206 protein-coding genes, 5 tRNA genes and 1 pseudogene (2 of these 212 running past the window's edge) are annotated in these 226,629 nt (G+C 64.4%); 95 read left to right on the forward strand and 117 right to left on the reverse strand.

All coding sequences use genetic code 11. From position 1 onward, the window contains the following. From parE to LW136_RS02350, 6 genes are all read left to right on the forward strand, one after another. Positions 1-434 carry the end of a DNA topoisomerase IV subunit B gene (gene parE, locus LW136_RS02325; protein WP_234174563.1) on the forward strand. The gene continues 1,453 nt to the left of window position 1, outside the view, so 434 of the gene's 1,887 nt are visible here — the last part of the coding sequence; its start codon lies off the left edge, out of view; it ends in the stop codon at positions 432-434. Beyond that, complete coding sequence (locus LW136_RS02330) at positions 431-1,414, forward strand: esterase-like activity of phytase family protein (RefSeq protein ID WP_234174564.1); 984 nt, start codon at positions 431-433, stop codon at positions 1,412-1,414. Before parE ends, LW136_RS02330 begins: the two co-directional genes overlap by 4 nt. Next, positions 1,411-1,944 (forward strand): retropepsin-like aspartic protease family protein, encoded by a 534-nt coding sequence (locus LW136_RS02335; protein WP_003301658.1) that lies wholly within the window; start codon positions 1,411-1,413, stop codon positions 1,942-1,944. Before LW136_RS02330 ends, LW136_RS02335 begins: the two co-directional genes overlap by 4 nt. Then, positions 1,941-2,324, forward strand: coding sequence for a bleomycin resistance protein (locus LW136_RS02340; protein WP_031297512.1), 384 nt, complete (start codon positions 1,941-1,943; stop codon positions 2,322-2,324). Before LW136_RS02335 ends, LW136_RS02340 begins: the two co-directional genes overlap by 4 nt. Continuing rightward, positions 2,324-4,576, forward strand: a complete 2,253-nt coding sequence (gene parC / locus LW136_RS02345) for a DNA topoisomerase IV subunit A (protein WP_044315999.1) — start codon at positions 2,324-2,326, stop codon at positions 4,574-4,576. The genes LW136_RS02340 and parC overlap by 1 nt, the downstream gene beginning before the upstream one ends. 183 nt (positions 4,577-4,759) lie before the next feature. Beyond that, positions 4,760-5,467: a PqiC family protein gene (locus LW136_RS02350; RefSeq protein ID WP_234174565.1), complete on the forward strand. Its 708-nt coding sequence runs from the start codon at positions 4,760-4,762 to the stop codon at positions 5,465-5,467. 150 nt (positions 5,468-5,617) lie between these two features. Here the strand turns inward: LW136_RS02350 and LW136_RS02355 are convergent, their stop codons facing one another. Continuing rightward, positions 5,618-7,147: an AhpA/YtjB family protein gene (locus LW136_RS02355; protein ID WP_234174566.1), complete on the reverse strand. Its 1,530-nt coding sequence runs from the start codon at positions 7,145-7,147 to the stop codon at positions 5,618-5,620. Positions 7,148-7,349: 202 nt separating this feature from the next. On the opposite strand from LW136_RS02355, the gene serB reads away from it, so the two are divergent. Next, positions 7,350-8,564: a phosphoserine phosphatase SerB gene (serB, locus tag LW136_RS02360; RefSeq protein ID WP_023444899.1), complete on the forward strand. Its 1,215-nt coding sequence runs from the start codon at positions 7,350-7,352 to the stop codon at positions 8,562-8,564. An 85-nt stretch (positions 8,565-8,649) separates the two neighbouring features. Here the strand turns inward: serB and LW136_RS02365 are convergent, their stop codons facing one another. From LW136_RS02365 to LW136_RS02390, 6 genes are all read right to left on the reverse strand, one after another. After that, positions 8,650-9,723, reverse strand: coding sequence for an NAD(P)-dependent alcohol dehydrogenase (locus tag LW136_RS02365; RefSeq protein ID WP_041015879.1), 1,074 nt, complete (start codon positions 9,721-9,723; stop codon positions 8,650-8,652). A gap of 136 nt (positions 9,724-9,859) precedes the next feature. Further along, positions 9,860-11,926 (reverse strand): GGDEF/EAL domain-containing response regulator, encoded by a 2,067-nt coding sequence (locus LW136_RS02370; protein ID WP_234174567.1) that lies wholly within the window; start codon positions 11,924-11,926, stop codon positions 9,860-9,862. Positions 11,927-11,987: 61 nt separating this feature from the next. After that, positions 11,988-13,826 carry a molecular chaperone gene (locus LW136_RS02375; protein WP_234174568.1) on the reverse strand — a complete coding sequence of 613 codons (1,839 nt, stop codon included), beginning with the start codon at positions 13,824-13,826 and terminating at the stop codon, positions 11,988-11,990. Between the two features lie 141 nt (positions 13,827-13,967). Next, complete coding sequence (asd, locus tag LW136_RS02380; RefSeq protein ID WP_234174569.1) at positions 13,968-14,861, reverse strand: archaetidylserine decarboxylase; 894 nt, start codon at positions 14,859-14,861, stop codon at positions 13,968-13,970. A gap of 11 nt (positions 14,862-14,872) precedes the next feature. Beyond that, positions 14,873-15,688 (reverse strand): rhodanese-like domain-containing protein, encoded by an 816-nt coding sequence (locus LW136_RS02385; protein WP_234174570.1) that lies wholly within the window; start codon positions 15,686-15,688, stop codon positions 14,873-14,875. A gap of 47 nt (positions 15,689-15,735) precedes the next feature. Then, positions 15,736-17,250 carry an HDOD domain-containing protein gene (locus LW136_RS02390; protein WP_042921829.1) on the reverse strand — a complete coding sequence of 505 codons (1,515 nt, stop codon included), beginning with the start codon at positions 17,248-17,250 and terminating at the stop codon, positions 15,736-15,738. A gap of 166 nt (positions 17,251-17,416) precedes the next feature. Here LW136_RS02390 and motA point away from each other — a divergent pair, with 166 nt between their 5' ends. Next, complete coding sequence (motA, locus tag LW136_RS02395) at positions 17,417-18,268, forward strand: flagellar motor stator protein MotA (protein ID WP_042921826.1); 852 nt, start codon at positions 17,417-17,419, stop codon at positions 18,266-18,268. A 9-nt stretch (positions 18,269-18,277) separates the two neighbouring features. Next, positions 18,278-19,279, forward strand: a complete 1,002-nt coding sequence (gene motB / locus LW136_RS02400; protein ID WP_234174571.1) for a flagellar motor protein MotB — start codon at positions 18,278-18,280, stop codon at positions 19,277-19,279. 8 nt (positions 19,280-19,287) lie between these two features. On the opposite strand, the gene rsgA is transcribed toward motB, so the two are convergent. Next, positions 19,288-20,319 carry a small ribosomal subunit biogenesis GTPase RsgA gene (rsgA, locus tag LW136_RS02405; protein ID WP_234174572.1) on the reverse strand — a complete coding sequence of 344 codons (1,032 nt, stop codon included), beginning with the start codon at positions 20,317-20,319 and terminating at the stop codon, positions 19,288-19,290. 123 nt (positions 20,320-20,442) lie between these two features. Between rsgA and LW136_RS02410 the strand changes: the two genes are divergently transcribed. Together LW136_RS02410 and orn are read left to right on the forward strand one after the other, a co-directional pair. Further along, the gene (locus LW136_RS02410; protein ID WP_191121455.1) at positions 20,443-21,249 is read left to right on the forward strand and encodes a class I SAM-dependent methyltransferase; all 807 of its coding nucleotides are present in this window, start codon (positions 20,443-20,445) and stop codon (positions 21,247-21,249) included. Between the two features lie 28 nt (positions 21,250-21,277). After that, positions 21,278-21,820, forward strand: a complete 543-nt coding sequence (gene orn / locus LW136_RS02415) for an oligoribonuclease (protein ID WP_041015886.1) — start codon at positions 21,278-21,280, stop codon at positions 21,818-21,820. A gap of 186 nt (positions 21,821-22,006) precedes the next feature. Here the strand turns inward: orn and LW136_RS02420 are convergent, their stop codons facing one another. The 3 genes from LW136_RS02420 to LW136_RS02430 all read right to left on the reverse strand — a co-directional run bounded on the left by LW136_RS02420 (position 22,007) and on the right by LW136_RS02430 (position 24,874). Then, on the reverse strand, positions 22,007-22,648 hold the full coding sequence (locus tag LW136_RS02420; protein WP_191121456.1) for an oxidoreductase: 642 nt from the start codon (positions 22,646-22,648) through the stop codon (positions 22,007-22,009). 19 nt (positions 22,649-22,667) lie between these two features. Next, positions 22,668-24,341 carry a C13 family peptidase gene (locus tag LW136_RS02425; protein ID WP_234174573.1) on the reverse strand — a complete coding sequence of 558 codons (1,674 nt, stop codon included), beginning with the start codon at positions 24,339-24,341 and terminating at the stop codon, positions 22,668-22,670. Between the two features lie 77 nt (positions 24,342-24,418). Then, the gene (locus LW136_RS02430; RefSeq protein WP_003301687.1) at positions 24,419-24,874 is read right to left on the reverse strand and encodes a MaoC family dehydratase; all 456 of its coding nucleotides are present in this window, start codon (positions 24,872-24,874) and stop codon (positions 24,419-24,421) included. A gap of 229 nt (positions 24,875-25,103) precedes the next feature. On the opposite strand from LW136_RS02430, the gene LW136_RS02435 reads away from it, so the two are divergent. From LW136_RS02435 to LW136_RS02445, 3 genes are read left to right on the forward strand one after another with little or no spacing between them, the layout of a single operon-like run. Beyond that, on the forward strand, positions 25,104-25,466 hold the full coding sequence (locus LW136_RS02435; RefSeq protein WP_014818946.1) for a CidA/LrgA family protein: 363 nt from the start codon (positions 25,104-25,106) through the stop codon (positions 25,464-25,466). Beyond that, a complete protein-coding gene (locus LW136_RS02440) occupies positions 25,463-26,182 on the forward strand; it encodes an LrgB family protein (protein WP_014818947.1) in 720 nt (239 codons plus the stop codon). The genes LW136_RS02435 and LW136_RS02440 overlap by 4 nt, the downstream gene beginning before the upstream one ends. A 10-nt stretch (positions 26,183-26,192) precedes the next feature. Continuing rightward, on the forward strand, positions 26,193-26,777 hold the full coding sequence (locus LW136_RS02445) for an LON peptidase substrate-binding domain-containing protein (RefSeq protein ID WP_044314100.1): 585 nt from the start codon (positions 26,193-26,195) through the stop codon (positions 26,775-26,777). Positions 26,778-26,853: 76 nt separating this feature from the next. Here LW136_RS02445 and LW136_RS02450 read toward each other — a convergent pair whose 3' ends face one another. After that, on the reverse strand, positions 26,854-28,608 hold the full coding sequence (locus LW136_RS02450; RefSeq protein ID WP_234174574.1) for a bifunctional alpha/beta hydrolase/class I SAM-dependent methyltransferase: 1,755 nt from the start codon (positions 28,606-28,608) through the stop codon (positions 26,854-26,856). Positions 28,609-28,776: 168 nt separating this feature from the next. After that, positions 28,777-30,096 carry a bifunctional DedA family/phosphatase PAP2 family protein gene (locus tag LW136_RS02455; protein ID WP_234174575.1) on the reverse strand — a complete coding sequence of 440 codons (1,320 nt, stop codon included), beginning with the start codon at positions 30,094-30,096 and terminating at the stop codon, positions 28,777-28,779. A gap of 203 nt (positions 30,097-30,299) precedes the next feature. Here LW136_RS02455 and LW136_RS02460 point away from each other — a divergent pair, with 203 nt between their 5' ends. The 13 genes from LW136_RS02460 (at position 30,300) to LW136_RS02520 (ending at position 41,870) form a co-directional block, all read left to right on the forward strand. Then, positions 30,300-31,565: a glutamate-5-semialdehyde dehydrogenase gene (locus LW136_RS02460; RefSeq protein WP_234174576.1), complete on the forward strand. Its 1,266-nt coding sequence runs from the start codon at positions 30,300-30,302 to the stop codon at positions 31,563-31,565. Continuing rightward, positions 31,565-32,224 (forward strand): nicotinate-nucleotide adenylyltransferase, encoded by a 660-nt coding sequence (gene nadD / locus LW136_RS02465; protein WP_234174577.1) that lies wholly within the window; start codon positions 31,565-31,567, stop codon positions 32,222-32,224. Before LW136_RS02460 ends, nadD begins: the two co-directional genes overlap by 1 nt. 15 nt (positions 32,225-32,239) lie before the next feature. Then, a complete protein-coding gene (gene rsfS / locus LW136_RS02470) occupies positions 32,240-32,599 on the forward strand; it encodes a ribosome silencing factor (protein WP_014818953.1) in 360 nt (119 codons plus the stop codon). Between the two features lie 3 nt (positions 32,600-32,602). Then, on the forward strand, positions 32,603-33,070 hold the full coding sequence (gene rlmH / locus LW136_RS02475; protein ID WP_014818954.1) for a 23S rRNA (pseudouridine(1915)-N(3))-methyltransferase RlmH: 468 nt from the start codon (positions 32,603-32,605) through the stop codon (positions 33,068-33,070). Between the two features lie 18 nt (positions 33,071-33,088). Further along, entirely contained in the window at positions 33,089-34,978 is a 1,890-nt protein-coding gene (mrdA, locus tag LW136_RS02480; RefSeq protein ID WP_234174578.1) for a penicillin-binding protein 2, read from the forward strand. Then, complete coding sequence (gene rodA / locus LW136_RS02485) at positions 34,975-36,120, forward strand: rod shape-determining protein RodA (RefSeq protein ID WP_256449923.1); 1,146 nt, start codon at positions 34,975-34,977, stop codon at positions 36,118-36,120. Before mrdA ends, rodA begins: the two co-directional genes overlap by 4 nt. Before the next feature lie 47 nt (positions 36,121-36,167). Beyond that, the gene (gene mltB / locus LW136_RS02490; protein WP_234175232.1) at positions 36,168-37,145 is read left to right on the forward strand and encodes a lytic murein transglycosylase B; all 978 of its coding nucleotides are present in this window, start codon (positions 36,168-36,170) and stop codon (positions 37,143-37,145) included. Further along, on the forward strand, positions 37,142-38,134 hold the full coding sequence (locus LW136_RS02495; RefSeq protein ID WP_234174579.1) for a septal ring lytic transglycosylase RlpA family protein: 993 nt from the start codon (positions 37,142-37,144) through the stop codon (positions 38,132-38,134). The genes mltB and LW136_RS02495 overlap by 4 nt, the downstream gene beginning before the upstream one ends. Before the next feature lie 46 nt (positions 38,135-38,180). Further along, positions 38,181-39,338, forward strand: coding sequence for a D-alanyl-D-alanine carboxypeptidase family protein (locus tag LW136_RS02500; protein ID WP_234174580.1), 1,158 nt, complete (start codon positions 38,181-38,183; stop codon positions 39,336-39,338). Positions 39,339-39,405: 67 nt separating this feature from the next. Beyond that, the gene (locus tag LW136_RS02505) at positions 39,406-39,687 is read left to right on the forward strand and encodes a DUF493 domain-containing protein (RefSeq protein ID WP_023444922.1); all 282 of its coding nucleotides are present in this window, start codon (positions 39,406-39,408) and stop codon (positions 39,685-39,687) included. Then, positions 39,687-40,343 carry a lipoyl(octanoyl) transferase LipB gene (gene lipB / locus LW136_RS02510; RefSeq protein ID WP_044314091.1) on the forward strand — a complete coding sequence of 219 codons (657 nt, stop codon included), beginning with the start codon at positions 39,687-39,689 and terminating at the stop codon, positions 40,341-40,343. Before LW136_RS02505 ends, lipB begins: the two co-directional genes overlap by 1 nt. Further along, positions 40,336-41,313 (forward strand): lipoyl synthase, encoded by a 978-nt coding sequence (lipA, locus tag LW136_RS02515; RefSeq protein ID WP_041015898.1) that lies wholly within the window; start codon positions 40,336-40,338, stop codon positions 41,311-41,313. The genes lipB and lipA overlap by 8 nt, the downstream gene beginning before the upstream one ends. A 212-nt stretch (positions 41,314-41,525) precedes the next feature. Continuing rightward, positions 41,526-41,870 (forward strand): hypothetical protein, encoded by a 345-nt coding sequence (locus LW136_RS02520; RefSeq protein ID WP_003301712.1) that lies wholly within the window; start codon positions 41,526-41,528, stop codon positions 41,868-41,870. Between the two features lie 73 nt (positions 41,871-41,943). Here LW136_RS02520 and LW136_RS02525 read toward each other — a convergent pair whose 3' ends face one another. The 5 genes from LW136_RS02525 to leuS all read right to left on the reverse strand — a co-directional run bounded on the left by LW136_RS02525 (position 41,944) and on the right by leuS (position 47,885). After that, a complete protein-coding gene (locus LW136_RS02525; protein WP_234174581.1) occupies positions 41,944-43,239 on the reverse strand; it encodes a lytic murein transglycosylase in 1,296 nt (431 codons plus the stop codon). Positions 43,240-43,301: 62 nt separating this feature from the next. Then, positions 43,302-43,460 carry an alternative ribosome rescue factor ArfA gene (gene arfA, locus LW136_RS02530; protein WP_104098962.1) on the reverse strand — a complete coding sequence of 53 codons (159 nt, stop codon included), beginning with the start codon at positions 43,458-43,460 and terminating at the stop codon, positions 43,302-43,304. A 104-nt stretch (positions 43,461-43,564) separates the two neighbouring features. After that, on the reverse strand, positions 43,565-44,593 hold the full coding sequence (holA, locus tag LW136_RS02535) for a DNA polymerase III subunit delta (protein ID WP_234174582.1): 1,029 nt from the start codon (positions 44,591-44,593) through the stop codon (positions 43,565-43,567). 36 nt (positions 44,594-44,629) lie between these two features. Next, positions 44,630-45,235 (reverse strand): LPS-assembly lipoprotein LptE, encoded by a 606-nt coding sequence (locus LW136_RS02540; protein ID WP_023444927.1) that lies wholly within the window; start codon positions 45,233-45,235, stop codon positions 44,630-44,632. Positions 45,236-45,278: 43 nt separating this feature from the next. Further along, on the reverse strand, positions 45,279-47,885 hold the full coding sequence (leuS, locus tag LW136_RS02545) for a leucine--tRNA ligase (RefSeq protein ID WP_234174583.1): 2,607 nt from the start codon (positions 47,883-47,885) through the stop codon (positions 45,279-45,281). Between the two features lie 305 nt (positions 47,886-48,190). Between leuS and LW136_RS02550 the strand changes: the two genes are divergently transcribed. Both LW136_RS02550 and LW136_RS02555 read left to right on the forward strand, forming a co-directional pair. After that, positions 48,191-48,598 (forward strand): hypothetical protein, encoded by a 408-nt coding sequence (locus LW136_RS02550; RefSeq protein ID WP_104098965.1) that lies wholly within the window; start codon positions 48,191-48,193, stop codon positions 48,596-48,598. 60 nt (positions 48,599-48,658) lie between these two features. Further along, entirely contained in the window at positions 48,659-49,432 is a 774-nt protein-coding gene (locus tag LW136_RS02555; protein WP_234174584.1) for a YdcF family protein, read from the forward strand. Between the two features lie 243 nt (positions 49,433-49,675). On the opposite strand, the gene lnt is transcribed toward LW136_RS02555, so the two are convergent. From lnt to LW136_RS02605, 10 genes are all read right to left on the reverse strand, one after another. Then, positions 49,676-51,184, reverse strand: a complete 1,509-nt coding sequence (gene lnt / locus LW136_RS02560) for an apolipoprotein N-acyltransferase (protein ID WP_234174585.1) — start codon at positions 51,182-51,184, stop codon at positions 49,676-49,678. 117 nt (positions 51,185-51,301) lie between these two features. After that, on the reverse strand, positions 51,302-52,144 hold the full coding sequence (locus LW136_RS02565; RefSeq protein ID WP_003301723.1) for an HlyC/CorC family transporter: 843 nt from the start codon (positions 52,142-52,144) through the stop codon (positions 51,302-51,304). Between the two features lie 9 nt (positions 52,145-52,153). Beyond that, the gene (gene ybeY / locus LW136_RS02570; protein WP_234174586.1) at positions 52,154-52,636 is read right to left on the reverse strand and encodes an rRNA maturation RNase YbeY; all 483 of its coding nucleotides are present in this window, start codon (positions 52,634-52,636) and stop codon (positions 52,154-52,156) included. Continuing rightward, a complete protein-coding gene (locus LW136_RS02575; protein WP_003301727.1) occupies positions 52,629-53,636 on the reverse strand; it encodes a PhoH family protein in 1,008 nt (335 codons plus the stop codon). Before LW136_RS02575 ends, ybeY begins: the two co-directional genes overlap by 8 nt. 119 nt (positions 53,637-53,755) lie before the next feature. Then, positions 53,756-55,069, reverse strand: coding sequence for a tRNA (N6-isopentenyl adenosine(37)-C2)-methylthiotransferase MiaB (gene miaB / locus LW136_RS02580; protein WP_234174587.1), 1,314 nt, complete (start codon positions 55,067-55,069; stop codon positions 53,756-53,758). Between the two features lie 97 nt (positions 55,070-55,166). Continuing rightward, positions 55,167-55,703, reverse strand: a complete 537-nt coding sequence (locus tag LW136_RS02585; RefSeq protein ID WP_234174588.1) for a tetratricopeptide repeat protein — start codon at positions 55,701-55,703, stop codon at positions 55,167-55,169. A 117-nt stretch (positions 55,704-55,820) separates the two neighbouring features. Then, positions 55,821-56,444, reverse strand: coding sequence for a hypothetical protein (locus LW136_RS02590; RefSeq protein ID WP_234174589.1), 624 nt, complete (start codon positions 56,442-56,444; stop codon positions 55,821-55,823). Between the two features lie 8 nt (positions 56,445-56,452). Continuing rightward, a complete protein-coding gene (gene hemL / locus LW136_RS02595; protein ID WP_041015909.1) occupies positions 56,453-57,736 on the reverse strand; it encodes a glutamate-1-semialdehyde 2,1-aminomutase in 1,284 nt (427 codons plus the stop codon). A gap of 55 nt (positions 57,737-57,791) precedes the next feature. Then, positions 57,792-58,433, reverse strand: a complete 642-nt coding sequence (gene thiE, locus LW136_RS02600; protein WP_234174590.1) for a thiamine phosphate synthase — start codon at positions 58,431-58,433, stop codon at positions 57,792-57,794. Positions 58,434-58,447: 14 nt separating this feature from the next. Continuing rightward, complete coding sequence (locus tag LW136_RS02605; protein WP_023444938.1) at positions 58,448-59,242, reverse strand: hydroxymethylpyrimidine/phosphomethylpyrimidine kinase; 795 nt, start codon at positions 59,240-59,242, stop codon at positions 58,448-58,450. A 224-nt stretch (positions 59,243-59,466) separates the two neighbouring features. On the opposite strand from LW136_RS02605, the gene LW136_RS02610 reads away from it, so the two are divergent. Together LW136_RS02610 and LW136_RS02615 are read left to right on the forward strand one after the other, a co-directional pair. Next, a complete protein-coding gene (locus LW136_RS02610) occupies positions 59,467-61,467 on the forward strand; it encodes a sensor histidine kinase (protein WP_234174591.1) in 2,001 nt (666 codons plus the stop codon). Between the two features lie 144 nt (positions 61,468-61,611). Further along, the gene (locus LW136_RS02615; protein WP_234174592.1) at positions 61,612-63,258 is read left to right on the forward strand and encodes an acyl-CoA dehydrogenase family protein; all 1,647 of its coding nucleotides are present in this window, start codon (positions 61,612-61,614) and stop codon (positions 63,256-63,258) included. A 22-nt stretch (positions 63,259-63,280) separates the two neighbouring features. Here LW136_RS02615 and LW136_RS02620 read toward each other — a convergent pair whose 3' ends face one another. Further along, positions 63,281-64,123, reverse strand: coding sequence for an ion transporter (locus tag LW136_RS02620; RefSeq protein WP_191121479.1), 843 nt, complete (start codon positions 64,121-64,123; stop codon positions 63,281-63,283). Positions 64,124-64,646: 523 nt separating this feature from the next. On the opposite strand from LW136_RS02620, the gene LW136_RS02625 reads away from it, so the two are divergent. The 3 genes from LW136_RS02625 (at position 64,647) to LW136_RS02635 (ending at position 68,179) form a co-directional block, all read left to right on the forward strand. Continuing rightward, positions 64,647-66,158 (forward strand): succinate CoA transferase, encoded by a 1,512-nt coding sequence (locus LW136_RS02625; RefSeq protein WP_234174593.1) that lies wholly within the window; start codon positions 64,647-64,649, stop codon positions 66,156-66,158. 221 nt (positions 66,159-66,379) lie between these two features. After that, positions 66,380-67,855, forward strand: coding sequence for an AMP nucleosidase (gene amn / locus LW136_RS02630; protein WP_234174594.1), 1,476 nt, complete (start codon positions 66,380-66,382; stop codon positions 67,853-67,855). Between the two features lie 81 nt (positions 67,856-67,936). Continuing rightward, positions 67,937-68,179: a DUF2789 domain-containing protein gene (locus tag LW136_RS02635; protein ID WP_014818983.1), complete on the forward strand. Its 243-nt coding sequence runs from the start codon at positions 67,937-67,939 to the stop codon at positions 68,177-68,179. A gap of 15 nt (positions 68,180-68,194) precedes the next feature. Here the strand turns inward: LW136_RS02635 and LW136_RS02640 are convergent, their stop codons facing one another. The 5 genes from LW136_RS02640 to LW136_RS02660 all read right to left on the reverse strand — a co-directional run bounded on the left by LW136_RS02640 (position 68,195) and on the right by LW136_RS02660 (position 71,657). Further along, positions 68,195-68,767, reverse strand: a complete 573-nt coding sequence (locus LW136_RS02640; RefSeq protein WP_234174595.1) for a HupE/UreJ family protein — start codon at positions 68,765-68,767, stop codon at positions 68,195-68,197. Between the two features lie 76 nt (positions 68,768-68,843). Continuing rightward, entirely contained in the window at positions 68,844-69,458 is a 615-nt protein-coding gene (ureG, locus tag LW136_RS02645; protein WP_014818985.1) for an urease accessory protein UreG, read from the reverse strand. Positions 69,459-69,818: 360 nt separating this feature from the next. Next, positions 69,819-70,511: an urease accessory protein UreF gene (locus tag LW136_RS02650; RefSeq protein ID WP_234174596.1), complete on the reverse strand. Its 693-nt coding sequence runs from the start codon at positions 70,509-70,511 to the stop codon at positions 69,819-69,821. Continuing rightward, positions 70,508-71,008 (reverse strand): urease accessory protein UreE, encoded by a 501-nt coding sequence (gene ureE / locus LW136_RS02655; RefSeq protein WP_234174597.1) that lies wholly within the window; start codon positions 71,006-71,008, stop codon positions 70,508-70,510. The genes LW136_RS02650 and ureE overlap by 4 nt, the downstream gene beginning before the upstream one ends. 163 nt (positions 71,009-71,171) lie before the next feature. Continuing rightward, positions 71,172-71,657: a GNAT family N-acetyltransferase gene (locus LW136_RS02660; RefSeq protein WP_041015919.1), complete on the reverse strand. Its 486-nt coding sequence runs from the start codon at positions 71,655-71,657 to the stop codon at positions 71,172-71,174. A gap of 266 nt (positions 71,658-71,923) precedes the next feature. Between LW136_RS02660 and LW136_RS02665 the strand changes: the two genes are divergently transcribed. Then, complete coding sequence (locus LW136_RS02665) at positions 71,924-72,790, forward strand: DMT family transporter (RefSeq protein WP_102820810.1); 867 nt, start codon at positions 71,924-71,926, stop codon at positions 72,788-72,790. Between the two features lie 106 nt (positions 72,791-72,896). Further along, positions 72,897-73,760, forward strand: coding sequence for an isocitrate lyase/PEP mutase family protein (locus LW136_RS02670; RefSeq protein ID WP_003301755.1), 864 nt, complete (start codon positions 72,897-72,899; stop codon positions 73,758-73,760). A 7-nt stretch (positions 73,761-73,767) separates the two neighbouring features. On the opposite strand, the gene LW136_RS02675 is transcribed toward LW136_RS02670, so the two are convergent. Beyond that, positions 73,768-74,493 carry a TorF family putative porin gene (locus LW136_RS02675; protein WP_234174598.1) on the reverse strand — a complete coding sequence of 242 codons (726 nt, stop codon included), beginning with the start codon at positions 74,491-74,493 and terminating at the stop codon, positions 73,768-73,770. 202 nt (positions 74,494-74,695) lie between these two features. Between LW136_RS02675 and LW136_RS02680 the strand changes: the two genes are divergently transcribed. After that, the gene (locus LW136_RS02680; protein WP_003301757.1) at positions 74,696-74,962 is read left to right on the forward strand and encodes a DksA/TraR family C4-type zinc finger protein; all 267 of its coding nucleotides are present in this window, start codon (positions 74,696-74,698) and stop codon (positions 74,960-74,962) included. On the opposite strand, the gene LW136_RS02685 is transcribed toward LW136_RS02680, so the two are convergent. From LW136_RS02685 to urtA, 13 genes are all read right to left on the reverse strand, one after another. Next, positions 74,963-76,144, reverse strand: coding sequence for a GAF domain-containing sensor histidine kinase (locus LW136_RS02685; RefSeq protein WP_234174599.1), 1,182 nt, complete (start codon positions 76,142-76,144; stop codon positions 74,963-74,965). A 69-nt stretch (positions 76,145-76,213) separates the two neighbouring features. After that, positions 76,214-77,686 (reverse strand): NCS1 family nucleobase:cation symporter-1, encoded by a 1,473-nt coding sequence (locus tag LW136_RS02690; protein ID WP_234174600.1) that lies wholly within the window; start codon positions 77,684-77,686, stop codon positions 76,214-76,216. A 328-nt stretch (positions 77,687-78,014) separates the two neighbouring features. Further along, a complete protein-coding gene (locus LW136_RS02695) occupies positions 78,015-78,743 on the reverse strand; it encodes a hypothetical protein (protein WP_014818994.1) in 729 nt (242 codons plus the stop codon). Positions 78,744-79,103: 360 nt separating this feature from the next. Beyond that, entirely contained in the window at positions 79,104-80,804 is a 1,701-nt protein-coding gene (gene ureC / locus LW136_RS02700; protein ID WP_234174601.1) for an urease subunit alpha, read from the reverse strand. A gap of 148 nt (positions 80,805-80,952) precedes the next feature. After that, positions 80,953-81,258: an urease subunit beta gene (locus LW136_RS02705; RefSeq protein ID WP_234174602.1), complete on the reverse strand. Its 306-nt coding sequence runs from the start codon at positions 81,256-81,258 to the stop codon at positions 80,953-80,955. Continuing rightward, positions 81,255-81,809 carry a GNAT family N-acetyltransferase gene (locus LW136_RS02710; protein ID WP_084799373.1) on the reverse strand — a complete coding sequence of 185 codons (555 nt, stop codon included), beginning with the start codon at positions 81,807-81,809 and terminating at the stop codon, positions 81,255-81,257. The genes LW136_RS02705 and LW136_RS02710 overlap by 4 nt, the downstream gene beginning before the upstream one ends. Positions 81,810-81,820: 11 nt before the next feature. Then, a complete protein-coding gene (gene ureA / locus LW136_RS02715; protein ID WP_014818998.1) occupies positions 81,821-82,123 on the reverse strand; it encodes an urease subunit gamma in 303 nt (100 codons plus the stop codon). A gap of 136 nt (positions 82,124-82,259) precedes the next feature. Then, on the reverse strand, positions 82,260-83,093 hold the full coding sequence (locus tag LW136_RS02720; RefSeq protein WP_234174603.1) for an urease accessory protein UreD: 834 nt from the start codon (positions 83,091-83,093) through the stop codon (positions 82,260-82,262). A gap of 220 nt (positions 83,094-83,313) precedes the next feature. Then, entirely contained in the window at positions 83,314-84,012 is a 699-nt protein-coding gene (urtE, locus tag LW136_RS02725) for an urea ABC transporter ATP-binding subunit UrtE (RefSeq protein WP_234174604.1), read from the reverse strand. 164 nt (positions 84,013-84,176) lie between these two features. Continuing rightward, entirely contained in the window at positions 84,177-85,028 is an 852-nt protein-coding gene (urtD, locus tag LW136_RS02730) for an urea ABC transporter ATP-binding protein UrtD (RefSeq protein ID WP_234174605.1), read from the reverse strand. Beyond that, positions 85,025-86,104 carry an urea ABC transporter permease subunit UrtC gene (urtC, locus tag LW136_RS02735; protein ID WP_234174606.1) on the reverse strand — a complete coding sequence of 360 codons (1,080 nt, stop codon included), beginning with the start codon at positions 86,102-86,104 and terminating at the stop codon, positions 85,025-85,027. The genes urtD and urtC overlap by 4 nt, the downstream gene beginning before the upstream one ends. Next, positions 86,101-87,669, reverse strand: a complete 1,569-nt coding sequence (gene urtB, locus LW136_RS02740) for an urea ABC transporter permease subunit UrtB (protein ID WP_234174607.1) — start codon at positions 87,667-87,669, stop codon at positions 86,101-86,103. The genes urtC and urtB overlap by 4 nt, the downstream gene beginning before the upstream one ends. Before the next feature lie 114 nt (positions 87,670-87,783). Beyond that, the gene (gene urtA / locus LW136_RS02745) at positions 87,784-89,052 is read right to left on the reverse strand and encodes an urea ABC transporter substrate-binding protein (protein WP_234174608.1); all 1,269 of its coding nucleotides are present in this window, start codon (positions 89,050-89,052) and stop codon (positions 87,784-87,786) included. A 291-nt stretch (positions 89,053-89,343) separates the two neighbouring features. Between urtA and LW136_RS02750 the strand changes: the two genes are divergently transcribed. Beyond that, positions 89,344-89,982: a pseudouridine synthase gene (locus LW136_RS02750; RefSeq protein ID WP_234174609.1), complete on the forward strand. Its 639-nt coding sequence runs from the start codon at positions 89,344-89,346 to the stop codon at positions 89,980-89,982. Between the two features lie 19 nt (positions 89,983-90,001). Here the strand turns inward: LW136_RS02750 and LW136_RS02755 are convergent, their stop codons facing one another. From LW136_RS02755 to LW136_RS02775, 5 genes are all read right to left on the reverse strand, one after another. Continuing rightward, complete coding sequence (locus LW136_RS02755) at positions 90,002-90,220, reverse strand: DUF2788 domain-containing protein (RefSeq protein WP_003298283.1); 219 nt, start codon at positions 90,218-90,220, stop codon at positions 90,002-90,004. 175 nt (positions 90,221-90,395) lie between these two features. After that, entirely contained in the window at positions 90,396-90,788 is a 393-nt protein-coding gene (locus LW136_RS02760; protein WP_003298284.1) for a globin, read from the reverse strand. A gap of 163 nt (positions 90,789-90,951) precedes the next feature. Continuing rightward, on the reverse strand, positions 90,952-91,431 hold the full coding sequence (locus tag LW136_RS02765; protein WP_014819005.1) for an Lrp/AsnC family transcriptional regulator: 480 nt from the start codon (positions 91,429-91,431) through the stop codon (positions 90,952-90,954). 345 nt (positions 91,432-91,776) lie between these two features. Further along, the gene (locus LW136_RS02770) at positions 91,777-92,667 is read right to left on the reverse strand and encodes a cation diffusion facilitator family transporter (RefSeq protein ID WP_234174610.1); all 891 of its coding nucleotides are present in this window, start codon (positions 92,665-92,667) and stop codon (positions 91,777-91,779) included. Positions 92,668-92,692: 25 nt separating this feature from the next. Further along, a complete protein-coding gene (locus LW136_RS02775) occupies positions 92,693-93,109 on the reverse strand; it encodes a polyribonucleotide nucleotidyltransferase (protein WP_101275179.1) in 417 nt (138 codons plus the stop codon). Positions 93,110-93,323: 214 nt separating this feature from the next. Here LW136_RS02775 and LW136_RS02780 point away from each other — a divergent pair, with 214 nt between their 5' ends. Next, positions 93,324-93,824: a hypothetical protein gene (locus LW136_RS02780; protein WP_234174611.1), complete on the forward strand. Its 501-nt coding sequence runs from the start codon at positions 93,324-93,326 to the stop codon at positions 93,822-93,824. Between the two features lie 59 nt (positions 93,825-93,883). Further along, a complete protein-coding gene (hrpB, locus tag LW136_RS02785; RefSeq protein ID WP_234174612.1) occupies positions 93,884-96,409 on the forward strand; it encodes an ATP-dependent helicase HrpB in 2,526 nt (841 codons plus the stop codon). Positions 96,410-96,411: 2 nt separating this feature from the next. Here hrpB and LW136_RS02790 read toward each other — a convergent pair whose 3' ends face one another. Beyond that, positions 96,412-97,227, reverse strand: coding sequence for a substrate-binding periplasmic protein (locus tag LW136_RS02790; protein ID WP_045665407.1), 816 nt, complete (start codon positions 97,225-97,227; stop codon positions 96,412-96,414). Between the two features lie 86 nt (positions 97,228-97,313). Here LW136_RS02790 and LW136_RS02795 point away from each other — a divergent pair, with 86 nt between their 5' ends. Then, positions 97,314-98,144, forward strand: coding sequence for an SDR family oxidoreductase (locus LW136_RS02795; RefSeq protein ID WP_234174613.1), 831 nt, complete (start codon positions 97,314-97,316; stop codon positions 98,142-98,144). Between the two features lie 10 nt (positions 98,145-98,154). Here the strand turns inward: LW136_RS02795 and LW136_RS02800 are convergent, their stop codons facing one another. Both LW136_RS02800 and LW136_RS02805 read right to left on the reverse strand, forming a co-directional pair. Continuing rightward, positions 98,155-98,583: a VOC family protein gene (locus LW136_RS02800; RefSeq protein ID WP_041015933.1), complete on the reverse strand. Its 429-nt coding sequence runs from the start codon at positions 98,581-98,583 to the stop codon at positions 98,155-98,157. Positions 98,584-98,660: 77 nt separating this feature from the next. Next, a complete protein-coding gene (locus tag LW136_RS02805; protein WP_234174614.1) occupies positions 98,661-99,341 on the reverse strand; it encodes a YciC family protein in 681 nt (226 codons plus the stop codon). Between the two features lie 116 nt (positions 99,342-99,457). On the opposite strand from LW136_RS02805, the gene LW136_RS02810 reads away from it, so the two are divergent. Further along, positions 99,458-99,934 (forward strand): LabA-like NYN domain-containing protein, encoded by a 477-nt coding sequence (locus tag LW136_RS02810; protein ID WP_234174615.1) that lies wholly within the window; start codon positions 99,458-99,460, stop codon positions 99,932-99,934. A 266-nt stretch (positions 99,935-100,200) separates the two neighbouring features. On the opposite strand, the gene dxs is transcribed toward LW136_RS02810, so the two are convergent. The 12 genes from dxs to LW136_RS02870 form a co-directional block, all read right to left on the reverse strand. Further along, positions 100,201-102,099 carry a 1-deoxy-D-xylulose-5-phosphate synthase gene (gene dxs, locus LW136_RS02815; protein WP_234174616.1) on the reverse strand — a complete coding sequence of 633 codons (1,899 nt, stop codon included), beginning with the start codon at positions 102,097-102,099 and terminating at the stop codon, positions 100,201-100,203. 108 nt (positions 102,100-102,207) lie between these two features. After that, entirely contained in the window at positions 102,208-103,095 is an 888-nt protein-coding gene (locus LW136_RS02820) for a polyprenyl synthetase family protein (RefSeq protein ID WP_234175233.1), read from the reverse strand. Beyond that, positions 103,095-103,337: an exodeoxyribonuclease VII small subunit gene (locus LW136_RS02825; RefSeq protein ID WP_003283056.1), complete on the reverse strand. Its 243-nt coding sequence runs from the start codon at positions 103,335-103,337 to the stop codon at positions 103,095-103,097. Before LW136_RS02825 ends, LW136_RS02820 begins: the two co-directional genes overlap by 1 nt. 140 nt (positions 103,338-103,477) lie before the next feature. After that, positions 103,478-104,239, reverse strand: a complete 762-nt coding sequence (locus tag LW136_RS02830) for a siderophore ferric iron reductase (RefSeq protein WP_125859949.1) — start codon at positions 104,237-104,239, stop codon at positions 103,478-103,480. After that, the gene (locus tag LW136_RS02835; RefSeq protein ID WP_234174617.1) at positions 104,223-106,031 is read right to left on the reverse strand and encodes an IucA/IucC family protein; all 1,809 of its coding nucleotides are present in this window, start codon (positions 106,029-106,031) and stop codon (positions 104,223-104,225) included. The genes LW136_RS02830 and LW136_RS02835 overlap by 17 nt, the downstream gene beginning before the upstream one ends. Continuing rightward, entirely contained in the window at positions 106,028-106,615 is a 588-nt protein-coding gene (locus tag LW136_RS02840; protein WP_125859945.1) for a GNAT family N-acetyltransferase, read from the reverse strand. The genes LW136_RS02835 and LW136_RS02840 overlap by 4 nt, the downstream gene beginning before the upstream one ends. After that, positions 106,612-107,766, reverse strand: a complete 1,155-nt coding sequence (locus LW136_RS02845) for an MFS transporter (RefSeq protein WP_234174618.1) — start codon at positions 107,764-107,766, stop codon at positions 106,612-106,614. The genes LW136_RS02840 and LW136_RS02845 overlap by 4 nt, the downstream gene beginning before the upstream one ends. Next, positions 107,763-109,082, reverse strand: coding sequence for a lysine N(6)-hydroxylase/L-ornithine N(5)-oxygenase family protein (locus LW136_RS02850; RefSeq protein WP_102838719.1), 1,320 nt, complete (start codon positions 109,080-109,082; stop codon positions 107,763-107,765). Before LW136_RS02850 ends, LW136_RS02845 begins: the two co-directional genes overlap by 4 nt. Further along, entirely contained in the window at positions 109,079-110,605 is a 1,527-nt protein-coding gene (locus tag LW136_RS02855; RefSeq protein WP_234174619.1) for a pyridoxal phosphate-dependent decarboxylase family protein, read from the reverse strand. Before LW136_RS02855 ends, LW136_RS02850 begins: the two co-directional genes overlap by 4 nt. Before the next feature lie 196 nt (positions 110,606-110,801). Next, a complete protein-coding gene (locus LW136_RS02860; RefSeq protein WP_095461275.1) occupies positions 110,802-111,299 on the reverse strand; it encodes an RNA polymerase sigma factor in 498 nt (165 codons plus the stop codon). An 89-nt stretch (positions 111,300-111,388) separates the two neighbouring features. Next, positions 111,389-113,779: an EAL domain-containing protein gene (locus tag LW136_RS02865; protein ID WP_234174620.1), complete on the reverse strand. Its 2,391-nt coding sequence runs from the start codon at positions 113,777-113,779 to the stop codon at positions 111,389-111,391. Further along, positions 113,773-114,708 (reverse strand): ABC transporter substrate-binding protein, encoded by a 936-nt coding sequence (locus LW136_RS02870; RefSeq protein ID WP_234174621.1) that lies wholly within the window; start codon positions 114,706-114,708, stop codon positions 113,773-113,775. The genes LW136_RS02865 and LW136_RS02870 overlap by 7 nt, the downstream gene beginning before the upstream one ends. 246 nt (positions 114,709-114,954) lie before the next feature. Between LW136_RS02870 and LW136_RS02875 the strand changes: the two genes are divergently transcribed. Next, positions 114,955-116,439 carry a sensor domain-containing diguanylate cyclase gene (locus LW136_RS02875; protein WP_234174622.1) on the forward strand — a complete coding sequence of 495 codons (1,485 nt, stop codon included), beginning with the start codon at positions 114,955-114,957 and terminating at the stop codon, positions 116,437-116,439. A gap of 54 nt (positions 116,440-116,493) precedes the next feature. Here the strand turns inward: LW136_RS02875 and ppa are convergent, their stop codons facing one another. Continuing rightward, positions 116,494-117,021, reverse strand: coding sequence for an inorganic diphosphatase (gene ppa, locus LW136_RS02880; RefSeq protein ID WP_014819027.1), 528 nt, complete (start codon positions 117,019-117,021; stop codon positions 116,494-116,496). Positions 117,022-117,128: 107 nt separating this feature from the next. Beyond that, positions 117,129-117,939, reverse strand: a pseudogene (locus tag LW136_RS02885) (M90 family metallopeptidase). 148 nt (positions 117,940-118,087) lie between these two features. Here LW136_RS02885 and LW136_RS02890 point away from each other — a divergent pair. Next, entirely contained in the window at positions 118,088-119,641 is a 1,554-nt protein-coding gene (locus tag LW136_RS02890) for an alkaline phosphatase D family protein (protein ID WP_234174623.1), read from the forward strand. A 6-nt stretch (positions 119,642-119,647) separates the two neighbouring features. Here the strand turns inward: LW136_RS02890 and eutC are convergent, their stop codons facing one another. The 5 genes from eutC to yiaY form a co-directional block, all read right to left on the reverse strand. Further along, positions 119,648-120,442, reverse strand: a complete 795-nt coding sequence (eutC, locus tag LW136_RS02895) for an ethanolamine ammonia-lyase subunit EutC (RefSeq protein ID WP_234174624.1) — start codon at positions 120,440-120,442, stop codon at positions 119,648-119,650. A gap of 85 nt (positions 120,443-120,527) precedes the next feature. Further along, positions 120,528-121,919 carry an ethanolamine ammonia-lyase subunit EutB gene (locus LW136_RS02900; RefSeq protein WP_234174625.1) on the reverse strand — a complete coding sequence of 464 codons (1,392 nt, stop codon included), beginning with the start codon at positions 121,917-121,919 and terminating at the stop codon, positions 120,528-120,530. A gap of 14 nt (positions 121,920-121,933) precedes the next feature. Continuing rightward, positions 121,934-123,382 carry an ethanolamine permease gene (gene eat, locus LW136_RS02905; protein WP_230357757.1) on the reverse strand — a complete coding sequence of 483 codons (1,449 nt, stop codon included), beginning with the start codon at positions 123,380-123,382 and terminating at the stop codon, positions 121,934-121,936. A gap of 196 nt (positions 123,383-123,578) precedes the next feature. Beyond that, positions 123,579-125,099, reverse strand: a complete 1,521-nt coding sequence (gene exaC, locus LW136_RS02910; RefSeq protein WP_230357756.1) for an acetaldehyde dehydrogenase ExaC — start codon at positions 125,097-125,099, stop codon at positions 123,579-123,581. A 151-nt stretch (positions 125,100-125,250) separates the two neighbouring features. After that, complete coding sequence (gene yiaY / locus LW136_RS02915) at positions 125,251-126,399, reverse strand: L-threonine dehydrogenase (protein WP_041015952.1); 1,149 nt, start codon at positions 126,397-126,399, stop codon at positions 125,251-125,253. Positions 126,400-126,604: 205 nt separating this feature from the next. On the opposite strand from yiaY, the gene mpl reads away from it, so the two are divergent. The 4 genes from mpl to ftsH all read left to right on the forward strand — a co-directional run bounded on the left by mpl (position 126,605) and on the right by ftsH (position 130,983). After that, on the forward strand, positions 126,605-127,954 hold the full coding sequence (gene mpl, locus LW136_RS02920) for a UDP-N-acetylmuramate:L-alanyl-gamma-D-glutamyl-meso-diaminopimelate ligase (protein ID WP_234174626.1): 1,350 nt from the start codon (positions 126,605-126,607) through the stop codon (positions 127,952-127,954). A 171-nt stretch (positions 127,955-128,125) separates the two neighbouring features. After that, on the forward strand, positions 128,126-128,755 hold the full coding sequence (gene ubiX / locus LW136_RS02925) for a flavin prenyltransferase UbiX (RefSeq protein WP_234174627.1): 630 nt from the start codon (positions 128,126-128,128) through the stop codon (positions 128,753-128,755). Between the two features lies 1 nt (position 128,756). Then, positions 128,757-129,047, forward strand: a complete 291-nt coding sequence (locus tag LW136_RS02930) for a YceK/YidQ family lipoprotein (protein ID WP_058065080.1) — start codon at positions 128,757-128,759, stop codon at positions 129,045-129,047. Positions 129,048-129,135: 88 nt separating this feature from the next. Then, complete coding sequence (ftsH, locus tag LW136_RS02935) at positions 129,136-130,983, forward strand: ATP-dependent zinc metalloprotease FtsH (RefSeq protein ID WP_230357753.1); 1,848 nt, start codon at positions 129,136-129,138, stop codon at positions 130,981-130,983. 21 nt (positions 130,984-131,004) lie between these two features. Here ftsH and queG read toward each other — a convergent pair whose 3' ends face one another. Then, positions 131,005-132,078 carry a tRNA epoxyqueuosine(34) reductase QueG gene (gene queG / locus LW136_RS02940; protein WP_230357752.1) on the reverse strand — a complete coding sequence of 358 codons (1,074 nt, stop codon included), beginning with the start codon at positions 132,076-132,078 and terminating at the stop codon, positions 131,005-131,007. 69 nt (positions 132,079-132,147) lie between these two features. On the opposite strand from queG, the gene LW136_RS02945 reads away from it, so the two are divergent. The 11 genes from LW136_RS02945 (at position 132,148) to LW136_RS02995 (ending at position 145,112) form a co-directional block, all read left to right on the forward strand. Then, on the forward strand, positions 132,148-133,638 hold the full coding sequence (locus LW136_RS02945; RefSeq protein WP_230357751.1) for an NAD(P)H-hydrate dehydratase: 1,491 nt from the start codon (positions 132,148-132,150) through the stop codon (positions 133,636-133,638). Beyond that, complete coding sequence (gene tsaE / locus LW136_RS02950; RefSeq protein ID WP_230357750.1) at positions 133,626-134,096, forward strand: tRNA (adenosine(37)-N6)-threonylcarbamoyltransferase complex ATPase subunit type 1 TsaE; 471 nt, start codon at positions 133,626-133,628, stop codon at positions 134,094-134,096. Before LW136_RS02945 ends, tsaE begins: the two co-directional genes overlap by 13 nt. Positions 134,097-134,113: 17 nt before the next feature. Continuing rightward, positions 134,114-135,529, forward strand: coding sequence for an N-acetylmuramoyl-L-alanine amidase (locus tag LW136_RS02955; RefSeq protein WP_272878031.1), 1,416 nt, complete (start codon positions 134,114-134,116; stop codon positions 135,527-135,529). After that, positions 135,526-137,403, forward strand: coding sequence for a DNA mismatch repair endonuclease MutL (gene mutL, locus LW136_RS02960; RefSeq protein ID WP_230357749.1), 1,878 nt, complete (start codon positions 135,526-135,528; stop codon positions 137,401-137,403). Before LW136_RS02955 ends, mutL begins: the two co-directional genes overlap by 4 nt. Before the next feature lie 79 nt (positions 137,404-137,482). After that, positions 137,483-138,454 (forward strand): tRNA (adenosine(37)-N6)-dimethylallyltransferase MiaA, encoded by a 972-nt coding sequence (gene miaA / locus LW136_RS02965; RefSeq protein WP_230357748.1) that lies wholly within the window; start codon positions 137,483-137,485, stop codon positions 138,452-138,454. Positions 138,455-138,547: 93 nt separating this feature from the next. Further along, positions 138,548-138,802: an RNA chaperone Hfq gene (gene hfq, locus LW136_RS02970; protein WP_003298547.1), complete on the forward strand. Its 255-nt coding sequence runs from the start codon at positions 138,548-138,550 to the stop codon at positions 138,800-138,802. 11 nt (positions 138,803-138,813) lie between these two features. Then, a complete protein-coding gene (gene hflX, locus LW136_RS02975) occupies positions 138,814-140,115 on the forward strand; it encodes a ribosome rescue GTPase HflX (protein ID WP_023443674.1) in 1,302 nt (433 codons plus the stop codon). A gap of 98 nt (positions 140,116-140,213) precedes the next feature. Continuing rightward, a complete protein-coding gene (gene hflK / locus LW136_RS02980) occupies positions 140,214-141,395 on the forward strand; it encodes an FtsH protease activity modulator HflK (protein WP_230357747.1) in 1,182 nt (393 codons plus the stop codon). Further along, a complete protein-coding gene (hflC, locus tag LW136_RS02985) occupies positions 141,395-142,261 on the forward strand; it encodes a protease modulator HflC (protein WP_003298550.1) in 867 nt (288 codons plus the stop codon). The genes hflK and hflC overlap by 1 nt, the downstream gene beginning before the upstream one ends. A 280-nt stretch (positions 142,262-142,541) precedes the next feature. Further along, entirely contained in the window at positions 142,542-143,729 is a 1,188-nt protein-coding gene (locus LW136_RS02990) for an ATP phosphoribosyltransferase regulatory subunit (RefSeq protein ID WP_042928100.1), read from the forward strand. An 87-nt stretch (positions 143,730-143,816) separates the two neighbouring features. After that, positions 143,817-145,112 carry an adenylosuccinate synthase gene (locus LW136_RS02995; RefSeq protein ID WP_230357746.1) on the forward strand — a complete coding sequence of 432 codons (1,296 nt, stop codon included), beginning with the start codon at positions 143,817-143,819 and terminating at the stop codon, positions 145,110-145,112. A gap of 138 nt (positions 145,113-145,250) precedes the next feature. On the opposite strand, the gene LW136_RS03000 is transcribed toward LW136_RS02995, so the two are convergent. Then, a tRNA-Leu gene (locus tag LW136_RS03000) sits at positions 145,251-145,337 on the reverse strand. A gap of 115 nt (positions 145,338-145,452) precedes the next feature. Beyond that, positions 145,453-145,539 (reverse strand) — tRNA-Leu (locus tag LW136_RS03005). 204 nt (positions 145,540-145,743) lie between these two features. Here LW136_RS03005 and rnr point away from each other — a divergent pair. From rnr to alr, 9 genes are all read left to right on the forward strand, one after another. Further along, positions 145,744-148,248, forward strand: a complete 2,505-nt coding sequence (rnr, locus tag LW136_RS03010; protein WP_014819049.1) for a ribonuclease R — start codon at positions 145,744-145,746, stop codon at positions 148,246-148,248. Beyond that, complete coding sequence (gene rlmB / locus LW136_RS03015; protein WP_234174628.1) at positions 148,245-149,000, forward strand: 23S rRNA (guanosine(2251)-2'-O)-methyltransferase RlmB; 756 nt, start codon at positions 148,245-148,247, stop codon at positions 148,998-149,000. Before rnr ends, rlmB begins: the two co-directional genes overlap by 4 nt. Positions 149,001-149,167: 167 nt before the next feature. Next, positions 149,168-151,345 carry a PAS domain-containing protein gene (locus LW136_RS03020; protein ID WP_234174629.1) on the forward strand — a complete coding sequence of 726 codons (2,178 nt, stop codon included), beginning with the start codon at positions 149,168-149,170 and terminating at the stop codon, positions 151,343-151,345. 179 nt (positions 151,346-151,524) lie between these two features. Further along, complete coding sequence (gene rpsF / locus LW136_RS03025) at positions 151,525-151,941, forward strand: 30S ribosomal protein S6 (RefSeq protein WP_003298557.1); 417 nt, start codon at positions 151,525-151,527, stop codon at positions 151,939-151,941. Between the two features lie 28 nt (positions 151,942-151,969). Continuing rightward, a complete protein-coding gene (rpsR, locus tag LW136_RS03030; protein ID WP_003283112.1) occupies positions 151,970-152,200 on the forward strand; it encodes a 30S ribosomal protein S18 in 231 nt (76 codons plus the stop codon). Between the two features lie 34 nt (positions 152,201-152,234). Then, positions 152,235-153,128, forward strand: coding sequence for a YybS family protein (locus tag LW136_RS03035; protein ID WP_234174630.1), 894 nt, complete (start codon positions 152,235-152,237; stop codon positions 153,126-153,128). 21 nt (positions 153,129-153,149) lie between these two features. Next, the gene (rplI, locus tag LW136_RS03040; RefSeq protein ID WP_014819053.1) at positions 153,150-153,596 is read left to right on the forward strand and encodes a 50S ribosomal protein L9; all 447 of its coding nucleotides are present in this window, start codon (positions 153,150-153,152) and stop codon (positions 153,594-153,596) included. 103 nt (positions 153,597-153,699) lie between these two features. Continuing rightward, positions 153,700-155,094 (forward strand): replicative DNA helicase, encoded by a 1,395-nt coding sequence (dnaB, locus tag LW136_RS03045; RefSeq protein ID WP_014819054.1) that lies wholly within the window; start codon positions 153,700-153,702, stop codon positions 155,092-155,094. Between the two features lie 130 nt (positions 155,095-155,224). After that, positions 155,225-156,301: an alanine racemase gene (gene alr, locus LW136_RS03050; protein WP_234174631.1), complete on the forward strand. Its 1,077-nt coding sequence runs from the start codon at positions 155,225-155,227 to the stop codon at positions 156,299-156,301. Here the strand turns inward: alr and LW136_RS03055 are convergent. Then, on the reverse strand, positions 156,289-158,154 hold the full coding sequence (locus LW136_RS03055; protein ID WP_234174632.1) for a diguanylate cyclase domain-containing protein: 1,866 nt from the start codon (positions 158,152-158,154) through the stop codon (positions 156,289-156,291). The genes alr and LW136_RS03055 overlap by 13 nt on opposite strands. 168 nt (positions 158,155-158,322) lie before the next feature. Here LW136_RS03055 and LW136_RS03060 point away from each other — a divergent pair, with 168 nt between their 5' ends. Then, positions 158,323-160,602, forward strand: a complete 2,280-nt coding sequence (locus LW136_RS03060; protein WP_234174633.1) for a YgiQ family radical SAM protein — start codon at positions 158,323-158,325, stop codon at positions 160,600-160,602. A 55-nt stretch (positions 160,603-160,657) separates the two neighbouring features. On the opposite strand, the gene LW136_RS03065 is transcribed toward LW136_RS03060, so the two are convergent. Both LW136_RS03065 and LW136_RS03070 read right to left on the reverse strand, forming a co-directional pair. After that, complete coding sequence (locus LW136_RS03065; RefSeq protein ID WP_234174634.1) at positions 160,658-162,619, reverse strand: methyl-accepting chemotaxis protein; 1,962 nt, start codon at positions 162,617-162,619, stop codon at positions 160,658-160,660. 137 nt (positions 162,620-162,756) lie between these two features. Beyond that, positions 162,757-164,352: a response regulator gene (locus LW136_RS03070; protein WP_234174635.1), complete on the reverse strand. Its 1,596-nt coding sequence runs from the start codon at positions 164,350-164,352 to the stop codon at positions 162,757-162,759. Between the two features lie 215 nt (positions 164,353-164,567). Here LW136_RS03070 and LW136_RS03075 point away from each other — a divergent pair, with 215 nt between their 5' ends. Beyond that, complete coding sequence (locus LW136_RS03075; RefSeq protein ID WP_234174636.1) at positions 164,568-165,626, forward strand: DUF2333 family protein; 1,059 nt, start codon at positions 164,568-164,570, stop codon at positions 165,624-165,626. Between the two features lie 77 nt (positions 165,627-165,703). Here the strand turns inward: LW136_RS03075 and LW136_RS03080 are convergent, their stop codons facing one another. From LW136_RS03080 to LW136_RS03095, 4 genes are all read right to left on the reverse strand, one after another. Then, on the reverse strand, positions 165,704-167,041 hold the full coding sequence (locus LW136_RS03080) for a sigma-54-dependent transcriptional regulator (protein WP_125875634.1): 1,338 nt from the start codon (positions 167,039-167,041) through the stop codon (positions 165,704-165,706). A 124-nt stretch (positions 167,042-167,165) separates the two neighbouring features. After that, a complete protein-coding gene (locus LW136_RS03085) occupies positions 167,166-168,758 on the reverse strand; it encodes a sensor histidine kinase (protein ID WP_041015969.1) in 1,593 nt (530 codons plus the stop codon). Next, a complete protein-coding gene (locus LW136_RS03090) occupies positions 168,748-168,981 on the reverse strand; it encodes a PP0621 family protein (protein ID WP_014819063.1) in 234 nt (77 codons plus the stop codon). The genes LW136_RS03085 and LW136_RS03090 overlap by 11 nt, the downstream gene beginning before the upstream one ends. 116 nt (positions 168,982-169,097) lie before the next feature. Next, positions 169,098-170,087 (reverse strand): outer membrane protein assembly factor BamD, encoded by a 990-nt coding sequence (locus LW136_RS03095; RefSeq protein ID WP_234174637.1) that lies wholly within the window; start codon positions 170,085-170,087, stop codon positions 169,098-169,100. A gap of 205 nt (positions 170,088-170,292) precedes the next feature. On the opposite strand from LW136_RS03095, the gene rluD reads away from it, so the two are divergent. From rluD to LW136_RS03125, 6 genes are all read left to right on the forward strand, one after another. Continuing rightward, entirely contained in the window at positions 170,293-171,267 is a 975-nt protein-coding gene (gene rluD / locus LW136_RS03100; protein WP_234174638.1) for a 23S rRNA pseudouridine(1911/1915/1917) synthase RluD, read from the forward strand. After that, positions 171,264-171,998, forward strand: coding sequence for a peptidoglycan editing factor PgeF (gene pgeF, locus LW136_RS03105; RefSeq protein WP_234174639.1), 735 nt, complete (start codon positions 171,264-171,266; stop codon positions 171,996-171,998). The genes rluD and pgeF overlap by 4 nt, the downstream gene beginning before the upstream one ends. 172 nt (positions 171,999-172,170) lie before the next feature. Beyond that, positions 172,171-174,735, forward strand: a complete 2,565-nt coding sequence (gene clpB, locus LW136_RS03110; protein ID WP_014819067.1) for an ATP-dependent chaperone ClpB — start codon at positions 172,171-172,173, stop codon at positions 174,733-174,735. A gap of 193 nt (positions 174,736-174,928) precedes the next feature. Beyond that, positions 174,929-175,004: transfer RNA gene (locus LW136_RS03115), tRNA-Asn, on the forward strand. Between the two features lie 9 nt (positions 175,005-175,013). After that, positions 175,014-175,090: transfer RNA gene (locus LW136_RS03120), tRNA-Pro, on the forward strand. 5 nt (positions 175,091-175,095) lie between these two features. Further along, positions 175,096-175,171 (forward strand) — tRNA-Lys (locus LW136_RS03125). A gap of 118 nt (positions 175,172-175,289) precedes the next feature. Here LW136_RS03125 and LW136_RS03130 read toward each other — a convergent pair. From LW136_RS03130 to LW136_RS03140, 3 genes are all read right to left on the reverse strand, one after another. Beyond that, complete coding sequence (locus LW136_RS03130; RefSeq protein WP_234174640.1) at positions 175,290-176,585, reverse strand: NAD(P)/FAD-dependent oxidoreductase; 1,296 nt, start codon at positions 176,583-176,585, stop codon at positions 175,290-175,292. A gap of 53 nt (positions 176,586-176,638) precedes the next feature. Then, positions 176,639-176,812, reverse strand: coding sequence for a DUF3094 family protein (locus tag LW136_RS03135; RefSeq protein ID WP_003298581.1), 174 nt, complete (start codon positions 176,810-176,812; stop codon positions 176,639-176,641). A 121-nt stretch (positions 176,813-176,933) separates the two neighbouring features. Then, positions 176,934-179,189: a DUF1631 domain-containing protein gene (locus LW136_RS03140; RefSeq protein WP_234174641.1), complete on the reverse strand. Its 2,256-nt coding sequence runs from the start codon at positions 179,187-179,189 to the stop codon at positions 176,934-176,936. Positions 179,190-179,614: 425 nt separating this feature from the next. Here LW136_RS03140 and nadC point away from each other — a divergent pair, with 425 nt between their 5' ends. Then, positions 179,615-180,463: a carboxylating nicotinate-nucleotide diphosphorylase gene (gene nadC / locus LW136_RS03145; protein WP_234174642.1), complete on the forward strand. Its 849-nt coding sequence runs from the start codon at positions 179,615-179,617 to the stop codon at positions 180,461-180,463. 52 nt (positions 180,464-180,515) lie between these two features. On the opposite strand, the gene LW136_RS03150 is transcribed toward nadC, so the two are convergent. After that, positions 180,516-180,947: a Z-ring associated ZapG family protein gene (locus tag LW136_RS03150; RefSeq protein WP_003298586.1), complete on the reverse strand. Its 432-nt coding sequence runs from the start codon at positions 180,945-180,947 to the stop codon at positions 180,516-180,518. Between the two features lie 138 nt (positions 180,948-181,085). Here LW136_RS03150 and LW136_RS03155 point away from each other — a divergent pair, with 138 nt between their 5' ends. From LW136_RS03155 to zapE, 3 genes are all read left to right on the forward strand, one after another. Next, positions 181,086-181,712, forward strand: a complete 627-nt coding sequence (locus LW136_RS03155; RefSeq protein WP_042926665.1) for an alpha/beta hydrolase — start codon at positions 181,086-181,088, stop codon at positions 181,710-181,712. A 49-nt stretch (positions 181,713-181,761) separates the two neighbouring features. After that, a complete protein-coding gene (locus tag LW136_RS03160; protein WP_234174643.1) occupies positions 181,762-183,120 on the forward strand; it encodes a tryptophan--tRNA ligase in 1,359 nt (452 codons plus the stop codon). A 169-nt stretch (positions 183,121-183,289) separates the two neighbouring features. After that, a complete protein-coding gene (gene zapE, locus LW136_RS03165) occupies positions 183,290-184,384 on the forward strand; it encodes a cell division protein ZapE (protein WP_014819073.1) in 1,095 nt (364 codons plus the stop codon). A gap of 160 nt (positions 184,385-184,544) precedes the next feature. Here the strand turns inward: zapE and LW136_RS03170 are convergent, their stop codons facing one another. Beyond that, entirely contained in the window at positions 184,545-185,534 is a 990-nt protein-coding gene (locus LW136_RS03170; protein WP_234174644.1) for a GlxA family transcriptional regulator, read from the reverse strand. 157 nt (positions 185,535-185,691) lie between these two features. Here LW136_RS03170 and nfi point away from each other — a divergent pair, with 157 nt between their 5' ends. From nfi to LW136_RS03190, 4 genes are all read left to right on the forward strand, one after another. Further along, positions 185,692-186,420 (forward strand): deoxyribonuclease V, encoded by a 729-nt coding sequence (nfi, locus tag LW136_RS03175; protein WP_234174645.1) that lies wholly within the window; start codon positions 185,692-185,694, stop codon positions 186,418-186,420. Between the two features lie 102 nt (positions 186,421-186,522). Beyond that, positions 186,523-187,074, forward strand: a complete 552-nt coding sequence (gene ampD / locus LW136_RS03180) for a 1,6-anhydro-N-acetylmuramyl-L-alanine amidase AmpD (protein WP_014819076.1) — start codon at positions 186,523-186,525, stop codon at positions 187,072-187,074. A 15-nt stretch (positions 187,075-187,089) separates the two neighbouring features. Then, on the forward strand, positions 187,090-187,926 hold the full coding sequence (gene ampE / locus LW136_RS03185) for a regulatory signaling modulator protein AmpE (RefSeq protein ID WP_234174646.1): 837 nt from the start codon (positions 187,090-187,092) through the stop codon (positions 187,924-187,926). Between the two features lie 265 nt (positions 187,927-188,191). Next, entirely contained in the window at positions 188,192-190,222 is a 2,031-nt protein-coding gene (locus LW136_RS03190; RefSeq protein WP_234174647.1) for a methyl-accepting chemotaxis protein, read from the forward strand. Between the two features lie 12 nt (positions 190,223-190,234). On the opposite strand, the gene LW136_RS03195 is transcribed toward LW136_RS03190, so the two are convergent. Genes LW136_RS03195 through ada form a run of 3 tightly spaced genes read right to left on the reverse strand, consistent with a single transcriptional unit; the run spans position 190,235 to position 192,407 of the window. After that, positions 190,235-191,020, reverse strand: coding sequence for a TatD family hydrolase (locus LW136_RS03195; RefSeq protein WP_101275137.1), 786 nt, complete (start codon positions 191,018-191,020; stop codon positions 190,235-190,237). A gap of 51 nt (positions 191,021-191,071) precedes the next feature. Next, the gene (locus LW136_RS03200) at positions 191,072-191,314 is read right to left on the reverse strand and encodes a hypothetical protein (protein WP_041015978.1); all 243 of its coding nucleotides are present in this window, start codon (positions 191,312-191,314) and stop codon (positions 191,072-191,074) included. A 52-nt stretch (positions 191,315-191,366) separates the two neighbouring features. Beyond that, positions 191,367-192,407 carry a bifunctional DNA-binding transcriptional regulator/O6-methylguanine-DNA methyltransferase Ada gene (ada, locus tag LW136_RS03205; RefSeq protein WP_234175234.1) on the reverse strand — a complete coding sequence of 347 codons (1,041 nt, stop codon included), beginning with the start codon at positions 192,405-192,407 and terminating at the stop codon, positions 191,367-191,369. A 157-nt stretch (positions 192,408-192,564) separates the two neighbouring features. Between ada and LW136_RS03210 the strand changes: the two genes are divergently transcribed. Then, positions 192,565-193,455 (forward strand): PA4780 family RIO1-like protein kinase, encoded by an 891-nt coding sequence (locus LW136_RS03210; RefSeq protein WP_234174648.1) that lies wholly within the window; start codon positions 192,565-192,567, stop codon positions 193,453-193,455. Between the two features lie 89 nt (positions 193,456-193,544). On the opposite strand, the gene LW136_RS03215 is transcribed toward LW136_RS03210, so the two are convergent. The 3 genes from LW136_RS03215 to LW136_RS03225 are packed head-to-tail and all read right to left on the reverse strand — an operon-like array spanning position 193,545 to position 199,151. Continuing rightward, on the reverse strand, positions 193,545-195,026 hold the full coding sequence (locus LW136_RS03215) for an efflux transporter outer membrane subunit (RefSeq protein WP_234174649.1): 1,482 nt from the start codon (positions 195,024-195,026) through the stop codon (positions 193,545-193,547). Beyond that, positions 195,023-198,067, reverse strand: a complete 3,045-nt coding sequence (locus LW136_RS03220; protein ID WP_234174650.1) for an efflux RND transporter permease subunit — start codon at positions 198,065-198,067, stop codon at positions 195,023-195,025. The genes LW136_RS03215 and LW136_RS03220 overlap by 4 nt, the downstream gene beginning before the upstream one ends. 4 nt (positions 198,068-198,071) lie before the next feature. Further along, the gene (locus LW136_RS03225) at positions 198,072-199,151 is read right to left on the reverse strand and encodes an efflux RND transporter periplasmic adaptor subunit (protein WP_234174651.1); all 1,080 of its coding nucleotides are present in this window, start codon (positions 199,149-199,151) and stop codon (positions 198,072-198,074) included. A 246-nt stretch (positions 199,152-199,397) separates the two neighbouring features. Between LW136_RS03225 and bfr the strand changes: the two genes are divergently transcribed. Next, entirely contained in the window at positions 199,398-199,865 is a 468-nt protein-coding gene (gene bfr, locus LW136_RS03230; RefSeq protein ID WP_234174652.1) for a bacterioferritin, read from the forward strand. A 42-nt stretch (positions 199,866-199,907) separates the two neighbouring features. Here bfr and LW136_RS03235 read toward each other — a convergent pair whose 3' ends face one another. The 3 genes from LW136_RS03235 to LW136_RS03245 form a co-directional block, all read right to left on the reverse strand. Continuing rightward, positions 199,908-201,830 carry a methyl-accepting chemotaxis protein gene (locus LW136_RS03235; protein WP_234174653.1) on the reverse strand — a complete coding sequence of 641 codons (1,923 nt, stop codon included), beginning with the start codon at positions 201,828-201,830 and terminating at the stop codon, positions 199,908-199,910. Between the two features lie 170 nt (positions 201,831-202,000). Beyond that, the gene (cueR, locus tag LW136_RS03240; RefSeq protein ID WP_234174654.1) at positions 202,001-202,444 is read right to left on the reverse strand and encodes a Cu(I)-responsive transcriptional regulator; all 444 of its coding nucleotides are present in this window, start codon (positions 202,442-202,444) and stop codon (positions 202,001-202,003) included. Between the two features lie 13 nt (positions 202,445-202,457). Next, positions 202,458-204,836, reverse strand: a complete 2,379-nt coding sequence (locus LW136_RS03245) for a heavy metal translocating P-type ATPase (protein ID WP_234174655.1) — start codon at positions 204,834-204,836, stop codon at positions 202,458-202,460. A gap of 148 nt (positions 204,837-204,984) precedes the next feature. Between LW136_RS03245 and LW136_RS03250 the strand changes: the two genes are divergently transcribed. After that, positions 204,985-205,176 (forward strand): heavy-metal-associated domain-containing protein, encoded by a 192-nt coding sequence (locus LW136_RS03250; protein WP_234174656.1) that lies wholly within the window; start codon positions 204,985-204,987, stop codon positions 205,174-205,176. Positions 205,177-205,180: 4 nt separating this feature from the next. Here the strand turns inward: LW136_RS03250 and LW136_RS03255 are convergent, their stop codons facing one another. After that, on the reverse strand, positions 205,181-205,828 hold the full coding sequence (locus LW136_RS03255; RefSeq protein ID WP_234174657.1) for a TetR family transcriptional regulator: 648 nt from the start codon (positions 205,826-205,828) through the stop codon (positions 205,181-205,183). Between the two features lie 204 nt (positions 205,829-206,032). Here LW136_RS03255 and LW136_RS03260 point away from each other — a divergent pair, with 204 nt between their 5' ends. Further along, a complete protein-coding gene (locus LW136_RS03260; RefSeq protein WP_014819092.1) occupies positions 206,033-207,205 on the forward strand; it encodes a Bcr/CflA family multidrug efflux MFS transporter in 1,173 nt (390 codons plus the stop codon). A gap of 3 nt (positions 207,206-207,208) precedes the next feature. Here LW136_RS03260 and LW136_RS03265 read toward each other — a convergent pair whose 3' ends face one another. The 3 genes from LW136_RS03265 to LW136_RS03275 all read right to left on the reverse strand — a co-directional run bounded on the left by LW136_RS03265 (position 207,209) and on the right by LW136_RS03275 (position 209,471). Then, positions 207,209-207,373, reverse strand: coding sequence for a hypothetical protein (locus LW136_RS03265; RefSeq protein WP_185745704.1), 165 nt, complete (start codon positions 207,371-207,373; stop codon positions 207,209-207,211). 100 nt (positions 207,374-207,473) lie between these two features. Beyond that, the gene (locus LW136_RS03270) at positions 207,474-208,424 is read right to left on the reverse strand and encodes an adenosine deaminase (RefSeq protein ID WP_023447149.1); all 951 of its coding nucleotides are present in this window, start codon (positions 208,422-208,424) and stop codon (positions 207,474-207,476) included. A gap of 459 nt (positions 208,425-208,883) precedes the next feature. Further along, positions 208,884-209,471, reverse strand: a complete 588-nt coding sequence (locus LW136_RS03275; RefSeq protein WP_031298498.1) for an IMPACT family protein — start codon at positions 209,469-209,471, stop codon at positions 208,884-208,886. A gap of 211 nt (positions 209,472-209,682) precedes the next feature. Between LW136_RS03275 and LW136_RS03280 the strand changes: the two genes are divergently transcribed. Further along, positions 209,683-210,012 (forward strand): four-helix bundle copper-binding protein, encoded by a 330-nt coding sequence (locus tag LW136_RS03280; protein WP_023447147.1) that lies wholly within the window; start codon positions 209,683-209,685, stop codon positions 210,010-210,012. A gap of 49 nt (positions 210,013-210,061) precedes the next feature. On the opposite strand, the gene LW136_RS03285 is transcribed toward LW136_RS03280, so the two are convergent. From LW136_RS03285 to rutA, 9 genes are all read right to left on the reverse strand, one after another. Beyond that, entirely contained in the window at positions 210,062-210,706 is a 645-nt protein-coding gene (locus LW136_RS03285; RefSeq protein WP_234174658.1) for a DUF1826 domain-containing protein, read from the reverse strand. Further along, positions 210,706-211,908 carry a zinc metallochaperone GTPase ZigA gene (gene zigA, locus LW136_RS03290; protein WP_126188423.1) on the reverse strand — a complete coding sequence of 401 codons (1,203 nt, stop codon included), beginning with the start codon at positions 211,906-211,908 and terminating at the stop codon, positions 210,706-210,708. Before zigA ends, LW136_RS03285 begins: the two co-directional genes overlap by 1 nt. A 9-nt stretch (positions 211,909-211,917) precedes the next feature. Further along, positions 211,918-212,322: an RNA polymerase-binding protein DksA gene (gene dksA / locus LW136_RS03295; protein WP_125875588.1), complete on the reverse strand. Its 405-nt coding sequence runs from the start codon at positions 212,320-212,322 to the stop codon at positions 211,918-211,920. A 173-nt stretch (positions 212,323-212,495) separates the two neighbouring features. Next, positions 212,496-213,023, reverse strand: a complete 528-nt coding sequence (gene rutF / locus LW136_RS03300) for an NADH-dependent FMN reductase RutF (RefSeq protein ID WP_042927166.1) — start codon at positions 213,021-213,023, stop codon at positions 212,496-212,498. Between the two features lie 13 nt (positions 213,024-213,036). Continuing rightward, a complete protein-coding gene (locus LW136_RS03305; protein WP_234174659.1) occupies positions 213,037-213,627 on the reverse strand; it encodes a malonic semialdehyde reductase in 591 nt (196 codons plus the stop codon). Positions 213,628-213,637: 10 nt separating this feature from the next. Then, positions 213,638-214,435 (reverse strand): pyrimidine utilization protein D, encoded by a 798-nt coding sequence (gene rutD, locus LW136_RS03310; RefSeq protein WP_234174660.1) that lies wholly within the window; start codon positions 214,433-214,435, stop codon positions 213,638-213,640. 64 nt (positions 214,436-214,499) lie between these two features. Continuing rightward, the gene (gene rutC / locus LW136_RS03315; protein WP_234174661.1) at positions 214,500-214,886 is read right to left on the reverse strand and encodes a pyrimidine utilization protein C; all 387 of its coding nucleotides are present in this window, start codon (positions 214,884-214,886) and stop codon (positions 214,500-214,502) included. Between the two features lie 79 nt (positions 214,887-214,965). Further along, the gene (gene rutB, locus LW136_RS03320) at positions 214,966-215,712 is read right to left on the reverse strand and encodes a pyrimidine utilization protein B (protein ID WP_234174662.1); all 747 of its coding nucleotides are present in this window, start codon (positions 215,710-215,712) and stop codon (positions 214,966-214,968) included. Next, positions 215,712-216,794, reverse strand: coding sequence for a pyrimidine utilization protein A (rutA, locus tag LW136_RS03325; protein WP_234174663.1), 1,083 nt, complete (start codon positions 216,792-216,794; stop codon positions 215,712-215,714). The genes rutB and rutA overlap by 1 nt, the downstream gene beginning before the upstream one ends. A 282-nt stretch (positions 216,795-217,076) precedes the next feature. Here rutA and rutR point away from each other — a divergent pair, with 282 nt between their 5' ends. Beyond that, complete coding sequence (gene rutR, locus LW136_RS03330) at positions 217,077-217,787, forward strand: HTH-type transcriptional regulator RutR (protein ID WP_234174664.1); 711 nt, start codon at positions 217,077-217,079, stop codon at positions 217,785-217,787. 29 nt (positions 217,788-217,816) lie between these two features. Next, positions 217,817-218,158: a GFA family protein gene (locus LW136_RS03335; RefSeq protein WP_278378574.1), complete on the forward strand. Its 342-nt coding sequence runs from the start codon at positions 217,817-217,819 to the stop codon at positions 218,156-218,158. A gap of 175 nt (positions 218,159-218,333) precedes the next feature. Here LW136_RS03335 and LW136_RS03340 read toward each other — a convergent pair whose 3' ends face one another. Further along, entirely contained in the window at positions 218,334-219,515 is a 1,182-nt protein-coding gene (locus LW136_RS03340; protein WP_234174665.1) for an MFS transporter, read from the reverse strand. Between the two features lie 92 nt (positions 219,516-219,607). After that, positions 219,608-220,597 (reverse strand): GlxA family transcriptional regulator, encoded by a 990-nt coding sequence (locus tag LW136_RS03345; protein WP_234174666.1) that lies wholly within the window; start codon positions 220,595-220,597, stop codon positions 219,608-219,610. A gap of 262 nt (positions 220,598-220,859) precedes the next feature. Between LW136_RS03345 and LW136_RS03350 the strand changes: the two genes are divergently transcribed. Then, a complete protein-coding gene (locus LW136_RS03350) occupies positions 220,860-221,984 on the forward strand; it encodes an alkene reductase (RefSeq protein ID WP_234174667.1) in 1,125 nt (374 codons plus the stop codon). An 88-nt stretch (positions 221,985-222,072) separates the two neighbouring features. Continuing rightward, positions 222,073-222,378: an ArsR/SmtB family transcription factor gene (locus tag LW136_RS03355; RefSeq protein ID WP_014819114.1), complete on the forward strand. Its 306-nt coding sequence runs from the start codon at positions 222,073-222,075 to the stop codon at positions 222,376-222,378. Between the two features lie 92 nt (positions 222,379-222,470). Here LW136_RS03355 and LW136_RS03360 read toward each other — a convergent pair whose 3' ends face one another. Continuing rightward, positions 222,471-223,268, reverse strand: coding sequence for a helix-turn-helix transcriptional regulator (locus LW136_RS03360; protein ID WP_234174668.1), 798 nt, complete (start codon positions 223,266-223,268; stop codon positions 222,471-222,473). A gap of 94 nt (positions 223,269-223,362) precedes the next feature. Between LW136_RS03360 and LW136_RS03365 the strand changes: the two genes are divergently transcribed. Beyond that, positions 223,363-223,821, forward strand: a complete 459-nt coding sequence (locus tag LW136_RS03365) for a carboxymuconolactone decarboxylase family protein (RefSeq protein WP_228208213.1) — start codon at positions 223,363-223,365, stop codon at positions 223,819-223,821. Between the two features lie 39 nt (positions 223,822-223,860). Here the strand turns inward: LW136_RS03365 and LW136_RS03370 are convergent, their stop codons facing one another. Next, positions 223,861-224,319, reverse strand: a complete 459-nt coding sequence (locus LW136_RS03370; RefSeq protein ID WP_014819117.1) for a hypothetical protein — start codon at positions 224,317-224,319, stop codon at positions 223,861-223,863. A gap of 275 nt (positions 224,320-224,594) precedes the next feature. Here LW136_RS03370 and LW136_RS03375 point away from each other — a divergent pair, with 275 nt between their 5' ends. Next, complete coding sequence (locus LW136_RS03375; RefSeq protein WP_179485695.1) at positions 224,595-225,620, forward strand: CNNM domain-containing protein; 1,026 nt, start codon at positions 224,595-224,597, stop codon at positions 225,618-225,620. 47 nt (positions 225,621-225,667) lie between these two features. On the opposite strand, the gene LW136_RS03380 is transcribed toward LW136_RS03375, so the two are convergent. Beyond that, positions 225,668-226,629, reverse strand: partial view of an esterase-like activity of phytase family protein gene (locus LW136_RS03380; protein ID WP_234174669.1) — the end only. The gene runs 1,267 nt beyond the window's last position; 962 of the gene's 2,229 nt are visible here — the last part of the coding sequence; its start codon lies beyond the right edge, outside the window; it ends in the stop codon at positions 225,668-225,670.

The following is a 226,629-nucleotide window of genomic DNA, read 5'->3' on the forward strand; positions in this document are numbered from 1 at the left end:
TCCTCGCCGACGCCGACTCAGACGGCCTGCACATCGCCACGTTGCTCTGCGCCCTGTTCGTTCAGCATTTCCGCCCTCTGGTCGAGGCCGGCCATGTCTATGTCGCCATGCCGCCGCTGTATCGCATCGATCTGGGCAAGGACATCTTCTACGCGCTGGACGAGGCCGAGCGGGACGGCATCCTCGAGCGTCTGGTTGCTGAAAAACGCCGTGGAAAACCTCAGGTCACCCGATTCAAGGGCCTCGGTGAGATGAATCCGCCGCAACTGCGCGAGACCACCATGGACCCCAACACGCGTCGGCTGGTACAGCTGACCCTGGATGATTTCGAGGGCACCCGCGAGATCATGGACATGCTGCTGGCCAAGAAGCGCGCCGGCGACCGCAAGAGCTGGCTCGAGTCCAAGGGCAATCTGGCCGAGGTGCTGGTTTGATCCGCCGTTGGCTGGCGTTGCTGAGTCTGGCTTCGGCACCGCTCTGGGCCAGCGAGCCGGTGCCCGAACTGAAGTTGCTCGGCGAGCACCCGGTGGCCGGAATAACCGGTGGCAACCTGTCCGGAATGGCCTGGTGCGGCGATGCCTTGTGGGCCGTTTCCGATCGCGAGGACGACGTTCTCTATCGTCTGGATACCAGCGTCTCGCCCTGGCAGGCGGAGCCCGAGCGGTTCGAGGCGGGCCCGCCGCCGGACAGCGGCTTGCCCTGGGGCATGCGCATGCGAGCCTGGGTCAGTGGCCAGGTGCGGGGTGGTCAGCTGGATTTCGAAGGTCTGAGTTGTGACAGCCTGGGCAACCGCTACGTGGTCAGTGAGGCCCATGCCGGCGTGCTGCGGGTCAGCCCGGCGGGTACGGCGGAATGGCTGCGCCTGCCCGATACATTGGTACGACAGGCGCGGGCCAGTGGCATGCTCTGGCACTTCAACGCGCTGTTCGAAGGGATCGCCGTCGATCCGAAGGCCGAGCGCATGTGGCTTGCGGCCGAACGCGAGCGCCGCGGTCTTCTGGTGCTGCATCGCCAGCAGAGCAGTTGGCAGTGCACGGGCGGTTGCGTGCTGATGGCCGAGGGGGGCGATCAGCTGCCGCCCGCTGCGCTGGGCGATGCGCCGCTGCCAAGGAGCTTCTCGGCGGTGGCGTTCTTCGCCGACAAGCTTTTCGTGCTGGAGCCCTCGGCCTATCGCGTCTGTCGTCGCAACCCGGCCACTGGTGTGGTCGAGCGCTGCTGGTCATTTGCCGAGGAAGCGTTGACCGAGGGGCGCCGTTACGCTGAGCCCTACGGTAATGCCGAGGCGTTATGGGTCGATGCCGAAGGTGTCTGGATCGGCGTCGACAACAACGGCAAGGCCCGTGGCGATGGCGAAAAGCGTCCGATCGTCTGGCGTTTTGCCGCGCCCGATGGCGGCTGGGGCGCGAAGCCGTGAGCCAGACCGCCGGGCGGCGTGCCGGGCGCGTGATGCTGGTGCTCGCCTGGGGCGTCGGACTGTTCCTGGCCACCCGCTTTTTCGCCGCTTGGGAGGAGGATCGGCTCAACCCCAATCGGCAGCCGGTTTCCCAGCTGCAGGGCGAGCAGATCGAAGTGCAGCTGGCCGGCAATGTCCAAGGCCATTTCGTCGCCAGCGGGCGGATCAATGGCGAGGCGGTCACCTTTCTGCTCGATACCGGTGCTACCGATGTCGCGGTGCCGGCCGAGCTGGCCGAACGGCTGGGGCTGGAGCGCGGCGCGCCGGTGATGCTGCACACCGCCAACGGCCAGACCACCGGTTATCGCACCGTGCTGTCGAGCCTCGATCTGGGTGACATCCGCCTGCACGACGTGCGCGCTATCGTCGCTCCCGGCTTTCGCAGCGAACAGGTTCTGCTCGGTATGAGCGCACTGAAGCAGCTTGAATTCACCCAGCGCGCTGGCACCCTGGTGCTGCGCCAGCAGCTACCTCAGGGGCAAGACCGATGAGGGCGCTCATACAGTCCACGGTGCCTGTCCTGGCTTCGTTGAATCTCGATGAAAGCCGCGGCTTCTACACGACCTATCTGGGTTTCCAGGTCGTGCTCCAGGCCACTGACTACCTGATCGTGGAGCGCGACGGTGCTCAGCTGCATTTCTGGCTTTGCACGGAGCGCCACGTTGCCGAGAACACCTCCTGCTACATACGTACCGGCGATTGCCAGGCGCTGTACCGGGAGTTCTGTCAGCGTGGCCTGGTCCTGGACGCGCCCGTTATGCAGCCCTGGGGCATGCAAGAACTTTATGTCATCGACGCCCACGGCAACTTGCTCAAGTTTGGCGAGCAACCAGCCGTGAGTCATCCATCCTTTGCTGAAGAAAACTGCTGATGAGCGAATCCCTCGACCTGAGCCTGGACGGCGTGGAGCGTCGCTCCCTCGCCGATTTCACCGAGCAGGCCTACCTCAACTACTCCATGTACGTGATCATGGATCGCGCACTGCCGCATATCGGCGACGGTTTGAAGCCGGTGCAGCGGCGCATCATCTATGCCATGAGCGAACTCGGCCTGGGCGCCGACGCCAAGCACAAGAAGTCCGCACGTACCGTCGGTGACGTGCTCGGCAAGTTTCATCCGCATGGCGACAGTGCCTGCTACGAAGCCATGGTGCTGATGGCGCAGCCGTTCAGCTATCGCTACACGCTGGTCGATGGTCAGGGCAACTGGGGCGCGCCGGATGATCCCAAGTCCTTCGCCGCCATGCGTTACACCGAGGCCCGGCTGTCGCGTTATTCCGAGGTGCTGCTCAGCGAGCTGGGGCAGGGTACGGTGGAGTGGGTGCCGAACTTCGATGGCACCCTCGACGAGCCGGCGACGCTACCGGCGCGCCTGCCCAACCTTTTGCTCAACGGCACCACCGGCATCGCCGTGGGCATGGCCACCGATGTGCCGCCGCACAACCTGCGTGAAGTGGCGAGCGCCTGCATACGTCTGCTCGACGAGCCGAGCGCCAGTGTCGAGCAGCTCTGCGAGCATGTGCTGGGGCCGGATTTCCCCACCGAGGCGGAGATCATCACGCCGCGTGCGGACCTGCTGAAGATCTATGAGACAGGTCGAGGTTCCGTTCGCATGCGGGCCGTCTACCGTGTCGAAGACGGCGACGTCGTGGTCACCGCGCTGCCGCACCAGGTGTCCGGCTCCAAGGTGCTCGAGCAGATCGCCGGGCAGATGCAGGCCAAGAAGCTGCCGATGGTCGCCGACCTGCGCGATGAGTCGGATCATGAGAACCCCTGTCGCATCGTCATCATCCCGCGCTCCAACCGGGTCGATGTCGAAGCGCTGATGCAGCACCTGTTCGCCACCACCGATCTGGAGTCCAGCTACCGGGTCAACACCAACGTGATCGGGCTCGATGGTCGCCCACAGGTGAAGAACCTGCGCACCCTGCTCAGCGAGTGGCTGACCTATCGCATCGGCACCGTGCGCCGTCGCCTGCAGTTCCGCCTGGACAAGGTCGAGAGGCGTCTGCACCTGTTGGAAGGCTTGCTGGTGGCCTTCCTCAATCTGGATGAAGTGATCCACATCATCCGTACCGAAGATCAGCCCAAACCGGTGCTGATGGCGCGCTTCGAGCTCTCTGAGCTGCAGGCCGACTACATCCTCGACACCCGCCTGCGTCAGCTGGCGCGGCTGGAAGAGATGAAGATCCGCGGCGAGCAGGACGAGCTGGCCAAGGAGCGCGAGAAGCTGCTGGCGCTGCTGGGTAGTGAAACCAAGCTGAAGAAACTGGTGCGCAAGGAGCTGATCGAGGACGCGGAAACCTACGGCGACGATCGCCGCTCGCCGATCGTCGCGCGTGCCGAGGCGCGGGCGTTGTCGGAAAACGAGCTGCTGCCGTCCGAGCCGGTGACCGTGGTGATCTCCGATAAAGGCTGGGCGCGCTGCGCCAAGGGCCATGATGTCGATGCCTGCGGGCTGTCCTACAAGGCCGGAGATGGCTTCAAGGCAGCTGCGGCCGGGCGCTCGAATCAATATGCGGTGTTCATCGACTCCACTGGGCGCAGCTATTCGCTGGCGGCGCACTCGCTGCCTTCGGCGCGAGGCCAGGGCGAGCCGCTCACCGGCCGGCTGACGCCACCGCCGGGCGCGAGTTTCGAATGCGTGATGCTGCCCGATGATGAGGCGCTCTACGTGATCGCCTCGGACGCCGGCTACGGTTTCGTGGTCAAGGGCGAAGACCTGCAGGCCAAGAACAAGGCGGGCAAGGCGCTGCTCTCGCTGCCGAAAGGCGCCAAGGTCGTCGCGCCGCGGCCGCTGGCCAGTCGCGAGGAGGATTGGCTGGCTGCAGTGACGACCGAGGGCCGTCTACTGGTGTTCCCGGTGCGGGATCTGCCGCAGCTGGGCAAGGGCAAGGGCAACAAGATCATTGGCATCCCCGGCGAGCGGGTCGCGAGCCGCGAGGAGTATCTGGTCGATCTCGCTGTGCTGCCGACCGGTGCGACACTGGTGTTGCAGGCGGGCAAGCGCACGCTGTCGCTCAAGGCCGAGGATCTGGAGCACTACAAAGGCGAACGTGGCAGGCGCGGCAACAAGCTGCCACGAGGCTTCCAGCGCGTCGAAGGCTTGCTGGTCGAAGCATGACCAAACGCATTGGCGCTGGAATCGAAGGCCGCTTTCACGGAAGATAGCGGCCTTTCCAGCCTGCGGCATGTTGCCCGGTGCTTTCTTTCGCGTCGGCGGAGTCGATTGTCCGGCGAGACATATGCACGAGGCATTGGCGATCTGATGGTCGCGAGCGGCCTGAACTCTGGTGTTATGACGGTAATGAAGAATTTGCTGCGTGTTCCGACTGTTTTGTTGCTGGCCAGCATGGGGCTGACAGGCTGCATCGGCCTGCAGCCTGCGCCAATGTACCGACTGGACGGCGGTACGACTGAAGTGCCTGAGCGAACCGATGGCGCCGCCGTGCTGCTGGCACCGGTGACGCTTGCCGATTATCTGCAGCGTGACGCCTTGCTTCAGCGTCTGGCTGACGGCAGCCTGGCCGTCGACGGACAGCGCGCCCACTGGGCGGGTAGCCTGAAGGCCGACGTCGAGCAGGTGTTGCTGCGCCAGCTGGCCTGGCGTCTGGATACGCAGAGCCTGGTGCTTGGCCCGGCCGACGAAGGCTTTACGCCAGAAGTGCAGATCGAGCTGTCCATCACGCGCCTTGATTCCGGCCCCGAATTCCCGGCGGTACTCGAGGCGCAATGGCGTCTGCGCGACAAGGCGGGCAAGCACCTGGGCAGTCGACTGGTGCGCCTGCAGGAGGAGCACCAGGGCAGCGCGAGCGACCAGGTGCGGGCGCAGAGCGTTCTGCTGCAGCGCCTGAGCGAGATGGTCGCCGATGCGGTCGAACCTACCCTGGTAGCCAAGACCGCACCCAAGGTTGCCCCTGCCAAGCCACAGGTAAGCAAGTCTGCCGAGGCACCGGCACCGCGCATCCCGGCCGCCGAACCCATTCGTACGGATATGGAAGTGTTCCGCTTCTGACTCTGTCGCGGCTGCTGTTGCAGCCAGCGCATTGAAAAGCCCGGCCAGTGATCTGGTCGGGCTTTTTCATTTTCTCGGGCTGGTTGCGACTGCGGGCTCGACCAAAGGTCAAAGGTCAACGGTCGTTTGATAGCGACCGTATGGCTTGCGTCAGTGGGTGCGGCTGCGTAGTTCGTGCATGCGCGTCAGCTGGCGTTCCAGCAGCGAGGGGTATGGGTCCAGCAGGCGCTCGACGCAGCAGGCGCCTTCCGGGCTGGCAATCGGGCGGATGCGCGCGCGCTGCTGAATCAGCCGGTCCTCGCTGATGCTGGCCTCTACCAGCAGCAGGTTGCGGCTGTGCAGCGACATATCCAGCGCAGCTTGCGCCGGCTGGCTGAGCAGCAGGTCGCCCTGGCTCAGGTCGAACAGGCCATCGCCCTGGGTCAGGGCGAGCTGCAGTTGCAGCGTGATGCCGCTGTCGGCGACGTCGATCTGCAAGGCATGGCCCAGCGCACGCATCAGTTCGCCGCAGCAGATCGCGTGGGTGAGGTAGTTCTGCTCGTCGTCCTGGCTATGAAACAACATCAGGCTGCTGCCATCGTTGAGCGTGTGCAGCTCGGCCTGGTAAAGCGTGGCGGCTTGTTGCAGGCAGTCTCGATAGCGTTGCAGCAGTTCGGTCAGGCGCGGCCGCGGCAAGCGGCGCAATTGTTCCTGCCCGCCGAGCTGGATGGCCAGCACGGCGCTGCGGGTAGGTTGCGGCGGGGTAGGAGGCTGTACGCTCGGGGTACCCAGTGACGGGAGCTCGAACGGGACGTCATCGTCCAGCTGCTGCACGTCGTCATCAGCGTTCGCGGAAAAGCCGCGTGGGCGATGTGACTCGTCGTCCAGCTCGATATCGAAGCGCTCCGGTTGCGCTGCGGGGGATCGTGAGTCAATGCTGTGGTCGTCACCCTGGTCGAAATAGTCGTCGTCCAGTGCATCGCTCAGGTCAAGCTCCGCCTCGGGCTTCTCCGGCACCAGGCGTGCCTGCAGCTGGCGCGCAAGGTCGCCAATCTCGTCCTGCCGTCCGGCACCCGGGGCGGGGTCGTCCGGGTCGCGCAGCCACAGGCGCAGCTGCATCAAGGGCGTCGCCAATTGCCGGCCCAGGCGCAGGCTCAGCATCAGCGTCAACGCCAGCAGGATCAGGCTGAGCAGTCCCATGCTCTGCAGGCTGATGGTCATCGGCTGCTGAAACTGCTGCATGTCCAGGCTCACGCGCAGATGCCCGGCAATCACTTCCTGAAAGCTGATTGGTGTTGAATAAAGCCCGTTATCGTCCCCGAGCAGGCCCTGCTGAGGCCGGGTTCCGGACTCGGCGAGCACGCGATTGTCCACGCTGTAGATCGCTGCGTGAGCGACCAGCGGGTTCTTCACCAGATTGCTCAGCAGCACGTTGAGGCTGAGAATGTCGTTGGCCACCAGCAGATCGGTGGCCGAGGCGGCCGTCTGGGTGACCAGGCTCTGGCCGAGCGCGTCGGCCTGCTGCTCCATGGCATGTTTGAACTGCATGCCGATCACCCACGCGTAGATGATCAGCGCCAGCGCCACCAGCAGCAGCGTATGGCTGGCAATACGCAACACCAGCGGCACGCGATGCTGGCGTACTGCGCGATAGAGCATGAGGAAGAAGTTGTCTGGCTTTACGGATGCGGGCCGGTTCACAGAGCGCGGCTCTTCTCGTCGGGAAATTGCCGAGCAGTATACGGAAAGCACGGGGGGCGCTGAAGGTCTGCGACGGTAAGCTGACGAATTGCGTCCAGGGTCATCGTGGTGGGGCGCGATGTGCCTGCCGCGGGGCTTGTCCAGCGCGCTGGTCAGCTGATGTAGAATGCCCGCCTTCGTTGCCTGCCATGGGAGCTGCGCCTTGCGCGAAATCGTCCTGATCAATATCACCGGTGAAGATCGACCGGGCCTCACCGCGGCCATCACCGGCGTGCTCGCCCAGGGTGGCGTGAACATTCTCGACATCGGCCAGGCGGTGATACATGACACTCTGTCGTTCGGCATCCTGATCGAGATTCCGGATAACGAGCGCGCCTCGTCGGTACTCAAGGACGTCCTGTTCATGGGCTACAAGCATGACCAGCAGGTGCGCTTCACCCCGGTGGCCGAGGCCGACTACCAGCACTGGGTGGCCGGGCAGGGCAAGTCCCGGCACATCGTCACCCTGCTGACGCGCAAGGTCACCGCCGAGCAATTGCAGCGGGTCAGCTCGATCACGGCGAAGTACGGGCTCAACATCGACCATATCGACCGCCTGTCCGGACGCATGCCGCTGGACATGCCGGAAGAACTGGGCAAGGGCTGCATCGAGTTTTCGGTGCGCGGCGAGCCGGCCGATACCGCGGCGCTGCGCGCCGAGTTTCTCAGCGTGGCGCAGGAGCTCAATGTCGATATCGCCTTCCAGCGCGATTCGGTCTACCGGCGCAACCGCCGGCTGGCTGTGTTCGACATGGACTCGACGTTGATCGAGGCCGAGGTCATCGACGAGCTGGCCAAGGCCGCCGGTGTTGGCGAACAGGTGTCCGAGATCACCGAGCGGGCGATGCGCGGCGAGCTGGATTTCCGCGCCAGCTTCAAGGAGCGCCTGGCGCTGCTGGAAGGCTTGTCGGAAGACGTGCTGGCGGACATCGGTGCCAGCCTGCGCCTGACCGAGGGTGCCGAAGTGCTGTTCGCCGAACTCAAGCGCCTGGGCTACAAGACAGCGATCCTGTCCGGCGGCTTCAGCTATTTCGCCAAGCAGCTGCAGGCCAAGCTCGGCATCGACTACGTGTTCGCCAATGAATTGCAGATCGAGAACGGCAAGGTTACCGGCGTGGCGGTCGAGCCGATCGTCGATGCCCAGCGCAAGGCCGATCTGCTGCGCCAGCTGGCCGAGCAGGAAGGGCTGTGTCTGGAGCAGACCATCGCCGTGGGTGATGGCGCCAACGACCTGCCGATGCTTGGTCTGGCCGGCCTGGGCGTTGCCTTCCGCGCCAAACCGCTGGTCAAGCAGTCGGCCAAGCAGGCGATTTCAACCCTGGGTCTGGACGGGATTCTCTACCTGCTGGGTTTCCGCGATCGCGACGGCACGGAATAAAGCGCGGCTGCAGGCTCGAACAACGCAAAGCCCCGGATCAATCGATCCGGGGCTCTAGTTTTGTCACTCATGCCTTGCAGTGTCTTCAGGGTTTGATCGCCACTTTCAGCACGCCATCGCGCTGATTGGCAAACAGGTCGTAGGCGTCGGTGATGTCGTCCAGCGCATATTGATGGGTGACCAGCGGGCCGAGATCGACCCGGCCCGAGGCGACCACATTGAGCAGTCGGCGCATGCGCTCCTTGCCGCCCGGGCAGAGCGAGGTGACGATCTTGTTGTCGCCAAGCCCCGCATGGAAAGCGCCGAGCGGAATGGTCAGGTCACTGGAATAGACGCCCAGGCTGGACAGCGTTCCGCCCGGCTTGAGTACTCGCAATGCGCTCTCGAACGTCGATTGCAGGCCCAGCGCCTCGATGGAGGCGTCGACGCCGCGGCCGCCGGTTAGCTTGAGAACCTCTTCCACCACATCGACATTGCGGAAGTTGAGCGTCACGTCCGCTCCCATCTTCCGGGCGATATCCAGTCGCGCATCCACACCGTCCACGGCGATGATGGTGCCCGCACCGCGGAGCCTGGCGCCAGCGGTGGCACAGAGGCCGATGGGCCCCTGGGCGAAGATCACCACGATGTCGCCGATCTTGATATTGGCCGCCTCGGCGCCGGCGAATCCGGTGGACATGATGTCCGGGCACATCAGCACCTGTTCGTCGGTCAGGCCGTCCGGTACGGGCGCCAGGTTGGCCATGGCGTCGGGTACCAGTACGTACTCGGCCTGGGTGCCGTCGATGCTGTTGCCGAAACGCCAGCCGCCCATGGGCTTGTAACCATGACAGGAGCAGCCGCCGTCCTGCGAGGGGAGGCCGTCCTGACAGGCGTAGGAGGTGAAGCTCGGGCAGATGGCCCCGGCGATGACGCGCTGACCTTCCTGGTAGCCCTTGACGTTGCTGCCCAGCTTTTCGATGACGCCTACCGGCTCGTGGCCGATGGTCAGGCCGGGAGCGACCGGATACTCACCCTTGAGAATGTGCACGTCGGTGCCGCAGATCGTGGTTGTGGTGATGCGTAGCAGGGCATCGTTGGGGCCGATCTCGGGGATGGGCTTGTCCTGCAGTTCGATGCGGCCCGGTTCGACGAACACGGCAGCTTTCATCATGACCATGGTGCGGCTCCTCTTCGAGTTGAAGGCGTCCGGACACTCTAGCTCAGCGCTGCGGCTGGCCAGTGATCGTAGTCAAGCTGAGGTGGATTGTCTGCTGGCGTTGGGGCTGGCGGGAGGCTGCCAGCCCGGCGGCGCATCACTCCTCGTCGGAGGCGAAGTCGTAGTCCATCGACTGACTCGGGCCCTGCAGATAATGGCCCTGGATGTAGCTGACGCCGGCTTGCCACAGCGTAGCGAGTACGGTCGCGCTTTCGACGAACGGCACGATGCTCTGCTTCTGCTGCTCGTGCAGTTCGGCGAGCAGGGCCTTGAGCGCTTCCTGGTTTTCCTGGCGGGTCAGATCCTGGGTGTAGGAGCCATCGACCTTGATGAACTCGGCATCCAGATGCTTGAGCGTATTGAATGGGTTGAGCACGCAGCCGAACTGGGCGAGCGCGGTGCGGCATCCGAGGCCGTTGAGTCCCTGGGCCAGCGCCTTGGCTGGTTTGAGATAGGCCACGGCATCGGCTTCACCGAACTCGAAGGCCAGCGAATCGCCTGGCAGGCGCGAAGCCTTGAGCACGACGCCGAGCCAGGGCAGCAGGCTGGGGTCCTGGATACTGGCGGCGGACAGGTGCAGGAACAGTCGCGTGCGATGGCCCTTGGCGCGGTGCTCGGCGAGCAGTTTGATGGAGTTGAGAATGACCCAGCGGTCGATCTTGGCAGCCAGGCCGGCGTCGGCCGCGGTACTGAGGAACTCGTTCGGCGGGACTTCCACGCCCTGCGGATCGAGTAGCCGCAGCAGCACTTCGTAATGCTCGAAGCTGTCGCCGCGCAGGCTGATGATCGGCTGGAACAGCAGGCGGAAGCTGTTGCTTTCCAGCGCCTGCTTGAGCATCGCGACGATGTCGCCGCGGTTGGCTGCTGCCGCCAGTTCGTCGGCCGGGTTGTAGAGCTTCAGCGCATTGCCGTCGCTCAGTTCATCGGCACAGCGGTGCGCGCGCTCGATCGCGTCTTGAGCCTTGGCGGTCTTCTCGTCGAGGCCGGCAACGCCGATGCTGAGGGTGGTTTGCACCGTGCGACCGCCGACATCGAGCAGTTGGCCTTCGACCTTGGTCAGCAGCTTGCGCAGCTCCGGTTCGGCCTGCTGCGGAATGACGCCGGGTTGCAGGACTGCAAAGACGTCATCGGCGAAGCGAGCCAGCTGGGCTTCGCCGGGGAAGTGGCCCCGCAACAGGGTGGCGAGCTGGTTGAGCAGCTGGTCGGAGTCGGTCAGGCCGATGTCTGCTTGTAACGCGGCGAAGCGATCGACGCGAATGTAGGCGAGGCTGGCGGGCTGACCGGCATTGATCGCGCGCTCTACCGCGGCGTCAATCACTTCGAGGAAGCTGTTGCGGTTGAGCAGGCCGGTTACCGGGTCCTGGCTGCTGATCTCGCGCAGCTTCTGCAGTTCGGCACTGTCGTTCTCGGCGCGGATCACCACCTGAATGCAGGGCTCGCCGTCATAGGCCGCCGGCGAGAAGTGCATGCGTGTCTTGAGTGTGTCGCCATCGGCGCGCACGCCGCCACAGGCCAGTTCGGCGCTGCCTTCCATGCTCTGGTAATTCTTCAGGAAGGTCTTGAAACGGCTCTGGTCGGTGCCGCTGATCAGATCGATCATCGGCATGCCTTCCAGATCCTCTACGTCGTCGTAGCCGAACAGTTCGAGATAGGCGCGGTTGGCGTAGATGTGCATGCCGTCGTGCACGTAGGCAATGGCGTCCACCGAGCTGTCGAGCAAGAGCTGGCAGCGTTTTTCCGCTTCACGCAGCGCCACTTCCGCTGAACGGCGCGCGCGGCGCTCTTCGAGATTGGCCAGTTCGCGATTGGCCACCAGCAGCAGCCATTCGTCCTCGCCCTGCGGCAGAGCATCCTGGGCGCCGAGCATCAGCGCTTCGGTGATCGCTTCGGCGTCGTTGCCCGCTGTGAGCTGGATGATGGGGATGTCCTTGGCCTGCCGGCGAATGGCGTTGATGGCCTCGCTGGGGTCGAGGTTCTCGCTCTGCGGTGCATTGATCAGCAGGTCCCAGGTCTGTTTCAGGGCTTCGGCCAGATCGTCGCTGGAGGTGAGTCGATGCACCCGGGTCGCCTGTCCGGCATTGCGGAAGAGGCTGACCAGGCGCTCGGCCTCGTTCTGCGAGTCTTCGAGAATCAGCAGGCGGATGGTTTTCTTTTGCAGGGCCATGGCAACAGCTTAAGTGCGCGCCAAAGCGGCGCGGGCAGGCAGGAGTGCGAGACTCGGCAATCTACAGCGACTTCCAGAGTGAGTCAAAATCTTCATCCCCGCCCGCTGTGTGGGTTTTCCAGCCTGTGACAGGCGTCTCTCGCTCTGGCACGACCTGGCCGAGGGAGCGGTATTCGAACTGATTGTAGTTGCCCGTGGTCGCACGGCGCTGGTTCAGCACGGCACGTTCTTCCTCGCCGTTGCGGTTGATCTGTACCTTGTGTCCCTCCTGGAAGGGCAGGCGTGGTGCGATCAGCGTTGCCGGCTGGGAGATCGCGGCGATCTCCGGCAACAGCAGGGCGCGCAGGTACTCACTGCCTTGGTCGACCTTGCGCAGCAGGCGCAGACCACAGGGCATGGCCTGCGGCGCTATCAGTTCGATGCCCAGCTGCGTGCTGCCGCCGCGTACCTGACGAACCCAGCGCACCACGGCGACGCTCCAGGTTTGCCCGGTTTCTTCGCGCAGTCCCAAGAGCTCGCCGGTCTGCAGCAGGCTGGGCACCTCGCCTTCCCAGGCCAGGCAGTAACCGCCGGGGCTATGGTCGACCAGCTGGACCTGGTAGATCGGATGATCTTCGCTGTTGGTGGATTTGCTTTTTGTCGGAGCAGGCGCAGCTGCTCTGCTCGCTGGCGCTACACGCGAGACATCGGGCCGGACGAACTCGATGTGGTCGTTGTCCGGCAGGCGTTCGATGCTGAGGCTGTGTGCATCGAAGGCATTGGCCCAGACATCCGCGGCGCCGTTGTGCAGCTTGAAGACCGCTCGATTCGAGGAGCCGGGCAGCTCGAGCACCTCGTTGAAGGCGCGCTGACCGGCGAGCTGATAATGCAGTGCGGTCATGCCGATGCATAGCGTCAGCGCGCCCTTTGCCGGCGTGCGCTGGAAGGTTCGTTCGGAGATGGCGCCCCATGCCGAACTCAGGTGGCGCAGCAGATCGTCGTCGAGTCCTGCGGCGGCCGGAAGACGGCTCAACCGTCGGTTGTCGGGCGCCAGGCGCAGGTGTTCATCGATGACGCCGACCAGCATCCGGGTATCGATGCCGAGCAGATTCTGCTGGTTTCTGTCGGGAAACAACGACCGATAGCGCGGTGGCCCGTCCACCAGCGGAGACAGGAGGAAGAGGCTATTGGCTGAACTGGCCGGCTGGATCTGCGCCATGGCGCCCCAGGCCTCCAGTGCTGCGGCCAGCTTGACGATGTTTTGCTGACGCAACTGATTGCAGCGCGCGCAACCGAGCAGCAGCGCTGCCAGGTAACTCTGCTCGGCGGTGAGCTCCTTGGCGTGTCGTGCCAGTGGGTCGCGCAGCAGCAGGCGCTCGGTGCCATGCTCGACCGCCAGCTGGTAGAGCTGGTGCAGTTCCAGCCACAGTCCGGCGGCTGCCGGGCTGTACAGCTGAGTGGAGCGGATCAGCAAGGCGCCGAGGCTGTGAATGGCGCGTTGCAGGGCGATCGATAGCAGCTGATGTCGATCGCGCTCGGGTTGGGAAACCACACGCACCACGATCAGCTTGTAGCCAACCGCGAGGTGATTCTGCAGCGCCTGGCAGAGACCGGCGACTTTGCGTGGTCGCTCGCTGAGCACGATGGGCTGGTTGACGAAGTGCTTTTCCAGCTGGTTGCAGACGAAATGCACGTCCGGCCGCAGCAGTTCCAGCATCTGCAGGCGGGTTTCCGTGGCGATGCGCAGTTGGTTGAGTTCGATCAGCGCCTGGTAAAGCTGGCGCGCGGTTTCGCCTATGTTGGCTTTCGGCAAGCCGGCGAGCCAGCCGGTTACGCCGCGCACGCTGGCGTCGCAGAAGGACAGGGTCTGCCGGGTGGGCGCTGGTACGCGCAACAGCAGATGATGGCTCTGTCTATCCAAACGGTTGGCTCCGCGGTGGTCAGGGCATAATTAATGAGAACTCTATCAATATCTGCCGCAGCGGGCAGGACTGAATGATGGCTTCATGATATTAGCCGACGTTCGGCAGTTATGGGCTGCCGAACGTCGCTGGGGCAGGAATCAGAGGGTTTCGAGCGGGTCGGCGGCGGTTGGACTGGACGTCGCCTGGCCCAGCGCTTCGCCCATGCACACGGGGCTCAGCGGCCCTAGTTGTTCAGCCCAGCGCACCTGTTCCGGCCCGAACAGCAGAATTACCGTCGAACCCAGCTTGAAACGGCCCATCTCGGCGCCTTTCTCAAGATGGATGGGCACACGCGCCGCTTCGTCGTAGCGGAAAGTCTTCAAGGCACGCTTGGGTGGTGTGACCAGGCCGGCCCAGACGGTCTCGATGCTGGCGACGATCATCGCGCCGACCAGCACCATGGCCATCGGCCCGTGCTCGGTATCGAACAGGCAGACCACCCGCTCGTTGCGCGCGAACAGCTCCGGCACGCCCTGCGCGGTGACCGTGTTGACCGAGAAGATGCGCCCCGGCACGTAGACCATTTCCCGCAGCGTGCCGCTGACCGGCATATGCACGCGGTGATAATCCTTGGGCGAGAGGTAGACCGTGGCGAACGCGCCGCCCATGAACGGAGCGGCGCGTTCGTGATCGCCGCCAAGCAGCTCCATGGCGCTGTAACTGTGGCCCTTGGCCTGGAAGATACGGCCTTGTTCTATCCGGCCCAGCTGGCTGATGGCGCCGTCGCAGGGGTTGAGGATGGCGCCCGGAGTCTGATCCAGCGGGCGGGCACCGTCTCTCAAAGCGCGGGTGAAGAAGGCATTGAAGTGCTCGTAGGCCGTGGGCTCCTCGACCTGGGCCTCGCGCATGTCGACCTGAAAATGCCGGACGAACCACTTGATGAAGGTGTTCTTCACCCACGGCAGCCGGCACTCGGCCAGGCAGCCAGCCAGACGGGAGATGAGGTGATGGGGCAGCACGTACTGGCTGATGACGAACAGGCGATCTTTCATGTGGGTCCTTTTCATTGCTGCACCGGTGTATCAGGCAGGTTGCCCCATTCGGACCAGGAGCCGGCATAGCCCTTGACGCGTGGGTAGCCGAGTGCCTTGGCCAGGAGGTAGGTGAGGCCGGAGCGATGATGGGTGTGGCAGTGGGTTACGACTTCCTTTTCCGGGACGATGCCCAGTGCCTCCAACTGCTCGGAGATGTCCTCGCGGATTCGGAGGTCGCGAGCACGGTCCATGGCGGCGGTCCACTCGAAGTTGATTGCCCCGGGTATGTGGCCGCCCCGCGCGGCAAAGAGTTTTTCGCCACGGAATTCGGCCGGCGAGCGCGCGTCCCAGATCACCAGATCGTCTGCGCCGAGGCGGCTTTCGATGTAGCTGCGGGTCGCGATTGGGGCGGGGTCCATCGTCAGGTTCGGCAGGCCGGGCGCCGCCTCGGGTATCTGCTGGGTCAGCGGTCGCGCCTCGCCGAGCCAGGCGTGCAGCCCGCCGTTGAGGTAGTGGTAGTGGTGATGGCCGATCACGTCGAGCAGCCAGATGAAACGACCGGCCCAGCCGCCGCCTTCGTCGTCATACACCACGTACACCGCGTCGTGCCGATGACCCAGTGCGCCGAACAATCGCTGCAGCTGCGCAATATCCGGAAGCAATCCCGGCGCTGGCGGCTGGCCGAGCTGGGTCTGTTTGGGATCGACGAAGCGAGCGCCCGGCAGGTGGCCTTCGGCATAACGGGCGGCGCTGGTCAGGTCGACCAGAATCAGCTCCGGCGCGTCCAGGCGTGCGGCCAGGTCGGCTGGCTCGATCACCAGCGGCAGGTTGGAAAAGGCAGACACGGCAGCCCTCATCTAGTCGTAGAAGGGGCGAAGTCTAGCGAAAAAGCTCAGACCCCGCGCCTGCTGAAGGTAGCCAATGCGCGCTCGATGCACTGCGTTGTTTTAGCGAATGTTTGCAGGGTAGTGTCGGAGAAGGGCGCGCCGTTCTGGTCGGAAACCACCAGCATCAGCACGCGCCCGTCGATGCCCAGCGAGCGCAACAGCAGATGTTCGCCGCTGAAAAGCGCTTTCAGGCTGCCGGGCAGCAAGGCCGAGAACTGTGCCATGTTGGCCGGCTGCAGGCGCAGCTGTGCCGGCTTTTCCAGCAGACGCCGCACGATCTGGCTCTGCTCGGGGGTGAGGGTAAGTCGCGCAGCATCGCTTGGCAGGCCGGCCGATTGCTGGGCGACCAGGCGGTTCTGCTTTCGGTCGAACAGCAACACCAGTGTGCGCTGCATGCCCGCGCAGGCAAGGGCTTGGCTGGCGGTGGCGGTCAGCTGCAAGACGTTGCTGAACGGCGTCGGCTCGCTGAGCAGGCGGCGACAGTGCTCGCGCCATTCGGCCAGATCGGCGTCGCTTGCTACCGGCGCAGCACGCAACACCTGAAAACGGGTACCGGTAGGCCACAGCAGGCCTTGAGCCGGATGCCAGAGATCGGTCCGGCCGATCTCCCGGGCGCTGGTCGCCGCCTGCTGGTGCACCATCTGCTGCAGATCGGCGAGCGACACCTGCAGATACAAACCGGCCAGGCGCTGCCAGCGCAGGCTGTGTATGCCGCTCCAGCTATGGTGCGAGGACAGTGCCAGGCCGTTGGCCAGCACGATGGTGTTGCTCGGCAGCGTCAGCCAGCGGCGCAGGTCGGGGTCGGCGTCGAGCATCTGCTGCTGATGCAGCGGGTGCTCGTTGTCGTGGGCAATATGCAGGGCCTTGATCAGACGCCGCCGATCGGTGCCCAGCAGGCGATAACCCTGAATGATCCAGTCCGGCAGCCGCCAATGCTCAGCAAGCCTTAGGCACAGCTCCAGCAGGGATACGCCGAGCAGCTCGCGCTCGACCCTGCTGGCCGGCTCGCCCTTGACCAGTACCCGCTGCTCCCAACTGTCGAGCAGATGCGGATAGGCGCCTATCAGCGCCCAGGCGGGAGACAGGAACAGCAGGCTGCCCCAGTGAATGTCCTGCCACAGTCGTGCGAGGCGGGCGGCGAACAGTCCGTTGGCCTGCTGGCTGGCGTGGCGGCTGATTAATACCAGTTGCCGCAGCGGCTGCGGCATGTCGGCGGCCTCCATGGCCGGAATGCGCGCCAGCAGCGCTTCGGCGCGCTGCAGGCCGATGCGGCTGAGCGCGACCTCCAGGCTCTCGGCCGGCTGGCTGTCGCCGATGCCTCGATTGGCCTCCTGGATGAAACGCAGCGCCAGCACGGGGCTGTCCTGAATAAGCTCGGCGATCTGCCGCATCGACTTGCTGCTGTCGCGCAGCGCCAGTCGCACCTTGCCATGGACGCCGGCAAACGCGGGAAGGGGTGCATCGTCGAGAGCCTTGATCCAGGCGGGTATCGTGCGTGGCAGCGGAGGTGTGGTGGTCATGGCCGAACTAGCTTTTCATCGGGATGGCCTTTAGTCTGGCGCAAAAGTTCCGATAACCAGAACAATTCTTCCAACATTCCTTTCGCAAGGTCGTCTGGTGACGATTCTGGGCGTTTATTTGCCCTTGATCCGGACGGCTCGTAACCAGGTTTTAGACGTACCTCCTATGGTCAAAATAATCGGGATTATCGTCGTGTTCGCCAGCGTGCTGGGCGGGTTCGTGCTCTCTGGCGGCAAGATCGGCGCGCTCATCCATCCGTTCGAGGTGATGATCATCGGTGGTGCGGCGCTGGGCGGTTTTCTGCAGGCCAACCCCGCCAGCACCACCATGCTGGTGTTCAAAAAATCGCTGAAGATGTTCAGCACCCGTTTTACCCATACCTATTATCTGGAAGTGCTCAGCCTGCTCTACTCGATCCTCAACAAGAGTCGTCGTGAAGGGATGATGGCCATTGAAGCTGACCTGGAAGATCCCGCCGCCAGTCCGCTGTTCAGCAAGTACCCGGGCTTCCTGCAGGACGAGCGCATGACCGCCTTCACCTGCGATTACCTACGCATCATGTCGTCCGGCAACATGGCGCCGCACGAACTCGAAGGCCTGTTCGACATGGAACTGAACAGCCTGAAGGAAGAACTCGAACATCCCTCCCATGCGGTCGCCAAGGTGGCGGACGGCCTGCCGGCGATGGGTATCGTCGCGGCGGTACTGGGCATCGTCATCACCATGTCGATCCTCGCCGAGGCGGATAACGCGATGATCGGTTACAAGGTTGGCTCGGCGCTGGTCGGTACTTTCCTCGGTATTCTTGCCTCCTATGGCTTCTTCGGGCCACTGGCCGCGGCACTGGAGCACGATGCCAAGGAGGAGCTGAACGTGTACGAGGCGATCAAGGCCACGCTGGTCGCCTCGGCCTCGGGCATGCCGCCGACGCTGGCTGTCGAGTTCGGGCGCAAGGTCCTTTATCCGGCGCATCGCCCGAGCTTTGCCGAGCTCGAGCAAGCCATGCGCGGCAGCTAAAGGCTCGTCATGGACAACACTCAACCGATCATCGTCAAACGGGTCAAGAAGGTTGCGGGCGGCCACCATGGCGGCGCGTGGAAGATCGCCTTCGCCGACTTTGCTACCGCGATGATGGCGTTCTTTCTGGTGATGTGGTTGATGAGTTCGGCGACGCCTGAGCAGAAGAAACTGATCTCCGGCTACTTCCAGGATCCGATCGGCTTCACCGAAAGCGCCAGCCCGCACGTCATCGACCTGGGGGGGACGCCGACACCCTCGCCGGACCGCACCCTCAATCCAGAGCTGGAGCCGGCGCAGAGCGAAGCGCAGATCGATAGCGATCAGGTGGAAACCTTCGCCGAACAGCTGGAGCGCGAGCGCCTCGAGCTGCTGTTGCAGGAGCTGCAGAACAAGGTCGACGAGAATCCCGAGCTGCAGAAGTTCAAGGACCAGATCCTTTTCGAAATCACCCAGGACGGCCTGCGCATCCAGATCATGGATGCCGAGAACCGGCCCATGTTCGCCCTCGGTAGCGCCCAGTTGCAGCCCTACTTCGAAGACATCCTGCTGGCGCTGGTCGACACCATCGCCGCGGTGCCGAACAAGATCAGCGTCAGCGGCCACACCGATGCGAAGCCTTTCTCCGGGCGCAGCGACTTCGGCAACTGGGAGCTTTCGGCCGGGCGTGCCAACGCTGCACGCCGCACGCTGGTGATCGGTGGTTACCCGGAAGATCAGATCGCGCGGGTAGTGGGCTACGCCTCGTCCGCGCTGTTCGATCGCAAGGACCCGTTCAATCCGGTCAACCGACGCATCGATATTCTGGTGCTGACCAAGAAGGCGCAGCGTTCGATCGAGGGTGAGCAGCCCGCTGCCACGGATTCGACCGGTCCTGCCGAAGGCGAAGTCGCGCCATCTGGCGGCGCGGCGCCGGCTGGGGAGGAGCCGTTACAGCCGGAGCAACTGCGGGAGCGGTTGAACATCTTCGAAGATGGCGTGCTGCAGTTCAGTCAGCCCGGCGAGGGCTGAGCGCCAGATCAGTAATCCGGTTCTGGCAGGCTGCTGAGAATGTGTCGGTAACTGCTCATGCGCTGCGGCTGGATGCGCCCGTCCTCCAGCGCCTGGAGCAGGGCGCAGCCGGGCTCGCGATCATGCTTGCAGTCGCGGAAGCGGCAGTGCCCGAGCAGATCCTGGAATTCGATGAAGCCCGCTTCGACGTCGGCGCGACTGACGTGGCCTAAGCCGAATTCGCGGATGCCGGGGGAGTCGATCAGCTCGCCGCCACCGGGAAAGTGGAACAGACGTGCCGTGGTGGTGGTGTGGGTGCCCTTGCCGGTCATTTCCGACAGCGCCCCGACGCGGGTGTCGACGCCCGGCAATAGGCTGTTCACCAGCGAAGACTTGCCTACCCCGGATTGCCCGACGAAGACGCTGACGTGGCCGTCGAGCCGCTCCTTGAGCGCTTCCATGCCGCCACCACCGTGGGCCGAGACTTCCAGCAGCGGATAGTTCAGCTGCCGATAGACTTCCAGCAGGCGATTCAGCGCGGCTTCGTTCTGCTCGTCGATCAGGTCGACCTTGTTCAACAGCAGCAATGGCGTGATGCCGGCGTGCTCCGCGGCGACCAGATAGCGGTCGATCAGGTTGGCGTGGGGCTCCGGTAGCGGCGCGAAGACGATGACGATCAGGTCGACGTTCGCCGCCACGGGCTTGAGCTGGCCACGGGTATCCGGGCGGCAGAGTTCCGAATGTCGCGGCAGCTGCGCAACGATGACACCGATGCCCTGGTTGCCCGGGCGCCAGACCACACGATCGCCGGTGACCAGTGCCGGCAGGTTGGCGCGCAGGTGGCAGCGAAAGACCTGCCCGCTGTGTTCGCCTTCCAGTGCTTCCACCTCGACCTGCACGCCGAAATGCGCGATGACCAGTCCGGTCTGCTCCGGGCCAAGATCGCCGCCTTCGAGCTCTTCGAGTGCACGACTTTCGCGACGCGCGGCGCGGGCGGCGCGCTCTTCCTGGATTTTCTCGATACGCCAGTTCTGCCGGCGGTTGAGTTGGCGTTTGGCCATGAATTCGGGCGTCTCTGAGGTTGGTGAGCGAGTCTAGCATGCTGCAACCCGCCCACTTCGGCCTGTATCGCGCTGAAGCCGGAGGGTTAGACTGGCGCTCCTTCACCCGTTCGATTGTCGGTCATGCCTGCTACTGTCGTTACTCGCCTGCCCATCCTGCGTGCGCTGCTGGCCCAGCTGGTGGCGCTGCTGGTGGTCTGGCTGCTATTGCTCGGACTGGTCGGCGTGCTGGGTGTGCGTCCCGGTCTCATCCTTGTGGCAGTCGCGCAGGGCTGTCTGGCGGCGCTGATCGGGGCCCGGCTCGGGCTGTCGGCCTGGTGGCTGGCGATCAACCTGATGTTCGTTCCTGGCCTGGCGTTGCTGCGTGATTTCGACGTGCCGGGCTGGTTGCCGCTGGGCGCGTTCACGTTGTTGTTGCTGTTGAACTGGAATGCCTTCACCGAGCGCGTGCCGCTCTACCTGACCGGTCGTGAAGCCGAGCGCCAGTTGCGCAACCGGCTGAGCGAGCTGCCGGCGGGTTTCCGCTATATCGACTTGGGCAGCGGCCTGGCCGGCACGTTGTCGCGCCTGGCACGGGACTTTCCGGCGGCGCAGTTCATTGGCGTGGAAACCGCGCCGCTGACCTTCGCACTGTCCTGGCTGCGCTGCCTGCCGCGGCGCAACTGCCATATTCGCCTGCTCAGTCTGTGGCGGGTCGATCTCGCCGAGTACGACGTGGTCTATTGCTTCCTCTCACCGGCACCCATGGCCGCCCTGTGGAACAAGGCGCACGCCGAGATGCGTCCCGGCGCGCTGTTGATCAGCAACAGCTTCGCGGTGCCAGGGGTCGAGCCGGTTGAAGTGCAGCAATTGAATGACTGGCGCCGCTCGCGGCTGCTTATCTGGTACCCCGGTGGCGCGACACCTGACGGCGTCGATACGAGCGGCTAAACTGCGCCGCACAGCCAAGGAGCCCGCCATGCAGAACCCGCAGAACCTGATCTGGATCGACCTGGAAATGACCGGTCTGGATCCGGACAACGACGTCATCATCGAGATGGCGACCATCGTCACCGACAGTCAGCTCAACGTGCTGGCCGAGGGGCCGGTGATCGCGGTACACCAGAGCGATGAAACACTGGCGCGCATGGATGAGTGGAACACCCGTCAGCACGGCGGCTCGGGCCTGACCCAGCGCGTGCGTGAGAGCAGGATTTCCACCGCCGAGGCCGAGCAGGCGACGCTGGCCTTCCTCGAGCAGTGGGTGCCCAAAGGCAAGTCGCCGATCTGCGGCAACAGCATCTGCCAGGACCGACGCTTCCTCTACCGGCAGATGCCGACGCTCGAGGCCTACTTCCACTACCGCAATCTGGACGTATCGACGCTCAAGGAGTTGGCGGCACGTTGGGCGCCGCAGATCATGGAAGGTTTCAAGAAGAGCGGCACGCACCTGGCGCTTGACGACATCCGTGACTCCATCGCCGAGCTGCGGCATTACCGCGAGCATTTCATCAAGGTCTGAAAGGGGCGTTAACGCCTGACGCGTTTGGGGATCGTAGGGTGGGTCACGCTTCACCGATCCACCGACGAGGCCAGGTGGATGTTAAAAGCGACATCCACCCTGCGTCACTGATGATGATCGTGAGAGCGATGCCACAGCGTCGTCCATCCAGTGGTCAATCGCCGCCTTTTGGCAAGGCGCCGACAGTCATTTCCCCAATTTGCGCAGCTCGTCCGATTCGACGATGCGCACGCCGTCGCCTTCTTCCAGCGCCAGTCGCCACAGCGCGCGGGCGAGGGTGCAGGTCTCGATGCCGTGGTACTTGCCCGGCAGCAGCTGCGACAGGGGCGCCGCGATGCGTTCGCTCAACCGCGGCTCCAAGCGTGGGCCGATCAGTTGAGAGGGGCGGGCGATGGTCAGCTGTGGCCAGTCCTGCTGCTGCAATGCCGCCTCCATTTCGCCTTTGACCTTGAGGTAGAAGATCGAACTGTCCGGGTTGGCCCCCAGCGAGCTGATCACCAGCAGGTGACGCGCGCCCATCTCCTTAGTCCGGCGGGCAAACGCCAGCACCAGATCATGATCGATGGCGCGGAACGCCTCCTGGCCACCGGCCTGCTTTAGCGTGCTGCCCAGGCAGCAGAAGGCCGTGTCGATCTCGCCGCCCAGCGTTGGCAGCAACGCCAGCAGCTCTCCGACCGGGTTTTCCAGGCGCTGATGGGCCGCCAATGGCCTGCGTGTGGGCGCCAGCACGCGTTCGACGGTGGGTTCGTTGAGCAGGCGATCGAGCAGGTGCTCGCCAGTGAGTCCGGTGGCGCCGGCAAGCAGAATGCGCTGTGGCGTCAAATACATGGTCTTGCTCCTGTGGCGATCATTGGGTGGCACGCCGCTGCCGCAGCTCCTGCCAGCGTTGGACGACCGCTTCCGGCGCCCAAATTTGCGGTTCCGATGCCTGATAGTCGTCGGCCTGCTCGCGTTCGGCAACTTTTGCTGCGGCCAGCGTGAAGGCCTGCACGATATCGTCGGTTTCCTGCAGCGCTTCGGCGAACAGCGCGCGGCCGAAGTAGGTGAAGTCGCTCTGCTCGGAGCAGCCGAAGGACACCCGGTCGGCGCGGGCGGCGGTCATGATCAGCGTCTGCTCGTTCTTCAGTGGCTCGATGAAACCGCCGGAATAGCAGGCCGAGATCACCAGGATGACCTTGCGCTTGGCGAGCGGCGCGAGCAGTTGCGCCAGATCCGCTGCCGGCAGGTCGTCCAGCGAAAGACGCGGCTGGTTCAGCACCAGTTCGTGGTCCGCCGAACCGTGGCTGGTGAAATAGAGAAAGATCAGGTCTTCCTCGCCACTGCGTTCGGCCAGCGCGCGAATCGCTCGGGTCAGGTTCTCCCGGGTCGCCAGCGGCCGGTCGACGAGATGGTCGCGGTGGTTGACCAGGCTGAGTTGGCCATGGGCGGCGAAACGCTCGGCGAGCAGCTTCTGTACGTAATCGGTTTCGCGCATGAACACGCTCTGCCGGCCATCGCCGGCCACGGTCAGCGTATAGAGGTCCTGCGCAGGGCTGGAAGGCGGTAGCGTACTGATCGCACGCTCGAGCAGTGAGCCTTGTTCCAGCAGGGCGAGCTCGAGCGGGTCCGAGAGTGCGTGTGCCTGCTCGTCGCGGACGCGTCGGTCATTTCGCCAGCTGCCGCGCAGCTCGGTGCCGTCGGCCTGGGTCAGTACGCCCTCGCCGTCGAAGTGTCCGTGGCGGAAACCGCCGGTATAGAAGCTGCCGTCTGCGCGATCGAGACGGCCCTGGCCGTGGTAGCGCCAGTTGCGGAACTGCCCACTGTAGCGGCTGCCATCGCTGGCGACATAAGTGCCGGTGCCGCTCAGTTCGCCGTGGACGAAGGTGCCGTTCCAGGCGTTGCCCTCGCTGTCCTCGTAGCGTCCCTGGCCATGAAACTGATCGTTCTCGAAGTGGCCGCTGTAGCGCTCGCCATGCTCGGTCGAAAAGCTGCCTTCGCCGTTCAGGTTGCCCGTGTTGAAATGCCCGCTGAGTTGACCATTGGCGTCGCTGCGGGTGCCCGGTCCATCCGGCTGGCCTTTGCTGAACTGCCCTCGATGACTGAAGCCGTCAGCATATTCCAGGCTGCCCTGGCCGTGGTAGAGGTTGTTGCGAAACTCGCCTTCGTAGACCGTGCCGTCCTGGCTGAAGCGCCCGTGGCCATGCATGCGTCCGGTCTGGAATTCGCCCTCGTAGACGCCACCCTCGACATAGCTGAAACGGCCCAGGCCGTCGAACAAGCCGTGCCTGAACTCACCCTCGTAGCGGTCGCCTGTTGCGCTTTGCCAGGTGCCCAGGCCATGCCACTGGCCGTCCTTGAATTGGCCGAGGTAGTAGCTGCCGTTCGGGTAGTCGATACGACCGCTGCCCTGCAGCAAGCCGTCGACGATTTCGCCGCGATAGCGGCCGCCGTCCGGCAGCACTCCATCGGCAGGGGTAAGAGGCTCGCCCTCGCCGCAGGCGGTGAGCAGACCAAGTAAGAGGAAGGGAAGAAGACGCAGCATGCGGACATCCGCTCAGGCAGAACGTCCGCAGTATGCCGCAAACCGAGCGGGCTGCGACAATCGCGCAGAGTCGCCGCTCAGAGGACGCACAGCGCCAGGGTTTCGGCGATATAGGCCGGTTTTTCCGAGCCTTCGATCTCCATCACCGCGCGCGCCTTGAGCAGCCATTGCCCGGGATTCTTCTCGTAGGCATCGATCAGCGTCAGTCCCAGGCGCACCCGCGAGCCGACCCTCACTGGCTGGATGAAGCGCAGGCTGTCCAGCCCATAGTTGACGCCCATCCGCGTGCCTTCCGGCACGACCATAAGGTCGCCAGACAACATCGGCAGCAACGACAGCGACAGGAAACCATGGGCGATGGTGCCACCGAACGGTGTTTGTGCGGCTTTTTCGGCATCGATGTGGATGAACTGGTGATCGCCGGTGCAGTCGGCGAACTGGTTGACGCGCTGCTGATCGACGGTCAGCCACTCGGAGTGGCCCAGTTCCTTGCCGATGTAATCCTTGAGCTGTGCGACGGGTACCTGTGGCATGTGTCCTCCTGATTGTTCTTGTATGGCTGCAGCGATGTGCAGTCTGACTAGAGAGGGGCAGTGCCGGGCCCGAAGCGGCCGACTGGCTCTGCGTCATTTACAGCTCTAGATCAGCACGGGCAGGCGTCGCGGCAAACCAGCATCGGCACCGCGAATGGCCCGTCATAGCGCAGCGCGGGCGCCTGCAGGCGTTGCCCTTTATACTGTCGCAATTTTGCGGGAGGCTCCCATGCTGCTCAGAGGCCTGACCTGGCTGGTCGCATTCCAGTTGCTCGGCACCGTCCTCAATGTGCTGTTCCTGCCCATGCTGCCGGGCCCCATCATCGGGATGGTGCTGCTGTTCGCCGGCCTGCTGGCGCGCGGCCGGGCCAGCGAATCGCTGCAGCTGGCGGCGAGCAGCCTGTTGCGCTACCTGCCGCTGCTGCTGGTACCGCCGGCGGTTGGGGTGATGGCCTATACGGAGGCGATCCTTGATGACTTCTGGGCCATCGTCGGCGTGCTGGTAATTTCGCTGCTGGTCTCGCTGGTCTTCACCGGCTGGCTGATGCAGACGCTGATCCGGCGCAAGCAGCGTCAGCAGGAGGGTGCATGATCGAACTGCACTGGCAGGCCGCCTGGGAGGCGCTGATCCATCATCCGCTGTTCGGTGTGGCTATTACCCTGGCTGTCTTCCAGCTGGCGTATGCGGCGTATGAGAAGACCCGCTGGGTATTCCTGCAGCCGGTTCTAGTGTCGATGACGCTGATCGTCGGCATCCTCCTGCTATGTGGTATCGACTATGACGAATACCGCATCAGTGCGCAGTGGCTGACGCTGCTGCTGGGTCCGGCCACCGTTGCGCTGGCCGTGCCGCTGTACCTGAACCTGCGGCGGATTCGCGAGTTGTTCGGCCCGATTGTGATCACTTTGCTGGTCGCCGGTGTGTTTGCCACGGCGCTGGGCATGGCCCTGGCTTGGGCTTTCGGCGCGGATGACATGATCCTGATGACCCTGGCGCCGAAGTCGGTCACTTCGCCGATCGCCATGCTGGTGGCCGAGCAGATCGGCGGTGTGGTGGCGCTGGCGGCGGTGTTCGTGATGATCACCGGCGTGCTCGGCGCGATTTTCGGTCCGGAACTGTTGCGCCGGTTTGGCGTTCAGCATCCTGCGGCCCGCGGCATTGCGCTCGGGCTGACCGCCCACGCCGTGGGCACCGCGCAGGCGCTGCAGGAAAGCGACGAATGCGGTGCGTTCGCGGCCCTGGCCATGAGCCTGATGGGGGTAATGACTGCGGTGCTGTTGCCGCTGGTGGTTGCCTTGCTGCTGTGATGGAGTCGCCATGAGATTGCCGTTGTTCCCGCTGGATACCGTGCTGTTCCCCGGTTGTTTTCTCGACCTGCAGATATTCGAGGCACGCTATCTCGACATGGTCAGCCACTGCCTCAAGGCTGGGCATGGCTTTGGCGTGGTGCATATTCTGGATGGCAAGGAGGTTGGCGCAGCACCGGCGGCGTTCTCTCATATCGGTTGCGAAGCGCTGATTCGCGACTGGCAACAGCTGCCCAACGGCCTGTTGGGTATCCGGGTCGAAGGCGGGCGGCGCTTCGATGTGCAATCGTTCGAAGTACTGCGTGACCAGCTGGCCGTCGCCCAGGTCGCCTGGCGCAGCGAAGTCGATAGCCAGCCACTGGCCGAGCAGCACGCCGACCTCGTCGTACTGCTCGCCGCGCTGGGCCAGCATCCGATGGTGAAAACCCTGGGGCTGGGCGGCGCGGTGAGCGATCAGGCAGCTCTGGCCAGTCAGCTGGCCTACCTGTTGCCATTCGATGCGGAGCAGAAGATCGAATTGCTGGGGCTGGACGAGCCAGCGTCGCAGCTCGAGCAGATTCAAAGCCTGCTCGAGCAATTGCAGGACGGGGCGTAAGGCGTGTCGCCCCCGTGTGTTCGCGAGCGTGACCTAGGGCCGCACTGGCCAACCTTGATGTCGCTAGAGAAGGTCTTCAGTAGGGTTTTTGTGCCAACGACACCGTAAAGATCCCCCAGTCGTCGATACGCTGCTTGATTTTTACCAAACCTGCCGCTGCTACCAGTTGGTCAATCTCCGCTTGGGTACGCCGCCGCATCACCCATGCCTGCCCATCTCGGTGACTGGTCAGCGCTCGGGCTATGAGCTTCAGCTGTGGGTGCCAGGGTTGTCCGGTGTAAAGGATGTAGCCGCCCGGTTGCAGCGCTTCGGCGACGCCGGCAAGAGAGCGGCCGATCATCTGGTTGTCGCCGAACAACTCGTAGAGACCCGATACCACTACAAGCGTGGGGCGCGGCGAGAGTGCGGCGAGATCCGCCTGATCGAATGCGTCTGCCTTGATGAATCGAGCGATCTCTTCGAAACCCTTTGCCCGGATCAGGGCACTGCCGTCGCGTACATTGATATCGCTGTAGTCGCGCAGGAGAATCGAGGCAGGGCGTTCTCCGAGGTCCTGTATTGCCTCGAGAATGTAGCGGCCATGGCCGGCGGCAATGTCCACGATATGTACTGGCTGATCTGCGCTTCGCAGGCAGCTCATCGCCCCACGTAACAGCTCTTCTACATGCCTTTTTCTCGGGCGTATTGCACGCCAGCCTATGGAGTTCAAATAAAGCTGGTCAATCTTGCGCCCCAGTACAGTCAGCCCTGCTGGTTCGTTTCTGTAGACATAATCGAGCGTGCTGCCGGAATCGAAACCCGCTTCGAAACCGAGTTTCAGTCCGTGAGAAAGCCGGGCGCCAAGGCGCATTCCCGCACGCATGGCGCGCCAATAACATCCTTCCACGGAATTCGGAGCTACAGGGGCAGCCAGTGCTTCTGCTTCCGCACACATCGGGCCTATTCGGTCCGCATCGAGGAGCGATGGGGGCGCCATTGGCATATCGAAATTATGACGAATGAAGCGGCGGGCCTGGCTTACTGCCCGATTACGATCTCGCTCGCCGAGCGTGTCGTGAAAGAAACCCGGCAGAACGTGTTTTTCTTTTCGTAAGCTGCCAAGTCTTTCGAAAAAAGTTACTTGTGGTTTGTGTTCTACGACGAAGTCTGCGCCTGAGATAAAAAGCTGAGTTGGGATCTGGATAGCCTGCGCATCCGCAACCACGCGCCGTGCCGCTTCATGCAGCCCAAGGAGCACATTGACGGAAATGGCCTTGGTGATAAGCGGATCCTGCTGATAGCTCTGAATCCGCGCGGGATCGTGCGTCAGGAAGCGGGCCTTGACGTAGCTGTCGACGAAGAAGTTGCCGCGAAACGCTCGTATTAGCCTTAGGCCTGTCCGTGCGAATGGTACATACAGCTTTACCTTGAACGCCGGTGACGCCAGCACCAGCGCCCGAACTTTGGGCGCATAGTCGTGGGCCCATGTCGCAATAACTACCGCCCCTACACTTTGCGCAACAATTGCTAGGTCTTCCTCTTTGATGCAGTGCATAGAGCCGATGTGATCAATGAACGTCTGCACGTCTCGTACGCTCGTCGCGAAGCTCGGGCTGTCTCCACGGATGCCAGGCGACAGACCGTGCCCGCGCGCATCCCAGGCAAAGAAATCGCAGTCAGGAAGGTCGAGCTCATCAACGAGGTGGGCCAGCCGGCCGGAATGCTCATGTCCGCGATGGAACATGACGACGGCCCGCCTTGTAGGCCCTGTGGACGAAAGCGCGGGCCAATGGCGGTAGGAAAGCTCTAAGGCATCGTGGGTGCTGAAAGTTAGAAGGCGTGACTCGCGCATCGAAATATCCTGGTCCCTGGACAGTTATTGAGTTATCCGAAACTCAACGGCAGATGGCTGCTCTGCCACGGTGCGGACTTTCCGCTGGTGGCGCGATACACGCAACGACGCCTCGCACATTCCTGGTTCGCACCAGAAAAAATTCGGATCACACGCTTGAGGGAGCAATCACTGATACCGATACATCTGCATAGCTGTCGGCAGAGCCCAGACGCTGAATGCGCCGAGCAGGCCCAGACAGGCCGGCAGGATCAGCCACCAGGCTCTCGGTGCCATTGCGTGCAGCGGGCTGCGCCATTGCACCAGGGTTAGGCTGGCGGCGCAGATGCAGGCAGCCAGCAGGGCGCCTGCCGTCACGTCGGTGGTCCAGTGCACGCCGAGATAGACCCGCGAGAGTGCGATTGCCGTCGCCGGTAAGCTGGCGAGGACCAGCCAGGCAAGGCGCAGGCGCGGTGGCTGACCGCGACCGGCGAGCACGCCGAGGGTGAGGAAGAAGGCAAACGCCGCTGAGCTGTGCCCGCTGGGAAAGCTGTAGCTGCTCAGCGGCTCCATCAGTACTTCCGGGCGAACGCGAGCGAAGGTGGCCTTCAGGGCGCCGTTGGCCAGGGCCGTGCCCAGCAGCGTGAGAATGGCGAACAGGGCGGCGCGCCATTGGCGTGCGACCAGAAGCAGCAGGCATAGCAATACCGCGGCCCACAGTTGGGTGTGAAAGTCGCCGGCGCGGGTGACGATCACCATGATGCGGTCGAAGGTGGTGCTGCGTGCGCCCTGGATCACTGCCAGCAGGCCTTCGTCGAGTTCCTTCAGGTGCGGCCAGCCGAAAAACAAACCGAGCAGGATGGCAACGCCGAGGCCGGCCGACAGTGCGCTGACCCAACGCAAGCCGCGCAGGCTGCCGAATGCAGTTGCCGCGATCAGCGTCAGCAGCGCGCCGAGCACTATCCCGGCTTCGCTCCAGAAACCCTCCTCCAGCGGCAGGCGGATGGCGGCTCCGGCGCTCCAACCGGGCAGCAGATAAGCCATCGACCAGCCGGCGGCAGCACACAGGCTGACCAGCAGGAAGCGTCCGAGCGGCATGTCGAGCATGCCGGCGGTCATCGGCAGCATGGGGCGCAGCGGGCCGATGAAGCGGCCTACCAGCAGGCTGGCTACGCCGTAGCGCTGAAAGTAGTGCTCGGCCTGCATCAGCCACTCGGGATGGTCGCGCAGGCCTCGCAAGCTGCGAATGCCCTGGTGATAGCGTCGACCGAGGGCATAGGAAAGCAGGTCGCCGATCAATCCGCCGATAAAGCCCAGCAAAAGGGTTTCCCCCAGGCTCAGCACTCCGCTGCCAGCGAGTACAGCAATGGCGAATACCAGCACCGTGCCCGGGATGATCAGTCCGACTACGGCCAGACACTCCATGCAGGCGACGATCAGCAGCGCGAGGCCCAGCCATTGCGGATGTCCGGCGAGCCATTGGGTTAGGGTTTCGAGCCACTGGCCCATGCGGATTTCCTTGAATCGAGATCGCCTTTCGACCTGACGAAAGGGTGGTGGGTTTCCTCGGCGCAAGGATACTGCGCCGTGCTGGTTGGTTCGTAGCGCTGTCCGCGCATGCATTCGAGCGCCTTTCGCCCGGCGCCGCTGTGCGCGGGCGGTCGGGGTGGCTATAATCAGCCGCTTTCCCTTCAGTCAGGCCAGCTAGATCCATGACCGAGTCCGTACTCGATTACATGAACCGCCTGGGCCGCGCCGCGCGCGAGGCCTCGCGGGTGCTTGCGCGCGCCAGCACGGCGCAGAAGAACCGTGCCCTGCAGGCCGCCGCCGCCGCGCTCGACGCAGCCCGCGACGAGTTGGTCAGCGCCAACGAGCGGGACCTTGCCGGTGGCCGCGCCAACGGTCTGGACGCGGCGATGCTCGATCGTCTTGCGCTGACGCCCAAGGTGATCGACGGCATGATCGAAGGGCTGCGCCAGGTCGCCACGCTGCCGGACCCGATCGGCGAGATTCGCGACATGCGCTACATGCCTTCGGGCATTCAGGTCGGCAAGATGCGCGTGCCGCTGGGCGTGGTCGGGATCATCTACGAGTCGCGGCCGAACGTGACCATCGACGCCGCCAGCCTGTGCCTGAAGTCGGGCAATGCGACCATCCTGCGCGGTGGTTCCGAGGCGATCCATTCCAATCAGGCCATCGCCCGCTGCATCCAGCTTGGCCTGGCCGAAGCCGGGCTGCCGGCAGCGGCGGTGCAGGTCGTGGAGACCACTGACCGGGCCGCGGTCGGCGCGCTGATCAGCATGCCGGAATACGTCGATGTGATCGTGCCGCGCGGCGGCAAGGGTCTGATCGAACGCATCAGCCGCGACGCCCGGGTACCGGTGATCAAGCACCTGGACGGCATTTGCCATGTCTACATCGACGTGGCGGCGGACGTGGACAAGGCCGTTCGCGTCGCCGACAACGCCAAGACCCAGCGCTTCGCGCCGTGCAACACCATGGAGACGCTGCTGGTTCACCAGGGCATCGCCGATCGGGTGCTGCCGCCACTGGCGGCCATCTATCGCGAGAAGGGCGTTGAGTTGCGTGGCTGTGCGCGAACCCAGGCGCTGCTTGGCGGCGATGTGCTGGAGGCCAGCGAAGAAGACTGGTCCACCGAGTACAACGCACCGATCCTGTCGATCCGCATCGTCGATTCGCTGGATGCCGCCATCGAGCACATCAATCGCTACGGCTCGCAACACACCGACGCGATCGTCACCGAGAATTTCACCGATGCCCGGCGCTTCCTCACCGAGGTGGACTCCGCTTCGGTGATGGTCAACGCCTCGACGCGTTTCGCCGATGGCTTCGAGTATGGCCTGGGCGCGGAGATCGGCATCTCCACTGACAAGCTTCATGCCCGTGGTCCGGTCGGTCTGGAAGGGCTGACCAGCGAGAAGTACGTGGTGTTTGGCGACGGCCACGTCCGTACCTGATGAGCCAAGGCAGCGGCGCCCGGCGCATCGGTATACTCGGCGGCACCTTCGATCCGGTACACATCGGTCACTTGCGCGGGGCGCTGGAAGTGGCCGAGATGTTCGATCTCGACGAGCTGCGGCTGATACCCAACGCGCGTCCGCCGCACCGTGACACCCCCAATTGCTCGGCGCAGGATCGCCTGGCAATGGTTCGCCTGGCGGTGCAAGACCTGCCGCCACTTTGTGTGGACGCTCGTGAGTTGGAGCGGGAGAAGCCGTCCTACACCATCGACACGCTGATTTCCCTGCGCACCGAGCTTGGTGAGGCGGATCAGTTGTTGCTGGTGGTGGGCTGGGATGCCTTCTGCGGCCTGCCTACCTGGCATCGCTGGGAGGAGCTGCTCGACTATTGCCATATCCTCGTCCTGCAACGCCCGGATGCCGGCAGCGAGGCGCCGCAGGTGCTGCGCGATCTGCTCGCCGCACGCAGCGTGCCAGATCCCCAGGTGCTTTGCGGGGGCAGCGGGCAGATTGCCTTCGTCTGGCAGACACCGTTGGAAGTGTCCGCCACACAGATTCGCCAATTGCTGGCCAGCGGCAAGTCGGTCCGATTCCTGGTTCCCGATGCCGTACTGGCTTATATCAACGCGCACGGACTGTACCGGGCGTCGAACTGAGGTTGTTTTCACGTTATGCAAACTGAAGAGTTGGTCCAGCTGGCGGTTGCCGCCCTGGAAGATCTGAAAGGCCAGGACATCACCACTATCGATGTGCGCGGCAAGACCAGTGTTACTGATTACATGATCATCGCCAGCGGCAGTTCCAGCCGGCACGTCAAGTCGCTCGTCGAAAACGTGCTGGAGCAGGTCAAGGAGCAGGGCGTTCGCCCGCTTGGCAGCGAGGGTCTCGAAGGCGGTGAGTGGGCGTTGCTCGACCTGGGCGATGTCGTCGTCCATGTGATGCAGGTGCCGACCCGCCAGTTCTACGATCTCGAACGTCTCTGGCAGGGCGCCGAGCAGAGCCGCGCGCAGCACGCTCACGACCCGGAATAAGCCGTGCGTATCAAGCTGATTGCGGTCGGCTCGAAGATGCCACGTTGGGTCGAGGATGGTTGGCAGGAATATGCCAAGCGCCTGCCGTCCGAACTACCGCTGGAGCTGCATGAGATCGCGCTCAATACCCGTGGCAAAAACGCCGACGTGGCGCGGTTGATTCGCCAGGAAGGCGAGGCCATGCTGGGCAAGGTTCAGCCAGGCGAGCGCATTGTCACGCTCGAAGTACATGGCAAGCCGTGGAGCACCGAGCAGCTGGCGGCGGAAATCGAGCGCTGGCGGCTCGATGCACGCAACGTCAACCTCATGGTCGGCGGTCCGGAAGGGCTGGCACCCGAGGTTTGTGCGCGCAGCGAGCAGCGCTGGTCGCTGTCGCCGCTGACCCTGCCTCATCCGCTGGTGCGAATCCTGATCGGCGAACAGATCTACCGCGCCTGGACGCTGCTGTCCGGTCATCCCTATCACAAGTAGTCTGCGAACCCCTTCAAGATGCCGCAACCGATTCAACTCAAGGATCACGAGAAGGACGCCGTGCTGGTGCGCCGGCGCGTCATCGTCGGCCTTGCGTTCGTGTTGCTGTTGATCGGTGTGTTGGTGTCGCGGATGTACTACCTGCAGGTAGTGCAGTTCGAGCACCATTCGACGCTGTCGGAGAACAACCGCGTCCACGTTCAGCCGATTCCGCCCAATCGCGGATTGATCTTCGACCGCAAGGGCCGGGTTATCGCCGACAACCGCCCCAGCTTCAGCCTGACCGTCACCCGCGAACGCGCCGGCGACTGGAAGACTGTGCTCGATGGCGTGGTCGAGGTGCTGGAGCTCAGCGAGGAAGAGCGTGGGCTGTTCGAGAAGCGCGTGTTGCAGGGGCGCCGGCCATTCGAGCCGGTACCGATCATGTATGAGCTGTCCGAGGAGCAGATTGCGCGCATTGCCGTGAATCAGTTCCGCCTGCCTGGGGTCGAGGTGGCGGCGCAGCTGGTCCGGCATTACCCGCAGGGTCCGCACTTCGCGCACTCGGTAGGCTATGTCGGGCGAATCAACGAGCAAGAGCTCAAGCAGCTCGACCCGGTCAATTACAGCGGCACGCACCATGTCGGCAAGACCGGTATCGAGAAATTCTACGAGGACGAGCTGCACGGCCAGGTCGGCTACGAAGAGGTCGAAACCAATGCCCGCGGCAGGGTCTTGCGCGTGCTCAAGCGTACCGATCCGATACCGGGCAAGGACATCACGCTGTCGCTCGATCTCGACCTGCAGGAGGCCGCAGAAGCGGCGCTCGGAGGTCGTCGCGGTGCAATCGTCGCGCTGCTGCCGAGCACCGGCGAGGTGGTGGCGATGGTCAGTCAGCCGAGCTTCAACCCCAACCTTTTCGTCACCGGCATCAGCTTCAAGGATTACGGTGAACTGCGCGACTCCATTGATCGTCCGTTGTTCAACCGTGTGCTGCGCGGCCTTTACCCGCCCGGCTCGACCATCAAGCCAATGATGGCCGTTGCCGGCCTCGATGCTGGCGTGATCACGCCGAGCAGTCGCGTGTTCGATCCGGGCTTTTTCCAACTGCCGAACGTGAAGCACAAGTACCGCAACTGGAACCGCAACGGCGACGGCTGGGTGGACCTGGACCTGGCCATCGCCCGCTCCAACGACACCTACTTCTACGACATGGCCCACAAGCTGGGCGTCGATCGCATGCACGAATACATGACCCGCTTCGGCCTGGGGCAGCGCGTATCCCTGGACATGCACGAGGAGACGGCGGGCCTGATGCCGTCGCGCGACTGGAAACGGGCGCGCTATCGCCAGCCCTGGTATCCCGGTGAAACAGTGATTCTCGGTATCGGCCAGGGTTACATGCAGGCCACGCCGCTGCAGCTGGCCCAGGCCACGGCGCTAGTGGCGACCCGCGGCAAGTGGATTCGGCCGCATCTGGCGCGCAGCGTCGGTAGTGAAGCGCCGGTGGACCATGATCCGGTTCCGGACATCCAGCTTCGCGATCCGCGCTTCTGGGACTACGCGACCCACGGTATGGAGCAGGTTCTGCATGGCGCGCGGGGTACGGCAAGGAAGGTCGGTGACAGCGCGGCGTATCGTATTGCCGGCAAGAGCGGTACCGCCCAGGTGGTCGCGATCCGCCAGGGCGAGAAATACGACAGTGCCAAGCTGGCCGAACGCCATCGGGACCATGCGCTGTTCGTCGCCTTCGCCCCGGTGCATGACCCGCAGATCGCCGTGGCGGTTATGGTCGAGAACGGCGAATCCGGTTCGGGCGTCGCCGCGCCGGTGGCCAAGCAGGTCATGGACGCGTGGCTGCTGAACGGGGAGGGCGTGCTCAAGCCCGAGTTCGCCCCGCCGCTGACCGCCGAAGGGAAGAAGCCATGAGCGGCAATTTCGACCGAACCCTGTCGCGCGAGGACGTGCTGCGGCGTCGCGCCAGCCTGTTGCAGCGCCTGCATATCGACGGGCTGCTGCTGGTGCTGCTGCTGATGCTGGCGGCGGGCAGCCTGTTCATTCTCTATTCGGCCAGCGGCAAGAACTGGGATCTGGTCATCAAGCAGGCGACGTCTTTCGGCCTCGGCCTGGGTGCAATGCTGGTCATTGCACAGTTCGAGCCGCGCTTCATGGCGCGCTGGGTACCGCTGGGCTATCTCGCTGTGGTAGCGCTGCTGGTGGCGGTCGAGGTCGTCGGCCATACAGCGATGGGCGCCACCCGCTGGATCAACATTCCGGGGGTGATCCGCTTCCAGCCGTCGGAGTTCATGAAGATCATCATGCCGATGACCATCGCCTGGTATCTGTCCTCGCGCAGCCTGCCGCCGAGCATCAAGCACACTGCGATCAGTCTGTCGCTGATCCTCGTGCCCTTCGTGCTGATCCTCAAACAGCCGGATCTGGGCACGTCGCTGCTGATTCTCGCATCCGGCGCATTCGTCCTGTTCATCGGCGGCCTGCGTTGGCGCTGGATCATTGGCGCGGTCACGGCGATCCTGCCCATCGCTGTGGCGATGTGGTACTTCGTACTGCACAACTACCAGAAGCAGCGAGTACTGACGTTTCTCGATCCGGAAAGCGATCCGCTGGGCACTGGCTGGAACATCATCCAGTCGAAGGCGGCGATCGGTTCGGGTGGGGTGTTCGGCAAGGGCTGGCTGGCAGGCACGCAGTCGCACCTGGATTTTTTGCCGGAAAGCCACACGGACTTTATCATCGCCGTGCTCGCTGAAGAGTTCGGTCTGGTCGGGGTCTGCCTGCTGCTGTTGGTGTATGGTCTGCTGATCACTCGCGGCCTTGTTATCACCGTGCAGGCGCAAACGCTGTTTGGAAAACTGCTGGCCGGCGCGCTGACGATGACCTTCTTTGTTTACGTTTTCGTCAATATCGGTATGGTCAGTGGGCTGTTGCCGGTGGTGGGGGTGCCATTGCCCTTCATTAGTTATGGCGGAACTTCATTGGTGACCCTGCTGTCAGGGTTCGGGGTTTTGATGTCGATCCACACCCATCGCAAGTGGATCGCGCAGGTTTGACGAGAGTGAATTTGTTGACTTCATTACGGCGTGGCTGGATGGCGCGGATGCTAGGGGGCGTGGCTTTGGCCGGCGCTGTGCTGGGAAGCCTGCCGCTGCAGGCGGCCGATTACACCGGCGCCAACGTGGACGAGTTCATCGCGGAGATGACCCGTGACTACGGATTTGCCGGCGAGCAGCTGCGTGATCTGTTCAAGCAGGCCGAGCGCAAGCAGGCGATTCTCGATGCCATTTCGCGTCCTGCGGAGCGGGTCAAGCCGTGGAAGGAATATCGACCTATCTTCCTCACCGACTCGCGCATCGCCCAGGGCGTCGATTTCTGGCGGGAGAACGAAGCCGCGCTGGCTCGTGCGGAAACCGAATACGGCGTGCCGGGGGAAATCATCGTCGCGATCATCGGCGTGGAAACCTTCTACGGCCGCAATACCGGTAGCCATCGGGTGATCGATGCGCTGTCGACGCTGGGCTTCGATTACCCTCCGCGTCAGCCGTTTTTCCGTCAGCAGCTCAAGGAGTTCCTGCTGCTGACCCGTGAGGAACAGGTCGACCCGCTTACGCTCAAGGGCTCCTACGCGGGTGCGATGGGACTGCCGCAGTTCATGCCGAGCAGCTTCCGCGCCTACGCGGTGGATTTCGACGGCGACGGGCACATCGATATCTGGAACAACCCCACCGATGCCATCGGCAGTGCGGCCAGCTACTTCAAGCAACATGGCTGGGCTGCGGGCGAGCCGGTGGTGGCGCGGGCCAAGGTAGGCGGCGAGCGCTATGAGGAAGGGCTGACCGTCGGCCTGGAGTCGCAAAAAAATGCCGGCGAAATGCGTAGCCTGGGCTGGCAGTTCGACAAGTCGGTGGCCGACGATACGGCCATTACCGCTTTCCGCCTGGATGGCGCAGAGGGTGATGAGTACTGGCTGGGCCTGCCGAATTTCTATGTCATTACCCGCTACAACCGTAGCGTGATGTATGCGATGGCCGTGCATCAGCTGTCCCAGCTGCTGGCCGAAGCGCGAGGCGAACAATGACCGTGATCTGGACAAGGCTGGCCGCGCTGGGTGTCGCCGGGGCGCTGCTGGCGAGCTGCTCATCGACGCCGACACCGAGCAGTGCACCAAACAAGAGTACCGGTATCAGTGGTCCCGGCGACTACAGCCGTCCGCACAAGGACGGCGCGCCCTGGTGGGACGTCGACGTTTCGCAGATCCCCGATGCCACGCCGATGCCACATTACGGCCGTTACAAGGCCAATCCCTATACGGTGCTGGGCAAGACCTACTTTCCAATCAGCGATGGTCGACGTTATTCAGCTACCGGGACGGCATCCTGGTATGGCACCAAGTTTCACGGCCAGCCCACCGCCAACGGCGAGAAGTACGACCTTTATGGCATGAGCGCGGCGCACAAGACGCTGCCCTTGCCCACTTACGTCAAGGTCACCAATCTGGATAACGGGCGCACCGTGGTCTTGCGCGTCAATGACCGTGGTCCGTTCTACTCCGATCGGATCATCGATCTGTCTTTCGCCGCGGCGAAGAAGCTCGGCTATGCCGAGAGCGGAACGGCGCGGGTAAAGGTCGAAGGCATCGACCCTCAGCAATGGTGGGCCGACCAGGGCCGACCGGTGCCGACGATGCTGGCGCAGCCGGAGATGGTTGCGAGCAAGCCCACCAGCAATGTCGCGCAGCCGATCGAGCAGTACACGCCGCCGCCCCAGCAGCACGCTGCGGCCACGGTGCCGCTGGAAGTCGATGCAAAAAAAAACGCTTCGCCCGCAGCCTCTGGCCTGTTTCTCCAGGTTGGCGCCTTCGCCAATCCGGATGCAGCGCAGTTGCTCAAGGACAAGCTGAGCGGCGTGGTCTCTGCCCCGGTGTTCATCAGCTCGGTGGTACACAACCAGCAGACCCTGCACCGCGTGCGCCTGGGGCCCATCGACACGCCGGATGAGGCCATGCAGCTCGAAGAGAGCGTGCGCCTGGCCAACCTCGGACAGCCACGGCGCGTTGCCGCCGACTGACCACAGCAAACCCTGCTTCGTTTTACCTGACTAACTTGAGATTCGGATGAACATCACCAGCCTCGTGCAACGCTTCATAGTCCTGGCAGCGCTGACGGTCACCCCGACCGTCTGGGCCGCACAGATCGTACCGTCCGCCCCGCAGCTGGCGGCCAAGTCCTACATGCTGATGGACGCCGCCAGCGGCGAGGTACTGGTCGAGCACAACGGTGACGAGCGCCTGCCGCCGGCGAGCCTGACCAAACTGATGACCGCCTACATCGCCACCCTGGAAATCCAGAAGGGCCAGATCAGCGACAGCGACATGGTCACGGTGAGCGAGAAGGCCTGGCGCACCGGCGGCTCGCGGATGTTCATCCAGGTCAACACGCAGGTGTCGGTCGACGATCTGCTGCATGGCATCATCATTCAGTCGGGCAACGACGCCAGCGTCGCCATGGCCGAGCACATCGCCGGCAGTGAAGAGGCCTTTGCCGACCTGATGAACAGCACGGCTCAGCGCCTGGGCATGACCAACAGCCATTTCATGAATGCCACCGGCCTGCCGGATCCGGATCATTATTCCTCAGCCAACGACATGGCCAAGCTGGCTCGCGCGATCATCTACGAAGACCCGGCGCACTACGCCATCTACGCGCAGAAAGAATTCTTCTGGAACAACATCAAGCAGCCCAACCGCAACCTGTTGCTGTGGCGCGACAAGACCGTCGATGGCCTGAAAACCGGTCATACCGAAGAGGCTGGCTACTGCCTGGTGGCGTCTGCCGTGCGTGACAACATGCGCCTGATCTCGGTGGTGTTTGGTACCGACAGCGAGCAGGCCCGCGCGGCGGAGACCCAGAAGCTGCTGACCTATGGCTTCCGCTTCTTCGAGACCCGCACCTTCTACCAGAAGGGCACTGAGCTGGCTCAGGCGCAGGTCTGGAAAGGGCAGCAGGACAAGCTGAAGGCGGGCCTGGCACAGGACCTGACCATGACCCTGCCGCGTGGCCAGGCAGAGAAGCTGCAAGCGGTCATGAGCTTCAACGGCACACTCACCGCACCGATCCAGCAGGGTGACGTCATCGGCAAGGTCGAGGTCAAGCTGGAGGACAAAGTCGTCCGCAGCACCGATCTGGTGGCGCTGGAAACCATCGAAGAGGGTGGGCTGTTCCGCCGGTTTTGGGATAGCATTCGCCTCTTCTTCTACAGCCTGTTCAACTGACCACGCGCGAGTGCACCGCGGCTGATCCCGCCGCGGCGCACGTGCGGATCACGAGTCCGTTACGCCCATGACCGATAACCAAGATGTCGCAGCACCCAAGATTGACTTCCCCTGCGAGCGCTACCCGATCAAGGTGATCGGCGACGCTGGCGAAGGCTTCCGTGAGGTCGTGATCGAAGTCATCCAGCGCCACGCGCCGGATTTCGACGAAGCCACCGTCGTCACCCGCGACAGCCGCAACGGGCGATTCCTTTCGCTGCAGGTGCTGATCACCGCCACCGGCGTAGAGCAGCTGCAGGCCATTCACGTCGACCTGCGCGCCACTGGCCGTGTTCACATGGTGCTGTGATGACCCTCGAAGTGGGCGTGCGTGAGCTCGGCCAGATCGAGTACCGGACTGCCTGGCAGGCCATGCAGCACTTCACCAACACGCGCGATGCAGACAGTGGCGACGAAATCTGGCTGCTGCAGCACCCGCCCGTATTCACTCAGGGCCAGGCCGGCAAGGCCGAGCACCTGCTGTTCCCTGGCGAAATTCCGGTAGTGCAGGTGGATCGAGGCGGTCAGGTGACCTATCACGGGCCCGGCCAACTGGTTGGTTATCTGTTGCTCGATGTGCGCCGACTCGGTATCGGTGTGCGCGAGCTGGTGAATCGTATTGAGCAGAGCCTGATCGATCTGCTCGCCGGCTATGGCATCGAGGCGGCTGCCAAAGCGGATGCGCCGGGCGTTTACGTCAACGGTGCGAAGATCGCGTCTCTGGGCCTGCGCATTCGCAATGGCCGTTCCTTCCACGGCCTGGCGCTGAACGTGGACATGGATCTCGAACCTTTCCGGCGCATCAACCCCTGCGGTTATGCAGGGCTGCCCATGACCCAGCTGCGTGACCTGATCGGGCCGATCGACATCTCTGAAGTGGCCGATCGACTGCGTGATCATCTGGTTCGGCAGCTCGGATACGCGCAACAGAAGACCCTCGCGGGCGGAATCGAAGCATATGAGTAGTGTAGAAACGGCAGGCAAGCGCCCGGCCAAGGTAGAGGCAGGCGTCAAATTGCGTGGTGCCGAGAAGGTTGCGCGTATTCCGGTGAAGATCATCCCCACCGATGAGCTGCCGAAGAAGCCGGACTGGATTCGCGTGCGCATTCCGGTTTCCCCAGAGGTCGACCAGATCAAGCAGACCCTGCGCAAGCACAAACTGCACAGCGTCTGCGAGGAAGCCTCCTGCCCCAACCTGGGCGAGTGCTTCTCCAGCGGAACCGCGACTTTCATGATCATGGGCGACATCTGCACCCGTCGCTGCCCGTTCTGCGACGTCGGCCACGGCCGGCCGAATGCGCTGGACCCGGATGAGCCGAAGAACCTGGCCCAGGCCATCGCCGACATGCGCCTGAAGTACGTGGTCATCACCTCGGTGGATCGCGACGATCTGCGCGACGGTGGCGCCCAGCACTTTGCCGATTGCCTGCGCGAGATTCGCAAGCTGTCGCCGTCGATCCAGCTGGAAACCTTGGTGCCCGACTACCGTGGGCGCATGGATATCGCTTTGGATATCACTGCCAGCGAGCCGCCGGATGTGTTCAACCACAATCTGGAGACCGTACCGCGGCTATACAAGTCGTCGCGGCCGGGCTCGGATTTCGAGTGGTCACTGGATCTTCTGGAGAAGTTCAAGCAGCGCGTGCCGGGCGTGCCGACCAAGTCGGGACTGATGCTCGGCCTCGGCGAGACCGACGAGGAGGTCATCGAGGTCATGCACCGCATGCGCGAGCACGATATCGACATGCTGACCCTGGGTCAGTACCTGCAGCCTTCGCGTAACCACCTCCCGGTGCAGCGCTTCGTTCATCCCGACACCTTCGCCTGGTTTGCCGAAGAGGGGATGAAGATGGGCTTCAAGAACATCGCCTCAGGCCCGCTGGTGCGCTCGTCGTACCATGCCGATCAGCAGGCGCACGGAGCCAAAAAAGACTGAAACCGTAAAGTTGTTGCGGCTCTTGAAGACCGCGTAGACAGTCCAGGCTGTCTGCGCGGTTTTTTCTTTTCCGTCCACCATGCGCCTTGCGAAAGCGCATGGCGCGGGAACTGCCAGACGGTTGGCAAGAAAATTGCGGCATTACGCCGCATTAGACTTTGGTCTATAGTGACGTTCGTTTACACCATGAGGCCAACCGAGGGCCACTGCAGATGAACGAACCCCAATTGAAGGACTTGCTTGACGATCTGGATGCCGCGAAGGTCGAGTGCGACGCGATGAGCCGCTTGGTGGTGACGCGGCTGGCCAAGCAGCACATTCCATACCGAGCGATGTTGGGGCAGGTCGAACTGGACGGTAAGGTGGTTTCACCGCACTTCTGGGTCGAGACCGACGGCTGCGTGATCGACTACCGCGCACGCCAGCGCCTTGGTGGTGATCAGCGCGTGCCACATGGTGTGGTCGCGCGCGAGGCAGTGAAGGCCCACTATCAAGGCCAGCAGGTAATCATCGACCCGCTGCCGGACTACCTCTACGAAGTAGCCATCAAACACTGACCTTGTTGCAGGGATAAAAAAAAGCCCCGGCTGTCTGCCGGGGCTTTTGTGTTTGGCGCCAAGCCCACCGCGATCAGTTGTGGGCGCGCAGTCGCCCGAGCAGCTCCTGAGTGGGATGGCCATCGGCCGGCCAACCCAGGCGTTGCTGGAAGCTGCGGATAGCCTTGCGGGTATTGGCGCCGATGATGCCGTCCGGGGTGCCCGGGTCGAAGCCCTGAGCGACGAGACGTTCCTGCAGTTCAAGGCGCTCGGAGCGGCTGAGTGGCTGTTCGCCGCGTGGCCAGCTGCCCGCGACCTCGCCCTTGCCCTGGAAATTCTCTGCCAGCAGGCCGATCGCCAGGGCATATGCCGAGGAGTTGTTGTAGCGCAGGATGGCGCGGAAATTGTCCATGATGAGGAATGCCGGGCCACGATGGCCGGCAGGCAGCAGCAGGCTAGCGCTGGCTTCTTCTTGGTCGCCGGGCAGGTTGCGCAGGCCGAGGCGGCGCCATTCGGCCAGCGGCTTGCGAATCTCGGTGTCGGCCAAGGCGTAGTCGAACCCTTCGGGTAGCTCTACCTCGAAGCCCCAGGCCTTACCCTGTTTCCAGCCGGATGCCTGAAGGTAATGCGCGGCGGAGGCAAGGGCATCGGCCGAGCTATTCCAGATATCGCGCTTGCCGTCGCCATCGAAATCCACGGCATGGGTGTTGTAAGTGGTCGGAATGAACTGCGTCTGCCCCATGGCGCCAGCCCAGGAGCCGCGCATGCGCTGTGGCTCGACGTCGCCGTGCTGGAGGATTTCCAGCGCTGCAATCAGCTGACTCTTGGCGAATGCCGGACGGCGACCCTCGTGGGCGAGGGTCGCAAGGGAACGAATCACCGACTTGTCGCCCATGATCTGGCCGAAGCTGCTTTCCAGTCCCCAGACGGCAACCAAGGTTTCGCGATCGACGCCGTAGCGGGCCTCGATCTGATCCAGTGTGGTGGCGTGCTCGCTAAGCAAGCGGCGGCCGCTGCGCACGCGCTGTGGCGAAATGGCGCCTTCCAGGTACTGCCAGACGGGCCGGGTGAACTCGGGCTGGCTACGGTCCGCCTCAATCACCGCTGGATCGGGCTGGACGCCGGCGAAGGCCTGGTCGAAGGTTGCGGCGGAGATACCGGCCGCAAGGGCTTCAGCGCGGAACTGCTCGCGCCACTGGCTGAAGCTCAGGTGAGTGGCTTCCGAACGGACATCGGCGATGGTGGCGTCGCTAGGCTGGCTGGCGGCGGGGACGTTGCTGACCAGAGTGGACCGCGCGAGGGGTTCGGCTGCACAGGCAACGACCAGGCTCATCGCCGAAGCGGCAACCAAGGTACGTAGCAGCAGAACGGGAACGAAGGTGTGATACATGCACCGCTCTCGAAACGTGTCGTCGGCCGCAGACATTATCACGCTTTGGCGGTGTTGGGTTTTCAGGCTGCCAGAAGGACCGAAGCCTCCCAGTTGGTGGACTGGGAGGCTTCGCGGCGGTAGCTGCCTTTGCCTTTTTTCGGCGTTTCCTGGCGGAGGCGGAACAGGGGGTGCGCAACCAGGTGCTTGGCCTTGTTCGGCCGTTTCTTGCGTGTGCTCATTCCGATTTCCTCAAATGGCCCGCTATCGGGCGAGGGAATCATAGGCCTTGTACAAAAAATGTCCAGTGCGCTGCGGCGTGAACTCGCTCTCCGCGATTCGCTCGTCAGGTACCGATCCGGCGGCCACTCAGTTGCAGGCAAATGTCCGCCAGACCGATCCAGGGATCCCCGGCGGCCTGGCCCTTGATCTGCTCGTCGATGTGTTGCGCGTCTCTCAGCAACTGGTTCCAGCCGGCCGCGTTATGCCTTTGCAGTGCTTTGGAAACCAGCGGGCGACGCTTATCCCAGACCGGCGGGCGGGCCTGGCTGAAGGCACGCTCAAGCGGAGTGCCCTGGGCATATTGCTGCGCAATATTGGCCAGCAGGCGCAGTTCGCGGGCCAGCGCCCAGAGGATCACCGGTGCCTCGACGCCTTCACCGCGCAGGCCCTCCAGCATGTGCAGCGCATGGGCCGCCTGGCCGTGCAGGGCTGCGTCGATCAGGCCGAATACATCGTAACGGGCGCTATCAGCCACCGCGGCCTGGACGGTTTCCGCGGTGACCTGTCCGGCTTCGGCCAGCAGCTTGAGCTTTTCGATTTCCTGCGCCGCGGCCAACAGGTTGCCTTCGACCCGGGCGCTGATCAGTTCGACGGCTTCCTGGTCCGCGGACAGGCCCGCCTGGGCCAGCCGCTGACGTATCCACTGCGGCAGCTGCGCGGCATCCACTGGCCAGATCTGCAGGAACTGCACGTCCTTGCCATCGATCAGCGCCTTGGCCCACTTGGTCTTCTGGGTGCTGCCGTCGAGCTTGGGCAGACTGACCAGCAGCACGGTGTCCTCGGCGGGGCGGGCCAGATATTCCAGCAGCGCCGCGGCACCCTTGTCACCGGGCTTGCCGTTGGGGATGCGCAGTTCGAGCAGGCGCTTCTCGGCGAACAGCGAAAGACTCGCACCGGCTTCGATCAACTGGCTCCAGTCGAAGCCGGTCTCCACGTGAAAGACCTGACGCTCACTGAAGCCCCGCGCTCGGGTCGCTGTGCGGATCGCATCGCAGGCTTCCTGGCACAGCAGGTGCTCGTCGCCACAGACGACGTACACGGGCGCCAGCGGGCCTTGCAGGTGTTTGCCGAGCTGAGCGGGAGAAAGCTTCATGGTACGAAGACGGGGGCCTTGAGGCCCCGTTACCTGTTACTGGATGGGCAGCTGGATGGGCGACTGTTGCGGCTGCGCGTCCTGGGCATGACGGGCAGCTTCCATGGCTTCAGCCTCGGCGCGGGCCTTGGCTTCGGCTTCCTGTTGCAGGCGGTCGAGCTGCGCCGGGGTGATGCGCTGGATACGCAGGGTCAACTGCTGCAGCAGCTCGCGGCGCATTTCCTGGCGCAGCTGATCACCTTCCTGGGACGAGCCGATCAGGTTGTTGCTGTCGTGCACGTAGACCTTCTGCACTTCGATGCTGTCCTCGAGCAGCAGCATGTTCTGCGGGCCGCGGAATTCGTAATCGAGGGTGCTGGTCAGCTCATACTCGGCGCTGCGTGCCGAGCTGGTGTAGCTGGCGGTGCGCTGGCGGGTCTGCTCGCGGGCAAGGTTCAGGCTGTACTTGGCGCCCGGGTAAACCCGCACGCCATTGCTCTTGAGTAGGTCTTCGAGCTGTTGCACCGTTTCGCCGTAGCTGTTGCGCGCCTGCAGGTCGATCTCCTTGAGACCGAACTCCACGTCACCGGTGCCGCGCAGCTGGAAGCCGCAAGCGCTCAGCAGCAGTGTCAGGCCCAGCACCACTAGATTCCGTTTGTTCATCTTGTTATCCCCTTGCAGGCCCGGCGCATGCGCCGGGGCCGAATCAGTTAGCGACGATGTTGACCAGCTTGCCAGGCACCACGATGACCTTGCGGATCGTCAGGCCCTCGGTGAAGCGCAGCACGTTCTCATTGCCACGGGCCGCGGCCTCGACTTCCTCGCGGGTGGCCGCAGCCGGCACTTCGATCTGCCCGCGCAGCTTGCCGTTGACCTGTACCACCAGAGTCAGGCTGTCCTGCACCAGGGCCGACTCGTCGACCTTCGGCCATTGCGCGTCTATGATCGCGCCCTGTTTGCCGAGTCGCTGCCACAGTTCGTGAGAGATGTGCGGTGTGATCGGTGCGAGCAGCAGGGCGACCGTTTCCAGGCCCTCCTGCAACAGCGCGCGATCCTGCTCGCTGGCGGTAGCGGCTTTCTCCAGCACGTTCATCAGCGTCATCACCTGGGCGATGGCGGTGTTGAATTTGTGATGCTGGCCGACATCGACGCTGGCCTGCTTGATGGCGAGATGGATCGCGCGGCGTACGGCCTTCTGCTCGTCGCTCAGGCTGGCGGTTTCCAGCGTGCCTGCGACGCCAGCGCTAACGTGTGCATGAGCCAGACGCCAGACGCGACGCAGGAAGCGGCTGGCGCCCTCGACGCCGGAGTCGGACCACTCCAGGCTCATATCCGGCGGCGAGGCGAACATCATGAACAGGCGGCAGGTATCTGCGCCGTATGCATCGATCATGGCCTGCGGGTCGACGCCGTTGTTCTTCGACTTGGACATCTTCTCGGTGCCGCCGATTTCCACCGGCAGGCCGTCGCTGGCGAGTTTGGCGCCGATGATCTTGGCCTTGGCGTCACGCTCGACAATGACATCTGCCGGGTTGAACCAGTCCTTGCCGCCGTTGGGCAGCGTGCGGTAGTAGGTATCGGCGATGACCATGCCCTGGGTCAGCAGGTTCTTGAACGGCTCGTTGGAACTGACCAGGCCTTCGTCACGCATCAGCTTGTGGAAGAAGCGCGCGTAGAGCAGGTGCAGGATGGCGTGCTCGATGCCGCCGATATACTGATCCACCGGCAGCCAGTGGTTGGCCGCGGCCGGGTCGACCATGCCCTGTTCGTAGTTCGGGCTGGCGTAGCGGGCGAAATACCAGGACGACTCGACGAAGGTGTCCATGGTGTCGGTTTCACGCTTGGCCGGCGCGCCGCACTTCGGGCAGCTGCATTCGTAGAACTCCGGCATGCGCGCCAGCGGGCTGCCGGCGCCGTCCGGTACCACGTCTTCCGGCAGCACGACCGGCAGCTGGCTTTCGGGGACCGCGACGTCGCCGCAGCTGTCGCAGTGGATGATCGGGATCGGGCAGCCCCAGTAGCGCTGACGGCTGATGCCCCAGTCGCGCAGGCGGAACTGGGTGCGTGCCTGGCCGAGGCCCTTCTTCTGCAGCGCCACTTCGATGGCGTCGAACGCGCCGTCGAAGTCGAGGCCGTCGAAGATGCCGGAATTGATCAGCTCGCCGTGTTCGCCGTAGGCGTCCTGCCAGGGTGCCGGGGTCTGGTCGCCGGCGCTGGTGCGCACCACCGGTTTGATCGGCAGGCTGTACTTGCTGGCGAACTCGAAGTCGCGCTCATCGTGCGCCGGTACGGCCATGACTGCGCCTTCGCCGTAGCCCATCAGCACGTAGTTGGCGACCCACACCGGCAGCAGTTCGCCGGTCAGCGGGTGCTGTACGCGCAGCGCCGTGGCAAGGCCTTTCTTTTCCTGGGTGGCGATGTCGGCTTCGGCCACGCCGCCGCGCTTGCATTGGTCGATGAACGCCTGCAACTCGGGGTTGTTCTGTGCGGCGAGCGTCGCCAGCGGATGCTCGGCGGCCACGGCGACATAGGTGGCGCCCATCAGGGTGTCGGGGCGGGTGGTGAAGACCTTCATCACGCCTTCGCTACCGATGCTTGCCACGTCGTAGGGGAAGGCGATCTCCATGCCGCGCGACTTGCCGATCCAGTTGCGCTGCATGGTCTTGACCTGTTCGGGCCAACCGTCCAGCTCGTCCAGACTCTCCAGCAATTCATCCGCGTAGGCGGTGATCTTGAAGTAGTACATGGGAATTTCGCGCTTTTCGATCAGCGCGCCGGAACGCCAGCCACGGCCATCGATGACCTGCTCGTTGGCCAGTACGGTCTGATCGACCGGGTCCCAGTTGACGGTACCGTTCTTGCGGTAGATCACGCCCTTCTTGTACAGGCGGGTGAACAGCCACTGTTCCCAACGGTAGTAATCGGGCTTGCAGGTGGTGACTTCGCGCGTCCAGTCGACCGCCAGGCCGAGGCTTTTCAGCTGGGCCTTCATGTAGGCGATGTTTTCGTAGGTCCACTTCGCCGGTGCCACCTGATTCTTCATCGCGGCGTTTTCCGCCGGCATGCCGAACGCGTCCCAGCCCATGGGTTGCAGGACATTCTTGCCCTGCATGCGCTGATAGCGCGCGATCACGTCGCCGATGGTGTAGTTGCGCACGTGACCCATGTGCAGCTTGCCGCTGGGGTAGGGGAACATCGACAGGCAATAGAAGGTGTCCTTGCCTGGCTGTTCGCTCACTTCAAAGGATTTCTGCGCGTCCCAATGGGATTGCGCGGCGGCTTCGATTTCGCGGGGCTGATACTGTTCGTGCATGGCTACTGGCGTTGGGATGGGGGCTGGCTCTCCGCGAATGCGTTGTCGCGGGCACGTTGGCAGGTCCGGCGGACCTGGCGCTAACGCGACCCGGCGGGCTGCGGGCGGAGGCATGGAAGCGCCGTAGCATACATGACCCCCCGCGGCCTAGGGAAACCCCATTTGCCGCTGCTCCAGAGCTCCGTCCGTCGTGCGCGGCTTGAGCGCGTCAGGCTGAGCTACGCTTGATCCAGGGGCGGGACGAATGTGAGGTGAGGTTGATGGACCGAGAGCCACGATCTGAGGACAGTAGTCTTTATGCAAGGGTGTTGCAGCGACTGAGCTCGGCCCTGCAGGAGGCCGAACGTGCTACGTCCGCTGATGCGGACGGTGCTGGCGAGCTGGAAGTACGCGGTTTGACGCCGGCGGAATTCGAGCTGATCCGTGCGTATCTGCAGCGTGATTCCCAATGGCTCTCGGGCTGGCATGCCGCGGCGGAGGAGCAGGCTCACCTGTCGCGCCAGGCGCTGCGTCCGGCTGTGCGCAGCGGTAGTCGACAACGGCACGGCGCGCATGGCCGCCACGCGCCGCTGGCGTTGCAACAGACGCTGAGTTGCGCGCTGTGCAACGCCGAAGTGAGCTGGCCGGAAGGCGCCGGTCCCGCAGCCTGCCACGTCTGCGGGTCGCAGCTGCTGCGCGCCAGGCAGCGTCTGCACACCTATCCGCGGCATTGAACAGTGGCCGACAAATCCTCCGACTGCGGCTAGAGTGTCTGCCTTTGCCGCGGAGGTCGGATGCTGATTCGCTATTTCTTCAAGCAGCTGCTTTTGCCGCCGGGCGTGCTGCTGCTCCTGCTGTTGCTCGGATGGTGGCTGCGCCGGCGCGCGCCAAAGCTGGCGGCGCTGTGCTTCGTCACGGGGCTGGTTGGGCTCTGGTTGATGAGCCTGCCGGTCGTTGTCGAATGGACGGCGCGGCTGGTCGAGCGCGAGCCGGCGCTGGCCGAGGCGCAGTGGATGCAGCTGGATGAAGAGGCCGGCGCCATCGTGGTGCTGGGGGCCGGGCGCGAGCAGAGTGATCCGGCATGGGGCGGCGATCAGCCCGGCTACATCGCGCTGGAGCGCTTGCGTTATGCGGCGCGGTTAGCCAAGACCAGCGGCCTGCCGATTCTCACCAGTGGCGGGCTGCACTACGGCCAGCCACCCAGCGAGGCGATGCTCGGCGCGGAGGTGCTGCAGCGCGACTTTGGCGTCGCCACGCGCTGGCTCGAGGGGCGTAGCCGGACGACCTGGGAGAACGCGGTTTTCAGCGCAGAGATGCTGCGTGCGGCGGGCATCGAGCGGGTGGTGCTGGTGACATCCGCCTCGCACATGCCGCGCTCGCGCTGGTGCTTCGAGCAGAACGGGATCGAGGTGATCGCTGCGCCGGTGGGCTTCATGGGCGTGCCCAATGGTCGGCCGTTGAATGGCTGGTTGCCGGAGGCCAAGGCCTTCTGGCAGAACGGCATGTTGCTCAACGAGGTCGTCGGTATGGCGGTTTACCCGCTTGTGTACCGCTCCGCGAACGACTGAGTCGAACGCATTAACCTGAGTGTACGGTCGTGGGTGAGCCTCAGCCCGCAACTCGCCATTCGCGGTCAAGGTCGCCCCCACGTTGGCGGCTCTGGGAGCGGCCTTGGCCGCGAGCAAAGTCAGCTCGGACCTTCACAGGCAAGAGCGGCGTAGCGCTCGGCATAACCGTCTGGCTTGCGATGAAGCCCTCTCAGCCGCAGTCAAAAGACCTGTTCAGGTCCCAGCAGCTTCGCATAGATGAGGCTATGCCTTGCGCCTGATCAGTGCCCAGCCGAGCAGCAGCACGCATACCGCGATCAGCGGCCAGGAGCGCCAGCGCAGATACGGCGTCAGCCCCTGCATCGGGGTGACGTCGCCATACAGCACGGCCTGTTCGAACTGCGGAATCTGCTCGGTGATCTGGCCGTAGGGGTCAATCAGCACGGTGATGCCGTTGTTCGTCGCGCGGATCATCCAGCGCCCGGCTTCCAGAGCGCGCATCTGCGCCATCTGCAGGTGTTGCAGCGGACCGATGGAGCGGCCGAACCAGGCATCGTTGCTCACCGTCAGCAGCAGATCGCTCTGCGCCGCGAGCCCTGCGGCGAACTCCGGGTAGACCACCTCGTAGCAGATGTATGGCGCGATCTGCAGGCCCTTCGCCTGCAACAGTGGTTGGCCGGATTCGCCGCGGGCGAAGTCGGACATCGGCAGGTCGAAGAAGGCGATCAGGCCGCGCAGCAGATCCTGCAGCGGTACGTACTCGCCGAACGGCACCAGTTTCTGCTTGAGGTAGGTGCCGGCACCGTCACCGGTGCTGGTCAGCCCGTTGTAATAGCGCAGCTCGCCAGCCGCATTGGGCTGGCGTACCGGTACGCCGGTGATGAGTGCCGCGTCGCGCTGCTCGGCGAAGCCGGCCATCATCTGCAGATAGCCTTCGGCATGATCCTTGAGGATCGGCACGGCGGTTTCCGGCCAGACGATCAGGTCTGCCGGGCGACTACCGAAGGTCATGTCGCGATACAGCAGCAGCTGCATCTCGAGCTTCTTCGGGTCCCACTTCATGCTTTGTGCGACGTTGCCCTGCACCGCGGCAACGGTCAGCGGTTCGCCCTTGCTGGTCGTCCAGGCATGGTCCTTGAGTGTCAGGCCTGCCAGCCAGGGGGAAAGCAGCAGCACGACGGCGGCGGCCAGGCGTGCTTTGTCGGCAAGCAGTCGCGGGATCGCCGCGAGCAGGGTGGCGCTCAGTGCGACGGCAAAGCTCAGCAACCAGACCCCGCCGAGCGGAGCCAGTCCGGCCAGCGGACCATCCAGCTGGCTGTAGCCGATGTACAGCCAGGGAAATCCGGTGAGAATCCAGCCACGCAGCGCATCCAGCGCCAGCCAGAGTGCGGCGAAGGCCAGCGCATCGCCAAGTGCGGAATGGCGATTGCGCAGCAGGCGCACCCAGAGCCAGCCGAGCAGAGCGAAGAACAGCGCCAGGCCGGCGACGAAGCCGAGGGTGAGCAATCCGGCCAGCGCCGGCGAGGCCGCGCCGAAGTCATGGATGCTGACGTAGACCCAGCTGACCCCCGAGGCGAATAGCCCAAAGCCGTAGCACCAGCCGCGCTGCGCCGCCTGCTTCGCTGCGGTTTCGCGCAGGCCAAGGTACAGCAGCGCCACCGAGAGCAGCGCCAGCGGCCAGATGTCGAAAGGCGCCAGCGACAGCGTGGTCAGTGTGCCGGCGACCAGTGCCAGCAGGTTGCCCGGCCATCCGGGACGGGTGATCCAGTGCATGGAAGTTCCTTGCGCAGCGGTGCGGGGAGGGAGGCTAAGGGCGATGAAGTTGCCCGGCAAGCAGCTGGCGGACGAGCGTCCGCGCAGGGTCGGCTGCGCGGAACGGCTCGTGCCGGCTTACGCGCCCGCGGTGCGGCTCAGGCGCAGCATATGCACACGGCGGCTGTCGGCGTTGAGCACACGCACGCGGAACCCGTCGATCTCGGTGACTTCGTTGCGCTTGGGCAGGTGCCCGAAGGTGCTCATCACCAGGCCGGCGACGGTATCGAATTCGTCGTCGGGGAAGGCGCTGCCGAAGTACTCGTTGAAGCTGTCGATCGGGGTGAGCGCCTTGACCAGGAAGTCGCCGCTGGGCAGCGGGCGGATGTAGCTGTCTTCCTCGACGTCATGCTCGTCCTCGATGTCGCCGACGATCTGCTCCAGCACGTCTTCGATGGTCACCAGGCCGGCCACGCCGCCGTACTCGTCGATGACGATGGCCATGTGGTTGTGGTTGGCGCGGAATTCGCGCAGCAGTACGTTGAGACGCTTGGACTCCGGCACGAAGGTGGCCGGGCGCAGCAGATCCTTGATGTCGAAACTGTGGTGTTCATCCTTGAGGATCAGCGGCAGCAGGTCTTTGGCCAGCAGCACGCCGATGACTTCATCGAGGCTTTCACCGACGACCGGATAACGCGAGTGTGCGGCACCGATGATGGCCGGCAGAAACTCGCGGGGGGATTGATCGGCCTTGATGCTGATCACCTGCGAGCGTGGCACCATGATGTCGCGTACCTGCAGGTCGGCGACCTGGATGGCACCTTCGACGATGGCCAGCGCCTCGCTGTCGAGGAGCTTGTTCTGATGGGCTTCGCGCAGGATTTCCAGCAGCTCCTGGCGATTCTTGGGCTCATGGGCAAAAGCCTGGGTGATTTTTTCCAGCCAGGTCTTCTGCCCGCTGATCGATCGATCTTCGCTCATGTCGTTGACTCAGGAGTCCTTGCAAGTGCCCATGACGGGCGATTCTTCGGCATAGGGGTCGGGATGACCCAGCTCGGCCAGCAGTTGACGCTCCATCTCTTCCATCTCTTCCGCTTCGGCATCGTCGATGTGATCGTAGCCGAGCAGATGCAGACAGCCATGGATGACCAGATGCGCCCAGTGTGCCGCCAGTGCCTTGCCCTGTTCCGCGGCTTCGCGCTCGACCACCGGGACGCAGATGACCAGGTCGCCGAGCAGCGGGATGTCCAGCAGTTCGTCGGGAACGTCTGCCGGGAACGACAGCACGTTGGTCGCGTAGTCCTTCTGCCGCCAGGTGCGGTTCAGCTCGCGCCCTTCTTCCTCGTCCACCAGGCGAATGGTCAGCTCCGAGTCGCCGCTACGCTGGCGTAGCGCCAGTTCGCAGCAGCGCTGCAGATCGGCGAGGGCCGGCGCAGCGCCCGTGCTGGCGCACTGCAGGTCGAGCTCAATCATCGCTGGCGTCCTGCGCGGCACGCTTGCTGGCCGGCGACTGGCGATCCTCGAAGGACTCGTAGGCCTCGACGATGCGCTGCACCAGCGGATGGCGAACGACGTCCTTTGGCTTGAAGTGGGTGAAGCTGATGCCGTTGACGTCCTTGAGCACCTCGATGACGTGCGCCAGGCCGCTCTTGGTGCCGCGGGGCAGGTCGACCTGGGTGATGTCGCCGGTGATCACCGCGGTGGAGCCGAAGCCGATCCGCGTAAGGAACATCTTCATCTGTTCCTGGGTGGTGTTCTGGCTTTCATCGAGGATGATGAAGCTGTTGTTCAGCGTGCGGCCGCGCATGTAGGCCAGCGGGGCGATCTCGATCACCTGTTTCTCGATCAGCCGTGCCACATGCTCGAAGCCGAGCATCTCGTAGAGCGCGTCGTAGAGGGGGCGAAGGTAGGGGTCGATCTTCTGTGCCAGGTCGCCGGGCAGGAAGCCGAGCTTCTCGCCGGCTTCCACCGCCGGGCGTACAAGGAGGATGCGGCGCACCTGTTCGCGCTCCAGCGCGTCCACTGCACAGGCGACGGCGAGGTAGGTCTTGCCGGTACCGGCCGGACCGACGCCGAAGTTGATGTCGTTGTCGAGGATGGCTTTGACGTAGCGCTGCTGATTCGCACCGCGGGGGCGGATCATGCCCTTCTTGGTGCGCAGGGCGACGCCCTGGTGCGCATTCGGATTGGCCAGCTCCTCCATTCCGGATTCCTGCAGGTACAGATGCACCATGTCCGGAGAGAGCTCGGTGTTCTTGGTTTCCCGGTACAGCCGGCGCAGCAGCTGTTCGGCAGACTTGGCCGCGTCGGTTGGGCCGATCAGCTCGAACTGGTTGCCGCGGTTGCGGATTTCCAGTTCCAGGCGCTGTTCGATCAGGCGCAGATGCTCGTCGAATTGGCCGCAGAGATTGGCGAAGCGACGGGCTTCAAAGGGTTCGAGGGTGAAACGATGCGGTTCTATGGGTGCGTTCAAGGGCTTTTATATGTGGCCGTGGTCGGCGAAGTGGTGAGGGAAGAATAGCGCCGCGGGCGCAAAGCGGAAAGCGCAGTCGCGGCCCCGATGCAATCACATGGGGGCCGCATGCCCGGTTCTCAACCTAGCAAGGTGCCACGTAGCGAGTGCGGCAGCGCGTCGTCGATGTGCACGTCGACGAACTGGCCGATCAGCCGCGGGTTGTCGCAGCGGAAGTTGACGATGCGATTGTGCTCGGTACGGCCCTGCAGCATGCCAGGGTCCTTCTTCGAGTAGTCGCTGATGAGGATGCGCTGAGTGGTACCTACCATCCGTCGGCTGTTCTCGAAGCCCTGCTGATTGATGCGCTGCTGGAGGATCGCCAGGCGCTGCTTTTTCACCTCGTCCGGGGTGTCGTCGACCAAGTCCGCGGCTGGGGTGCCGGGGCGCGAGCTATAGACGAAGGAGTAGGAGAAGTCGAAGCCGACGTCTTCGATCAGCTTCATGGTCTGTTCGAAGTCCTTGTCGGTCTCGCCGGGGAAGCCGACGATGAAGTCCGAGCTGATCAGGATGTCCGGCACTGCGGCCTTGAGCCGGCGGATGCGCGACTTGTACTCCAAGGCGGTGTGGTTGCGCTTCATCGCCGCGAGGATGCGGTCGGACCCGGCCTGCACCGGCAGATGCAGATATTTCACCAGCTGCGGGATGTCCGCATGGGCCTGGATGATCGCGTCGGAGAACTCCAGTGGATGGCTGGTGGTGTAGCGGATACGGCCGATGCCTTCTACTGCGGCGACGGCGTGCAGCAGGTCGGCGAAGTCATGCCCGTCGTAGCGATAGCCATTGACGTTCTGCCCCAGCAGGGTGACTTCCTTCACGCCGTTTTCGGCCAGGTGGACGACTTCCGCCAGCACGTCGGCCAGCGGGCGGCTGACTTCTTCGCCGCGGGTATAGGGCACCACACAGAAGGTGCAGTACTTGCTGCAGCCTTCCATGACCGAAACGAAAGCACTGGGGCCGTCGACGCGCGGCTCTGGCAGGCGGTCGAACTTCTCGATCTCGGGGAACGAAATGTCGACCTGCGGTTTCTTGGTGGTGCGCGCGGCGTCGATCATTTCCGGGAGACGATGCAGGGTCTGCGGCCCGAAGACCACGTCGACGTACGGGGCGCGGTCGCGAATGGCCGCTCCCTCCTGGCTGGCCACGCAGCCGCCGACGCCGATTACCAGTTGCGGATTGTCCAGCTTCAGTTCGCGCCAGCGACCCAGTTGCGAGAAGACCTTTTCCTGGGCCTTTTCGCGGATCGAGCAGGTATTGAGAAGAATCACGTCGGCTTCTGCCGGGTTCTCGGTGACCTCCATGGCCTGGTGTTCGCCCAGCAGGTCCACCATGCGCGAGCTGTCGTACTCGTTCATCTGGCAGCCATGGGTTTCGATGAAAAGCTTACGGGTCATGTTACGGGCCGGCGTTGTGCAAAAAATGACCGGCGATTATATGCCCACGACCGAGCAGGGGAAAGCGCGGACGGATGCCGCAGGGCATCTCGATTGTTCAGGGGATCTGCGGCGCGTCGGCGGCCTGCAGCTGCATCAGGTAGTCGCGGAAGATCTGCCCGAGAACCTGGGTGGCGATTTCCAGCTCGTCGCGACGCATCTGTCCGGAGACGCGGTCGGCGGTGTCCAGTGCATCGTCCTCGCCATTCACGGCGGCCATCTTCAGCACGATGTAGGCCTGCACGTTGTTGGCCTTGACCCCTTCACCGCGGAAGAACATCACGCCGAGCCGGTGTTGCGCGGCCGCATGACCGTGAAGTGAGGCCTGCTCGTACCAGTACAGCGCCTTGGCCAGGTCGCGTGGCGCACGCTTGCCGTCGTAGTGGAATTCGCCGAGCTCGTAGGCGGCTTGCACGTCGCCTTCGCTGGCGGCCTGCTGGCAGTTGCGCAGTGCTTCGGGGAGCTCTTCGGGAAGGGTGTCGAGCGCGCAGCGCGCGGTCGCCGGGATCAGCAGGGTATTCCCGCCGGCAAGGGCCGTGAGAGGCGAGAGAAGCAGCAGACAGCCCAAAGACAGGATGCGGCCGGTGCGGATCATGAAAATCTGGCGCCTCGAGGAGCAGGGCGGTAATGAAAGGCTGGAACGAGCCAGCCGTCACATTATGGATAAGCTGCAGCCTGCTTACAAAGCCTTTAACCGCCTGTCATCGGCTTTTTATGCGACTGCCGGACTGTCCTCGCGTGTGCTGCCCGGCAGGCGCACCAGCAGAATGGTCAGGAGCGGGCTGGCGATGGCCAATAGCAGCGGTCTCAGGTCGCCGAGCGGATGGACGATCGACACGCCGTTCGGCAACGGTGCCGCGCCCAGCAGAAGCGCGCCAGCCGCCAGGCCGGCAAGGGTCGGCAAGCTTGCCGGCCATTGCAGCGCGCCGGCGTAGACCACCAGCAGTGCACTGGTCAGCATCAGGCCGAAGGCGTAGGGCTCGCTCCAGCCCAGCTGTCGCGCCAGTTCGAAGAACACGCACAGCCCCAACACCACGCGACCCCAGTTCGGTCGACTCCACACCCAACGCCGCGCCAGGGTCAGCGCAGCTACCGCGATCAGCGGCAAACCGAGCAGCAGGCTGGCGCGCTCCAGCCACTGGTACGCCTCCTCCAGATCCATGCCAAGCAGGCTCGCGGCGGCGCACGCAGCGCTGGCGGCCGTCAGGATGAAGCCAAGCAGTGCGCTGAACAGCGCTGGCTGGTCCGCCTCGCCGTAACAGCGCCGGGCGCGGCCGATCAGCAGTGCGCTGGTGCCGGCAGTCAGGGCGAGCAGGATGCTCTGCAGCAATTCCATCGTCGGGTTCACTTGAGCTTGGCGAAGGCGCGCTCGGCCGCATCCAGAGTGATTGCGAGCTCGGTGTCGCCATGGGCGATGGAAGTGAAACCGGCCTCGAACGCGCTCGGTGCCAGGTAGACGCCGCCTTCGAGCATCAGATGGAAGAAGCGCTTGAAGCGGTCGGCATCGCTGGCCATGACATCGGCGAAGGTCACAATGTCATCGGCGCCGCTGAAATACAGACCGAACATGCCACCGACCTGGGTGGTGACGAAGGGGATGCCAGCGGCATCGGCGCGGTCCTGCAGGCCTTGCAGCATACGGCTGGTGTAGGCGCTCAGTTCGTCATGGAAGCCGGGGCGGCTGATCAGGCCCAGCGTGGTCAGGCCCGCGGCCATCGCCAGTGGATTGCCCGACAGGGTGCCGGCCTGGTAGACCGGGCCGAGCGGGGCGATGTGCTGCATGATGGCGCGCTTGCCGCCAAAGCAGCCGACCGGCATGCCGCCGCCGATGATCTTGCCGAAGGTCGACAGGTCCGGCGTCACGCCGTAGTAGGCCTGGGCGCCGCCGAGGGCGACGCGGAAACCGGTCATCACTTCGTCGAAGATCAGCACCACGCCATACGCGTCACACAGGGTGCGCAGGCCTTCGAGGAAGCCCGGTGCCGGGGGAACGCAGTTCATGTTGCCGGCGACCGGCTCGACGATGATGCAGGCGACCTGCTCGCCCTTTTCCTTCAGCGTGGCTTCGACTTCTGCTAGGTCGTTGTAGGCCAGGGTCAGGGTGTGCTTGGCGAAATCCGCCGGCACCCCGGCCGAGCTCGGCACGCCCTGGGTCAGGGCGCCGGAGCCGGCTTTGACCAGCAGGCTGTCGGAGTGACCGTGGTAGCAACCTTCGAACTTGATGATGTCGTCGCGGCCGGTGTAGCCACGGGCCAGGCGGATCGCGCTCATGGTCGCTTCGGTGCCGGAGCTGACCATGCGCACCATCTCCATGGATGGCACCAGGCGGCAGACCAGTTCGGCCATCTCGGTCTCCATGGCGGTCGGCGCGCCGTAGGACAGCCCGTGCTCGAGCTGGCGGCGCACGGCATCGAGTACTTCAGGGTGGCTGTGGCCGAGAATCATCGGGCCCCAGGAGCCGACGTAGTCGACGTAGCGCTTGTCATCTTCGTCGATCACATAGGCGCCGGCGGCGTGCTTGAGAAACAGCGGGGTGCCGCCGACGCTGCGAAAGGCGCGCACGGGGGAATTGACGCCGCCAGGGATGTGGGTCTGGGCGCTGGCAAAAAGGGTTTCGGAACGGGACATGCGGGCCTCGCAGAACAGGGGCTGACCGCCATGTGGCGGGTCAGCCGTGGCGGAATCAGGGGGTATTGAACAACTGGCTGAGCGCTCTGGCGCGGTGCTCAACTTCGGCGGGGCTGTCAGCGGCGAACAGCGCATGCGCCACGGCGATCATCTGCACGCCCTCGGCGATCAGGCTTGGTGCCGTTTCCGGCGTGATGCCGCCAATGGCGACAATCGGCAGGCCAATGCGGGCGCGGGCTTCGCGCAGCAGCTCGGGACCGGCCGAGGGTGCGCCCGGCTTTGTCTGCGACTGGAAGAAGCGGCCGAAGGCGACATAGCTGGCGCCCTCACGTGCGGCCTGCTCGGCCAGCGGCAGCTGCGCATGGCAGGTGGCGCCGATGATTGCCTGGCGGCCGAGCAGGGCACGGGCGGCGGCCAGCGAGCCATCTTCCTGGCCTAAGTGCAGGCCGACACCCAGTCGCGCCGCCAGCTCGGCGTCGTCGTTGATGATCAGTTGCGCGCCATGGCGGGCGCAGAGTTCCTGCAACGCATCGGCCTCACGCAAGCGACGGGCCTCGTCACTGGATTTGTCGCGGTACTGCAGCAGGCGGGCGCCACCTTTCAACGCGGCTTCGACATACGGCAGCAAACGGCCCTCGGCGAGCAGCTTGCTGTCGGTGATGGCGTACAGGCCGCGCAGGCGGGTCGAATCCTTCATGCGCTGCTCTCCAGTCAGACCAGGTCCAGTGGCAGGCGCCGCGGGACGAATTGCCCGTGGCCGGGCGCCTCGGCATCGCGCAGGGTGCGCCAGGTGTAGTCGAGCGCCGAACGGACGGCACTGGTCAGCTCCTCGCCCAGCGCCAAACGGCCGGCCAGGGCGCTGGCCAGTGTGCAGCCGGAACCGTGATAGCTGCCAGGCAGGCGCGCGCAGGTGAAATCGTGGCGGCTACCATCGCGGCAGTAAAGACGGTTATGCACTTCGCTTTCATCGCCGTGGCCGCCGGTGATCAGCAGGTGGCGGATGTGCGGCAGCAGGCGTTCGGCACATTCGTCGGCGCTGCCCTCGGGCAGCTCGGCGAGGATGCGGGCTTCCGGCAGGTTCGGTGTGGCGATGGTCGACACCGGGAACAACCGTTCGCGCATGGCGAAGCCGACATCATCCTTGCCCAGCGCGCCGCCGCCACCGGCGCGCAGCACCGGATCGCAGACCAGCGGCACGCCGGGCAGCCTGGCCATGATCTCGAGAACGGTCTCGACCATTTCCACCGAGCCGAGCATGCCGAGCTTGACTGCCGCGATCGGCATATCGGCGATCACTGCGTTGGCCTGGGCGAGCACCCATTCGCGGTCGAGGACGCGGAAGTCGGTGACGTTGACGGTGTCCTGCACGGTCAGTGCGGTGACCGTCGGTGCGGCGTGACAGGCTTGCGCCAGGAGGGCTTCTATGTCCGCCTGCAGGCCGGCGCCGCCACTGGGATCATGGCCGGACAGACAGAGGACGACGGGTCTTGAAGTAGGGTTTTTCATGGCGTGCGAGCTTATCACCAAACAGCGCTGGCGGGACGCGGCAGTTGTGCGTTTAACCGCCGCTGCGGCGCTCGCCGGCCATCGGACGATCGATCCCTCAGGCATTCGCCTTTTCCGGCTGCAACCATCGCTGTGGTAGATTGCTGGCACTTTGGTTTTCGGACCGGGTGGCGGGGTTCGCGGGGCGTGAATCCGTTTTCGTCGCCTGGCCTGCACGAGGCATCATGCGGTACGTCTTCCTGCTTATCCTGGCCCTCTTGCCGGCCCTGGCCGCTGCCGTCGAACTGGACGAACACACCCGTCACCTGCCACTCGGGCAGCACATGCGGGTGTTCGAGGATCCATTTGGCGACGCGCAGATCGACGAGGTTGCCTCGCCCGCGTTCGAAAGTCACTTCCTGCCTCACAGGACCGCGGTGTTCAATGCCGGCTATTCGCGCTCCGCGCATTGGGTGCGCGTCGATCTGCATTACCGTCCGCAAACCGTGCAAGGCGCGCGACGCTGGTTGCTGGAGGTGGCCTATCCGCCGCTCGACAGCCTGCAGCTGTACCTGCCGGACGGCAAAGGCGGTTACCGCCTGGCGCGCGACACCGGCGACACCCGCCCCTGGGCCAGCCGCGAGATCGGCCAGGGCAACTACCTGTTCGAAGTGCAGCTGCCGACTGATGGGCCCCAGCGCCTGTACCTGCGCGTGCAAAGCGAGGGTTCGATCCAGGTGCCCCTGAGTCTCTGGTCGCATCACGCCTATCTTGAGGCGCAACCCGGGCGGCTCTATGTGCTGGGCATGATCTACGGCGTACTGCTGGCGATGCTGGTCTACAACCTGTTCATCTATATCAGCATCCGCGATCCCAGCTATCTCTACTACATCCTCTACATCGCCGCGTTCGGCCTCTACCAGGTCTCGGTGAACGGCGCCGGTGTGCAGTTCCTCTGGCCGGATCGTCCCTGGTGGGCCAATGCCGCGACGCCGCTGCTGATCGGGGCCACCGGGCTGTTCGGCTGCCTGTTTACCCGCAGCTTCCTGCGCACCGCCGAGCACAGCCGCTGGGTGGATTGGCTGCTGCGGCTGATCATTGCCTTCTCGGTGCTGGTGATGGCGCTCGCAATGGCCGCCGATTACGGAGTGGCCCTGCGCCTGGCCACCGCGCTGGCGCTGCTGTTCACCCTGGCAGTGTTTGCCGCCGGCATCCTGGCCTGGCTGCGTGGCATGCGCGTGGCGCGCTACTTCATCATCGCCTGGAGCGCGCTGCTGGTCGGCGGGCAGATCAACACGCTGATGGTGCTCGGGCACCTGCCGCACAACTTCCTGACCATGTACGCCAGCCAGCTTGGCGCCGCGCTGGAAGTAGTGCTGCTGTCGATGGCGCTGGCCGATCGCATCAACGCGCTGAAGGACGAACGGGCGAAGATCCTGGAAAACGCCCGCGCCGAGCTGGAACAGCTGAACAGCGAGCTGGCCGAGAGCAACCGGCTCAAGGACGAGTTTCTCTCCAATATCAGCCACGAACTGCGCACGCCGATGATGGGTGTCATGGGCGCCCTGGAGCTGTTGCCGAGCTCGGATACGGCGGAAGAGCTGCAGCAATACCAGCACATCGCCACCGGCTCGGCGCGCGACATGATGCGCCTGGTCAACAACATCCTGGTGCTCAGCGAACTGCGCGCCGGCAAGCTGCGCCTGCAGGATCAGCGTTTCAGTCTGCGGGAAACTGCGGCACGGCTGCAGCAGCAGTTCGACCCGCGGGCGCAGGACAAGGGCCTGGCCTTCGATCTCGAGTTCGACGAGAAACTGCCCGACCGCGTGTACGGCGATGGCGAGAAGCTGGAACAGAGCATCTGTCATCTGCTCGACAACGCCGTCAAGTTCACTTCCCGCGGAGCCGTCACGCTGCGTTTCGCCGGCGCGGTGGAGCAGCGCGAGCTGCTGCTGGATATCGAGGTCGTCGACAGCGGCATCGGTTTCAGCGACGCCGATCAGGCCTTCCTCTATCACCAGTTCCGTCAGGTCGACGGCTCCATGACCCGGCGCTACGGCGGCCTCGGCATCGGCCTGGCTATCAGTCGGGGGCTGATCGAAGTGATGGGTGGACAGCTCGATCAGCAATCGCGACCGGGGCTGGGTAGCCGCTTCTGCGTGCGCCTGCGCCTGCCGCTGAGCGCCGCGGATGGGCTCGCCGCGGGCCGTGCCAACGGACTTCCGCCCAGCGCGCCGATTGCCTGACGCGCGGACCTTTTGGCCGATACCTCGCTTCAATCCTCGCCGCGCAGCATGTTTCACTGCCGATCCATTGCCGCGCGGCCGACGCACCGCCCAGGCCGACTACGCTTGCTGGCAGCTGCGCCGGTATCGAAGGAGGACGCCCAGATGAATCTGCAGAGTTGCGCCGAAATCCATGAGGTCACCAACCAGGTTCCGCCACTCGACGGTGCCAATCTCTATCGCATCGATCTGCCGTTGCAGCGGTGGGTACAGCGTTATCATGCCGGCTGGGCGCAGGCGCGGCTGGACGTCTACGGCGCGCTTGCCGGTGGGCCGCTGATGCAGGCCGGCTTTCTCGCCAACGAGAACAGGCCGGTGTTCAAGAGTCATGACCGCTACGGCCATCGCATCGACCTGGTGGAGTTTCACCCGGCCTATCACGAGCTGATGCGCAGCGCCGTCGAGCACGGTATTCCGTCGCTGCCCTGGAGCGACCCGCAACCCGGTGCGCAGGTGGCGCGTGCCGCCTTGATGTACCTGCACAACCAGGCCGAGGCCGGCAGCAGCTGCCCGCTGACCATGACCTACGCCAGCGTGCCCGCCCTGCGCCTGCAGCCGGATCTCGCCGAGCGCTGGCTGCCGAAGATCCTTGCCCGCGAATATGACCCGCGCAACCTGCCGATGGAGCAGAAGGCCGGCGTCACCATCGGTATGGCGATGACCGAGAAGCAGGGCGGTACCGACGTGCGCGCCAACAGCACACGCGCCTATCCGGTTGGTGCCGGTGGCCCCGGGCAGACCTACGAGCTGGTCGGGCACAAGTGGTTCTGTTCGGCGCCGATGTGCGATGCCTTCCTCACCCTGGCGCAGACCGACAAGGGCCTGTCCTGCTTCCTGCTGCCCCGCCATCGCCCGGATGGCACGCGCAACCAGTTCTACATCCAGCGCCTGAAAAACAAGCTGGGCAACTGGGCCAACGCCTCCAGCGAAGTCGAGTACCGCGGCGCGCTGGCCTGGATGGTCGGTGAGGAAGGGCGCGGCGTGCCGACCATCATCGAGATGGTCTCCTCGACCCGTTTCGACTGCATGATCGGCTCCAGCTCGCTGATGCGTCAGGCCCTGACCCAGGCCATGCACCATTGCGCGCACCGCCAGGTTGGCGGCCGGGTCCTGCTGGAGCAGCCGCTGATGCAGAACGTACTGGCCGATCTCGCCCTGGAAAGCGAAGCGGCGCTGGCGCTGACCCTGCGCATGGGCCGTGCCCAGGACAATCGCCATGATGAGCACGAAGACAAGTTCGCCCGGCTGGTCACCGCCGTCGGCAAGTACTGGATCTGCAAACGCGCGCCGAACATGATCGCCGAGGCCAGCGAATGCCTGGGCGGTGCCGGCTACGTCGAGGAAACCATCCTGCCGCGGCTGTATCGCGAGGCGCCGGTGAATTCCATCTGGGAAGGTTCCGGCAACGTGCAGTGCCTCGACGTCTTGCGCGCGTTATCGAAGGAGCCGGGCGTGCTCGAAGTACTGTTCGCCGAGCTCGGCGACGGTCACGGCGACGCCCGCCTGAAGGCGCATATCCGGCGGCTGAAGGCGGCCTTCGGCGACACCGAGGACATCCAGTACCGCGCCCGTCAGCTCACCGAGGACGTTGCCGTCGGCCTGCAGGCCAAACTGCTGCTCGAAGCGGGCAACGCCGCCGTTTCGGATGCCTTCATCGCCAGTCGCCTGGAAGTGCATGGGCGGGTTTATGGAACGTTGCCGCGCGGGCTCGACATCGACGCGCTGCTGGCGCGCAGTGCGCCGCAGCTGTGACTCCGTGGCAGGGTTGCGTCGCCTAGCGGCGCGCCTGCCCGCGTAGCAGGTCCTTGAGCTCGGCGATTTCCCCACGCAGAGCGCGGACCTCTTCATGCAGGTCGGCCTCGATGTGCTCGCGCGCCGCCTCGATGCTCGCCTGGGTGGCTTCGTGCTCCGCATCGGTAACCGTCTGCATCGCGTTGACGATGATGGCGATGAACAGGTTGAGCATGGTGAAGGTGGCAATCAGGATGAACGGGATGAAGAACACCCAGGCGTAGGGGAATACGTCCATCAGCGGGCGCACGATGCCCATCGACCAGCTTTCCAGCGTCATCACCTGGAATAGCGTGTACACCGAACGGCCGAGGTTGCCGAACCACTCGGGGAAGTCGGCGCCGAACAGCCCGGTGGCGATCACCGCGGAAACGTAGAAGACCAGCGCCAGCACCATGGCAATCGAGCCCAGGCCGGGAATGGCCGACAGCAGCGCGCCGACCACACGACGCATCGACGGCACCATGGTGACCATGCGCATCACCCGCAGTACGCGCAGGGCGCGCAGAACGCTGAACGGGCCGCTGGCGGGCACCAGCGCGATGGCCACCACGGTGAAATCGAACAGGCGCCAGGGATCACGGAAAAACGCCGCGCGATGAACGTAGATGCGCGCTGCGATTTCCACCACGAATACGCCGAGGATCAACATGTCGAGCACTCTGAGCAGCTCGCCCCAGCTGGCCACCAGTGCCGGCGAGGTCTGCATGCCGAGGATGGCCGCGTTGATCACGATCAGCAGCAGAATGCTGCGCTGAACGGCTGGCTGCTCGATGACCTGTTGCAGTCGACGACGAGTGCTCGTTTCCACGGGTGTTGCCTGCATGATGCCTACCTGTCCGTTTCGATCATCGCCCTGCCCGCGACCGTGGGGCTACCGTTGAATACAGTCGGGCGGGCGCGAGTATGGTGGCGAAGAACAGAGCGGGGAAGTGACGGCGGTGCCCGGTTCGTTACCGGGTTTGACAGCGTTCAGGCGGCACCTTGAGCGCGGCGACAGCCTTGGTGGCCCGGTTTAACCGCGTGAAGTGCGGCCTGCGAGCGCCTCGCCGCCGGCCGGTCGCGGTTGCGTTGGGCGTCGATACCGGCTATGACCTCTCCTGTGCGGCGGCCTGCTAGTACCTTTGTATAACAGCCAAACGAGCTGGTGCTCCTAGAATGGGGCGAGCGACTACGTTACGGGGTTGCAAGTGCCGCATGATTTTTTGAGGTTCCGATATTGAGCGGCAAAAGACATGGGCGCTTTGTCTCCGGACATCAAGTGGCCGTCTCCCTGCCTCGTCAGGCCTGGCGAATTTCTTTGCAGAGCCTTCACGGACGAGCATTCGATGAGTTTCTGAGGTGAGTTCATGGCAACCGATCTAAACAAGTACATCCGCAACGCAGCGTTTCTCGACAAGGTCGTCTCGGCAGAAGAGGCCGCGTCGTGGATCGAGGACGGCATGACGCTGGGCATGAGCGGCTTCACCCTGTTCGGGGAGCCGAAGGTGTTTCCGAAGGCACTGTCCGAACGCGGCCAGCGCGAGAAATTCAAGGTCAACCTGTTCACCGGCGCGTCCATGGGCCCGGCAGCCGACCAGTCGATGGCCGAAGCCGGCATCATCAACAAGCGCATTCCGTATCAGGGCAACGCGGTGCAGCGCAAGAAGATCAACGCCGGCGAGGTGCTCTACATCGATCAGCACCTGTCGCACACCGCCGAGTCGCTGCGTCAGGGCGTGCTGCCGCAGGTCGACTACGCCATCATCGAGGCGGCGGCGATCACTGAGGACGGCCAGATCATCCCGACCGGTTCGGTCGGTAACTCGCCGATCTTCGTGCAGAACGCCAAGCACGTGATCATCGAGCTGAACACCTCTGCTCCGCGCGAGTACGAAGGCATGCACGACATCTACATCCCCGGCCCGGCCGGCGAGGATTCGCGCAAGGACATCCCGGTCTACAACGTCAGCAAGCGCATCGGCTCGATCGGTATCCCGGTCGATCCGGCCAAGGTGCGCGGCATCGTGCTGTCCAGCGAGCCGGACATTCCTTCCCCGCTGTTCGAGCCGAACGCCGAAACCCAGAAGATCGCCGACAACCTGCTGGACTTCCTGCGTGAAGAAGTGCGGCTGGGACGCCTGACCAACAGCCTGGCTCCATTGCAGTCCGGTGTGGGTTCGGTGGCCAACGCGGTGCTGGCCGGCATGAAGACTTCCGAGTTCAAGGACCTGACCGTCGCTTCCGAAGTGCTTCAGGACGGCGTTTTCGACCTGATCGACGCCGGAGTGGTGAAGTTCGCCGCCGCCACCGCCTTCTCCCTGTCGAAGAAGCGCGTGGACAACCTGGCCTCTGACCTCGCCAAGTACGCCGGCAAGGTGGTGTTCCGTCCGCAGGAGATCTCCAATCATCCGGAAGTGATCCGCCGGCTGGGGATCATCTCCTTCAACACTGCGCTGGAAGCCGACATCTACGGCAACGTGAACTCCACGCACGTCAACGGCACCCACATGATGAATGGTATCGGCGGCTCGGGTGACTTCGCCCGCAACGCACGTATCAGCATCTTCGTGACGACCTCGACGGCGAAGGACGGCAAGATCTCCTCCATAGTACCGTTCGTTACGCATGTGGATCACACCAACCACGACGTCGACGTGATCATCACCGAGCAGGGCTATGCCGATCTGCGCGGGCTGGCGCCCGTCGAGGCGGCGGCGCGAATCATCAACAACTGCATGCACCCGGATTACCGGGCCCAGGCGCTCGCCTACCTCGAAGAGGCGAAGCAGCGTGGCGGCCACACCCCGCACGTGCTGGAAAAAGCCTTCTCCTGGCATGCCAACTTCGCCAAGAACGGCACCATGCTGCTGGACAAGTAATCGGTAGGAGCCTGTGCGGCTGATGCAGCAATGCATCGGCGGCGGGCTCGAAGCGGTACCCGAATCCGACGTCAGGCTCTGGCGTCGGATTTTTTTTCGCCGATGACGGCGCACATTTCCAGCGCGCCGGCGTCTCGGATGTGGCTCTAACCGCTCGGCTGCGTATACATCCGTCACCAAATGCAGCCAAGATAGGCCCGTGTGTTAAGCCAGGATGAGCCATGACTTCCAACGAATCCAGAACCTTCACCGTCGCCACCTGCGCTGAGGAGGCGGTCGACAAGCTGGCCGAGCTGCACGCGCAGGCCACAGCGGCGCTCAACCAGGCGCTCAAACGCTACGTCACCAGCCGTACCGAGCCGAGCCTGCAGGAACGCAGTCTGTTCCGTTACCCGCAGCTGCGCCTGACCTACGAGTGCCACGGCGAAGTGCCGGCCTCGACCCGCGCCTATGCCAAGGTGCAGGCGCCTGGGGTGTACAGCGTCACCGTGACCCACCCGGCCGCCTTCCGCGCCTACCTGCTCGATCAGCTGAAGCCGCTGATTCAGGACTTCAACGTCACCGTTGAGGTCGGCATGAGCGACCGCAACATTCCCTATCCCTACGTGATCGAGCAGGGTGACGAGCTGGCCGGCACCGGCGTGACTGCCGCCGAGCTGGCACGGGTTTTCCCCAGCACCGACCTGTCGGCGGCCACCGACGACATCGCCGACGGGCTCTACGACTGGGAGCACGCCGATCCCTATCCGCTGGCGCTGTTCGACGGCGCGCGGGTGGATTTCTCGCTGCGTCGACTGGTGCACTACACCGGCAGTGACTGGCGCCACGTGCAGCCATGGATTCTGCTGACCAACTACCACCGCTACGTCGACCAGTTCATCCGCCACGGCCTGGACATGCTGCGCGACGAAACCCGCTTCGTGCGCATGGTGCTACCGGGCAACGTGGTTATCGAGCGCGGCATGGAAGAGGGCGAGGCGCAGGCGATCATCGGTGGCGTGATGTGGCACCGCTACCAGATGCCGGCCTATCACCTGATCGCCGAGGACGGCCACGGCATCACCCTGGTCAACATCGGCGTCGGTCCGTCCAATGCGAAGAACATCACCGACCACCTCGCCGTGCTGCGCCCGCACTGCTGGCTGATGATTGGTCACTGCGGCGGGCTGCGGCAGTCGCAATCCATCGGCGACTACGTGCTGGCCCACGCCTACATGCGCCGCGATGGCATCCTCGATCGCGTGCTGCCGCCGCACATCCCCCTGCCTGCACTGGCCGAGGTGCAGCAGGCGCTGCAGGATGCCGCCGCGACGGTCACCGGCGAACAGGGCGAAGCGTTGAAGAAGCGCCTGCGTACCGGCACCGTGCTGACCTATGACGACCGCAACTGGGAGCTGCGCTGGGCGCAGGAACGGCCGCTGATCAACCTGTCGCGCGCGGTAGCGGTGGACATGGAAAGCGGCACCATCGCCGCCCAGGGCTACCGCCTGCGGGTGCCGTACGGCACCTTGCTCTGCGTATCGGACAAGCCGCTGCACAGCGAGATCAAGCTGCCGGGCTCGGCCAATGCGTTCTACGAGCGGGCCGTGACCCAGCACCTGAAAATCGGCATCACCGCACTGGAACTGCTGCGGAGCCAGCTCAACTCGCTGCATTCGCGCAAGCTACGCAGCTTTGACGAGCCGCCGTTCCGCTGAATCAGCATGCGCTGCCGGCGCTTTCGTGGGAATGGACGATACTCACATCGTTCATTCCCGCGTCCGCACCGGAGGTTCAACATGGAACAGTCGATCCACGCCTTCCATAATCTGTTCGAGCAATTGGGCCTGCCCAACGATGATGTCTCGATCAGGCGCTTTATCGAAACCCACTCACCCCTGGCCGAAGACGTTTATCTGGCCGATGCGTCGTTCTGGACGCCAGCCCAGGCGGCTTTCCTGCGCGAGGAAATCCTCGAGGATGCCGACTGGGCCGAAGTGGTCGATCGCCTCAATGTCGCGCTGCGACGGCGCTACCACTGAGGCATGGCCTGGTTCTCAGCTGGCTAGCAACCAGGCACCGGTTAGTGCCGAAGCGGCGCCGGCGATACGCACCAGCGGCGCGGCCGCTTGCGGCAGGTAGTGCACCAGTGCATAGCCGATTGCATGCAGGGCCGCTGTAGCAGCAACGAAGCCGGCGGCATAACCCCACGGGCTGGACAGCTCTGGCAGTTCCAGGCCGTGGGCGACGCCGTGGCTGGCGGCGAACAGGGCGGTCAGCGCTGCGGCGACGACCAGCGGCGGGCGTACCGCCAGTGCCACCAGCAGGCCCAGCGCCAGGACCGAGCCAGCGATGCCGGTTTCCATCAGCGGCATTTCGATTCCGGCGAAGCCGGCCAGGCCGCCGAGCAGCATGGTCGCGACGAAGGTCATCGGCAGCGCCCAGCGCGCCTTGCCAGTCTGCTGGGCAGCCCATAGACCCACCGCGAGCATGGCCAGCAGATGGTCGAGACCGAAGATCGGGTGGGTGATACCGGACACCACTCCGGCATGGTCATGCCCAGGGTGAGCCAGGGCCAGCGCAGGGCTGAGCAGCAGGGCGGAGGTGACTAGGATTTTCTGTACGTTCATGCGAGTTCCTCTGATTGCAAGGCTGAGAGCTGGACCGAGAAGCTGGCACTCGGTCGATTTCCGTTGATGGGCGAGGTCACGCGGCGCTGAGCATTCCCTGTTTCTCGATAAAGGCGATGATTTCCTCGAGACCCTGGCCGACCTTCTGGTTGCTGAAGACGAACGGCCGCTCGCCGCGCATCTTGCGGGCGTCGCGATCCATCACCTCCAGCGAGGCACCGACCATGGGCGCCAGGTCGATCTTGTTGATCACCAGCAGGTCGGACTTGCAGATGCCCGGCCCGCCCTTGCGCGGCAGCTTGTCGCCGGCGGAGACGTCGATCACGTAGATGGTCAGGTCCGACAGCTCCGGGCTGAAGGTCGCCGAGAGGTTGTCGCCGCCGGACTCGACGATGATCAGGTCCAGGCCGGGAAAGCGCCGGTTGAGCTGCTCCACGGCCTCGAGGTTGATCGAGGCGTCCTCGCGAATCGCCGTATGCGGGCAGCCGCCGGTTTCCACACCGATGATGCGCTCGGGTGCCAGGGCTTCGTTACGCACGAGGAACTGGGCGTCTTCCTGGGTGTAGATGTCGTTGGTCACCACGGCGAGGTTGTAGCGGTCGCGCAGGGCCTGGCACAGGGCGAGGGTCAGGGCGGTCTTGCCGGAACCGACCGGCCCGCCAATGCCGACGCGCAGGGGTTGGGTGTTCATGGGTGGTCTCCTCTGGAAGGCAGTGAGGCTGCCTCGGGGTTGATGCGAAGGGCGTGCCGCTGCCGATTTGGGCAGGCATGGGATTCGTTGGCTGAGTGTGGTGATCGTGCCGCGAGAGCCGTGAAGGCCAGGGATGGCCCTTGCGCGGCGACCCTCGGAGCAGCGATGAAACGAGGGAAGTCGAGCGCAGCGAGGCCCGGATGCAGAGGCAAGACTTTTTGGTTCCTTTTGGGGGGCCGGCCATCCGGGCGATTGCCAAAAGGAACTTGCCCAGCAGGGCGAAACCTAAGCCATCCGCCGTTGGCGCTGTCGAGCCGGCCGCCGCAAAAGGTGCCGCCAGCACCCACGTGCCAACACCTCTCATGACCTAAACAACCGACTGTACTGCCGCTCATGCGCCATGCTGGTCAGAACCAACCCGAACGGCGCGCTGCCCCAGGCCGCTTCCGGCAGTTCGCTGGCCTCCCGCTGCGCCTGGCTCAAGACCGACACCAGCTGCGAGGTCAAGCGTTGCGCCGCCTGCTGCCCCAGCGGCAGTGTCTTCATTAGCACCGCCAGCTGGTTTTCCAGCCAGCCCCACAACCAGGCGGCGAGAGCATCGGCGGGCGTGATCCGCCAGGCGCGGGCGGCCAGTGCCCAGGCAAGGGCCAGACCGGGCTCGTCGACAGCGGCCAGGCAGTCACGCGCTGGCTGGTCGAGTTCCGGCAGGCCGTCGAGCAGCTGCGTCAGGGAATAGCCCATCTGCCGGCTTTCCAGCTGCAGTTCGCGGGTTTCGCGGCTGGCGCGGTGCCCGGCGGCGAGCTGTAACAGGCGCGGCCAGTTGTCCTGTGCCGCTGCTTCGCAATGTGCGAGCAGCAGCGGCGCCTCGAAGCGCGCGAGGTTGAGCAGCAGTTGATCCTCCAGCCAACGCCGAGCGCTGTCGGAGTCGTTCACCCAGCCGTTTTCCACCGCCATTTCCAGGCCCTGGGAATAGCTGTAGCCGCCGATCGGCAGCTGCGGACTGGCTAGCCGGAGCAGCGCCCAGGCCGAGCCGGGAGCGGCCGTCGCGTTCACGTCCGTACGCCGAACTGGTGCAGGCGCGGCGCGTAGCTGAACTCTGCCTCACCCGCGTGGGAATGGTGATGACCTCCGCCGTAGGCGCCATGCTCTGGCTGGAAGGGCGCCTCGATGTGTTCGACGCCGGCGCCCAGCTGCAACAGCATGTCCTTGAGCACGTAGTCGTCGAGCAGCCGCAGCCAGCCATCGCCAACCTGCAGGGCGACATGGCGGTTGCCCAGGTGATAGGCCGCGCGGGTCAGTTCGAAAGCGCTGGCGCAGGTGACGTGCAGCAGTTGCTCGGGCCGAGCATGTACGCGCACGACACGGCCATCACCGGCGAGCAGGCATTCGCCATCGTGCAGCGGCGGCTGGCCGCGTTCGAGAAACAGGCCGACATCCTCGCCGCTGGTACTGAAGCAGCGCAGGCGACTCTTGCTGCGCGCGTCGTAGGTCAGTTCGAGTTCGGCCTGCCACTCGGGGCGGGCGTCGATGCGTTGGCGAATCACCAGCATGAGCAGAGTTCCGGTCGGATCGTTTCCGGAACAAGAGCAAGTGGCTTGCCAACCGGCCCCATGTATCGCGATCGCGGCGCCTTTCGGGCATGCGTGCCTGATAATGGGGCTTTGAGCGCACCGTCATAGTGCGCCTGTCGGGGTCGGGTAAGGTGCGTGCGCCTTACTGGTGCAGGTCGCGCACCATGTACACGGCGGGGATCTGGTAGCTGGCCAGGTTGCCGGCCTGCGGCGGGTCGAGTTCGTCGTGGGCTTCGTAGCCCAGACGCGACCAGAAACCGGTGGAGTCCTGCACCGACACCAGTGCCGAATAGCGCAGCTGTGCGGCGCCGGCCTGTTGCAGGTTATGCCGCACCAGTGCCGGGCCGATGCCGCGGCCGGCGGCCCGTCCGGCCACGGCCAGGTCATGCAGGTAAAGGCAATCGGCTTCGCCGTCGGTGCAGAACTCCCCGTCCAGCGGCGTCACTTTACCCAGTCGTGAGTGGTAGGCGAACAGATAGGCGCACACCCCCTCGTCATCCTCGGCCACCCACGCCAACTGCGGAAATGTCGCCAGACGTGAACGGATCACCGCCTCGTCTTCCAGGACCTCGGCGGCATAGGATTCTTCCTGGATCGCCAGGACGGCAGGGATATCGCGTTCCTGCATCGCTCTCAACTGGTACATCACGGCTACACTCGAACGCCGCGAAACGCCGCGCGGCTCGGCAAAAAGCCGGCGATCATACGCGAAATGCCAGCGTTCCGCTTGCCGCCGGGCGGCGCGTCCGGGCTCAGTCAGCGCACGTAGCGGAACGGACAGGGCGGTGACGCCAGCGTCCTGGCTGGGCTGAATGGTTTCAGCTGATTGGTGCAGCGGTGCGACAAGATGACAGGCATAATGGTTAGCCTGCTAACAAGTGGCTGAGGCCTGCGTTGAACGATCACCATCACCCGCTCTACGGCGTTCTGCTGATATTGCTGTCGGGCCTGTTGCTGGCCAGTCATGACGGGCTGGCCAAACACCTCTCGGAAATCTACCCGGTGTTTCTGGTCATCTGGGCCCGTTACGTCGCGCAGACGGTGCTGATGACCGCGCTGTTCGTGCCGCGCATGGGCCAGCGCGTGTTTCGCACCCTGCGCCCGTGGCCACAGTTGCTGCGCGGGTTGAGCCTGGTCAGCGTGAGCCTGCTGTTCATCAACGGCCTGCATTTCATCCCGCTGGCCGAGGCCACCGCGGTGATCTTTCTGACACCGGTGCTGGTGACCATCGCTTCGGCGCTGCTGGGCGAGCGGGTCAGCCGCAGTCAGTGGCTGGCCGTGGGCTTCGGTCTGCTCGGGGTGGTGATCATCGTGCGCCCCGGTTCGGCGCTGTTCACGCCGGCGGTGCTGTTGCCCTTCGGCGCGGCGCTGTCGTTCACTGTGTATCAGCTGGTGACCCGGCGCCTGGCCGGTACCGACCACCCGGTGACCAGCAACTACCTGACCAGCCTGGTCGGCTGTGTGACCTTGAGCGTGCTGGTGGTCTTCAACTGGCGTACGCCAACGCTGCACGACGCGCTGCTGATGGGCGCGCTCGGTGGCATGGCGATGCTCGGTCACCTGCTGCTGACCAATGCCTTCCGCTTCGCCAGCGCGGCGACGCTGGCGCCGTTTACCTACGGGCAGATCGTGTTCGCCGGGGTGGTCGGCTATGTCGCCTTCGATCACGCGCCGGATGCCGGGGCGCTGATCGGTATGGCGGTGATCATCGCCAGCGGCCTGTGCATGGCCTATGTGCAGCGCCGCCAGGGGCCGGCCTAGGGATAAACAGCGAAAATGTGCCATTCGGCCGACCAGGCAGCTTCTCAACAACACTGAAATGAAAAGACAGGGCGAATCGACCCTTGCGTGCACCCATGGAGCCTATATGCCGCGACTCTCTCATCACGACCTGCGCCGCAACTTTCGCGAGCTGCTGAACGCCGACCGCTGCTTCCACACCGCCTCGGTGTTCGACCCGATGTCCGCGCGCATCGCCGCCGACCTCGGTTTCGAAGTGGGCATCCTCGGCGGCTCGGTGGCCTCGCTGCAGGTCCTCGCCGCGCCGGACTTCAACCTCATCACCTTGAGCGAGTTCGTCGAGCAGGCCACGCGTATCTGCCGCGTCGCTCAGCTGCCGGTACTGGCCGACGCCGACCATGGCTACGGCAACGCGCTGAACGTGATGCGCACCGTCTCCGAACTGGAGCGCGCCGGGATTTCCGCGCTGACCATCGAGGACACCCTGCTGCCGCCCAAATTCGGCCGCCGCTCCACCGACCTCATCGGCATGTTCGAGGCGGTCGGTAAGATCCGCGCGGCGCTGGAGGCGCGGGTCGATCCGGAAATGGCCATCATCGGCCGGACGAATGCCGGCGTGATCGGCTTCGAGGAAGTCATCGCCCGCGCCCAGGCCTACGAGAAGGCCGGCGCCGATGCGATCTGCCTGGTCGGCATCGAAGATTTCGACCACCTGGAGAGCATCGCCAGCCAGCTCAGCAAGCCGCTGATGCTGGTCACCTACGGCAACCCCAACCTGCGCGACAACGCGCGGCTGGCGGCGCTCGGCGTGCGCATCGTGGTCAACGGCCACGCGGCCTACTTCGCGGCGATCAAGGCGACCTACGACTGCCTGCGCGAGCAGCGCCAGGTCGATGCGCTGGACCTGAACGCTTCGCAGCTGTCGGTCAAGTACTCCACCGCGGACGAGTACGTCGTCTGGGCCGAGGAGTACATGCAGGTCAAGGAATGAGGCGCGCTCAGAACAGCTGACGCTCGGCGCGGAAGGTGAGCAGCCCGTCGCAACGCGGGTTCTGTCCCGAGTAGGCGCTGCACGCCTGGCCGCTCAGGCTGGAGTCGCTGTAGGACAGGTTCAGCTGCAGGCCCAGCCAGGGCCGCGAGAGGTCGAGCGACCAGTCGCTGAACAGGTCCACGCTGTCGCCACCGCCGAGATAATGCGGTGCGGCCAGCGCGTGGCTTGAGTACTTCACGCGGACGCCGACGGCGAAAGGCGTCACCGTGCCCAGGTCCAGATAAAGCGTGCTGTCGGTACGCCCGGCGGCGCTGTTCAGCGCCGCGCCGAGGCGCCGGTCGCCCAGCGTCAGGCCACCGTAGTATTCGTGACGATCCCATTCGGGCAGTTCCGGAAAGCTGTAGCGCATCAGGCCGATCTCGTAGCCGAGTTGGTCATGATCGTTCTGCTGCACATAGCCGAGATAGGAATTCACCTCGAGTTGCCTTCCGTCGACCAATCCGACGCTGGGGGACCACTGCCCGACATACAGCCCGCTGGCATGGGTGAGATCGAGTCCGCCATGGAATGCATTGCCGGTGCTCGGTTGCACCAGCCCCTGAGCCATGCTGCGGGCGGGCTCGGTGCTCAGCTTGAGGTCGAAGGTGCCCAGTTCGCGCTCAAGCACCTGTGGTTCGCTGGCGCAGCCCCCTGCCAGGAGCAGGCTGGTTATGATCGGTAAGATGCGCTTCATGCTGGCTGCCCTGCCGGTTCGCAAATGCCCGAGGCGCTGAGCCGTCGGCGTGAACCGGGGCAGGATAGGCGACTGTGCCGCTCGGGCAGCGCCATCCGTCGATTGCCCGGAGTCATTCGATGGGCGGTATCGCCTGGGGTGAGCATCCGCCCGCGCAATGACTCCAAAGCAGAACAGCATTGAGCCGATGCGGGAGGTGAGCATGGCTACAGGTTGGGCAGGTGACGGTGCCGTCCAGGAGCAGATCGACAGTACCGTCGAAGACGCAGTGCAGCGCGCCCGCAGCAAGCTCGCCCGCGGCGAGAGCCTCAAGCATTGCGAGGAGTGCGGCGCGGCCATTCCCGAAGCGCGGCGCCAGGCAGTGCCCGGCGTCAGGCTGTGCATCAAGTGCCAGGCCGAGCAGGACAAGGAAGACGCCAGGTTCAGCGGCTACAACCGCCGTGGCAGCAAGGACAGCCAGCTGCGTTGATCAGGCGCGCCGCAGCGGCATGCGGAAGGTGAAGGTGGTACCGGCTTCGGCGCTGGAGGTTACCCGCATGCCGCCGCCATGGGCTTTGGCCACCTGATCGACGATGAACAGCCCGAGCCCAAGCCCGTTGCGCGAGGTGTCGTCTTCCTGGGAATAGGCATGGAACAGTTGTTCTAGCCGTTCAGCTGGGATCGGTGTGCCGCGGTTGTGTACCAATAGCTGGAAATGCCCGTCGACTATTTCGGCTTTCACGATTACCGGGCCGGTACTGGCGCCATGGTGCAGCGCGTTGGTGATCAGGTTGGCCAGCAGTTGGGCGATCCGGTCCGGGTCGCACTCGAACACCGGCAGCTCCGGCAGCTGGTCAAGCAACACCCGGCGTGGATAGGCGGTACGCAGCTCGTTGACCACCTGCGATAGAACAAGATGCAAGTTGGCCGAGGCCGTCCAGTTCAGCGGTATGCCATTGCCCAGCTGGCCGCGGGCGAAATCCAGCAGATCATCGACCATGCGCGAGGCGCGTTGACTGGACGTGCGTACATGCTCGGCGAGTCGTTGCGTATCGGGTTCCGTAGAGCGCCGGACTAACAGATCGCTAGCCGCCTGGATCGAGGCCAGTGGGGTGCGCAGATCATGGCCGAGCAGGGCGATGAACTGCTCGCGCTGGTGGCCGGTGGTGCGCTCGTTGGCCAACGCCGCACGCGTGGCCTGCTGCTGCTCCTCGGCTTCGATCTGCAGCGTCAGCAGGCGTGCGAAGGATTCGAACATCGCCCGTGTTGCAGGGCTGGAGAGGTCGCGTGGCTCCGGGTCGAGCGCACAGAGCGTGCCGAAGAAACTGCCGTCGGCGCGCAGCACCGGCACCGAGATATAGCTTTCGAAGCCGTACATCTGCGGTGTGTGATGCTTGCAGTAGTCGGGGTCCGCGCTCACCTGGCTGATGATAATCGGCTGCTGCGAAGCGTGGATTTCGCTGCACAGCGTGGTGGTCACGTCGAGTTCACCGCCAACCTTCAGGCCGAACTCGATGCGGTCGAGCACGGCGCAGGCCGTCCAGGAATTTTCGGTAACCCGAGCGACCGCAGCGAAGCGCAATCCGGTTGTTTCGCTGACGACTTGCAGGATGGCCGGGACGGCGCTGATGCGCTGGACGGTGAGCAGGTCGTCGAGGATGGATCGCACCATCTGCAGGCCCTGAGCGACGTAAAAAAGGCCGGCCACTTTAACATGGCCGACCTCTGCAGCAGGCGCCGGTCAGCCGAGCGGAGCGGGTTGCCCCGCCCGAGCGAGCAGCGACTGGTTGCGCATCAACCCGTAGTGCAGCACCCCGCCGAACAGCGCGCCCAGCAGCCAGGCGAAGCCGGACAGATTTTCCAGCCCAGGCACCCACACCGAGGCCACCGAAAACAGCGCGCTGACGCCGAAGGCGATCATCGCCTTGCGGTTCCAGCCGGCATTGAAGTGGTAGATCCCGCTGCGCTCGGTGGAGAACAGCTGCTGCAGGTCCAGATGCTGGCGGCGAACCAGGTAATAGTCGGCGACGATGATGCCGTAAAGCGGCGCCAGCACCGCGCCCAGCGTGTCGACGAAGGCGGCAATACCCACCTCGCTGATGAAGGCCACCCACAGCGCGCCGATGAAGAAGGCGATGGCCGCGGTAATGAAACCGCCGGTACGCGCGCTGATCCTGGCCGGTGCCAGGTTGGCGATGTCGTAGGCCGGCGGGATGAAGTTGGCGACCAGGTTGATGCCGACCGTGGCGGCAAAGAAGGTGATGGCGGCCACCACTGTCAGGGTCACGTTGTCGATGCGCGCGACGATGTCGGTGGGGTTGGTCAGCGTTTCGCCGAACACCACCACGGTCCCGGCGGTGATCACCAGCGCGATCAGCGAGAAGATCGCCAGGCTCACCGGCAGACCGAGGAAGTTGCCGATGCGCATCTGCCGTTCGCTCTTCACGAAACGGGCGAAGTCGCCGTAGTTGATCACCACGGCGGCGAAGTAGGCGACCATGGTGCCGACCACCGCGGCGAACGCGGCGATCGGTCCGCCAGCGTGCTCTCCGCTGCCGCTGAAGATGTCGCCGAGGGCGCCGAGCAGACTCGGGCCGGCCTGATACCAGATGGCTATCATCAGTACGATCATCACCAAGTAGACAAGCGGGCCGGCCCAGTTGAGAAAGCGCGTTACCCAGTCGACGCCACGGACGAACAGCGCCACCTGGAACACGCAGACGATCACGTAGGCGGCCCAGTCGATGGCGGTCAGGCCGAGCAGCGTGGCGGCCTGTGGCTCGCTGCCGAGCAGTGTCCGCAGCAACAGGGCCACCGCGGTCGAGGCGAAATAGGTCTGCACGCCGTACCAGAAGATCGCGACGATGCCGCGTACCACCGCCGGGAAATTCGCGCCGCGTACCCCCATGCTCGCCCGCGCCATCACCGGGAACGGAATGCCGTACTTCACGCTGGGCTTGCCGGTGAGCTGCACCAGGCCCATGACGATGAAACCGGCCAGCACGATGCCCGCCAAGACCGCCCAGCCATTGAGGCCGTAACTGATGAACAGCGTGGCTGCGAGGGTGTAGCCGAACAGGCTCTGGATGTCGTTGGACCACACATTGAAGATCTCGAACCAGCCCCATTTGCGCTCAGCCGGGGCAAGTGGCGCGAGATCGGCGTTGTACAGGCTGGGATCGATCTGCTTGATCTGGAAATCGTCATGGTTCATGGGAGGGCGCTCTGAGCAAGACTGTGGATTTTTTGTATGCAGTTCTTGTTCCGCGTAAGGCAGAGCTCGCGAATTGATCGGCTGTGGCGCAGCGCGCTGTGTCGCCAACCCCTGGATTCTAGGCCCTCTCAGACAGTTCGCCTGGATTTTTTGTATACAGAAAGGGTGGCGAGTTTAGGCGGGTAGAGTGCAAAGCCCTGTCTGTGGATGCGCCGCTCGAGAGCCTGAGGTGCGTGCAGTGCACCAGCAGGGTGCTTTCCGATGGCACATAAAAAAGCCAGGCCTGCGTGGGGCCTGGCTTTCCGACCGAATCGGCCGATGGACGCGATTACTGCTGGGTAACGATCGCGGTGTTGTTGCTGCCGGTCTGGCTGACGCTGGCGTAGTCGGCAAAGCCTGCCTGGGTCACGGTCGCGAAGTTGTCGGCGCCGGTCTGCAGCAGCACGGCCTGGCTGGAATCGCCGAACTGATCGACCAGCGCGAGGTTGCCGTCGCCCTGCTGCTCCAGGTCGACGGAGTTGCCGATTCCGGCCTGATCGATATCGGCCACGTTCATGTTGCCAGTCTGGATGAGATCGACGATGCCTTCCTGGCCGCTCTGGGAGATCAGTGCTTCGTTGCCCTCCCCGAACTGATCGACAATGGTGCTGTTGTACGCGCCGTCCTGGATCAGCACCACATCGTTGCTCACGCCGTCCTGGGTCACGTCGGCGCTGTTGGCAAAGCCGGCCTGCTCGACGATCGTGCTGTTGTCCCGGTCGTACTGACTGATGAACACCTCGCCCTCGACGCCGGTTTGAATGACATCGGCCTGGTGCAAGGCACCCTGCTGAGTCACCTCAGAAAAGTTGTCCTGGCCGAGCTGGGTGGTCGTGGCGCTGTTCTGCTGCGAAGCGCCGGTCTGATAAATGTACGAAGCCTGGCCGACGCCTTCCTGGTAGACATCGGCGATCTGGTCAACACCGTTTTGCTCGATAACCGCTTCACTGCTGGCCGCAATAGCCTGGGTGGCAGAGACGGCGAGGACAGCAGCGAAAAGCGCGTTGGTTTTGAACATCGATTGTTTCTCCGTAGGATTCAGTCAATCGCGCCGCTGGTTTTTCAGCTGACGCGGTTACCCGAAATCGCCCGCTTTCCCCTCGAACGCGACACCGGCAATGCCTCCCGCCAGCCACGGTAGCCGGTGGTCGCTGCGCATCCATGCATCCCTGGGTAGAGCGTTGCGCTTGGGTTGTCAGACGGTAATTCCATGCCCGACTTTCCCAATCCATCGAACGGTTGATTCACTCGCGAACCGACGAAGTGCAGCGCGAGCATCGACCTTGTGGCGATGGTCAAAACGCGCGCTGGGTGGAAGGCAATTGGCCCTCCGTCCCGGCGCGCTGTCGATCAGAGCAGGCCGATCAGAACCGGTCGATCAGAACAAAAAGTAGCGCTGCGCCATCGGCAGCACCTCGGCCGGTTCGCACCAGAGCAACTGCCCATCCGCGCGCACCTGATAGTTCTGCGGGTCGACCTGGATGTCCGGCGTGTAGTCGTTGTGGATCAGGTCCTTCTTCTGCACCGAGCGGCAGCCCTTTACCACGCCGATTTTCTTCTTCAGTCCCAGCTGCTCCGGTACGCCAGCGTCGAAGGCTGCCTGGCTGATGAAGGTAAAGCTCGACGCATGCAGCGAGCCGCCGAAGCTGGCGAACATCGGCCGGTAGTGCACCGGCTGCGGCGTCGGGATCGAGGCGTTGGCGTCGCCCATCAGGCTGGCAGCGATGGCGCCGCCCTTGAGGATCAGGCTCGGCTTGACGCCGAAGAACGCCGGGCGCCAGAGTACCAGATCGGCCCACTTGCCGACTTCGATCGAGCCCACCTCGTGGCTGACGCCGTGGGTAATCGCCGGGTTGATGGTGTACTTGGCGATGTAGCGTTTGGCGCGGAAGTTGTCGTTGCCCGCGCCGTCGCCGGGCAGGGCGCCGCGCTGCTTCTTCATTTTGTCCGCCGTCTGCCAGGTGCGGGTGATCACCTCGCCAACGCGGCCCATGGCCTGGCTGTCGGAGCTGATCATCGAGAACGCGCCGAGATCATGCAGGATGTCTTCGGCGGCGATGGTCTCGCGGCGGATGCGGCTCTCGGCGAAGGCCACATCCTCGGCGATGCTCGGGTCGAGGTGGTGGCAGACCATGAGCATGTCCAGGTGCTCGTCGATGGTGTTGCGGGTGAACGGCCGGGTCGGATTGGTCGAACTGGGCAACACGTTGGCGAAGCCGCAGGCCTTGATGATGTCCGGCGCGTGGCCGCCACCGGCGCCCTCGGTGTGATAGGTGTGGATGGTGCGGCCCTTGAACGCGCCGAGGGTCGTCTCGACGAAGCCGGATTCGTTCAGCGTGTCGGTATGGATCGCCACCTGCACGTCGTACTGGTCCGCCACGTTCAGGCAGTTGTCGATGGCCGCCGGGGTGGTGCCCCAGTCTTCGTGCAGCTTGAGGCCGATGGCGCCGGCTTTGACCTGTTCGATAAGCGGTTCGGGCAGCGAGGCGTTGCCCTTGCCGGTGAAGCCGATGTTCATCGGGAAGGCATCGGCGGCCTTGAGCATCATCGCCATGTGCCAGGGGCCGGGTGTCACCGTGGTGGCGTTGGTACCGGTGGCCGGTCCCGTGCCGCCGCCGATCATGGTGGTAACGCCGCTCATCAAGGCTTCTTCGATCTGCTGCGGGCAGATGAAGTGGATATGCGAGTCGATGCCGCCGGCGGTGAGGATCATGCCTTCCCCTGCGATGACTTCCGTCGCGGCGCCGATGGCGATGGTCACGTCCGGCTGGATGTCCGGGTTGCCGGCCTTGCCGATGGCGGCGATGCGGCCATCCTTGAGGCCGACGTCAGCCTTGACGATGCCCCAGTGGTCGAGGATCAGCGCATTGGTGATCAGCGTGTCGACCACGTCGGCGGCGCACAGCTGGCCCTGGCCCATGCCGTCACGGATCACCTTGCCGCCGCCGAACTTCACTTCCTCGCCGTAAGTGGTGAAGTCCTTTTCGACCTCGATCCATAGCTCGGTATCGGCCAGGCGTACCTTGTCGCCGACGGTGGGGCCGAACATATCGGCGTAGGCTTGTCTGCTGATCTTCATCGGGGCTCCTTGGTCGGTCCCTGTATTGGCTCTGCCCTCACCCCAACCCTCTCCCGGAGGGAGAGGGGGCTGATCGGCGTTGGTCCATTCCGTCGCGGTGGCTGCTTTTCTCCCTCTCCCCTTGGGAGAGGGCTGGGGTGAGGGGCTTTTAAAGCGCGCCCATCACTCGCCCGGCGAAACCGAACACCCGGCGATCGCCGGCCAGCTCGACCAGTTCCACCTCGCGGCTCTGTCCCGGCTCGAAGCGCACCGCGGTGCCGGCCGGGATGTTCAGACGCATGCCGCGCGTGGCGGCGCGGTCGAAGGTGAGGGCGTCGTTGGTTTCGAAAAAGTGGTAATGCGAACCGACCTGAATCGGCCGGTCGCCGCTGTTGGCCACGGAGAGGGTCAGGGTGCGGCGGCCGGCGTTGAGATCGATCTCGCCGTCCTGGATCTGGTATTCGCCGGGAATCATGGTTGGGACGTCCTGTTCAGGGTCAGTTGCATCATGGTCAGGTCCAGCCAGCGGCCGAACTTGCAGCCGACCTGGCGCATCTGGCCGACGTGGATGAAGCCGAGCTGCTGGTGCATATGCACTGAGGCGCGGTTCTCGCTTTCGATAAAGGCGACCATCACGTGCTTTTCCAGCTGCCGGGCGCGCTCGATCAGCGCCTTCATCAGGCTGCGGCCGATGCCGCTGCCGCGGTGGTCGGGGCTCACGTACACCGAGTTCTCCACGGTGTGGCGAAAGCCGTCATGCGGGCGCCAGGGGCCGAACGAGGCATAGCCGGCCACCTGGCCCCCCTCGTCGATGGCCACCAGCACCGGGTAACCCTGATCGTGGCGCTCGGCCAGCCAGGCGCGGCGGTTGTCGAGGTCGACGATCCGGTCGTTCCAGATTGCCGTGCTGTTCTCTACCGCGTCGTTGTAGATCCGCAGGATGCCTGCGAGGTCGGTGTCCAGGGCGTCGCGTATCTGCACGTTGAGTTCCTTCAAAAACGGTTCAAGGTCGTTCGCAGTAGACATTGACCCGCGTTTCAGGGAATAGGTTGATGCACGGTGACCAGCTTGGTGCCATCCGGGAAGGTGGCCTCGACCTGGATCTCCGGAATCATCTCCGGCACGCCTTCCATCACTTGCTCGCGGCTGAGCAAGGTGGTGCCGAAGTGCATCAGCTCGGCGACCGTCCGGCCGTCGCGCGCACCTTCGAGCAGTGCCGCGGAAATGTAGGCCATGGCTTCCGGGTAGTTGAGCTGCAACCCGCGCGCCAGACGGCGTTCGGCCACCAGGCCGGCGGTAAAGATCAGCAGCTTGTCCTTCTCTCTTGGTGACAGATCCATAACAGCTCCAGTCGTAGGGTGGACGTCGCTTTTCGCATCCACCGGCTCGTGGTCGAGACCACGCAGCGATCATTGGGCGGCACTTGGCAAGCGCCGGCGTAGGGTGGGCAACGGCGCAGCCTTGCCCACCGGTCATTCAGGTACTCCAGATTCGTGGCGGTACCGCCTCGCGGCCCAGCAGTTCAGGGCGCAACAGCCGCCACAGATCGATCAGCCAGGCGCGCGCATGCAGCGCTTCGTCGGCCAGGCAGCGCGCTACCACCAGGCCGGGCAGCTGGGTCAGGTCGCCACGCACGCGGCTGGGCAATTCACGGCAGCGTTCCATCAGCTCGGCGTCGATTTCGCCGCTGACGATCAGGGTTGCAAACACCGAATGCCCGTCCAGGCCGATCGGTGAATCCAGCAGGCCGTCGCCGCCGGCGATGCGCTGGCGTTCGTGCCAGATGAGCTGGCCATCACGGCGGATATCCAGGCGCGCCTGGAAATGCCCGGCGTCGAAGCGCTCGCCTGCGGCCGGCCGGCCGAGCGCCACCATGTCCCAGTAGAACAGCCGCGCGTCGCCTTCCAGCTCGATGACCGTGCTCAGCTCGGCCTGCGCCGCGGAGTAGACGATGGTCTCCTGCGGTAGCCATTCCAGCGTGGCGCCGGTTTCGACGCGCAGGCGCAGGTCCTGAAACGCCGGGCCGACTGCGCGATACCACTTGGCCGCACCGGGGCTGGTCAGCTGCGCCCAGGCACCGGCGGCAACCGAGGCGCTGATATCCAGCCGATCCCCGCCGGCAATGCCACCCGGCGGGTGCACGATGATGTGCTGACATACGTCCGGCCCCTCGGGGTAGAGATGCTTCTGCACCCGCAGCGGCCCGTTGTGGCGACGCAGCACCGGCCGCGTGGCGACGGCGCACAGCGCATAACCGAGCTCGAGCTCGGCATGCCAGTGGGGGGTGAACAGCGGTGCAGGGGCGTTCATGGGCGCAGGCTTTTCGATCTGTCGGTCAGGAAAGCAGAGCAATCGCCATGCCTGTTGTGCGCTGCCCTGGTGCGTCGTCCTGTGGCGCGGCCTGATAGCACGGCGCTGCAGCGCTTTCCGCCGCGAGTTGGCGTCCTGATCAGGCGTCTCTGGCTGATGCTCCTGTGCTTCAGGCTGGTGCGTTGAGCGTTTGATGCGCCGTTGTGGTGCATTCTTCCGATCAGATCGCGACCAGCCCGCGTACGCCTTCGGCCTCCATCGTTTCGCCGCGCCCCTGCTGGATGATCTCGCCGCGGCTCATGACCAGGTACTGGTCGGCCAGCTCGGCTGCGAAGTCGTAGAACTGCTCCACCAAGAGGATCGCCATGTCGCCGCGAGCGGCGAGTTTCCTGATCACCGCGCCGATTTCCTTGATCACCGAGGGCTGGATGCCTTCGGTGGGTTCGTCGAGGATCAACAGGCGCGGCTTGCTCGCCAGCGCGCGGCCGATGGCCAGCTGCTGTTGCTGACCGCCGGAGAGGTCGCCGCCGCGGCGGTGCTTCATTTCCTTCAAAACCGGGAACAGCTCGTAGATGAACTCGGGTACTTCCTTGGCTTCCTTGGCGTTGAAGCGGGACAGGCCCATCAGCAGGTTTTCCTCGACGGTCAGGCGGCCGAAGATCTCGCGCCCCTGCGGCACATAGGCGATGCCGGCGTGCACGCGCTGGTGCGGCTTGAAGCCGGTGATCGGCTTGCCCTCCCAGTTCACCGCGCCTTCCTTGGCCGGGATCAGGCCCATCAGGCACTTGAGCAGGGTGGTCTTGCCGACGCCGTTGCGTCCGAGCAGGCAGGTGACTTCGCCGACCTTCGCCTCGAACGAGAGGCCGCGCAGGATATGGCTGCCGCCGTAGTACTGGTGCAGTTGCTGGACTTGCAGCATGTGCGACTCCTTCACTTGGTGGATAAGCCTCTGGCGTTATCCACCCTACGATTAGGTTTGCGTTTGCGGGCATGGGCGTTTGGCGGGCGTAGGGTGGATGACGCTTTACCCATCCACCGTGGAGGACCTCGATGAATGGCGCCAGTCATCTCCCTGTGAGCGGCTTACCGCCCCAGATACACCTCGATCACCCGTTCATCCGCCTGCACCTGTTGCAGCGAACCCTCGGCCAGCACCTGGCCCTGATGCAACACGGTGACGTGGTCGGCGATAGTTTCGACGAAGCCCATGTCGTGCTCGACCACCATCAGGGAATGCTTGCGCGCCAGGGACTTGAACAGCTCGGCAGTGAATTCCGTTTCGGCGTCGGTCATGCCGGCCACCGGCTCGTCGAGCAGCAAGAGTTGCGGAGATTGCATCAAGAGCATGCCGATCTCGAGGAACTGCTTCTGTCCGTGAGACAGCAGCCCGGCCGGGCGATGGCGCGACTGGCCGAGGCGGATGGTCTCCAGCACTTCGTCGATGCGGTCCTTCTGCTCTCCGGAGAGTTTGGCCCTGAGGCTGGCCCACACTGACTTGTCGGTCTTCTGCGCCAGCTCCAGGTTCTCGAACACCGAAAGCGCCTCGAACACCGTGGGCTTCTGGAATTTGCGGCCGATGCCGGCCTGGGCGATGTCCACCTCGCTCATGCGGGTCAGGTCCAGGGTTTCGCCGAAATACGCGCTGCCGCTGGTGGGGCGCGTCTTGCCGGTGATGACATCCATCATGGTGGTCTTGCCGGCGCCGTTGGGGCCGATGATGCAGCGCAGCTCGCCGACGCCGATGTAAAGGCTGAGGTCTGTCAGTGCCTTGAAGCCGTCGAAGCTGACGTTGATGTCTTCCAGGCTGAGGATGGTGCCGTGGCGTACGTCCAGGCCCTTCTCGGCGACCCGGCCAAGACCGATGGCATCGCGGGTCAGGCCACCGCCGGTGGGGTCGAAACCGTCGATGACGGCGCTGCAAGGTACGGTTTTCATTGCTCGCCCCTCCGCTTGATAAGGCCGATGACGCCCTTGGGCAGGTACAGGGTGACGACGATGAACAGCGCGCCGAGGGCGAACAGCCAGTATTCGGGGAAGGCCACGGTGAACCAGCTCTTCATACCGTTGACGATACCGGCGCCAAGCAGTGGGCCGATCAGCGTGCCGCGCCCGCCGAGGGCGACCCAGACGGCGGCCTCGATGGATTGCGTCGGCGCCATCTCGCTGGGGTTGATGATGCCGACCTGCGGCACGTAGAGCGCACCGGCCAGGCCGCAGAGCACGGCGGACAGCGTCCAGATGAACAGCTTGTAGCCGCGCGGATCGTAGCCGCAGAACATCAGCCGGTTCTCCGCATCACGCAGCGCTGTGAGCACCCGGCCGAACTTGCTGCGCGCCAGACGCCAACCGAGATAGAGGCTGCCGACGAGCAGCGCGACCGTGGCGAAGAACAGCGTGGCGCGGGTCGCCGGCGCCGAAATTGAGAAGCCGAGAATGGTCTTGAAGTCGGTGAAGCCATTGTTGCCGCCGAAGCCGGTTTCGTTGCGGAAGAACAGCAGCATGCCGGCGAAGGTCAGCGCCTGGGTCATGATCGAGAAGTACACGCCCTTGATCCGCGAGCGGAAGGCGAAAAACCCGAAGACGAAGGCCAGCACGCCGGGCACCAGCACCACCAGGCACATGGCCCAGAGGAAGCTCGAGGTGCCGTACCAGTACCAGGGCAGCTCGTTCCAGGCGAGGAAGCTCATGAATGCCGGCAGACCGTCGCCGGCGCTCTGGCGCATCAGGTACATGCCCATGGCGTAACCGCCGAGGGCGAAGAACAGGCCGTGGCCGAGGGACAGTAGCCCCGCGTAACCCCAGACCAGATCCAGCGCCAGGGCGACGATGGCGTAGCAGAGGATCTTGCCCACCAGCGTCAGGGTGTAGGCCGAAACGTGCAGGGCATGCTCGGCCGGCAGCAGGTGCAGCAGCGGCATGGCCAGCAGGATGACGAGCACGATGCCGAGGGCGACGGCGGTGAGTTTCGGCCCGGCTTTCTGTGCGGCGGTGAGGGTGAGTGGCTGGTTCAATCGATGACCCTCCCCTTGAGAGCGAATAGTCCCTGCGGACGCTTCTGGATGAAGAGGATGATCAGCGCGAGGATGAGGATCTTGCCCAGCACTGCGCCGATCTGCGGTTCGAGGATCTTGTTGGCGATGCCGAGGCCGAAGGCGGCGAAGATGCTGCCGGCCAGTTGGCCGACGCCGCCGAGCACCACCACCAGGAAGGAGTCGATGATGTAGCTCTGGCCGAGATCCGGGCCGACGTTGCCGATCTGGCTCAGGGCCACGCCGCCGAGACCGGCGATACCGGAACCCAGTCCGAACGCCATCATGTCGATGCGCCCAGTGGGCACGCCGCAGCACGCGGCCATGTTGCGGTTCTGCGTGACCGCACGCACGTTCAGGCCCAGACGTGTCTTGTTCAGCAAGAGCCAGGTCAGGAGCACCACGAACAACGCGAAGCCGATGATCACCATGCGGTTGTATGGCAGCACCAGATTGGGCAGCACCTGCCAACCGCCGGACAGCCAGACCGGGTTGGCGACCTCGACGTTCTGCGCACCGAACAAGACGCGCACCAGCTGGATCAGGATCAGGCTGATGCCCCAGGTCGCCAACAGGGTTTCCAGCGGGCGGCCGTAGAGGTGGCGGATAACGGTGCGTTCCAGCGCCATGCCGATCGCAGCGGTGACAAAGAAGGCCACCGGCAGCGCTACCAACGGATAGAAGGCCAATGCGTCGGGGGCGAACCGCGCCATCAGCACCTGCACCATGTAGGTGGTGTAGGCCCCGAGCATCAGCATCTCGCCGTGGGCCATGTTGATCACCCCGAGCAGGCCGAAAGTGATCGCCAGGCCCAGCGCGGCGAGCAGCAGGATCGAGCCCAGCGACAGGCCGCTGAAGGCCTGGCCGAGCAGTTCGCCGATCAGGAGCTTGCGTTTGACCTGGGCCAGGCTGGTCTCGGCGGCCTTGCGCACGGCGGCGTCGGTTTCCGCCTCGTCGGCCAGCAGGTTTTCCAGCCGCACCCGCGCCAGTGGTGCGCCGGTTTCGCCGAGCAGGCGCACGGCGGCGAGGCGCACGGCCGGGTCGCTCGCGGTCAGCTGCAGGTTGGCCAGCGTCAGGGTGAGCGCTTCACGAACGGCCGGGTCGTCCTCGGCGTCGAGACGCTGCTGAAGTAGGGGCAGTTGTTCCGGTTGACCGCTGCGCTGCAGGCGCTTGGCGGCGCTGAGACGGTCTGCCGGATCGTCTGAGAACAACTGATGGCTGGCCAGCGCGGTATTGAGCAGGCCGCGCAGGCGGTTGTTCAGGCGCAGCTTCTTCGGCGTGCCTACGGGGGCGGCGTCGCCTTCGAGGGCGCGGTAGCCGCCGTTTTCCTCGATGAAGGGCGTCTTGTTACGGTCGATGGCGATGCGATTGGCGCGCAGCGCTTCGATCAGCGGCAGGCGTTCCGGTGCGGGCGCGGCGGCCCAGCTTTCCAGCAGTTTCGCCTGCTGCGCCGGGCTGGCACTGGCGTAGTCGGCTGCGTCTCCGGCCTGCGCTGCCCAGGGCAGGGCGAGCAGGAGCAGCAATAATCGGTACAGGGCAGTGGACATAGCGGTTTTCCCCGAGCGGGCACTCTCTTGGCGGAGCGTTCAGACGGTTGTTTCGGGTGGGCTTGCGGCACCCGAAAGGTGGATGGCGCTCTATCCATCCACCGCAACGAGCTGTCAGTTCGACTTCACCGCGTAATCCGGCTTCTTGTCGTTGCCCGGGATGTAGGGGCTCCATGGCTGCGCGCGGACCGGGCTTTCGGTTTCCCAGACCACCGAGAACTGTCCGTCCTCCTGGACCTCGCCGATCATTACCGGCTTGTGCAGGTGGTGGTTCTTCTCGTCCATGGTCAGGGTGTAGCCGCTCGGTGCCTTAAACGTCTGGCCAGCGAGGGCGTCGCGGACCTTGCCTACATCCGTGGTGCCAGCTTTCTCGACTGCCTGCGCCCACATGTGGATACCGACGTAGGTGGCTTCCATCGGGTCGTTGGTCACGGCCTTGTCGGCGCCAGGCAGGTTCTGGGCCTTGGCGTAGGCTTTCCACTTGCTGACGAAGGCTTCGTTGACCGGGTTTTCAACCGACTGGAAGTAGTTCCAGGCGGCTAGGTGACCGACCAGCGGCTTGGTGTCGATGCCGCGCAGTTCTTCCTCGCCGACCGAGAAGGCGACAACCGGAACGTCAGTGGCTTCCAGGCCCTGGTTGGCCAGCTCCTTGTAGAAGGGCACGTTGGAGTCGCCGTTGATGGTCGACACCACAGCGGTCTTGCCGCCGGCGGAGAACTTCTTGATGTTGGCGACGATTGTCTGGTAATCGCTGTGACCGAAGGGGGTGTAGACCTCTTCGATGCTGGATTCCGGCACGCCCTTGCTGATCAGGAACGCGCGCAAGATCTTGTTCGTGGTGCGCGGGTAGACGTAGTCGGTGCCGAGCAGGAAGAAGCGCTCGGCGCCGCCGCCGTCTTCGCTCATCAGGTACTCGACCGCCGGGATGGCCTGCTGGTTTGGCGCCGCGCCGGTGTAGAAGACGTTCGGCGAGAGCTCTTCGCCTTCGTACTGCACCGGGTAGAACAGCAGGCCGTCGAGTTCTTCATAGACCGGCAGTACCGACTTACGCGATACCGAGGTCCAGCAACCGAAGGTCACCGCCACCTTGTCCTGAGTCAGCAGCTGGCGCCCTTTCTCGGCGAACAGCGGCCAGTTGGAGGCTGGGTCGACCACCACCGGCTCGAGCTGCTTGCCGAGCACGCCGCCCTTGGCGTTGATCTCGTCGATGGTCATCAGCGCCATGTCCTTGAGCGAGGTCTCGGAGATGGCCATGGTGCCGGACAGCGAATGCAGGATGCCGACCTTGATGGTCTCGGCGGCCTGCAGGGTGAACGGAAACAGGCCGCTGAGCATCAGGGCGCTGGCGGCGAGGGTGGTCTTGATCAGAGGACGGCGTTTCATTGTGGGGCTCCTTGGCTATCCGTGCGCAACTGTGGGCTGAAAACATCGGAACGCCAGGAGCAATGGCAGCATCCGTGCCAAATGGCGCAGAGCCTTCTGCGGCGCAGCTTTGCGCCGACCTGGGGTTGATCGGGCTGCTTTCGCGGTGAGCCATGCTGGTGCACGCAAAGGCCGGTGGTGCACCGCGGGAGGCCGCTTTGCCCGATTTCAGTGCCGCGCCGAGTGGCTGCGCCACTTGCAGCTGCCGGGTGTCACTTCTAGCATGGCCGGCCCGTATCGAGACCCGTCGCCATGCCCCGTCCACCGCGTCCTCCATCCTCGCGTCCGGCTGCACGAACCGCGCGCCCATCCGCGCCGCGGCGCGTCGCCAAGGCACCGCCGGCCGAGCCACGCCTGTTGTTGCTGAACAAGCCGTTCGACGTGCTGACGCAATTCAACGATGCCGATGGGCGCGCGACGCTGAAGGATTACTTGCAGGTGCCGGGCGTCTATCCGGCTGGCCGGCTGGATCGCGACAGCGAGGGGCTGCTGCTCTTGACCAACGACGGTCAGTTGCAGGCGCGCATCGCCGACCCGAAGCACAAGCTGCCGAAGACCTACTGGGTGCAGGTGGAAGGTGAGGTCAGCGCCGAGCAGCTGCAGCGCTTGCGAGATGGCGTCCAGCTCAATGACGGCCTGACCCTGCCCGCCGAAGCGCGGCAGCTGGACGAGCCCGAGCTATGGCCGCGCAACCCGCCGGTGCGCTTTCGCAAGAGCGTGCCGACCCGCTGGCTGGAATTGGTGATTCGCGAGGGGCGTAATCGCCAGGTCAGACGCATGACGGCGGCGGTCGGGTTGCCGACCCTGCGTCTGGTGCGGGTGCGCATCGGGCCGTGGGCGCTCGATGGCCTGCAGCCGGGTGAGTGGCGGGAGGTGCCGGCGCAGCTGTAGGCGCCGGCTTGGCATCAGTTCAGTGCGGGATGCCCTGAGTCACTTCGATGACGTAACCGATGACCGGCTTGGCGAGAAAGGCGAACAGGCACAGGCCCAGGCCGAGGAAGAGAATGGCGGTGCCGAGGCGACCGGCCTTCGACTTCTTGGCCAGGTCCCAGATGATGAACGCCATGAAGGCCATCAGCCCGCCGACGAGCACGATCATCATCCACTTTTCGAAAACTTCGGGCTCCACAGGGATCTCCTGACTGACTTCGACGAATGCGCCCGTGGCAGGCCGGGCGCGAAAGCGGCGCAGTATACGCCGGCATTAGTCGGCGCGTGTGCCACCGCTGGTTGGACGGTCGAGCTCGGAAAGCGTTCGGATCGCGCGAGGCGGGCGCCGGTGCGGCGAAATGTCTCACCGGTATTCAGTAGGCCGCCTTGATCACGTCGATGCCCTTGTTCAGCACCGTGCGCCAGGCCTGCAGGTCCTGCTGTTGCAGCTCCCCGTCGTGCTGGCCGATGGTTTTCAGCAACGCCGCGATCCACAGGTCATAGAGTTCCGGGTGGATATTCAGCTGCTCGCGTGAATGGCTTTTGCCCAGCGCGCGGAGTTTGGTATCCGGCATGCCGCGGGCGAACAGCACCAGATTGAGAATGCCGGCGCGCAGCAGCTGTTTCTGCGCGGTCATGTCGGTGCGCACGAACTTCTCCCGGATCGCAGGCGAGCTGGCGAGGAAGGACGCATAGAAGTCATCGAAGAAGTCGGGACTGGCGCAGCAGCGGCCGTAGCTCTGCATGACGCGGTTGGTGTCTTTCATGGGCATTCCCTTGCACGAGGGCATTTTGCAGCGAGGCCCGCCGGTGAGCAGGCGATGGACGATCCGCCCCGGCCGGGATCATCCGTGTGCGGGGCGGTGCAGAAGGGGGCGGATTATAGGCAGCAACCCTGCGAAGTGTGGGGCGAAAGCTGTGAGCGGTGTCTCAGCTGCGCAAATGCTCCAGCGGCAGCTCCGTACTCGATGACACCTGGCGCAATACGAAGCTGGAACGCACGCTGGAGACGCCTTCGATGCGCGTCAGGGTGCCGAGCAGAAACTGCTGGTAATGCTCCATGTCGGGCACCACGACCTTGAGTTGGTAGTCGGCGTCCATCCCCGTAACCAGACTGCATTCGAGCACCTCCGGGCATTTGCCGATCACGCCTTCGAAGTGCTCGAAGCGCTCCGGTGTGTGCCGGTCCATGCCGATAAGCACGTAGGCGGTAAGGGTCAGGCCGAGCTTCTTGCGGTCGAGCAGGGCGACCTGGCGGGCAATGTAGCCGTCGTCTTCCAACTGTTTGACCCGGCGGGAGCAGGGCGAGGGTGACAGGCCGATGCGTTCTGCCAGTTCCTGGTTGGAAATGCGGGCGTCGTGCTGCAATTCGGCGAGGATGCGCAGGTCGTAGCGATCTAGTTTGCTCATGGAGAGGCTCGTTTGGGAATGGATTGCGCATGATGATGAATGGCGGGTGATTGATTGCGCAAGTGATGCCTTGATCAGCAATATTCGCAATCCAGTGCTGGGTGGTGCGGCGTAAGCTTTATCTCAACTTCAGCCCCCGGCAGAAACGGACACGGCACAGCATCCCCGCCGTGGCCACCGAAGGTCTTACCAAGACCGACGGTCCGGGCCCCCGGTGCTCACGAGGCGCCGCGCGAAGAAGCCGTTATCATCGGCCCGACGAATCGAAGAGACCACGCCCAGGCGTGGTCTTTTTCGTTGTGGGCGTTGTGGTGGTGCCTTAGAAATGGAATCCGAAAACTCCAATCACCGCTTCGGCGGCGCAACCTCAAGCGGATCGGCATGCACCAGCACCTCCGCATTCGGATAGCGATCGTGAATCGCGTTCTCCACCGCCACGCACAGATCATGCGCCTGCGACAGCGGCAGGTCCCCCGGCAGCTCCAGATGCAACTGCACGAACCAGCGCGTCCCGGACACCCATGTGCGGAAGTCATGACAGCCATGCACGCCCGGCACTTCGCAGACCAGCTTCTGCATCTGCTCGCTGATCTCCGGCGACAGTTCGGTATCCATCAGCACTGCGCCGGCCTCACGGACGATGGTGATGGCGCTCCAGAAGATGTACAGCGCGATACCGATGCCGAACAGTGCGTCCAGTCGCTCCCAACCGAAGCTGGCCAGCACCAGCGCGAGCAGGATGCTGGTGTTGAGCAAGAGGTCTGAACGGTAGTGCAGCGAGTCGGCGCGGATGGCGGTGGAGCCGGTCACCTTGACCACATGATGCTGATACCTCAGCAGAATGGCAGTCATCACCAGCGAGAAGATCATCACCGCGATGCCTACACCCTGGGCGCCCAGCGGTTGCGGATGCAGCAGGCGGTCGACGCCTTGCACGCCGACGAGTATCGCGCTGACGCAGATGAACGCCGCCTGGCCGAGCCCGGCCAGCGCCTCGGCCTTGCCGTGACCGTAGCGATGGTCGTCGTCGGCCGGGCGCAGCGAGTAGTGCACCGCGAGCAGGTTGAGCAGCGACGCGGCGCCGTCGAGCAGCGAATCGGTGAGGCCGGCGAGCAGACTCACCGAACCGCTCAGCCTCCAGGCCACGGCCTTGCTCAGCGCCAGCAGGATCGCCGTCGCCAGGGCCGCAGCGGTCGCCCGGCGCATGAGTCGGGCGTGGTCACGATTGATGCTCATCGCTGGCCGTTATCCGCGCGAGTCATCAGGCCGCAGGGCGCAGACCGAAGGCGGCCAGTTGCTCGACGCTGCCGTTGTGCTGGATCAGGCGCGGGTCGTCCAGCGGCAGGCTGCGGCCGATTTCCTTCTCGATGATGGCTTTCAGGCGGGCCTGATCGATCTGGCCGTCGGCGCCAATGGCTTCCTGCAGCTTTTCCGGGGCCATGGAGTACTCGTCGTCGGGCAGGTAGATCGCGCCGGTGGCGAAGTCGACGCCGAAGGCGATCAGGCCGGGGAGGAGGTAAAAGATCAAACCAACCGCATTCAAAGCTGCAATCGCTGGGTCGATGCGGCCTTCGATCTGCCCGCGGCGATCCGGGTAGAACAGCGTGCCGCAAGCGGTCAGCTGGGTGAATAGGGAAGCGGCCAACACGCCGCCGATGATTCGGTTACGAGTACGCATAAGGACCTCCTGGAAAAGTGGCGCAACTATACAAGGGCCGGAAGACAGCTGGATGATGTTTTCTCGATATCAGACCATGCCGCGGGCTCGGGTGTTCGGCGTGTGCGCTGACGCATGGGGTGGCTTTACCCAGTCCTTACCGAGGCCTGACGGACCGCTGCATCGGCCGGACAGATAATCGCGCTGCGATTTCATCCCATCCCGGAGTTCAATCATGTCCAGGTCACTGCCGCGCGCCGCGCTTGGCGCCGTTCTTTCCCTCTGCATCGCCTTGCCGGTCACCGCCGCACCACCCGGTCCCGGGCCGGGTGCGCATAGAGGGCCGGCGGGACCGGGGCCGCAGCATGTGCCGGGTCCGCGTCATGGCCACGGTCTGCCGCCCGGTGCGCGGGAAGTGTGGATCGGCAGCATGCTCTACTTCATCGCCGCCGGTACCTATTACCTGTGGAATGCCGAGCGCAACGTCTACGAACCCGTCAGCCATCCGCCGCTGCCGGCCAGCGAGGCCACGCGATATGATGTCATCGCCTATCCGGCCAAGGGCCAGAGCGCCGAGCAGCAGAGCCGCGACCGCTACGAGTGTCATACCTGGGCCGTGAGCCAGAGCGGTTTCGATCCGGCCAGCGCCCAAACGGCTCCGGCGGCGAGCGTTGCCGACACCTACAAGCGCGCCCTTGGCGCCTGCCTGACCGGACGCGGCTATAGCGTCAACTGATGCGCCCAGCTTCGGGCGGGCGCCTCGGTTGTTGAATTGTCTGCCCGAAGCGAGTGCCCATGAATTCCCTACCGATCGACGAAGTCCTGCCGGCGTTGCGCCAGGCACTGCAACAGCGCGATGAAGCCGTGCTCGAAGCACCGCCCGGCGCCGGCAAGACCACTCGCGTGCCGCTGGCGCTGCTCGACGAAGCCTGGCTGGGCGGGCAGAGCATCATCATGCTGGAGCCGCGCCGTCTGGCTGCCCGCGCAGCGGCTGAGCGGCTGGCCTTTGAGCTGGGCGAGCGCGTCGGCGAAACCGTCGGCTACCGCATCCGGCTGGACAGCAAGGTCGGGCCGAACACGCGCATCGAGGTAGTCACCGAGGGCATTCTCGCGCGGCGGCTGCAGGACGACCCGGCGCTGGAAGGCGTCGGCCTGGTGATCTTCGACGAATTCCACGAGCGCAGCCTGGACGCCGATCTGGCCCTGGCGCTGACGCTCAATGCGCGGCAGCTGCTGCGCGACGAGCCGCTCAAGCTGCTGCTGATGTCGGCGACGCTGGAGGGCCAGCGCCTGTCGGCACTGCTCGACGATGCGCCGGTGGTGCGCAGCGAGGGGCGCATGCACACGGTCGAGCAGCGCTGGGGTCGTCTCGTGGCGGCGAATGAGCGTATCGAGCCGCGCGTGGTGCAGACGGTGCTGCAGGCGCTGGAGGACGAGCAGGGCAGCGTGCTGGTGTTTCTGCCGGGGCAGGCCGAGATCCGCCGCGTCAACGAAGCGCTGGCCGATCAGCTGGGCGGGCGCGGCGACATCCTGCTCTGCCCGCTGCACGGCGAGCTGGAGCTGGCGCAGCAGCGCGCGGCCATCGAGCCGGCACCGGCGGGCATGCGCAAGGTGGTGCTGGCGACCAACATCGCCGAGACCAGCCTGACCATCGAAGGCGTGCGCATCGTGGTGGACGCCGGACTGGCGCGGGTGCCGCGCTTCGATCCCGGCAGCGGCATGACCCGGCTGGAAACCCGGCGCATCTCCCGCGCCTCGGCCACGCAGCGCGCTGGCCGCGCCGGGCGCCTGGAGCCGGGCGTCTGCTATCGGCTGTGGTCCGAGGATCAGCACGCGCAGCTGGCGGCCTATGGCGAGGCGGAAATCCTCCAGGCGGACCTTGCGGGTGTCGCGCTGCAACTGGCGCGCTGGGGTGTCGAGCCGGACGAGCTGGCCTGGCTCGACCGGCCGCCGGCGGCGGCTTACGCCCAGGCGCAGGCGCTGCTCGAGCGCCTTGGCGCATTGCAGCGCAACGAACATGGCGGCTGGCAGCTGACCCGGCACGGCCAGGCCATGGCCGAGTTGCCGGCACACCCGCGGCTGGCGCACATGCTGCTGCGCGGGCATGGCTTGGGTATTGGCGCGCTGGCGGCGGATGTCGCGGCGCTGCTGGTCGAGCGTGACATTCAATCCGGCGGGCAGCGCAGCGGCGGCGCCGATCTGGCGCTGCGTCTGCACCAGTTGCAGAGCGGCCGTGGTGCTGCGGTGCAGCGGGTGCGGCAGCTGGCCCGGCAGTTTCGTGGCCTGCTGCGCGGCACTTCGGGGCAGGGCGACGGAGCGCTGCACGAACAGCATGCGCTGGCCACGCTGCTGGCTTTCGCTTACCCCGACCGCGTCGCCCGGCAGCGCCGCGAAGGTGGCGGGGGGTATCGTCTGGCCAACGGGCGCGCGGCGCTGTTCGGTGAGCCGGATGCATTGATGAAGGAGCCCTGGCTGGTGATCGCCGAGCTGGGCAGCCATCAGGGACAACGCGAGGAGCGCATCTACCGGGCGGTCGCGCTGGACCCGGCGCTGTTCGACGGACCGCTGGCCGAACAGGTCTCTCTACGCGATGAGCTGGAGTGGGACGAGCGCGAGGGCGTGCTGCGCGCCGAACGGCAGCGGCGGATCGGCGAACTGGTGCTCAGCCGCGAACCACTGCCGAACCTCGACGATGACGCCCGGGCTCGCGCGCTGCTCGGCCTGGTACGGCGCAAGGGCCTGGAACTGCTGGCCTGGACGCCGGAGTTGCTCCAGTGGCAGGCGCGCATCGGCCTGCTGCGTCAGCTCGATCTGGACGCAGGCAACAGCAGCGACTGGCCGGACGTCAGCGATGCCGCACTGCTGGAACGGTTGGACGACTGGCTGCTGCCCTATCTCGGCAAGGTGTCGCGCCTGGCGCACTTCGCCCAGCTCGATCTGGCCGGCATGCTCGCCACGCTGCTGCCCTGGCCGCTGCCGCAGCGCCTGGACGAGCAGGCGCCGGTGGCGGTCAGCGTGCCGTCCGGCTCGCGTATTCGGCTGGACTACAGCGAGCAGCCGCCGGTGCTGGCGGTGCGTCTGCAGGAGCTGTTCGGCCTGGCCGACACGCCGCGGATTGCTGGTGGCCGACAGGTCGTCAAGCTGCACCTGCTGTCGCCGGCGCGGCGTCCGGTACAGGTCACCCAGGACCTGGCGAGCTTCTGGGCCAACACCTACGCCGAGGTAAAGAAGGATTTGAAGGGGCGCTATCCCAAGCACTACTGGCCGGACGACCCGCTGATCGCCGAGCCGACCGCACGGGCCAAGCCACGCGGGCAGTAGGCTCAGTCCGAGGGCAGGCTGAGGTCCTCGCCGGCGACTCGCAACGCTTCATAGGCGTCGTCGAGCGCAGTGACGATGGCGCTGGCATCGCGAGCATGACGCGAAACGATGAAGTGGATCGGCACCTGGGCCAGGCGCTGGTAGGGCAGCGCTTCCATCCGTAGTCGTTGGCGGGCCTGTTCCACTGGAATCTGGTAATCGAGCAGGTAATCGCCACGGTTGCGCTGCAGCATTTCCAGCGCGGAAAGGTGATTGCTGGTGCGCAGCAGGCGCAGGTCGAGGCCGGGATCGTCCAGCAGCGCGTTGACGTTCGGCCAGTAGCTGTAGCCGCCGATCAGGATCAGCGACTTGCCGGCAAGGTCGTCCGGCAGGCGCGGCGCCGGCGTACCGGCAAGGCGGTAGAGGTTGAGATTGATCTGGCTGAGCGTATGCCGGCCTTCCAATGTATGGGTCGCCAGCTCCGGCTTGCCCTGGGCTCCAGGCCAGAGGTCGATGCTGCCATTCTCCAGCGCCGCGTAGAGGCGGGCGCCGGGCAGCCCTCGAAAGCGTACGCCGTAGCCGGCCTGACGCGCGACGCGCCGGGTCAGTTCGGCCAGCTCGCCGCGTGCCATGCCCTGGGCATCGGTGTAGATGGCCGGGGCGAACTCGTAGTAGCCGACGTTGAGGACGCGTTGGGAAACGGGATTGGCCAGTACTGCGGCTGGTAAGCCGAGAAGGGAGGCCAGGGCCAGATAGATGAATGCTTTCAATGGATCGATCGCTGCCTTGCGCTGTTCCAACAAGCATGCGCAGCCGATGCCCGGTTGTCCATGAGCCATATTGCTGCAGCAGCGTGAGGAATGTCGGCCTATATCGACCTATGCTCATACCGAAAGGCAGGCGTGCGGCACGAAGGAGTAGGGGTATGCAGCGCAAGGTGTTCGATCGCAAGGTGTTCAACCGCAAGCTGGTGGTGATCACCGGCGGCTGTGCCGGGATCGGCCGCGCGCTGGCGGTGCGCATGGCCCAGGCTGGCGCGCGGCTGGTGATCTTCGATCTGCATCAGGATGCGCTGGATAGCCTGGTGCAGCATCTGGCCGATCACCACAATGCCGATGCGCTGGGGTTGTGCTGTGACGTCAGCGATGCCGAGGCGGTGCAGCGCGCGATTGCGCTGGTGGAGGAGCGTTACGGCGGCATCGACGTGCTGGTCAACAACGCTGGCATCACTCACCGCAGCCCGGTAGCGAATACCAGCCTGGCAGTGTTCGAGCGGGTGATGGCGGTGAATTTCTACGGCGCGCTGCATTGCACTCAGGCCGCGCTGCCCAGTCTGGTCTCCCGCGGCGGGCAGATCATTGTGCTCAGCTCGCTTTCGCAGTATTCGCCGGTGCCCAACCGCGCAGCCTACAACGCCAGCAAGCATGCCCTGCACGGATTGTTCGAGACGCTGCGTTGCGAGCTTCGGGAAACCGACGTCAACGTCATGCTGGTTTGCCCCGGCTACACCGCCACTGATCTGCGCAAGAACGTGCTGGTCGGCGATGGTTCGACAGCGCCGACGCCGGTGCTGGACATTGGTCGGGTCGCTTCGCCGCAGGACGTGGCCGAGGCGATCTATCAGGGCGCGCTGCGCCGGCGCCGCCTGCTGGTGCTGTCCAACCTGGACTGGAAAGCCCAGCTGCTGGCGCGCTGTTTTCCGCGGCTGTACCAGAGCCTGCTGTTACCGCGGCTGCTCGGCGGGCGCGCCTCCTGAGCGCAGCGGGCTAGCTGCCGCTGCCGTAGAGTTGCTGCATCAGCGCCTCGTCCCAGTAGGACGCCTCGATCTTGTGGCCGTCCAGATCGCGTACGAAACAGCCGTAGTAGGGCTCGCCATATTCCGGGCGCGGGCCGGGTGCGCCCTCATCGCTTGCGCCGGCGGCGATCGCCGCGCGATGGAAGGCGTCGACCTCGGCCTGATCCGCGGCGAAAAAGCCGACATGGGTGCCGTTGCCCACCGACGCGCTGCCGCCGTCGATGGGGCGCTGAATCCAGAATTCCGGGTATTCACGGCCCCAGGCGACGGCGCCGGGGTGTTCGAGGATTCGCTTGCAGCCAAGGGTGGCGAGGACCTGGTCGTAGAAGGCAACCGCTTCGTCGAAGCGATTGCTGCCCAGTGAAATGTGCGAAAGGATGCTTGGGTTCTGGTCGGCCATGGCGGGGTCTCCTGATGTGGCCGGAGCAAGCCTAGCAGGCTCTGCGCGCCTCGCCTGAACCTCCGTCGAAAGACCGCTCAGCCGTTGTCCGGCTGGCGTGTCGGCGGCTCGGTGCAGAGCATGAAGCAGCGGAACAGCATGATCGTCGGCAGCAACTGCAGCAGGCCGACCACGGCGTCCAGCAACATCGCCGGCAACAGTGGTGGCGTCTGCTCGGCGAACAGCTGGGCGGCGATCCAGATTTCCAGCATCCAGATCGGCAACAGCACGGTCATCACACAGCCCAGTATCAGCAGAAAATGCCCGCGGGTGAGGGCGAAGCTCTCCTTCAGCGCCGCCAGCGGTGTCAGGCCACGCAAGACCAGCAGGTACTCGGCGAAGGCAATCTTGACCATGACCCAGATGCCGGGCAGCACGAACAGCGAGGCGCCGAGCATGATCAGCAGTGAGCCGAGCCCCGAGAGCACGGCCAGCGCTGGCCACAGCGGCAGGGCCCGGGCGTAGACCGCACGCAGCGCCGGATCGTGGCCACGGCTGCGCGCATCCAGATAAAGGATCAGCGCGCCGACGTACAGCGGATAGAAGATAAGGCCCACCAGCAGGTCCAGGGCGGGCAGGACGTTTTCGCCGAGCCAGTGATCGAGCGCCAGGCGTGTCGTGCTTTCGAGCAGGATCAGCGGCAGGCAGAGCCGGACGATGGTCAGGAAGTGGCGGGAGTAGAAGAACCAGGCGTCACGCAGGATGGCAAGAACGTTCATTGCAGACCGAAGGTGAGTAATCGTTTCGGGGCGCCACTGTAACGGATGCGGCAAGGACGGGACATGTGCGATTTCGCCGTCCATACTGGAGCCCCCTTTCAGATTCGGGCCGCCGCGTGAAGAAGATCGCCCTGTTCGCCGATGTACAGAACCTCTACTACACCGTGCGGCAGGCCCATGGCTGCCACTTCAACTATGCGGCGCTGTGGGCCGATGTCAGCCGTCGCGGCACCATCGTCGAGGCCTATGCCTACGCCATCGAGCGCGGTGACGCACGCCAGCAGCAGTTTCAGCAAATCCTGCGCAACCTCGGTTTCACGGTGAAGCTCAAGCCCTATATCCAGCGCAGCGACGGCTCGGCCAAGGGTGACTGGGATGTGGGCATCACCATCGACGTGCTGGATGCGGCGTCACGGGTCGACGAAGTGGTGCTGGCGTCCGGCGATGGCGATTTCGACCTGCTGCTCGATCGGGTGCGGGCCGGCGGCGCCGAAGCGACCGCCTATGGCGTACCGGGACTTACCGCGCAATCGCTGATCCGTGCGGCGACGCGTTACGTGCCGATCGAGGGTGATTTGTTGTTGCGTGGCTGAACATCCGCCCACTTTGAGGGCGCGAGTCTGCCGATGGGGCGAATCGGAGTGGCCAGTGTAGGGTGGATGACGCTTCATCCATCCACCGCAGCGCCGTAAACGCGGCGTGGCTTCTCGCTACGACTCAAGTGCGTGTGGCGTATACACGGTGGATGGTCACCCGTGGAAAATGCTTCACAGTTTTCCACCCTGCTTTGCTGCGCTGCCGGCTCGGAGGTGATGCGATCGTAGGGTGGATGGCGCTCCACCCATCCACCAAAACGACGTCAGGCTTTGCCGAGTGCCGCAAGCCGCTTGCGTACGGCCGCTTCGATCCCGGCGGCGTCCAGGCCGCACTCAGCGAGCATTTCGCTGGGCTTGGCGTGCTCGACGTAGTAGTCCGGCAGGCCCAGATGCAGCATCGGTTTGAGAATGCTTTCGCCAGTGAGGAACTCGGCTACCGCGCTGCCGGCGCCAGCCATGATGCTGTTCTCTTCGATCGTCACCAGCAGCTCGTGGCTGCCAGCCAGTTCGCGCAGCAGGGCTTCGTCCAGCGGTTTGACGAAACGCATGTCGACCACCGTGGCGTCCAGCGCCTCGCCGACCTGCAGCGCTTCGGGCAGCTGCACACCGAACACCAGTAGCGCCACCTTGCTACCCTCACGGCGTACCACGGCCTTGCCGATTTCCAGCGGTTCCAGCCCCGGCTCGATGGTGGCGTTGGGGCCGCTGCCGCGCGGATAGCGCACCGCGGCCGGGCCCTCGAAGTGGTAGCCGGTGGTGAGCATGCGGCGCATCTCGTTCTCGTCGCTGGGCGTCATCACCAGCATGCCGGGGATGCAGCGCAGGTAGGAGAGGTCGAAGCTGCCGGCATGGGTCGGGCCGTCTTCGCCGACCAGCCCGGCGCGGTCAATGGCGAATAGCACGTCGAGGTTCTGCACCGCGACGTCATGGATCAGCTGATCGTAGGCGCGCTGGAGGAACGTCGAGTAGATCGCCACCACCGGCTTCATACCTTCGCAGGCCATGCCGGCGGCCAAGGTCACCGCGTGCTGCTCGGCGATGGCGACGTCGAAGTAACGCTGCGGGTAACGCTCGCTAAAGGCCACCAGGTCGGAGCCTTCCTTCATCGCCGGCGTGATGCCGGTCAGGCGTGGGTCGGCGGCGGCCATGTCGCACAGCCACTGGCCAAACACATTGGAGTACTTGGGCCCTGAGGGCTTCTTCGGTTTGACCGGGGCGCCGACCGGCTCCAGCTTGCTGATCGCATGCCAGGTGATCGGGTCGGCTTCGGCCGGGGCAAAGCCCTTGCCCTTCTTCGTCACCACATGAAGGAACTGCGGGCCGTCGAGGTCGCGCATGTTGCGCAGGGTGGCGATCAGCGTGGGCAGGTCGTGGCCGTCGATGGGGCCGATGTAGTTCCAGCCCAGTTCCTCGAACAGCGTGCCCGGCACCAGCATGCCCTTGGCATATTCCTCGGTGCGGCGGGCGATTTCCCAGGCACCCGGCAGGCGCGAGAGGATCTTCTTGCTGCCTTCGCGCATGCTCGAGTAGGTGCGGCTGGAGAGAATCTTGGCTAGGTAGTTGGACAGTCCGCCGACGTTGCGCGAGATCGACATGTCGTTGTCGTTGAGCACCACCAGCATGTTGGCGCCGACTTCCGGGGCGTGGTTGAGCGCCTCGAAGGCCATGCCGGCGGTCAGGGCGCCATCTCCGATCACGGCGATGGACTTGCGCTGCTCACCTTTCAGATGGGCGGCGACCGCCATGCCCAGGGCGGCGCTGATCGAGGTGCTGGAGTGACCGACGCCAAAGGTGTCGTACTCGCTCTCCGAGCGGCGCGGGAAGGCGGCCAGGCCGTCCTTCTGACGCAGCGTGGCCATGCGCTCGCGGCGGCCGGTGAGGATCTTGTGCGGATAGGCCTGATGGCCCACATCCCATACCAGCCGGTCATCCGGGGTGTCGTAGACGTAATGCAGGGCGATGGTCAGTTCGATCACGCCGAGGCCGGCGCCGAAGTGCCCGCCAGTGTGGCCGACGCTGTACAACAGCTCCTGGCGCAGTTCGTTGGCAAGCTCTTCGAGTTCCGCCTCGCCCAGTCGGCGCAGCTGTTCGGGGGTCGCCGCTCGGTCAAGAACGGGCGTCGCGGGGCGAACCCGAGGGATCTCGTGAAAAGTCTTGGGCATCAGGCGGATCATTGTTGTTGAAAAAAGAGCGGCAGTTTACCCGATGGGCCCTTCGATAAGAACGGCCCCGGGTCCGGTAGGGGTTTGACTGCTATTTCAGCGAAAGGCTCAGTTGCGTCGTTCGACGATGTAGCGCGCCAGCTCGCGCAGCGGCTCGGCGGCGGTATCGAACGGGCGCAGCGCGTGCAGTGCCTGGTCGCGCAGCTCCAGCGCGTAGGCCTTGGCCGCGTCCATGCCGAGCAGTGCCGGGTAGGTCGGCTTGTCCCGGGCGATGTCGGCGCCCTGGTGCTTGCCCAGGGTCGCGGTGTCGCTTTCGACATCGAGAATGTCGTCCTGCACCTGGAAGGCCAGGCCGATGGCGCGTGCGTACTGGCTCAGCGAGGCGAGGTTGTCGGCGTCGGCATGGCCGCTGGCGAGCGCGCCGAGCTGCACGCTGGCTTCGATCAGCGCGCCGGTCTTGTGCCGATGCATCAGTTCCAGGGCATCGCGATCGAGCTTGAGGCCGACCGAACCGAGGTCGATGGCCTGGCCGCCGACCATCCCGGCCGGCCCGGCGGCGCGGGCCAGTACGGCGAACATGCGCAGGCGCAGCGTGGCGTCCTGCGGGTTGTGCTCGGCCTGGGCCATGGCCTCGAAAGCGAGACTCTGCAGGCCATCGCCGGCGAGGATCGCGCAGGCTTCGTCGAAGGCCTTGTGGGTGGTGGGCTGGCCGCGGCGCAGGTCGTCGTCGTCCATGGCCGGCAGGTCGTCGTGTACCAGGGAATAGGCGTGAATCAGCTCGACGGCACAGGCGGCGCCGTCAGCGTCTGCCTTGTCGCCGTTCAGTGCTTCGCAGGCGGCGTAGACCAGCAGCGGGCGGACGCGCTTGCCGCCGTTCATCACGCTGTAGCGCATGGCCTGATAGAGGCGTTCGAGCTGCGGCAGCGGCGGGACGAACAGGGTTTCGAGGCAGCCGTCGACACGCTGCTGACAGCGTTTCTGGTAGTCGCCGATCATCATGCTTCGGGGTCCGACTCGAAGGGGGCTTCCTGCAGGCTGCCGTCGCGTTCCAGCAGGATCTGCACCTTTTGCTCGGCCTGGCTCAGCGCGGCCTGGCAGTCGCGGGTCAGGCCGATGCCCTGTTCGAAGCAGGTCAGTGAGTCTTCCAGCGACAGCTCGCCGCTCTCCAGGCGTTCCACCAGCTGTTGCAGCTCGGCGAGGGATTGTTCGAAATCGAGGGCAGCTTTCTTGCGGGCCATGGCGGGAACCTGTCGTCGGCGGCGAGTCGGAAACGGGCGCGACATTAGCAAAGAAACGCCCGCGGCAGCCACAAGGTTCGCCCGCGTGATGTGTATCCAGCTGCGTAAGGTGTCGGGATGCTGCCTGAGGTCAGCGAGCGCTAACCATGCTGCTCGCGCAGGCGTCGAGTGCGCTCTGCGAGCGGCAGCTTCGGGCAGCTGTCGCAGAGCTCGCCATCGGCGCGGCGGAAATGCTGGCAGCAGGCCTTGCGCTGCAAGCCGAGACGGGTGCCGCCATCGGTCAGCTGCACCGCCAGCAGGCCGCTGGCGCCCTGCATGCCGCACGCATCCAGCCAGGCATCGGCGCGACGGCAGAGCTGCAGGTTGCCGCAACCATCGGTCCGTTGCGCGTGCAGCAGCGCGGCTATCACGCAATCCGCGGCGAGGCGTTGCGCGAGCTTCGGATGCAGACCGAGCAACGCACCACAGGCCGCGTGGGTCTGCTCGCAGAACTGGCGGATCTGCTGCCCGGCGTGGCGCAGCAGGCGTTGCGCGTCCGCATGCAGCGGTTGATGGGCCGGCAGGCAGAAACCGGCGACGAAGCCCTGCTGCATACCTTGCGCGATGCCCTCCAGTTCGGGTGACTGGCCATCGAGTTGTACGGCCAGCACCTGCAGATAGATGGGCTGCCAGACCAGCAGCGTCCAGCAGCGCGCGGCCCAGTAATGGCGGCCCGCTTCCGGGTGCGCTGCCTGCCAGTGCGCCAGCAAGTCCGCCAGTGGCTGCGGGCGATCCAGCATCAGCTCGTCGGGTCTTGGCGAGCCGACGCGCCCGTCCAGTCCCGGCAGGACGCTGCGCACCCGCAGCAGCAGGTCGTTCAGCGCCTCGTCATCCGCCCATTGGGCTTCAGCGTTCCGGAGCATAGGGCGCGACGGGGTTTTTCAGAGTGCCGGCGAATTTCAGCGCACCGGCCGGATCGGCCAGATCCAGCATCTGCCGGTTGTTGCCCAGTTGCAGACGGTTCAGGCAGGAGCGGGCGAATTCCTCGGCGAACAGGTCGTAGCGGGCGAACTTGTCGCGCAGCTGCGGCTGGTTGGCCTGATAGTCGGCGATGCAGTCGGCGACCTGTTGCCAAAAACGCTGCTCCGGCAGGCCGACTTGCTCATCGAGAATCTGACTGAGGTAGCGGAAGAAGCCGTCGAACACGTCGGTGAAGATAGACAGCACCTTGAGCTCGTCGGGCACCGATACCGCCAGGCGACCCACAGCCTCGGGAATCTGGGCCTCACCATCGAGAATCACCGCTTCCTCACCGATGTCCTTCATCAGCACGCGCACCGGTACATGGTCTTCCAGCACCAGGATCAGGTTCTCGCCATGCGGCATGAACACCAGGTCGTGGGCGTAGAAGCAGTGCAGCAGCGGCCTCAGGTAGGCATTGAGGTAATGGCGCAGCCAGCGGTCGGCGGTCAGCCCCGAGGCACTGATCAGCGTTGCCAGCAGGGCACGTTCTTCGCCGTCGCTGTGCAGCAGCGCGGCCATGGTCATCAGCCGCTGGCGGCGTTGAATGTGGCCATAAGGGCTCTCCCGCCACAGCGCCGAAAGCATCTTGCGATAAGGACTGCTGGCCGGCAGCGCCTGCTCGTAATACGGATTGCGATAGCCGATGGCCGCGACTTCGCGCAGCAGCTGGAAGCCGCAGTCGCGCAGCAGGGGGTCGTTGGCCACGCGCTCGGCAAGGTAGGCGTTGATCGCGGGCGTCGCCTGCATGTAGTACGGCGACAGCCCGCGCATGAAACCCATGTTGAGGATCGACAGGGCGGTCTTTACGTAGCGCCGCTGCGGCTGGCTCTGGTTGAAGAAGGTGCGGATCGACTGCTGCGCGAGGTAGCGGTCATTGCTCAGGCCGAGATGGACGATCTGCCGGTTGGCGATCTCTGCGGCGAAGCCGATGGCGAGGATGTTGTGCCACTGCCAGGGGTGCGCGGGCATCAGCAGGTAGTCGTCGGGGTCAAGCTGCAGCGCTCGCAGCTGGCTATGAAACACGTCGAGCTGACCAGCCAGCTCCTCGCGCAGCAGGGTCGGCTGGTCGAGCCCGTCGATGGCGCTGTAGCTGGCGCGGCTGCGGTGCACGGCAAGCCAGACCAGACGCACCGGGCTCGCCGCTTCCGGCGCATAGGAGCGGTAATCCTGGGCGTCGAAGCCCATCCGCCCGTTGTTGGCGACGAAGCCCGGGTGGCCTTCGCGCATGCCGGTCTCGATCTGCTGGAAGTCCGCCAGGGCCAGCTGGGCAGCGCTCAGCGGGCTGTTGGCGAGCTTGTAGGCGCTGCCGAACAGGGTGCTGCTGATCTCGTCGAGGTAGACCGGCAGGTTGTTTTCCGAGATGCCCAGAGTGTCGGCGAACTCGATGATAAAGCTCAGCGCGTCCAGTGGCTGCGGCTGGCCATCGGTGAATTTTTCGATGGAGTCAGTAACGATGGACCAGTGGTCCAGCGCCAGCCTTCGTGCCTTGAAGCGGTACTCGGTCGAGCTGTCCGGCACTGCGACGCGGTAGTGACTGTCGCCCAGCGGCTCGGGGCTGAACAACTTCTCGTGGCTGAACTCGGCCAGGGCTTTCTTCACCAGCAGGCGATTGGCGCGGGCCCAATGTTCGGCCTGCAGGTGTTCGGTGGCCAGATCGCCGGCGGCGGTTGGCAGTTGCACGAGCTGATTCATTGCGGATTCTCCTGAAGGGTGGCGAGGAACTGCGCGCGGGTGCAGAACGCCAGACAGGCATCCTTTTCCGGTAGCTGCAGCAGGCGCTGGTAGACGAAGCCGACACGCTGATTCAAGGCGTGCACCTTGGCGTTGCGCGCATCCGGCTCGACGACGATGCGCCGCGCGAACGGGTCGGCGAATTGATAGGCGAGAATGCTGCGCATCACTTCCAGGCTGAAGCCGTGCACCGGGCGTTCGCAGGGGGCGAGCAGCAGGTGCATGCCGCGGTCGCCGGGGCGCACCTGGTAGTGGTCGGCGAGTCGGTCATGGGCTGGGTGATAGCCCTCGAACAGGAACGCGGGTTCGCCGTTGCACATACCGAGGGCAATGTCGCGATGGCTGCTGTGCTGGATCTCGTCGACGTAATTGGCCAGCTGCGCCAGGCTCAAATGGCCCATGGCCCAGAAGCGCGCGTAGTCGCGGCGCAGCCAGTCGTGCAGCAGCGGCAGATGTTCGGCCTGCACTGTCTCGAAATGCATGGCGCCGAGCCTGCAGTAGCGAACGAAGCGCGGACCATCCGCGCGGGAAAGAGCGGTATTCATGATTTGGCTCCATAGAGAGACGCGCTGACTGGTGCTGAAACCAGCAGCCAGCGCAGTACGTAGGCGGTGAGAACGAGGCCGAGGGCGGACAGGAAGAACGGCGCGGCGAGGCCGGCATCACGCACCACCAGCCCGGCCAGCCAGGAGGCGGCGAGCACGCCGAGGTTCTGGAAGATGTTGATCAGGCTGTAGTCGCGTCCGTAATGCTCCGGCCGGCTGAGGGCGAACAGTCGCGCATCCAGTGCCACGGTGAGCTGATACAGCGCCCAGCCGAATAGCACGCGCCCGGCCAGTACCAGCGGCATCTGCTCGATGCCCTGCAACGCCAGCCCGGCCGCGCCCAGCAACAGCCAGGCGGTCAGGTGCTGCCCGGCGTGGTAATGCAGGGCCAGGGCGAGCAGCGCCAGCATGCCGGGAATGGCGTAGACCAGGCCGGTGATCCAGCTGGCCTGTGGTCCGCCAAGCTGCTCCCAGTACAGCGTGAAGAACGGCCGCGCCAGGTAGATGCAGAAGTAGAACGCCAGCATCAGCAGGCACAGCCGGGCAATGGCCAGGTGCTCCTCCCGCGGCCGCGGTGGCGTGCCTGCATCGACCCGGGTCGGTTGCGGCGCATGGCGCAACAAGAGCAGGCTGACAGCCATCTGCACGAAGTCCATCAGGCCCATCAGCACAAACATCCGCGCCGGACTGAGGTAATGCAGCACCCCGCCGCCCAGCGTGGCGCCGGCAATCGCCCCCAGATGCACCACCACCGAGAGCAGGCCGATGGTGCGCACCTGCTGGTCGGCGCCCACCAGGCCCATCACGTAGGGATACATCAGCAGGTAGCTGGCCTTGAAGGCGATCATCGTCAGCGACACCGGCCAGAACAGCCATTGCTGCTCGATCGTTGCGCAGGCCAGTGCCAGCAGCCCGGCCATCAGCTGGCCGAAGATCAGCAGCCGCAGCGGATGTGCATGCCTGGACAGGCGTACCCACAGCGGCAGGGCGAGCATCGCCACCAGGCACACCGCGGCAAGGTACAGCCCGACCTGCTCGCTGCGCAGTTCGCCGAAGCGCTCGGCGAAGTACTGCGGGTAGAACGGCATCAGCAGGCTGTCGCCGAGCACGGCCAGCAGCGTCATGCCGATCAGTGCGCGTCGCAGCGTCATCGCGCCGCCACCGCGCCTTGGGGCGTGAGCGGCTGCGGCAGGCTGAACTGCTGGAAGGCGATCTTCGTCTCCACCGCGTAGTGCTCGCGCCCGCAGATCTCGCGCAGGATGCAGGCGTTGCGGTAGCAGCCCATGCCGAGATCCGGCGTCACCAGGCCGTGATCGGCAAGCCCGGCGTTCTGCACGAATACCTCGCCGCCGTTGCGGTCGATGCTGTAGTTGCGCGCCACGGCGAAGCGCTCCGGCGCCTGCCAGACGATGCGTTCGGCGATCGGCTGGATGAAGCGTGGCAGGCGGTACTGATACCCGCTGGCCATCACCAGCGCCTCGCAGCGGTGCCGGTAGCTCTGCTGCAGTTCGTGCTGGAAGAACTCCAGCTCCAGCGTGCCGTCGGCCAGGCGCTGGCAGCGGCGCAGCTCGGCGTTGGTCAGCAGCTGGGTCGGCACCTCGCCCTTGAGGCTCTGGTTGTACAGCTCGTCGTAGATGGCATTGATCAGCGTACCGTTGATGCCCTTGTATAGGCCCTTCTGGCTGTCGATGAGCTTTTCCCGGGTGCTGCGCGGCAGGCTGTGGAAGTAGTCGATGTACTCGGGGCTGGTCATTTCCAGCGTCAGCTTGGTGTATTCCAGCGGGAAGAAGCGCGGCGCGCGGGTGATCCAGTTCAGCTGATAGTCGTGGCGGTCGATTTCCTGCAGCAGGTCGTAGTAGATCTCCGCCGCGCTCTGGCCGCTGCCGACCACGGTGATCGAGCGCTTGCCCTGCAGGCGAGGCTTGTCCTGCAGGTAGTTGCCGCTGTGGCTGACGTGGTCGGCCACGCCTTCACAGCAGCTCGGCAGATAGGGCGTGGTGCCGGTGCCGAGTACCAGGCGGCGGGTGAGGAACTCGAAACCCTCGCCGCTGCGCGCATGCACCCCGCGCACGCGGTAGCAGCGACGCTCGTCGAGGTAGTCGACGTGCTGGACGAAATGCCCGAAGCGCAGGCTGTCGAGCTGCTCCACCACCCACTGGCAGTACTGGTTGTATTCGCGGCGCATCAGGAAGAAGTCTTCCTTGATGTAGAAGGCGTACAGCCGCCCGATCTGCTTGGCGTAGTTGAGAAAGCTGAAACGGCTGGTGGGGTCGGCCAGGGTCACCAGATCGGCCATGAACGGCGTCTGCAGGGTGGCGCTGTCGAGCATCATGCCGGGATGCCAGTTGAAGCCCTCGGCGCGGTCGAGAAACAGGCAGTCGAGTCCGTCGATGGGCTCTGCCAGGCAGGCCAGGCCAAGGTTGAACGGGCCGATGCCGATGCCTATGAAGTCGTAGATCTTGTTCATGAGCGATCTCCTACTGGTTGGCGGTCGTCGAGCAGGCGGGCGCCGTGGTCACGAATCAGCTCGGCGATGGCGCGCAGGTCGTCCAGCGTGGTTTCCGGGTTGAGCAGGGTGAACTTGAGGTACTGCCGGCCCTCGACCACGGTGGCGGCAATGACCGCCGCGCCGGAGCGGAAGATCGCCTTGCGGATCTCGCGGTTGATCTCGTCCAGGCGCTCGTCCGCCACGCCTGCGGCGACGAAGCGGAACACCAGCGTGCTCAGGCGGGGGGCGAAGACCTCGAAGGCCGGGTCGTCGGCGAGCAGGCGATGGGTGTCGGCGGCGCGGTCGATGACTTCCTCGAACATCGCGCCGAGATGCTCGGCACCGAGGATGCGCAGGGTCAGCCAGAGCTTCAGCGCGTCGAAGCGGCGGGTGGTCTGGATGCTCTTGTTGACCAGGTTCGGCGTGCCCTCGCGGGTCTGGCTGCGCGGGTTGAGGTAGTCGGCGTGGTGGGTGATGTAGCTCAGGTGCTGACGCTGGCGAACGAAGAAGCCGCTGCAGCTGACCGGCTGGAAGAACGATTTGTGGTAGTCCACGGTGACCGAGTCGGCGTGCTCGATGCCGGTCAGCCAGCCGCGGTAGCGCGGCGCGACCAGCAGGCCGCCGCCATAGGCCGCATCGACGTGCAACCAGACGCCATAGTGCTGGCACAGCGCGGCGATCTCCGGCAGCGGGTCGATGCTGCCGAAGTCGGTGGTGCCGGCGGTGGCGACCACGGCCATGGGCAGCTCGCCCAGGCGCTGACAGTCCGCCAGCGCCTGGGCCAGCGCCGGCACGCTCATGCATTGGGCACTGTCGGTTTCGATGCTGCGCACGGCGTCGTAGCCCAGCCCCAGCAGCGCGGCGGATTTCTGCACGCTGAAGTGGCTGGCGCGGGAGGCGAAGATGCGCAGTCGGCCCGCGTCCGGCGGTAGCCCGTGCTGGAGGTTGCCGCCGTGGCCGGGCAAGCGGTTGCAGACGTGCTCACGGGCCAGCAGCAGCCCCATCAGATTGGACTGGGTGCCGCCGCTGGTGAAGACGCCGTCGGCCTGACTGCCGAGGCCGATGCGCGCGCAGGTCCAGTCGATCAGGCGTTGTTCGATCAGCGTGCCGCCGGCGCTCTGGTCCCAGGTGTCGAGCGAGGAATTGAGCGATGACACCAGCACTTCGGCGAGCAGCGCCGGCAGCACCACCGGGCAGTTGAGATGGGCGACGTAGCGCGGATGGTGGAAATACACCGCGTCGCGCAGATAGAGCTGATCCAGCTCGCGCAGCGCGGCGCCGGCGTCGCCCAGCGGGCGCTCGAAATCGACGCGTTCGAAGTCGGCGGCCAGCTCCTGCGGAAGGATGCCGCTGAACGGCTGCTGCTGACGCTGCAGGCACTGCTGCACCAGGTTCAGACCCTGCTGCAGGAGCCGGCGGTAGTCCTCATGATTGCTGCGGGTGAACAGCCCGTTGCTGACGGGGCCGGGGGCGAAGGGCACTACGGTACTGGACGGGGTCATGCACATTCCTCGGGCCGAGCGCGGCCGCGACCCGGAACGGGCCGTTTTCGCGGCTTCGGTGGTTTCTTGTCTGGCGGCTGGACCGCACGAAAGCATCTGCGAGGATGCTGGTTAATCGAGAATCACTCTCAATTGCGCAAGGGCACAGGCAAGACGAATCAGCGCGGAAAAACCATTACGGGGTCGAAGAAAAAATTTACGGGCGCTCCAGCCGCTGGCGCGCCTTGGCCAGCTGAGCGATCACGGTGTTCACCGAAATGCCCAGGCGCTCGGCGATCTCCGCCTGGCTGAGCCCTTCCAGCCGCGCCAGTTCGAACACCTGGCGACAGCGTGGCGGCAGGTCGTCGAGCTGGCGCAGGACGCATCGCAGCGCACACTGGTGTTCCACCAGCCCGCAGGGGTCGGCCTGCACGGCCTCGATCAGTTCCAGCGGTGCCTCGTCGCCGGCACCGACAAGCGCGCGATGGCGCAGGGCATCGCGCAAGAGATTGGTGGCGATGCTAAAGAGATAGGCCTTGGGGTTGGCGAGGCTCTGCTCGGGCATGACCTGCGCCAGTTTCAGCCAGGCATCCTGGGCCAGGTCCTCGGCCAGTGCTCGGCAGCCGCCGAGGCGGGTCAGATGGGCTACCAGCCGTTGGCGGTGATGGACATAGCATTGCAGACAGGCATCGGGAATCTTGTTGTTGTTGCGCATGAGTGCGTGCCACCGGGAGGGGGCACGAACCTAACTCAGATGCGAACGCTTCGCAATTGCAGGCTTAATGCTGGCACGCCGTCCGCCGATCAGCCGTCCAGCGGCAGCTGCAGGTTGATCGGTCGGCCGTTCAACTGCAGACGGCACTGCGCTGCCGGCTGCGGTCTCGCATAGTGGAAGCCCTGCAGGCTGGGGCAGCCGTTGAGCCGCAGGAACGCCGCCTGGCGCTCGTTCTCCACCCCTTCGGCCACCACCTGCAGCCCAAGGTGGCTGGCCATGGTGAGGATGCCGCGCACCAGGGCTACCGATTGCTCGCTGTCGGGCAGCCCGCTGACGAATTCACGGTCGATCTTGATGCCATCGAAGCGGAAGCGCTGCAGGTACGTCAGCGAGGCATAGCCGGTGCCGAAGTCATCGAGTAGCAGTGGCAAACCGGCGGCCTTGAGACGGCCGAGGGTCTGCTGCACATGCTCGTCGGCCTCCAGCAGCGCGCTTTCGGTGATCTCCAGCTCCAGCATGGCGGGCGACGCACCCTCTTCGGCGAGGATCGCCAGCAGGCTGCCGGCCAGATCGGCCTGGCGGAAGTCCAGCGGCGAGAGGTTGACCGCGATGCGCAATGCGTGCCCCATGGCGTGCCAGCGACAAGCCTGCCGGCAGGCTTCGCGAAACACCCAGCGGGTCGCCTCGATGATCATGCCGCTCTCTTCCAGCACCGGGATGAACACCCCGGGCGGCACCAGGCCTCGCTCCGGCGAGTTCCAGCGCAGCAGGGCCTCCATGACTTCCGGTTCACCCTGGGCGTTGACCTGCGGCTGGTAGTGGAGCACGAACTCGTCGTGATCCAGTGCACGGCGTAGCGCCTGCTCCAGTTCATGGCGTTGCGCGGCGGCTTCGCTTAGGGGTTCGTTGTAGAAGACCGTGTAGTTGCGCCCCGCGTCCTTGGCCGAATACAGCGCCAGGTCCACCTGCCTGAGCAGGTCGCTGGCACTGTGCCGGCCGTCGCTGATGGCAACGCCGATGCTCGGGCTGACGTAGCACTCGTACTGGCCGATGCGCACCGGCGGCTGGAAGCCTTCGATGATGCACTGGGCCAGCTGCTCGGCGCGGGCGTGGTCGCTGCCGTCGAGCAGCAGCATGAATTCGTCGCCGCCGCTGCGCGACAGCAGCGCATGCTCGGGCATCAGCCGGCCCAGGCGGTCGCCGATCTGTACCAGCAGCTTGTCGCCGATCTCGTGGCCGAGGCTGTCGTTGATGCGCTTGAAGTGGTCCAGGTCGAGGTAGAGCAGCGTCAGCGGCAGGCGCGCCGCGAGCAACTGTTCGAGGCGCTGCACCAGGTAGTTGCGATTGGCCAGCTGCGTCAGCGGATCGAAGTGGGCGAGAAAACGCAGGCGCTGTTCGGCGCGCAGGCGGTCGCTGATGTCGCGCAGTAGCACGAGGAAATGGCGAACACCGTAGCGCTGGAATGGCGTGCAGCTGATCTCCAGCGGCACCTCCCGATCATGACGGCGACCGGTCAGCTCCAACGGCGTGTTCGCCGGGGTGCTCAGCAGGCGGGTGGTGGCGTCGCTTTCCAGCAGGCGATCACTCGGCAGGTTGCCCAGCAGCTCCGCCGGGGTACAGCCGAACAGCGCTGCCGCCGCAGGGTTGGCCTGCAGCACGCGCATCTCTCGGTCGGCCACCAGCATGCCGATCGGCGCGGTGTCCACCAGGTCGCGGAAAAGCTGCTCGCTTTCGCGGAGCGCCAGTTGGCGCTCGTGCAGCTGGTTCATCATCCGATTGAGGGTTCTGGCCAGCCGGGCGATCTCGTCGCGGCCGCCGACCGACAGGTTCTGCGGTTGCTGATCGATGGCGAACTGGCGTGCGGCCTGGTCGATGCGGGCCAGGCGGCGTGTCAGCAGGCGACCGTAGAGGCGGTTGAGGATCAAGCCGAGCAGCAGCAACAGGGTCAGCGTCTGCGCCAGGTAGAACCAGGCCTCGCGCTTGGTCTGCGCCAGCATCGGCGCGAAGTCGTACGCCACCAGCAGCGCTTCGCGCAGCGGCGTGCCGTCCTGGGCGACGCGGTCCAGCGGGTAGATCGCCAGCTGCCTGGAGCCTTTGCCGAACCAGCCCGCGCGGCCGCCGTTCACCTGCTTGGCGAGCTCACCGGCATCGATCAGCGTCAGGCGCTCGGGGGAAAGACCCAGCTGGGTCGTGGCGATCACCTGTAGCCTGCGGTCGATCACCATCGCCCAGCGCACGCCTTCCAGGCTGGCCAGATCGGCAAGCTCGGTCTCCAGCTCGGCGTTGCGGCCGAGGCGGCGATGATCGCTCAGGCTGCTCTGCAGCAGGGCAAGATGCTGCGAGGTGTGGTTGCGCCAGTCGGCGAGGTTTTCCTCGATACGGGTCGGCAGGTGCCAGGCGGTCAGCATGACCGTGAACAGCAGACCGAAGATGCCCAGCAGCAGGGGCATTGATCGACGCAGCGACAAACTTGTCAGCATTTTCGACCCTCGCAGCGAGCGATCAGATTGACCGGGTTCGAACCGTTGAGCAGCCGGCGTTCGCGCAGATACTGGCTGAGCTGGCCGATGCTCTGCTGCAACTGGCCTTCGTCGAACCATTGAAGGTTGACGGCGCGATCACCCATCAACAAGCCGTCGAGGGTGACCTGCAGTGCCATCGGCGTCAGGCCCAGGCGCGCATGCAGGCGCGGATCGGTTTCGCCCCGATTGTCCTGCCAGGTGCGCAGCGCATCGAACCAGAGGGCTCGGAGGCGCCGACGCTGCTCGCGGGTGACGCGTTGCCGGTCGACCACCAGGACGTCGACGATCTCGCCCGGCAGCCGGCGGCTGTCGAAGATGCGCCGGGCGCCCTTGCTTTCCAGCGCCGGGCCCTCCGAAGCGAAGGTGATGACAGCGTCGACATCGCCGGCGGCGAAGGCGGCGGCCTGCTCATGCACTGGCAGGCTGACCACCTGCAGATCGTCGATCCGCAGCCCGGCCTGATCCAGCACGCGGGACAGGAAGTAGGCGCCCAGCGCAGTGTTTTCGACGCCGATGCGCTGGCCGGCCAGGTCCTTGAGGTTGGTCAGCGGCGCGCGGGCGAACAGCGCATCGGCGCCAGCTGAGACGTTGGTGACCAGAATGATCTCCAGGTCGAGCTCCGCCGCGCTGTCCTGCAGCAGCAGCGTTTCGTCGAGGGTGAGCATGGCGGCGTCCAGCATGCCGTTGCGAAAGCCGCGCAGCACACCTGTGGTGTTCGGGTATTCCACCAGACGGATGCCACTGGGGGCAGTCCAGCCCAGATCGTCCGCCAGATAGATCGGCGCATAGCCAAGCCAGCGGTTGCTGCCGATACGGATCGAATCCGATTCGGGCTGGCAGCCGAGCAAGGCGACAAACAACAGCAAGAGGATTGAGCCCCGAACCATGCGATCACTCCGTGATACCTGAATGCCACCATAGCGAAACTGTACGGTCACGGGAATCCCTGCTAAAGCAGTGGGTATTCCCACCGAGTGCAGTAGAGAACTTGCCGTTGACGCGATGAGCTGGGTCCGCAATGCCTGCTGCGCGGACGTGGCAGCTGAGCTGCGACAACGTGTCCGGCGGGCGCAAGCGCGCGTCTGGTAGCTTCCAGAACAAGAACTTCGCGTAGGACGCGACGGAGCGGAAGCTTGAAACGCAAGGCAGGACTACTGGCGGCACTCATATTGACCCTGACGCTGGTGCCAATGTGGGTCTTCGTTCTCAATGAGATAAAGCACGAGCGCGTCCTCGCCACGGACGCCGCGCGCAACGACGCGATGAACCTGGCCACCGCCTTTGAGGCGCACGTACGCAGCACCATCCGGCTTATGGACATCATCCTACTGGACATGCGTGAGGATGTGCTGGAGCACCCCGACCTTCGCAGTCATGTGAATGAGGAACTGGGTGCCTACGGGCGTTTCATCACGCAGCTCGCGGTGATCGGTAAAGACGGCAAGCTGACCTTCTCCAACCTGGGGCCGACGCCGAAGGCAGTGGACCTCAGTGATCGCGAGCATTTCCGCGTGCACCGCGACAATCCGCAGGCGGACCGTCTATTTATCAGCAAGCCGGTCCTGGGCCGGGTGTCGAAGCAGTGGACCATCCAGTTCACCAGGCCTATCCATAAAGATGGTCAGTTTGCCGGCGTGCTGGTGCTCTCGGTTCCCACCAGCTTCTTTGCCGACTATTACCAGCAAATAAACGTGGGTAAGGACGGCACTATCGCGCTCGTTGGAACCGACCGTAGCCTGCGGGCCATAGCCTCAGGCACCTCAATCCCCTGCCGTTATGGTCACTTCAAGGTGCCGGAAGACCGCCCCTACTTCGATCCGAAAGCACCTGTTTACGGGTTTTACGAAGGCGTCAGTTCCATCAATGGTGAGTATCGTCTGGGCGCCTACCGGCGGCTCGCCGATGATGGGGTCGTGGTCGTGGTGCTGTTGTCGCCGAAGGATTTCATGGCTGCGTTCGATGAGCGCCGGGAGCTGCTGATTGCCTCCGCTGGCATCATCTCGCTGCTGCTGGCGGCGGTCGCGCTGCTGATATTCGTCCTGAGCAACCGCTATTTCCAGAGCACGGAAAAGCTGCGTCAGGCTCACGATCAACTGGCGCAGCTGGCCAATACCGATGTGCTGACGGGGGTGAGCAGCCGTCGATCGTTCCTGGCCGGCCTGGAAGCCGAGCTTGCCCGGGCTCGCCGCCACGATGAAAGCCTGAGTCTGCTGATGCTCGACATCGACCACTTCAAACGCGTCAACGATGTGCACGGCCATCCGATCGGCGACGCGGTACTCAAGCAGTTCACGGCGACATGCGCCAGCATGCTGCGCGCGCACGATCTGTTCGGCCGTCTCGGTGGAGAGGAGTTTGCAATTGCACTGCCGCATACAGATCTCGACGGCGCACGCAGTGTGGCCGAGAAGATCCGCATGGCCATCGAGCAGGCGCCATTGACGACCGCGGCGGGCAACATCGAGATCACGGTTAGCATCGGCGTGGCCCAGACGCAGGCCGGGCAGCATGGGATCGATCAGTTGATCGCGTGGGCGGACAAGGCGCTCTATGACGCCAAGCACGGAGGTCGAAACCAGGTTCGCGTCGGCCGCCCGGAGGACGAAGCGGAAGGCTGAATCGCGGGCAATAAAAAAGCCGGCTTGTGGCCGGCTTTTCTTCAGTGCTTCGACTTACTTCTGGTAAGCCTCGGCAGCTTTGATGATGGCGGCGCGGGCGGCGTCGGCGCCTTCCCAGCCTTCGACCTTGACCCACTTGCCCTTCTCGAGATCCTTGTAGTTCTCGAAGAAGTGCTTGATCTGCTCGATCAGCAGCGGCGGCAGATCGGTGTATTCCTTCACGTCCACGTACAGCTGGGTCAGCTTGTCGTGCGGAACGGCGATCAGCTTGGCGTCGCCGCCGGCTTCGTCGGTCATGTTCAGTACGCCGACCGGACGGCAGCGGATGACCGAACCCGGGGCAACCGGATAGGGGGTCACGACCAGCACGTCGAGGGGGTCGCCGTCATCGGCCAGGGTGTGCGGAATGAAACCGTAGTTGGCCGGGTAGAACATCGGGGTGGCCATGAAGCGGTCGACGAACAGGCAGTCGGTGTCGTGATCGATTTCGTACTTGATCGGCGCGTGGTTGGCCGGGATCTCGATGGCGACGTAGATGTCGTTCGGCAGGTCTTTGCCAGCCGGGACTTTGCTGTAGCTCATGAACGATGGGCTCCTGATCGGCCAGCGCGGCCTGGGGGGCGGAAAAAGTGGGCGCGATTATAGGCGCAATGTCGCGTGCAATGCACGCCGGCTTCGACGCGCCCGGCCTACGCAGGTTCCCGGTAATCGGGATGTTCGGCCTGCAGGCGTTGCAAGCGCGCCAGCGGGTCCTGCCGATAGAAGTCCGCCAGCTGCGCGTAGACCTCGGGAAAGGCCCGATGCAGCACGTCGGGCGCGCTGAAGAAATACTCGCTGGTAACGGCAAAGAACTCTGCCGGGTTCTCGGCGGCGTAGGGGTCGATCGGTGTCTCGGCATCCGGGTCGGCGTCGAGTATGCGGTCGAGCTGGTCGTAGGCGCGCTGCATGGCGCTGGCCCAGGCGTCGATGCGCATCTGCCGGTGCAGCGGCGGCAGGCCGTTGGCGTCGCCGTTGAGCATGTCCAGCTTGTGCGCCAGCTCGTGGATCACCAGGTTGTAGGCCTCCCAGCCGCCACTCTGCTGCACGCCAGGCCAGGCCAGGATCACCGGGCCCTGCAACCAGGCTTCGCCGCTGTGCTCGGCGTCCCATTCATGCTCGACGCCGGCGGCGTCGCGGTGCTTCTGCGGGCTGAGGAAGTCGTCGGGGTAGATCACGATCGTGAAAGCCACGATACCAGCCGAGATCGGCCAGGTGCAGCAGCGGCAATTGCGCCTGCAGCGCCAGGCGCAGGCGGTCCTGGGGTTGCAGTTCGACGCCGGCCAGCGGCGTCAGGCGCTTGTCGTGCAGAAACAGCACGGCGCGCTCACGCAGGCGGCTCAACTCGTCCCCGCTCAGGCCATCGAGTATCGGCAGGCTGTCGAGCACCTGCTGCCACAGCTCAGGCGCGACCGGGTTGCGGGCAAGGATGCGTTTGCGCTGCCAGGCGCGGAAGGACCACATGGGCGGAGGCTCCAGCGAAGTGGGCGCCCACATTAAGCGTGGCTGCGGGATGCGACAAGCAGTGAAGTGCCGTCGGTCGGTGCGTCACGGGACTGTCAAGCGGGGCGGCTACATCAGGAGAACCACTCACTCGCAAGGAGACCCCGAGATGACCGCACCGGATCAGAAACGCCGCCAACTGTTGCAGGGCATCGGCGCCGGCATCGCCCTGCCGGCCCTGGGCATTGCACCCGCCATCATCGCCGCGCCGCGCGAGCGCCCGCAGATGCTCGACGGCGTGCAGTCCGGCGACGTCACGGACGGCCGCGCGCTGATCTGGAGCCGCTGCGACAGGCCCGGGCGATTGGTCGTCGAGTGGGATACGCGCAGCCGCTTCGGCAATCCGCGGCGCATGCTGTCTTCGATTACCGATGCCGGTCAGGACTTCACCGCCCGCGTCGATCTGCGCGGGCTGCCGGCGGATCAGTCGATCTTCTACCGCGCGCGCTTCGAGGACGCCCGCAGCGGCGTGCTCAGCGAGCCCTGGTTCGGCCACCTGCGCAGCGCGCCAACGCGTCCGCGCAACATCCGTTTCGTCTGGGGTGGCGATACCTGCGGCCAGGGCTACGGCATCAACCCGGACTTCGGCGGCATGCGCATATACGAAAGCATGCGCCTGCGCCGACCGGACTTCTTCCTGCACAGCGGCGACGTGATCTATGCCGACGGGCCGATCCCCGCCGAGCTGACCGCCGAGGACGGCAGCATCTGGCGCAATCTGGTCACTGAAGAGAAGAGCAAGGTCGCCGAGACGCTGCGCGAGTTTCGCGGCAACTACCGCTACAACCTGCTGGACGAAAATCTGCGCGCCTTCAACGCCGAGGTGCCGCAGATCTGGCAGTGGGATGACCACGAGGTGACCAACAACTGGTCGCCGAGCAAGGAGCTGGATGACCGCTATCAGCAGGTGCGCGACATCGATACGCTGGTGCAGCGCGCACGCCAGGCGTATCTGGAATACGCACCGATGCGCCTGGCCCGCGGCGACAAGCTCGGGCGCATCTACCGCAAGGTCAACTACGGGCCGCTGCTGGATGTGTTCGTGCTGGATATGCGCAGCTATCGCGGGCCCAACACCCACAACCTGCAGGCGGAGCAGGGCGCCGACACGGCGTTTCTCGGCCGCGAGCAGCTGCGCTGGCTCAAGCGCGAGCTGCGAGCCTCGCGCGCGACCTGGAAAGTGATCGCCGCCGACATGCCCATTGGCCTGCACGTACCGGACGGTCCGCGCTGGGAGGCGATCGCCAATGGCAACGACGGCGAGGCGTTGGGCCGCGAGCTGGAGATCGCCGACCTGCTGACCTTCATCCAGCGTGCGCGGGTGCGCAACACCGTCTGGCTGACCGCCGATGTGCACTATTGCGCCGCGCACCACTACCACCCCAACCGCGCCGCTTTCCAGCAGTTCGAGCCGTTCTGGGAGTTCGTCGCAGGCCCCTTGAACGCCGGCAGCTTCGGGCCTAATCCGCTGGACGGCACCTTCGGCCCGGAAGTGGTGTTCCAGAAGGCGCCGCCGACGGCGAACAGCTCGCCGCGGGCGGGCTTCCAGTTCTTCGGCGAGGTGGAGATCGATGCCCAGAGCGGTGCGCTGAGCGTGAGCCTGCGCGACATCGACGGCGCGGTGGTCTACAGCCAGACGCTGGAGCCCTGGCAGCCGGCCTGATGCCGGCTAGCCGAGCAGGAAGTTGCCGGCGCGGGGTTCACCTTCCAGCGCCGGGACTTCTGCCTCGTCCTTGAGCTGTACGCCAGAGAGCTGCCGGCGGCTGGCTTCGCGCATCAGATAGAGCAGGCGGTGCGCGGCCAGGTTGTAGCTCAGACCCTCGGGGCGAATGTTGGAAATGCAGTTGCGCTGCGCATCGTGACGGCCGACCTGCGGCGCCCAGGTGAAGTACAGGCCCAGGCTGTCCGGCGAACTGAGGCCTGGGCGTTCGCCGAGCAGAATGACCGTCATCCGCGCCTTCAGCCGCTGGCCGATTTCGTCGGCAATCGCGACGCGGCCCTGTTCGACCAAGCTGATCGGCCCGAGCGCCCAGCCTTCGGCCTGACACTGCTCGGCGATCTTCAAGGCCATCGGTGCGGCGTGGCGTTGAACGGCCAGGGCGGAGAGGCCGTCGGCGATCACCAGCGCCAGGTCGCAGCCGTCTCCCGCATGCTCGTCGAGCGTGGCGGCGCTGGCTTCGTCGAGGCGCCGACCGAGGTCGGGACGCTGCAGGTAGATCTGTCGGTCTGAAGCGGCGCTGCGCAGGTGCAGGCAGCCAAGTTCATGTTTCTTCAGCTCGGCAGCCAGCGCTTCGCAGTCCAGCGGCAGATGCACGGCGTCGCGCGCCTGGGCGTGGGCGAACTGGAAATCCAGCTGCGCGTCGGTGGGCAGGCTGACACCAGCCCGGCCAAGGGCGATGCGTGCCGGGGTCAGCTGGCGCAGATGCTGCCACGGATTTTCGGTGGTGGGGGAGCGGTCGTGCATGGCTACCTCGGAGCGGGACGGTCAGGCGCGTGGAAAAGCGCGCAGCGTTTTCCACCTGAGGATGGGCGAGGTAGCAAGAGCCGCTTCATGCCATTTTCTCCAGCGCCCGGCGGAAGGCTTCGGGCAGCTCGCGGCCGAGCTGCAGGCGATTGCCGTCCTGCCGGAGGATCTGCATTTTCGCCAGCCATTCCTCGAACTCCGGCGCGGGCCGCAGGCCAAGCACCTGGCGCACGTAGAGGGCGTCGTGGAAGGAGGTAGTCTGGTAGTTGAGCATCACGTCGTCCGAGCCCGGGATGCCCATGATGAAGTTGATGCCCGCCGTGCCGAGCAGGGTCAGCAGCATGTCCATATCGTCCTGGTCGGCTTCGGCGTGGTTGGTGTAGCAGATGTCGCAACCCATCGGCACGCCGAGCAGCTTGCCGCAGAAGTGGTCCTCCAGACCGGCGCGAATGATCTGCTTGCCGTTGTAGAGGTATTCCGGGCCGATGAAGCCGACCACGGTGTTCACCAGCAGCGGCTTGTAGCGGCGCGCGACCGCGTAGGCGCGGGCTTCGCAGGTCTGCTGATCGACGCCGTGGTGGGCGTTGGCCGACAGCGCGCTGCCCTGGCCGGTCTCGAAATACATCAGGTTGTCGCCGAGGGTGCCGCGCTTCTGCGACAGACCGGCCTCGTAGCCCTCCTGCAGCGTTGCCAGGCTGATGCCGAAGCTGGCATTGGCCGCCTCGGTGCCGGCGATGGACTGGAACACCAGGTCCAGCGGCGCGCCGCGGTTGATCGCTTCGATGGAGGTAGTGACGTGGGTGAGGATGCAGGCCTGGGTCGGGATCTCGTAGCGACTGATCACCGCGTCGAGCATCTTCAGCAGCTCGCAGATGCCGGCGGTGCTGTCGGTGGCCGGGTTGATGCCGATCACCGCGTCGCCGTTGCCGTAGAGCAGGCCGTCGAGAATGCTCGCGGCGATGCCGGCGCCGTCGTCGGTGGGATGGTTCGGCTGCAGCCGGGTGGACATGCGTCCGGCCAGACCGATGCTGTTGCGAAAGCGGGTGACGACGCGCACCTTTTGCGCGACGAGGATCAGATCCTGCACACGCATGATCTTCGACACCGCAGCGACCATCTCCGGCGTCAGCCCTGGTGCCAGCGCTTTCAGCGACGACTCGTCCGCCTCCTCGCCGAGCAGCCAGTTGCGGAAATCGCCGACGGTCAGATGGCTGACCGGGGCGAAGGCAGCGGCGTCATGGCTGTCGATGATCAGCCGAGTGACTTCATCGCTTTCGTAGGGAATCAGTGCTTCTTCGAAAAAGCGCTTGAGCGGCACCGAGGCCAGGCACATCTGCGCCGCCACGCGTTCGGCGTCGCTGTCGGCCGCGACCCCGGCGAGCAGGTCGCCAGAGCGCGCCGGGCTGGCCTTGGCCATCACCTCGCGCAGGTCGTCGAAGCGCCAGGTGGTGCCGCCCACGCTGTGCGAGTAAGCCATGTCAGCCTCCTTCTTCAGTGCAGCGATGCTTCGGCCTTCTCGATTGCCGCGAATTCCTCTTCCGGCGTGCCGGCCACCAGATGGTGTCGACTGTAGATCGCAAAGTAGGCGATGAAGATCCCGTAGATGATCGCGGCGCCGATCACCACGCGCGGATCGACCAGGAAGCCCGCGATGACCGCGATGCAGGCGAGAACCAGGGCAATGCCAGAAGTGACGATGCCACCGGGCGTCTTGTACGGGCGATGCAGGTCCGGCCGGCGCAGGCGCAGGACGATGTGCGAGGCCATCATCAAGACGTAGGAGATGGTTGCGCCGAACACCGCGACGAGGATCAGCAGGTCGCCCTGGCCGGTCAGCGACAGCAGGAAACCGATCACACCGGGAATCACCAGGGCCAGCACTGGCGCCTTGTTCTTGTTGGTCAGCGATAACTTGCGCGGCAGATAGCCGGCCCGTGACAGCGCGAAGATCTGCCGCGAATAGGCATAGATGATCGAGAAGAAGCTGGCGATCAGCCCGGCCAGGCCGACCAGATTGACGAAGCCGCTCATCCAGGTGGACGAACCGTAGGCGGTGGTCAGCGCTTCCACCAGCGGATTGCCGGACGCCACCAGCGTGCTGGAGCCGGCGCCGCCCGGGCCGACCAGCAAGATCAGGCCAGCAAAGGCGACCAGAATCAGCATGGCGCCGATCAATCCACGCGGCATGTCGCGCTGCGGATTCTTGGTTTCCTCGGCGGCCAGCGGTACACCTTCCACAGCGAGGAAGAACCAGATGGCATAGGGAATCGCCGCCCAGATGCCGACGTAGCCGTAGGGCAAGAAGTTGCTGGCACCGGCAGCGGTGGTCGGTGCGATATCGAGCAGCTTGTCCACCGAGAAGTGCGGCACCATCGCGACGATGAATACGGCCAGTGCCAGGGCAGCGATGGCGGTGATGATGAACATCAGCTTCAGCGCCTCGCCGACGCCGAAGATATGGATGCCGATGAAGATGATGTAGAAGGCGAGATAGATCATCCAGCCGCCGATGCCGAACAGCGATTCGCAATAGGCGCCGATGAACACGGCGATGGCCGCCGGCGCGATGGCGTACTCGATGAGAATCGCCGTGCCGGTGAGAAAGCCACCCAGCGGACCGAACGCGGTGCGTGCGAAGCCGTAGCCGCCACCAGCCGTGGGCACCATCGATGACAGCTCGGCCAGCGAGAAGCACATGCACAGGTACATGGTTGCCATCAGCAACGTGGCGATGAACAAGCCACCCCAACCGCCTTGGGCGAGCCCGAAGTTCCAGCCGGCATAGTCGCCGGAGATCACGTAGGCGACGCCGAGACCGACCAGCAGCACCCAGCCGGCGGCGCCTTTCTTCAGTTCGCGTTCCTGGAAATAGCTACTGCCAACGGTTTCGAAATCGATTGCATGGTGCGGTGGCGTTGAACGGCTGTGTTCGAGGGCCATGGGGGAATCCTCTTGGATAGGTTGGCAGGTCTCTCCCTAGCAAGCGTCATGCCCCACGCCGGAAATGCGATATTTACGGTGTTTTGTCAGCCAAGTTTGACAGGAACGCACCTTTTGCGTGCTCCGCAGCACCACGGCGGAGCCCGGCAGGTGTCTTGTTCAAGGCGCGGGCGGGTATGCCGCCCGCGCCGATCTATCAGAAGAAGCCCAGCGGGTTGATGTCGTAGCTGACCAGCAGGTTCTTGGTCTGCTGGTAGCTGTCGAGGATCATCTTGTGGGTTTCGCGACCGACGCCGGACTTCTTGTAGCCACCGAACGCGGCATGGGCCGGATAGAGGTGGTAGCAGTTGGTCCAGACACGGCCCGCCTTGATCGCCCGGCCCATGCGGTAGGCGCGGTTGATGTCGCGGGTCCATACGCCAGCACCGAGGCCGTACTCGGTGTCGTTGGCGATGGCCAGGGCTTCGGCTTCATCCTTGAAGGTGGTGACGCCGATCACCGGGCCGAAGATCTCCTCTTGGAACACACGCATCTGGTTGGTGCCCTTGAGCAGGGTCGGCTGGATGTAATAGCCGGTGGCGAGAGAGCCTTCGAGCTTCTCCGCTGCGCCGCCGGTGAGCACCTCCGCGCCTTCGCCCTTGGCGATCTCCAGGTAGGACATGATCTTGTCGAACTGCTGCTGGCTGGCCTGGGCGCCGACCATGGTCTCGGTGTCCAGCGGGTCGCCGCGCTTGATCTGCGCGACCTTCTTCATCACCGCTTCCATGAAGGGGGCGTAGATGGATTCCTGCACCAGCGCGCGCGACGGGCAGGTGCACACCTCGCCCTGGTTGAAGAAGCCCAGCACCAGGCCTTCGGCGGCCTTCTCGATGAAGGTCGGTTCGGCCTGCATGATGTCTTCGAAGTAGATGTTCGGGCTCTTGCCACCCAGTTCCACGGTGCTCGGGATGATGCTCTCGGCGGCGCGCTTCATGATGTGCGAGCCCACCGGGGTGGAGCCGGTGAAAGCGATCTTGGCGATGCGCTTGCTCGAGGCCAGGGCCTCGCCGGCTTCACGACCGTAGCCCTGCACGACGTTGAGCACGCCCGGGGGCAGCAAGTCGCCGATGACTTCCATCAGCACTGCGATACCTAGAGGGGTCTGCTCGGCCGGTTTCAGCACCACGCAGTTGCCTGCCGCCAGTGCCGGGGCGAGTTTCCAGGCGGCCATCAGGATCGGGAAGTTCCACGGGATAATCTGCCCGACCACGCCCAGCGGCTCATGGAAGTGATAGGCCGCGGTGTGCTCGTCGATCTCGGCTGCGGTGCCCTCCTGGGCGCGGATGCAGCCGGCGAAGTAACGGAAGTGGTCAGCCGCCAGCGGGATGTCCGCATTCAGCGTTTCACGCACGGCCTTGCCGTTGTCCCAGGTTTCGGTGACGGCGAGCATCTCCAGGTTCTGCTCGATACGGTCGGCGATCTGCAACAGGATCAGCGAGCGCGCCTGCACGCTGGTCTTGCCCCAGGCATCGGCAGCGGCATGGGCGGCGTCCAGCGCCTTCTCGATGTCGGCGGCGTCGGAGCGCGGAAACTCGGCAATCGGCTGTCCGTTAACCGGAGACAGGTTGGTGAAATACTGCCCGTTGACGGGTTCGACGAACTCGCCATTGATGAAGTTGCCGTAGCGGGCCTTGAGGGTAACGAGGGCACCGTCGGTGCCGGGAGGGGCGTAGATCATGGGGGGCTCCGGTTTGTTCTTGGATGGAGATTCGCTGCATAAAGCGTAGATCACGACTTGAATGCTGTCGCGGTGGCCAGGGGCGCTTTCGTGGCGGCAGAGCGAGCGCTGCCGCGCGGTCGGGCCGGGGCAGAAGCCCCGGCCCAGGGGCTCAGAGGGCGCTATGGAAGATCGCTTCGATTTCCTCTTGCGTGGCGCGGCGTGGATTGGTCAGGCCGCAGGCATCGTTCATGGCGTTGGCGGCCAGCGTCGGGATGTCATCGGCCTTGGCGCCAAGCTCGGCCAGGCCGCCCGGAATGCCGATTGCCTGCGACAGGGTACGGATTGCCACGAGTGCGGCTTCGGCACCCTGCGCGGCGTCGAGTCCGCGGGTCTCCACGCCCATCGCGGTTGCAACGTCGCGCAGGCGTTCGGGGCAGACGCTGGCGTTGTAGCTCTCCACGTGAGGCAGCAGTACGGCGTTGCAGACGCCGTGCGGCAGATCGTAGAAGCCGCCGAGCTGGTGAGCCATTGCGTGGACGTAGCCCAGCGAGGCGTTGTTGAACGCCATCCCGGCGAGGAACTGTGCGTAGGCCATGGCTTCGCGGGCGGGCATGTCGCTGCCGTTCTCGACGGCGGTACGCAGGTTTGCCGAGATCAGTTCGATGGCCTTGAGCGCGCAGGCATCGGTGATCGGCGTGGCGGCGGTCGAGACATAGGCTTCAATCGCGTGGGTGAGGGCGTCCATGCCGGTCGCGGCGGTCAGCCCCTTGGGCATGGCGACCATCAATGCCGGGTCGTTCACCGACAGCAGCGGCGTGACATTGCGGTCGACGATGGCCATTTTCACGTGGCGGGTTTCGTCGGTGATGATGCAGAAGCGAGTCATCTCGCTGGCGGTGCCGGCGGTGGTGTTGATCGCCACCAGCGGCAGTTGTGGTTTGGCCGAGCGGTCGACGCCTTCGTAGTCGGCGATATTCCCGCCGTTGGTGGCGCACAGGGCGATGCCCTTGGCGCAGTCATGAGGCGAGCCGCCACCGAGGGAAATGATGAAATCGCAGGCGCTGTCGCGCAGCTGGGCCAGGCCCTTCTCGACGTTGCCGACGGTTGGGTTCGGTTGTGCGCCGTCGAATACGACCGATTGGATATCCGCGGCAGCCAGCAGCGCGGCGACCTTTTCGGCGACGCCTGCTCGTGCCAGTCCGACATCGGTGACGATCAGCGCTTTGCGAAAGCCGTAGTTGGCGATAGCGACCATCGCCTCATCGAGGCTACCGGCGCCCATCATGTTCACTGCGGGGATGAAGAAGGTGCTGCTCATGGAGAATTCCCTTGTGATTGTCTGAAAGTGGTACTTGCAGCATCGCATCTGGACCGGGGGGCGAAATGATCTGGCTCAAGAAGGTGACCGATCAGTCGCGTTTCGGCCCTGCGTCTGACTAACGGCGCCTGGTCGGCTGGGATGGCCTGCTGTGCTAACCTGCGCCGCAGTTTTTCAGTGGGTCTCACCGCTTTTGAGGGCATCCATGCATATCCACATTCTCGGCATCTGCGGCACCTTCATGGGGTCGCTTGCGGTGCTGGCCAAGGAGCTCGGGCATCGCGTCACCGGCTCCGATGCCAACGTCTATCCACCGATGAGCACCCAGCTCGAAGCGCAGGGCATCGAGTTGACCCAGGGCTACGAGCCGAGCCAGCTCGAGCCGTCGCCGGATCTGGTGGTGATCGGCAATGCGCTGTCGCGTGGCAACCCTGCCGTGGAGTACGTGCTGAACAAGGGCCTGCCCTATGTCTCCGGCCCGCAGTGGCTGGCCGATCACGTGCTGCAGGGGCGCTGGGTCCTAGCCGCGGCTGGCACCCATGGCAAGACCACCACCAGCAGCATGCTCGCTTGGGTACTGGAGCACGCGGGCATGAGCCCGGGCTTTCTCATCGGTGGCGTGCCGCAGAACTTCGGTATCTCCGCACGGCTCGGTGGTACTCCGTTCTTCGTGGTCGAGGCCGACGAATACGACAGTGCCTTCTTCGACAAGCGCAGCAAGTTCGTCCACTACCGCCCGCGCACCGCGATCCTGAACAATCTAGAGTTCGATCACGCGGATATTTTCCCCGATCTCGCGGCCATCGAGCGGCAGTTTCATCATCTGGTGCGCACCGTGCCGAGCGAAGGGCTGGTCATCCATCCCGAGTCGGAGACGGCGCTCAAGCGCGTGATCGGCATGGGGTGCTGGACGCCAGTGCAGACCACCGGTGACGGCGGCCAGTGGCAGGCCAAGCTGCTCAGCGCCGACGGCTCGCGCTTCGAGGTGATCTTCGATGGCGCCGTACAAGGCGTAGTGGAATGGGAGCTGAACGGCCAGCACAACGTCAACAACGCGTTGGCCACGCTCGCCGCGGCGCGGCATGTGGGTGTGATACCGAAGCAGGGCGCCGAGGCGCTCAGCGAGTTCCTGAGCGTCAAGCGACGCATGGAGAAGGTTGCCGAGGTCAACGGCGTGACCATCTACGACGACTTCGCCCACCACCCGACCGCCATCGCCACCACCCTCGACGGCCTGCGCAAGCGTGTGGGCGATACGCCGATCATCGCGGTGGTCGAACCGCGTTCCAACTCCATGAAGCTCGGTGCGCATCGCGAGGGCCTGGCTGAATCCGTGGCGCTGGCGGATCAGGCTATCTGGTACGCACCGGCCAACCTTGGCTGGGACCTGGCCGCGACCGTTGCCGGCTCGCCGGTGGAGACTACGGTGTGCGACTCGCTGGAGGCGATCATCGCCAAGGTCAAAGCTGACGCCGTGCCGGGCACCCAGGTGGTGGTGATGAGCAATGGCGGTTTCGGTGGGTTGCACGGCAAATTGGCTGAGGCGTTGAGCTGATTGCTCAAGGTGGAAAACGCTTCGCGGTTTTCCACCCTACGATGACCGTGGGTAGGGTGGAAATCGCCGAAGGCATTTCCACGCGGATCGCATCAGCAAGTAGGGTGGGCCGGGCGGCGTTCCGCTTCAGCCCGCCCGAACACGACCAAGCGACTACAAGGGAACAAATGTATGAACGGACCGGAACGCATCACCTTGGCCATGACTGGCGCATCCGGCGCGCAGTACGGCCTGCGCCTGCTCGATTGCCTGATCCAGGAGGACCGCGAGGTGCACTTCCTGATCTCCAAGGCCGCGCAGCTGGTGATGGCCACCGAGACCGACGTGGTGCTGCCGGCCAAGCCCCAGGCCATGCAGGCGTTCCTCTCGGAATACACCGGTGCCGCCTCGGGGCAGATCCGCGTGTTCGCCAAGGAGGACTGGATGGCGCCACCGGCCTCCGGCTCTGGCGCGCCGACGGCCATGGTCGTGGTGCCATGCTCGACCGGCACGCTCTCGGCGATTGCCGCCGGCGCCTGCAACAACCTGATCGAGCGTGCCGCCGACGTCGCGCTCAAGGAGCGCCGCCAGCTGATCCTGGTCCCGCGCGAGGCGCCGTATTCGAGCATTCACCTTGAGAACATGCTCAAACTGTCCAATCTCGGCGTGACCATCCTGCCGGCCTCGCCGGGCTTCTATCACCAGCCGCAGACCATCGACGACCTGGTCGATTTCGTCGTCGCGCGCATCCTCAATCTGCTCAACATCCCGCAGGACATGCTGCCGCGCTGGGGTGAGCACCATATCGTCAGCGACGACTGACATGCTCGGCCGAGCGCTGCTAGTCCTGGCGACGCTGAGCCTGCTCGGCGGCTGTGCCAGCGTGCGCACGTTGGACGCCGCCAAGCCTGGCGCGCCGATCATTTATTCCGGCACGCGCCTGGACTGGTACAGCCTCAACGGCGGCTGCTGCCCGCTGGATCGCTTCGGTGCCGTAGCGCCGAAATATGCCGCGCTGGACCTCCCTGCCAGCGCCCTGGTGGATACGCTGTTGCTGCCCTTCGCCGTCGCGGCGGAGCTGGGTGTAGGACTCGGCGTGCGCGGCGGTCTTTGAGCGGCGTGCAGCATTACTGATCTGGGTTCAGGCTGGCCTCTCGCACAGCAGGCATAATCTCCCCGTCTGCGGCACAAGGAGAACAGGTGTGAAAGACCGAACTCAGTTCCACATGAATTACTGGATGATCGCCATTCTGGTGTTTCTCGGCCTGCAGTACCTGCTGTCGATCCAGCAGGAGGTGGCGACCATCCCCTACAGCGAGTTCGAGCAGCACCTCAAGGAGGGCCGCGTCGAGGAGCTGGCGATCACCGAGCGGCGCATCGAGGGCTTGCTCAAGGAGCCCTTGGCCAGCGGTCAGCGACGTTTCATCAGCAACCGCGTCGAGCCGCAGCTGGCCGAGCATCTGCAGCAGTACCCGGTGCGCTACACCGGCAAGGTGGAAAGCACGCTGGTGCGTGACCTGCTGTCGTGGATCGTGCCGGCCATGCTCTTCTTCGGCATCTGGCTGTTCCTGCTCAAGCGCATCGGCAGCGGCCTGGGTGGCGGCGGCATGATGCAGATCGGCAAGAGCAAGGCGCGTGTCTACGTCGAGACCGACATGAAGGTGAGCTTCGCCGACGTCGCCGGCGTCGACGAGGCCAAGGACGAGCTCAAGGAAATCATCGAGTTTCTCCGCGATCCGCAAACCTATGGCCGCCTAGGCGGACGCATGCCCAAGGGCGTGCTGCTGGTCGGTCCACCCGGCACCGGCAAAACGTTGCTGGCGCGCGCCGTCGCTGGCGAGGCGAAGGTGCCGTTCTTCTCCATTTCCGGTTCCGAGTTCGTCGAGATGTTCGTCGGCGTCGGTGCCGCGCGGGTGCGCGATCTCTTCGAACAGGCGCGGGGCCAGGCGCCAGCGATCATCTTTATCGACGAACTGGATGCCCTCGGCCGCGCCCGCGGTGCCGGACCATTGTCCGGCGGGCATGACGAGAAGGAGCAGACGCTCAACCAGCTGCTGGTGGAGATGGACGGTTTCGATACCTCCAGCGGGCTGGTCCTGCTGGCCGCGACCAACCGACCGGAAATCCTCGACCCGGCGCTGCTGCGTGCCGGCCGTTTCGACCGTCAGGTGCTCGTCGATCGACCGGACAAGGTCGGGCGGGTTCAGATTCTCAATGTGCACCTGAAGAAATCGCGACTGGGCACCGATGTCGATCCGCAGGCCATCGCCGCGCTGACGCCGGGCTTTACCGGTGCCGATCTGGCCAATCTGGTCAATGAGGCGACGCTGCTGGCGACCCGGCGCAATGCCGAAGCGGTGGCCATGGAAGACTTCACCGCAGCCATCGAACGCATCATCGCCGGGCTGGAAAAGCGCAACCGCCTGCTCAACCCGCGCGAGCGGGAGATCGTCGCCTATCACGAGATGGGCCATGCGCTAGTGGCCATGGCGCTGCCAGGCGTCGATCCGGTGCACAAGGTGTCGATCATCCCGCGTGGCATGGGCGCGCTGGGCTACACCATCCAGCGCCCCATCGAGGATCGCTTCCTGATGACCCGCGACGAGCTGGAAAACAAGATGGCGGTATTGCTCGGCGGGCGTGCGGCGGAGTGGCTGGTGTATGCGCATCTGTCCACCGGTGCGGCGGACGATCTGGCCAAGGTCACCGATATCGCCCGCGCCATGGTGACGCGCTACGGCATGTCCAAGCGTCTCGGCCACCTGGCGCTGGAGCGTGAGCCGAACTCGTTCCTTGGCAACGAGGCGATGCTCGGCCTCAAGCCGCAGCATGACTATGCGGAGAGCACGGCAACCGCTATCGATGAGGAAGTGCAGGAGCTGGTGCAGTCTGCATTCCAGCGCAGCCTGGGGTTGCTTGAAGAACGACATGAATTGCTCGAGCGCTGTGCGCGGCGTTTGCTACAGCAGGAGACTCTGGATGCCGAGCAGTTGCGTGAGCTCAGTGCTGCTCCGACCAGTGATCCGGTACAGGCATCCCCTCAGGCCTGATGCGGCCTCAGGGCTGGCGAGTCAGTCGGGCTGGCGCTGGGCATGTTGCGCCAGCGCCCATTCGACATGCTCGCGTACCAGCTCCGAGGGGTCGTCGCGGCGCGCCTGGAGCGCTTCCAGCACCGGGATGCTTGACGGCGCGTTGCCCAGGCCGACCGCCAGGTTGCGCAGCCAGCGCTGGTAACCGGCGCGGCGTAGCGGCGAACCCTCGGTGCGGCTGAGAAACTCCTCTTCCGTCCAGCGGAACAGGGTCGCCAGCTCGGCGTTGTCCAGGCTATGGCGTGGTTGAAAGTCACTCTGCTCGGTGGGGCGGGCGAATCGGTTCCACGGGCAGACGATCTGGCAATCGTCGCAGCCGAATACGCGGTTGCCGATCTTGTCGCGCAGCTCGATGGGGATCGCGCCTTTCAGCTCGATGGTGAGATAGGAAATGCAGCGTCGCGCATCGAGTAGCCGTTCGCCGACGAAGGCATCGGTGGGGCAGACGTCCAGGCAGGCGTGGCAGCTGCCGCAATGATCGCGGGTCGCTGGTTCGTCGACCGGCAACGCGATATCAACGAACAACTCGCCGAGAAAGAACCAGCTGCCGGCCTTGCGATTGAGCAGCAGGGTGTTCTTGCCGATCCAGCCGAGGCCGGCCTGCTGCCCGGCGGCCTTCTCCAGCACTGGCGCGCTGTCGACGAAGGCGCGAAAGCCGAACGGGCCGACCATCTGCTGAATGCGCTCGGCGAGCTGCTGGATGCGTTTGCGGATCAGCTTGTGGTAGTCGCGGCCCAGCGCATAGCGTGACACATAGGCCTTCTCCGGACTCGCGAGCTGCTGCGTCATGCGCGTGTCGCCGGGCAGGTAGTCCATGCGCAGGGAGATCACCCTGAGGGTGCCCGGTACCAGTTCGTCCGGCCGCGAACGCTTGCTGCCGTGGGCGGCCATGTAGTCCATCTCGCCCTGATAGCCGGCCGCCAGCCAGGCGTCGAGGTGCGCTTCGTGCTCGCCGAGGTCGACATCGGTGATGCCGACCTGCTGAAAGCCGAGCTCACGCCCCCATTCCTTGATGGATTGGGCGAGGGCGGCGGGGTCGAGAGAGAGGCTGGACATTGGAGAGCGGCATGACAGGCGGGTGCGTATAATTCTGCCAGACATTCCGCCGCGATGATCCCTGCTCCGATGACCGATTCCCTGCCCGTCGCTCTGTATACCGCCGCCCAGGTGCGCGAACTCGATGCGCGCCTGATTGCCGCCGGCACTCCCGGTTTCGAATTGATGCAGCGTGCCGCTCATGCAGCATGGCGTGCGCTGCGTCGGCGCTGGCCGGATGCCGGGGCAGTTACCGTATTGGCCGGACGTGGCAATAACGCCGGCGATGGCTACATCGTCGCGGCGCTGGCGCAGCGCTCCGGCTGGCAGGTGCGGGTGCTGGCGGTGGGCGATCCGCAAGCTTTGCAGGGCGATGCCGCGCAGGCCCTGGCCGAGGCACGGGCGAGCGGTGTGGTCGTCGAGCCCTGGCATGCCGAGGCGATGTTGCAGGGCGTGCTGGTGGATGCGCTACTGGGCACCGGCATTGCCGGTGACGTGCGCGAGCCATATGTCGGAGCGATCGAGGCGATCAATGCCAGTGCGCTACCGGTGCTGGCCATTGATCTGCCGTCCGGGCTCTGCGCCAACAGCGGGCGGGTGCTGGGTCACGCGGTGCGTGCCGATCTCAGTGTGACCTTCATCGGGCTCAAGCTCGGGCTGTTCACCGCGGACGGCCCGGATCGCGTCGGCACGCTGGTATTCGATGATCTGCAGGCCGATCCGCAGATCGTCAGTCAGGTCGCAGGCGACGCTGTACGCCTGGATCAGTCAACGTTGGTGCCTGTCGCGCCGCGCTCGCCGGTGGCGCACAAGGGCAGCTTCGGTCAGGTGCTGGTCATTGGCGGCGATCTGGGGACCGGCGGCGCCGCGCTGCTCAGCGCCGAGGCGGCGTTGCGCTGCGGCGCGGGCATGGTGACGCTGGCGACTCGTCCGGAACATGTCACCGCTGCGCTGGTACGACGCCCGGAAATCATGTGCAGTGGCGTTGAGTCGACCTATAGCCTGACCGCGCTGGTCGAGCGCGCCGATGTGCTGGTGGTCGGCCCGGGCCTGGGACAGGCGCCCTGGGGACGCAGCCTGCTGTCGCTGGCGGCGCAACATGAGTTGCCACAGGTGTGGGACGCCGATGCGCTGAACCTGCTGGCTGCTGGCGGCATCGAATTGCCGGCAGCGAGCGTGATCACCCCGCACCCGGGCGAGGCTGCGCGGCTGTTGCAGTGCTCGGTAGCTGAAATCCAGGCTGATCGCCCCGCTGCGGCGCGTGCGCTGGCCCATCGCTACGCCTGCGTGGCACTGCTCAAAGGCGCCGGTACGCTGATCGCCACCGCGGATGGTCGGCTGGCGCTGTGTGATCGCGGCCATCCGGCGATGGCCAGTGCCGGTTTGGGCGACGTGTTGGCCGGCGTGATCGGTGCGTTGCTGGCGCAAGACCTGACGCCATTCGACGCGGCCTGCCTGGGGGCGTGGTTACACGCCTCCGCTGGCGAGCGCTTGGGTGAGCAGGGGCGCGGACTCGCCGCCAGCGATCTGATTTCCGTGATTCGTCAGTTGCTCGAGGAGCAGTCGCCATGCCGGAAGTGAATCTGTATGCCGCGGACGAGGCTGCCATGCTCGCGCTGGGCGCACGCATCGCCGAGGCGACCGGCGGTCGTGGCGTCATCTATCTGCATGGCGACCTGGGTGCGGGCAAGACCACGTTGTCGCGCGGCCTGATTCGCGGCTTCGGTCATGCGGGCAAGGTCAAGAGTCCGACCTTCACATTGGTCGAACCCTACGAGTTGGGCGATGTGCAGGTTTACCACTTCGACCTGTATCGTCTGGTCGATCCTGAAGAACTGGAGTTCCTCGGCATCCGCGACTATTTCGAAGGCAATGCGCTGTGCCTGATCGAATGGCCGGAGCGCGGGGCCGGCATTTTGCCAAAGGCCGACATGGACATTACCATTGCACCGCATGAGGCCGGCCGTACGCTGCGCCTGTCGCCCCACACCGCGCGGGGCGAAGCCTGGTGTGTCGCCCTGACCGACGGAGAGCTATGAATAACATGGGTTTGGGTATGCGCATTCGCACCCTGATTGGTGGACTGGTGCTGTTGCTGATGGCAACCGACCTTCATGCCGCCAGCGATGTGCAGAGCGTGCGTCTGTGGCGTGCGCCGGACAACACCCGCCTGGTGTTCGATCTATCCGGCCCGGTCGAGCACAAGATATTCACCCTTACCGCGCCCGATCGGCTGGTCATCGACGTGACTGGCGCGACGCTCAAGGCCGAACTCGACAAGCTGCCGTTGAAGAACACGCCGGTCGCCTCTCTGCGCGCCGGCCAGCACGATGCCGACACACTTCGCGTGGTCGTCGATTTGCATGCGCCGGTAGCGCCGAAGAGCTTCAGTCTGGCGCCCAATCAGCAATACGGTCATCGCCTGGTGGTCGACCTCTTCGATCAGGCGACATCCGCTCGCGCCGCGACCCAGCCGCCAGCCACCGCCACTCCGGCGACACCCGCCGCGCCGGTTTCCCCGACCCTGCCAGCGATGAAGCTGCCGGCTACGGCGAGCAGCAAGCGCGACATCGTGATCGCCATCGACGCCGGTCATGGTGGCGAAGACCCCGGCGCGATTGGCCCCGGCAAGATCTACGAGAAACACGTGGTACTGCAGATTTCCAAGGAACTGCAACGGCAGATCAACGCCGACAAGGGTTTTCGAGCCGAGCTGGTGCGCACCGGCGACTACTTCATCCCGCTGCGCAAACGTACCGAGATCGCGCGCAAGAAGGGCGCCGATCTGTTCGTCTCGATCCATGCCGATGCCGCGCCGCGTTCGGCGGCCTACGGTGCCTCAGTGTTCGCCCTGTCCGACCGCGGCGCCACCTCGGAAACCGCGCGCTGGCTGGCCGACAGCGAGAACCGTTCCGACCTGATTGGCGGTGCCGGCAACGTCAGTCTCGGCGACAAGGACCAGATGCTTGCAGGTGTGCTGCTGGATCTGTCGATGACCGCCTCGTTGTCATCGAGCCTGAATGTCGGGCAGAAAGTATTGAGCAACATGGGGCGCATCACCCCGCTGCACAAGCGGCGAGTCGAGCAGGCGGGCTTCATGGTGCTGAAGTCGCCGGATATTCCGTCGATTCTGGTGGAAACCGGCTTCATCTCGAACCCGTCCGAGGCCAAGAAGCTGCAGACAGCGAGCCACCAGCAGTCGCTGGCGCGCTCGATCCACAGTGGCGTAAGGCAGTTCTTTCATGAGAATCCGCCGCCTGGAACCTATGTGGCCTGGTTGCGGGATTCCGGCAAGATCGCCAGTGCGCCGCGCGAGCACATCGTACGTTCCGGCGAGAGCCTGGCATTGCTCGCCCAGCGCTATCAGGTAAGCCTGACTTCCCTGCGCAGCGCCAACAATCTGCGCAATGATGTGATCAAGATCGGCCAGACGCTGAACATTCCCGCCACCACGCTGGCCTCGCAGCCATGAGCGAGGTGCCGCGCATCCAGCTGCTAAGTCCGCGGCTGGCGAACCAGATTGCCGCCGGCGAGGTGGTGGAACGCCCGGCCTCGGTGATCAAGGAGCTGCTGGAAAACAGTCTGGATTCGGGCGCGCGACGCATCGATGTGGACATCGAGCAGGGCGGGGTCAAGCTGCTGCGAGTGCGCGACGACGGCTGCGGCATTCCGCCGGACGATCTGCCGCTGGCCCTGGCGCGTCACGCCACCAGCAAGATTCGTGATCTGGAAGACCTCGAACGGGTCATGAGTCTGGGTTTTCGGGGCGAAGCGCTGGCTTCGATCAGTTCCGTCTCGCGTCTGACCATGACCTCACGCACCGCCGATGCCAGCGAGGCCTGGCAGGTGGAGACCGAGGGGCGTGAAATGGAAGCGCGGGTACAGCCCGCGGCGCATCCAGTGGGCACCTCGGTGGAGGTGCGCGATCTGTTCTTCAATACGCCGGCGCGACGCAAGTTTCTGCGCACCGAGAAGACCGAATTCGATCACCTTCAGGAAGTCATCAAGCGCCTGGCGCTGGCGCGTTTCGACGTGGCCTTCCATCTGCGCCACAACGGCAAGGTCGTGCTGGCGCTGCACCAGGCCGAAGACGATGCGGCGCGCGCGCGTCGTGTCGCTTCGGTATGCGGGCCGGCGTTCCTCGAGCAGGCGCTGCCCATCGAGATCGAGCGTAACGGCTTGCGACTGTCTGGCTGGGTCGGGCTGCCGACCTTCTCGCGCAGTCAGGCGGACCTGCAGTATTTCTACGTCAACGGGCGCATGGTTCGCGACAAGCTGGTGGCCCATGCGGTACGCCAGGCCTATCGCGATGTGCTGTTCAACGGCCGGCACCCGACATTCGTGCTGTTCCTCGATGTCGACCCGGCGGTGGTGGACGTCAACGTGCACCCGACCAAGCATGAAGTGCGCTTCCGCGACAGCCGCATGGTGCATGACTTCCTTTACGGAACGCTGCATCGCGCGCTGGGGGATGTGCGGCCGGAAGATCAGCTCGCGGCACCGGCCAGCGTCACGCCGATGACGCAGGTTTCCGGACTGGCCGCTGGCGAGTTCGCCGGGCAGAACGAAATGAGTCTGGCGGCCAGCGTGCTTGAGCGGCCCCAGGGTGATACGTCGTCCTGGCGCGGCGCAGGGGCCGGTTATCAGGCGCCACGGCCAGCTTCGGCCGGCTATACCGCCGAAACTCAGGGTGCTTATCGCGAGTTCTTCACGCCGTTGCCCGAAAGCGGTCCCGCGGCACTGCCGGCGAGTCAGGATGACGTGCCGCCGCTGGGGTATGCGCTGGCGCAGCTCAAGGGCGTCTACATCCTCGCCGAAAATGCCCAGGGCATGGTGTTGGTTGACATGCACGCCGCTCACGAACGCATCACCTATGAGCGACTGAAAACCGCCATGGCCAGCGAAGGCTTGCGCGGGCAACCATTGCTGGTGCCTGAGTCGATTGCGCTGAGTCAGCGTGAAGCCGACTGCGCCGAAGAGCACGGGCAATGGTTTCAGATGCTGGGTTTCGAGCTGCAACGACTGGGGCCGGAAACCTTGGCGATTCGACAGATCCCGTCGCTACTCAAGCAGGCCGAAGCGACCCGGCTGGTCCGCGACGTGTTGGCCGATCTGCTTGAGTACGGCACCAGTGACCGTATTCAGGCCCATCTGAACGAGCTGCTGGCGACCATGGCGTGTCATGGCGCAGTGCGCGCCAACCGGCGGCTGACTGTGCGGGAGATGAACGCCTTGCTGCGCGATATGGAACATACCGAGCGCAGCGGGCAGTGCAATCACGGGCGTCCGACCTGGACGCAGCTCGGCATGGACGAACTGGACAAGCTGTTCCTGCGCGGTCGCTGAGTAGCCTTGGCGGCGAGCCGTGCTTGCAGCCGACCGCCTGCCGCCGGAAACTATGCGGCCAAGACCGTCGAGCTTCCTGATGTCCGCTCTCCCTCCTGCCATCTTCCTCATGGGCCCCACTGCGTCGGGCAAGACCGATCTTGCGTTGGAACTGGCGCGCTTGCTGCCCTGCGAGCTGATCAGTGTCGATTCGGCGCTGGTCTATCGCGGCATGGATATCGGCACGGCGAAGCCGTCGGCTGAGGTGTTGGCCGAGTTTCCCCATCGTCTGGTGGACATCCTCGACCCGGCCGAGAGCTACTCGGCTGCAGAGTTCAGCGCAGATGCCCTGGCGGCCATGGCCGAGATCAGCGCGGCTGGCCGAATTCCTCTGCTGGTTGGCGGCACCATGTTGTATTTCAAGGCGTTGCAGGAAGGACTCGCCGATATGCCGGCAGCTGACCCGTTGCTACGTGCCGAGCTCGGGGCGCTGGCCGCGACGCAAGGGTTGCAGGTGCTGCACGATCAGCTGGCCCAGGTGGATCCGGAGTCGGCAGCGCGCATTCATCCTAACGATCCGCAGCGGCTGGTACGCGCACTGGAGGTATATCGCGTCAGCGGCTTGACCATGAGCGAGCACCGCGCCCGACAAAGGTCGCAAAAAGCCGTCGCAGACGCTCCAGGCTCAGGAGTCTTGCCTTATACTGTCGCGCAACTGTGCATCGCCCCCGCACAACGCCACATCCTGCATGAACGCATCGAGAGACGTTTCCTGCACATGGTTGAACAGGGCTTCGTCGAAGAGGTCGAAGCCCTGAGGAATCGGGGTGATCTGCACCTTGGCATGCCGTCGATTCGAGCGGTTGGTTATCGTCAGGTCTGGGAATATCTGGACGGATCATCGACCCGAGAGGAAATGGTGGAGCGCGGCATCATCGCAACCCGACAACTGGCCAAACGGCAGTTCACCTGGTTGCGAAGTTGGGGGGAGATGCACTGGCTGGACAGTTTGTCCCGCGACAATCTGCCGCGCGCATTGAAATACCTGCAATCGCTCTCCATATTGAGCTGACACTGCGAATTGACCGTCTATTCTCAGACAAGTGGATCGTCGGTTGTACTTTTAGAACACTAATGAAAACAGATCCTCTAAGGAGTGCGGCACATGTCAAAAGGGCATTCGCTACAAGACCCTTACCTCAACACACTGCGTAAGGAACGCGTCCCGGTTTCCATCTATCTGGTCAACGGCATCAAGCTGCAGGGCCAGATCGAATCCTTCGACCAGTTCGTCATTCTTCTGAAAAACACCGTCAGCCAGATGGTCTACAAGCACGCCATCTCCACTGTGGTTCCGGGCCGCCCTGTGCGCCTGCCGACCGCTGGTGATGCCGAGCAATCCGAGTCGAGCAACGACTGAGGTAGGTTTCTTTGTTCTTCGAACGTCCCGGTGGTGGTGAGCGGGCTATCCTGGTGCACCTGGACGGCCAGGACCCCGCGGCGCGCGAGGACCCTCAGGAATTCCAGGAGCTGGCGCGCTCGGCAGGCGCCGAGGCGGTTGGCTTCGTTAATGTCGCCCGGCATCAGCCGTCCGCCAAGTTCCTGATCGGCAGTGGCAAGGTCGAGGAGCTGCATGACCTCGTCAAGGATGGCGAGGCCGAGTTGGTGATCTTCAATCACACCCTGACGCCTAGCCAGGAGCGCAACCTCGAGCGAGCGCTCGAATGTCGCGTGCTGGATCGTACCGGTCTGATTCTGGATATCTTCGCCCAGCGCGCGCGCACCCATGAAGGCAAGCTACAGGTCGAACTGGCCCAGCTTGAGCACATGAGTACGCGCCTGGTTCGCGGCTGGACTCACCTTGAGCGACAGAAGGGCGGTATCGGTCTGCGTGGCCCGGGTGAAACTCAGCTGGAAACCGACCGCCGCTTGCTGCGTGTGCGCATCCGGCAAATCAAGCAGCGTCTGGAAAAGGTCCGCGGTCAGCGCGAGCAGGCCCGTCGCGGGCGTCGTCGTGCCGATATACCCTCCGTGTCGCTGGTTGGTTACACCAACGCCGGCAAGTCCACCTTGTTCAATGCGCTGACCGAGTCGGATGTGTACGCGGCCAATCAGCTGTTCGCCACGCTCGATCCGACGTTGCGGCGGCTTGAGCTGGATGATGTCGGGCCGGTGGTGCTGGCCGACACCGTGGGTTTCATCCGTCATCTGCCACACAAGTTGGTGGAGTCCTTCAGGGCTACGCTGGAAGAGTCCAGCAACGCCGATCTTCTCTTGCATGTCATCGATGCGCACGAGCCAGAGCGCGATCAGCAGATCGAGCAGGTGCTGGCGGTGCTCGGTGAGATCGGTGCCAACGAGTTGCCGATGCTCGAGGTCTACAACAAGGTTGACCTGATGGAGGGCATCGAGCCGCAGATTCAGCGCGACGCCGATGGCAAGCCGCAGCGTGTCTGGGTGTCCGCTCGTGATGGATTGGGGCTGGATCTGGTGCGCCAGGCCATTGCCGAGCTGTTGGGCAACGATCTGTTTGTCGGGACGCTGCGCCTGCCGCAGCGGCTCGGGCGGCTGCGGGCGCAGTTCTTCGAGCTCAGCGCGGTGCAGCGGGAAACGCATGATGACGAGGGTGGCAGCCTGCTGGAAGTTCGCTTGCCAAGAATCGAATTGAATCGCTTGATCAGTCGCGAAGGGTTGCGGGTGGATGAGTTCATCGAGCAACACACTTTGCAATAAAGCCTCTAGTGGCAATTTTGCCGGTAGTTCGGGGCTTTCTGTAGCATTGGTGGGCGCGCCGTGGGCGCGCCTTTAGCTTTATTTGAATGGAGAGCGCTATGGCTTGGAATGAGCCGGGTGGCAACTCGAACAACCAGGATCCCTGGGGCAGTGGTGGCGGTGGCCGTCGCGGTGGTGGCGGTGGCGACCAGAAAGGCCCGCCGGATCTCGATGAGGCTTTCCGCAAGCTGCAGGACAGCCTGAACGGCATGTTCGGTGGCAAGAAGCGTGGCGGCGGCAGCAATTTCGGTGGCAGCGGCAAGCGCGGCGGCTTCGGTCTGGTTTGGATTGCCCTGGTCGTGCTGCTGGCTGTCTGGCTGTTCAATGCGATCTATATCGTCGACGAGCAGGAGCAGGCCGTCGTGCTGCGCTTCGGCAAGTATCACGAGACGGTCGGGCCGGGCCTGAACATCTACTTCCCGCCGATCGATCGCAAGTTCCAGGAAAACGTCACCCGCGAGCGTTCTTACAGCAAGCAGGGGCAGATGCTCACCGAGGATGAGAACATCATCGAGGTGCCGCTCACCGTTCAGTACAAGATCAGCAATCTTCAGGCGTTCGTGCTCAATGTCGATCAGCCTGAAGTAAGCCTGCAACATGCGACCGACAGCGCCGTGCGGCATGTGGTGGGTTCGACCGCCATGGATCAGGTGCTGACTGAAGGTCGTGAAGTGATGGCTGGCGAGGTCAAGGAGCGCTTGCAGCGTTTCCTTGACAATTACGCCACAGGTATCGTCGTCACCCAGGTCAACCTGCAGAGCGCAGCTGCGCCGCGTGAGGTGCAGGAAGCGTTCGATGACGTGATTCGCGCGCGTGAAGACGAGCAGCGTGAAAAGAACCAGGCCGAGTCGTACGCCAATGGCGTGATTCCCGAAGCCCGCGGTCAGGCCCAGCGCATGCTGGAAGAAGCCAGTGGTTACCGCGACGCGGTGATTTCCCGCGCTCAGGGTGAGGCGGATCGCTTCAGCAAGCTGGTCGCCGAATATCGCAAGGCGCCGGAAGTGACGCGCGAGCGCCTGTATCTGGAAACCATGCAGGAAGTCATGAGCAATACCAGCAAGGTCATGGTGAGTGGTGACAGCGGGCAGAACCTGCTCTATCTGCCGCTGGACAAGATGATCAACAGTCGTGGTGCGAGCACGCCGGCTCCGGCCGGAGTTGCGTCGGGCGCGGCTACCCAGGGCACACGTCTGCCGCTGGAGCTGGATCCGCGTGAAGTTCGTACGAGGGAGAGCCGCTGATGAGCAATAAATCCCTTACCGCCCTGATCGTGGGCGTTGTGGCGGCAATCGTTCTGTGGAACAGCTTCTACATCGTCTCGCAGACCGAGCGTGCAGTCCTGCTGCGCTTCGGCCGCATCGTCGAGCCTGATGTGAAGCCTGGCCTGCACATGAAGATTCCGTACGTGAACTCGGTGCGCAAATTCGATGCGCGACTGCTGACACTGGATACTACGACTTCCCGTTTCCTGACCCTGGAAAAGAAAGCGCTGATGGTCGACTCCTACGCCAAGTGGCGTGTGGATGATGCCGAGCGCTTCTACACCGCGACCTCGGGGATGAAGCAGATTGCCGATGAGCGCCTGGCTCGCCGTCTGGAGGCGGCGTTGCGTGACCAGTTCGGTAAGCGCACGTTGCACGAGTCCGTGTCCGGTCAGCGTGACGAGCTGATGGCTCAGGTCACAACCAGTCTGAACCGCGCCGCTCAACAGGAGCTGGGCATCGAAGTGGTCGATGTGCGCGTCAAGGGCATTGATCTGCCGCGGGAAGTCAATCGCAGCGTGTTCGAGCGGATGAGCTCTGAGCGTGAGCGTGAGGCTCGTGAGCATCGCGCCAAAGGTAAAGAGCTAGCCGAAGGTATCCGTGCCGACGCCGATCGTCAGCGCCGTGTCCTGCTGGCCGAGGCGTTCCGCGAGGCTGAGGAGCTGCGCGGTGATGGCGATGCTCAGGCTGCTGCCATCTATGCCGCGGCGTATGGTCAGGATCAGGAGTTCTATGCTTTCCATCGCAGTCTGCAGGCTTATCGCGAGAGCTTCTCCAGCAAGGAAGACGTCTTGGTGCTCGATCCGAAGAGCGATTTCTTCCGTTATCTGGAAAAGAGCAACTAGTTGATGGCGAGATGAAGGTTCCCCGGCGGCACGGCCGTGCCGTCGGGTGACCGTTAGAGAAAAGATTGCTATGATCCGCCAGCCGGGAAAATCCCGGCTTTTTTGCGTCTGTGCCCTTGAGGTCGCAGGCTATCCCAGGCATGCAGCGGTCATGCCGATCCCTTCACAGGGCATGGCTCGGATGCCATGGTTCGAATACAACTGCACGCGACCGAAGGCCGGCTAAGGCTGCTGCCGCGGTTTTCGTCTGGGCTTACCGGAACGAGAGGTGATTTCGCGAATGGCAACGGTAGACCGCTGGCTTTTGCCAGATGGCATCGAAGAGGTGCTGCCGCCGGAGGCGGCGCGTATCGAAACGGCGCGTCGGCGCGTGCTGGACCTGTTCCAGTGCTGGGGCTACGAGCTGGTCATCACCCCGCACGTGGAGTTTCTCGAGTCGTTGCTCACCGGTTCCGGGCAGGATCTGGATCTGCGTACGTTCAAGGTCATCGACCCGCTTTCCGGTCGCCAGATGGGGCTGCGGGCTGATATCACGCCACAAGTGGCCCGGGTCGACGCGCATACCCTGCGTCGCGAAGGTCCCAGTCGCCTGTGCTATGCCGGTAGTGTGTTGCATGCCAAGCCGCAGGCGCTTTCCACCTCGCGCAGCCCTATCCAGTTGGGGGCTGAGCTGTATGGTGATGCGTCTGCTGCCAGTGATATCGAGGTCATCAGTCTGATGCTGGAAATGCTCGAGCTTGCCGAGGTGCCGGATGTGCATATGGATCTCGGGCATGTGGGCATCTATCGCGGTCTGGCCAAGGCTGCCGGGCTGAGCGGCGAAGCCGAGCAGCGGTTGTTCGATGCGCTGCAGCGCAAGGCGATGGACGAGATTGCCGAGCAGACTGCTGCGCTCGATCCTGCATTGACCGGCATGCTGCGCGCGCTGGCGCGGCTGTGCGGCGGACGGGAAGTGCTCGATCAGGCGCGTATGGCGCTGGCGGCTGCGCCCGCCGAGGTGCGGGCCGCGCTGGAAACGCTGACGGCCATTGCCGATCAGCTGGCAGCGCGTTATCCGGATGTGCCGCTGTATTTCGATTTGGGCGAGTTGCGTGGCTATCACTACCATACTGGAGTGGTGTTCGCGGTGTTCGTACCCGGCGTCGGTCAGTCGATCGCGCAGGGTGGTCGTTATGACGACATTGGTGCCGACTTCGGTCGCGCACGCCCGGCGACGGGTTTCTCCACCGACCTGAAGACGCTGGTCAGTCTGGGCAGTGCTGATCTTTCCGCGCCTGTGTCGGGCGTTTGGGCGCCGCAAGACGGTGAACCGGGTCTGTGGGATGCGGTCCGTCAGCTGCGGCGTCAGGGTGAGCGCGTGGTGCAAGCCCTTGATGGGCAGTCGCGAGCCGATGCTGCGCAGCTCGGCTGCGACCGGCAATTGCAATTGAAGGATGGTGTTTGGACGGTGGCTTCGCTGGCGTCCTGATGGCTGTGGCGCCGCGCTGCGGCGCTGGCCTGGTTTCGATTATCGCCGGTTGCGACCGGCATGCTTCGCCGAAGAGGACAGAGGGTTATGGGTAAGAACGTCGTGGTCCTGGGCACCCAGTGGGGTGATGAGGGCAAGGGCAAGATCGTCGATCTGCTGACCGATCAGGCGGCTGCCGTCGTGCGTTACCAGGGCGGCCACAATGCCGGGCATACCCTGGTCATCGACGGTGAGAAGACCGTGCTGCACCTGATTCCGTCCGGCATCCTGCGTAACAATGTGCAGTGTCTGATCGGCAACGGCGTGGTGGTCGCTCCCGATGCGCTGCTGCGTGAGATCACCAAGCTGGAAGAAAAGGGCGTGCCGGTACGCGAGCGCCTGCGCATCAGTCCGTCCTGCACGCTGATCCTGCCGTACCACGTGGCGCTGGATCAGGCGCGTGAGGCTTCGCGCTCGGAAGGCAAGATCGGCACGACGGGTCGTGGCATTGGCCCGGCTTACGAGGACAAGGTTGCACGTCGCGGCCTGCGCATTGCTGACCTGTTCAACCCGGAGCGCTTCGCGGTCAAGCTGCGCGAGCTGCTGGAATACCACAACTTCGTGCTGCAGAACTTCTACAAGGTCGAGCCGGTTGATTTCCAGAAGACCCTAGATGAGGCGCTCGGCTATGCGGAAATCCTCAAGCCGTTGATCACCGATGTCACCGCCCGCCTGCACGAGCTGCGCAAGCAGGGTGCCTGCATCATGTTCGAGGGCGCGCAGGGCTCGCTGCTGGACATCGACCATGGCACCTATCCCTACGTTACCAGCTCCAGCACCACTGCCGGCGGCACTGCCACCGGTTCGGGCTTCGGTCCACTGTATCTGGATTACATTCTCGGTATCACCAAGGCATACACCACGCGCGTGGGTTCCGGTCCGTTCCCGACCGAGCTGTTCGATGATATCGGTGCTCGCCTGGCCGAGCGCGGTCACGAGTTCGGTTCCACTACCGGTCGTGCGCGGCGCTGCGGCTGGTTCGATGCAGTGATCCTGCGTCGCGCCATCGAGATCAACAGTATATCCGGCATCTGCCTGACCAAGCTCGACGTGCTCGATGGTCTGGAAACCATCCGCATATGTGTCGGTTACAAGGATCGTAACGGCGATGTTCTGGTTGACGCGCCGACCGATGCGGACAGCTATGACGGCCTGCAGCCGGTATACGAAGAGATGCCGGGCTGGAGCGAGTCGACTGTTGGTGCGAAGACCCTTGATGAGCTGCCCGCCAATGCGCGCGCGTACATCAAGCGTCTCGAGGAGTTGGTCGAGGCGCCGGTGGATATCATCTCCACCGGCCCGGATCGCAACGAAACCATTGTGCTGCGCCATCCTTACGCCTGATCTAGGCTGCAGGTACAAAAAGACCGCCTTCGGGCGGTCTTCTTTTGTCTGGCGTGGCCGGCTATCGAAAGGGGTAGTTCAATCAGTTGCTCGCCGAAACGAAAAAACCGAGCCAAGGCTCGGTTTTTTCTTGAAGAGTGGTGCCCAGGAGAAGACTCGAACTTCCACGGTGTTGCCACCGCTAGGACCTGAACCTAGTGCGTCTACCAATTCCGCCACCTGGGCACATTGCGATGATTGCTCACCGGCTTTTTGCCATTTCACCGATCAGATCGGCCGAAGTCGGCTTCTTCGTCTTGCATGAGACTCGCCATGTCGCAGCGGGTTTCATTTGAATAAGTGGTGCCCAGGAGAAGACTCGAACTTCCACGGTGTTGCCACCGCTAGGACCTGAACCTAGTGCGTCTACCAATTCCGCCACCTGGGCACTAGAAACGATGATACTAAGCCGTTTCCGTGTTACAACGTCTGCCAGACATTGTGGGCGCGAACTATACGGCTGAGGTTTGGCCTTGTAAACCCCTGATGGCGAAAAATAATTCGCGTGAAAGCTGCCGTCCGGGAGCGATTCGCGCTTCAATAGAAGAAGGGCGTTCTGGCCCTATAAATGAATGAAAGGTGACATCTCTTAATGGCCGATTGGCAATCCCTCGATCCCGAGGCCGCTCGTGAAGCGGAAAAGTACGACAACCCCATTCCCAGTCGCGAGCTGATTCTCCAGCATCTCGGTGAGCGCGGCTCCCCGGCGGCCCGCGAAGAGCTGGTTGAAGAGTTCGGACTGGTGTCCGAAGAAGATATCGAAGCGCTGCGTCGCCGCCTGCGAGCGATGGAGCGCGATGGTCAGCTAATCTACACCCGGCGCGGCACCTATGCCCCGGTGGACAAGCTGGACCTGGTCTGCGGTCGCGTCAGTGGGCACCGCGACGGCTTCGGCTTTCTCATCCCGGATGACGGCAGCGATGACCTGTTTCTCAGCCCCGCGCAGATGCGCCTGGTGTTCGACGGCGACCGCTGTCTGGCGCGCGTTGCCGGGCTTGATCGGCGTGGGCGTCGTGAGGGCGCGATCGTTGAAGTGATCAGTCGGGCTCACGAAAGCATCGTTGGTCGCTACCACATTGAGAGCGACGTCGGTTTTGTCATTCCTGACAACCCGAAAATCCAGCAGGAAGTGCTGGTGACGCCGGGCCGCGCGCTCGACGCCAAACCGGGGCAGTTTGTCGAGGTCAAGATCACTCACTGGCCGACCCAGCGCTTCCAGCCGCAGGGCGACATCGTCGAAGTGATCGGCAACTACATGGCGCCGGGCATGGAAATCGACGTGGCGCTACGCAGCTTCGATATCCCGCATGTCTGGCCGGAAGCGGTGCTGAAGGAAGCGTCCCGGCTGAAGCCCGAGGTCGAGGAAAAGGACAAGCACAAGCGCGTCGATCTGCGGCATCTACCGTTCGTGACCATCGATGGTGAGGACGCGCGCGACTTCGACGATGCGGTCTATTGCGAGAAGCCTGGCGGCTGGAAGCTCCTGACAGGAGGTTTCCGCCTGTATGTCGCCATTGCCGACGTGTCGCACTACGTCAAGGTCGACTCGGCGCTCGATAAGGAGGCCGTGGTTCGCGGCAACTCGGTGTACTTCCCTGAGCGGGTGGTGCCGATGCTGCCTGAGCAGCTTTCCAACGGGCTCTGTTCGCTGAATCCGCAGGTCGATCGCCTGGCCATGGTCTGCGAGATCACGCTGAGCAAGTCGGGAAAGATGACCGACTACCAGTTCTACGAGGCGGTGATTCATTCCCATGCGCGACTGACCTACAACAAGGTCAGCGCGATGCTGGAGCAGCCCAAGTCAGCCGAAGGCAAGCGGCTGAGCGGGGAGTACGCCGAAGTGTTGCCGCATCTCAAACAGCTCTATTCGCTCTACAAGGTGCTGCTCAAGGCGCGTCATACCCGCGGCGCGATCGATTTCGAGACCCAGGAAACGCGTATCGTCTTCGGTGCCGACCGCAAGATCGCCGAGATCAAGCCGACCGAGCGCAACGATGCGCACAAGCTGATCGAGGAGTGCATGCTCTGCGCCAACGTCGCCACGGCGGCATTCCTGCAGAAGCATGAGATCCCAGCGCTTTATCGTGTCCACGATGCGCCGCCGCTGGAGCGTCAGGAAAAGCTGCGCGCCTTTCTCGGTGAACTGGGTCTCTCGTTGCACAAGGGCAAGGAAGGTCCGACGCCGAAGGATTACCAGGCGCTGCTGGAGCAGATTCAGGGGCGCCCGGATTTCCATGTGATCCAGACGGTCATGCTGCGCTCGCTGAGTCAGGCCGTATACAGCGCCGAGAACAATGGTCACTTTGGCCTGAACTACGAGGCTTACGCCCACTTCACTTCGCCAATCAGGCGTTACCCCGATCTGCTAGTGCACCGCGCCATTCGCAGTGTCATCCGCTCCCGTCGAGACACGCCTCATGTGCGCCGCGAAGGCGCCACCAGCATGCCCAAGGCGCGAATCTATCCGTACGACGAGGCCGCGCTGGAGCAGCTGGGCGAGCAATGCTCGATGACAGAGCGACGCGCCGACGAAGCTACCCGCGACGTCACTAACTGGCTCAAGTGCGAGTTCATGAAGGATCGTGTCGGCGAGGCCTTCCCTGGCGTGATTACTGCGGTGACTGGTTTCGGCCTGTTCGTCGAGCTGACCGACATCTACGTAGAAGGGCTGGTGCATGTCACTGCCATGCCGGGCGACTACTACCACTTCGATCCGTTGCACCACCGGTTGTCCGGTGAGCGCAGTGGGCGCAGTTTCCGTCTCGGTGACAGCGTCGAGGTGCGCGTCATGCGCGTCGATCTGGATGAGCGCAAGATCGATTTCGAGCTGATCGGTGGTGGTACCAAGTCTGCTCCGGGGCAGCGTGACGGTGCGAGCCGTGGACGCGAGCCGGGCAATGCCGATGTGCGCAAGAGTCGAGAGCTGAAGAAGGCATTGCTCGCCGAGGCGAAGGGCGGCAGGAAGGGCAAGAGCGAGAAGGCTGCGGGCGGGAGCAAGTCGCGATCAGGCTCGACCAAGCCGAAATCTGCAGCCAAGTCAGGTGACAAACCCACCGGCTCGAGTGGCGGTGCCAGAAAGCGCAAGGCCAAGTCATGAGTCAGGTGGAAAAGATCTACGGCCTGCACGCTGTCGAGGCATTGCTGCGCCATCATCCCAAGCGCGTCAAGCAGGTATGGCTGGCAGAGGGGCGCGGCGATCCGCGCGCCCAGATGGTGATCGAGCTGGCTGCTCAGGCACGTGTGAGTGTCGGGCAGTGTGAGCGGCGGGAGATGGATGCCTGGGTCGAAGGCGTGCATCAGGGTGTGGTCGCCGAGGTGAGCCCCAGCCAGGTATGGGGTGAGGCCATGCTCGAGGAGTTGCTTGATCGCGCCGATGGCCCGCCGCTGCTATTGGTGCTGGATGGTGTGACGGATCCGCACAACCTCGGTGCCTGTCTGCGCACCGCGGACGCGGCCGGTGCGCTCGCCGTGATCGTGCCGAAGGACAAATCGGCCACTCTCAATGCCACCGTGCGCAAGGTTGCCTGCGGTGCGGCGGAAGTGATTCCGCTGGTCGCCGTGACCAACCTTGCGCGTACGCTGGAGAAGCTGCAGCAGCGTGGATTATGGGTCGTGGGGACGGCGGGCGAAGCCGAGCAATCACTCTACGATCAGGATCTCACCGGGCCCATCGTGCTTATCATGGGTGCCGAGGGTCGCGGTATGCGGCGCCTGACGCGTGAACACTGTGATTATCTGGTACGCCTGCCCATGGCCGGCAGCGTCAGCAGTCTGAACGTTTCTGTGGCGACCGGCGTATGCCTGTTCGAGGCGCTGCGTCAGCGCAAGAGCGCCAAGGTCGCTGGCTGAACGCCTGACCTGCTGATCTGAAACCGATTGACCTTTTTGTGGTCAATCGGTGTCCAGGCCCGTCCGCGGATAGCGGCTTCTCGTCATATTTTGCTTGAGGGCTCCGGGTGCTGCCGGAGCCTTGCTGGGTTAGTTACGCGGCGTCAGGCTCGTACCATGGAGGTTGTATGCAGCAGCGCCCGTCTTTCGAAAGTCTGTTCCGGCTATCCCCGAATGCTTATGTCCTGCTTGATCGTGACCTGGTCATTCTGGATGCGAATGCCGCTTACCTGACGCTTACCGGGCGAAAACTGACGGATATCCAGGGGCAGCGCCTTCATGAAGCCTTCGCTGCCGATCCGCTCAGTCCCGAGATGACCCGAGTGCAAGAGTTGCTCGATTCGTTTGCGCGGGTGCTCAGCCGCAAGGCAGTCGATACGTTGCCGGTGATTCGTTACTCCATCGCGCGACAAACGCCGCTTGGCCCGGTTTACGAGGATCGTTACTGGAGCGCCACGCACACGCCAATCCTGGATGAGCAAGGAGAGGTCGTTGCGATTCTGCAGCACACCTCGGACATTACCGAGCTGCAGGCAATGAAAGATTCGTTGAGTCAGGCGGCAGCCGGTCGGCAGCCCTTGCAGCCCTTGCAGCAGTTGGAGCAAGGCGTAATGTCCCGTGCCAGGCTGCTGCAGTCCGAAGGCGAGCAGCTGCGCCGTCTGTTCGCGCAGGCGCCTGGGTTCGTCTGCTTTCTGCGCGGCCCTGATCATGTATATGAACTGGTCAATGATGCCTATCGGCAGGTCACCGGACACCGTCAGCTGCTTGGCAAGACGGTTCGCGAGGGATTGCCCGAGATCGAGGGGCAGGCCCTCATCGGTCTGCTCGACGAGGTCTATCGCACCGGTCAGCCGTATGTCGGCAAACGTGTATCGCTGTTCCTGAGACGGTATCCGGACAAGGAGCCACAGGAAGCGATTCTGGATTTCGTTTTGCAGCCGATCGTCGAGAACGACGGCGGGGTCATTGGCATCTTCGTTCAAGGGCAGGATGTGACCGAGCAGCAGCGCAACGAGGCGGAGCTGCAGCGTTATCGCGATCACCTGGAAGAGCTGGTCCGTGAGCGAACCCTGGCGCTGCAGCAAAGTGAGGCCGAGCGACAGGTGGCTGAGCAGGCCCTGCAGCAGGCTCAGCGGTTGGAGGCAGTGGGCAAGCTGACTGGTGGCATCGCGCACGACTTCAACAACATGCTGCAGATCATCGGAGGCAACCTGCAGCTGCTACGGCGTGGTCTCGGTAGCGATCAGACTGCAGCGCGACGGTTGGACTCGGCTGTCAGCGGGGTCGAGAAGGGTGCGCGTCTGGCGTCGCAGCTGCTGGCTTTCGCCAGCCGCCAACCATTGTTGCCGCGCCAGGTGCACTTGCCGGAGCTGCTTGAGCAGATGCACGAGCTGCTAAATGGGGCGTTGGGGTCGGCGGTACAGCTGGAGCTGGAGGTGCTGGGCGAGCCATGGCCGGTGTTCGCCGATGTCGGCAATCTGCAGAGCGTAGTGTTGAACCTCGCTTCCAACGCGCGCGATGCGATGGCGGGTAGCGGACGTGTGGTGCTGCGTCTGGAGAATCGCCAGCTGGGCGAGGATGCGCCTGGCAACTCGCGTGGCGATTACGTCCTGCTCAGTGTCATCGACGAGGGCGGCGGTATGAGTGACGACGTGCGCGCGCGGGCATTCGAACCCTTCTTCACCACCAAGCAGGACTGCAATGCCTCCGGTCTCGGCTTGAGCATGGTTTATGGATTCGTCAAGCAGAGCGGTGGCTTCGTTACGCTGGAGAGCGGCGAGCGCGGTGGTACCGCCGTGCATGTGCATTTGCCGCGCTGCGTCGATGACGGGCAGCGGCAGGGCGCGGGAGGTGATCTCTTGGCAGGTCCGGCCAAAGCGGTGGCGGGCGACCCGCAGCCTGACGATGTCGTGAAAAACCCGGCGGCCGATGATGCCAGTCTGAAGATCCTCTTCGTCGAGGATGACCCGACCCTGCGCATGCTTACCGGTGAAGTGATGATGGAGCTAGGGCATCAGGTCGTCGCAAGCGAGACAGCGGAAGAGGCCTTGGAGGCGCTGGGGCAGCAGCCTTTCGACGTGCTGCTGACGGATGTCGGCCTGGCCGGGATGAGCGGAATCGATCTGGCGCGTGAAGCTAGTGCGCGTCACCCGAGGTTATCGCTGGTGATCGCCTCGGGCTATGCGGTCAATGCTTCGGATGTGGGCCTCGATCGGTTGCGTACCATGCTGAAGCCGTACGATATCCACCAGGTTCGCGAGCTGCTCGATGGTATTCGCGCCGAGCGTGCAGCGCTGCGCAACTGAATGTCTAAAGCTGGTTAAATATTCACCAGTTCGCCTTGCGCCGCTGTCAGCCCTTCTCTAGAATGGCGCCCCTTGCCTGGACGGCAGGCGTTTGCGCGCCTACCTGCAAGCAAGACAACAAGTCATTCACTCCTTGCCTGACCGCTTAGTCGGCAGGCTGCAACCCGTAAGGAGCAATTATGCGTCATTACGAAATCATCTTTCTGGTTCACCCGGACCAGAGCGAGCAGGTCGGCGGCATGGTGGAGCGTTACACCAAGCTGATCGAAGAAGACGGTGGCAAGATTCACCGCCTGGAAGACTGGGGCCGTCGTCAGCTGGCTTACGCCATCAACAACGTGCACAAGGCTCACTATGTGATGCTGAACGTCGAGTGCAGTGGCAAGGCCCTGGCCGAGCTGGAAGACAACTTCCGCTACAACGACGCCGTCATCCGTAACCTGATCATTCGTCGCGACGAAGCCGAGACCGAACAGTCTGAAATGCTCAAGGCCGAGGAAAACCGTAGCGAGCGCCGCGAGCGTCGTGATCGCCCTGACAACACTGACGGCTCTAACGAGAGCGACAGTGACAGCGATAACAACGCTGACGAGTAATCCACGGATCTATTGAGGAGCCTATTTCATGGCACGTTTTTTCCGTCGTCGTAAGTTCTGCCGTTTCACCGCCGAAGGCGTGAAAGAGATCGACTACAAAGATCTCAACACCCTGAAGGCCTATATCTCCGAGACCGGCAAGATCGTTCCTAGCCGTATCACCGGAACCAAGGCACGTTATCAGCGTCAGCTGGCTACCGCTATCAAGCGCGCCCGCTACCTGGCCCTGCTGCCCTACACCGACAGCCACGGCCGTTGATCCGGCTGGTCGACAGAAGTAAAGGATAAATCGCATGCGTGCCCTGGCTGAGTTCATCATGCGCGGCCGTATGCAAGCCATCTTCGTGGTGGCGGGTGCTGCAGCGTTGCCCATGTTGTTCTGGCTGAGTGCAGCCGCGGGCAGCCTGGTGTTGTTGCGCCGTGGCCTCAACGATGCGTTGGGTGTGCTGGTCTGGGCGGTATTGCCGGCACTGGCCTGGTGGTACTTCGGCGATCCGCGAACCCTGCTGGTATTGCTGGGCTCGCTGGGGCTGGCGTTACTGCTGCGCAGTCAGGCTTCGTGGGTGCGGGTGATGTTGTGCAGTGTGGGCCTTGGACTGCTGTATGTCTGGGCGCTCGGTGCGGTGTTCGGCGAGCCCATTGCGGCGCTGGCCAGCGAACTGCAGAAAGTGTTGCCTGACGCATTGTCAGGCGCCTATCAGCAGCTTTCGGCGGAGGAGCGCGGACGCTTGGAGTCCTTGTTGGCACCGGTACTGACCGGCCTTCTGGCTGCATTGCTGCAGGTCGTCACCCTGCTTAGCCTGATGCTTGGTCGTTACTGGCAGGCAGCGTTGTACAACCCGGGCGGTTTCGGCAGTGAGTTTCGTACGCTGCGGTTCCCGCCACTGCTGGCGGTGCTGCTGCTGGTCGGCATGCTGCTTGGACCGAACCTGGGTGCGCAGCTGGCGGTTTTGACGCCGTTGTGCAGTGTACCGCTGGTGTTTGCCGGTATCGCGCTAATGCACGGGCTGGTGGCTCAGGGGCGTCTGCCGCGATTCTGGCTGGTGGGGCTGTACGTCACGCTGGTGCTGTTCATGCAGTTGATTTATCCGTTACTGGCCGTTTTGGCCATTGTCGACAGTCTGTTTGATTTTCGTGGTCGCGCAGCCGGTAAGAATGGCGCGGGACCTGCGAACGGTGAAGGTTAAAAGTTAAGAGGTAAGACTCAAATGGAAGTCATCCTGCTGGAAAAAGTCGCAAACCTGGGCAACCTGGGCGACAAGGTAAACGTCAAGTCTGGTTACGGTCGCAACTACCTGCTGCCGCAGCGCAAGGCTACTGCTGCTACCGCAGCCAACATCGCCGAGTTCGAAGCTCGTCGTGCTGACCTGGAAAAAGCTGCTGCCGAGCGTAAGGCTTCTGCCGAAACTCGCGCCGCTCAGCTGGCCGAACTGGAAGTCACCATCACCGCTACCGCGGGCGATGAGGGCAAGCTGTTCGGTTCCATCGGCACTCACGACATCGCCGACGCACTGACCGCCTCTGGCGTTGAAGTAGCGAAGAGCGAAGTCCGTCTGCCGAACGGCACCATCCGTCAGGTTGGTGAGTACGACGTAGCTGTGCACCTGCACACCGACGTCGAAGCGACCGTCAAGCTGATCGTCGTAGCCGGCTAAGCCATCGTCTGGCACCGCTGGTGCCTGACGAGTAACATCGGGCACGTTTCCACGCGAGTGGAACGTGCCCTTTGTTTTTTTGTAGTTTCGAATTCCGAGTGCCATGAACGACATCAGTGTCCCCCAGCAATACGATCTGGAAACCGCAGCGCTCAAGGTACCGCCGCACTCCATCGAGGCAGAGCAGGCGGTGCTTGGCGGCCTGATGCTGGACAACAATGCCTGGGAGCGCGTGCTCGACCAGGTGTCCGATGGCGATTTCTATCGCCACGATCATCGCCTCATCTTCCGCGCCATCTTCACCCTGGCCGAGCGCAACTCGCCGTTCGACGTGGTCACCCTGTCCGAGCAACTGGACAAGGAAGGGCACCTGCCGCAGGTCGGCGGCCTGGCCTATCTCGGTGAGCTGGCGAAGAACACGCCTTCGGTGGCGAACATCAAGGCCTACGCGCAGATCATTCGCGAGCGCGCCACATTGCGCCAGCTGATCGGCATCAGCAACGAGATCGCCGACAGCGCCTACGCGCCACAGGGGCGTACCGGCGAAGAAATTCTCGACGAAGCCGAGCGCCTGATCTTCCAGATCGCCGAAGCGCGGCCCAAGACCGGCGGACCGATCGGCATCAACGACATTCTGGTCAAAGCCATCGATCGTATCGACACCCTCTTCAATGCGGGTGAGGCGATCACCGGCCTGTCCACCGGCTTTACCGATCTCGACGAAGCCACCAACGGACTGCAACCGGCTGACCTGATCATCGTTGCCGGTCGTCCGTCCATGGGTAAGACGACATTCGCCATGAACCTTGTCGAGAATGCCGTGCTACGCACCGACAAGGCGGTACTGGTGTTTTCCCTGGAAATGCCCGCGGACTCCATCGTCATTCGTATGCTCGCCTCGCTTGGTCGCATCGATCAGACCAAGGTCCGTGCCGGTAAGCTCGAGGACGACGACTGGCCGCGACTGACCTCGGCCGTCAACCTGCTCAACGACCGCAAGCTGTTCATCGACGACACCGCGGGAATCAGCCCCTCGGAGATGCGTGCGCGGACCCGGCGCCTGGCCCGTGAGCACGGCGAGATCGCCATGATCATGGTCGACTACCTGCAGCTGATGCAGATCCCAGGCTCAAGCGGCGACAACCGGACCAACGAGATTTCCGAGATTTCGCGCTCGCTCAAGGGCCTCGCCAAGGAATTCAACTGTCCGGTGATCGCCCTCTCGCAGCTCAACCGCTCGCTCGAACAGCGCCCCAACAAGCGCCCGGTGAACTCCGACTTGCGTGAATCGGGGGCAATCGAGCAGGACGCCGACATCATCATGTTCGTCTACCGGGACGAGGTCTATCACCCCGAAACCGAGTACAAGGGCGTCGCCGAAATTATCATCGGCAAGCAGCGTAACGGCCCGATCGGCACAACGCGTCTGGCGTTCCTCGGCCGCTATTCACGCTTCGAGAACCTGGCACCGGGCAGCTACCAGTTCGACGACGAGTGAGCGTAGCTGCTGTGGCGTTTTGACGGCGGGCTGTATGTTGTTGCCGCCCGACTCAGTCGAACGCCAGCCTGCGCGGCCCGGTCCACAGGAGTAAGATTTCGCCCACCCGCCGTTGTACAGGAAAAACTTCATGCGTCCGCTGGTTGCCACGGTCGATCTGACCGCGCTTCGTCACAACTACCTGCTCGCCAAGCAATGCGCCCCGCAGCGCCAGGCGTTTGCCGTGGTCAAGGCCAATGCCTACGGGCATGGCGCACGGGAAGCGGTTACAGCGCTACGCGAGATTGCCGACGGCTATGCCGTGGCCTGTCTGGAAGAAGCGGAAGAGGTTCGCCTCAGTGCGCCAGATGCCCGCATCCTGCTGCTGGAAGGTTGTTTCGAGCCGGCTGAGTATTTGCGCGCCGCCGAGCTTGGGCTGGATGTTGCCATCCAGGATCAGCGTCAGGCCGATTGGTTGCTGGCAGCCGATCTGCCGTGGCCGTTGAATGTATGGTTGAAGCTGGATTCGGGCATGCACAGGCTGGGCTTCACCCTGCAAGGCCTGCGCGAATGCCATGCGCGGCTCAGGGGCAAGGCACAGGTTGGCGAGCTCAACCTGATCAGCCACTTCGCCTGCGCCGATGAGCGCGGTCATGCCCTGACCGAGTTGCAGCTGGAGCGCTACAGTGAGTTGCTGGCCCTGGAGTTCGATAACTGCTCGCTGGCCAACTCTGCCGCGGTGTTGACGTTGCCGCAGGCACATATGGCCTGGATTCGTCCCGGCATCATGCTTTATGGCGCCACGCCGTTCGCCGAACTGAGTGCGCAGGAACTTGGATTGCGCCCGGTGATGACGCTGACCGGTGCCCTGATCGCCGTGCGTGATGTGTCCGAAGGTGAAAGTGTCGGCTATGGCGCCAGCTGGGTCGCGCAACGCGCCTCGCGTATCGGCACGGTCAGCTGCGGCTATGCCGATGGTTACCCGCGTACCGCGCCTTCGGGCACCTCGGTGGTGATTCATGGCCAGCGCGTGCCGCTGGCCGGCAGGGTCTCAATGGACATGCTTGCGGTGGATCTCACCGATCTGCCGCAGGCGCAGGTAGGGGATGCCGTGGAGTTGTGGGGCGCGCAGATGCCAATCGACGAGCTGGCCCAGGCCTGCGGGACCATCGGCTACGAGCTGCTGACCAAGGTGACCGGGCGTGTACCGCGCCGCTACATCGGTTGATCGGCGGGCCGTGCTTGCTCTTCCTGCTGGACCCAGTTCCCGCGCCCTTGATGCTTGGCTCGGTAGAGGGCCTCGTCGGCAGCTTTGTACAGCTGTGAAAATCCATCGGCATGGCGTGGAAAGAATGCAGCGCCAACGCTAATCGTGACGGCCAGCGTGACGTCGCGGTAGGGCACCGGCTGCGACAGCTCGTGCAGCAGCCGCTCGGCGATCTGGGCGGCGTCTTGTTCGACATTCGGGCCGGTCAGCAGTACTGCAAATTCATCCCCACCCAGGCGTGCCGCCATGTCGCTGCTGCGCACCAGGTCGCGCAGGCGTTGACTGAGCGTACGCAGCAGCAGATCGCCGGCATCGTGGCCGTGGCCATCGTTGATGGGCTTGAAGTGGTCCAGGTCGATGAGCAGCAGGGCGATGGATTCACCGCGGCGTCGGGCATCGCTCAACGCCATCTCGACACGCTCGATGAGATAGCGCCGGTTGGGTAGCTCGGTCAGTGCGTCGTGAAAAGCGACCTGCTTCAGTTCGACTTCTCGTTCGCTGAGATGCCGGTTGGCTTCGGCGAGCTCTGCGGTGCGGGTTTCCACTGCCAGGCTGAGCTGCTCGGCACTGGCCTGAACCTGCCTCAGTCGCGCGCTCTTTTCCTGATCGGCATGCTCCAGCGCTGCTGCCCGTTCCTGCTTGAGGATCTGGATGCGGTAGGCAAGCGCGAAGGAGAACAGAATGGATTCTGCGGTCACCGCCAGCGGAAAGAGGTAGGCGTTCCAGGCCGCGGGCTGAACCACACCTGTGGCGCGCAGCAGGAGCAGGTTGACGCTACCCAGGATCACGCCGAAGCCGAGCAGATAAAGCAGTGCGGGGAAATAGCCCTGGCGCCAGCGACGGAACGAAGCCCACAGCGAGGCGGGAATCGCGGTGAGCGCCAGCGCCACGAATACCCAGGCGCCGAACGCGCGGCAGCCGAAGGCGTTGAGCAGCACGGCGGTGACATACAGCGTCAAGGCAAAGGTCAGCAGGCGATGCGCCCAGGGCACGAACTGGCGTGTCTGCAACAGCGTCTGGGTGAAGCGGCAGGCACTGAACCCCCAGAGTGCCGGGATGCTGATGCGGTCGAGCCAGAATGGCACCGGGCCGTTCGGCCAGAGGTACTGAAAGCCATGGCCGGTCATCGCCAGGATCATCAGCAACGCGCCGGTGGTGGTCACCACGTACCAGAAATAGGCGCTGTCGCGCAGGCTGAGAAAGATGAACAGGTTGTACAGCAGCATCGCCAGGATGACGCCGTAGATCAGGCCGAGAAACAGGTTTTCGCCCACCGCCTGCTCCTGCAGGGCATCGAGCTGCCAGACCTTGAGCGGAAAGGAGTTGCCGGCGGGGTCGTAGCTGCGCAGGTAGAAGGTCACCGGCTGGCTGTCACCGAGTAGCGGAAGCCTGAACAGCATGCGTCGATAGGCATGATCGCGGCCTTCGTTGAACCCGACCAGTTCGCCGGATTGTCGCTCGATCCAGCCACCGTTGCCGTCCGGCAAATAGATGCGCAGGTCTTTCAGGGTTACCGACCCGACTTCCAGCCACCATCGAAATGGTGCATCGCTTTCCCGTTGCAGGCTGACGCGGATCCACCAGGGATGCGGACTCTGTCCGACACTGGCCTTGCCTTCGGCTGGCACGAAGCGCGTCTGTACGTCCGGGCGTTGCAGGTCGTCGATGTTCAGCTCGGCTCCGGGATCGGCCAGCAGCGTGACGTGGGCATTCAGTCCGCGGCCACTGTCACTGGCACTCAGGAGGGCGGTTTCGGCATGAGCGGAGGCCTGGCTGCAAAGGCTCAGGAGCAAGGCGAAAAGGACGACGCGCACCAGACACTCCCGGGCTCGAAGCAATGGTTGAGTCGCGCGAGTATAGCGGGCGGCAGTGACACTTCGCGCGCCCGTCGCGGAGGTCGATAAAGACCCTGCGTGATGGTCGGACTTGGTTATTTTTTGTGCTATATTCCGCGCCCGTTTTCGTTGTCCCGGTTCCCCGCCATGCACGCCGCAAAGCCATTGTTCGACTATCCCAAGTACTGGGCCGAGTGTTTCGGTCCGGCGCCGTTCCTGCCAATGAGCAGGGAGGAGATGGATCAGCTCGGCTGGGATTCCTGCGACATCATCATCATCACCGGTGATGCCTACGTCGATCATCCGTCCTTTGGCATGGCGATCATCGGCCGACTGCTCGAAGCGCAGGGGTTTCGCGTCGGCATCATCAGCCAGCCGGACTGGCACAGCAAAGACGACTTCATGAAGCTCGGCGAGCCGAATCTGTTCTTCGGTGTCGCCGCCGGCAACATGGACTCGATGATCAATCGCTACACGGCCGACCGCAAGGTGCGCTCCGATGACGCCTACACGGCGGGTGGCCTGGCAGGCAAACGGCCCGATCGCGCCAGCCTGGTCTATAGCCAGCGCTGCAAGGAGGCCTACAAGCACGTTCCGGTGGTGCTTGGCGGCATCGAGGCCTCGCTGCGGCGCATCGCCCATTACGACTACTGGTCGGACAGGGTGCGTCGCTCGATCCTGATGGATGCCACGGCGGATGTGCTGCTCTACGGCAACGCCGAGCGCGCTATCGTCGAGGTGGCGCAGCGCCTGGCCCGCGGCGAACCGATCGAAGCGATCACCGACGTGCGCGGCACCGCGTTCATCCGCAAGGACACGCCCGAGGGCTGGTTCGAGATCGACTCCACCCGCATCGACCGTCCGGGCAAGATCGACAAGATCATCAATCCCTACGTCAATACGCAGGACCTGTCCGCCTGCGCCATCGAGAAGGACAAGGGTCCGCAGGACGACCCGAACGAAGCCCGCCCGGTCGAGCTGCTGCCGCACCCGAAACTCGAGCGTGATCGCACGGTGATCCGCCTGCCGTCGTTCGAGAAGGTGCGCAACGACCCGGCGCTGTATGCCCACGCCAACCGCGTGCTGCACTTGGAGACCAACCCCGGTAACGCCCGTGCGCTGGTCCAGCGTCACGATGATCGTGAGTTGTGGCTCAACCCGCCGCCCATTCCGCTGACCACCGAGGAAATGGACTACGTGTTCGCCGCGCCCTATGCGCGGGTGCCGCATCCAGCCTATGCCGGGGCGAAGATTCCGGCCTACGAAATGATTCGCTTCTCGGTGAACATCATGCGTGGCTGCTTCGGTGGCTGCACCTTCTGCTCGATCACCGAGCACGAGGGCCGCATCATCCAGAGCCGCTCCCACGAGTCGATCCTGCACGAGATCGAGGAGATGAAGAACGTGCCGGGCTTCACCGGCGTGGTCTCCGATCTCGGCGGGCCGACTGCCAACATGTATCGCCTGGCCTGCAAGAGCCACGAAATCGAGAAGCACTGCCGCAAGCCGTCCTGCGTGTTCCCCGGCATCTGCGAGAACCTCAATACCGATCACAGCTCGCTGATCGAGCTGTACCGCAAGGCACGTGCGCTGCCGGGTGTGAAAAAGATTCTGATCGCCTCCGGCCTGCGCTACGACCTCGCCGTGGAGTCGCCGGAGTACGTCAAGGAGCTGGTCACCCACCACGTCGGCGGCTACCTGAAGATCGCGCCGGAGCACACCGAGCGTGGTCCGCTAGACAAGATGATGAAGCCGGGCATCGGCACCTACGATCGCTTCAAGCGCATGTTCGAGAAGTACTCGAAAGAGGCGGGCAAGGAGCAATACCTGATCCCGTACTTCATCGCCGCGCACCCTGGCACCACCGACGAGGACATGATGAACCTCGCCCTGTGGCTCAAGGCCAACGGTTTCCGCGCCGACCAGGTGCAGGCGTTCTATCCGTCGCCGATGGCCTCGGCCACCGCCATGTACCACACCGGCAAGAACCCGCTGCGCAAGGTGACCTACAAGAGCGAAGGCGTCACCGTGGTCAAGAGCGAGGAGCAGCGGCGCCTGCACAAGGCCTTCCTGCGCTATCACGATCCCAAGGGCTGGCCGCTGCTGCGTGAGGCGCTGATCCGTATGGGCCGCGCCGACCTGATCGGCAATGGCAAGCACCAGCTGATCCCGGCGCACCAGCCGGCCACCGAGGGCTACCAGAGCGCGCGGCGCAAGAACTCGACGCCAGTCGGCAGCAAGAAGGCCGGGCAGGGCGGCAAGATCCTCACCCAGCACAACGGCCTGCCGCCACGCAGCCATGACGGCAACGCCTGGGACAAGCGCGAGCAGGCCAAGGCCGCGGCCGAGGCCCGGCGCAAGGCGGAAAAGAGCGGAAAGCCGGCTGGCAAGGGCGGTAAGCCGCAGCGTCCGGTCGCGCCCCGCTAGCGGTAGGGAGGCTTGCCGGCATAAGGAAACGGAGCGCCAGGCTCCGTTTTCTTTTTCAGAACCTGAACGCCTGGGTCGCGCGATCCAGCTCGCTGCCCAGCTGCAGCATCTGCGCACTTTGCTCACGTCCCCGGCTGATGTGATTCAGGTTGGCGTCGCCGAGTTGGTGGATACGCTCACTGTGTCCGCGAATCTCGCCCACCGCTTCGCCCTGCTGGGCGGTCGCCTGGGCGATCTGTTCGGCCATGCGGCTGATGGTGGCGATGGTCGAGACGATCTCGTCCAGTGCCTGATCGGCACTTTCGGCGAGGTTCGCCGTGCTTTGCGCATGCTCGACCTGGCTGCGCATCGCCTCGACCGACTGCCGTGCCGCCAGCTGCAGGCGACCGATCAGTTGCTGGATTTCTTCGGTGGCGCCGCTGGTGCGCTGCGCCAGTGAGCGCACCTCGTCGGCCACCACGGCGAAACCGCGGCCATGACCGCCGGCGCGGGCCGCCTCGATGGCGGCATTCAACGCGAGCAGATTGGTCTGTTCAGCGATGGCACGGATAACAGTCAGCACGTTGCCGATGGTGGTGGTTTCGTCGGCCAGGCGTTCGATTGCCGCCGCATTGTCCTGCACTTCGCTGACCAGCCCATGCAGGCCGGTCAGGCTCTGGCCGATCACCTGCTGACCCTGATGCACGGCGCGCGCCGCAGCGCGGCTCGCCTCGGCGGCTTCTCCGGCACCATCGGCGACCTGCTGGATGGTGGCCTCCAGTTCGCTCAGCGAATCGCGTATCTGTGCGGTATCGCCGGTCTGGCGCTGGGCGCCTTCGTGCAGGTCGGTGCTCATTTCGTCGAGGCTTCGACTGCTGGCGGCGACCTGGGTCGCCTGCTGGCGCAAGGTTCCGACCAGGCCAAGCAGGTAGCTGCGCAGGCGATTGAGCGAGCTTTCGATATCGGCGATCTCGCGGATCTTCGACTCGATCCGTGCATCGCTGGCGAAGTCTCCCTCGGCCCATTCCGAAAGTGCCGGCACCAGCTGCCCGAGAGCTCGGGTCAGCTGGCGTTGCAGACGATCGATGGCCAGGGCGATCAGCAGGATCAGCAGGATGATGCCGCCCTGCAGTATGCGCACCTCGGCCTGGATACGGCCATGCTCGGCGCGTACCGCCGGCTCCAGCTCGGCCAGGGCCTGTTGCACGGCATCGATCTTGCCGGCGCTGCTCTGCAGCAGCTCGCTGCGCTGGCGGATCAGCTGCCGGGTACGCTGCAGCTCGGCCGGGTAGCGCTTGATCAGGCTAGTCAGCTCGCGCTTGAGCGCAACGCCCTGGTCTTCACTGGTCCGCTTCGCGGCATCGCCGAGGTCGAGCAGGGCGGCGAAATTGCTCGCGGCCGACTGCTCGGCTGCGAGCACGCCGAGTAACGGCAGTGCCTCGAGCTTTGCGGCGTCCTGTTCGAGGTTATGCAGGGTCTGCTCCACTTCGCTGGCCAGCTCATCCCGGCCGGAGGCGACCAGCTTTCCCCTTGCGTGGCTGAGCCGCAGCAGCTGTTGCCCGGCCGAGAAAAGAGGCCGTTGATAGTGTCGCGCGCTCGGATGATTGGCTCCCGCCTGGTAGTCGTCGAGCTGCGACAACGCTCCGGCCATTTCGCGCTCTGCCTGCAGCAGCAAGCCCTGCGGATCGCCGGCTAGCTTGCCCGCTGCGAGCAGGTCGGTGGCGGTGAAGCGGACCAGCTCTTCCAGGCTCGGGCGTAGCGTTTCCGCCAGACCATCCGGAAGTTCGATTACGTCGCGCTGGAGATCGGTGAGCGCCTGCTGCGCCTGGCTATGACGCAATGCGTCACCGCTGGCGAGATAGCCCTGAATATTTTCCGCTGCCTGATGCTGGAACTGTTGAGACAGCCCCAGGTAACGCGCCATGAGCAGGTAGGGGCGCTCCATGGCTTGCTCGGACCACCAGAGGGTGGCACCCAGCGCGAGACAGACTGCAATGAGCAGCAGGGTGTTGAGAGTGGTGAGCGACTTCAGGCGCATCCTCGCCTCGCAGAACGAATCAGGAGGCTTGCAAGGTATGGCAGTTTGATGTCATTCGCGTTACGGCGAGCGCGGGCCTGTCAGGTCGCCGCCTCTGCGAGGCGCTGTCTGGCGTGGCGATTGGGGTATCCGTCGTGTCAGTAGCGTTCGACGCGATTGCGGCCCCCGTGCTTGGCGCGATACAGCGCTTCGTCGGCCTGTTGGGTGAGCGTCTTGACCTCGGCATCGCCGGCCAGCTCGGTGATACCGCAGCTGAAGGTGCAGCTGAGGTCGTGGGGCTGGGCTGGAAAGCGAATCTCCGCGAAGCGCTGGCGAATCTCGTCGAGCACCTTGCAGGCGGCGTCCGCCGGCGTGTCCGGCAGTACCACGGCGAACTCTTCGCCACCGTAGCGGCCGATGTGATCGGTCTTGCGCAAACGCTGCTTCAGGAACAGCGCCAGGCTCTTGATCACCCGGTCGCCCATGGGATGGCCAAAGGTGTCGTTGACCTGCTTGAAGTGGTCGATATCCAGCATGGCGAAGCTCAGCGGGCTGTTGTCGCGCCGCGCACGGAAGCGAGCATCCTCGAGCAGTTGCAGGCTGTGGGTATGGTTGTAGAGCCCGGTCAGGCTGTCGCGGACGATGCGTGCCTTCAGGCTTCTGGCGCGGGTCGCGCGGGTGCGCACGGTGGCGATCAGGTGACTGGGCTTGATCGGCTTGGTGAGGAAGTCATCGCCGCCTTCGCCCATGGCGTCGAGCTGCTTGTCCAGATCGTCCTCGGCCGAGAGGTAGATGATCGGCACGCTGACATAGCGCTCGTGTTGACGAATCACCTTGGCCAGTTCGGTGCCCTGGCACTCGGGCATGTACATGTCGAGGATGATCAGGTCCGGTTGAAACTCGGCCAGGGCGCCGATGGCCTGAATCGGCTCGATCAGCGTCTGGGTGACGATGCCGGCGTTGTTCAGCACTCGCTCGGTGTGGGTAGCCTGGGCCCGGGAGTCGTCGATGATCAGTACGCGGATCGGTTCGTAGTGCGCCGTGCGGGTGAATATTTCGATCTTCTCCAGCAGGCTGCTGGCGTCGAGGGTGCCGGTAAAGAACTCCAGGCCACCGGCGCGCACCGCAGCAAGGCGCGTTGGCGTATCGGTTTCCAGGTGGCTGAAGAACAGCATCGGCAGCTTCGATTCCAGTCCCTGTTGGACCTGCTCGGCGAGGCGCAGCCCTTCGCTCGGACCGTTGAAATCCACTTCCATGACGATCGCGGCCGGATGGCGGCGATGCATCGCGGTACGGAAGGCTGCGACACTGCTGAACGCCTGCGCGGACATGCTGAAGAAGTCCAGCTGGCGCACCAAGTGTTCGGCGCGCTGCTGATCCTGCAGAGCGATGTACACCGGTTTGCTCAGCGGCGGCAGAAACGACTGATTATGCGGATCGCTGTGGCGCAACCCGGTACGCGCCAGACGGTAGATCAGCTGGCTGAGGGTGGAGATGGTGCTGCTGGAGAGACGGCCACGGTTGTCCCGGATGTCGTTCAGGCAATCTTCGATGCTCAGGGCAAGCTCGCTGTGCTCGGTCTGCTCGAAGCGGTCGGCGAAGCGCCGCAGCCGCGTCGTCGCTTCGGTCAGGGCAGCGTGGTAGTCCTCGTTCCATTCGCTGCGTTGCAGTTGCTGCCAAACTTCCAGCACTTCGCGTGCCTGGTGAATGACCCGCTGGGCGAAATGCTGCTTGAGTTCTTCCTGATCCGACATCGCGATTCTTCCCGGTGCACAGGGTGCGCTGCCCTGGCTTTATGGTGGCGGCATGCTATCACTGCGGCGGTGCTTTGGAAGTCCACTGTGCGGTAGTGGTTCTCAATTTGGCGCTGAGTGAGCAGGGGCCCTGCGTTATAGTAAAGACATGTCAGCGCAACGTCTCCGACGTCGTGCGGTCGAACCCCAGAACTCGCGAGAAGGACACATTGCCCATGTTGGACTGGAAGAATCGCTTCGCTCGTCTCGGCCGCTCGAGTGGCCCTTCCGGCGGAGCCGGACGGCGGGAGGGTAATCCGCTTCTGCTGGTTCTTGCCGTCCTGCTGGGCGTTTACCTGCTGGTTACTTTGTTGCTCGGCTGGTACTGGAGCCGCGAGCCCGATCTGTTTCCCGTACAGCAGAGTGCCCGCCAGGCGGCCGAGGCCTCGCAGCGGCAGTTGGTCAGCGGCTATACCACCGTGGAAACGCTCAAGCGTGTTGCCAGTACCTTGCTGGATAAGCCGGGTGGCTACCTGAGCAACGATATCGCGCCGCCGGGTCTGTGGTTGGACAACATGCCGAGCTGGGAATATGGCGTGCTTGTGCAGGTGCGAGACCTCGCTCGTGCGCTGCGCAAGGACTTCGCCCGCTCGCAGTCGCAGTCGACCGAGGACACCGATCTGGCCAAGGCCGAGCCGCTGTTCAACTTCGACAATCGCAGCTGGGCATTGCCGGCCTCCGAGTCCGAGTACCGCAACGCTATCCGCGGCCTGGATCGCTACCTGGCTCGGCTCAGCGATCCGCAGCCCAAGGCGCTGTTCTACACGCGTGCTGACAACCTTAACAACTGGCTGGGCGATGCCGCCACACGACTCGGCTCGCTGTCCCAGCGCCTCTCTGCCAGCGTTGGCCGGGTGCGGCTGGATGCCGATGTTGCGCCCGAACAGGAGCGTGCGGGCGTCGTGCCGCAGGTCAAGGAGGAGGTCGTCGAAACGCCGTGGTTGCAGATCGACAACGTCTTCTTCGAGGCGCGCGGTCAGGCGTGGGCCTTGTCACATCTGCTGCGCGCGATCGAGGTTGATTTCGCCGACGTGCTGGCGAAAAAGAACGCCACCATCAGCGTGCGGCAGATCATCCGCGAGCTTGAGGCCGCTCAGGAGCCGCTGTGGAGTCCGATGGTGCTCAATGGCAGCGGCTACGGTGTGCTGGCCAATCACTCGCTGGTGATGGCCAACTACATCTCCCGTGCCAATGCGGCGATCATCGATCTGCGCAACCTGCTGACGCAGGGGTAAGGCGAGCCCCCAGCGGGGTTTAGGAAGCCTCAGGTTGGCGTCGTGTCTGACTGGCTCTACGCTAACCAGGCTTGCACTCAGTCCAGTCCGAGTTTTTTCAACCGGTAACGCATCGAACGGAAGGTCAGCCCCAGCCGTTGGGCTGCCGCGGTGCGGTTCCAGCGGGTTTCCTCCAGCGCCTGCATGATCAGCTTGCGCTCGATCTCTTCCAGGTGATCTTCCAGATTGTCGATCTGCGCCAGACTGGCTTCACCGTTCTCCGATACGCCTGGGCTGTCTGCCAAGCGTAGATCGCCCGCCTTGATCTCATCGCCCTCGCAGAGTGTGTAGGCCCGCTCGAGCATGTTCTCCAGCTCACGAACGTTCCCCGGGAAGCGATAGTTTTCCAGCTTGGCCAGAGCATCCGGGTGCAGGTGAGCGCTGCTGTCACCGCACTCCGCCGCAAGACGCCGAAGCATGGCTTCGGCGAGCAGGCCAATGTCTTCGCGACGCTCGCGCAGTGGCGGCACGCGCAGTTCGATGACATTCAAGCGGTAATACAGATCCTGGCGGAAACGGCCTGCGGCCACTTCGCTGGCGAGGTCCTTGTGGGTGGCGCAAAGGATGCGCACATCGACCATTACTTCCTGAGCGCCGCCGACCGCGCGTACAGCTTTTTCCTGGATCGCGCGCAGCAGCTTGACCTGCATCGGCAGCGGCAGGTCGGCTACCTCGTCGAGGAACAGCGTGCCGCCATTGGCGGCCTGGAATAGCCCGGGCTTGTCCTCGATGGCGCCACTGAAGCTGCCTTTCTTGTGGCCGAAGAACTCGCTTTCCATCAGTTCCGACGGGATCGCGCCGCAGTTGACGGGCACAAAGGGCTTTTCACTACGAGGACCCTGCTCGTGAATCAGTCGGGCCACCAGCTCCTTGCCGCTGCCGGACTCGCCGCTGATATAAACCGGCGCCTGGCTGCGGGCGAGTTTGCCGATCTGCTTGCGAAGGGTCTTCATGGGTGGCGAGCTGCCGAGCAGGCGGCTGTCCACCGGCATTTCCGCTGTAGGCGCCCTCAGGCGCAGGGCCGTGCCGACCAGCTCGCGCAAGCGGTTGAGGTCCACCGGTTTGGTGAGAAAGTCGAATGCCCCGGCCTTGAGCGCGCCAATGGCGGTATCCAGGCTGCCGTATGCAGTGATCATCGCCACCGGCAGCTGCGGGTGCTGTTGCTGAATGTATTGCACCAGCTCCAGGCCGCTGCCATCGGGCAGGCGCATATCGGTAAGGCACAGATCGTAATGCTCGCGGGCCAGGCACTCGCGCGCTTCCTTGAGGTTGCGAGCGCTGCGGGTATCGAGTTTCATGCGGCCAAGAGTGATTTCCAGCAGTTCGCGGATATCCGGCTCGTCATCGATGATCAGTGCTTTCTGGCGCGCGGTCATGGTCCTGCTCTTGATTCGTGAAGCGATGGTCGCCGGGGATGGCGGCTGAGGAGCATGTTAACTCCGCCGGCACTGTCGTGGCTGTCGCTTTGGTCGATGTGTGATGTGTTGCCGGCAGCGAGGCTCAGCTCAGCTTGCGTGGGTGGGCGAAGACGATGCGGAAGCAGCTGCCGCCCTCGGGACGCTCGCGGTAGTCCAGGCGTGCCTGGTTGCTTTCGCACAGCTCGCGGGAGATATATAGCCCCAGCCCGGTGCCTTTGCTTTCGGTGGTGAAGAACGGTTCGAAGATGTTCTGAAGTTGCTCGGCCGCGATACCAGGGCCGTCATCGAGCACTTCGACGATAGGCAGGTCGCTGGCTTCGTCACGGAACAGGCGGAGCCAGACCTGCGCCCGCGGATTCTGCTGGCCGCTGTAGCGCAGCCCGTTCTGGACCAGGTTGGTCAGCACCTGGGTCAGCTGATTGGGATCCATGCGGGTCTGCAGCGAGCTGCCCACGGTATCCAGGTGCAGGGTCTGCTGCGGGCCGAGCCCCTGGCGGAACTCGCTGGCGAAACGATGCAGCCAGTACTTCAGGTCCAGCAGCTGGGGTTCGGCCTGGCGCCGCCGGGAAAGCTGGAGGACGTTCTCGATCACCAGGTTCATCCGCCGTGAATGATCCTGAATGATCTGTGCCAGACGGCGGTCAGGTCCGTCCAGTTCTTCGGATTCCTGAAGCAGCTGCGCGGCATGGCTGATGGCGCCCAGTGGATTGCGGATTTCATGGGCAATGCTGGCTGTGAGGCGTCCGAGGGAGGCGAGCTTGAGCTGTTGTGCCTTCTGCGCGATCTGCGAGATGTCTTCGAGAAACACCAGTGTGTCGAGCTTGTTGCCGTGCTGAAGCGCGGCGAAGCTCGGCTGCAGCGTTGGGCCGCCAGGCGTTGCTCTGAGGTTCGGCGGGCGCAGGGTCGGATTGCCTCGCCACTGTTGCAGTGCCTTGAGCAGTTCCGGGCAGCGTGGTGCGAGGCGTTCGCCTGCCAGCGAGTCCTGGCCGAGCAATTGCAGAGCCCCCTGATTGGCGAGCAGAACGCGCTCCTGCGGGTCCAGCACCATGATGCCGGTACGCATGCGCTGGAGGATCAGCGCGTTGAGCGCCTCCAGGTTCGCCACCTCTTCCGCACGCTGGCGCGCCAGCGTCTCGCTGACCTGCAGGCGGCGAGCCAGCCCCTGAACCAGGAAGGCGGCAGCAAAGCAGAGCGTGCCGAGTGCGCTGGCCTGAACGTACTGGCTGCTGGCTTCGGGGCGTTGAATGCTGAGGTAGAAGGTCAGGTAGATCAGGCCCGTCGCAGCAACCGCGGCGATGAAGAAACCGACCCTGCCACGCAGCAGTATGTTGGCGATGGCAACGGCGACTATCAGCAGGTTGCCGATACCGCTCGGGGTGCCACCGCCGAAGTAGAACAGCCCGGACAGCAGGATGACGTCCATCAGCGCCAGCCCGAGCACGGGCAGATCGCGCTCCGGGTTCTGCACCAGCACGGCGACGATGATGTTGAGGATCAGGTAGATCCAGGCGCCGTACTGAAAGAGCTGCGGGTTGCTCATCTCCAGCAGGTCGTTGTGCAGGTCGGCGCTGATCAGCAGAACCAGCGCCAGGCCGATAGTCAGCCGATAGAGGTGGTACAGGCGGAGAATCCGCCGTCCCTGATCGCCAAAGAAGGTGAGGTTTTCAGTGCCCACCAGGAGTGCTGTCCTGCTCCAGGTGAGCGCGGCTGCAGTACCAGCGATCCTGCGACTGCAGCGCCTGGTCCTGCGGGACGTGCACGCCGCACTGAGCGCAACGCACCATTGGCAGGGTGGTTTGGCGAGGCTTGGGGGCGGCTTTCTTCTGCGCGAAACGGCGCCACAGCCAGAACGCGGCGCCAATCAGTGCAATCCAGAACAGCAGGCGAAACAGACCCATATCGATTCCTTCCTGATTAAGCGTGGTGGCCTGCGATCAATTGAGCCCGGCCACTGCCGGCCCGTTTCGCCGCGCGCGCCGAATGCGAGGACGGCGCTGCGGAAGTCGGTCAGCTGTCAGTCGAGCAGGCCGAAGGTCAGGCGGCTCCACCAGGAGCGCTTTTCGCCTTGCTGCTCTGCTTCCTTGAGTACCGGGCGAAGCTCTTCGGGAAGGTCCTGAGCGGCCGTTTCATACTGACGGAGCACATCGCGATTGGCCCGAGAGGTGTCCGGACGGGGAGCCTCGCCTTCGATAAGGCCGAGGGTGGCCTTGCTCAGCCAGCTGCGGTTGTCGTCTTCCGTCTCGACAGGGGTGAATTTGCCGTCTTCGAGCGTTGCGTGGTCCGGGTAGTTGAGCTGCAGAGTCTGCAGGCTGGTTTCGGCGAGATCGTCGAGGCTCAGGCGCTGGTAGGCTTCGGTCATCACGGCAAGCCCGTCGGCCACGGCCGGCGTGCCCTGGAAGTTCTCCACAACGTAACGGCCGCGGTTGGCCGCTGCGACGTAGGCCTGGCGCTTGAGGTAGTAGTGGGCGACGTGTATCTCGTTGGCCGCCAGCAGGTTGCGCAGGTAGACCATGCGCGCCTTGGCGTCAGGCGAGTAGCGGCTGTTGGGGTAGCGGCTGGTGAGCTGGGCGAATTCGTTGAACGAGTCGCGGGCGGCCCCTGGGTCGCGCTTGGTCATGTCCAGCGGCAGGAAGCGGGCCAGCAGGCCGCGGTCCTGATCGAAGGAGGCCAGGCCCTTGAGGTAGTAAGCGTAATCGACGTTCGGATGCTGCGGATGCAGGCGGATGAAACGCTCCGCCGCCGAGCGCGCGGCTTCCGGCTCGACGTTGCGGTAATAGGCGTAGATCAGTTCGAGTTGCGCCTGCTCGGCGAAGCGCCCGAACGGATAGCGCGACTCCAGGGCCTTGAGTTTGCTGATGGCGCTGGTATAGCTCTTGTTGTCCAGGTCGGCCTGTGCTTGCTGGTACAGCTCGACTTCACCCAGATTCTCGTCGACGGTTTCGTTGGATGAACAGGCGGCGGTGAGGGCGAGAATGGCGATCAGCAGCAGGTGTTTCACTTGCATGGCGGCTTGCGTCCCTGTGACGGCTGGCTGTCTCGCGCGGAGCCGTCCTGTTATGATGAGCGCCCCGGTGCGCCGGGACAAAGACGCCGTATTTAAACACAAGCGTGTAGCCGAAACCAAAGGCCGCTCCGCCATCTGCGGTCCCCGGGCCCGTCCGTTACCAACGGATGTCGCCTGCCTCTCTCAGACGAACCTATCTCGCCGTATGTCCACGACTTCCAAACAGGCCATCCAACTCCGCGCCGAAGTGCCGTTTGACCTTGGCGGGCAACGTCTCGATCAGGTTGCGGCGCAGCTCTTTTCCGAACACTCGCGCTCGCGTCTCGCGGCCTGGATCAAGGATGGCCTGCTCACCGTGGATGGCGCCGTGCTGCGCCCTCGCGACACCGTGCATGCCGGCGCCGTGCTCGAGCTGAGTGCCGAACAGCAGGCGCAGGGCGAGTGGGTCGCGCAAGACATTCCGCTTGAGATCGTCTACGAGGACGATCAGATCCTGGTGATCGACAAGCCTGCTGGCCTGGTTGTGCACCCTGCGGCCGGGCATGCCGACGGCACGCTGCTCAATGCATTGCTGCATCACGTTCCGGGCCTGATCAACGTCCCGCGTGCCGGCATCGTTCATCGCCTGGACAAGGACACCACCGGTCTGATGGTCGTGGCCAAGACGCTGCAGGCGCAGACCCGGCTGGTCGAGCAGTTGCAGGCGCGTAGCGTCAGCCGCATCTACGAGGCGATCGTCATCGGGGTGATCATTACTGGTGGTACGGTCGACGCGCCGATCGGTCGGCATGGCCAGCAGCGTCAGCGCATGGCGGTGGTGGAGGGCGGCAAGCCGGCGGTCAGCCATTACCGCGTGCTCGAGCGCTTTCGCTCGCACACCCATGTGCGGGTCAAGCTGGAAACCGGGCGTACCCACCAGATTCGGGTGCACATGACCCATCTTGGCTATCCACTGGTCGGTGACCCGCTGTATAGCGGGCGTTTCCGCATTCCGCCGGCGGCGAATCCGACGCTGGTGCAAACGCTTCGCGAGTTCCCTCGCCAGGCGCTGCACGCGCGCTTCCTCGAACTCGATCATCCTGTTACCGGGCAGAGGATGAAATGGGAGTCGCCGTTGCCGGATGACTTCGTCTGGCTGCTGACGCTGCTGCAACAGGACCGAGAGGCCTTCGTCGGGTGAGTGCGTGGGGCGGTGACTGGCTCGTGCCGGAATGGCCTGCTCCGCCCAGCGTTCGCGCCTGTGTGACCGCGCGGCAGGGCGGCGTCAGTCGCGTTCCGTTCGACAGCTTCAATCTGGGTGATCACGTCGGTGATGAGCCTGCCGCGGTGGCCTGGAATCGCCAGCATCTTCAGGACGTGCTCGGTTGCCAACCAGTCTGGCTGGAGCAAGTGCATTCGAGTGTCGCTGTCCAGGCCGCTCCAGGAAATCGCGTGACTGCCGATGCTAGCTGGAGCGAGACGCCGGGTCTGGCCTGTGCGGTACTGACTGCGGACTGCCTGCCGGTACTTTTCTGTGATCGTGCTGCGAACCGAGTCGCCGCGGCTCACGCTGGCTGGCGCGGGCTGGCTGGTGGTGTGCTCGAGGCGACGCTCGAAGCGCTGGCGATACCTGCCGACGAACTGCTTGTGTGGCTGGGGCCGGCGATCGGGGCGGCGGCATTCGAGGTCGGGCCCGAAGTGCGCGATGCATTCCTCGCGCAGCATTCGTCGGCTGCCGCGGCGTTCGTTGCAAGTCGCAACCCGGGACGCTTCATGGCGGATATCTACCAGCTGGCGCGTATCCGTCTGGCTGCCGCGGGCGTAGACGCGGTTTACGGTGGCGGGTTGTGCACCTTCAGCGATCCGCGCTTCTACTCCTATCGGCGTGCCGCGCGCACAGGCCGCTTCGCCAGTCTGATCTGGCTCGAGTGATATTGGCGCGCTAGCGGTGAAGTCAGCCATGACTCTGCGGTCCTGGCATGACCTGCATCAATGTCATCCGCCTTGAATCTCCAACAATCATCCTCATCTATGCTGCATCTCGCAGGTTTCGTATATGGCGCGAGTCATGGCGCCGGCCTGCTTCACATGAGGATGAACATCCATGCGTATCGATCGTTTGACCAGCAAGCTGCAGCTTGCGCTCTCCGATGCCCAGTCCATAGCCGTCGGCCTGGATCACCCCTCCATCGAGCCGTTACACCTGATGCAGGCGCTGCTTGAGCAGCAGGGCGGCTCGATCAAACCGTTGCTGATGCAGGTCGGCTTCGACATCGCAGCGCTGCGTCAGGCGCTGACCAAAGAGCTCGACCAGCTGCCGAAGCTACAGAACCCCACTGGCGACATGAATCTCTCGCAGGACCTGGCGCGCCTGCTCAATCAGGCTGACCGCCTCGCCCAGCAGAAGGGCGACCAATACATTTCCAGTGAGCTGGTGCTGCTGGCAGCGCTGGACAGCAACACCCGTCTGGGCAAGCTGCTGCTGGCTCAGGGTGTAAGCAAGAAAGCGCTGGAGAACGCCATAAGCAATCTGCGCGGCGGCGATGCGGTCAATGATCCCAACGCCGAAGAATCGCGGCAGGCACTCGACAAATACACCGTGGACATGACCAAGCGCGCCGAGGACGGCAAGCTCGACCCGGTGATCGGTCGTGACGACGAGATCCGCCGCACCATCCAGGTGCTGCAGCGGCGGACCAAGAACAACCCGGTACTGATCGGTGAGCCGGGCGTGGGCAAGACCGCCATCGTCGAGGGGCTGGCCCAGCGCATCGTCAACGGCGAGGTCCCGGACGGGCTCAAGGACAAGCGCTTGCTGGCCCTGGACATGGGCTCGCTGATTGCCGGGGCCAAGTTCCGCGGCGAGTTCGAGGAGCGCCTCAAGGCGGTGCTCAACGAGCTGTCCAAGCAGGAGGGTCGCGTCATCCTGTTCATCGACGAGCTGCATACGATGGTCGGCGCGGGCAAGGCGGAAGGCGCCATGGATGCCGGCAACATGCTCAAGCCTGCCCTGGCGCGCGGCGAGCTGCACTGCGTAGGTGCCACTACTCTCGATGAATACCGTCAGTACATCGAGAAGGATGCCGCCCTGGAGCGTCGCTTCCAGAAAGTGCTGGTCGACGAACCAAGCGAGGAAGACACCATCGCTATTCTCCGTGGCCTCAAGGAGCGCTACGAAGTGCACCATGGCGTGACCATCACCGATGGCGCCATCATCGCCGCGGCCAAGCTCAGCCACCGCTATATCACCGATCGCCAGCTGCCGGACAAGGCCATCGACCTGATCGACGAGGCCGCCAGCCGTATCCGCATGGAGATCGACTCCAAGCCCGAAGAGCTCGATCGCCTGGATCGCCGCTTGATCCAGCTGAAAATCGAGCGTGAGGCGCTGAAGAAGGAAGACGACGAGGCCACCAAGAAGCGCCTGGCCAAGCTGGAAGACGACATCGCCAAGCTGGAGCGCGAATACGCCGATCTGGAAGAAATCTGGAAGTCGGAGAAGGCCGAGGTGCAGGGTTCGGCGCAGATCCAGCAGAAGATCGAACAAGCCAAGGCCGAGCTCGAAGCAGCGCGGCGCAAGGGCGATCTAGCGCGCATGGCCGAACTGCAGTACGGCATCATTCCGGACCTCGAGCGCAGCCTGGAGATGGTCGATCAGCATGGCAAGAAAGAAAACCAGCTGCTGCGTAACAAGGTGACCGACGAGGAGATCGCTGAGGTGGTTTCCAAGTGGACCGGTATTCCGGTCTCCAAGATGCTCGAAGGCGAGCGCGACAAGCTGCTGCGCATGGAAGACATGCTGCACACTCGCGTCATCGGTCAGCACGAAGCCGTGGTGGCCGTATCCAATGCCGTGCGCCGCTCGCGCGCCGGTCTGGCCGACCCGAATCGTCCGAGCGGCTCGTTCCTCTTTCTCGGCCCGACCGGGGTGGGCAAGACCGAGCTTTGCAAGGCGCTGGCCGAGTTCCTCTTTGATACCGAGGAGGCGATGATCCGCATCGACATGTCCGAGTTCATGGAGAAGCACTCCGTTGCGCGCCTGATCGGTGCGCCGCCGGGCTACGTCGGTTACGAAGAGGGCGGTTACCTGACCGAGGCGGTGCGTCGCAAACCGTATTCGGTGGTGTTGATGGACGAGGTAGAGAAGGCCCATCCAGACGTCTTCAATGTGCTGCTGCAGGTGCTCGAAGACGGCCGCCTGACCGACAGTCATGGGCGGACGGTGGACTTCAAGAACACGGTGATCGTGATGACCTCCAACCTGGGCTCTGCGCAGATCCAAGAGCTGGTTGGTGATCCCGATGCGCAGCGGGCTGCGGTGATGGATGCGGTGGCGCATCACTTCCGACCGGAGTTCATCAACCGTATCGACGAGGTGGTGGTGTTCGATCCGCTCGGTCGCGAGCAGATCGCCGGTATCGCCGACATCCAGCTCGGGCGCCTGCGCAAGCGTCTGGCCGAGCGCGAACTGAGCCTGGAGCTCAGTCAGGAGGCGATGGACAAGCTGATCGCCATCGGTTACGACCCGGTTTACGGAGCTCGGCCGCTCAAGCGGGCGATCCAGCGCTGGATCGAGAATCCGCTGGCGCAGCAGATCCTCTCCGGTCAGTTCGCGCCGGGTAGCAGCGTCAAGGCGCGGGTAGAGGGCGAGCAGATCGTCTTCGATTGAGTGGGGTGGTTACCTGCGGGGTGCAGCACCTCGCAGGTAGCCGTGTTGGAGCAGCGTTTTCGCGGGTGCCGCCGGGTGAACGCAAAGTGTTGTCAGGAATCGCATTTTTGGGGTTGACAGGCGAGCCGGGAACCGTAAAATGGCGCGCCTCTGAGGCGGTAACGTAACGCTGAAGAGCTGGAATTGAAGTTGTTCCGCGATAGCTCAGTCGGTAGAGCAAATGACTGTTAATCATTGGGTCCCAGGTTCGAGTCCTGGTCGCGGAGCCAAATTCCAATCGGGGTATAGCGCAGTCCGGTAGCGCGCCTGCTTTGGGAGCAGGATGTCGGGAGTTCGAATCCCCCTACCCCGACCATTTTTGGGTCGTTAGCTCAGTTGGTAGAGCAGTTGGCTTTTAACCAATTGGTCGTAGGTTCGAATCCTACACGACCCACCATACGGGCTTCTCAGGAAGCATGAAAAGCTGGATGTCTTCGCGGACATCCAGCTTTTTTATTTCCTGCGATTTCTTCTCGGCACATTCAAGGCGCACCCAGGGGTGCGCCTTTTCTGCGTCAATGGAGCTTCAGGCGCGGCTCCGTCGTGCGGCTGAGCTTGTCGCCCAGCATCATCAGTAGCGTGCGCGGGATGCCGTACAGTGCGATCTGGTGCATGCGGTAGAGCGAGATATAGAACATTCGTGCCAGCCAGCCTTCGAGCATCACGTTGCCGGTCAGGTTGCCCATCAGATTGCCTACTGCCGAGAAGCTTGACAGCGAAATCAGTGAGCCATAGTCCTTGTAGCGATAGGTCGGCAGCGGCTTGCCTTCCAGTCGGTTGTGGATCGAGCGGGCCAGCATCGAGGCCTGCTGGTGGGCTGCCTGTGCACGGGGGGGGACATTGCGGTCGCTGTCCGGCTGTGGGCAGGCGGCACAATCGCCGAACGCGAAGATGTTCTCGTCGCGCGTGCTCTGCAGTGTCGGGTGGACGACCAGCTGGTTAATGCGGTTGGTTTCCAGGCCATCCAGTTCGTGAAGGAAGGCGGGTGCCTTGATCCCGGCGGCCCACACCTTGAGGCTGGCCTGGACGAACTCGCCCTGCTTGGTGTGCAGGCCCTCGGCGGTGACTTCGCTGACGGCCGCGCCTGTGAGCACCGTGACACCCAGGTCCAGCAGTGTCTGGTGCACCGGTTGGCTGATGCGCTCAGGCAGTGCCGGCAGGACTTTCGGGCCGGCCTCGATGAGGGTGATGTTTACATCCTCCGGCTTGATGCCATCGAGGCCGTAGGCCGCCAGCTCCTTGGCGGCGTGCAGCAGTTCTGCAGCCAGCTCCACGCCGGTAGCGCCGGCTCCGACGATGGCCATGCTGATGTTGCTCGAGGCACTCTCGCCTGCATGCGCCTTCATGTAATGGCTCAGCAGTTGCCGGTGGAAGCGCTCGGCCTGCTCGCGCGTATCAAGGAAGATGCAGTGCTCGGAAGCCCCCGAGGTGCCGAAGTCGTTGGTCGTGCTGCCAACGGCAATCACCAGCGTGTCGTAGTTCAGTGCGCGTGACGGGACCAGTTCCACGCCAAACTCGTCGCGCGTCGCTTCCAGTCGAATGCATTTGCTCGCGCGATCCAGGCCTGCCATGCGGCCCATCTGGAACTCGAAGTGATTCCATTTGGCCTGAGCGACATAGTTGAGTTCGTCAGCGGACGAGTTCAAGGAGCCGGCGGCGACTTCGTGCAGCAGCGGCTTCCAGATGTGTGTGAGGTTGGCGTCGACCAGGGTGATGCGGGCTTTGCCACGCTTGCCCAGGGTTCTACCCAGGCGGGTAGCAAGCTCCAGACCGCCGGCGCCACCGCCGACGATTACGACTCGATGTGACATGGGAGTGACTCATAGCTGCAAGGGAAACGGCGGGGCGGCCTGGCGAGCGGAGCTCAAAGCACAAGGCGGCTCAAGAGGCGGCTCAATAACCCGAGCCCGATCACCACGACCAGTACCACAAGCAGAAGAAGCCAGGGGCGAAACGGCTGGCGCTCGACCTGGTGTTGCGGGGCGCGGAGGTATTCATCGACGCGCTGCTGATCTTCGGGCTTCAGGCGGCTGGGCATGGGCACCTCGAATGGAATGCAGGCATTCTAGCTGTGCAGGGTCAAAAGCCAAGCGCGAAGTGCGGCGCTTTGCCGCGCGGAGGGCTGGCGGGCATGCCGGGCGGCATGCCCTTGGGGGTAGTCAGGTGTTCTTCAGCTTGCGCAGGTTGCCGATGACCGACTCCAGCGCGCGGTCGAACAGCAGGGTGTCGTTGAGTAGCCGAATGGCGCCGCGCTGGAATTCGGTCGCCAGGCCCATGCGGGTCTTTTCCAGGACTTTCATGCCGGTGCGATTAACGAAGATGTACTTGCCGGTGGGCTTGATCACCGCTGCCAGCTTGCAGCGCAGCTTGTGTTCTTCGTCTTCCTGGAACTCCACCCAGCTGCCGACGCGCAGATTGTCGACCTGGACCAGCGCGACATCGTTATCCGGCAGGCTGATTTCCGGTTCCTGCTCGCGGCTCTCGCCAGGTGCAAGCAGGACGATCTCGTCGACCACTTCGACCATTGCCGGTGCGGTTGCTATCGGAGTGGCCGCTGACTCAGCTGAAGTGCTGTCGTCCGCTGGCGCCTCGCTGGGAGCGCTCTGCGGTTGCTGGAAGCGCTGCAGGGTCTGGACATGGAGCGCTTCGAGCTGGGTAAAGAAGTCGCCGGTGGAAAAAGGGTCGAAGGCGGCGCTGACCAGTCCGTCGCGTAGCGCTTTAAGCAGGCTCGGGACCAGCTCCAGCAGGCGTGCGCGCGATTCTTCGTCTTCGTGAGGGGTAACGCTCCACACCAGATCGTCCATCGTGTCCAGGGCGGCCTGCCACTCTTCGGACTGGGTGCCGTGTTTCAGACAGGTAAGCAGCAGAACCTTGCTCCAGGCTTCCTGCAGTAGCCGCACCACGACTTCCGGAAGCGTCTTGCCGAGCAAGCGCTGGTTCAGGGCGCGCTCAACTTCCTGTCGGGCGATCTCGGCCTTGGCGCGGCCTTCCTCGGCGTCGCGGGTGCGTTGCTCGAGCAGCTCGCTACGGCGGCGCTCATCGCCGATGAAGGCAAGGAAGTCGGCCAGCAGCTCGGAGAAAATGGCCGGATCGTCAGTGAAGTCATTGAGCAGTCGAGCCACGATCTGCTCGATCTTCTGGTAGAGACTGTCCCGCTGCGCTTCATCCTGATCGCCCCAGCCCATCGCTGCCGAGGCAATCTCGTTAAGCAGGCGGCGTGCCGGATGGCTGCCGCGGCTGAAGAAGGTCTTGTCCAATACCGCGACCTTGAGAAGCGGGATCTGCAGACGACCGATCAGGGCCTTTAGCGAGTCGGGCAGGGTGCGGTCATCGAGTATGAATTCGAACAGCATGGAGACGAGGTTGATCACATCGTCGTCTATCTCGCCGACCACGCGGGACTTGCCGGTCTTGGCACTGACTCGGCTCAGCAGGCCGGCCAGCTGCTCCTGAAGATCGAACTCGTCGACGGTCTGCGGCGCGCGCGCCTGCATGTGCGACAGCAGGCGGAGGAGGTCGCCACTGGAGATCGGGATCGCATCGCTGGGGATGTTGCGCGCCGGCAGCATGCTGCTGCCACGGAGCTCTGAAAGCAGGCTGTGCAGGGCGCCGAATGCGGCTTCCTGCAGTCCCTCGTCGACATGTGCAGCCTGGCCAAGTGGCGCCGATGGTCCATGGCTTCCGGCTGGCGCGCCGGGGCGCTGCTGGCGGCGGGGCGGGGCGGAGTGCAGCTCTGGCAGGATGCCGGCAGCGACCAGGGTCTGGTTGGCTTCGGCATAGAGTTGGTCGATATCCCCGAGCACGTACTTTTCGAAGAGCTTGAAGATGATCAGCTTGACCTTGATCTCTACCCCAAGGCTGCTGCTGGCCTCGATGAAGTAGTCGCAGAGTGCGTGTGGGCCGAGCGGGTTGCTCTTGTCATCGAGCTTCTTGCTGACCAGCGCATTGAAACGAGTGGTCAGGTGCCCCAGCGGTTGAGCCGCACGACTCATGACTTTCGCGACCATGGTGTCGACGGCTACCGACTCTTCCAGCTCATCGTTCTGCACAAGTGAAAGACTGTCGAACGACACATTGTCCAGCACCGGCGGCTTGCCGATCTCATACTGATTGAGCTGGGCGAATGCTTCGAACAGCTGTTGCAGAAAGCCGCGTTCGATGTTGCGGCGCTTCATGCGCAAATCACGCATGGCTTCGAAAAACGCGTTCTGTTCGACGTTGCTGCTCGCACGATCGGCGATCTCGAAGAGCGAGTCATCGGCGTTGTCGAACAGCGACTGCAAGGCCTGACGCAGCTGTTGGGCGGCCTTGTCGCGCACGCTGATGAGCGCCACAGGCAGGCGGCCTGCTGGTGAAGAAGGCTTGTGCTCAGGGGCTGCCTTGTTCAGGTGCACCACTTTCGCATCGGTTCGCATCGAGACTCTCCTGCGGTCGCCTGCTTAACGGCGGTCACAACGCCAGCTTCAAACAGCGTCTTGTAAGGGTAACCAAATCGGCAGGGCAAGGCGGAAGGTTCCGGGCGAGCCCGCAATCTAGTGCGGGTTTCTTCTGTCGAACCGGATCCAGCGCAGCATAGCCGAGCGGTCTGATTTTACAACGACACCTCGTCAGTAAGGTGTCGCCATTTCGGTGGCGTCAATATTCTTGAAGGGCATTATAAGCATCGGATTGCGATGCCAAGGCCGGTTTTTCATTGGACATGACTTGGCTCACAGATACTCGCAGGTTTTCCGCCGGGAGGTAAAAAAAGCCTCTCGAATACCCGTCCGGGATGCGCAGGTTGGCGCTGCGTTAGCGAGCACTCAGCCTTTATACTCCGCGCAATCTTCAGGAGTCAGCCATGCCGAATCTTACACTTGCCGATCTATCTGCAGAAATCGATGCCAACGTTCGTCGCGCGCTCGCCGAGGACGTCGGCAGTGGTGACATCACGGCGCAGTTGATTCCAGCCGAGCGGCTGGCGCATGCGTCGGTCATCACTCGCGAGGAGGCAGTGATCAGTGGAACGGCGTGGGTAGACGCCGTATTCCGCCAAGTCGACCCACGCGTTGCGGTTCACTGGCAGGTTGCCGATGGTGACCGTGTCGGGGCTGACCGGGTGCTGTTCCATCTCGAGGGGCCGGCGCGGGCGCTGCTCACCGGCGAGCGCAGTGCGCTGAATTTTCTGCAACTGCTGTCGGGCGTGGCGACTCGCTGTCGTCACTACGCGGACATGGTAGACGGGACCGGCGTGCGTTTGCTCGATACGCGCAAGACCATACCCGGGCTGCGTCTGGCGCAGAAGTATGCCGTTACCTGCGGTGGCTGCCACAACCACCGCATCGGTTTGTACGACGCCTTCCTGATCAAGGAAAACCACATCGCCGCTTGCGGTGGCATCGCCGAGGCGGTTGCTGCTGCACATCACATCGCGCCGGGCAAGCCTGTGGAGATCGAGGTGGAGAGTCTGGACGAGCTCGAGCAGGCGCTACTAGCAGGTGCCGATATCGTCATGCTGGACGAGCTCAGTCTGGATGACATGCGCACCGCGGTGGCCATCAATGGGGGGCGGGCCAAGCTTGAAGCGTCGGGCGGCATCAGCGATGAAACGCTGCGCAGCGTGGCGGAAACGGGGGTGGACTACATCTCCATCGGCGCGCTGACCAAGCATGTGCGGGCGGTGGACCTGTCGATGCGCTTGCGGCAGTAAGGGCGGGGCGAGGTTGCGGTGCCTGGCGCAGCGGCTGCGCCAGGCGGATCGGTCAGTGACGGCTTTTCAGGCCGAAATTCTCGTGCAGGGTGCCGGGGGTGTCGTCGCCCTTGGGCGCATAGTCCTTCGGCGGCTCGGTGAAGGCCGGCGACGAGAGACGCTCACGAGTGCCGTGGTTCTCTTCGCTGTGCAGTGCGGCCATCAGGCGTTGACGGGTCTGTTCGTCGAGTGCGAGGCGGCTGGCGCCGTCGGACAGGTGATCCTGAATGTCCTGATAGTTGTTGGTCAGTTTGCGCAGCAGGCTGGCGGTGGTGTTGAAGTGGGTAACCACCTCACTCTGATAAGTGTCGAAACGCTCTTGCAGGTCATCGACCTGACGCTGTGTGCGGTTTGGTGCGCTGCTGCGTGCCACCAGATAACCGATGGCGATGCCGGCGATCAGGCCGACGATCGGGAGCAACCAGGTCGCGAGGGTCTGTTCCACGAGTCCTTCCTCTATATAAACGGCTGTGCTTACGTTAACGTCTCGTACCTGCTCTGTATACCGCGACGCGAGGCGGCGGTTATTGGCAGCTAGTTAGCAAGACGAGTCGACTCGTCCCAAGGTCACGGAGTTCCTGCTTTGTTGAAACGCGAAACCCCCCTCAATCTCGACGGCCCCTGCGGCACCCTTGAAGCGCTGTACTTCGATCAATCGCAGCCGACGGGGCTCGCGCTGATCTGCCACCCGAACCCGGTCAAGGGCGGCACCATGCTGAACAAGGTGGTCTCGACCCTGCAGCGCACCGCTCGCGACGCCGGCTACAGCACGCTGCGCTTCAATTATCGCGGTGTCGGCGGCAGCGCCGGCGCGCATGACATGGTCGAGGGCGAGGTGGATGACGCCGAGGCTGCGCTGCGTTGGCTGCGCGAGCAGAATCCGGAGCTGCCGCTGACGCTGCTGGGGTTCTCCTTCGGCGGGTTCGTCGCCGGCAACCTGGCCCACCGTTTGAACGCGGAGGGCGTGGCGGTACAGCGGCTGATGATGGTGGCGCCGGCAGTGTCGCGCCTCGTCGAGCTGTCGTTGGCTGACGATTGCCAGCTGACGATCATCCAGCCGGAGCAGGACGAGGTCATCGATGCCGAGTCCGTGTACACCTTTTCCGCGCAGCTGCAGCACCCCCATGAGCTGCTGAAAGTGGCAGAATGCGGCCACTTTTTTCATGGCAAGCTGGTGGAATTGAAGGAACTGGTCGCCCCGCGGCTTTGATGCCCGAACCTGCTCCTCTCCGCCGCGCTCAACGATCGAGAATGACTGCATGACTACCCGCATCCTGACCGGTATCACCACCACCGGCACGCCGCACCTGGGCAACTACGCCGGCGCGATCCGCCCGGCCATCCTGGCCAGCCGCGACGCGGCCGCCGACTCCTTTTATTTCCTGGCCGACTACCACGCGCTGATCAAGTGCGATGACCCGCTGCGTATCCAGCGCTCGCGCCTGGAGATTGCCGCGACCTGGTTGGCATGCGGCCTCGATGCCGAACGCGTGACCTTCTATCGTCAGTCCGACGTTCCGGAAATCCCCGAGCTGACCTGGCTGCTCACCTGCGTCACCGCCAAGGGGTTGCTCAATCGCGCCCACGCCTACAAGGCCTCGGTGGACAAGAACGTCGAGAGCGGCGAGGACCCGGATGCCGGCGTGACCATGGGGCTCTACAGCTACCCGGTGCTGATGGCGGCGGACATCCTGATGTTCAACGCGCACAAGGTGCCGGTTGGCCGCGACCAGATCCAGCATGTGGAAATGGCCCGCGACATTGCTCAGCGCTTCAATCATCTGTTCGGTCACGGTCGTGAGTTCTTCACCCTGCCGGAAGCGGTGATCGAGGAAGGCGTCGCCACGCTGCCCGGCCTTGACGGACGCAAGATGTCGAAGAGCTACGACAACACCATTCCGCTGTTCGGCAGCGCCAAGGAGCTCAAGGGCGCGATCGCACGCATCGTCACCGACTCGCGCCTGCCGGGCGAGCCGAAGGACCCCGACAGCTCGCACCTGTTCACTCTCTACCAGGCGTTCACCACCGCGCAGCAGCAGGATGCGTTCCGCCAGGAGCTGCTCGACGGGCTGGCCTGGGGCGATGCCAAGCAGCGCCTGTTCGAGCTGCTCGACAACGAGCTCGGCGAGGCGCGCGAGCTGTATCACCAGCTGATCACCAAGCCCGCCGAGCTGGAGGATATTCTCCAGGCGGGTGCGGCCAAGGCGCGCCGAATCGCCACGCCATTCCTTGGTGAGCTGCGCGAGGCAGTGGGCCTGCGCAACTTCCGCAGCGAAGTTAAAAGTGCAGCGCCAGCCAAGAAGAAGTCCAGCAAGGTGGCGCGCTTCGCCAGCTTCCGCGAGGCCGACGGCGCGTTCCGCTTTCGTTTCTTTGCGCCCGACGGTGAGGAGCTGCTGCTGTCCCGTCCGTTGAGCAACCCGAAGGCGATCGGCAGCCTGACCCAGCGGTTGATTGCCGGCGGGCCGGACGCGCTGGAACTTCGCGAGGACGAAGGCGATCAATTCACCCTGTGGCTGGACGACGAATGCGTCGCCGACAGCCCACATTATGAGAGCGCCGAAGCGCTCGATGCCGCCATGCTGCGGGTACGCGAGGCGCTGGCCACGCTCGTCGACTGACGTGCTGCCGCCAGGGCGGAACGCACCCTGCGACTGCGTTCCGCGGCTTCGCGGCGATCTCCAAGAATGGGTGTCCCAGGAGGGTTGACGCTTGAACGACCTGAGTAAATTGCCAACCACCGAGGGCGCGGCTAAAGTGTCGGCCCCGTTTCACTACCCAGACTCCGCCATGACCCCTCTTGAGCGCTATCAGGCCGACCTGAAACGTCCTGACTTCTTCCACGATGCCGCCCAGGAAAATGCGGTGCGTCACCTGCAACGTCTGTACGACGATCTGGTGGCCGACGATCGCAGCAAGAGCGGCCTGCTCGGCAAGCTGTTCGGCAAGAAACAGCAGGAGCCGATCAAGGGCATCTACTTCTGGGGCGGCGTTGGCCGCGGCAAGACCTACCTCGTTGATACCTTCTTCGACGCATTGCCGTTCAAGCAGAAGACGCGCACGCACTTTCACCGCTTCATGAAGCGCGTGCACGAGGAAATGAAAACCCTCAAGGGTGAAAAGAACCCGCTGACCATCATTGGCAAGCGCTTCGCCGACGAGTCGCGGGTGATCTGTTTCGACGAATTCTTCGTCTCCGATATCACCGACGCGATGATTCTTGCCACGCTGCTCGAAGAGCTGTTCAAGAACGGCGTGAGCCTGGTGGCGACCTCCAACATCGTGCCGGACGGTCTGTACAAGGACGGTCTGCAGCGTGCGCGCTTCCTGCCGGCCATCGAGCTGCTGAAGAAGCACACCGAGATCGTCAACGTCGACAGCGGCATCGACTATCGCCTGCGTGCGCTGGAGCAGGCCGAGCTGTTCCACTTCCCGCTCGATGCCGAGGCCGAGCAGAGCCTGGAACGCAGCTTCAAGAGCTTGCTGCCGGAGAACTGCCGGGTCGTCGACAAGGACGCGCTGATGATCGAGAACCGCGAAATTCGCGCGGTGAAGACCGGCAACGATGTGGCCTGGTTCGAGTTCCGCGAGCTCTGCGACGGGCCGCGTAGCCAGAACGACTACATCGAACTGGGCAAGATATTCGGCGCCATCCTGCTGGCCAATGTCGAGCAGATGAGTGTCACCAAGGACGACATGGCGCGCCGCTTCATCAACCTCGTCGACGAGTTCTACGACCGCAACGTCAAGCTCATTATCTCCGCCGAGGTCGAGCTCAAGGACCTCTATACCGGTGGTCGCCTGGAGTTCGAATTCCAGCGCACCCTGAGCCGTCTGCTGGAAATGCAATCGCACGAGTACCTGTCGCGGCCGCACAAGCCCTGACCATGGCGTGGCCGCGAAGACCGACTCTTCGCGGCCAAAGGCCGCTTTCTCGCAACGTCTGGCACTGCGCCTTAATAGGCGCGGTGTTCGTCAAGAAGGCGTATGCCAGCTGTCGGTATCCTGCTTCAGCAAGCCAGCCTTGGCTGTTCCGTGGTCGCCCTTACGACTCAGGCCGGTATTTCTGCCGGTAGTGATTGGGTGACAGCTCGGTGTGCTGGCGGAAAAGGCGGGCAAAGAAGCTCGCATCGTCGTAGCCCACTTCGTAGCTGATCGTCTTGATGCTCTTGCCGGTGGTGGCGAGCAGGCTCTTCGCCGTCTCGATCCGCAGGCGTTGCAGATAGTACAGCGGCTTGTCGCCGGTGGCTGCCTGGAAGCGGCGCATGAAGTTGCGAATGCTCATGCCATGCTGCCGCGCCACGTCCTCGAAGCGAAACTTTTCGGCGAAGTTGGCTTCCAGCCATTCCTGTATCTGCAGAATCCGCGTATCCAGATGCAGCTTCTGCCCGCCGAAACCCAAGCGCCCCGGGCTGTAACTGCGTTGTAGCTCGTAAAGTACGTCACGCGCCATGCCTTGGGCCACGTGTGCGCCGCAGAAGCGCTCGACCAGATACATGTACAGGTCGCAGGCCGAGGTAGTGCCGCCTGCGCAGTAGAGGTTGTCGCTGTCGGTGAGGTGCTTGTCGGCGCTGAAAGCCACACCGGGGAAGCGCTCGACGAAGTCATTGGCAAAGCGCCAGTGGGTGGTCGCCTCGCGGCCTTCCAGCAGGCCCGCCTGGGCCATCCAGAACACGCCGGTGGCTTCGCCACAGATGACGCTGCCTGCAGCGTGACGCTCGCGCAACCAGGGCATCACACCCGGATGCTGCGCGCAGAGCGCATCGAAATCTCCCCAGAAGGCCGGCAGGATCACCATATCGGCGTCGTCCAGCGGACTATCCACGGCGATGGCGATACCGCTGAAGGTACTGACCGCCTTGCCGTCCGGGCTGACCAGACGGGTTTCGAAAGCAGGGGTGAGGTCAAGGCCGAGCTGCTTGCCGTAGCGCAGGCTGGCCATGTGGAAGAAATCCTTGGCCTGGGTGAGTGTTGAGGCGAACACCCCTTCGGTGGCAAGTATGCTGACGCGTTGGATCGAGGCGAGATTGGGCATGCGATTCTAATTATTGTGGTGAGTAACAGGGTAAATCTGCCGTGTGGCGGCTGGAGCGTCCTATTTTTGCGCGCGCCTGTCCAGCCTTCGCTGCAACGATGCGGCTGAACCGCCATGGCGACCCGGCGTCGAACCGCTGATGCACAGGAGCGAAGAGATGAGTGAAAACAGTCAGTATCCGACAGCCCCTTTCGGCGATTGGGATGGCAGCCCGGCCGCGGCGCGTGCGATGCAGCAGAGGCTGGCGGCGCAGGTGAGCTTGCAGGATGACTTCCCACCGTTGCGATTGATCGCCGGGGTGGATGTCGGTTTCGAGGATGGCGGCACTATCACCCGCGCCGCGGCAGTGCTGCTGGATGCCGATACCCTGGAGCTGGTCGGCAGCAGCCTGGCGCGAATTCCGACGAACATGCCCTACATTCCGGGCCTGCTTTCGTTCCGTGAGCTACCCGCGGTGCTGCAGGCGCTCGGCGAACTGCCGGCCGTTCCCGACCTGATCTTTTCCGACGGCCACGGCATCGCCCACCCGCGCCGCCTGGGCATTGCTGCTCACCTGGGCGTGGTGACCGGCCTGCCCACCATCGGCGTGGCAAAGAAGCTGCTCACCGGGGCGCACGACGAGCTGGATCTGGCGCGTGGTGCACAGGTCGAGTTGCGCGACAAGAAGACCGGCGAAGTGATCGGCTGCGTGCTGCGCAGCAAGGACAAGGTGCGGCCGCTGATCATTTCCCCGGGTAACCGGGTCAGCATCGTCACCGCACCGCAGCTGGTGATGCGTTATGTCACGCGCTATCGCCTGCCGGAGCCGACCCGGCTGGCCGACCGGCTGGCATCGCGGCGGGAAGAAAAGGCCGCCGCGCGGCGCTTGTCTGGAGCGGCCGAGTAGTTAAAGCAGTTGTAACCGGGATTGCCCGCGACCGTGGCGACGCTTGCAGCTGGCGTCTCGCAGGCGCTAGCCTGCGGGCCTGTTGTCAGCTCGGACCCTACGATGATTCTGGATTGCGCTACCGGTTGGTGTCAGGGCGTTCGCCACTGCCCGTCACCGAACTTCAACCAGCGGCCGGCCGGCGAGATTTCCCTGCTGGTGATCCACAACATCAGCCTGCCGCCGGGGCAGTTCGGCACCGGCAAGGTTCAGCAGTTCTTCCAGAATTGTCTGCAATGCCATGAGCACCCGTTTTTCGAGGAGATCGCCGAGCTGCAGGTGTCGGCGCATTTTCTCATCGAGCGTGATGGCGCGATCACTCAGTTCGTCTCCTGTCTGGATCGTGCCTGGCACGCCGGCGTGTCCTGCTTCGACGGTCGCGAGGGCTGCAACGATTTCTCCATCGGCATCGAGCTGGAGGGGACCGACGACCAACCCTTCAGTGAGGCGCAATACCAGGCGCTGATCGGATTGTGCCGGGTACTGCAGGGCGCGTTTCCAGCGATTACCCCCGAGCGGGTTTGCGGCCACAGCGATATCGCGCCGGGGCGCAAGACCGATCCCGGCCCGGCATTCGACTGGCAGCGGCTGCGTGCGGCTTCCATTACCTGCTGACGAAAGGAAAGGACGATGAGTTTTCTGGTGATCCTGCTCGTGCTGCTGGTGGAGAAGTTCTCTGATTGGCGGCCGCGGCTGCAATACGACAGCCCCTGGCTGACGCGCCTGCGCCAGGCGGAGGCCAGCCCGCGTCTGCGACAGACGCCCTGGCTGGCGCTGCTGTTGCTGGTGTTGCTCCCGTTGCTGCTGCTCGGCCTGGTGCTGCTAGCACTGGAGCCGCTGGCCTACGGGTGGCTGAGCCTGCCGGTGCATCTGCTGGTGCTGCTCTACAGCCTCGGCCGCGGCCATGCCAAGGCTGAACTCGGTGCGTTCCGCGACGCCTGGCGCCGTGGAGATGATGAAGCCGCCGCGCTGGCCGCCGAACGTGACGCCGGCCTGCAGGCGCAGGACCCGCCGAGCCTGTTGGCAGCGGTGCAGTCCTGGCTGCTGTGGCGCAGCTACGAGGGTTTTTTTGCGGTGATCTTCTGGTACCTGCTGCTCGGGCCGATGGCGGCGCTGGCGTACCGGCTGCTGGCGCTGTGCGCCGAGCACACTGAGCTTGAAGGATTGCGCGAGCGGGCTGAGCAGCTGCGGCATGCCTTCGACTGGTTGCCGGTGCGGGTGTTGCTCGGCAGTTTTGCGCTGGTCGGCAACTTCGTCGCGGTCAACCGGGCGCTGTTGCACGAGTTGCTGAGCTGGGATGTGCCAGCCCGGCGGCTGTTGGCCGATGCCGGTCCGTTGGCCGCCGATCTTCCGCCCGCGGTCGACGGCGAGGCGGGCATCGCGAGGCTCGACGGGATCGCGGCATTGCTCGTACGTACACGGGTGTTCTGGTATGCGGTGATCGCAGTCTGGACGATCCTCGCCTGAGGCTTTTGGCCAGCGGCGCCGCTAATGGACGTCCATAACGCCTCTGTATGGGGCTCCACCGCCGAATCGCTGTAACCCGCAGGCCAGACGCCTCGCCGAGCGTCGGGTTGATACCTGTCGAAGAGCCATCATTTGGCCATTACCTTAAGTTACAAAAACGCTTACCGATATCCCGTATAACCCGGGCAGAAGCCACTCTCTGACGAGCCCTGCTGCGCGCTGCAACTGCGTGCAAGCCAATACCAATAAAATTGGGAGACGTCGTGTGAATAGCCTGTTGTATCCCGCGATTGCGTTCATGAACCGCCTGAGCTTCGGCATGAAGTTCAGCCTGGTCAGCGTCCTGTTTTTCGTTCCAATGCTGCTGAGCAACTACTACCTGGTGCGCGACTCGTACCGGGCGTATGTCGGTACCCGTAACGAGCTGCAGAGCCTCGAGCTGCTTGGCTCGACCCTGCAGGTGCGGCGTAGCATGGAAGACTGGAAAGACCTCGTGCATATCGAGTCGATCATCGGCCAGACCGGCAATGTCGAGGCGTTGAAGACCCGTCTGAACCGCGTCGAAAGCGAGCTTACGGCGCAGCTGCAGGCGCTCGCGCCGGTTGGCGATGCGCCCGAGCAGGTGACCGAATTCAATGCCCGTCGCGACGAGCTGGTGACCGGCCTGAACGCCGCCCAGGCCGAGCAATCGTTGCAGTCCAAGGCAGCCATGGCCGAGTCCCTGCTGGGTCAGTCGCAGGTGATAATCAAGCTCGTCGCCGGCCAGTCTGGCCTCAGCCAGGATCTCGAGCGTGAGGTCCGTCTGTTGGCCGAGCTGCTGACCACGGTAACCCCGGCCATCAGCGCATCGCTCGGCGAGGGGCGCGCGGTGGGCTCCTACACGTTCGGCCAGGGCTACCTGAACTCCGATGCCAGCAATACGCTGGACAACCTCGTGCTGGAACTGGAAAAGCAGCAGGCGCAGTACGCCGCACAGTTGCAGGATGCCCTAGGCGCAAGCCAGGCCGCGCGTACCCGGCTCGACGCCTTCGCCACCGCCAGTCGTGAGTCCCTGCAGGCGAGCAGCGAGATTCTGCAGGACGAGGTGATCATGGCCGAGGCGCTGGACCTGCCTTGGGAGCAGTTCTACGAGCGCATCAGCGCGCAGATGGGCAAGACCTACGAGCTGAACGACGCCATTCTCGGTTTCCTCGAGGTGGAGCTTGCCGAGCGGCTGGAGCAGAAGCGCCTGCTCATGACCCTGCTGCTTTCGGCACTGGCGGTGGTGCTGTGCCTGGTGGCGTATCTGTACGCAGGCTTCTACGCCTCGACGCGCGCCTCGCTGCACAGTCTCGGCAGGATCATGGACAAGGTCGCCGCCGGTGACATGACCGTGCGCTATCAGGTACAGAGCCGCGATGAGCTTGGCGAGCTGGGCCAGGTGTTCAATACCACCGTGGCGCAGATCCGCGAGCTGATCGAGCGAGTCGGGCAGACCGTCGCCGAAGTCGAACGCCAGGCACAGCGGGTCGAAAGCGTCTCCGGCGAGAGCAATCAGACGGTATCCGAGCAGCGTGGGCAGATCGAGCAGGTCGCCACGGCGATGAACGAGATGTCCGCCACCGCCCAGGAGGTCGCCAGCAGTGCCGAGGCCGCAGTTGGCAGCGCACAGAGCGTCAACGAGGAAACCGTCAGCGGGCGCGAGCTGGTGGTAGCGCAGGTCGGCGGTATCCAGCGGCTGGCCGGCGAGATCGAGCAGTCGGTGCAGGTGATCAACCAGTTGGCCGACGACAGCAAGGCGATCAGCCAGGTGCTGGACGTGATCAAGACCATCGCCGAACAGACCAACCTGCTGGCCCTCAATGCGGCCATCGAGGCCGCGCGTGCGGGCGAGCAGGGCCGTGGCTTCGCGGTGGTCGCAGACGAGGTGCGCGGGCTGGCGCAGCGGACGCAGAAGTCCACCGCGGAAATCGAGCAGATGATCGCTCGCCTGCACAATGGTGTCGGCGCAGCGGTGAAAACCATGCATGCCAGCCATACGCTGGCCGAAGACACCGTTGGCCAGTCGGGGCGGGTCGAGCAGGCGCTGGAAAACATCCTCGGCGCGGTGGGGCTGATCGTCGATCAGAACCAGCAGATCGCCGCTGCGGCTGAGCAGCAGACAGCCGTGGCGCACGATATCGATCGCAATATCGTCGCGATCAACGAGGCCGGCCAGCGCACCGCCGAGGGCGCCGGGCACACCGAGCAGGCGAGTCGCGAACTGTCCCAGCTGGTGGGACGCCTGCAGCAGCTGATCGGCGCGTTCCGGGTCTGACCGCGGCGATGATCAGGGCTGCGGCCAGCCGAACAGTTCACAGCTGTTGCGATAGCTGGCTGCGGCCAGCTCTTCGGCGCTGACACCCTTCAGATCGGCCAGCATCCGGCAGATATCCGGCAGCAGTTCCGGGCTGTTGCGCTCGCCGGCGTGGCCGGCTGGTGGGATATCCGGCGAGTCGGTTTCCAGCACGATGGCCTCCAGCGGCAGTTGCTTGAGCACCCGCTGCATGCGCAGCGCCTGTGGCCAGGTACCGGCACCCCCGAGGCCGAGCCTGAAGCCGAGGCGCAGGTATTCCTGAGCTTCCTCCCAGCTGCCACTGAAGGCGTGCACGATGCCGGCGCGCTGCAGCTTGTAGCGTTTGAGCATGGCGATCATCGGTGCGTGGGCGCGGCGTACGTGCAGCAGCACCGGCAGCTCGAACTCCGCAGCCAGCGCCAGCTGCGCTTCGAGCAGTTCGTGCTGGCGCTCGATGTCCGGGTCCTCGACGTAATAATCCAGGCCGATCTCGCCGATGGCGCAGAGTTTAGGCTCACCGCGTAGCTGCTCCAGCCAGTCGCGCAGCTTGCCCAGGTGCTCGTCCCGGTGCTCGGCGATGAACACCGGGTGAAGGCCCAGCGCAGCATGAACCGCTGGCTGCTCGCAGGCTAGTTGCCAGACCCGCTCCAGATTCGCTTCGTGCACGCCGAGTACCACGATGCGCTCGACGCCAGCGGCCGCGCTGCGGGCGATGACCTGGGTCCTGTCATCATCGAACATCTCGAAATCGAGGTGGGTATGGGTGTCGATAAGCTGCACGACAGGCTCCGTACGGTCGGCGGTGGGCGGGCGCGTAATGCTACATGGCCTTCAGTGGCTTTCCTCTTCGATCTGAATGTCGCTGACGCCCAGCTCTTCAAGCCGGCTGGCTTCGCTGGGGCGTATCGGGTTTTCCCAGGGGGCGTCGACCGCCGCACGCGGCTCGCGGACGTAATGCAGCAGTATTTCCAGTTCGGCCTGCTCCAGACCGGGCACTTCGAACGAGCTGATCAGCAGCGAGGCGGGCTCGCCGTTGATGCAGTAGTGGATGCGGTAACGCTTCAGATCGGTCATGGCGGGCTTCCTGCGGTTGGCGGCACTGAAGTATCCGACCGCCGAAATCCGCTCAGGCTCCCGAGTCTCCTTGTGCTTCGCGCTCGAGCAACGCCGCCTTGCGTTCCAGCCCCCAGCGATAGCCGGTCAGCGCCTGATGACTGCCGACCACGCGATGGCAGGGCACCAGCAGGCCGACGGGGTTGCTGGCGCAGGCGCGGGCCACCGCACGGGCGTGGCTGCCGAGGGTTGCCGCCAGCTCACCGTAGCGACGCGTCTCGCCGGCGGGAATCTGCTGCAACGCCTGCCAGACGCGCTGCTGAAAGGCCGTGCCGCGCAGATCGAGCGGCAGCTGGGCGGCACGCTGCGGTTCTTCCAGTTGGCTGACGATTGCCTGCAGCCACTCACCCAGGCCTTCCTGGTCGCGCTGCAACCGTGCCGCGGCAAAGCGTGAGCGCAGCTCGTCTTCCAGCGCTGTCTGGTCGTCGCCGAACAGCAGGGCGCAGATGCCTTTGTCGCTGCTGGCGACCAGCAGCTGGCCGAGCGGGCAGGGCGCCAGGGCGTAGCGCAGGGTTTCGCCCGCACCTTTGCGGCGGCGCTGGGCCGGCGTCAGTGCCTGGGCGTCCGCATAGGGTGCCCGCGTGCCGGAGTAGCCGGCAGCGAGGGCGGCATCGAGTACCGAGTCGGCCTCGGTCAGGTGGGTTTCCAGACGTTCGCGGCGGCGCGCCGCCGACCACGCCCGCGGGGTCATGCCGGTGCGCGCCTTGAATGCCCGTGACAGATAGGCCGGCGACAACCCGATGCGCGCGGCCAGCTGCTGCAGCGGCAGCGGCGTCTCGGTTTCGTCGAGCAGGCGGCAGGCGGCGATCACCAGCGCATCGAGCTGCTCGCTCGGGCTCGGGCCGCAGGGCGAACAGCGGCGACATGGCCGGTAACCGGCGGCCTGGGCTGCCGCTGGATCGGTGTAGAACGCCGTCCGCTCGCGAGCTGGCCGGCGTGCCGGGCAGCTGGGTCGGCAGAAAATACCTGTCGAGCGCACGGCGAACACGAAGCGGCCATCGAAGGCGGCATCGCGTTCGCATAGCGCTTGCCAGCAGCGGTCCTGGTCGAGCATGGCGCGACTCCCCTGGTTGATGCTGCGATTGTCGGTCCTGGCCGGACGTGCGCCAATCCAAAGCGTGCTTTCAAAGTCGATGGGGAGCATGGAAGCCGCCCCGTGATTGCCGTAACCTGCAGCATCGCCCTGACCGAGAAGGACCTGCAAGCCGCTGATGAAAACGCCTAAACGACTCGAACCGCTGATCGAGGATGGCCTGATCGACGAGGTGCTGCGGCCGCTTATGAGCGGCAAGGAAGCAGCGGTATACGTGGTGCGCTGTGGCGATGAGCTGCGCTGCGCCAAGGTCTACAAGGAAGCCAACAAGCGCAGCTTCCGCCAGGCCGTGAAATACCAGGAAGGCCGCAAGGTGCGCAGCAGTCGTGATGCGCGCGCCATGGCCAAGGGCTCCAAGCACGGGCGCAAGGAGAAGGAAGACAACTGGCAGAACGCCGAGGTCGCGGCGCTGTTCCGCCTGGCCGACGCCGGCGTGCGCGTCCCCAAACCCTACGACTTTCTCGACGGCGTGCTGCTGATGGAGATGATCGCCGGCGAGGATGGCGACGCCGCGCCACGGCTTAATGACGTCGACCTGCATCCGGACGACGCCCGCGAGTTCCATGCGTTCATGATTCACGAAGTGGTCAAGATGCTCTGCGCGGGGCTGGTGCACGGTGACCTGTCCGAGTTCAACGTACTGCTCGATGAGCACGGCCCGGTGATTATCGACCTGCCGCAGGCAGTGGATGCCGCCGGCAACAACCATGCGTTCGAAATGCTCGAGCGCGATGTCGGCAACATGTCGGCCTATTTCGGTCGGTTCGCCCCGGAACTCAAGTTCACCCGTTACGCCAAGGAGATGTGGGCGCTGTACGAGCAGGGCAAGCTGACCACCGAAACCGAGCTGACCGGGGAATTTGCCGAGCCGGAAGATGCCGCGGATATCGATGCGGTAATGCGCGAGATCAAGGCCACGCTGGCCGAGCAGGAGCGCCGGGAGGCCTTGCGCAGCGCTGACGATGCACCGAAGGATGAGCCGCCGGAGCCGCCGTGGATGAAGGGCTGATCGGCCGTCTCTGGCGAAGCCCGAAGACTGCTGCTTCTGTGCAGTTATCGGCTAGCGGAGATCTCCAAGACTCCGCTTAGCCAAGGTATTCAGTGCGTCGATTGCCCTGTAGACCTTGCCCCAGCGTCCGCGTTATCCGCGGACGCCGCCTTCCACCCACCCCCCAATGCCACATACAACGCCACCTGCGCCGTCGCCAGCGCGGTCCGGCCTTCCAGTGCGCGCTGGCGGGCCTGTAGCGCACCGCGCTGGGCGTCCAGCACCTCGCTCAGGTTTGCCTCACCCAGCTCGTAGCTGCGCTGCGCCAGCCGATGCGCCCGTTCACGGTGCTCGCGGGTACGGCTGAGGGATGCGTGCCTGCGCTGCTGACCGGCCATCCTCGTCAGGCCCCGTTCGACTTCCTCCAGCGCGCGGGCCAGCGCCTGCTCGAAGGCGACGTAGGCCGTCTCGCCCTCGGCATCGGCGAGGTCGATGGCGGCGCCGCGGCGAGGATAGTCCAGCAACGGCAGGCCGAACGTCGCGCCGACCCGGGCGAAGTTGGAGGCGCCGGATATCGCGTCTCCCAGAGCGAAGCCGGAGCGGCCCACCGCGGCCTGCACCGCCAGCTTGGGGAACAGATCGCGGCGGGCGGCCAGCGATTGCAGCTCGGCGGCGTCCAACCGTGCGGCTTCGGCGATAAGATCCGGGCGGCGGCGCAGCAGGTCGATGGGCTGGCCCGGGGCGATGCGCTCCTCGGCCAGTGGCACCGGCGCGCTGGCGGCGAGCCGCGTGGCGGTGCTGCCCGGCGGCTCGGCGAGTAGGGTATCCAGCGCCAGCTGCGCTTCGGCCAGGTGGATGTCCAGCTCGTCCAGATCGGCTTCCAGCGACGCCCGCTCGGCGGAGGTGGCTTCGACGTCCAGCCGGGTCACTTCGCCGGCGTGGAACAGCAGCCCGGCGATACGCTCCAGTTCGCGCGCCACTTCGATGCCTTCGACCAGCAAGGCGCGCTGGCCCTGCAACGCGCGCAGCTGCAGATAGCCCTGCGCGGTGTTAGAGGCCACGGCCAGCCGTGCGGCGATCGTCTGCGCTTCGGCCGAGCGCAGCTGCTGAGCGGCACTGTCACGCCGCGCGCGGGTGGCGCCGAACAGGTCCAGCTCCCAGGTCGCCTGCAGCGCCAGCTCCCAGGTGTCGAAGCTGATCACGTCGTCGTCGGGGATGAAGTCGGCCAGCGGGCTGTCGGGTTCGGCTTCCTGATCGTTCTCGTTCCACTGGCGGCTGGCCGAACCAGGCAGATCGAAGCTCGGCAGCAGGCCGGCGCGCGACTGGCGCAGCTGGGCTCGCGCTGCGGTGACGCGCGCCATGGCTAGGCGCACATCGTGGTTCTGCTGCATGGCGCGGCTAACCAGCGCGGTGAGCTGCGGGTCATCGAACTGGCGCCACCAGACGGCCAGCGACTCGGCATCGGCCGGGTGCGCACCGGCGGCACTGAACCAACCTTCCGGCAGTTGCGGATCGGCATGCTGTGGTGCGCTGGAGCAGGCACTCAGGGCCAGGGCGAGCAGCAGCGGAGCGGCCAGGGCCTTGGCAGTCATGCAGTTTCCTCCGGCCGCACTTTCATGAACAGCAGGTACAGGCACGGCACCGCCAGCAGCGTCAGCAACGTGGCGAAGCCCAGGCCGCCCATGATGGTAACCGCCATGTTGGCGAAGAACGGGTCGAACAGCAGCGGCACCATGCCCAGTACGGTGGTGCCGGCGGCCATCATCACCGGTCGCAGGCGCGACGCCGAGGCTTCGATGATGGCGGTCAGGCGCGGTACTTCGTCGTCGATCTGCCGGTCGATCTCGTCCACCAGCACCACGGCGTTCTTGATCAGCATGCCGGTCAGGCTGAGCAGGCCGAGCAGTGCCATGAAGCCGAACGCCTGACCGGTGAGCAGCAGGCCGAAGCTCACCCCGCAGATCGCCATGGGTACCACCAGCCAGATCATCAGCGGCTGGCGCACCCTGGCGAACAGCAGCACGGTGACCAGCACCATCGCCAGGTAGGGCACCGCGAGCGTGCTGGCCAGCGCCTGCTGGGCGTCGGAAGACTGTTCGTAATCGCCGCCCCACTTCAGGCTGTAGTTGACTGGCAGCTCGATGCCCTCGATCAGCGGGCGAATGCGCTGGTGTGCCTCGTTGGTGTTCTCGCCATCGCGGGGTTCGGCGCGAATGGAGATGGTGCGCTCGCGGTCGTAGCGCACGATGATGCTGTCCTCGCTGATCGGCTCGATGCCGTCGGCGACCTGTGCCAGCGGCACGTAGCCGGTGCCGGCGGGGCTCCAGATCAGACGTTGCAGCAGGTCGTCGCTGCCGACACGGTCCTCGGGCGCGGCACGCAGCAAGACCGGGATCAGTTCGTCGCGCTCGCGCAGCAGGCTGACCCGCTGGCCCTCGCTACCGGCGGCCAGGGCGCGCGCCACCGCCTGGCGCGTCAGCCCGGCGTCGGCAAGGCGATCCAGCGCCAGTTGCGGGCGGAGCACCAGTACCTGCTGGCGCCAGTCGTCGCGCACGTTGAAAACCTTGCCTTCGGCCTGCAGGCGCTTGCGACCCTCGGCGGAAATGGCCCGCAGCACCTCGATGTCCGGGCCGCTGATGCGCGCTTCCAGCTTGGCCTCGGCATTGGGGCCGAACATGAACTGCGCAGCCGAGACGTCGGCCGAGGGATAGCGTTGTGGCAGCTGCTGGTTGATCTGCCTCACCAGCCCGGCGATCAGCTCGGCATCCTCGGTGCGCACGAGAAAATGCATCAGCGACGAATTCGGCTGCTCCGGCATATAGGTCAGCATGAAGCGCGAGGCTCCGGCGCCGATGAAGCTGGACACCTCGCTTACCCCCTCCAGCTCCGCCAAATACGCCTCCACTTCAGAGGCGGTCTCTGCGGTCTCGCGAATATGCGTGCCCTGTGGCAGGAACAGATTGACGTAGAACAGCGGCGTGCTCGACGGCGGGAAGAAGCTCTGCGGCAAGCGGGTGAACAGCACCATGCTGACCACCGTCAGCACCACTAGCACGCCGACCGTCAGCCAGGGCCGATGCAGCACGCCGCCGGCCAGTCGGCGGTAGCGGTTGTACCAGGGGCCGTCGTAGGCGGCGTCGGGGTCCTCGTCGGTCTTGGCGTTGCGCAGCAGGTAATGACCGAACAGCGGCACCAGCAGCAACGCCAGTAGCCAGCTGAGCAGCAGCGACACGGCGATGACGAAGAACAGCGAGAAGAGGAATTCGCCGGTGGTGTCCTGGGATAGGCCGATGCCGGCGAAGGCGAGGATGCCGATGATGGTGGCGCCGAGCAGCGGCCACTGCGTCTGTTGCAGCGTTTCCTGTGAGGCTTCGAGGATGCTCTTGCCCTGGCGCTGGCGCACCAGCATGCCGTCACAGACCACCACCGCGTTGTCGACCAGCATGCCCATGGCGATGATCAGTGCGCCGAGGGAAATCCGCTCCAACTCGATGCCCGCCAGCCACATCACCAGCAGCGTGCCGAGCACGGTGAGAAACAGCACCGCGCCAATGATGACGCCGGCGCGCAGACCCATGGCGATGCACAGCACGCCGACCACGATGGCCACCGAGAGGAACACGTTGAGCGCGAAGCTGTTCACCGACTCATCGACGATCTGGTGCTGCTCGTACAGCGGATGCAGTTCGGCGCCCAGTGGCATGCGGTGTTCGATGGCCTGCAACGCCGCTTCGACGCTGTGGCCGACCTCGACGATATTCGCTCCGGAGACCCCGCTGACGCCCAGGGTCAGTGCCGCCTGGCCGTTGTGGCGGATGATCTGCCGCGGCCGCTCGGCGTAGTCGCGCGACAGCTTGGCGATGGCGCCCAGCTCGACCCGCTGCGCGCCCTGGCCGACCGGCAATGCACGCAGCTCGTCGAGCGAATCGAAGGCGCCGCTCGGGCGCAGGCGCACGAAGTACTCGCCGGCATGCACGCCGCCGGCATCTACCGCGGCATCGGTATCGGCCAGCGCCGCCGCGATCTCGTCGGGGGCGATGCCCATCGCGGCCAGCTGCGCCTGGTCGACCTCCACGAGGATGCGCTCCTCCTGCACGCCGGCGATCTCGACCTTGCCGACGCCGTCGGCGGCCACCAGCGTGCGGCGCAGATCCTTGGCCGTCTCGTGTAGCTCCTTGAGCGTCAGGCCGTCGCCGGTCAGCGCATAGAAAATCCCGTAGACGTCGCCGAAATCGTCGTTGACCTGCGGCGGTTCGATCCCCGGTGGCAGGTCGCCCTGGGCATCGTTGATCTTGTTGCGCAACTCGTCCCAGATCTGCGGCAGCGCATCGCCGTCGTAGCGGTCCTGCATCTCCACGCGAATCTCGGCAATGCCCGGCATCGAGCGCGAGCGGATCTCCTTGATCTGCGACATCTGCTGGATCGCGCTCTCCAGCGGCTCGGTTACCTGTTGCTCGACCTCCAGCGCCGTGGCGCCGGGGTACTGCACATTGACGATGGCCTGCTTGATGGTGAATTCCGGGTCTTCCAGACGGCCGATCTCGAAGAAGGCGAGGGTGCCGCCGAGCAGACAGATCAGTACCAGAATCCAGATGTTGACCGGGCGGGTGATGGCGTAGCGGGCGAAATCCATCGGCTCAGTTCCGCTCCTGCGCTTCGATCGGCTGCTCGTCGTGCAGCTTGCTGCCGCCGGCGACGATGATCGGCATCTGCGCCTGCAGGCCGTCGCCGCGAATCAGCGCCTGATTGCCATCGACCTGCTCGAGTTGCACCGGCTGCCGCCGCGCGCGGCCATCCTCGGCTTGCCAGATGAAGTGCTGGCCGTCGCTGCCGGTCTGCAGCGCCGACAACGGCAGGCGAAAGGCGTCGCGGGTCGTCTGCGGCTGCGCCGGACGTTCGATGCTGACGCGCATGGCCATACCCGGCAGCAGGTTGTAATTCTCCGGCGGCTCGCCCCGCAGCACCAGACGGTAGGTCCGCGCGCCTTCACGAGGCTGGGTGCTGTGCTCCTTGTAGAGCAGCGGCAGGCGCACATCGGCGATCACCAGCTCGCCTTCGGCCTGTAGACCGGCGCCGAGCGGAATGCTCAAGGCGGCGGTTTCCGGTAGATCAACGCTGACTTCGATATGGCGGTTGTCCTGCATCTCGAATACCGGCGTGCCTACCGCGACCACCATGTCCGGCTCGGCCAGGCGGCGCGCCACCACGCCATCGAACGGCGCGTTCAGCGTGCTGTGATCGAGGTCGCGCTGGGCGCTGTCGCGCGCCACCCGTGCGGCCACGGTGTTGGCCTGCAGCGCTTCGATTGCGGCGGGGGCGAGGATGCCTTCGGCGAGGAGGGTGCGCTTGCGTGCCAAATCCGCCTCCAGTTGACGCAGGCGCGCCTCGGCTTCGCGCAGCTGCAGGCGGTAGTCGGTGCGATCCAGCTGTGCCAGCGGTTGCCCGCGGCGCACCCGCGTACCTTCGTCGACCAGGATGCGCTCGATACGGCCGGCCACCTCGAATGACAGCTGCGTGGAGGTCACGCTCTGCACCACGCCGGAGAAGCGCAGCGCCTCGGCTTTCGGCTCGGCCGCCTGCAACGGTTCGACCAGCGCCACCCGTGGCGGCTCGGGTGCCGGCTCGGCCTCCGAGGAACAACCACCGAGCAGCGGCAGCGCACAGGCGATGATCGTCAACCAGGCCTTGGACGCTGGGAATGCTCGCGTTGACGTCATCGTGGCTCCTGTCTGATCGGCGTTGCGGGCGTGCGGGCGCCCGTTGGGACTGACAGTAGAGCCCCGCGTCTGCGCAGGAGTTCGCTGGCGATGTTCGTAGAAGTGAGGTGACCGGGCGGTCGACTTCTGCCGAGGCTCTGCCACACTCAAGGGTGCGCGGCTGCGGCTCTGCAGCGCTTGACCGTCGTGAACTCAGCGGGGATGCTTGCCCGCTGTTGAAGGCGCATCACTCATGGGGAATACGCAATGCAAGGCCAGGCACCGGTAATCGACTATCTGAAGGAGCTGCTGCGCGGCGAACTGGCGGCGCGCGATCAGTATTTCCTGCATTCGCGAATGTACGCCGACTGGGGCTTCAGCAAGCTCTACGAGCGCATCAATCACGAGATGGAGGAGGAGACGCAGCACGCCGATGCGCTGTTGCAGCGCATCCTCTTTCTCGAAGGCTCCCCGGACATGACGCCGGAGCCGATCAATCCGGGGCACACTGTGCCGGACATGCTGCGCAACGATCTGGCGCTGGAGTACAAGGTGCGCGCCGCACTGGCCCAGGGCATCGCGCTGGCCGAACAGCACGGCGACTACCCGACCCGCGACATGCTGGCGCTGCAGCTGCACGACACGGAGGAAGACCACGCCTACTGGCTCGAGCAGCAGCTCGGCCTGATCGACCGCATCGGTCTGCAGAACTACCTGCAATCTCAGGCCAGCTGAGCCTTCCACCCCGCGAGGCAGGGCCTGCCTCGCGGGGTTCCTTCAGAGCCGGAAGCGGCTCACCATCGACTGCAATTGACCGCCCAGACGTGCCAGCTCGGTGCTCGACGCCGCGGTTTCCTCGCTGGCGGCGGCGGTCTGTTCCGACACATCGCGCACGTTCACCACGCTGCGGCTGATCTCCTCGGCCACCGCGCTCTGCTCCTCGGCGGCCGCGGCGATCTGCTGGTTCATCGCCTGGATGTTCGACACGGTGCGGGTGATGCTGCCCAGTGAAGCACCGGCCCGGCGCGCCAGCTCGACGCCGCTGTCGGTCAGGTCGCGGCTGGTGTGCATGATCGAGGCAACCTGCTGGGTGCCGTTCTGTAGCGCGGCGACCAGCTCTTCGATTTCCTCGGTGGACTTCTGCGTACGCTGCGCCAGGCCGCGGACCTCGTCGGCGACCACGGCGAATCCGCGTCCGGCCTCGCCGGCACGGGCGGCTTCGATGGCGGCGTTGAGCGCCAGCAGGTTGGTCTGCTCGGCCACCGCCCGAATCACGTTCATCACGCTGCCGATCTTGTCGCTCTCTTCCTGCAGTGCCTTCATCGCCTCGGTGGAGCGCACCACGGCGCTGGCCATGCGTTCGATCTGGGTGACCACCTCGGTGACCACGCGATCGCCTTCCCGGGCTTCGCCGTCCGCCTCGGTGGCGGCCAGCGCGGCCTGTTCGGCATTGCGCGCGACTTCCTGAACGGTCGCCGACATCTCGTGCATGGCGGTGGCGACCTGATCGGTTTCTTCCTTCTGGCTGTTCACGCCGGCGCTGGTCTGCTGGGTGACGGCCGAGAGCTCCTCGGCGGCGGCGCTGATCTGACTGACACCATCGCGGATGCCGCCGATCAGCTCGCGCAGGGTCGAGCCCATCTGCTGGATGCCGCGCTGCAGCACGCCCAGCTCGTCGCGGCGCTGAACCTGTGCGGTGGCGCTGAGGTCGCCGGAAGCGATGCGCTCGACGTCAGCCAGGGTGGCACGCAGCGGCAGGATGATCTGCCGGGTGATCAGCCAAGCGGCCAGCATTCCCAGCACTAGGGCCAGCAGCGCGCTGACGATCAGGCGCGTGCGTGCTGCGGCGCTTTCCACGTCGAGCTGGTCGAGCTGGAACTGGTAGAGCGAGTCGCTGATACGGACGATTTCCTTCTGCTGGTCGGTCATCTCCTGGCGCGCCTTGGCGATTGCCTGGGTGGCCTTCTCCAGCGCCTCGATGGCGCTGCGGTACTCGCCGAGCACCGTGCGCATCTGCTGCAGCGCCGCGCCGCTGCCGGCGTCCAGTGCGCCGGCATGACGGCCGAGGGTGGCCTGCGCGGCGTCGAGCTGGGCGTAGATCGCCTTCGCCGCCTCGGCACCCGGACTGCTCATGTAGACGCGCAGCAGGTACTGCGCACGCTGCACGTCGTCTTCGATCTGGGTGATCGCCTGGAATTGTGCGAAACGGCCCTCGTCATAGTCCGAGAGCTGCAGCACCTGACGGTTCACGCCAGCCATCAGCTCGCTCAGACGGCCTGCGGCCTGGTCGATGATCTGCCGCGAGGCGTTGGCCTGGGCATAGGCCTTGCGCATGTCGTTCAGCGAATTCTGATACTGCGCGTTGTAGCCGGCCTGCTCCTTGAGCTGGGCGACGTTGACCGGGTTCTTGAAGGTTTCCAGCAGCTTGGTCTGCTGGGCGAGGTAGATGCCCAGGTTCTTGTCCAGACGCTCGGTGGATTCGTTGTCACCATTGGCCAGCATGAATTGCAGGCGGGCGATACGCAGGTCGGTCAGCGTCTTGTTCAGCAATGAGATTTCGGTCATCCAGCCGCTGCGCTGGATGACACTGCCGAGGCTGCCCCAGCCGTTCCAGGCGAGGATGAGGGTCAAGATCAGCACGGCACCGAAGCCCAGTGCGAGCTTCCTGCTGACGCCGATGTTTGCAAACCAGTTGTTCATGTCATTCCAATCAGATGAATAGTTCGATCCGAGCGGGTGCCTTGCCGGCGGCCCGCGGGTGTCTTCGGGCCCTCTTTCGGCCGCGAGCATACGAACTTGAATGTAAATCGAGGAATGGTCGCAGCGAATACTGGAGCAGGGGGCGTGGGCCGAGGCGGCCCGCGTTGGTATCAGCCTTTGCCAGGCGCAGTGATTGGGGAGGGGCGGGATGACGGGGCGCTGCAGCAGCCGCTTTCGATGCCCTGCAGAATCGGGCAGTCCGGGCGATCATCGCCCTGGCAGTGGTCGACCAGCTCCTGCAGGGTGTCGCGCAGGCCGACCAGCTCGGCGATCTTGCGGTTCAGCTCGTCGATGTGCGCGCCGGCCAGGACTTTCACGTCGGCGCTGGCGCGCTGACGGTCCTGCCACAGCGCCAGCAGCTTGCCGACCTCCTCCAGCGAGAAACCCAGGTCACGGGCGCGGCGGATGAAGGCCAGCTGATGCAGGTCGCGCTCGTTGTAGTGGCGATAGCCATTGGCGCCACGCCCGGCCGGCGTGAGCAGGCCGATGGATTCGTAGTAGCGGATCATCTTCGCCGTGAGGCCACTGTGCTTGGCTGCCTGACCAATGTTCATGGTGTGCTCCCGATCATTCTTCCGGCTTCCAGGAACGCAGCAGCAGGGCGTTGCTCACCACGCTGACGCTCGACAGGGCCATCGCCGCGCCAGCCACCACCGGGCTGAGAAAGCCGAAGGCGGCGAGCGGAATGCCCACCAGGTTGTAGATGAAGGCCCAGAACAGGTTCTGCTGGATCTTGCGGTAGGTGCGCCGGCTGATGTCCAGCGCCGCCGGAACCAGCCGTGGATCGCCGCGCATCAGGGTGATGCCGGCGGCGTGCATGGCCACATCGGTACCGCCACCCATGGCGATGCCGACATCCGCTGCGGCCAGGGCCGGGGCATCGTTGATGCCGTCACCGACCATCGCCACCACGGCGCCGCCTTTCTTCAGCTCCGCCACGGTGGCTGCCTTGTCCGCTGGCAGCACCTCGGCATGCACATCATCGATGTGCAGCGCTTCGGCCACCACCCGCGCGCTGCCACGGTTGTCGCCGGTGATCAGGTGGCTGCGGATATGCCGCGCCGCGAGCCCGGCAATCGCTGCTGCGGCGCCGTCCTTGAGGCTGTCACCAAAAGCGAACAGGCCGAGGATACGCGGCTCGGGCGCATGCTCCACCAGCCAGGAGAGGGTGCGACCCTCGGCTTCCCAGCGCTGGGCGGTTTCCAGCAGCTCGCCCGGCTGCAGGCCGTACTCTTCGAGCATGCGCCGGTTGCCCAGCGCCAGCTGCTGGCCGTCCAGCGTGCCGGCAATGCCGCGGCCGCTCAGGGCCTGGCTCTTCTGTACATCCGGCACGGCGATGCCGTCGGCTTCGCAGCGCTCCAGCACGGCGCGCGCCAGCGGGTGTTCGCTGCCCCGCTGCAGGGCGCCGGCCAGGCGCAGTATCCGCGCTTCGTCGCCGTCCACGGCATGCAGGTGGATGATCTGCGGCTTGCCCGAGGTGAGCGTGCCGGTCTTGTCGAAGGCCACGGCCGTGACCGCATGGGCGACTTCCAGCGACTCGGCGTCCTTGATCAGGATGCCATGGCGCGCCGCCACGCCGGTGCCGGCCATGATCGCCGCCGGCGTCGCCAGGCCCAGGGCGCAGGGGCAGGCGATGACCAGCACGGCCACGGCGTTGATCAGCGCGACCTCGATCGGGGCGCCAGTCAGCAGCCAGCCGATCAGGGTGAACACGGCGATCACCAGTACCGCCGGGACGAACACCTGACTGACCTTGTCCACCAGCTTCTGGATCGGCGCCTTGGCTGCCTGGGCGTCTTCCACCAGGCGGATGATCCGCGCCAGCACGGTCTCGCCACCGAGCGCAGTAGTGCGCACCAGCAGCCTGCCCTCGCCATTGATCGCGCCGCCGGTGATGCGGTCGCCCGGTGCCTTGTTTACCGGCAGGCTTTCGCCGCTGATCAGCGCTTCGTCGGCCTGGCTCTCGCCCTCGACCACTTCACCGTCCACCGGGAAACGCTCGCCGGGCTTGACCAGCACCAGGTCGTCCAGGCGCAGCGCGGCGATGGCGACATCTTCCTCGCGGCCGTCGACTACCCGCGTCGCGCGGTCTGGGCGCAAGGCTTCGAGCGCACGAATGGCGGCGCTGGTCTGGCGCTTGGCGCGACTTTCCAGGTATTTGCCCAGCAGCACCAGGGCGATCACCACCGCCGAGGCCTCGAAATACAGGTGCGGCATCTGCCCGGCCGGCGTCGCCCACCATTGATAGAGGCTCAGGCCATAACCGGCGCTGGTGCCGATGGCGACCAGCAGATCCATGTTGCCGGCGCCAGCACGCACCGCCTTCCAGCCGGCCACGTAGAAGCGTGCGCCGAGGATGAACTGCACTGGGGTGGCGAGCAGGACCTGGATCCACGCTGGCAGCATCCAGTGCTGCCCGAACAGTTCGCCGAACATCGGCAGCACCAGCGGTGCGGCCAGCAACAGGGCGGCGATCACCGCCCAGCGTTCACGCTGCAGGCGTCGCGCGGCATCCTGTTCGGGGCGCTGCTGGTCGCCGGCGCTCGCCTTGTAACCAGCGGCCTCGACCGCCTGGATCAGCACGGCGGGGTCCGGCGTGCCGATCACCTCGACATGCGCGCGCTCGCTGGCCAGGTTCACCGCCGCGCTGCGCACGCCGGGCACCTTGAGCAGGGCGCGCTCGACCCGGGCGACGCAGCTGGCGCAGGTCATGCCCTCGATGTTCAGCTCGATGCTCTGCAGCGGTACGCCGTAGCCGGCCTTTTCCACGGCCTCGATCAGTGTCGCCACACCCAGGTCATCGCCTTCGACGCGCACCTGTTCGTTGGCCAGGTTGACGTTGGCCGCGGCGACGCCGGGTACCTTGAGCAGGGCGCGTTCGACGCGGCCGGCGCAGCTGGCGCAGGTCATACCGCTGACCGGCAGCGTATGGGTGGCGCTGGACATGGCAGTGACTCCTCGGATTGCGATGGCTGCAGGATCGACCTTAACCCTATGGCAAGGTCAACACCATGATCTGCGACAGCAGGTGCCTTGACCTTGCCCGGGTGGCAAGGTCGAGAATCGGCGCCTTCAGCAGACGAGGAGAGCGACGATGCAAGTATTCAACGTGAGCGGAATGACCTGCAGCCACTGCGAGCGTGCGGTAACCCAGGCCATCCGGGCTCTGGACCCGCAGGCGCAGGTGCAGGTGGACCTGGCGGCCGGAACGGTGCAGGTTCAGAGCAGCGCCAGCGAGCAGGCGATTCGCCAGGCGATCAGCGAAGAGGGTTACCAGGTGAGCTGATCGCTCACGCCGCAGGCTGGTCGGGATCGTCCGGCCAGTCGCGGAGCAGGCCGCGGAACAGCGGGTCGATCAGCGCCCTGGTATCGACCTCTGGGGCGAACAGTTCGGTGTCGCGCGTCCAGTCGGTGAACAGTCCGACCACCAGGGCATGCAGCGACAGCGCGGCGAGCCGCGGCGTGACGCCGGGGCGCAGGCAGGTCGAGGCGTTGCGCAGCAGGTTTTCGCACAGATCGATGAACTGGTTGATGAAGGCGTGGTGACGTTCCTCGGCTTCACGCAGTTCATCGGTGAATTCGCACTTGTGCAGCAGGATGGTGAAGATCCGGCGCTTCTGCTCGTTGCTGGCCAGGGTGCTGATGGCCTCGACCGTCAGGTTGCGCAGGGCGATCAGTGCCTGCAGCGGCTGCTGCTGATCGCAGCTGCACAGGCGCTCGGTCATCTGCTCCGGTGGCAGGCGAATCTGGTTGAGCATTTCGTGGAACAGGTGCGCCTTGTTCTGAAAATGCCAGTACACCGCGCCGCGCGTCACACCGGCGTCACGGGCGATCTGGTCGAGACTGGTGTGGGCCACCCCCTTGTCCAGAAACAGCCGCTCGGCAGACGCGAGGATGGCGATACGAGTTTTTTCGGCTTCTTCTTTGGTTCGGCGCATGGGCAGATTCAGGCAGATGACGGCTGCTTCGGGCGTCCAGCAGCGATGGAGGGCGGCCAGTGTAACGGCGCATCTCGTCGTGATGCATGTTTATAATCGGCGGTGTATGTAACAGCATCTTGCACGCCGGTGCAAATTCCCGGGCACGGCCGAGGTCCCAATAACTCACCCGGCCACGTCTTCTTTCCAGCTTGCGAGCCTCTGATGTCCCTGCGGATTCTTCTCATACTGGGCGCGCTCAGCGCGTTCGGTCCCCTGGCGATCGACATGTACCTGCCGGCGTTCCCCTTGCTGGCGGAGTCGTTCGGCACCAGTGTCGATCACGTGCAGCTTTCGCTGGCGGCCTATTTCATCGGCCTGGCCATTGGTCAGCTGGTCTACGGGCCTTTGGCCGATCGCTATGGGCGGCGCGGGCCGCTGCTGGTCGGTGTGACGCTGTTCACCCTGGCATCGCTGGCCAGCGCCTTTGCGCCGTCCATGGACTGGCTGATCGGCGTGCGTTTCGTCCAGGCGCTCGGTGGCTGTGCCGGCATGGTGGTAGCGCGTGCCGTGGTGCGTGACCTGTGCGACCCGATGACCAGCGCCAAGGTGTTCTCGCAGCTGATGCTGGTGATGGGCCTGGCGCCTATCCTCGCGCCGGTGGCGGGCGGTGCGTTGCTGGCGTCGTTCGGCTGGCCGTCGATCTTCATCCTGCTGACGCTGTTCAGCGCGATGTGCCTGGTGGCGGTCACGCTGTGGCTGCCGGAAACCTATCCGGCCGGGCTGCCGCGTCAGCCGATGTCCGGTGCGCTCGGGCAGTATCTGCGGCTGTTCCGTGATCGCTTCTTCATCGGCCACGTGCTGACCGGTGCGCTGTGCATGGCCGGCATGTTCGCCTACATCACCGGCTCGCCGTTCGTCTTCATCGAACTGTATGGCGTCAAACCCGAGCATTTCGGCTGGCTGTTCGGCGTCAATGCGGCGGGTTTCATCCTGATGGCGCAGGTCAACGTGCGGCTGGTGCGCTGGCGCGGGCCGGAGTTCTGGGTGCGGCGCTGGGTGTGGTTCTTCTTCGGCAGTGCGCTGGCGTTGTTGGCAGTGGCGGCCGCACAGCCCGAATCGCTCTGGCCGTTGCTGATTCCGCTGTTCTGCTGCGTGTCCTGTCTCGGTTGCCTGCTGCCGAACGCCACGGCCTGCGCCATGGCCGACCAGCGCGCCAATGCCGGCAGCGCCTCGGCCTTGCTCGGCAGCATGCAGTTCACCATTGCCGCCATCGCCGCTTCCGCGGTGGGGGCTTTGCACAACGGCACCGCAGTGCCCTTGGCGGCGATCATCAGCCTGTGCGGCCTGCTGGCAACGATCGTCGCCTACACCACGGCGCGCGCCAGTACGGAATGACTGTCAGGCGCTGAGTGGCAGGGGATGCGGCGCCTGCAGGCGACGGTGCAGGGTTTCGACGAAGGCGCGCGCTTCGGCTTCGCTGCGAAAGGTGACTTTCTGCCGGTCGAGGCTCACCTGCCAGGCGCTGTCGGGGTAGGGCGTCAGGGGACGGACGAGAATGTGCATGGCGATCTCCTCGTGAAGTAGACGCGGCACAGTCTAGGCGCAGCCATGGCTCGCGCGGCGAGCCATGGTGTCGCAGGTCGGCCGGGCGCCGACGAATGGCTCAATAGGCCAGCCGTGCGTCCAGACTGTTTTGCGCCAGGCGGCGGGCCTGTTCCTCGGTCATGCCCAGGCTTTCGTGCAGCGCGACGAAGTTCTCCGTCACATAGCCGCCGAAGTAGGCCGGGTCATCGGAATTCACCGTGACCTTTACGCCCTGCTCCAGCAGTTCGAGGATGTTGTGCTGGCGCATGTCGTCGAACACCTTGAGCTTGGTGTTGGACAGCGGGCAGACGGTCAGCGGAATCTGCTCCTCGATCAGCCGGGCGATCAGCTTCGGATCTTCGGCCGCACGCACGCCGTGGTCGATGCGGCTGACCTTGAGCAGATCCAGCGCCTGCCAGATGTACTCGGGTGGGCCTTCCTCGCCGGCATGGGCAACGGTGAGGAAGCCTTCGGCACGCGCCTTGTCGAAGACGCGCTGGAACTTGCTCGGCGGGTGGCCGACTTCGGAGCTGTCGAGGCCCACGGCGAAGAATGCGTTGCGATAGGGCAGCGCCTGTTCCAGCGTCCTGAAGGCTTCCTCTTCCGGCAGGTGGCGCAGGAAGCTGAGGATCAGCCCGCTGCTGATGCCCAGCAGCTCACGGCCATCGGCCAGCGCCGCGCTGATGCCGTTGAGCGCGGCCTCGAACGGCACGCCGCGGTCGGTGTGGGTCTGCGGGTCGAAGAAGGGCTCGGTATGCACCACGTTCTGCTCTTCGCACTTCTGCAGGTAGGCCCAAGTCAGGTCGTAGAAATCCTGCTCGGTGCGCAGCACGTCGGCGCCGGCATAGTAGAGGTCGAGGAATTCCTGCAGGTTGCCGAAGTTGTAGGCGCTGCGCAGTGCCTCCACGTCGTTCCAGGGCAGGGCGATCTTGTTGCGCTCGGCCAGGCGGAACATCAGTTCGGGTTCCAGCGAGCCCTCCAGGTGCAGGTGGAGTTCGGCCTTGGGCAGATTGTTGAGCCAGTCGTGCATCGCGAAATTCTCGTCTTTCGGGTGTGCGGGCATTCTATCGGTGGGTTGGAGCAACTGATATGCCAGCTGACCACTTTGTCCCGCCTAGCAATTCTGGATGACAGCCGAATGACCGGTTCATTGCGGCTAGCGCGATTTGGCGATTAATTGACCAGCGGTCTGCAGCCCAGATCTGACGGGCGCTGGCGCGGTTGTTCCCAACGTTATCCACAAAGTTCTCCACTCAATTCGGGCATAACCTCGAGCTGGCAGAACGCGATTGATAGCAAAACGTCAGTAGCCGACTGCTCAGTCAAAAAACACAGTAATTCAAGCGCTTAACGCACCCCATTGGGGCGCGTAAGGCTGGTTGATCAAAAATTGTGCAGTTTTCCCGAGCGCCCGCCGCGAGCGCTTTCCAGGCGGCCATACAATTGTTATCCACAATTGCGTCCACAGTATTTGTGGGCAACGACGCGTCTAGTCCATGGCTTCCAGCTGGCTGCGCCCGCGGGTGATATCAGCGAGCAATCTCGCCAGCGGCTGCAGCTGAGCGGCGGGAAGGGCAATCTCCAGGGTCGCGCCTTCGGCATCGAAATGTTCGGCTTCCAGCAGCGCCTCGAATTCCGCCAGGCGTGCCTTGAACAGCGCCAGCTCGGCGAAGCGGCAATGACAGCGACAGCGCGAGCGCGACACCAGCTCGCTGCGTTCGCCGGCCTGCAGGCACTTCGCCGTGGTGCCGCCATAGGCACGGGCCAGTCCGCCAGTGCCGAGCTTGATGCCGCCGAACCAGCGGATCACCACCACCGCGACCCGGTCGAAATCCTGCCCTTCGATGGCGGTGAGCATCGGCCGACCCGCCGTGCCGCCGGGCTCGCCGTCGTCGCTGAAACGGTACTGGTTGCCGATCTTCCACGCCCAGCAGTTATGCGTAGCGGTGGGATCGCTGACCGCCTGGATAAAGGCCTGGGCCTCTTCGGCGCTCTGCACGGGTGCCGCCTTGGCCAGGAAGCGGCTTTTGCTGATGACTTCCAGCAATTCGCAGGGCGCGGACAGGGTGAAGGGCATGGCTGTTACGGCGTCGGTGATGGTTTGCAGGGCGGCCATTGTAGCGGCGCCGCCGCGGCTGCGCTGCGTCGTCCTGCAAGAGGCCATCCGGCGAACGGATTGAACTTCGCCGGACCGTCCAACCCCTATCTAGTAGGGCGCGGTTGCGCGCATGGCCTGGAGAGGCCCCGCCGTACCGCATTTCGCTGGCACATCGGATGGAGGACATTCCATGCTCAATTCCAGTTACCAGTCATGTATCCAGGCCTGTTCCAATTGCGCACTGGTCTGCGAGACCTGCGCGGCATCCTGCTTGCGCGAGGACGACGTGAAGATGATGGCGCGCTGCATCGAACTCGATCGTGACTGCGCCGACATGTGTGCGATCGCAGCAGTGCTGATGACCCGCGACAGTGCCTATGCCAAAGCCTTCTGCAAGCTTTGCGCGCAGGTCTGTCGCGATTGCGCCGAGGAGTGCGGCAAGCACAAGCACGACCATTGCCAGGCCTGCGCCGAGGCCTGTCGCAAGTGCGCTGAAGAGTGCGAAAAGATGGCTGCCTGATCGGTCGCCGATTCGGAGGGCCGCAGCTGCCGCTGCCGGCCCTTTTGCTTCAGCTCAGCCAGTCCAGCGTCAGGATCAGACGGCGCTCAGCCGTTGTCGCCTGCGGCGAGCGATGAATGATCCCGGCGCCTTCGTTACCCAGCCATTTCTCCCCCTTGAACAACGCTACGTCGCCAACCCCGAGCTGCTGGATGGCAGCCGGATCAGTCGGTTCGGCTGTCGGATCGCCCAGGCGCTGACGCTGCATGCCGCCCTCCCGAAGCCATTCGCTACCTGCGCCGGCGTAGGTGGTGATCAGCCGCAGCGGTACATGATCGACGTGAAAGCGCGGGCACATGGGTTTGTCCAGCACGCGTAGGCGCAGGCCAATGCGCCGCGCATCGACCAGGCAGCTGAACGCCCGCACCAGCCAGGCCACGTCGGCGACGAAACCGGCATGGCCGGCAATGTCCCGATAGGCCGCCGCCAGGGTTGGCAGCTGCAGCTCACCGTCGCCGGTCGGTTCGAGGGTCAGCGATTCGGCCAGCGGCTCGCCCAGGGCCAGGAGTGTCTCGGCGAACTCGGCAATGTGCAGCGGCAGCCGGCGCTGCCATACGCTGAGGTTGACGCCGTCGTTCAGCGCTTCGCCGAGTACTGCCGGGGAGTCGCCCAGCAACTGGCGCGGCTGTGGGCGGATGATCTGCTGCGCCAGCATCAGGCGACCTGCTCGTGCCAGGGGCCGAACGGGTCCGGCAGGCGCAGCCAGCCGGTGACGCCCACGGCCCACTCGCTGTCGTTCAGCAGGCAGGCGTCGAGTTCGCGGCGCAGCTGGTCGAAGTTGATGTTCTGCCCGATGAAGACCAGCTCTTGGCGGCAGTCGCCGAACTCGCCGCGGGACTTGGCCAAGATTGCCGTGCGGCTTTCGCTGTCGCTCGGCCAGGCCGATTCAGGGGTGAAGTGCCACCAGCGCCCGGCGTAGTCGTAGCGCATCAGCCCACCGGCCTGCGACCAGCTGCCGGCTTCCTCGGGGCGGGTAGCGAGCCAGAAGAAACCCTTGGAGCGCAGCAGGCGGCCGTTGCTCCACTCGCGGTTGAGGAAGTTGTAGAAACGCTGCGGATGGAACGGCCGGCGCGCCAGGTAGGCGGTGGAGGCGATGCCGTATTCCTCGGTTTCCGGCACATGCTCACCGCGCATTTCCTTGAGCCAGCCCGGCGCCTGGGCGGCGCGTTCGAAATCGAAACGGCCGGTGTCGAGGATTCGGTCGAGCGGCACCTGGCCCATGCTCATCGGCAGGATCTCGGCATGGGTATTGAGCCGACCGAGAATGGCGGTCAGCTCTTCACGTTCGGCGGCGGAAATCAGGTCGATCTTGCTGATCAGGATGACGTCGGCGAACTCCACCTGCTCGATCAGCAACTCGGTGACCGAGCGCTCGTCGTCCTCGCCAAGGGTTTCGCCGCGGTTGGCTAGGCTTTCTGCCTCTTGGAAGTCACGCAGGAAATTAACCCCGTCGACTACCGTGACCATGGTGTCCAGGCGAGCCAGATCGGCCAGGCTCTGACCCTGTTCATCGCGGAAAGTGAAGGTCTCGGCCACCGGCAGCGGTTCGGAAATCCCGGTGGACTCGATCAACAGGTAGTCGAAACGGCCTTCGCGGGCGAGTTTGCCGACCTCTTCAAGCAGGTCCTCGCGCAGGGTGCAGCAGATGCAGCCGTTGCTCATCTCCACCAGCTTTTCTTCGGCACGGTTGAGGCTGACACCGCGCTGCACCTCGTTACCGTCGATGTTGATCTCGCTCATGTCGTTGACGATCACCGCGACGCGGCGGCCTTCGCGATTCTTCAGGATGTGGTTGAGCAGGGTGCTCTTGCCGGCACCGAGGAAGCCGGACAGGACGGTAACGGGAAGGCGGTTCATGGCGGTCTCTCAGGCGGAACGTTGGTGTTTTTCGCGCTGTTCCTGGCGTTGCTTCGCCTCGATGGACAGCGTCGTGGTGGGGCGCAACAGCAGGCGCTGCAGGCCGATGGGTTCACCGGTTTCGGCGCACCAGCCGTATTCGCCGCGGGCGATGGCGTCCAGCGCGGCGTCGATCTTGTCGAGCAGCTTTTTCTCCCGCTCCAGCACACGCAGCTGCCAGTGACGCTGTTCTTCTGCGCTGCCGATGTCGGCGGGGTCGCTGCTCGGCTCCTGTTCGCGCAGCGCCTGGAATTCTTCCTCGATACGCGCCTGCAGCTCGGCACGCTGGTGCAAAAGCAGGTCGCGGAAGAAGGCCTGCTGCTCTGCGTTCATGTACGCCTCGGCGGGCTGGACGAGTAGTTCGGCTTCGGTCATCGGGAGGCACGTGTCGGAAATAATGTAAGAGTTATAACATAACAATTATGTTCGTGATGCAAGCGCTGTTTGCGTGTCGAGCGGCGCACCGGTAAGCGCGTTGTTCCGAGGCAAAGAAAAAGCCCGCGGCGCGGATCGCGCGGCGGGCTCGGGTGTTGATGGGGGCTGGGCGGTCAGACGGCGCCGGGCAGCCCGTGGTAGTTGCGACCGAAGTACACCAGCGCATCGCTGCTGTCGCGGCGGTACACGGCGAGCACTTCGCAGTAGAGGATGTCGTGGGTGCCGACGCTGGCGCTGTGGCTGATGCGGCAGTCGAACGACACGGTGGCGCCGTCGAGCAGCGGCGAGCCGGTCACGCCGGTGCTCCACTGTGCTGCGGCGAAGCGTTCTGCCATGGGCGTCTTGCCGCCGAACAGGTTGGACAGGTCCCGCTGTGCGCCGGCCAGGGTGTTCACGCACAGCTGCCCGTTGGCGGTGACGATGGGATGTGCCGATGCGCTGCGGTTCAGGCACACCAGCAGCGTTGGTGGTTCGTCGGTGACGCTGCACACCGCGGTGGCGGTGAAGCCGGCGCGGCCGCTGGGGCCGTCGGTGGTGATGATGTTGACTGCCGCGGCCAGCCGCGCCATGGCATCACGATAATCTTCACGAATCACTGGAGCGCTGAATTGACTGGTGGTTTCGCATTGAGCCAGTTGCATGGTCGGTTCTCCATCAGGCGAGGACGCAGGCGCGGTCGAAGGGCAGGCGTGGCAGGCGGTCGCGCAGCTTGCTGGCGTCGCCGTAGCCGAGGTTGATCAGCAGATTGGATTTCCAGCTCGTACCGGCGAAGAAGGCCTCGTCCAGTGCCTTGCCGTCGAAGCCGGACATCGGTCCGCAATCGAGCCCCAAAGCGCGGGCGGCGAGGATCAGGTAGCCGGCCTGCAGCGAGCTGTTGCGCAGCGCGTTCTCGGTGATCAGTGCCGGTTGCCCGGCGTACCAGCTGCGCGCGTCGGCGAAGGGGAACAGCTCGGGCAGGGTTTCCGGGAAGTCCTCGTCATAGGCGACGATCACCGTCACCGGCGCGGCCAGGGTCTTGTCCAGATTGCCCTTGGACAGGCAGGGCGCGAGCTTCTGCTTGCCCTCGGCGCTGCGCACGAAGACGAAGCGCGCCGGGCAGCTGTTGACCGCGGTCGGACCGAGGCAGATGTGTTCGTAAAGCTGCTCGAGCAGGGCGTCGGGCACCGGCTTGTCCAGCCAGGCGCTGTGGGTGCGGGCCTCGCTGAACAGCGTGGCGAGGGCATTCGAGTCGATGGGGGCGTGCATGTTCGGGTCCTCAGGCTGCTGCAACCTGGCCGCATTGCTCGGCAAGATGGTCCAGCAGGATCTGGTTGAAGGGTTCGCTGTCGCTGACGCTGGACGCGTGGCCACCGTAGTTCAGCAGCGCCAGCTGGGCATTGGGCAGGGCGGCGGCCAGGTGCTGCGAACGCTGCCAGGGCACCAGCATGTCGTCGCGGTTGGCGATCAGCAGGATCGGGGTGGTGATGCGCGGCAGCTCGGCCTCTATATCGAAGGCCAGCAGTGCCTCGATGCGCCGCACCAGATTCATCGTCGGCGGAAAGTGCGCCAGTGCATGGGCATCGTCGCGTGCCAGTCGCTCGCTGTTGGCCGCGATCCAGTCGGCCGGGTAGAGGAACAGCGCCTGCGCCTGCACATAGGCCGCCGGGCCGCTGTCGTGCAACAGCTTCAGGCGCACTGCGAAACAGCGGGCGCTGTGCGGGTTGGGGCTGCTCCAGGCATTGATCGGCACCAGGCTCTGCAGCAACTGCGGCCGCAGCAGGGCGATCTGCAAGCCGACCAGCCCACCGAGGGCATGGCCGATGAAGTGGCAGCGGCGGATGCCCAGGGTGTCCAGCAGCTCCAGTAACTCCACTGCCATGGACTCGATGGAATAGCCCGCCGGCAGGTTCGCCGGGCTCTTGTTGGTCCCCAGCTGATCGTAGACCAGCACCCGGTAGTCCTGGGTCAGCGCCGGCAGCTGCGGCGTCCAGAAGGCAGCTGCGCCGCCGAGGCCGGAACTGAGCACCAGGGTCGGTGCATCGGGCTCCATGCGGCCATGAAGTTCGTAGTGCATGTCACTCCCTCCGTGCAGTATCAGCGGGCCAGCCGGCGTGCCGGCTGGCCCGCTCCGGCAGGCGCTATTGGCCGATGTGGGCGATGCTGGCGATCTCGATCAGCGCATCGGGCTTCACCAGCCCGCACTGGATGCAGTAGCGCGCGGGCTTCTCGCCGGGGAAGTACTCGGCGTACACCTCATTGACCTTGGTGTAGTTGGCCCAGTCGGTGAGCATGATCATGTTGAAGGTGACGTCGTCCATGCTGCCGCCGGCGGCCTCGACGACGCCCTTGATGGTTTCCAGCACATGGCGGGTCTGCGCGGCGGCGTCGCCGACGTGGACCACGTTGTTGTCTTTGTCGAACGGCAGGGTGCCGGAGACGTAGACCACGCCATCGGCCATGGAGCCGGGCACGTACGGGGCGAGCGGTTTGCCGGAGCCGGCGGGGACGATGGATTGCTTGGGCATGTCGTTGATTCCTTGCAAGGCATTCAGGCGAACCCGGCGGACGCCTCTGCGGGCGCCGCGGTCGGGCACTGGGGTGTAATCAGCTGGCAACAGCCACGCTGGGTGCGGTCGCGAAGCTCTGACAGAAGGCGTCGACACTGGAGACCCAGCCGAAGAACGTCTCGATGTTGTACAGCGCGGCCTGCTGGGCGAACTCCGGCCCGGCCTGGTGGGTGGCATCGGCCAGCACCACGCCGAAATACTCCAGGTGGAAACCGTCGCGCAGGGTCGATTCCACGCACACGTTGGTGGCGATGCCGGTGAACACCAGATTGCGGATGCCACGGGCACGCAGGGTGCTGTCCAGTTGCGAATTGAAGAAACCGCTGTAGCGAGGTTTGGGCACCAGAATGTCGCCGGGCTGCGGCGCCAGTTCGTCCACCAGCGCGTAATCCCAACCGCCCTTGGCCAACAGTGTGCCGGCCAGTTCCGGGCGCTTGCGCATGGTCTTCAGCGCGTTGGACTTGTGCCAGTTGGGCGAACCCGGCCCGCCGGCCTCGACGTACCCGTTGTCCCAGCCGTTCTGCAGAAAGATCACCTGTATGCCGGCGGCGCGGGCTGCGCCCAGGGCCTGGCGGATCTTCTCGATCACCGGCTGGGTCGCCGAAACATCGAAACCGGCCAGATCCAGGTAGCCGCCGCGGCTGGCGTAGGCGTTCTGCATGTCCACCACGATCAGCGCGGTTTCGCTCGCCTTCATTGCCAGCGGCTCGGGGCGCGCCGGCAGCTGTACGGGCTCGTCCGTGGCGCTCAGGCCGTAGCCGGAGATCTGTTCGACGGCCCTCATCAGGCTGATTCCTTCAGCGCGGTGACGTGCCGACGGCTCTGCATCAGCGGCTGAATCTTCTGGCCGAAGGCTTCGACGCCCTCGAGGAAGTCATCGAAGGTCAGCATCACGCCCTGCATGCCGGGCACCGTGGCGATCTCATCGAGCATCCGCGCGACGTTGGCGTAGGAGCCCACCAGCGTGCCCATGTTGATGTTCACCGCCGAAGTCGGATCGGCCATCTGCCGGATGTTGCTGTCAGCGCCCTTGTCGGCGGCGCCCTGCTCGCCAAGCCAGGCGATGGCTTCCTCGTCAGCGCCGGCCTTGTAGTGCTCCCACTTGGCCCGGGCGGCTTCGTCGGTTTCGTCGGCGATCACCATGAACAGCACGCAGGAGGTGACGTGGCGGCCGGTCTTCTCGGTGGCCTTGAGCAGTCGCTCGGTGGCCGGGGCGAAGGCGGTGGGGGTGTTCACGCCCTTGCCGAAGCAGAAGTTGTAGTCGGCGTACTGCGCCGAGAAGGCCATGCCGGCATCGGATGAGCCAGCGCAGATGATCTTCATGTCCGCCTGCGGTGTCGGGCTGACGCGGCAGTCCTCCATCTGGAAGTGCTCGCCCTTGAAGTCGCTGCGGCCGGTGGCCCAGAGGTCGCGCAGCACCTGGGCGTATTCGCCGAGATACTGGTAACGCGTGCCGAAGAATTCATCGCCTGGCCACATGCCCATCTGTGTGTATTCCGGCTTCTGCCAGCCGGTCACCAGATTCACGCCAAAGCGCCCGCCCGAGATCGAGTCGATGGTCGAGGCCATGCGCGCGACGATGGCTGGCGGCAGGGTCAGCGTTGCGGCAGTCGCGAACAGCTGGATCTTGCTGGTGACCGCCGCCAGACCCGCCATCAACGTGAAGGATTCCAGGTTGTGTTCCCAGAACTCGGTCTTACCACCGAAGCCGCGCAGCTTGATCATCGACAGCGCGAAGTCGAAGCCGTAACCCTCGGCCTTCTGCACGATGGCCTTGTTCAGCTCGAAGGTCGGCATGTACTGCGGCGCATTCTCGGAGATGAGCCAGCCGTTGTTGCCGATCGGAATGAAAACACCAACATCCATGGGTAGCACCTCTGTACGCAATGGCTAGAAAGCGCTGCCCGAACGTGACGGGCAGGGTCGAGGGTGCATTAGCAGGATGCAGGCCAGAAAGTGAATTGCCTTTTTTATCAACGAGATAAGTAGCTTGTGTGGTGCGATGTGGACCATTTGGTCTGAATCAGAGCACCTGGTTTGTGCGCGGCGCACGAAGATCGTGCAGCAGTCGCTTGCTGCCTTCGTCGCTCGTGCGTCGCACGCTCGCCGCGCTACAGTAGCGCCTCGTTCGAACCATCCGGTAATCCCGTGACAGACCAGCCCCCCGTTCCGCCCCGCAAGCGCCTTACCGCCAGCAAGACACCACGGCCAAAGGGCGCAGTCCGCGTACCGAGCGCCAGCGCCCAGGACCGCCGCCTGCGCATGATCGAAAGCAAACGCGCCAGCATTCTTCAGGCCGCGCTGGAGCTGTTCTCCCGCTTCGGCCTGCACGGCACCAGCCTCGACCAGGTGGCGACCCAGGCAGACGTCTCCAAGACCAACCTTTTGTACTACTTCGGCAACAAGGAAGAGCTGTACACCAATGTCCTGCGGCAGCTGCTGGAGGTCTGGTTGCAGCCGCTGCAAGCATTCAGCGTCGAGCAGGACCCGGTCGAGGCGATCCGCGACTACCTGCGGGTCAAGCTCGAACTCTCCCGCGATCATCCCGCCGAATCGCGGCTGTTCTGCATGGAGATCATGCAGGGTGCGCCATTGCTGCTGGGCGAGCTGCAGCAGCCGTTGCACGATCTGGTCGAGAACAAGGTCGCCGTGATCCAGGTCTGGATCGACGACGGCAAGCTCGCACCCATCGCGCCGCATCACTTGATCTTCTCGCTCTGGGCGACCACCCAGCACTACGCCGACTTCCGCGTGCAGGTCGAGGCCGTGGCCGGCAAGACCCTGGATGATCCGGCGTTCTTCGAGGAAACGCTCAAGAGCCTGCAGTCGCTGATCCTCGATGGGGTGAGGCCGCGTTGAGATTGCGCGGCAGTTGTCTATGTGGTGCGGTGGCCTATGAGTTGGCATCTGAACCCAAGGCGGTTACTCATTGCCACTGCACAATGTGCCAAAAACAACATGGGGCAGCGTTCGCGACTTATGGAAGCGTGCCGAAAGCCGACTTGACGTACTTGACTGGCGAGCAACTGCTTCGCTCGTACAGCTCTTCCGCGCACATCGTGCGGAAATTCTGTAGCGCATGCGGCTCGAGTATCCAGTGGGCTGGCAGTGAGGACTATCCGGGCTGGGTTTCCATTGCCCTGGCTACGCTGGATACACCCTTCAAGCCCAAACGGGTAAAGCATTCTCACGAGCAATCAATGGTCTGTTGGCTGGCGGTAGACGCGTAGCCCGGCGTACAGAGCCGAATAGCGGATGTCATGCAGCGCACGCCGGGCCTCCTGACCGCGTAGGTGGCAACTGCCGCCTATGCTCTGTTCAGAAAAACACACTGGCCTCTCGGGTCAACGCAGGATAGGCGGTAGGGCGGGTCAATGTGGCGACGCGGACTCGTTGAGTCCTCGATCAAACCGCCTGCCTGTGCCGATGCCCCTGCGCAACCTGCGCCAGCACCACCAGCGTCACGATGGGCAGCAGCCCGATGTTCACCGCCGCCCAGCCAGCCTGAGCGATCAACGCGCCAGAGGCGAAGGACATCACCGCGGCGACGCTGCCGTTGCTCAGCTCCATCAGGCCCTGTGCCCGGGCGCGTTCGCTTGCGGCATGGCCCTGGCCCAGCTGGGTGGTGCCGGCGACCAGCATCAGGTTCCAGCCGATGCCTAGCAGGCAGCTGCTGAGCAGGAAATGCCAGTGGCTGACGCCTAGCAGCGCGACCACCGCGCTGGCGATCAGCAATCCTCCACCCACACAGGCGACCAGCCGGCAGCCGAAGCGGTCCACCAGCGGCCCGGCGACGAATGCCGGGAGGAACATGCCGAGCATGTGCCACTGGATGACCTGACCGCTGGCCTGCAGATCCAGACCTTCGCCATGCATCGCCAGGGGCGTGGCGTTCATCACCAGGATCATCAGGCCGTGGCCGGCGGCGGTGGTCAGCACCGCGGCGCGAATGGTCGGCCGTGCGAGCAATGCCTGCCAGCTGACCGCCGCCGCATCGGCGCGCGTCGCCGGCTTTCCCGAGGTCGCAGGCAACCCGGCCAAGACCATGAACCCCAGTGCCGCCAGGCTGGCGATCAACAGATAGGTGCCAGCGAAGGGTACGCGAGCGAGATCGCGCACCATATGGCCGAGCGTGGGCGCGATCAGCGCCGCCAGTACGCCACCGCCGATCACGCAGGCCGTGGCTCGCCCCTTGAAGGCATCGCTCACCGCTTCCAGCGCGGCGAAGCGGTAATACATCGCCGAGGCCTGGTAGGCGCCGATGGGCAGGGCGCCGAGGCAAAGCAGGGTGAAGCTGTCGAGCCAGAGCGACAGCGCGCTGATCAGCCCGCCCAGCACGCCGGCCAGCGCTCCGATGAGAAAGCCGGCGCGTCGACCGCGGCGCTGCATCAGCCCCGCCAGTGGTTGCAGGGCGAGCAGGCCACCAAGCATCAGCAGGGCCAGCGGCAGGGTGGCGAGACCGGCCGCCGGCGCCAGGCGCAGCCCGACGATGGAGGTGAAGATGATCCCGGTCATCGAGCAGGACCAGAACAGCGCCTGGGCGATGAACAGGCGCAGGACCTGAGGGTTACTGAACAATAGGTGCATGGCGAGGCCCCTTGAGGGTGATGAGCGGGCACAGCGCTGCCTGGCGATAAGCCGGGCAAGCTGTGAACGGTGAGTGAGGTTCGGACGAAGCGTCAGCCGAAGCGCTGATAGAAGTCCCGCGGGCTGACCGACAGGTGTTTCTGAAAGCTTCGCCTGAGGTTTTCCGAATGGCCGAAGCCGGTCAGCCGCGCCACCGTCGCGATCGAGGCCTGGGCGTCGAGCAGCAGGTTACGTGCGGCTTCCAGGCGCACCCGTTCGATGTATTGGCCCGGCCCCATGCCGGTTTCCTGGCTGAACAGGCGGCACAGCGTGCGCGGCGTCATATGCGCCTGGGCGGCCAGCGCCTCGATGGACAGGTCATCGCCCAGGTGCCCGGGAATCCATTCCAGCAGCGCGGCAAGACGCGCCACGCCGCCACTCGGCGCCGCCAGCATCGGGCTGAACTGGGTCTGCCCACCCGGCCGGCGCAGAAACATCACCAGCCGCTGCGCAACCGAAAGCGCCAACGCGCGGCCGAGATCGGCCTCGACCAACGCCAGCGCCAGGTCGATGCCCGCCGTGACGCCCGCCGAGCTGAACAGATGCGCCGCCTGCGGATCGGTCGGGTCATAGGTGTGCAACCGGTCACCCTGCACCTCGATGGTCGGGTACGTGCCCAGCGTAGCGAGGTCCGCCCAGTGCGTGGTCGCCTTGCGTCCATCGAACAGCCCGGCCTCGGCCAGGATCAGCGCGCCGGAACAGACCGAGCCCAGGCGCCGCACCCTGGGTTCGGCGGCCCGCAGCCAGTCGAGCAGCGGTTGGTCGTGCTTCTGCGAATCCACGCCGACACCGCCCGGAACCAGCAAGGTATCCAGCGTGGCCGGATCGCACACGGCCCAGCTCGCATCCGCCACCAGCTTCAGCCCCGCCGAGGTAGCGACCGGGCCGACGCTGGCAGCGAGCAGCATCAGCTCGTAATGTCTCGGCAGGCCCTGACGCTGCCGCTCGACATTAGCCGAGGCGAACACCTGCATCGGGCCGGTGACATCGAGGCTCATCACATCCGGGTAGATCAGGCAGGCGACGGTGCGGGTGGCGTCCATGGTGCGGCTCTCAGGGTGGATGCCTGCAGTCTGCTGCCGAGGCGCCGCTGTCGCAATGACAAGGTTCCCACGGATCTTGCCATGCACATTCCTGGCTCAATAAAAATCTAGATATTGACATTTATCGATATGAGGTCGACGATCGGCCTCTTGTCGCAGTTGCGGTATACCCAACTGCACAGCGTCAGCGGGGGAGCTCACATTCGGTGAGGCAGCCTTCATCATTTAACATCTAGAATTCACGATATCTAAATCTTACGTTATGAATCATAAAGCACTTTTTACTCCCGGCTCCCTTGGCTCCTTCACACTACGTAACCGCATCGTGCTGCCACCGCTGACACGCTCGCGCAGCTCGCAACCGGGCAATATTCCAAACGCCGTAATGGCGACCTACTACCAGCAACGTGCCAGTGCAGGGTTCATGGTGACGGAAGGCATTCAGATCGAGCCGCGAGGCCAGGGATATGCCTGGACGCCCGGGATCCACAGCCCTGAGCAGGTCGAAGGCTGGAAGGCTGTTACCCAGGCGGTGCACGCTGAGGACGGCGTGATTTTCGCCCAGCTCTGGCATGTCGGCCGTGTCTCGCATACCTCGCTGCAACCCGGTGGTGCGCAACCTGTTGCGCCGTCCGCCATTGCGGCGACCAACGTCAAAGTCTTTATCGAAACGGGGCCGGGCGAGGGCGCGCTGGTCGAGCCCTCGATGCCGCGGGCGCTGTCCAATGCCGAAGTCAAAGAGCTGGTACAGCTCTATGCCGAGGCCGCACGCAACGCGATGGAAGCAGGCTTCGATGGCATCGAGATTCACTGCGCCAACGGCTACCTGGTCAACCAGTTCATTTCCGCCCACACCAATCGCAGGACTGACGAATACGGCGGTTCGCTGCAGAACCGACTGCGCTTCCTGCGCGAAGCGGTCCAGGCGATAGCCGACGCCATAGGTGCCGAGCGCGTGGGGGTTCGCTTTGCGCCGCTGTTCGCCAGCACGGCCGAGGAGCGCGTCTACCTTGGCCTGGTGGAGCAAGACCCGCATGAGACCTACATCGAAGCGGTGAAGATTCTGCAAACCATCGGCGTCGCGTACGTATCACTGGCTGAGGCCGATTGGGACAGCGCGCCCGAATTGCCCAGCAGTTTCAGAGAGGCGGTTCGTGCGGCGTTCAACGGCGCGATCATCTACGCAGGCAAGTACACCCCGGAGCGCGCCACCGCGGCGATCGAAGCCGGTTGGGCGGATCTGATCGCCTTCGGCCGTCCGTTCATTGCCAACCCGGACCTGCCGGCGCGCATTGCCTGTGGCTGGCCTATGAACCCGCTGGATGCCAGCAGCATGTACGGCGGCACCGAAAAGGGTTACATCGACTACCCGGTGTACGCGCACTGAGTCGGCGTGCGTGCACGACCGTGGCGTGCACGCAGCCAGCACCGACAAAGTATCGTAAGATCGCGAAAACCCATTACCTGCCGCGGATATGAGCATAGACATCAGTGAAGCGCTGAAGGCCCTGGATAACCCCACACGCCTGGCCATTCTTACCCTGCTGAAGGACCCGAAGACCAACTTCCCCGAGCAGGAAGCCGATCCCGAGCAGCTGGGTGTCTGCGTCAGCATCATCCAGGAGCGTGTGGGGTTGTCGCAGTCCACCGTTTCGAATTACCTGGCGGCGCTCCAGCGCGCGCAGTTGGTGACGTCGCAGCGTATCGGTCCCTGGACCTACTACAAGCGAAACGAAGAGAAGATCGCTCAGCTGCTCGAGGCGCTCAGCAAAGCCATCTGAGCTGGCTGTGAACTGCGTGTCGCTGGCGTCAGCAGCATGTGAGCCGATCGTTTTTTCCGCCGGACGTGACGGGGCACTCGCAATGGGCGCAGTTATCGACTGACCTTGCTCGCCCGATATCGCCCCGGCGTCATGCCGACCACCGTCTTGAAGTCATGAATGAAGTGCGCCTGGTCGCTGTATCCGCAGGCCAGGGCGGTGTCCAGTAACGGCTGGCCGGCGCGCAGCTGGTTGCGCACCAGCGCCACGCGCTGGATGCGGCTGAACTGCTTGGGTGTCATTCCTACATGATGGCGGAACAGGCGCTCCAGTTGGCGCTGGCCGAGCGGTACGGACTGGAGGAGGTCGGCCAGGCGTGCACGGCCCTCGGTCGCGGTGATCTCCGACAGTAGCTGTTGCACTGGGAAGCGTCGCTCCTGAGTCGCCTGCAGACGTTTCATCAATTCCTGCTCTACCAGCAGCTGCTGCGCCTCGCGGCTCAGCTCGGCCAGTTGGTCGACCATTCCGGCAAACCCCAGTCGCTGCCAGTCGGAGCTATGAAAGTCCGCCAGCTCATCCAGGCTGATGCCAAAGAACGCCGCGCCCATCCCAGGGCGAAAGCGCACGCCCATCAGTCTCACCTGCCCAGCCAGTTGCAATCGCGAACTGGCAAGCTGCGGCCCGGCGATCAATGCACGCGGCTTGTGCAGATGACCATCGAAGGCCAGCGGGTCGGCGAAATTGAAGATGACCCCACAGGCGCCGTCCGGATGCAGCATCTGCTCGTCGTACACCGTGGCGGCGTCACCCTCCAGCCACCAGAAGCGCTGCACATAGGCAGCCAGTGCTGGCGCAGGCGGGCGAGTCTGGAAGCCACTGATGTGTGGCAGTCGTTCGTGCAGGACGGACATGGAAGGCGGCGTTCAAAGATGTCGAAAATCTACAATAGCGCAGCATGGCGGCTGCGTAGCCTTGGTTGCACATTCAAACCGAGGAGTGACCACCATGCGCATGAACTACGAAGCTGCCGCCCCCGACGTGATGACGGCAATGATCGGGCTGGAAACCTACCTGGCGCGCCAGAGCCGCCGCGAGGACGGCGTCGACAAGCCGCTGATGGAGCTGGTCAAGATCCGCGTCTCGCAGATCAACGGGTGCGCCTACTGCCTTGACATGCACACCAAGGACGCCCGCGCCCTCGGCGAAACCGAGCAGCGCATCTATGCCCTGAGTGCCTGGCGCGAAACCCCGTTCTTTACCGACCGCGAACGCGCCGCGCTGGCCTGGGCCGAGGCCAACACCCTGTTGCCCCAGGGCGTTTCGCAACAGCTGTTCGAGGAGGTGCGTGAGTATTTTTCCGAAGCCCAGCTCGCCAACCTGACCCTGGCGATCGCCACCATCAACGCCTGGAACCGCTTCGGCGTGTCCTTCGCGCCGGTGCCGGGCAGCTACCAGCCGGGGTAGGGCGGATGCCTGCCGCCACTCGGCCGGAAGGTCGGGCGGTCAGGGCTTGATCTGCTGGTTGCCCATGGCGCAGAAGCTCTGTGCCTGCCGTGCAGCCGGCAGCGCGCGCAGCCGGCTCATGCATTGGGCCTGGCTTGGCGTCCGTTCCACGCTGAGCATCGCGTTCTCGTCGACAGCGATCAGGTAGGGCTGGTTGTAGCGCGGGCCATCGTGCCAGCTGCTGAACTGCAGGTCGCTGAAGGCGCAGCGATAGTGCATATGGCCGGCGAAGCCCTTGAAAAGATCGTTCCGGAAGATGTGATGGTATTTCTGCCAGTCACGCGCGCGCTGGCCCTCGCGCACCGCTTCGCGGCAACCCTCCAGTTCGGTGATATCCGCTTCATGTAAAAACGCGCTCTGTGCCAGGCTGGTGCCGTCCAGCTGCACCGTGGCGACCAGATAGACCCGCTGTTCGGCCGCCTGTGCCGCCAGCGCCATCAGCAAACCCAGCGTCAACATCCCTGTTCTGATCAATCTGCAATGCTCCTGAAGGGCCGTTTCGTCGAGGACCGCACCCTAGCCGAGGAGCGCGTCGGGAAACAAGCGTGCGAGTGGCCGGAAAAGGGCGCCGATCGAGGAGATGAACTCCATTGTCGGCTGCTGTCGAAATCAGTGTGTCCAGCGCGTTCGCTCATACGAGGAAATGAAATGTTGCAAGCCCATCGCGGCATCCGGCTAACGCTCGGCGGCTTTGCTGTAAATTGGTCTGCCATTGGCAATGAAATCCCCCTTACATGACCCTCCTGATAGCGTTCGCTGTCTTATCCATCCTCGTTTCATTCATCTGTTCGATCCTCGAGGCCGCACTGCTCTCGCTGACACCGAGCTTTATCGCGCATCAGAAGACGACCCGTCCGAAGCTGTACGAGCGCCTGAAAGAACTGAAAGACAAGGTCGACCAGCCGCTCGCGGCCATCCTGACCTTGAATACCGTCGCCCACACCGTTGGCGCGACCGGTGTCGGTGCGCAGGTCACCGTGGTATTCGGCAACGGCTATGTCGGTATCGCCTCGGCGGTGATGACGGTGCTGATCCTGGTGCTTTCGGAAATCCTGCCCAAGACCATCGGAGCGCGTTACTGGCGCACGCTGGCGCCTTACCTGCCGCCTCTGTTGAACGGCATGATCCTGGTGCTCAAGCCCTTCATCTACCTGTCCGACATGATCATGCGGCTGGTCGGTGGCAAGGAGCCGGAACACGACATCCGCCAGGAGATCAAGGCGTTGACGGTGCTTGGTCGCGAGAACAAGAGCCTCGACGAGGACGAGCAGCGCGTCATCAGGAACATCCTCGACCTGCACGAGATCAAGGTCCGTGACGTCATGACACCGCGTACGGTGTGCGACTACACGTCGCCGGAGACCAGCATTGGCGCATTCAAGGAGCAGGTTGCCGACAGCCAGTTCTCGCGCTACCCGGTGATCGGCGACAACGAGAGCCCGCTGGGTGTGGTGTTCCGCTATGACGCCCTGTCAGCGACCGATGACGAGGCGCCGGTCTCGACGATCATGAAGCCGATGAAGGTCGCGCCGGAAATGACCAGCGTCGAAAACCTGATGACTCAGCTGCTGCATGAGCGCCAGCACATGTGCCTGGTCTACGACGAGTTCGGCAGCTGGCGCGGCCTGGTGACGCTGGAAGACATCATGGAAACCATTATCGGCCAGCCGATCATGGACGAAACGGACGACATCCCGAACATGCGCCGCTTCGCTAAGCGCCGCTGGGATCACCGTATCAAGCGCGCCCGCGACAGCTGACCGAGCATGCGGAGCGGGTCTGCCGCTCCGCATGAAGCTGCCGGATCTCAGCGCTTGACCGTCCCGAGCCGCATGAAACGCGTCTCGCCGCTGGCATCCTCGACCCCGTCGTTATCGGTGACGACGAACAGGCGGCCCTGCTTGTCGACCGCCGCACCTTCGACCTTGTCCAGCACCCAGCCACCGGTGCTCTTCAGATCAGGTAGCAGATCGCGGTCCAGACGCTTGCTTGCGAGCGGGAAGCGCTGACCTTCGGCGGCGGGCTGCAGGCCATTCAGGTCGATGCGGTACAGGCGCTTGATCTGTGCCGCCGGGCCCTGCTGGTTGTCGCGCTCGATCACCAGGAACTGGCCGTTGCCGATTGAAGTGAGCTCGGACAATCCGACCCAGCCGCCCTCGGCTGCGGCGTCGAGCGGGTAGTGGATAAAGCCCCATTCACCAGTGCCCGGGTTGAACACGCCGATGCGCACCCGCCCGGCGGGGTCGCTCTTCCACTCGCGTTGAAAGGCCACGTAAACGCGGGTGCTGGCGCCTTCGCCGACCACCGCGACGCCCTCGAAACCGTTGCTGGTCTGCTGGGCGACGACTTCCGCGGGCAGGGCGAACTCGTCCAGTACTTCGCCCCTGGCGTTGGCGCGGATCAGCAGGTTGGGCCTGGCCTTGCCGTTACCTTCCGAAGCCAGCCAGAAATCGCCATTGCTGGCCTGGGCGATGCCTTCCAGATCGTAGTCGACGCTCGTGCCAGCCTTGCGCAGCTCGATCTGGCGGTCGATCAGTGCCGGTGTCTGGCTGGTGTCGACGCTGAAGATCCGCGACGCCTTGTAGTAGCTGTCCGGCACCGCATAGAGGCGGTCTGACTGGCTGCGGTCCGCGACCAGGCCGCTCAGCGCGCCCCAGGAGATCAGGTCGCGATCAGTGGAGCGGATCTCCGGGTAAGGTGCGGTCTTGGCACCGTACTGGTAGATCGAGAGCGTCGACCGGTAGCCGTCCTCGGCCGAGTCTTCTTCAC

Origin of the sequence: Stutzerimonas kunmingensis, assembly GCF_021432085.1 — a bacterium.
GTDB lineage: Bacteria > Pseudomonadota > Gammaproteobacteria > Pseudomonadales > Pseudomonadaceae > Stutzerimonas.

What these genes read in the sequence shown, in the direction of transcription:
- LW136_RS02340 (WP_031297512.1), top strand. Translation starts at nt 1,941, where the DNA reads ATGAGGGCGCTCATACAGTCCACGGTGCCTGTCCTGGCTTCGTTGAAT.
- parC (WP_044315999.1), top strand. Translation starts at nt 2,324, where the DNA reads ATGAGCGAATCCCTCGACCTGAGCCTGGACGGCGTGGAGCGTCGCTCC.
- LW136_RS02350 (WP_234174565.1), top strand. Translation starts at nt 4,760, where the DNA reads ATGAAGAATTTGCTGCGTGTTCCGACTGTTTTGTTGCTGGCCAGCATG.
- LW136_RS02365 (WP_041015879.1), bottom strand. Translation starts at nt 9,723, where the DNA reads ATGGTCATGATGAAAGCTGCCGTGTTCGTCGAACCGGGCCGCATCGAA.
- LW136_RS02370 (WP_234174567.1), bottom strand. Translation starts at nt 11,926, where the DNA reads ATGGCCCTGCAAAAGAAAACCATCCGCCTGCTGATTCTCGAAGACTCG.
- asd (WP_234174569.1), bottom strand. Translation starts at nt 14,861, where the DNA reads ATGAAAGATCGCCTGTTCGTCATCAGCCAGTACGTGCTGCCCCATCAC.
- LW136_RS02390 (WP_042921829.1), bottom strand. Translation starts at nt 17,250, where the DNA reads ATGACCACCACACCTCCGCTGCCACGCACGATACCCGCCTGGATCAAG.
- motA (WP_042921826.1), top strand. Translation starts at nt 17,417, where the DNA reads ATGGTCAAAATAATCGGGATTATCGTCGTGTTCGCCAGCGTGCTGGGC.
- motB (WP_234174571.1), top strand. Translation starts at nt 18,278, where the DNA reads ATGGACAACACTCAACCGATCATCGTCAAACGGGTCAAGAAGGTTGCG.
- rsgA (WP_234174572.1), bottom strand. Translation starts at nt 20,319, where the DNA reads ATGGCCAAACGCCAACTCAACCGCCGGCAGAACTGGCGTATCGAGAAA.
- LW136_RS02410 (WP_191121455.1), top strand. Translation starts at nt 20,443, where the DNA reads ATGCCTGCTACTGTCGTTACTCGCCTGCCCATCCTGCGTGCGCTGCTG.
- orn (WP_041015886.1), top strand. Translation starts at nt 21,278, where the DNA reads ATGCAGAACCCGCAGAACCTGATCTGGATCGACCTGGAAATGACCGGT.
- LW136_RS02420 (WP_191121456.1), bottom strand. Translation starts at nt 22,648, where the DNA reads ATGTATTTGACGCCACAGCGCATTCTGCTTGCCGGCGCCACCGGACTC.
- LW136_RS02425 (WP_234174573.1), bottom strand. Translation starts at nt 24,341, where the DNA reads ATGCTGCGTCTTCTTCCCTTCCTCTTACTTGGTCTGCTCACCGCCTGC.
- LW136_RS02430 (WP_003301687.1), bottom strand. Translation starts at nt 24,874, where the DNA reads ATGCCACAGGTACCCGTCGCACAGCTCAAGGATTACATCGGCAAGGAA.
- LW136_RS02435 (WP_014818946.1), top strand. Translation starts at nt 25,104, where the DNA reads ATGCTGCTCAGAGGCCTGACCTGGCTGGTCGCATTCCAGTTGCTCGGC.
- LW136_RS02440 (WP_014818947.1), top strand. Translation starts at nt 25,463, where the DNA reads ATGATCGAACTGCACTGGCAGGCCGCCTGGGAGGCGCTGATCCATCAT.
- LW136_RS02445 (WP_044314100.1), top strand. Translation starts at nt 26,193, where the DNA reads ATGAGATTGCCGTTGTTCCCGCTGGATACCGTGCTGTTCCCCGGTTGT.
- LW136_RS02450 (WP_234174574.1), bottom strand. Translation starts at nt 28,608, where the DNA reads ATGCGCGAGTCACGCCTTCTAACTTTCAGCACCCACGATGCCTTAGAG.
- LW136_RS02455 (WP_234174575.1), bottom strand. Translation starts at nt 30,096, where the DNA reads ATGGGCCAGTGGCTCGAAACCCTAACCCAATGGCTCGCCGGACATCCG.
- LW136_RS02460 (WP_234174576.1), top strand. Translation starts at nt 30,300, where the DNA reads ATGACCGAGTCCGTACTCGATTACATGAACCGCCTGGGCCGCGCCGCG.
- nadD (WP_234174577.1), top strand. Translation starts at nt 31,565, where the DNA reads ATGAGCCAAGGCAGCGGCGCCCGGCGCATCGGTATACTCGGCGGCACC.
- rsfS (WP_014818953.1), top strand. Translation starts at nt 32,240, where the DNA reads ATGCAAACTGAAGAGTTGGTCCAGCTGGCGGTTGCCGCCCTGGAAGAT.
- mrdA (WP_234174578.1), top strand. Translation starts at nt 33,089, where the DNA reads ATGCCGCAACCGATTCAACTCAAGGATCACGAGAAGGACGCCGTGCTG.
- rodA (WP_256449923.1), top strand. Translation starts at nt 34,975, where the DNA reads ATGAGCGGCAATTTCGACCGAACCCTGTCGCGCGAGGACGTGCTGCGG.
- mltB (WP_234175232.1), top strand. Translation starts at nt 36,168, where the DNA reads ATGCTAGGGGGCGTGGCTTTGGCCGGCGCTGTGCTGGGAAGCCTGCCG.
- LW136_RS02495 (WP_234174579.1), top strand. Translation starts at nt 37,142, where the DNA reads ATGACCGTGATCTGGACAAGGCTGGCCGCGCTGGGTGTCGCCGGGGCG.
- LW136_RS02500 (WP_234174580.1), top strand. Translation starts at nt 38,181, where the DNA reads ATGAACATCACCAGCCTCGTGCAACGCTTCATAGTCCTGGCAGCGCTG.
- LW136_RS02505 (WP_023444922.1), top strand. Translation starts at nt 39,406, where the DNA reads ATGACCGATAACCAAGATGTCGCAGCACCCAAGATTGACTTCCCCTGC.
- lipB (WP_044314091.1), top strand. Translation starts at nt 39,687, where the DNA reads ATGACCCTCGAAGTGGGCGTGCGTGAGCTCGGCCAGATCGAGTACCGG.
- lipA (WP_041015898.1), top strand. Translation starts at nt 40,336, where the DNA reads ATGAGTAGTGTAGAAACGGCAGGCAAGCGCCCGGCCAAGGTAGAGGCA.
- LW136_RS02520 (WP_003301712.1), top strand. Translation starts at nt 41,526, where the DNA reads ATGAACGAACCCCAATTGAAGGACTTGCTTGACGATCTGGATGCCGCG.
- LW136_RS02525 (WP_234174581.1), bottom strand. Translation starts at nt 43,239, where the DNA reads ATGTATCACACCTTCGTTCCCGTTCTGCTGCTACGTACCTTGGTTGCC.
- arfA (WP_104098962.1), bottom strand. Translation starts at nt 43,460, where the DNA reads ATGAGCACACGCAAGAAACGGCCGAACAAGGCCAAGCACCTGGTTGCG.
- holA (WP_234174582.1), bottom strand. Translation starts at nt 44,593, where the DNA reads ATGAAGCTTTCTCCCGCTCAGCTCGGCAAACACCTGCAAGGCCCGCTG.
- LW136_RS02540 (WP_023444927.1), bottom strand. Translation starts at nt 45,235, where the DNA reads ATGAACAAACGGAATCTAGTGGTGCTGGGCCTGACACTGCTGCTGAGC.
- leuS (WP_234174583.1), bottom strand. Translation starts at nt 47,885, where the DNA reads ATGCACGAACAGTATCAGCCCCGCGAAATCGAAGCCGCCGCGCAATCC.
- LW136_RS02555 (WP_234174584.1), top strand. Translation starts at nt 48,659, where the DNA reads ATGCTGATTCGCTATTTCTTCAAGCAGCTGCTTTTGCCGCCGGGCGTG.
- lnt (WP_234174585.1), bottom strand. Translation starts at nt 51,184, where the DNA reads ATGCACTGGATCACCCGTCCCGGATGGCCGGGCAACCTGCTGGCACTG.
- LW136_RS02565 (WP_003301723.1), bottom strand. Translation starts at nt 52,144, where the DNA reads ATGAGCGAAGATCGATCGATCAGCGGGCAGAAGACCTGGCTGGAAAAA.
- ybeY (WP_234174586.1), bottom strand. Translation starts at nt 52,636, where the DNA reads ATGATTGAGCTCGACCTGCAGTGCGCCAGCACGGGCGCTGCGCCGGCC.
- miaB (WP_234174587.1), bottom strand. Translation starts at nt 55,069, where the DNA reads ATGACCCGTAAGCTTTTCATCGAAACCCATGGCTGCCAGATGAACGAG.
- LW136_RS02585 (WP_234174588.1), bottom strand. Translation starts at nt 55,703, where the DNA reads ATGATCCGCACCGGCCGCATCCTGTCTTTGGGCTGTCTGCTGCTTCTC.
- LW136_RS02590 (WP_234174589.1), bottom strand. Translation starts at nt 56,444, where the DNA reads ATGGAATTGCTGCAGAGCATCCTGCTCGCCCTGACTGCCGGCACCAGC.
- hemL (WP_041015909.1), bottom strand. Translation starts at nt 57,736, where the DNA reads ATGTCCCGTTCCGAAACCCTTTTTGCCAGCGCCCAGACCCACATCCCT.
- thiE (WP_234174590.1), bottom strand. Translation starts at nt 58,433, where the DNA reads ATGAAGGATTCGACCCGCCTGCGCGGCCTGTACGCCATCACCGACAGC.
- LW136_RS02605 (WP_023444938.1), bottom strand. Translation starts at nt 59,242, where the DNA reads ATGAAAAACCCTACTTCAAGACCCGTCGTCCTCTGTCTGTCCGGCCAT.
- LW136_RS02610 (WP_234174591.1), top strand. Translation starts at nt 59,467, where the DNA reads ATGCGGTACGTCTTCCTGCTTATCCTGGCCCTCTTGCCGGCCCTGGCC.
- LW136_RS02615 (WP_234174592.1), top strand. Translation starts at nt 61,612, where the DNA reads ATGAATCTGCAGAGTTGCGCCGAAATCCATGAGGTCACCAACCAGGTT.
- LW136_RS02620 (WP_191121479.1), bottom strand. Translation starts at nt 64,123, where the DNA reads ATGCAGGCAACACCCGTGGAAACGAGCACTCGTCGTCGACTGCAACAG.
- LW136_RS02625 (WP_234174593.1), top strand. Translation starts at nt 64,647, where the DNA reads ATGGCAACCGATCTAAACAAGTACATCCGCAACGCAGCGTTTCTCGAC.
- amn (WP_234174594.1), top strand. Translation starts at nt 66,380, where the DNA reads ATGACTTCCAACGAATCCAGAACCTTCACCGTCGCCACCTGCGCTGAG.
- LW136_RS02635 (WP_014818983.1), top strand. Translation starts at nt 67,937, where the DNA reads ATGGAACAGTCGATCCACGCCTTCCATAATCTGTTCGAGCAATTGGGC.
- LW136_RS02640 (WP_234174595.1), bottom strand. Translation starts at nt 68,767, where the DNA reads ATGAACGTACAGAAAATCCTAGTCACCTCCGCCCTGCTGCTCAGCCCT.
- ureG (WP_014818985.1), bottom strand. Translation starts at nt 69,458, where the DNA reads ATGAACACCCAACCCCTGCGCGTCGGCATTGGCGGGCCGGTCGGTTCC.
- ureE (WP_234174597.1), bottom strand. Translation starts at nt 71,008, where the DNA reads ATGCTGGTGATTCGCCAACGCATCGACGCCCGCCCCGAGTGGCAGGCC.
- LW136_RS02660 (WP_041015919.1), bottom strand. Translation starts at nt 71,657, where the DNA reads ATGCAGGAACGCGATATCCCTGCCGTCCTGGCGATCCAGGAAGAATCC.
- LW136_RS02670 (WP_003301755.1), top strand. Translation starts at nt 72,897, where the DNA reads ATGCCGCGACTCTCTCATCACGACCTGCGCCGCAACTTTCGCGAGCTG.
- LW136_RS02675 (WP_234174598.1), bottom strand. Translation starts at nt 74,493, where the DNA reads ATGAAGCGCATCTTACCGATCATAACCAGCCTGCTCCTGGCAGGGGGC.
- LW136_RS02680 (WP_003301757.1), top strand. Translation starts at nt 74,696, where the DNA reads ATGGCTACAGGTTGGGCAGGTGACGGTGCCGTCCAGGAGCAGATCGAC.
- LW136_RS02685 (WP_234174599.1), bottom strand. Translation starts at nt 76,144, where the DNA reads ATGGTGCGATCCATCCTCGACGACCTGCTCACCGTCCAGCGCATCAGC.
- LW136_RS02690 (WP_234174600.1), bottom strand. Translation starts at nt 77,686, where the DNA reads ATGAACCATGACGATTTCCAGATCAAGCAGATCGATCCCAGCCTGTAC.
- LW136_RS02695 (WP_014818994.1), bottom strand. Translation starts at nt 78,743, where the DNA reads ATGTTCAAAACCAACGCGCTTTTCGCTGCTGTCCTCGCCGTCTCTGCC.
- ureC (WP_234174601.1), bottom strand. Translation starts at nt 80,804, where the DNA reads ATGAAGATCAGCAGACAAGCCTACGCCGATATGTTCGGCCCCACCGTC.
- LW136_RS02705 (WP_234174602.1), bottom strand. Translation starts at nt 81,258, where the DNA reads ATGATTCCCGGCGAATACCAGATCCAGGACGGCGAGATCGATCTCAAC.
- LW136_RS02710 (WP_084799373.1), bottom strand. Translation starts at nt 81,809, where the DNA reads ATGTCTACTGCGAACGACCTTGAACCGTTTTTGAAGGAACTCAACGTG.
- ureA (WP_014818998.1), bottom strand. Translation starts at nt 82,123, where the DNA reads ATGGATCTGTCACCAAGAGAGAAGGACAAGCTGCTGATCTTTACCGCC.
- LW136_RS02720 (WP_234174603.1), bottom strand. Translation starts at nt 83,093, where the DNA reads ATGAACGCCCCTGCACCGCTGTTCACCCCCCACTGGCATGCCGAGCTC.
- urtE (WP_234174604.1), bottom strand. Translation starts at nt 84,012, where the DNA reads ATGCTGCAAGTCCAGCAACTGCACCAGTACTACGGCGGCAGCCATATC.
- urtD (WP_234174605.1), bottom strand. Translation starts at nt 85,028, where the DNA reads ATGAAAACCGTACCTTGCAGCGCCGTCATCGACGGTTTCGACCCCACC.
- urtB (WP_234174607.1), bottom strand. Translation starts at nt 87,669, where the DNA reads ATGTCCACTGCCCTGTACCGATTATTGCTGCTCCTGCTCGCCCTGCCC.
- urtA (WP_234174608.1), bottom strand. Translation starts at nt 89,052, where the DNA reads ATGAAACGCCGTCCTCTGATCAAGACCACCCTCGCCGCCAGCGCCCTG.
- LW136_RS02750 (WP_234174609.1), top strand. Translation starts at nt 89,344, where the DNA reads ATGCCCCGTCCACCGCGTCCTCCATCCTCGCGTCCGGCTGCACGAACC.
- LW136_RS02760 (WP_003298284.1), bottom strand. Translation starts at nt 90,788, where the DNA reads ATGAAAGACACCAACCGCGTCATGCAGAGCTACGGCCGCTGCTGCGCC.
- LW136_RS02765 (WP_014819005.1), bottom strand. Translation starts at nt 91,431, where the DNA reads ATGAGCAAACTAGATCGCTACGACCTGCGCATCCTCGCCGAATTGCAG.
- LW136_RS02770 (WP_234174610.1), bottom strand. Translation starts at nt 92,667, where the DNA reads ATGAGCATCAATCGTGACCACGCCCGACTCATGCGCCGGGCGACCGCT.
- LW136_RS02775 (WP_101275179.1), bottom strand. Translation starts at nt 93,109, where the DNA reads ATGCGTACTCGTAACCGAATCATCGGCGGCGTGTTGGCCGCTTCCCTA.
- LW136_RS02780 (WP_234174611.1), top strand. Translation starts at nt 93,324, where the DNA reads ATGTCCAGGTCACTGCCGCGCGCCGCGCTTGGCGCCGTTCTTTCCCTC.
- hrpB (WP_234174612.1), top strand. Translation starts at nt 93,884, where the DNA reads ATGAATTCCCTACCGATCGACGAAGTCCTGCCGGCGTTGCGCCAGGCA.
- LW136_RS02790 (WP_045665407.1), bottom strand. Translation starts at nt 97,227, where the DNA reads ATGGCTCATGGACAACCGGGCATCGGCTGCGCATGCTTGTTGGAACAG.
- LW136_RS02795 (WP_234174613.1), top strand. Translation starts at nt 97,314, where the DNA reads ATGCAGCGCAAGGTGTTCGATCGCAAGGTGTTCAACCGCAAGCTGGTG.
- LW136_RS02800 (WP_041015933.1), bottom strand. Translation starts at nt 98,583, where the DNA reads ATGGCCGACCAGAACCCAAGCATCCTTTCGCACATTTCACTGGGCAGC.
- LW136_RS02805 (WP_234174614.1), bottom strand. Translation starts at nt 99,341, where the DNA reads ATGAACGTTCTTGCCATCCTGCGTGACGCCTGGTTCTTCTACTCCCGC.
- dxs (WP_234174616.1), bottom strand. Translation starts at nt 102,099, where the DNA reads ATGCCCAAGACTTTTCACGAGATCCCTCGGGTTCGCCCCGCGACGCCC.
- LW136_RS02820 (WP_234175233.1), bottom strand. Translation starts at nt 103,095, where the DNA reads ATGATCGGCGACTACCAGAAACGCTGTCAGCAGCGTGTCGACGGCTGC.
- LW136_RS02825 (WP_003283056.1), bottom strand. Translation starts at nt 103,337, where the DNA reads ATGGCCCGCAAGAAAGCTGCCCTCGATTTCGAACAATCCCTCGCCGAG.
- LW136_RS02830 (WP_125859949.1), bottom strand. Translation starts at nt 104,239, where the DNA reads ATGCTCCGGAACGCTGAAGCCCAATGGGCGGATGACGAGGCGCTGAAC.
- LW136_RS02835 (WP_234174617.1), bottom strand. Translation starts at nt 106,031, where the DNA reads ATGAATCAGCTCGTGCAACTGCCAACCGCCGCCGGCGATCTGGCCACC.
- LW136_RS02840 (WP_125859945.1), bottom strand. Translation starts at nt 106,615, where the DNA reads ATGAATACCGCTCTTTCCCGCGCGGATGGTCCGCGCTTCGTTCGCTAC.
- LW136_RS02845 (WP_234174618.1), bottom strand. Translation starts at nt 107,766, where the DNA reads ATGACGCTGCGACGCGCACTGATCGGCATGACGCTGCTGGCCGTGCTC.
- LW136_RS02850 (WP_102838719.1), bottom strand. Translation starts at nt 109,082, where the DNA reads ATGAACAAGATCTACGACTTCATAGGCATCGGCATCGGCCCGTTCAAC.
- LW136_RS02855 (WP_234174619.1), bottom strand. Translation starts at nt 110,605, where the DNA reads ATGACCCCGTCCAGTACCGTAGTGCCCTTCGCCCCCGGCCCCGTCAGC.
- LW136_RS02860 (WP_095461275.1), bottom strand. Translation starts at nt 111,299, where the DNA reads ATGCGCAACAACAACAAGATTCCCGATGCCTGTCTGCAATGCTATGTC.
- LW136_RS02865 (WP_234174620.1), bottom strand. Translation starts at nt 113,779, where the DNA reads ATGCTGACAAGTTTGTCGCTGCGTCGATCAATGCCCCTGCTGCTGGGC.
- LW136_RS02870 (WP_234174621.1), bottom strand. Translation starts at nt 114,708, where the DNA reads ATGGTTCGGGGCTCAATCCTCTTGCTGTTGTTTGTCGCCTTGCTCGGC.
- ppa (WP_014819027.1), bottom strand. Translation starts at nt 117,021, where the DNA reads ATGAGCTACAGCAAAGTCCCGGCTGGCAAAGACCTGCCGAACGACATC.
- LW136_RS02890 (WP_234174623.1), top strand. Translation starts at nt 118,088, where the DNA reads ATGACCGCACCGGATCAGAAACGCCGCCAACTGTTGCAGGGCATCGGC.
- eutC (WP_234174624.1), bottom strand. Translation starts at nt 120,442, where the DNA reads ATGCACGACCGCTCCCCCACCACCGAAAATCCGTGGCAGCATCTGCGC.
- LW136_RS02900 (WP_234174625.1), bottom strand. Translation starts at nt 121,919, where the DNA reads ATGGCTTACTCGCACAGCGTGGGCGGCACCACCTGGCGCTTCGACGAC.
- eat (WP_230357757.1), bottom strand. Translation starts at nt 123,382, where the DNA reads ATGGCCCTCGAACACAGCCGTTCAACGCCACCGCACCATGCAATCGAT.
- exaC (WP_230357756.1), bottom strand. Translation starts at nt 125,099, where the DNA reads ATGATCTACGCCCCTCCCGGCACCGACGGTGCCCTCGTTACCCTCAAG.
- yiaY (WP_041015952.1), bottom strand. Translation starts at nt 126,399, where the DNA reads ATGAGCAGCACCTTCTTCATCCCCGCAGTGAACATGATGGGCGCCGGT.
- mpl (WP_234174626.1), top strand. Translation starts at nt 126,605, where the DNA reads ATGCATATCCACATTCTCGGCATCTGCGGCACCTTCATGGGGTCGCTT.
- ubiX (WP_234174627.1), top strand. Translation starts at nt 128,126, where the DNA reads ATGAACGGACCGGAACGCATCACCTTGGCCATGACTGGCGCATCCGGC.
- LW136_RS02930 (WP_058065080.1), top strand. Translation starts at nt 128,757, where the DNA reads ATGCTCGGCCGAGCGCTGCTAGTCCTGGCGACGCTGAGCCTGCTCGGC.
- queG (WP_230357752.1), bottom strand. Translation starts at nt 132,078, where the DNA reads ATGTCCAGCCTCTCTCTCGACCCCGCCGCCCTCGCCCAATCCATCAAG.
- LW136_RS02945 (WP_230357751.1), top strand. Translation starts at nt 132,148, where the DNA reads ATGACCGATTCCCTGCCCGTCGCTCTGTATACCGCCGCCCAGGTGCGC.
- tsaE (WP_230357750.1), top strand. Translation starts at nt 133,626, where the DNA reads ATGCCGGAAGTGAATCTGTATGCCGCGGACGAGGCTGCCATGCTCGCG.
- LW136_RS02955 (WP_272878031.1), top strand. Translation starts at nt 134,114, where the DNA reads ATGCGCATTCGCACCCTGATTGGTGGACTGGTGCTGTTGCTGATGGCA.
- mutL (WP_230357749.1), top strand. Translation starts at nt 135,526, where the DNA reads ATGAGCGAGGTGCCGCGCATCCAGCTGCTAAGTCCGCGGCTGGCGAAC.
- miaA (WP_230357748.1), top strand. Translation starts at nt 137,483, where the DNA reads ATGTCCGCTCTCCCTCCTGCCATCTTCCTCATGGGCCCCACTGCGTCG.
- hfq (WP_003298547.1), top strand. Translation starts at nt 138,548, where the DNA reads ATGTCAAAAGGGCATTCGCTACAAGACCCTTACCTCAACACACTGCGT.
- hflK (WP_230357747.1), top strand. Translation starts at nt 140,214, where the DNA reads ATGGCTTGGAATGAGCCGGGTGGCAACTCGAACAACCAGGATCCCTGG.
- hflC (WP_003298550.1), top strand. Translation starts at nt 141,395, where the DNA reads ATGAGCAATAAATCCCTTACCGCCCTGATCGTGGGCGTTGTGGCGGCA.
- LW136_RS02990 (WP_042928100.1), top strand. Translation starts at nt 142,542, where the DNA reads ATGGCAACGGTAGACCGCTGGCTTTTGCCAGATGGCATCGAAGAGGTG.
- LW136_RS02995 (WP_230357746.1), top strand. Translation starts at nt 143,817, where the DNA reads ATGGGTAAGAACGTCGTGGTCCTGGGCACCCAGTGGGGTGATGAGGGC.
- rnr (WP_014819049.1), top strand. Translation starts at nt 145,744, where the DNA reads ATGGCCGATTGGCAATCCCTCGATCCCGAGGCCGCTCGTGAAGCGGAA.
- rlmB (WP_234174628.1), top strand. Translation starts at nt 148,245, where the DNA reads ATGAGTCAGGTGGAAAAGATCTACGGCCTGCACGCTGTCGAGGCATTG.
- LW136_RS03020 (WP_234174629.1), top strand. Translation starts at nt 149,168, where the DNA reads ATGCAGCAGCGCCCGTCTTTCGAAAGTCTGTTCCGGCTATCCCCGAAT.
- rpsF (WP_003298557.1), top strand. Translation starts at nt 151,525, where the DNA reads ATGCGTCATTACGAAATCATCTTTCTGGTTCACCCGGACCAGAGCGAG.
- rpsR (WP_003283112.1), top strand. Translation starts at nt 151,970, where the DNA reads ATGGCACGTTTTTTCCGTCGTCGTAAGTTCTGCCGTTTCACCGCCGAA.
- LW136_RS03035 (WP_234174630.1), top strand. Translation starts at nt 152,235, where the DNA reads ATGCGTGCCCTGGCTGAGTTCATCATGCGCGGCCGTATGCAAGCCATC.
- rplI (WP_014819053.1), top strand. Translation starts at nt 153,150, where the DNA reads ATGGAAGTCATCCTGCTGGAAAAAGTCGCAAACCTGGGCAACCTGGGC.
- dnaB (WP_014819054.1), top strand. Translation starts at nt 153,700, where the DNA reads ATGAACGACATCAGTGTCCCCCAGCAATACGATCTGGAAACCGCAGCG.
- alr (WP_234174631.1), top strand. Translation starts at nt 155,225, where the DNA reads ATGCGTCCGCTGGTTGCCACGGTCGATCTGACCGCGCTTCGTCACAAC.
- LW136_RS03060 (WP_234174633.1), top strand. Translation starts at nt 158,323, where the DNA reads ATGCACGCCGCAAAGCCATTGTTCGACTATCCCAAGTACTGGGCCGAG.
- LW136_RS03065 (WP_234174634.1), bottom strand. Translation starts at nt 162,619, where the DNA reads ATGCGCCTGAAGTCGCTCACCACTCTCAACACCCTGCTGCTCATTGCA.
- LW136_RS03070 (WP_234174635.1), bottom strand. Translation starts at nt 164,352, where the DNA reads ATGTCGGATCAGGAAGAACTCAAGCAGCATTTCGCCCAGCGGGTCATT.
- LW136_RS03075 (WP_234174636.1), top strand. Translation starts at nt 164,568, where the DNA reads ATGTTGGACTGGAAGAATCGCTTCGCTCGTCTCGGCCGCTCGAGTGGC.
- LW136_RS03080 (WP_125875634.1), bottom strand. Translation starts at nt 167,041, where the DNA reads ATGACCGCGCGCCAGAAAGCACTGATCATCGATGACGAGCCGGATATC.
- LW136_RS03090 (WP_014819063.1), bottom strand. Translation starts at nt 168,981, where the DNA reads ATGGGTCTGTTTCGCCTGCTGTTCTGGATTGCACTGATTGGCGCCGCG.
- LW136_RS03095 (WP_234174637.1), bottom strand. Translation starts at nt 170,087, where the DNA reads ATGCAAGTGAAACACCTGCTGCTGATCGCCATTCTCGCCCTCACCGCC.
- rluD (WP_234174638.1), top strand. Translation starts at nt 170,293, where the DNA reads ATGTCCACGACTTCCAAACAGGCCATCCAACTCCGCGCCGAAGTGCCG.
- clpB (WP_014819067.1), top strand. Translation starts at nt 172,171, where the DNA reads ATGCGTATCGATCGTTTGACCAGCAAGCTGCAGCTTGCGCTCTCCGAT.
- LW136_RS03130 (WP_234174640.1), bottom strand. Translation starts at nt 176,585, where the DNA reads ATGTCACATCGAGTCGTAATCGTCGGCGGTGGCGCCGGCGGTCTGGAG.
- LW136_RS03135 (WP_003298581.1), bottom strand. Translation starts at nt 176,812, where the DNA reads ATGCCCAGCCGCCTGAAGCCCGAAGATCAGCAGCGCGTCGATGAATAC.
- LW136_RS03140 (WP_234174641.1), bottom strand. Translation starts at nt 179,189, where the DNA reads ATGCGAACCGATGCGAAAGTGGTGCACCTGAACAAGGCAGCCCCTGAG.
- nadC (WP_234174642.1), top strand. Translation starts at nt 179,615, where the DNA reads ATGCCGAATCTTACACTTGCCGATCTATCTGCAGAAATCGATGCCAAC.
- LW136_RS03160 (WP_234174643.1), top strand. Translation starts at nt 181,762, where the DNA reads ATGACTACCCGCATCCTGACCGGTATCACCACCACCGGCACGCCGCAC.
- zapE (WP_014819073.1), top strand. Translation starts at nt 183,290, where the DNA reads ATGACCCCTCTTGAGCGCTATCAGGCCGACCTGAAACGTCCTGACTTC.
- LW136_RS03170 (WP_234174644.1), bottom strand. Translation starts at nt 185,534, where the DNA reads ATGCCCAATCTCGCCTCGATCCAACGCGTCAGCATACTTGCCACCGAA.
- nfi (WP_234174645.1), top strand. Translation starts at nt 185,692, where the DNA reads ATGAGTGAAAACAGTCAGTATCCGACAGCCCCTTTCGGCGATTGGGAT.
- ampD (WP_014819076.1), top strand. Translation starts at nt 186,523, where the DNA reads ATGATTCTGGATTGCGCTACCGGTTGGTGTCAGGGCGTTCGCCACTGC.
- ampE (WP_234174646.1), top strand. Translation starts at nt 187,090, where the DNA reads ATGAGTTTTCTGGTGATCCTGCTCGTGCTGCTGGTGGAGAAGTTCTCT.
- LW136_RS03200 (WP_041015978.1), bottom strand. Translation starts at nt 191,314, where the DNA reads ATGACCGATCTGAAGCGTTACCGCATCCACTACTGCATCAACGGCGAG.
- ada (WP_234175234.1), bottom strand. Translation starts at nt 192,407, where the DNA reads ATGCTCGACCAGGACCGCTGCTGGCAAGCGCTATGCGAACGCGATGCC.
- LW136_RS03210 (WP_234174648.1), top strand. Translation starts at nt 192,565, where the DNA reads ATGAAAACGCCTAAACGACTCGAACCGCTGATCGAGGATGGCCTGATC.
- LW136_RS03215 (WP_234174649.1), bottom strand. Translation starts at nt 195,026, where the DNA reads ATGACTGCCAAGGCCCTGGCCGCTCCGCTGCTGCTCGCCCTGGCCCTG.
- LW136_RS03220 (WP_234174650.1), bottom strand. Translation starts at nt 198,067, where the DNA reads ATGGATTTCGCCCGCTACGCCATCACCCGCCCGGTCAACATCTGGATT.
- LW136_RS03225 (WP_234174651.1), bottom strand. Translation starts at nt 199,151, where the DNA reads ATGACGTCAACGCGAGCATTCCCAGCGTCCAAGGCCTGGTTGACGATC.
- bfr (WP_234174652.1), top strand. Translation starts at nt 199,398, where the DNA reads ATGCAAGGCCAGGCACCGGTAATCGACTATCTGAAGGAGCTGCTGCGC.
- LW136_RS03235 (WP_234174653.1), bottom strand. Translation starts at nt 201,830, where the DNA reads ATGAACAACTGGTTTGCAAACATCGGCGTCAGCAGGAAGCTCGCACTG.
- cueR (WP_234174654.1), bottom strand. Translation starts at nt 202,444, where the DNA reads ATGAACATTGGTCAGGCAGCCAAGCACAGTGGCCTCACGGCGAAGATG.
- LW136_RS03245 (WP_234174655.1), bottom strand. Translation starts at nt 204,836, where the DNA reads ATGTCCAGCGCCACCCATACGCTGCCGGTCAGCGGTATGACCTGCGCC.
- LW136_RS03250 (WP_234174656.1), top strand. Translation starts at nt 204,985, where the DNA reads ATGCAAGTATTCAACGTGAGCGGAATGACCTGCAGCCACTGCGAGCGT.
- LW136_RS03255 (WP_234174657.1), bottom strand. Translation starts at nt 205,828, where the DNA reads ATGCGCCGAACCAAAGAAGAAGCCGAAAAAACTCGTATCGCCATCCTC.
- LW136_RS03260 (WP_014819092.1), top strand. Translation starts at nt 206,033, where the DNA reads ATGTCCCTGCGGATTCTTCTCATACTGGGCGCGCTCAGCGCGTTCGGT.
- LW136_RS03265 (WP_185745704.1), bottom strand. Translation starts at nt 207,373, where the DNA reads ATGCACATTCTCGTCCGTCCCCTGACGCCCTACCCCGACAGCGCCTGG.
- LW136_RS03270 (WP_023447149.1), bottom strand. Translation starts at nt 208,424, where the DNA reads ATGCACGACTGGCTCAACAATCTGCCCAAGGCCGAACTCCACCTGCAC.
- LW136_RS03275 (WP_031298498.1), bottom strand. Translation starts at nt 209,471, where the DNA reads ATGCCCTTCACCCTGTCCGCGCCCTGCGAATTGCTGGAAGTCATCAGC.
- LW136_RS03280 (WP_023447147.1), top strand. Translation starts at nt 209,683, where the DNA reads ATGCTCAATTCCAGTTACCAGTCATGTATCCAGGCCTGTTCCAATTGC.
- LW136_RS03285 (WP_234174658.1), bottom strand. Translation starts at nt 210,706, where the DNA reads ATGCTGGCGCAGCAGATCATCCGCCCACAGCCGCGCCAGTTGCTGGGC.
- zigA (WP_126188423.1), bottom strand. Translation starts at nt 211,908, where the DNA reads ATGAACCGCCTTCCCGTTACCGTCCTGTCCGGCTTCCTCGGTGCCGGC.
- dksA (WP_125875588.1), bottom strand. Translation starts at nt 212,322, where the DNA reads ATGACCGAAGCCGAACTACTCGTCCAGCCCGCCGAGGCGTACATGAAC.
- rutF (WP_042927166.1), bottom strand. Translation starts at nt 213,023, where the DNA reads ATGCAACTGGCTCAATGCGAAACCACCAGTCAATTCAGCGCTCCAGTG.
- LW136_RS03305 (WP_234174659.1), bottom strand. Translation starts at nt 213,627, where the DNA reads ATGCACGCCCCCATCGACTCGAATGCCCTCGCCACGCTGTTCAGCGAG.
- rutD (WP_234174660.1), bottom strand. Translation starts at nt 214,435, where the DNA reads ATGCACTACGAACTTCATGGCCGCATGGAGCCCGATGCACCGACCCTG.
- rutC (WP_234174661.1), bottom strand. Translation starts at nt 214,886, where the DNA reads ATGCCCAAGCAATCCATCGTCCCCGCCGGCTCCGGCAAACCGCTCGCC.
- rutB (WP_234174662.1), bottom strand. Translation starts at nt 215,712, where the DNA reads ATGAGGGCCGTCGAACAGATCTCCGGCTACGGCCTGAGCGCCACGGAC.
- rutA (WP_234174663.1), bottom strand. Translation starts at nt 216,794, where the DNA reads ATGGATGTTGGTGTTTTCATTCCGATCGGCAACAACGGCTGGCTCATC.
- LW136_RS03340 (WP_234174665.1), bottom strand. Translation starts at nt 219,515, where the DNA reads ATGCACCTATTGTTCAGTAACCCTCAGGTCCTGCGCCTGTTCATCGCC.
- LW136_RS03345 (WP_234174666.1), bottom strand. Translation starts at nt 220,597, where the DNA reads ATGGACGCCACCCGCACCGTCGCCTGCCTGATCTACCCGGATGTGATG.
- LW136_RS03350 (WP_234174667.1), top strand. Translation starts at nt 220,860, where the DNA reads ATGAATCATAAAGCACTTTTTACTCCCGGCTCCCTTGGCTCCTTCACA.
- LW136_RS03355 (WP_014819114.1), top strand. Translation starts at nt 222,073, where the DNA reads ATGAGCATAGACATCAGTGAAGCGCTGAAGGCCCTGGATAACCCCACA.
- LW136_RS03360 (WP_234174668.1), bottom strand. Translation starts at nt 223,268, where the DNA reads ATGTCCGTCCTGCACGAACGACTGCCACACATCAGTGGCTTCCAGACT.
- LW136_RS03365 (WP_228208213.1), top strand. Translation starts at nt 223,363, where the DNA reads ATGCGCATGAACTACGAAGCTGCCGCCCCCGACGTGATGACGGCAATG.
- LW136_RS03370 (WP_014819117.1), bottom strand. Translation starts at nt 224,319, where the DNA reads ATGTTGACGCTGGGTTTGCTGATGGCGCTGGCGGCACAGGCGGCCGAA.
- LW136_RS03375 (WP_179485695.1), top strand. Translation starts at nt 224,595, where the DNA reads ATGACCCTCCTGATAGCGTTCGCTGTCTTATCCATCCTCGTTTCATTC.